Here is a 217329-nt window from a genome sequence, read left to right as displayed (position 1 = left end):
GTCAGCTTGATTTGACGCTAATTCTCTCTCTTTGTACTCTTCACTTTCATTACCTATAACCTTTAATTGCGTCTGAGTTAATAGATAGTCTACGCGTCTTGCTATTGCACTTCCCGAATCAACCAACTCAAGGTTTCCATGTAATAATGCTTTTAGGGGTTGTTTGATAATTGGAAAGTGTGTACACCCTAAAACAAGCTTGTCAATTCTGGTATTTATATTCAGCCTGCCAATCTCATCTCGCAAACGTTCATGTTGCCATACCCGATGCCAGTAATAATGCTCAGCGATATCCACCAATTCAGTTGAGTGATAGATATCAACCTGACAATCTTGTGCAAAAGTCGATACTAAATGACCCGTGTAAGCGTTTTTCGAAGTTGCGGGAGTAGCCAAAAGTCCTATGTGTTTACTTTCACTGGCTATGGCTGCAGGTTTAATCGCAGGAACGACTCCTACAATAGGAATATCGGTATATTGGCGTGCAGTTTCTAATGCATACGTTGAAGCCGTATTACATGCAATGACGATTACATCTACAGGATTACAGCTCTTTTTAAGCCAAGCTAATAAAGATATTAATCTCGTTTTGATTGTTTCTTGAGACTGCAAACCATATGGCAGTAGTGCATTATCCATGACATAACTGTACTGGGCATAAGGCAACTTCTTTTTAATGTGTGATAGGACGCTTGTTCCACCAATTCCTGAATCAAATATGAGTATGTGCGGCAAACTTCAGTCTCCAAACAATCAAGACTCGAAGTTTGCCACGCTATCCAAAGAAAATAAACAACACTGGAATAGCTTAGCTATTTTGTGTCTCTTCTTTGCTATTTAAAGCACTAAAATAACTTTGCGCGTAATCTAAAAATTGGTTTAGTCTTTGTTGGCCTTCATTCATCCATGCCATGATGTCAGGAAGCTGTGATTGCAAACCCAAAGATTCCGCTTCGCTATTGAGTCCTTCTAAACGTTTATCTAATGGAGCAAACGCCTGTTCTAATTCTTTCATCGGGTTGCTTTGTTGATATTGTGCAATAGCTGCGGAAGTTTTGCTTTGCCTGAGGTCCATTGTAAAGTTTGTAATTTGATCATTATTCAAACTCAACTCTTGTGCTAATTCAAATGCATCATCGTATTCACCCGCAAAAAAAGAGTCACTCACATCACGAATATCTTCCATCATTGCATTTATCGCTTCTTGTTCCTTCTCATTAAGCTCGCCATTAACACTGATTGAGAAGCTCACCTCTTGAGATGAACTTTCCCCATATGCAAAACCAACATTACTGCCTTCACGCTCGTAACTTGCAGCTCGAGATTGACTATATGCATCACTAAAAGAGATCACGACTTCATCCCCCTCTGCCGTAGTAAATGCATATTCAGCTTTGTTCGAAAGACTCGCAAACTGTGCAGCACTCACAGAAAGATGCTGTGGCGTTGGATTAAAGAGCTCTTTTTCAAATTCATCTAACCCATCAAAGATCCCCTCTTTAGACTTTTCTATGCCTTCTGAGATCTCATCATCGAATAGCCCTGAGTCTTTCAACTCTCCTGTGGCTTCATCAATTCCCGTTTGCACGCCTTTGCGTGCTTGTTCTAACATGCTCTTCAACGTATCGTCGTCTTGACCATCCGCTTTTGCTTTATTGATTGCCCCCTGCACAAAGCCAAGTACATTCTTAACTATCTCTTCGTAATCAAAAAATGGTTTTTCAGGCTCTTCTTTTTTCTCAATACCGAGTGCTTGTGCCAACTTGTCATCGAGCACTTTTGCTGCGACTTGGGACTTATTGCCCTGATAAACATCAGAGTTTATTGATATGTTAGGAACATTTGGTTTAGCTTTTGCCGCATTGTGCTGCATTGCTGGGTTCAACAGCTGATTCAACTGTCCGATCTTCATGATTGCTCTCCGCTATACCCTATCAGTTAATTATCGGCCATATGTGACAAAGCTAAAGGTGATTTGTACAATAAAAGTGCAATTTTAGTTGTAAGCACTGGACAAATGTTCCTCGCCCCCTAAAATAGCGCCTCCTTGCAATATATAAAGGTAGCCTCAGCATGGCCGTGATCAAAATCGATGCTTCGCAATACGAACAGCAGCTTTTAGAAAAACAACAGCGTATCAGCACACAATTCGCTCGCTTTAATGCGCCTGAGCTAGAAGTCTATGACTCAGAGAAAAGTCATTATAGGCAACGTTGTGAGTTTAGAGTTTGGCACGATGATGAAGATTTGTATCACATCATGTTCGACCAACAAAGCAAAGAAAAAATACGTGTCGATAGCTTCGATCCAGGTGCGCCTTTAGTCAACGAGCTCATGCAAGTCATGATGGAAAAGCTGCGTAACAATGAAACTTTAAGACGTAAGCTATTTCAAATAGATTATTTATCAACACTTAGTGGCGAAATACTTATTAGCTTACTTTATCACAAGCAGCTTGACGATAAGTGGCATGAAGCAATGAGTACACTCAGAGCAGAACTACAGCAAACGTATAAGATCGACTTTATTGGCAGAGCTAGAAAACAAAAAGTTGTTTTTGGTGATGATTTCGTCACAGAAAAACTCCGTGTAGATGGCACTGAATATACTTATCAGCAGGTCGAAAACAGCTTTACTCAACCCAACGCCAAGGTAAATGAGAAAATGCTGTCATGGGCTAAATCTATTGCCCGCCCGCTATCGAACGACTTGCTTGAGCTGTATTGTGGTAATGGTAATTTTTCAATTGCACTTGCTGAGCATTTTGACCGCGTCTTGGCCACTGAGATTTCGAAATCATCTGTACATTCTGCGCAATATAATATTGCAGCAAACAAGGTCTCAAATCTTGATATCATTCGTATGTCGAGTGAAGAGTTTACAGATGCAATGCAAGGTAAACGTAACTTTTCACGTCTCAATGGCATTGATCTGCAATCTTACAATTGCCAAACAATATTAGTTGACCCACCGCGTGCAGGTATGGATGAATTGACCTGCAGATTGGTTAGTAATTATGACAACATTATCTATATATCTTGCAACCCAGATACACTGGAGAGAGACCTAGAGATTTTAAGCGAAACACATAATATATCTCGAATCGCAATTTTTGACCAATTCCCATACACACACCATGTAGAATCAGGTGTATTTTTGACACGCAAATAACCTTTTTTTGACTTATAAAAAACCCCGCAAAAGCGGGGTTTTATTTTAAGCAGTGTAAAATTATTTACTCGCTAAATAATTAATTAGTTTTGCAATATCATCTGGGCTTGTCACACCAGACTCTCTGCCAAGTACTAACTTATACTTACCACTGACGATAAATGTTGGTACGCTCGATAACGCCCCTTTTTCCTGCAGCTGTTTTTGTTGCCTTGCCATTTTTGATGCTTTAGTACGTACAGAAAAGCTCTTGTACATTTTATCAAACTTAGTGCCATCTACACCTTGTGCTACAAATACATCTTTAATATCAGCAAGCTCATTAAACCTACCGCGCTTTGTGTGAATATGATTGAACATCGCAGATACAATTTGATTCTTCTGAGGAAGCACTTCAGCTGTCGCTAATGCCGTTGCAATCATTTTCTGATGTTCCGGATCGCGGATACCTACGAAATCGACATGGCTTTTCTTAAATTTCACACCCTCATCAAGTTTAGGCTTAAACTGATCAATCAAGCCTTCAAAGTTATTACATGCAGGGCAATAAAATGAAAAGTACTCTGTCACTTCAGGTTTCTTAGTACCACGCTCAGCAATCACTTCATAGTGTTTACCTTCTTCAAAGGTTGTGGCACTTGCTGCCAATGGTAGCACTAATGCTAACAGGGCAGCTTTAATTGATTTCAACATATTCTTCTCCAACCATTATTTTTCTAGTAAATACTTAACTAATTCATTAAATTCAGCTTGGCTTTTCAATGAATTAATAACCACACGGTATTTATCATTCACGATAAAGGTAGGTACGCTTTTAAGTGCACCTGATTCACTGAACCTCTTCTGATCATTTTGCATTGCGTTTTCTGCTGAAATGACTGGCATACTGGCTAACGCAGCATCAAACTTTTCTGCAGATACGCCATGGGCTTCAAGGAGCTTTTGCACATCTTTCATGCTCGCAAAACGACCATTTTGCTCATGGATAGTTTTAAAGATTTGATCCACGACTGGTGACTCAACACCAAACTGTTTTGCAATAATATAACCATAGCTTAAGTAGCTTTGTGCTTCTGGGGGCAAGCCACCTAAAAAGTTCACATGGATCTTTTCAAATGGTACTGATACAGGAAGACTTGCATGCAGGGCTCTAGCAGGTCCCTCAAATTTGTAGCAGTGAGGGCAATAGAAAGAGAAAAACTCGACCACTCTAGGTGTTTTACTTTTTTCTAATGACAGTGTTTCGTAGTGAACACTTTCTTTAAAATCTGCAGCGAATGCAGCAATTGGCAAACACAATGCCAGCAAAGCCACTTTAATCGATTTCAACATGTACTTTCTCTCTTAAATTTTATGGATAAATTGTAAGTGCTGGCTCATCAAGCGCAGCCAATTGTTCTTTTAATGCCAAGATTTGCTGTTCCCAATATTTGTCTGTTGCAAACCAAGAAAAGTTCCTTGGAAAAGCAGGATCTTGCCAACGTTTTGCCAACCACCCCATATAATGGATCATACGCATTGCTCGCAGAGGTTCAATCAATTGCAATTGTGTCATATCGAGTTCACTAAACTCTTCATAGCCACCCAGTAAAGTGTCCAATTGCAACGCTTGGTTTTGACGATCACCATTTAACATCATCCATAGGTCCTGAATAGCAGGCCCTTGGCGGCAATCATCCAAATCGACGAGCATGAGCTGTTCTTGCGACCACAGAATATTGCCAGCATGACAATCACCATGCAATCGAATCGTATCATTAACTTTGAACTTTTCTTCTGTTTTTTTAGCAACTTGCTCTAAAACCGTTGAAAAAGCTAATTGCAATGTCTGAGGTAAACATTCGCTAGCCAATATTTCTCGGCTCGCTTGTGTCAAAAAGCTCTCCGTATCTATGCTAGGACGGTGTGCAAAACGATATTTTTTTGAAACACTATGCAGCCTACCTATATAGCGGCCAAGCACTTCTAATTGATCTAAGTTGTCCATCTCAAATTGTCGACCACCAACACTTGGAAATAATGCAAAACGATAACCTTGGTGCTCAAACAAGCTTTCATTGTCACACCTAATTGGACAAACAACCGGCACTTCTGCTTCTGCGACCTCAATTGAAAATGCGTGCTCTTCCATAATTTGCTCGTTTGACCAACGGTTTGGTCGATAAAACTTAGCAACATAACGCTTATTATCATCTCCACGAAACTGATAAACACGGTTTTCATAACTATTTAAAGGTAGGAGACCTGATTCAGGATAAATACCGATACTTTCGATTGCATCGAGAATCAAATCTGGTGTGAGGTTTTGATAGCTAAAGTCGCTCATTGCTGCTGTCCGTTGATAGTATAAAAGATCTGGTATTGGCACATAATGCCTTTAGACCACAGCACAATAGGATAAAGCCAAGTATGTTAGGAAGCAAAATATATTATGGCTTGAATGCTTAATCTATTCTTCATTCAAGCCATGCTAACTATTAGCGTCCTTTAAAGAAATTGGTTGGTTGAGACACTTGTGACTTTGACTGCCCATCACTCGATAGTACAAAATGAAACTCAGTCACAGGTTTAGTTAAATCATACGGATCCATGACAACTGAGACAGGTATATCTAGTGTAGACCCTGCAGCGACCGTAGCAGATTGTTTACCTAATAGCTCAAAGTGCTCAAGGCCTGCCACTGAAATGCTGAATGTTTGTACCGTCTGCGCTTTATTTATAAGTTTTAGAGTATAGGTATTTTCAACCATGCCATCATAATTAACGCGATAGAGTTGATTTCTATCTCTAATGATATCTAGCTCAAAGGTTTTACGCATTGCTATGTTAGTCACTAAAGCGCCACTTAAAACAAATAAAATGAGAACATAACCGATTAACTTCATGCGTATAGGTTGGGTGATTTTTTTAGTGTGCTCCAAATTTCGCTCTGTCGTATAGGAAATTAACCCTTTCGCATAATTCATTTTTTCCATTACACCATCACATGCATCTATACATGCACCACAATTAATGCATTCATATTGCAAACCGTTGCGAATATCAATCCCAGTAGGACACACCTGCACACATAACTTACAATCAATACAGTCACCTAGCCCCAACTCTTTAGGGTCCTGTTTACGGCCTCTTGGTCCTCGCCCCTCCCCACGCTTATTGTCGTAGCTAACGGTAAACGTATCTTTATCAAACATCGCAGATTGAAAACGTGAGTAAGGACAAATGTGCAGACACATGATCTCGCGCATCCACCCTGCATTACCATATGTACAGATGGCAAATACCACCACACTCACAGTGGCGTAGCCACTGGCAGAGAACATCAATAAATCAGGTAATAATGTTCTGATTGGCGTGAAATAGCCGACAAACGTCACCGCGGTGAAAAATGAAAACACAGACCAACTAAAATGCTTCATCCCTTTGCGGAACAATTTATCGATATCCATAGGTCGCTTATCAAGTTTCTTTCGCTGATTTGCCGACCCTTCACATTTTTCTTCAAACCAAATAAAAATAAATGTCCAAACAGTTTGAGGACAAGTATAACCGCACCAAACTCGTCCATAAAAAGTCGTCACTAAAAATAGCGCAAATGCGGCAATCATTAATATGAATGCCAAAATAGTGAGATCTTGTGGCCAAAGTGTCAGACCAAAAATATTGAATTTCTGCTCAAACAGGTCAAACAAGACGGCCTGCTGTCCATTAAAATTGAGCCAAGGTAAAAGCATAAATACCAACATGCCCAAAAAACCAATTCGCTGACGAAGCAATTGGTGCATTCCTTTTACTGCTCGCACATAAATCCGATTGCGCGGGTTAAACCTATCAGGCTGGAGATTTTCAGGTTTTTGGATCTCAACTGGGATATTCTTAATCTTGATCTTATTGTCCATACAAGCTCCTTAAGTGCTTTGGACAGGTTACTTGCTACAGTGACCTTACTTTTATTAAGGATATTATATGCAACAGCACGCTTTTAGCGTAGCCATAAATCGCACGACGGTGGCAAAAACTACGAATATTTCCTGAGCAATTCGCTTGCTTTTGATTCTGGCATTTTATTACACTGTGGCTGTGATTGAGTCGAATAGATCAAATTAGCGAGCTTTATGAAAAAATATCTTTTATTAGTACTCATTGTATTAGCCCTTTTCACTATAGATCATCCTTTGATCAAGGAGCCTAGGGATAAATTCCTGCAACAGGGTGTAGATACTCTTGGTGAAACTAGTCAAACCCAATATAGCCTTGCAGCAAAACAAGCTAGACATGAAATAGCGAGAGAACTCGAACTCTCTGCATCCGAACAAGAATATTTATTAGATGTTCTTGCAACAGATAAAAAAGTGAAGATGTTCCACGTACGCTACTGCCAAGAACACGAACTAAACTTATACTTTTTTGGCCCCAAACTAAATACTATTTGTGACGCAGCAGAAAAAGCGATCAAAAAGGCTGAGTTTTAAATGATCGACATTACTCAATTCAATAAACTCCGAGCCCGATCTTTTAACGATCAAAAAGCGTTGCTAAAAAAGATAGCGAAAGGACAAACTGTGCTGTGTAAAACCTGCGGGAAAGCAATTAGTCTCAATGTGGCGGTCAAAGAGGGCGAAAAAGCATCTGCGCAATGCCCAACTGGTTGTACGCACATTGAATTAGACGTAGCCTAAGCTACGTCTAATTATTTAGTCGTTGTACAAACCACTACCCAAAGCAACCTGCTCAATTAATTCAGCGTAGGCTGGGGCAACCTCAGCAGCTAATTGATACTGCTGAGTGGTAAATTCATTTATATCAACTTCGATAGATTGGCAATACGTTTCAACCTGCGCATACTCTAGGCTAAAAAAGCCCAGCAACTCCGTGCTTGTCACAAGCGCTTGCTTCAATTCATCGGAAAGTAGATCACTCTCATTTAGCTTGTTCAAATAACTTTGGCAACCATACAAAAAACCGGTGCTCCAAAGCTGTTTATCTTGCCAAGATGATTCACCATCAAACGGTAAAACAAACCCATTTGAAAAAACCTGCTCACTAATATGATGGTGTAGAGCTAGCATCGCAAAGACCACATCTTCTGATATTTTCTCATCACCACCAGTGACATGGCTTAACCACATTTCAGGCTCTATGCCATCAGGGCCACATACTGTAGCAAATAAAAACCCTTGCAACGCTTTTAACTCAAACACCTCTGAGTTAGTCTGTATGCGTTGTTCTAAGTACTCATTGAGTAATGCCTCATGGTTAGGCAGGTAACTAAAATCCATCATTATTTACAAACTCACTGGATACCTGCCCTGAGAATCAGGACGTCCTAAAAACTTAACGGCATCGTGTACTTCTTTAGGTAAGGATGCATCTGGCTTTACATTGCCTGCTACTTTGAACTGCATGTTTTCAGCCAGTGTAGCATCAGCTCGTAAACCAAGTAAGTTTTCTGGTTCAACGACAATCGCAATGTCACCTGACTTACAACTCAATACACCGCTTAATTCCCCAATACTAAACCAACCCGACATGCCCTTAACCTGGATATCTGGACTGCTAATATCTCCTTTAAGGCTTTCACAATAAGGTTGACCACTGTTATATTCATCCAGCTCTAGGATTACACGCCCTTTTGCGTCAACAGGCAAAGGTAAATTAACTTGACGCATCGCTTGCTCAACACTAAATCGAAGCGTTGTATTATCTAACTCAATACTGTTTCCAAGCAACGACACGGCAAAGTTACTACGCCCAGATATTTCAGTAGATTGACGGGCATTGCCAAAGTTTAACTTGCCTTGAACTTGGCCTGTAAACAGTGCCCAACCATTTATTTGCCACTTAACATCATTAAATTGTAAATTTTGATATTGCACACCACTTACTTTGCCATCCCAAAGCGTTCCTGTCACAGTGCCCAATCGAATATTAGGAGGAATATGTGACTGTGCCAATTGCAGCGCAATTGGTGCAGGAATACTCACAACAGTAAAAACAATAAACGCGAACAAAAAAGCCAATACTACACTAACTGCATTTTTCATATTTAATTCTCTAACACCAAACGGCTCACGCGAACATATCCTTGCTGTGGCTCTTCACCTAAATCTAGGTTAGCGACTTTAACCCCATGTTGGTTAGTGAGCACATCAAGCCAGCTGACTAATTTATTGAATTCTACATTATCAATGTTGATACGCAGTGTATTATCCCTTGGCTGCATCTTACTGATCTGAATGCCATGTCTGCCACGGGTACGATTCACCAGCTGAGTCAGGTTTTGATTGCGTGATGTTGCTTGAGATGAGCCGCTTGCTTTAAGTTGCGCAACACTTTTTGACACCCAAGCATGAAAGTTTTGCTGCTTCTGAAGATCAGCTTGTGCCTTGTCTACGCCTGCGTTCAGCGGCTTTATGACGCCCATCACTAGAACAAAAATGACAAATACAACACCGGCGAAAATCAGCAGCTTTTGCTCTTGCTCTTTGAGGGATTGCCAATAATTCATCACTTGCTGCTTCATGCTGCACCTCTGATTCTTATTTCACCAATAACGTAATCACCGTCATTATTCAACGCACCTTGCTGAACCTCAACACCTCTTTGCTCAAGGATAGATTTTACTTGGCTAAATATTTGGAACCCCTTTGCTTTAGCTCTAACTCTTAACTCATTTCGTTTGTGGTCATATCTAAAAGTCTCGGGGTCAAAATCATCTACTTGTGCATAGATTGATACGAAATGATTTGTCAGTTCTAAAAACCCGCCTTGCTCACCGCCGCTTAACGCGTCCAATTCATTTTGAATTTGTTTACGAAGTAAGTGAGGACGTACTACTTTATTTGGAAATGCTTGCTTATATACACTCATTGCTTGCGCTTTGTAAGCATCCGCCTCGTTCTGTAACATGACGAGCTGCGCTGACTTAACTGACACAAACGCCAATAATGCTACGCCAGCAGCAATTACACCTGCTTTCCAATCTCGCCACCACTGTGGCTGTTTTTTCTTAGCGGCAAAAGGGCCTTGTCGCAAATTGATTGGCAACGCATTAAGACCTTTAGCAAAAATAGCTAAAGGTAAATCATACTCAGCCTCTTTCTCAATAAGCTGTTTCGTCGTATCGAGGCTAGTTGCTGGACTATAATGCGTAATTTGGGATTCAGGTACGAGGGACAAATAATCACCGACCCAATCTGACTCTACTGCACTGATATGCCAGTGTTCACCCTTGAATAACCATTGCTCCTGGAGCTCAATTGCGCTCAATGTATCCGTATCCGGTGAAGGCAATAATAAAGCATCAGGGGTCACCACCGCAGGCTCAATATCAAAATCTTCTAATACTGACATCCAATCCTGAAGCCATACTAAATCACATAACGCGATATTGATGAAATGCTTATCATCAATTGTAGTAGGCTTGCCAAAGGCAATAAATACATCATCAATATCACTCGCAACCTGCTCTTCCAACATAAATGGCAATGCACGCTCTAGCTTACGATTCCACTTAGTTGGCAATGCAACTTGCTTTAGCTGAACACTGGATGCTGGTAGTAATAAGGCAGTACTGCGCCCTGATGTTTTTTCTGTTAACTCTCCAAGTAACCCACTGTGCTCCAACTCACCACTGGCAATGATCTGCGAATCTGACTCAGACCATATTAACCAACTGACAGGTTCCTGCTGTGACTGGCCAACACGGACCAATAATTTTTCTGTCACTGAACGCCTCCAAACTTGCGTGCCAACACAGTTGCTCGACCGTCTTTTATTTCGAGTATTGAGGTCATCTTAAACAACCGCTCATCAAACGACGCCTTAGCACGCAACTTAAAATAATTGCTTGTTATTGTGAAAATTTTCTCAGCTTTTTTAGTATCCTGAGCACCTTGATTTTTTACTTCTGAAAAGAAATCCTGCAAGTTATCAAATCCTTCTTCTGGGCGAGCGGCTATGACGGCTTCAGCACCAGACAGGCTCAGCCCATCTAACAATGCACTCAACAACAATGCTTGCTCGGGCAATACCGTATTCACATTGATAGCCAAATCCGTACTACCAGGAATGACACACACATAGGGTAATAACTTTTCCATGACCAACGGGTTAAACCCCTTGATCACTCTTAATTCACTTTCAGACGCCATTAAATTATTTGCTGTCATATAGGGCATCTGCCTAGACATGTATTCATCTTCCTCGGCACCAGAGCGGTATGTAATGCTGTCTTCATCCAACCAATCATAGACACTGTCAGCCATTGCCTCTTCACTCTCTTGCGCAGGTAAATCCTCAATATTTTTAAGTAACTCTAATAGAGCTCTGTGCGCGGGGTTGGTATCCGTGCTTTTGGCATTTTGCTCTTTTGGTGCTCTCAACGCATTAAGATTTAAGCACGCTTGTAAGTCAGTAATTTTACCACTTAAAGTGCCGTGATCGACGGGGTAAGGCACCTCATCTATCGCCCATGGCTGGCCTAAATGAACTTTATCAGGATCATCTTTACGACTTTCCAACAAGACTTTTTTTACCAGCTCTTCTGTGCCATAGCTGTACCATTTAGCTTGTTGATGCGTTTGAATATTCGCAGCCTTTTGTACCTGTACCATTAGTGATGATGACATTTCAGCGGCCAAGCTTGCAGCCAATGCAACAATAAATAAAACGATTATTAACGCTGCACCTTGTTGCTTTCTCATGGCTTCCCTCCACGCTGGTTGACATTATCGCCTGAATTATTATTGCCACCGCGATTGAGTCCGTCATCTAACCCATTAGACACGTTATTGCCATTACTTTGTGCCGCTTTTGCTTGTTGTACTTTACCATCACCTGGAGTCAAGAAGGTGCGTCTCAGAGGCTCAGAGTCTTGTCTTTGAACCGTCACTGCAACAGCCAACGGCAACGCTTTGAGCTGCCAACTATCTTGCCATTTTTGCTTATCATCTAAAAACTCGAATTTGAGTTCTTCGACATTATCCAATAGCACCTGAGCTCGAGGTTCTGAACCATCTAATTCATCGACATACACGCGATAAATACGTTCTAGTTTATCTTCTTTTACCCGATAGCCTACGCCCTGAAGTTCAGAGCGTGGTAAAAGACTTACTGGGTTAGTCCACCCATCTCGAATAAAAGCAATACCGTCATACTGACTTTCTAAAGCGTAACGACCATGGATGATATATGTTGGACTAAAATCACCAGCTTCATTTCGCACTTCGCGCTTAGTCATTTGATTGAAGTCTTGATCCATCAATCGGAAAGTAGTCTGAAGCCCTTCTAACTCAGCAATGGTTTCATCTGATGCCTCTTTGGCCATAATGGAGGTGTCCAGAATTTGATGCGACGCGGTAACGATAAAAGCCAAAATAACCAGCGCAACCATCACCTCGAGCAGGGTAAAGCCAACTTGTTTGCGCCTGATAGATATCATTACTTTTTACCCTTGTGCATAAAAGTGGTTAAGTCATAGAGCGAATGTTCTCGCTTTTCATCTTCAAACACTTCTATTGTCAGTTTCACAAACTCAGCATCCGCTGTCTTTTCTACTTTTTGGCTCCAGTACCAAGTCTGACCAGCAAACTCTTCATCACCACTGTCTGAATTTTTTCCATTCCATTTACCACCACTGGCTTTAGCTCGCGCCATCACCATCTGATTCTCCGCAACCCATGCGGCATAAGTTTGCTGCTCAATCGTGCTCATATGATTGATATGTGAGCCTGTGGCTTGTAAAGCCGCAATTCCAGCTACCGCACATATTCCCATGGCAACCATCACTTCTAAGAGGGTAAATCCTGTTTGTGTTCGCTTAATCATACTCAGGCTCCCGACGAAGCTTAACTGGCGCCATAAACTCACCTTCAATGTAGTAAACAGGTTCTGATGCTTGTGCCAATTCAAGGGAAATTTGGAAAGCACTCACTTCACCAGATGATAAAATAAGTACTTGTGGTATTTTCTTCTTTTTAAGCTCTAACAAATTATCATCATCACCAGAGCCCATTATTTCTTGCCAATTCGATTGCTCAAGTAAATTATCTTGTGACCAAGAAAGATCTTCTAAGGTCAATTCAACTTTGTAGTCTTCAGTATACTCAATCGGCTTGTAAAGCTCTTCGGCTTCGAAAGTGGTCCACTGCTCACCGTCGAAGACCAAAAACTCTATTGTGTCTCTATCCAAGTGAAGACCCAACTCGACCTGATTCAGTACCGCAAATTCTGATGCCAGATTCACAATACCATGCAGCTTCAAAGCTTCTTTTTCCAACAACTCCTCGTCACTTTCACCTACGGTGAAGGTCACAATTCGAATAGAGAAACCAATGATCAGGAGAACAACTAAGATCTCGATTAGGCTAAACCCTCGAGATCTACGCAGCTTTTGAGTTGAGTATTTCACGGGTAACGACATTAGCGCTCTTCTTCATCTCTCCAGTTACCGATATCATCTTCGGTACCTACTTCGCCATCAGGACCCATTGAAAAAATATCAATTTTACCAATTTCACCAGGGCTCACTAACTGATATGGATTATCCCAAGGATCCAGTGGCAGCTCATTGATAAATCCACCATCTGGGAAGCGCTTTGGCACAGGGTCTATGGTCGTTTTCTCTACCAACGCCTCTAAGCCCTGCTCTGTCGTCGGGTAACGCTTGTTTTGTAGTTTATAAATTTTCATCGCGCTTTCAATTTGCGTGATATCAAGGCTTGCTTTATCGATGGCAGCTTGCTCTTGGTTACCCATGATATTTGGTGCCACAATTGACAAGATCATACCGATGATAACCAGTACCACCATTACTTCTAGTAATGAAAAACCAGACTGTTTCTTCACAATTTATACCTCTATGCTGTTGCATTGGCTACACGTGCGTGTAGTCCAGTGTGTTTATCTTTAAATATATTGACTACAAACCAATTGCTTTGTTCATTGCCATAATAGGTTGGAGTATTGCCATAACGATGAAGAGTACAATTAATGCCATACTGGCAATCATCGCCGGTTCAAGTAGCTTAAGTGAAACACTTACCATACTTTCAAACTCCCTGTCTTGGTTATTGGCAGCACGCTCTAACATCTGCTCCAACTCTCCAGACTTTTCACCACTGGCAATCATATGTAGCATCATTGGCGGAAATAATTTTGTTTGATGTAACGCAGCTTTTAGGCTTGCCCCTTCGCTGACATGAGTTGCCGCTTCAGCCACAGCCGCTTTAATTTTCTCATTTTCCAATACCTGCCCAGATATCTTCATCCCCTCAAGCAAAGGGACTGCGCTGGATGATAAAATACTAAGCGTTCTTGCAAAACGGGCAGTGTTAATACCCCGACTGATTTTTCCAATACCAGGTAATTGCAATAATTTGGTATCGAACCAAAAGCGTGCTTTAGGGCTCTTTAACGTTTGCTGAATAGCGGCAATTAAGCCTCCCATTGCAATCGTTGTTTGCATCCAATAATCTTGCACGAAATTACTCGCAGCCAGCACCCATTCAGTCGTCCAAGGTAACACTTGATTCGACTTTTCAAACGTTTTTAAAATCTCTGGTACAACCGTTCCGAGTAACACGGTCACAATTGCGATGGCAAAAACCACCAAAATCATTGGGTAAACCATGGCTTGCGTTATTTGACTGCGCATATGTTGGCGCTGCTCAGTGTAGTCAGCCAGACGATTCAATACTTCATCAAGATGACCTGACTTTTCTCCAGCCGCAACCATTGAGCGGTATAAATTGTCAAAAACATGTGGAAAATCAGACATCCCATCAGCAAGCGTATAACCCTCCACAACTTTGGACCGCACAGCCATTAGCATGCGCTTTAAGCGTGGTTTTTCACACTGTTCAGCTACAGCCATAACTGCCGCCTCTACTGGTAATGAAGATTGGATCAAAGTCGCAAGCTGACGTGTGATCAGCGCAATGTCACTCACTGAAGGCTTGTAGCCGCGTGATAAGGTAAAACCGCCACTGGCTTGTGACTTCTCCTTTTCCGCTGCGGGTTCAACCTCTAAAGGCATCATCGCCTTTTCGCGCAACATTTGTCTAACTTGTTTGGCTGTGTCGGCTTCTAAAATGCCTTTTTTTTCCTTGCCTTTTGCATCCAAGGCACGATATTCAAACGCCGCCATTATCCTTCCTCACGTGTCACTCGCATCACTTCTTCTAGCGTTGTTTGTCCCACTAGAACACGTGAACAGCCATCTTGGCGAATACTCGGGCTAAATTGACGGATATACTTTTCAACCGCCTGTTCACCTTTACCATTATGGATAAGCTCGCGAATATGCTCGTCAACAACGAGTAACTCATGAATACCGGTCCGGCCCTTGTAACCGTTAAAGTTACATTCCTCACAGCCTACAGCGCGATAAATAGTCGTTTGCGAATCTTTTTCAACGCCCAGTAATTCACACTCTCGCTCATCTGCCAGATGAGGCTCTTTACAGCTTGGGCAAAGTGTTCGTACAAGACGCTGCGATAAAACACCGAGTAGCGATGATGAAAGCAAGAAAGGTTCAACCCCCATATCTTCCATACGCGTTATCGCACCCGACGCCGTATTTGTATGCAGTGTCGACATGACTAAGTGACCCGTTAATGAGGCTTGAACAGCTATTTGCCCAGTCTCTAAGTCACGGATCTCACCGACCATCACAACATCCGGATCTTGACGAAGGATCGCTCGTAACCCTCGCGCAAAGGTCATATCAACTTTCGGATTGACCTGAGTTTGACCAATACCAGGGATTTCGTATTCAATTGGATCTTCAACCGTCAGGATATTTCGGTCTTTGGAGTTTATCTGCGTCATGCCTGCATACAAGGTGGTACTTTTACCAGAACCTGTCGGTCCCGTAACCAAGATAATGCCATGTGGCTTTGCGATAATCTCTGAGAACAACTCGCGATTTCGCTCAGTCATTCCTAAATCTTCTAAGTTCAGTCTCGCGTTGTTTTTATCAAGTAGACGCAATACCACCCGCTCACCAAAGCTTGATGGCATAGTCGATACACGCACATCAACTGCGCGACCTGCAATTCTTAAGCTGATACGACCATCCTGTGGCACACGCTTTTCTGCAATGTCCAATTTGGCCATTACTTTGATACGAGAAACCAGCAGCGAAGATAACTTTCGATTTGGCTTAAGGACTTCTTTCAATACACCATCTACACGAAAACGAATAACTAAATCCGCTTCGAATGTTTCGATATGAATATCAGACGCACCTTCTTTGATAGCCTCACTGAGCATGGCGTTAATCAATTTAATGATTGGTGCATCATCATCGGCTGCCAACAAGTCTTCAGTTTGAGGCATTTCTTCAGCCAAAGAGAAAAGATCGACTTCATTGCCGATATCTTCCATCATTTGCTGAGTTTCAGAACTGTCACGCTGATAGGCGGCTTCTAGCAAGAGCTCAAACTTCTCTTCATCAATGACTTCAATCGTAAAGCCACCACCAGAAACTCGGCGCACTTCAAGTAACGCCTCTAATGATACATCCCCTTTATGGAAGACTTTTAGCCCTTTTGGATCATCACTTAGCAATATACCTTCTCGGCGCGCAAAAGAGAACGGCAAACGCAGCTGAGCATGCTGCCCTTCAAGCGCCTCATCAGTCGCGGCCGTGGCCGCTTCTGTTTCAACTGGCGCCTCAACAACACTCATGCTTGCTTCAGTCATCTTTATTCTCGTTTTGCTCATTTAAGTACTGCTCATAAGTTGGTGGTAATACCATGGCATCATTCCACTCAGGCAATACTGGCGCGTCTTCAAATGGCATTAAATCAATACCATCATCATGCTTTTTAATCTGTTCGTTGCGAATAAATTTGTATTTCGCATGGCTTAATTCATTCATGCTACGGCTATCACGCACAATAGTCGGGCGAATGAATACCAATAAATTACGCTTACGTTTGCTGGTATTCGTCGACTTAAATAAGTGACCTAAAATAGGAATATCACCTAACAGAGGTACTTTAGACACACTTTCTTGTACATCTTCATCGATTAGACCACCAAGAATAACCATGCCACCATCATCGGCAATCACCGTTGTATTAATTGCACGTTTATTTACAGAAATGTCGACCGCTGTCGCACCACTTACACTCGATACTTCTTGCTCAATCGTTAATTGAACCGCGGTTCCATCATTGATCTGTGGTGTCACTTTCAGCTTGATACCTACTTCTTGACGGTCAACCGTCTGGAATGGGTTGGAGTTATTTTCGCCGGCTGCAGAGCCTGTGATAATAGGGACTTCTTGACCAACAATCATAGACGCTTCTTCATTATCCATGGTGGTTACAGAAGGCGTTGCTAGAATATTCGAGTTCGTATCTGTCGCCACAGCCTGGATAATAGCACCCCAGTCATTTTTAACGACCCCGGCCGCTAGACCATTTACTCCGCCAAGCAACTGACCTAGTGCATTTAAGTCACCTTCAACGGTTTCTTCAAAATCATTTAGCTGCGCATCATCACCTGTAACGGTTCTTTTAATGGTTTTGTCACGGGCTTGCTCTGCTGCCACAGCCAATGAACCAACAGGCACCGTGGTGCCATTGTTGAACTGCAGCATACCACCTTGCTCTGTGATCCACTGCAGGCCAAAGTTGATACCATCCCCTTCGAGAACTTCAACAACAATCGCTTCAACTAAAACTTGCGCACGGCGAACATCTAACTTTTCAATAACATTTGCCAACGAACGCATAGTATCTGGCTGCGCTGTGATAACCAATGAATTGGTTTCATCATGCGCTTCGATACTTGTCTCATTGCGGTTACTACTGCGAGAGCGGGTCGATTTTCCTGCCCCTTGCGCTTCTTCTTGCAAAGTTTTACTTACGCCTTGTAGCACTTTAACCAAGTCTTCAGCTTTTGCATAATCTAAGTAAAAGACTTGTGTGTTGCCTTGGTTTTCTAATTCATCGTCAAGACGTTTGATCAACTCAATCGCTTTGTTACGCGCTTGGCTTTCGCCACTCACAACCACGCTGTTGGTTCTGCCATCCGCAACAATTTTAGGAATTAAAAATTCAGGCACTCGACCTTTGCCAGTATCTTTATAAATTTTCTCTACAACTTGAACCACGTCATCCGCAGTTGCATGCTTTAATCTAACAATATCAACTCGCTGATCACCCGCTTGGTCAACCGACTTGATGATACTCACTAAGCGATTTACAGAGGCCGCATGACCAGTCAACATCATGACGTTAGCTGAGTTAAAGTTGGTAACGTGACCACCATCTTTTTGGTCACTAAACTGACGTATGAGTGGGCCTAATTCCTGTACTGATACATTCTTGACTTCAACAACGCGTGTGATCATCACATCGCCATCGCCTTCACGATTATCATTAACGAGCGGCACGTTGGCTTTTTTAGCGTCAGAACTACGTACAACTTTCATGATGCCATTTGGCATTTCAACTACAGAGTAGCCGTACACCTCTAATACACTTAAGAAGAACTGATAATATAGTTCTTCATCCATTAACTCGAAACTACGTACATTGATATTGCCGCGTACATTTGGATCTATAATGATCGTTTTATTAAGGGTCTTACCCACAATGAGAATAAACTCATTGATGTCAGTACCCTTAAAGTTGGCCGCATATTCAACCGCAGACACAGACAATGACAATCCAGCCGCAAACAACAGAGCTGCATATTTAGCTAACCCTTTTCTGATTCTTGTGAGGTGTAGCTTTCTACCCATTATTCTTAAACTCCAAAATTAGTGTCTTTTACAGGCTGAATTGCACATCTAAAGTGCGGCCGTCGCGCTCGATAGTTATGTTGGCATCCGTACTCTCTCTGAGTTCGTTCATCGCCGTCATAGCCTGTTTCATATCCGTGAGTTGATAACCATTTATCGCAATGGCCAGATCGTTATTTTTGAGACCCATCTTTTTGAAAAGTTCAGGATCTTTTCCAGGACGTAACCGATAACCAACAAGTTGACCATTGCGACGTTCTGGTGAAATTCTTATATAATCAAACAATTTGCCAGGTTCATTAAGGAGCTCTTGGCGACGTTGTGCGAGCTCTGAGCGCGTGCTTTCACTAATTCTATTTTCTTTCGGCGCTGCACTGCGTTTAGGCGTTGTTGGCATTGCGACTTGTTGTGTAAAGTCAAGACCATCTAACATTAAGGTCTCGAAGCGTCCGCTTACATCTAAAATAACGCGATCAGGAAGTACTTGCGCAAGCTTTGCTCGCGTGCCCTTAATCACATCTTGCACTAAATAAGTTTCTTGTCGTCCTTGCGAGTCGATAATCGCAAGACCTGCACTGTCATTTTTACTAACAGCAACAATACCAGTAAGTTTCACATTCAAGCGTGTCTCAGGCGCATTGGAAATCACCGGTTTTGGCTTCTCAACCTCTTTTGGCTTTTCATTTGCCTTACCAAATATATGCTGCGCTAAAATAGATGCACTACTGACCGTCTGCGAAGCGCTTTGCGATTGATTCGGTGTGATACTAAGTGGTGTAGAGTCGGGTTTAGGGAAGAGTAACCAAAATAGTTGGGACAATAAAAATGCAATATATACAACAGCTAAGAACACCACTGCACGGCTAAGCTTTGCGTGGGGCAACCCTTGTAATATTTTCTGTAACTGCTGTATTTGTAATTCCATATAAATTTCTTTAATGAGACTTTTTTTATTCTATTAAGCGCCTCAGTGTACCGCTTAGACTTCGATTCAACAAGCGCGCAAATGTGAAACTTTAAATTAAATCGGTACAAGATATGACATGACCCAACTGAACACAGTATTAACCATTTGTTCAACTATCCATAATGTGCCATTCCCTGACCTATCAAGCGATATGCTTTTTTTGACGGTTAAAATATGATAAATTTTACCATCGAGCAAGTCGCCAACAACGTAGTTAAAGAATTGTGACAAAAGTCAATCCAGAAAACAACCAAGATGATGCAAAAGTCAGATTGGACAAATGGCTGTGGGCCGCGCGCTTTTATAAAACGCGCTCAATTGCCCGTGAGATGATCCAAGGTGGAAAAGTCAAATACAACGGCCAAAGGTGTAAACCCAGCCGTACTGTCGATGTTGGCGCCGTCATCGAATTAGCCCAGGGTCACGACGAAAAACACATCACCGTGTTAAAGTTAATGGACAAACGTCAAGCCGCTCCAATCGCTCAAACACTTTACGAAGAGTCTGCACAAAGCATTGAAAAGCGCGCTCAAAACGCCATTGCACGAAAGAACAATAGTTTCTTTGCACCGCGCCCCGAGCACAAGCCAGATAAAAAGCAGCGACGCGAGCTGCTTAAGTTAAAATCAAATTAGGGTCTTTATAGATGAAACAAGATTTACTTCATCGTTATATTTTTGATGATCTCGATGTACGAGGCGAACTAGTACAAGTCGAGCATACTCTGAAAGACATAGTTGCAGGTCACAACTACCCAACAGAAGTACAGACATTATTAGGTGAACTACTCGTCGCATCTAGCCTGCTAACAGCAACACTGAAGTTTGAAGGTGATATTGCCGTTCAGCTTCAGGGGGATGGGCCTGTAAAATATGCGGTAATAAATGGTAATCACCAGCAAAACATGCGTGGTATTGCTAGAGTTGAAGGACAGATAACAGGCACTGGGATCAGCGACCTAATCGGTAAAGGGCATATGATCATCACGATTTCTCCTGTCAAAGGTGAGAGATATCAAGGTGTAGTCCCTTTAACTTCTGACTCACTCGCCAAATGTCTTGAAGATTATTTTGAACAGTCAGAGCAGTTGAGAACACGACTTTGGTTCGCTACACAGATCAATGAAGATACTGTTAAAGCGGCCGGTTTGTTTCTACAGGTATTGCCTGTAAATAAAGAAAAGTCACAAAGTGACTTTGAACATTTAGAAGCTCTCAGCGACACGATTAAAGAAAAGGAACTTTTGGATCTTGATGCTCAAACAGTACTGACGCGTTTATATCATGAAGATAATCCTCAGCTATTTGAGCCTCAGGAAGTTAACTTTGTCTGTGGCTGCAGTAGAGAAAAAACCATAAGTGCACTTGTCAACGTTGGACAACAAGCCTTATTGGAAGATATAGAACAACATGGTGAGGTCAAATTAAGTTGTCACTACTGCCTTACTGATTACCGATTTAATGAACAAGAGATCAAGTCTATTTTTAATTAAATAGGGTACATCCAACTCATTTTAATTAAAGCCGCCATTTTGGCGGCTTTTTATTTGCTAAAAAATGATACCGGTGTCATTTAAATGTCAACTTTTATGACACCGGTATCATTGAAATTATTCAGTTTTTTTGTCAAAAAATTGCAATTTCTGCCCCCTTTAGGGCTCGAATATCTCAAATGCTTCTGTTAGTATAATTTCAAGCTTTAGGTACTTAATAACCAGAGCTATCCCGTTCAATTCTCACATTTAGGTATAAACATGACTTCAAGCGCTACTCGTTTTGTCGATTTAACTGCAGCTGAACTTGTCGAACACGCTATCTCGCGTGGTGAAGGGACTTTAGCAGCGAATGGAGCTTTTGTAGCAAAAACAGGCCGCCGTACAGGTCGCTCTCCTAACGACCGTTTTATTGTTAAAGAGCCAAGCACAGAAAATGACATCCAATGGGGTAACGTCAACCGTCCATTCGATGCAGAAAAGTTTGATGCTCTTTGGGCTCGTGTAGAAGCACACGTGCACAGCAACGACCACTTTGTCTCTCACTTAGAAGTTGGTTCAGATCCTGAGCACTATTTACCAGTAGTCGTTACTACTGAGACGGCTTGGCATCATATCTTTGCTAAAAACATGTTTATCGAACCTAGCAAATACAATGCAGCTGATTTACCCCAATGGCAGGTAATGAACGTTCCATCTTTCGTATGTGACCCTGAACGTGATGGCACAAACAGCGAAGGTACTGTCATTATCAACTTTGCAGAACGCAAAGTGCTAATCGCAGGTATGCATTACGCCGGTGAAATGAAAAAGTCGATGTTCTCTGTACAGAACTTCCTACTTCCAGCAAAAGGTGTTCTACCTATGCACTGTAGTGCAAACGTTGGTGAAGCAGGCGACACAACCTTGTTCTTTGGTTTATCAGGTACTGGTAAAACAACGCTTTCAGCAGATCCTAAACGTTTCCTTATCGGTGATGACGAGCACGGCTGGGCACCTGGTAGTGTATTCAACATTGAAGGCGGTTGTTATGCGAAATGTATCGATCTGTCTCAAAAGAACGAGCCTGTGATTTGGAACGCAATTAAGTTTGGTACAATCCTTGAAAATGTTGTTCTTGATGAGAACCGCGTCCCTGACTTTGCTGACACGAGTTTAACGCAGAACACGCGTGCTGCTTATCCACTTGAGCATGTTGAAAAGCGTAAAGTAGAGAACCGTGCTGGTGAGCCTCGTGCAGTTGTATTCTTAACGTGTGACGTAAGTGGTGTATTACCTCCTGTGTCTATTCTTTCTGAAGAAGCAGCAGCTTATCACTTCCTAAGTGGTTACACTGCAAAAGTTGGATCAACAGAAATCGGCTCAACATCTGATATTGAATCTACGTTCTCAACATGTTTTGGCGCGCCATTCTTCCCACGTCCAGCTGGTGTTTATGCTGAATTGCTAATGAAGCGTGTACGAGAGTTTGGCGCAAAAGTTTACCTAGTAAATACTGGTTGGACAGGCGGTCCATACGGTGTTGGTAAGCGTTTCGATATCCCAACAACGCGTGCTGTTATCGATGCTATCGTAAATGACACGTTGGAAGGTGTTGAAACACAACATATTGAAGCATTGAACTTAGATATCCCTGTGTCTGTAGATGGAGTAGACGAGAAACTACTTAATCCAATCAATACGTGGGAAGATAAAGACAAGTATGCAGAGTATGCAGCTAAGCTAGCGGCAGACTTTAAAGCTAACTTCGAAAAATACGACGTTTCTGACGCTATCAAGTCAGCCGGTCCTCGCGGTTAAGCACTACCTTTTCCTTTATCAAAGGCGCCCCTCGTTGGGCGTTTTTTTATGTCTGTAAGACAAGCTCCCTTTACTATCACGCAATCAAGTGACACTCTTAAAGCCAAAAACAAATTGGCTTATGTCCGTTTTATAACTCGGTGTCTCATCAACAGCTATTTGAGCTTACTTCAACCAAATTATTCGCCAAAGCCCTATTTTACGATTCATAGCTAAACACCTACCCACTTGGTTGAATATTGTTCAACCGCGAATCATTTACACGCCTTTCAGTTCTGTTTAGGGTAGTTGGTGAGGGGAAGGTAACCTCGTTGATTAATAAGTAATTAGAAAAGGATTAAACCATGAAACTGAACTTGAAGAAAAAAGCACTTAAAAGCTTACAAAACAATCAAATTAATTCTGCGCTTACTAAAGAAATCGCTGGCGCTCGTAAAACACGTATAGCGCCACAAAATAGTTGGCTCATTTGCCCAACGCACCCTGCGGTGTGTACTTCAACATGTGGTAGATAGAGCACCATGAAATGGCAGCTTGGCTCTTAGCTGCCATTTCAATGCTTACTTGCACAGTGGCAATTGTACCTCAGCGCACAAGCCACCTTTCGCTCTATTTCTTAAAGACACCTTACCACCATGTGTGGCTACAATACGTTTAATAATGGCTAACCCTAAACCGCTACCATCTGATCCTCTCGCTTGATCACCTTGTTTAAATGGCTCAAACACCGATTCTAGTTCAGATTCAGGAATACCTGGGCCTCTGTCTTTAACTTGGATCAACACTCGTTTATATTTGAGATCAACTTGAGTACATACGTTTATCTCTCCTTCCGAGTATTTGATGGCATTTTCAATCATATTGGTTAAAACACGCTTTAAAGCGACATGATTCGCCTCTACCCAAGTTGCCGTTTCGGCTAGGCTAACATTGATAACTCGTTTATGTTGCTGTTCAGAATGGACCACTTCCTCGACGAGAGAATTGACATTTTCTTTGTGCATTTCGCCACTGCTATGATGACGCAAATACTCAATAAATTGGTCAATGATCGCATTCATATCTTCAATGTCATCAATGATCCCCTCTTTTAAATACGCCTCTTCATCTGACATCATTTCTGTCGCCAAGCGTATCCTAGTCAGTGGGGTTCGTAGATCATGTGATACCCCTGCCATCAGCAAACGACGATCACTTTCTAACTCAGCGATACCTTTAGACATTTGATTAAAAGCTTTGGTCACTTCAATCACTTCTGTTGAACCTTGCTCAACTAAGCGTGTAGAAAAGTCTCCAACTCCGACCCGACTGGCTGCCGTTTGAAGTGCTTTCAATGGCCTATTCAAATGCCGTGCAAAAAGCCAGCCCCCCAACACACTTAAAAAGCCGATACTAGATAAGTAAAACACTAAAAACTCTAATTTAGTCTCTGAAAACCCAGTTAAGGGAACCCTTACCCAATATCCAGGTGCCTGCGGCGCTTCAACCCAATAAACGACAGGATCTCCTTGGCTAATTCTCACTCGAGCAGAACCATTTAACTGCTCAGACATACTGCGTGATAACAAGCTATACTCACGCGCTTGACCTAGCCCATTTCTATAGGCGTCTTTTTGCGTCATCACATCAATACCCGTTATCTCAAAAAACTTGTCTGATAACGCAGAGTCCACTTCAACGCCTTCTTCCCAATCAATAAATACCGTTTTAACCTGCTTTGCGAGCATCAAATTTACCTGCTCAAATGTTGGCTTAAACACATATAGCGTGACTGTAATGTAAGAAACGATTTGGTTTATCAATAATAAAGCTGCGACAAAAAATACTGTCTGACCAAACGCACTTCGAGGAAAGATACCCATTACTTTTCGCCGTCGGGTACAAATACGTATCCTAACCCCCATACAGTCTGTATGTATCTTGGGTTAGAGGCATCCTCTTCAATCATTCGTCTTAGCCGTGATACCTGAACATCGATACTACGTTCTAATGCGCTGTAATCTCGACCACGGGCTAAATTCATTAATTTATCTCGGCTAAGAGGTTCTCTCGGGTGGCTCACGAGCGCTTTTAATACGGCAAACTCACCACTTGTTAGGGCAATTGTCTCATCCCCTTTTTGCATTTCTCTTGTAGCCAAGTTGAGTTTGAAAATACCAAATTCGACCTCATTTTCTTGTGCAGCCGGGGCACCTGGCACTTCTTTTGTCTTTCTGCGCAACACCGCTTTGATTCGAGCAAGTAGCTCTCTTGGATTGAATGGTTTTGGCAAATAATCATCCGCGCCTAACTCAAGGCCAATAATGCGGTCAACCTCATCCCCTTTTGCTGTCAGCATAACTATTGGGATCTCATTTTCTTTTTGTCTGAGACGTCGACAAATTGATAATCCATCTTCACCTGGTAACATCAGGTCCAATACCATCAAATGGAAGTTCTCTCTTTCAAGCAGCCTATCCATTTGTTCTGCATTTGCAGCACTTCTGACAATGAAACCCTGTTCGACTAGATAACGTTCTAATAAACTACGTAATCTCATATCGTCATCAACGACAAGTACTTTTGTTGTTTCGTTTCCCATCTGATTCTTCTTGTTATCATTTAACTATTGGTTAAATATAATTGAAATTAAGCTGCTTAGACACCATAACGTACTGATAAGATTGTTACTGAACGTTACAAATTTTCAAATATACGTACCTTTTATAGGTTTTTTAATATAGTACATTATGAAAACGAACTTAATTACACCCGAAGGGTATCGAAAACTACAGCAAGAACATGATCACCTCTGGTTCGAAAAACGCCCCGAAATAACCAAAATAGTAAATTGGGCTGCCAGTCTAGGCGATCGTTCAGAAAATGCTGATTATACGTTTAACAAGCGTCTACTGAGACAAATTGATCGACGTGTAAGATATTTACGAAAACGACTCCCCGATTTAAAAGTCGTTGAGTATGATCCTCAACAAGCTGGAAAGGTATACTTTGGTGCTTGGGTCGAAATTGAAAACGACGAGGGTGAAGTCAAAAAATTCAGAATTGTCGGTCCAGATGAAATTTATGAACGCAATGACTATATTTCTATAGATTCACCGATGGCAAGAGCTTTACTCGCTAAGTCAGTTGATGATGATTTCATGGTAAAAACTCCCCAAGGTGAAGCCCTGTGGTATATCAATAGAATCGAATATCAAACCTGATAAAACTTCCACTAATATGGTATGATAAAAACTAACGCTTAATAGATTTTTTAGCGTAGCTAATTGAACTTTATAAGGATTTTGCATGAGCAACATCTCAGCTCGTTTAGCCCAAGAGCTAAATGCCTCAGAACAGCAAGTGCTGGCTGCCACCACATTGTTAGATGAGGGCGCAACTGTTCCCTTTATCGCCCGTTATCGTAAAGAGGTCACCGGTGGTTTAGATGACTCTCAATTGCGTCTACTAGAACAACGTCTTTCCTATTTAAGAGAGTTAGAAGAACGACGTGCATTCATTACCAAAACTATTGATGAACAAGGGAAACTGACCGCGCAACTAGCCAGTGATATTGCACAAGCAAACAGTAAAACTGAACTAGAAGATTTATACCTTCCCTATAAACCTAAACGTCGCACCAAAGGCCAAATAGCGATTGAAGCCGGTATAGAGCCTCTGGCTGACCGATTATTTGAAGATCCTAATTTATCGCCAGATTTAATCGCTGAAGATTTCATCAACACCGATGCGGGCTTTGCTGACACTAAAAGTGTTCTTGATGGTGCAAAATTTATTTTGATGGAACGATTTGCTGAAGATGCGAAATTACTTGCTAAGTTTAGAGCGCATATTAGCGCAAATGCGCAGCTGCAAAGCCGAGTGATCAAAGGCCAAGAGGATAACGGTAGCAAATATCGTGATTATTTCGAGCATAATGAACTCCTTTCAAAAGTCCCTTCGCATCGTGCGCTGGCGATGCTCAGAGCAAGAAATGAAGGTGTTTTACAAATCACCATTAACCCAGAACCAGAAGCGCAAGACCACCAACAGTTTTGTGCACAAATGATTGCCGATCATTACGGGTTAGTGGTTCAAGGGGCTGCTGCCAGTGAATGGCTCATGGTGGTTGTGCAGTGGGCGTGGAAGGTCAAATTATCTCTGCACTTAGAGAATGAGTTCCTAGGCTCTTTAAGAGAAAAGGCAGAAAGCGGCGCCATTGATGTGTTTGCTAAAAACCTCAAAGATCTACTAATGGCTGCGCCTGCGGGGCCGAAGGTCACGATGGGTATCGACCCGGGACTGCGTACAGGTTGTAAAATTGCCATTGTAGATGCCACAGGTAAACTGCTCACCACGACCACTATTTATCCACATGCTCCGCAAAATCATTGGGATAAATCAATCCGAACCATTGAACAGCTTTCTCGCCAACATAAAGTTGAACTCATTGCGATTGGTAACGGAACAGCATCGCGTGAAACCGATAAGCTGGCAGCTGAAGTTCAAAAAGCAGCATCAGATCTTAACTTAACCAAAATCATGGTCAGTGAAGCGGGTGCATCTGTCTATTCTGCTTCTGAGTTTGCAGCCAATGAATTTCCTGACTTAGATGTGTCTTTACGCGGCGCAGTCTCTATTGCCAGACGCTTGCAAGATCCACTTGCTGAGCTGGTTAAAATCGAGCCTAAATCGATTGGTGTAGGTCAATATCAACACGATGTATCACAAAGCCAATTAGGTCAAACATTGACAGCGGTTGTTGAGGACTGTGTAAACTCGGTAGGTGTTGATGTCAATACAGCCTCTGTGCCACTGCTCACTCGAGTGTCAGGGTTGAACAAAACGCTAGCCAGCAATATTGTAAAATACCGCGATAGCAATGGCTCTTTCTCAAACCGCAAGCAACTTAAAAAAGTTGAGCGTTTAGGGCCAAAAGCATTTGAGCAAGCTGCTGGCTTTTTAAGAATTATCGATGGTGATGACCCACTCGATGCGTCTGCTGTGCACCCAGAGGCTTATCCTGTTGTTAAGCAGATTTCTCAATCAAATACACTCGATCTTCAAAGTTTAATTGGCAATAGTGATTTATTGAAAAAGCTATCACCAACTGACTATGTCGATGAGAAATTTGGTTTACCAACGGTCACGGATATTATCTCAGAGCTGGATAAGCCTGGCCGAGATCCACGTCCAGAATTTAAAACTGCGCAGTTTAAAGCGGGCGTAGAAAAAATCTCTGATTTGAAAGTAGGCATGGTCTTAGAAGGTGTTGTTTCCAACGTTGCTAACTTCGGCGCATTTGTTGATGTCGGTGTGCACCAAGACGGTCTGGTACATATTTCTGCGATCACAGACAAATTTATCTCTGATCCAAGAGAAGTCGTCAAAGCAGGTGATATTGTAAAAGTCAAAGTGATTGAGGTTGACGTCGACAGAAAACGTATCAGTTTTACAATGCGCTTAAATGACGCAACACCATCAACTAACGATACACATAAGAGTAAACCACAGCAAAAAGCAGCTCAAAATCATGGCCGTAAAAACGACCGCAGAGATAACCAAAAAGGAAATCGACGCGATCAAGGCAACGCCGCCATGGGCAATGCATTTGCAGAGGCCTTTGCTAAATTGAAGAAATAAAATGGTTCAACATAAATAAGGAAGGGCGTCCCTTCCTTTTTTATTGATGATATATTTAGACTGAAACAGACAGGCGAGCATCCTTATCAGGTTTTGCAACTTGCCCATAAAACCCTTCTATTCTTAGCGCTCTCGATTCAATTTCAGGATCTCTCTCTATAGGCAACGCAACAGCAAATGGATCAGATTCTTGTTTTAATCTTGCTCGCTCTAAAACAGGTTGCTCGGACTGAGCGACGCCCTCTTCTGTCAAACGACGATTTTCAAACTTCTGCACCCCACTGGATGTACTTCCCTCTTCAGAGCCACTGATAGACTGCTTAGCCAGCTCAGCTTGCGCTGTCGCTATTTTTGATGTGGCATCAGCAGCAATGGCACGATCAGCACCCGAAGGCTCAGCCGGTGCTAATGCAGCGGCCCTGACTGTTTGCATTTTTTCGATGGTTTGTTGCGGATTTCCTTCAACAGGCGCAACATCAATCATCACTTGCCCACCAACCGCATAATTATTGCCGTCAGGACCTCGTTGATAATCATATGTTGGTGACCCTGCATATTGGCCACCCACACGAGCGTGTGCTTGCTCATGTAACCTGACTTCACGGTCGCGGTCTTTCAGCTCTTTAAGTTGTTGTTCATCCTGTTCTTGTTGCGCTTGCTCACGTTCAGAAGGCTCCTCCTCATTACCGGACTGAGCCTGCTGATCTTCGCTTTTTTCATCACCGCGCTCTTGAACTGTTTTACTGTCTTTTAACTGTCCATTCGAGTCGTATGTCTCTTGCGCTTCGCTCTCGCTCAAACGCGCTTTGTCGTTATCTTGTAAGGACTTATTTTCTGTGGCAGGGGGAGTTACGGCAGCAGGTTTAGGGATCACCTCGCGCAGCTGGTTGTCTCGCCTAGCAGTTTCAGTGTAGACGTTTGCAGTATTTAGACTAACCGCCGGTTGAGGCGTAACGATATTCATACTTACACTTTAATATCAATCAAAGTTCCCAGCACTTCGTCTGCAGTTTGAATTGATTGCGTGTTGGCTTTGGCATTGAATTCTTCTACTTTCAAATTAACCAAAGACTCGTCGATTCTTGGTGGCTGAGAAACCGGTGCGGTTACGGCTTCTTCAGGACGAGCCGCTTCAAGCTGCCTTTGTTGGGCTAGCTGCTCATCACTTTGCTGATCAATCGTCGCACGATTTATATCAGCCGACGCCCGTTCAATATTTTGTTGAGCACGATTAAAACCTTCAACGCCCGCATTAAGCACGTCACCTATAGGCATAACAGACTCCAAGTTACTTTTTCACTAACCTAATTATTGCTCATATTATGTTCAAAATAAAGCTTGAGCGGCAAAAAATTGCCGCCTGCCATTTAAAGGGTTGATTTTAGGTAATTAATAAATTCGTCGCGATGAGAAATAAATGGTGCATGAGACGCTTGTGGTAATATTTCATAGCCAAATTGTGGGTTTATATTGGCCATTTCCGCTGCGACCGCAGGGGGTACTAAGGCATCTAAACGGCCAAATATTCCATTCATAGGACAGCGTAGCTTTGCAAACTCACTCTTCAAATCGGTATTTTGCAAAATATCTAAACCTGCACTCAGTGCACCCTCCTGCGGTTCAGGCGCCTGAAATAATAGTGATTTGAGCTGCTTAATATCTCCCTTGGCATGTTCGCTTCCCATTGCTTGGATAGCCAAAAAACGCTCAATGGTTTTTTTACTATCTTTGGCGAGTTGTGCTTTAAATTGCTCCAGTACTTGCCCCTTGATCCCTGGCCAAGTGCCATCTTCGCAGAACTGAGTATTTGATGAAACAAGGATCAGGTGTGCCACTTTGTCAGGGTACATTGTCGCCAGTCTCGTCGCAACCAGGCCACCTAATGACCACCCAACCACAATACTATTTGCATTTACTTTATCGGCTACTGACTGCACAACAGTATCAAGATCATACTGTTCACTCTTGATAGGTTCTCCACCAAACCCCGGTAAATTTAAGGCCTTTACAGGAATATTAAACGCAGTTTTAAGCTCAACTTCGATGAGCTGCCAAACCTCTTTATTCATTCCCCAACCGTGCAGTAATACAATTTCTCTTTGCATATTTTTACGTCTCAAGCCAAAATTATCGCTATGATAGCGTTTCAAGGAATGAAAGCAATGTCACTGATGAATGCACTTCGAAAAAGCCTGTTGCCCGCAAAATGTGCCTCTTGCCAAAGTTATATCGAGTCACCTGGCATATGCCGAACTTGCTACCCAACCCTGCCATTATTTGAATTAGAAGATAGCAACTTATTATTGCGTCCAGATATTAATCGCATGTTCAACTTACCAGAGTGTGATGGGCTCAGTGCATGCGGTTGGTACCATGGCCAGTTGGCCATGTGGTTGAAACAAATAAAGTACCACCGTGACCGACACGCCATTAAAGTAATTAGACAAATTATTATGCAGCAATGGAGGCGTTTACACTTGCATTCACTGATTCAGGCTGATGCTTGTGTCATCGTCCCATTGGCAAAGACACGACTACTAAGCAGAGGGTACAATCAGGTTTATCAAACTTGGGGGAAGCTGTTAGACTATCATCATATCCCTATGCTTACAGTTATTGCAAAGCATGCACGCCCATCACACGTTTTACTCTCAAAAAGTGCAAGACAACATAATGCCAGACAAGCCTTCTATCTCACTGGTGATATTAAACACAAACGGATTTTAATTGTAGATGATGTGATCACCAGCGGAGCAACCATGAATGCCGTTGCTGCCCTTTGTAAACAAGCAGGTGCACAGACCGTGTGGGCCTGTGCAACGTGCATTACAGAACTATAAACGTAACTAGATACTATTTGCGTAACTAGATACTATTTGCGTAAAAAAGCGCATTACTAAGCAAGCGGCTTGAACCATACCAGTAGCCGCGAAAAACAGGGTTATCAGCCATCGCAACAACTGCACCTTTACCATAGCGTGTGGCCACCAAGGCACTGCTCCCTGCGATTTGTGAAATATTACGTTCATCCGCATATCCGGAGAGCAATGGGGTACTGGTATACTTCACTGCATTCGTAAATGGCTTAGTACTATGCTTCATCACCCAAGTGCTGTTTTTAAATAACGGAAGAGTCGCATCTTCAAAACCAAATGCTAAAGGGTGCGATAAATCTACTTGCGCCTGAAAAATTGCACCTGCAATGCGTTGTTTGGCAGCCAACGCTTCACGTTCTGAATAGGGCAAGCCATCCGTCTTAAACAGCGCTTTCATTTCTTTCGTTGAAACTGTTTCAATTTTTAATAATTGTTGGTCTACCAGCCACTTAGCACCGCGTTTTTGTCCCCAAATAACTCCACCATTTTTTACCCAAGAATAAATAGCACTTTTAGCTTGGTTGTCCACCTGCTCATAACGCCCATCAGCCAAAATAATATGAGTGTAACGAGTTAGATCCAGCTTCCCTAAGCGATGCTGCTCCACAATAGTCGGTGCTAAGCCGAGGTGACGATCTAACTGATACCATAATTCACCTACTTCATACTGGCTTGAGCCCTTTCCTCCCACCAGCAACACATGTGGTTGTTCAAGTGGTGACATTAATCGTGATCCCAAATCAATGCCTTGAGGTGTTAACCCTGTTGCAATGGAAAATAGTGGGATTTCCAAGTTCGTAGCCAACTCAGTAAGCCTTGCGACCCAGTTTGAGGAAGTTTGTAAACCAGCAGGGATCACAATACTCCCAGCAGAAAATGTATGTTTTCCTTGTTGCGTTTGTGCTGTAAAAGACTTTAACGCACCTCTTACCTTTATACCTTCTGCCAATAATAAATTGGCCAATTTTGGTGCTAAATAATGATGCCATTCAAATGCATATGCATATACTCCATCGGGCTGGACTGATATTGGCTCGAATGGCACTTTATGCCATGGTGTGTCACTATATTTTAATCCCCAACTGCTAGATATCTTAGAAAAATCTAAATCAAACGCATAGGGCAACGTCCACCCAGATACATCATAAAACGTATTGTCTTCAAAGTCGGTTTGTGTAGAAAAAGCCGCTTTGATAAAACGAAACTGGGCTTGCTGTAATGGAATATATAGGTCACCTATTTGGTACTCTTTACCAGCCGTTTTAAACCCTTTTGTAAGAGGGTAAGCGGAAATGTGATGGCTTTGGAGTAATTCAGCAAATTGCTCAAAACGGAACGCATCTAGGCCTTTCTCCACTATATAGCCGTGATATTTTTCTTTACTGGCTAACTGTGCAGATTGTGAAAAAAATGCTTGCTGATAAGCCGTCAACTCAGATTTAAGTGCAGTGACACCAGCAAACGTTGATAAAGAAGTCAGCAATTGATTTTTTATTGTGCGGTAAAAATGTAAATCACCATTGATAGACTCTTGAACGTGACCACGACTACTCGCCTGCTCAAACAAAATCCCAACAGAGCCGTTAACATCAGGGTAAGTCGAGCCCTTACCAATATAAAAGTCATCAAAGCTTTCTTGTGTAAAATATAACTGCTGCTCGCTATCCAATATTTGTGCATGATAAGCTGCTAATTTCTGAGTAAGCGATTGATTTCTATCTGGTGTGATTGGGTGTGTCCGAGAAGGTATCCCAGGTTGAAAAAAGTAGCTGCTGTTGGTTCCCATTTCATGAAAATCGGTTAACACTGTGGGTTTCCAATGATGGAATTGAGCAACTCTGGCACGCGACTCGGGATGCTGTAACAATAACCAGTCTCTATTTAGGTCAAACCAATAATGATTTGTTCGCGCAGAAGGCCAGCCCTCAACATGCTCTCGATGAGCCGGATCGGAAGATAACACTTGCCCACGGTGACTATTCGCCCAGTGGGCAAATCGAGCCAATCCATCCGGGTTCATCGCCGGATCGATTAAAATGATGTTGTTTTCCAGTAGGTGCTTTACTTCCTCCCCTTTTGCTGCTGCCAAATAATAAGCAACCAATAATGCCGCATTACTCCCTGACGATTCATTACCATGTACACTATACCCCATCCAAATAACATTAGGCGTATGGGCTTTAATCTTTTCACCAGTTAATCTTGCCACATGAGCTTGACGTATAGACTCTAGTTTTTGCTGCTGCACAGCGCTAGTTGCACTGAGTAAAAGCAAAGGCCGGCGCTCATGGCTATACCCAATTGTTGAAATACTGAGTCGCGGGCTTTGTTCAGCCAAGAGGGTCATATATCGAACTAATTGATCATGACGTACATGCCACTCACCTACCTCATATCCCAATATATCACTGGGTTTACTGATACCTTGATCAAACTCTATATCTGGAGAAAAATAATAGCTGATAGGTTTAGCTTGGCTTTGGAATACGCATAAAACCAGTAGTATCAAAAATATTCTCATATCAATTCCATCTTTTAATGCTCGCCTATACGCTATCAAGTTGTACTCTTTGACAGCAAATTTTTACGTCCAACACTAGCTACAACCGGACGAGGGGAGTATCATAGGAAGTAACCGAGTAAATTAGTCAAGTATAGCCAGATTATGATCACAATTTCAGAATCAGCCCAAACCCATTTTGCCAAACTACTCAGCGACCAAGCTGAGGGAACCAGCATTCGTGTATTTGTAGTCAACCCAGGTACAGCACAAGCTGAATGTGGTGTATCTTACTGTCCTGCAGATGCCGTAGAACAAAGCGATATACGCTTTAACTTCAACGGCTTTGATGCCATTGTTGATGAAGAAAGCGCACCATTCTTAGAAGAAGCAGAAATCGATTTTGTCACAGACAAAATGGGGAGTCAGCTTACTTTGAAGGCACCAAACGCCAAAGCTAAAAAACTAAAAGATGACGCATCACTCGCAGAGCGTGTGGAGCATATGCTAGTAACAGATGTCAATCCGCAGCTAGCAAACCACGGTGGACAGGTCAGCCTTGTTGAGATCACAGAAGAAGGTATTGCAGTACTACAGTTTGGCGGCGGCTGTAACGGTTGCTCGATGATCGATGTAACGTTAAAAGAAGGCATCGAAAAAGAGATGATAGCTAAGTTTGAAGAAATCACAGGTGTGCGCGATATCACTGAGCACGCTCGTGGTGACCACTCTTACTATTAATTGCTGCCTATGTTAACGCAGTATATTTATCGCTTGGGCTCTAACCCCAAGCGAAGTTTAAAACTCTTTTTTACAGGTATTGGCCTATTCATAATAGCCATGGGTCTATTTGCACTTAGCAATTACTATGATCCCAGTTGGCGCTACGCTGGATTAGCCGTTTTATTTCCCGCGCTAGGTATTGCAGGATATGGTTACTTAGGGATCTTTGCAAACCGCTTCTCGCAAGTTATTTCAGCAAGGCGTTCTGCACGCCAAGCTTTCGATAACGATAAATCAAAGTAACGCCACGTAGCGACATAAAACAACTCATGGCAAACCACAAAGCGTGATTGCCATGATCTAACAGTAAAAATACTGGCAAGAAAAAGCCAAATAACGCAGAAAATATCATACTATTGCGCATCTCTTTTGCCCTCGTCAGACCAACAAAGACACCATCGAATAAAAAACAGCTCATTGCGATAAGTGGTAATACAATTAACCAAGGCAAATAGAGTAACGCCGTTTCCACTACACTAGGAATACTGGTTAGCATACCTATGATCATCGGGCCGAACACCGCAAAAACAATGCAGTATAACAGGGCAAAAACCCCTCCCCATAGTATACTCACTGCCACCCAAGCTTTTAGCTTTTCAGCGTCCTTCTCCCCTTTAGCCTGTCCCACTTTGGCTTCAACAGCATAGGCAATACCATCCAATGCAAAACTAACCAACATTAAAAAATTCAGTAACACAGCATTGGCAGCTAGCGTATTTTCTCCTAATCGCGCGCCATAAAAAGTCATAAAGCTAAAACACAGCTGTAAGACCAATGAACGAATGAAAATATCTTTATTGAGCGTGAGTAAATGCATCAAATGTTCACGGTTAGGTAGTCGCCATGTAAACGTCCAACCACGCTGCTTGAGCAATGAAGCCGTTAAAAACACTGCAAGAATGAGTGCACTGTAATCAGCAATGACCGAGGCCCAAGCAGCACCCGCCACTCCCCACTCAAACCCAATGACAAAAAGCAAGTCGAGAACGATGTTAACAATATTAGTAAATAACACCACATAAAACGGTCCTTTGCCGTACTGTAATCCGAGCATAAACCCAAGTAAGACCAAGTTCATCATCGCAGCGGGCGCGCTGTAAATTCTGATTGAGAAATATATTGAGGCTTGGGTCATTACATCACTGCTAGGATTAGCAAGACGCTCGATTATATCGAGTAAAAAAGGTGATAAAGCAATTAAAGAAATTGCAAAAAATAAGGCAATTGCAAGACTAGCGAGCAGGGATTGGTATGAGCGCACTTGGTTTTTCTCACCAAATGCCTGCGCTATCTCCCCTGTAGTGCTCATGCGTAAAAAGCTAGCAAGCCAAAATAACAACGCAATACTGCCAGACCCCAACGCAATGCCCGCTAAATAATGTGCATGGCTTAAATGGCCTATCACGGCGGTATCAACTAATCCTAACAGGGGGACCGAAATATTTGATAAGATCATCGGTGCTGCGAGAGTGAGTAGTGGAATATGATAAGGTGTACGCAGGTAATGAAAAAACTTCATAATTTAGTTCTATTTGTTGGTTTAGCCAGTGCTCAAGCACACAGTGCGACTATATTACAGTATCATCACGTCAGTGAGAAACTCCCCCCCGTTACCAGCGTCAGTGAAGACACATTTAAAGCTCACTTAGAGTTTTTGAAACAAGGCAATTACAATGTGATCGCGCTCAATGACTTTATTGATAGTCTACAGCAAGGCAAGTCTCTACCAATTAATACTGTTGCTATTACCTTTGACGATGGCTATGACAATAATATTGAAGCCGCGGCCCCACTATTAGAGGCATATAACTTTCCATATACTATCTTCGTCAACCCACAATTAATTGATGAAGGGCAAAGCTATGTTATGACTTGGGATGAGCTCAGAGCCCTATCCAAACGCGGCGCAATTATTGCCAACCATAGCGCTAAACACGATTACCTACACCTACGTAAAGAAGGTGAATCAGAAGCGCAATGGGCACAGCGCATAAGTCACGATCTGATATGGTCTCAGCAACGGATCAATGCTGAAATTGGACACAATTACCCTTACATCGCCTATCCTTATGGTGAGTTTGATACCTCATTACAAGAACTAGTCAAAAAACTGGGGTTAGTAGGGATTGGTCAGCATTCAGGGGCGGTAGGTCCAACGACTGATTTTACACGCGTGCCGAGATTTCCATCTTCTGGTATTTACAGCAACCTTAAAACGCTTAAAGTAAAGATCAACTCTATTGCATTTGATATAGACAAACTCACTTACAACAATTCTGTCACCACACACAGAAAACCCTCATTTACGCTTTCGTTTAACAATATGGATTTTAGCCAAGGTCAATTGGCATGTTTTGTATCTGGGATTGGACGCGCGACACTGACATGGACAGGAAAAAAGACGGTTACTGTGACAACACCGGACCCCTTACCCAATGGCCGTTCAAGATATAACTGTACGGCACCATCAAAAACACATAAGGGCCGATTCCACTGGTTTTCTCAACCTTGGGTAATTCAAAAAGCTCAATAATTAACTGCTCGCGGAGTCCAATAATGCTTTTGCCATGGCATCTAAAGAAACCACTTTATTTGCCGCATTGAGCTCTACGGCTGCGCGAGGCATACCCCACACCACACACGACGCTTCATCCTGAGCAAATGTATTTGCACCGGCTTCCTTTAAGCGCAATAGTCCCTGTGCACCGTCCGATCCCATTCCCGTTAATAAGGCCGCATGTACATTTTTTGCAACGGGAAGTAGTGAGTCAAACAGCACATCGACAGCTGGTTTATGACGATTCACTTTTTCACTATCGCTAAGTTGGCAAACCAACTTAGTCCCTTTTTGGACAATGAGCAGATGCCTGTCACCGGGTGCAATAAATACTTTACCTGCTCCAAGCTCATCACCATCCTCAGCCTCTTTCACATTCACCTCACAGCATTTATCCATACGAAGTGCAAATGAAGTACTAAAAACAGGTGGAATGTGTTGAGTGACTACCACAGGAGGACTATTACGTGGCAGCTTTGTTAACACTTCACGCAATGCTTCTGTCCCCCCCGTAGATGCACCTATCGCCATCACGCTGCGTAATTGAAATTTCTTCCCCGCGGCCACTGCAGATCTCACTCCGGCCTGCTTATCCGCTTTAAATGCCCTTACTCTGGCTCGGCTGGCTGTGCGTATTTTTTGATAAAGTACGTCTGCGTATGCTTCTAATTGTTCTGCCACATTAGACATCGGCTTGGCAATAAAATCTACAGCCCCCACTTCCAACGCTTCCAACGTTTCAGGTGATCCTTTTTGCGTCAACGTAGACAGCATCACAACTGGCATCGGTCTCAAGCGCATCAAGTTTTTCAAAAAACTTAGCCCGTCCATTTTAGGCATTTCGATATCAAGTGTCAGCACATCAGGTTGTAGCGCCTTAATCATATCTCTGGCCTCATAGGGGTCTTTTGCGGCACCAACCACTTCAATATCGCCAGCTTGCTCCAGAACAGCTTTTAATACTGCTCTAAGCAAGGGGGAGTCATCTACTATCAGAACCTTTATCATTGCATCTTACTCTAAAATAGCTCGATATCAGTTGTGGCATCCTGTGCCTCGATATCATGCAGGTACTTAACCTCTCTTTTCTCAATCGTGTCATTATGCATTTGTCTCAGCTTTTTTACTTTGGCAGTACCTGACTGGGGATGAAACACAACTTTCCTAGGCCATGGCCCACCGACATCGTGAGAGACCAATTCGAGATTCTCTTCCTCTACATAGGCTTGTGCAAACCGTATATTACCTACGCCAATATCTGTCATCGCACTGATTATTTTACCACCACCAAATAGCTTCACTTTAAGATTGGCACGACTGGCACCATTTTTGAGCACTTCGTTAATCAAAAACTCCATGGCCCAGTTACCGTAACGACAGTTAAAATCATCTGAATGAACATTGGTCACATCCTTCATTTTTTGTGCGCCTGGTAACATAAAGTGGTTCATGCCTCCGATCCCAAGTTTCTCATCATACACGCACGCAGCAATACACGAACCAAGTACAGTTGAAATAAGTTCATCATTTTTAGATACATAGAACTCGCCCGGTAAGACTTTGGCAACAACTTTATTGCGTCCTGCATCCCAAAAGCGCTTAACATGCTCAAAGCCCCTGATCACCGGCCTAAAATGGTTCATGCTGAATCTACCTTCTTATACATAGTTTTACCTAAATTCTTAAAATCACTGCGCTCTTTACTCATGGTTTCAGAATGCCCAATAAATAAATGTCCGTGAGAAGATGCAAGCATCCGGTGGTAACCATCAAACAATGTGTCTTTTGTCTCTTTGTCGAAGTAAATTAATACGTTTCTGCAAAAGATTAGATCAAATGGCCCTCGCATTGGCCAAGGCTCTAATAAGTTCAAACGCTTAAAAAAAATTAAGTTTTTTAACTGGTCTTTAACGCGGTATTGGCTTCCATCACTGCTTTTTAAAAACCATTTTCTTAGGTGCCCGTCATCTAATCCCGTCACAGATTGGCTGCTATAAATTCCTTGCGATGCCTTTTGCAAAACATTGGAGTCCAAATCAGTTGCCAATACTTTCACATCCCAATCACTTGGAAACTCCCCTGCGACAGTCATTGCAATACTGTATGGCTCTTCACCTGTTGAGCAACCCGCAGACCAAACTCGTACCCGTCTCGAGTGCCGATTATCTTCCTTAATTTTAGGGATAAGTTTATTCTTCAAATAATCAAAATGATGTGACTCTCTAAAGAAAGAAGTAAGATTAGTCGTTATCGCATTGATAAAGTGGCTGAACTCTTGATCACTACTGCTATCTAAAAATGCGAGATAATCTTCAAAATTACTGAGCCCGTTAGCCCTGATCCTTCTGGCCAATCGTGAATACACCATTTCACGCTTGTGGGGCCCTAATACAATGCCACAGGCGCTATATACTTTTTCAGACACTTTCTGGAAATCCGTGTCAGTGAATGGAAACTCTTTCATATGCTCACATAGCTTTAATCGTATGTTGATTGACTACAGCTCAATATCAATGTCTATCAGAATACCCGCATTGTCAGGGCACCCTGATTATGATTAGGGTGCTGTTAAAACTCTTCCCATTCTTCCGAGTCATCAGCAAATCTGTTTGCAGGCTCGGGTACTCTCTGAGAAATATCTGCTGTTGGCTTCGAAGAAGTGTTATTCAATTGCCTATTAACATTGTTGTGATTTGGTGCTTTTTGAGGCGTAGCAAGCCGTTCCGTTGGTACACTTGTCACCTGAGGTGCTGCACTGTGTGAGCCCGAATCACCAACATTGAAGAAGTTTAACAGTCTGCGCATATCATTTGCTTGCTCCGCCATGGACTCACCAGCTGCAGATGCCTGCTCTACCAATGCGGCATTTTGCTGCGTCATCTCATCCATTTGCGAAACGGCTTTGTTAACTTGTTCGATGCCTGAACTCTGCTCTTCTGAAGCCTCTGCTATATCAGATATCATCTCTGTTACCCGTTTAACTGCGGCAACAATCTCTTTCAACGTTGCGCCCGACTCATTCACAAGCAATGTACCATCTTCAACCTTACCGACACTGTCTCTGATCAAATCTTTGATCTCTTTTGCAGCCCCCGCCGAACGCTGAGCTAGATTTCTTACTTCGCCCGCAACCACCGCAAAGCCACGCCCTTGTTCACCGGCTCTTGCAGCCTCTACCGCTGCGTTTAATGCCAGTAGGTTAGTTTGGAATGCAATTTCATCAATCACACTGATAATATCAGCTATCTTTTTACTTGATTCGTTAATCTCTGACATACTGGCCACGGCACGGTTAACAACCTCACCACCGGTCGCAGCCTTTTCACTTGTCTCTGCCGCCAGCTCATTGGCAACTTTTGCATTATCTGCATTCTGTCTGACGGTACTGGTCATCTCTTCCATACTCGAAGCCGTTTCTTCCAGTGATGAGGCCTGCTCTTCCGTTCTTTGACTTAAATCCGCATTGCCCTGAGATATCTCCTCAGCCCCACTCGCGACCATAGCTGCTGATGAACTTATCCGGTTCAAAACTTCTGTGAGTTTGTCTGCCGTTGTGTTGGCATCTTGCTTAAGCTTGTCAAATGCCCCGTTGTAATCCGCATTAATTCTTTGCGTCAAATCACCGTTGGCTAACGCATCTAACATATTCACAGTATCTGAGACTGCATCGTCAACAAGAGACACTAAGCCATTCAATCCTTTGGCTAATCTGAGATAAAAACCCTGTTTATCATTTTCATTAAGACGAACGGCCAGATTGCCATCACGAGCAGACTCCACCAGTTCATTAACTTCCAGTTCAATCGCCACTTCGTCTGTACGATCTTCCCACTCAACAACCGTACCAATGCGGTCACCTTCCTCACTGACTATCGGATTAGCAACCAAGCCGAAAGTACGTCCTCCGACTTTAATTTCCGTCTTATAGGTTTCTGTCAGGTTAGTAATCATGTTGCGCTGATGTGCCGGATTTTTATGAAACACATCAATATTTGAACCCATGAGTTTAGCGCAATCGAAATTAGGCAGATCTTGGCGTATATCACGCTCTGCATTTTTCATCATGGTCGTGACCGAGTCATTCATATAGACGATATTAAAATGGCCATCTGCAATCATGGTGTTAGTCGCAACATTGTCCAGTGCGCGCCTTACTCTAAGGTTTTCATTTGCCGCTTTTCTCTCTTCGCGCTCTTGTGCCAAACGCTCTGTTTTATCTTCCCACTCTACGACTGTACCAAGTCGGTTCCCATTACTATCTTGCACTGGTGTAGCGATTAAGCCAAAGGTAAACCCAGCCACTTCAATGTCGGTTTGATAGGTCTCTGTCATACTGCTTAGCAAGTTTCTTTGATGGCTTGGGTTAACATGGAAAATATCTATATTTTGGCCTATTAAAGCATCGACATTAAGACGAGGAAGCGCTTCTTGAAGGCGGGGTTGATTCTTTCTTAGCATGCGTATCACGGACTCATTTGCATACACGATGTTATAGTCATCATCCGCTAACATAACGTTCGCTTGGCACACGTTCAATGCACTAGATATACGTGCATTTTTCTCCGCCTCTGCCTTTTGATTTTGCTCAAAGGCTAATTGCTCGGTAAGGTCTTTCCACTCGACTAAAGTCGCTATACGCTCGTTATTACTGCTAAGCACAGGTGTTGCAATCAAATCAAAGGTCAACCCAGAAACTGTAATTTGCGTTTTATATACATCGCGCAAATTGGCCAGTAAATTACGCTGATAGCTTGGATTGGCATGAAACATATCGATGTTCGTACCAATGGTTGTTGCCACGTTAAAATTGGGCAATTCTTTACGTAATTGATGTTCATTTTGTCTGAGCATGCCTGTAACAGAATCATTCATATAAACAATGTTTAAATCACTATCTGCAACCATAATATTGGCTTGGCACCCTTTGAGCGCTAACAGTAAACTTTCAGTATGATCATCAACATGCTGCTCTTCTTTTACTTCCTCCTGGGATAAAACACGGTAAAGTTGCGGAAACCCTGACAGATCTAACTGTTCAAATCGTTCGCGGTTATTAACGGCTATATAAGGGAGAGCAGAATAGACAGCAACAAGTTGCTCTGAAAGAGGTGATAAACCATGTTTCAAAAAGATTAAAGCAGCGATCGTCCCCAGCAATGGAATCGCAAATGATATCATCCGTATTTGCTCTGATTCAGCTAGTCCTAGCTGAGCACCAACAATGACACTAATAACCAGAATAATGCCTGCTACTAGAATCTTGTTATTAATACTGCTTTGGATACTCTGTTCGCTCATTTCGACCCCCAATTAGCCTTTGAGTCCACTTTTATCACTCAAATCTAAGACCTTTTCTAGATTTAAAAGCACAACCATTTTTTGACCGACGTTTACTAGCCCGTGAACAAAATATGCATTATCAGAATCCTGAAAATCAGGTACATCTTTCGCTTTTTCCTCAGCGATGCTGTAAACATCTGATACGGCATCCACCACTAGTCCCATAATTTTTTGCTGTTCTTTAATTTGCACTGATACCACAATCACCACGGTCAGAGGACCATATTCAATTGCGCTTATGCCAAATCGCATGCGCAAATCAATAATTGGTACGATTGTGCCTCTTAAGTTCATCGCACCTCTCACAAAATTAGGCGAGTTAGGTATTGTTGTCACAGGCTCCCAACCTCTAATTTCCTGCACTGCTAAAATATCCATTCCATATTCTTCATCGTGCATCATAAAGGTTAAAAATTGCTTCTCATCCGACTCACCGTCAAACATCAGCTGCTGATTCACCTCAACTTGATCAATCATGCTGGCTCAGCCTCCTCACCTTTCAAATCAACCAATAGCTCTGTTGATCCAGGTCTACGTAGACCGCTCAATTTAATTAGCCCACTAATATCAATGATCAACGACACCGTACCATCACCTAAAATAGTCGCCCCAGAAATACCATCCACCTTTTGGTAATTCGCTTCTAAGCTCTTGATCACGACTTGTTGCTGAGCCAATAAATCATCTACCAATAACCCTATTTTGTAGTTATCACTTTCAACGACCACCAGTAGTGTTTTGTCTAGTTCTTCACGCGCACCTTTGTGACTAAAAATATCGTAGAGCCGTAATATTGGTATGTATTCATCACGTAAACGCAGTACCTCCAACCCTTTACCTACTTTGCTAACTTTAGAAATATCTATCTGTAGTGATTCAACAATAGAAATGAGCGGAATAATATAGGTATGGGTTGCCACCTGAACGAGTTGTCCATCAAGAATTGCTAAAGTGAGTGGCAACCTAATGGTAAAAGTAGAGCCGACCCCTTGCTTTGAGGTGACCTCAACCGAGCCATTTAACGCTTGAATATTACGCCTTACCACGTCCATACCCACACCACGTCCCGAAATATCACTCACACTGTCTGCAGTAGAAAATCCTGGCATAAAAATAAGCTCATTGATTTCTTCCACGCTGAGGTCATCTGATTCACTTATCAATCCATTCGCAATCGCCTTGCTGCGGATTTTTTCAGTGTCCAAGCCTTTGCCATCATCCATGATTTCAATCACGATATTGCCGCCTTGATGGAATGCATTAAGCGTAACGATACCAACAGGCTCTTTACCATTGGCAATGCGTTCTTCAGGAGTCTCCAATCCATGGTCTAGTGAGTTTCTAACCAAATGAACCATGGGATCAGAAAGCTTTTCCATCACTGTTTTATCTAATTCGGTTTGCTCACCCACTAATTTAAGTTCGACTTGTTTATTGAGCTTCTGTGACGTATCTCTAACTAACCTTGGGAAGCGACTAAACACAAAGCTGATAGGCAACATGCGAATACGCATTACATTTTCTTGTAAATCTCGCGTATTGTGTGCCAATTGAGCTAGACCTTCTTGTAATGCCGCGATACTAGATTCAGTAATTTCTTGATCGCCTATCTGACTCAACATCGCTTGCGTTATAACAAGCTCTCCCACCATATTTATTAACGAGTCAACTTTATCTATACCTACGCGAATAGAAGTCGCGGTGGAGTCACTAGACTTTTTGCTTTCTGTTTTACTAGTTTTGACTGATTCTACTTTTTTCTGCACAGCTGTCAGGTTTGCTTCTGCTTGCACACTGGTATCAACCTGATTTTCAGAGGCAGATTGCTCAGCCGCTAATGGTCCACTCTCTTCAGACTGAGTCGCCACCTCCGGCGTACCTATCGTATCGTCTTCAAATAAACCGCCACACGCTTCAATTTTAATGTCCGCATCATCCTCAACCCACTCAAATATTTCAGAGATGGCGTGCTCAGGCTTGACCGTTGTTAAAAAGAACCGCCAATGCAAAAAACAATCTTCAGGGTCGAATTCTAAAAAGTCTGGGATCCCATCATGAAATGCACTTACTTCCAATTGCCCTAATTCTGCGAGCTCTGAAAACATATATAAAGGCTCATTACCAGTCTTAAACAAATGGGGTTCTGGTTTGAAATCTATTTGATAAGTGGTACTTTGCTGTACTTCTGAGGCGACATGTTCCTCTTCAACGTCAACTGACTCTGAAGTCTCGCCACCTAGTATTGCCTCAAAACGCGCTTTAAGTTCATTCGCTTCGCTTAGATCAGGCTCTTCCTCAGCTTGCAATGCCCCCAGCAAACCGCGAACACAATCGACAGATTTGAGTAATAAATTGACGTGCTCCGCTGTCAGTACTCTCTGCCCATCACGAATTTGATCCAGTAATGTTTCCAGAACATGAGTAAAGTCTGACACAGACACAAACCCAAATGTGCCACTTCCCCCTTTAATTGAGTGGGCAGCCCTAAAAATTGTATTTATGGTCTCGGAATCTTCTTTGCCTGGTTCTAGATTTAGAAGCTCTGCTTCCATTGCATCCAGACCTTCAAAGCTTTCCTCAAAAAACACATCGAAAAACTGGCTTAAATCTATGCTCATGCCTATACCTCGTTGGTACTAGCGAATGACTTTCTTCAATACGGCTAATAATTGATCCGGATTAAAAGGCTTTACGATCCAACCTGTGGCACCTGCGGCCTTGCCTTCACTTTTTTTGTCTAATCCAGATTCAGTAGTTAACATCAGTAACGGCGTGAATTTGTAATTTGGTAGGCTACGCAATTCTCTAATTAAGGTGATCCCATCCATCACAGGCATGTTTACATCTGATATCACAGCATCAAACCCCTGCTGTTTAGCCAGATTTAATGCCTCACTTCCGTCCTTTGCTTCTGTGACGTCAAACCCTGCTTTTTTAAGAGTAAATCCAACCATTTGTCGCATTGAAGCAGAATCATCCACAGCTAAAATCTTTTTCATATTGACCTCTTAAATCTTACTGCTAAAGGATAAAATTTCAGTTAAACCAAGTTGCTCTACAGACTCAAACAAAATAGGGCTATCACCATGCCAAGTAATTCTCTGATCAAAATTCAATAACCGTTTTTGCAATGCACACAACATTTGAATCGAAGCAGTATCAACTTTTGAAACATCACTAATATCAATGCAGATTGATTGCCCAGACTCCAGCTCTAAAACAAACAACTGGTGGAGCTCTTCAACTTTATTGATGGCTAACTCAGAAGGAAGTTTAATCATGCGCTTGGCACATTCCCTGTAAAAGTTATAGATAAGATTAGATTAGACGTTGATAGTAAAATTGCCAAAAATTAGGCAAAAGAAATAAAAATATTATTAACTTAGAAACAACCAACTCCAGTTAAAAGGCTGCACTTCTGGCACGGATTATAATTTCAAAGTCCGCAACTATCTGGCTAGTGTTGACACTTGGCACCTGGCCCTTTTTGAATTCAGGTTTGAATATTGCGCTTAACCTACCTGTTGGGTCTATCAATGCAATCGACGCACTATGGTCAACATAATAATCCGTGTCTTTTGAGTCGTTGATGGCGTAAATTAAACCGATGTCCCTAACAAATGGAAACAGGTGCTTATGAGAGTGAGTGACGGCTAAAAATGAGTCATCAAAATACGCGATGTAATCTTTTCGTTTTTGCGCAGAATCTCGGCTGGGGTCAACTGAAACAAACCATACTTGTGTTTTTTCGAGCGTATTGATTTTATCTTTAATCTGTGTGAGCTTGGCCAAAGTCATAGGGCAAATATCCGGGCAGCTCGTGTAGCCCAAAAACAGCAAGTTCCATTGCCCCATTAAGTGCTCATTTGTCACCATATTGCCGTTTTGATCTGCCAATTCAAATGGCTTTAATAATTTAGGACTCGGGTACTGTACTGTCAGCTCTGAGACCATTTCAGGCTTTGAACATGACAATAATAAACTTGATAACAACACCAACAATATTAATCGCATTAGGTCACTAACTTATCAATAAATAAGGCACTAAAGAGTAACAATAAATAGCTGATCGAAAAACGAAAAACTTGCATTGCCGACTCCGAGTTTGATTCAAAATATAAAAGCACCACTTTTTGTAAAAAACGCGCATTTAAAAAGCTTGCCACGGCCAAGTATAATAACCCTGACATACCAATTAAATATGGCAAGATACACACTAAGACCAATAGAATAGTATATGCAATCATGCATAATTTAGTGAATTGAATACCATGAGTGACCGGTAACATGGGCACATTTGCTCGTTCATAATCTTGCTTTCTAGCGATTGCGAGTGCCCAAAAATGCGGGGGTGTCCAAGTAAATATCATCATGACTAATAACCATGGCTCAGCACTTAACGCCTGTGTTTCACTCACCCACCCAAGTAACGGAGGCATAGCGCCTGCCAGCCCACCAATCACAATATTTTGCGGTGTTGATCGTTTTAAATAGACGGTATACACCACCGCATATCCGAACAATGCTAACACCGTAAGCAGCGTACACAACCAGTTACTATAGAGCAGCAGTAAAAGGACTCCGAACATACCTATCATAAATGCAAACAAGTAAGCTTGTGATACGCTCAATTGATTCATTACCAATGGTCGGTGCCGCGTTCGTGCCATCCGTTTGTCTCTAGCCCTGTCCAAAATATGATTAATTGCGGCCGCAGCAGCAGAGACAAAGCCAATCCCCAGCAATGCTCCTAACTGTAGCCAGCCGCTGCGCTGGGTGTCAGGTGCCAATACAATCCCAACCCAAGCTGTTAGTACTAACATTAGCACCACTTTAGGCTTGCATATGTTGACGTAGGCTTGAAGGTGTTTTGCAACTCCTTCAAGCGCATAGGTATATTTGCCAAACTCAGTATTCATATCCACACCTGCCTAGCACGTGACAGTAGAAAGCAGGCTCTGATCAACGCCAACAGTAGCAATGCAGCCATTAGGTTATGAAATAAAGTCAATAAGATGGGGAATTTAAAATAGACAATGATACCGCCAACGGCAACCTGCAATAGCACCAATATCGCAACTTGGTTAGCAGCGTTGCGAATAATAGGCTGTGATATTTTAAAATGAATTAATACCGCCATTGCGACCAGCGCCAGTAAAGTAACACTGGCCCAAATACGATGCATCAAATGAATCGATACCCGCGTTTCAAATGGTAATACACCATATTCGTATGTACTTGATTGCTTTGGCAACTCGAGTAAACTTGACCAAGAAAAAAGCTCACTATTCGAGCACAGTGGTAGCCCTGTACAATGCGGTGCGGCATAATTTGCAGCGAGCCAACCACCCAGCGCAATTTGCAATACCAAAACACCTGTACAAAAAACACCTGCCTTCAGGCATACACTAGCTCGAGGTTCATATTCAACCGCTGGAGGGGCTGATCGTAAGTACAGCAAGGTCAAGAGAGATAATACTGTGAAGCCCCCCAGTAAATGGCCCATCACGACAAATGGCTGTAAGTTCATCGTAACTGTCCACATGCCAAGTAGGGCTTGAATTCCTATCATAAATACCAGAGCCCCCGCTAAGACCTTAGGCGCATGTTGAGCTCTAGAGCGAATGATCACAATAAATAATAATAAGACCACCAACGCTAAGCTACCTGCAAAGTAACGATGGATCATTTCAATCCACGCCTTGCGGGGTTCAATAGTACTACTGGGGTACTTTAACTGCGCGGCCGTAATTTCGTGCATTTCGTTGGGGACTGTTAAAAATCCATAACACCCAGGCCAATCTGGGCAACCCAACCCTGCATTACTCAATCGTGTGTATGCGCCAAGCACCACGACACAAATCGCCAACATACAAGCAAATGTAATAGTTCGTTGAAGTACAGTAGACATAACGCCTCCTTACTGAGAACGAGCGTAATTTAAGAGTTTTTTCATGTCCTTCAAGAGCCCCTTGAGAACGAGTCTATTCGCATCAGGATTTGACTGGTAAGGGTATTCCAAAACAACTAGGCCATGTTTATCTACTAAATAAAATGCTGCTGGCATAAGCTTATCTTGAACATCTTGCTCTACCGTACTCTCACCATCACCAACCAATATAATAGCAACCTTATTACGGTGCTTACCCAATGCAACATCCAAGTTTTCTACATTACTTTTTTGTACATCACAGGCTGAACGACAACCTTTAGGCACATTTAAAACGATGCTCCACAACTTGTCTTTAGACTGCACAGGAAGCCAGACTTCAGACTCTAAAAAATCGCCATTGTTCGTAGTACGATTGGGCCTAAAATCTAAACTCAATACTGTAACAGCAGCAATAATGGGCAAGAGAAAGCAACCTATAAATAACCCTAGTGTTTTACTCATCTGATCAACTCCTTGGATTTTGGCCTTGTCGCAAAAAACGCGATGATGCCTGCAGACAAACCGATCAAAAACCACTGTAGAGCATAAGCCCGATGCTTGTCAGGGCTCATTACAACAGCTTTATAATGCGGTGTAACGCCAGTTACTACGGTTCGATTAGCTATCACCAATAACGGCGAAACTGCTACGCTTAATTCGCGACTAAAGAAAGACCACTCTAAATACTGTAAGACATTGCGATGGTGGGCACTTTGGTTTGGATATTTTGCTAATGTAAATCCAGACCACTCTCCTATTTTAAACTGAGCTTTAACCTCGATAGGCTCAAGAGGTAATTCAATAATTGGCAGCTGAGAGCGATCTGCACCTGCCGCTACGAATCCTAAATTAATGATAAAGTGCTCATCTACACCATCAGCGTTAAATAGCGCAATTAAGTCATAGCCGATTTGACCATTCAAAATTTGATTATCGAGCAGCCACCAATAGTCTGGTACCAACTGCCCGACTAACTCGGTTTTAGCGCCTTGCAATAATTCAGTGTTGGTATTCATTAAAAGCCTTTGATTTTCACGGTGTTCACTCAACATCGCTAGCTGTGCTTGCTTTTCAAACGCCCTTTGCCATTGCCAATACGACAATCTAAAACAAACAGACATCACCAGAACCACTGCAAAAATCACCATTACTGTACTAATCTTTTTATTAAACACGCTAATGGCAGGCCCCCCAATGCTTATAAAATGGATTATCACAGCACTTCTTTTCGTTATTCTATATCAGCTTTTTCATGCTTTATTTGTGATGCTGAGTGGCGCTGAAAAGTCAAAAAACATGTCTAAAATTCTGGGAAAAAGGGTTTTCTTTTCACTTATCACCATGTTAGTCATCACACTGTCCAGCCAACTTGGGCTATTTACCTTTAATGAACAACCGGTCTCTAAAGCACATATACAAAAACAAACAAACATAGCCAAACAACATCCACAAAATGCCAATACCAAGCCGCAGCCTGAAATGCAAAATGTTGATTAGCATCTAAATGCCCTTTTAAAATGCGCAGCCAAACCACTAACAACATCAATGCACCGAGTGTCACATGTAAACCGTGAAAGCCCGTCAGCATAAAAAATGTATTGCCATAAATACCAGAATCTAATTTCAACCCAAGCTCAATGTAAGCGTGGATATATTCTTCAACTTGCAACCCTAAAAAAATAAATCCCAATAATATTGTTAAGCCCAAAAACACTTTAAGCTTTGTCCGTTCGTCTTGCTCAATGGCGGTATGCGCAAAATGTAATGTCACTGAAGAAGTAAGCAGGATCACGGTATTAATTAGAGGTAGGCCTTGCCATGGCATCGCTTGAGTTGCAGTCCCATCTGGTGTCACCAACAATGGCCATACGGCTTCAAACTCAGGCCACAACACTTCATTGGTCATTAAGTTATTACTCGCACCGCCTAACCATGGCACCGCAAACATCCTCACATAAAACAAAGCGCCAAAAAATGCTGCAAAAAACATCACTTCAGAGAATATGAACCACCCCATGCCTTGTCTAAATGAGCGATCCATTTGTGCTGAATATAATCCACTCATAGACTCATCAATCACATGTCTAAACCAACCCACAATCATAGCGATGAGTACGATAATACCGAGCAACAATGTCCAAATTCCGGAACTCGTATCTTTACCTAGCTGCATGACCGTTAACCCTGCACCAACAGCAATGAAAAACATTGCAATAGCGCCAACAATAGGCCACGGGCTTTGCTCTGGCACATAATAGGTTTGGTAGCTCTTATCCATTTTGAGGTCCTCGCACAATAATCGGCATAACCTGAATAAACTGTTGAGCGACTACATTTGATATTGGCTCAACTTTCTCCGCAGTTACACTCTCTGTGATGTCATATAGAGTGTAAGAGAGCGTCAACTCTTGCACATCTTTTGGCAACTCAGTATCTACATAAAATCGCAATGTAAATTCGACTGATTCATTTGCAGCCATAGGTTGCTGGTCAAAACAAAAGCAAGCGAGCTTGTGTAAGTACTTAGCAGCTTGCCCCGGTGACACAGAGGGGATCGCTTGCATCACCCGATCTCTGTCACTGAAGTTGTGCGCTAAAAACTTCACTTCGGACAACTTTCCGGGTTGAACGTTGACCGAATATTGCAACGCCTTAACTTTGAAAGGTGTGGTGCTTTTTGCGTGCGTTGTAAAACTAACTTCAACCTCTCGAGATTCATCAACGCCTTCACTCTTTTGAGCCACCACTAAATCCACTTTGCCATTTAGGCCTGTGATGTCACAAAACACGTCATAAAGAGGGACCAACGCGAATGCAAAAGCAAACATACCAAGCACCGTTAATACCAATTTTTGTATAAGCGCCGTATGCATTAGTCTACCTTTGGCGGAGTCGAGAAAGTATGGTATGGCGCAGGCGATGCCACTTGCCACTCAAGCCCCTCAGCACCGTCCCATACCTTAGCGTCAGCTTTTTTCCCACCTGCTATGCACTTGAAAACAACGGCCACGAATAGCAGCTGAGATAAACCAAATGCGAAACCGCCAATACTAATAATGGCGTTAAAATCTGCAAATTGTAGTGCATAGTCGGGGATCCGTCTTGGCATACCAGCTAGCCCCACAAAGTGCATTGGGAAAAATAAAACATTCACACTGACCAACGACAACCAAAAATGCCATTGCGCCAAAGTCTCGCTATACATATTTCCTGTCCATTTCGGTAGCCAGTAATACGCCGCAGCCATAATGGAAAAAACAGCGCCAGTCACCAGTACATAGTGAAAGTGGGCAACGACAAAATACGTGTCATGGTATTGAAAATCTGCGGGTGTAATGGCCAACATAAGGCCGGAAAAGCCACCAAGGGTAAATAACACAATAAAAGCAATGGCAAACATCATCGGAATTTCAAAGCTGATCGCGCCGCGCCACATGGTTGCCACCCAATTAAATACCTTCACTCCCGTTGGAACTGAGATCAGCATCGTCGCGTACATGAAAAAAAGCTCACCAGCCAATGGCATACCCGTTGTAAACATGTGATGCGCCCAAACAACGAAAGACAATAATGCAATCGACGATGTGGCATACACCATGGACGCATAGCCAAAAAGCTTTTTACGCGAAAAAGTAGGGACTATGGTAGAGATAATACCAAATGCAGGTAGTATCATGATATACACTTCAGGGTGCCCAAAAAACCAGAATATATGTTGAAACATAACAGGATCTCCACCTCCTGCGGCATCAAAAAAACTTGTTCCAAAATACTTATCAGTGAGTACCATGGTCACAGCCCCTGCCAATACAGGCATCACTGCAATCAACAAAAATGCGGTTATCAACCATGTCCATACAAATAACGGAAGCTTCATCCAAGTCATGCCTGGGGCCCGCATGTTAACGATAGTCACGATCACGTTGATGGCTCCCATAATTGAGCTCACCCCCATAATGTGTACGGCAAAAACAAACAATGCCGTATTATCGTTGCTATATGTTGTGGAAAGCGGTGCATAAAATGTCCAGCCAAACGCTGGGCCACCGCCTTCCATAAATAAAGAAGCGAGTAATATGGCAAACGCAAAGGGTAAAATCCAAAAGCTCCAATTATTCATCCGCGGTAAGGCCATATCAGGTGCCCCTATCATCATCGGGATCATCCAGTTAGCAAGCCCTGTGAAGGCTGGCATAACAGCACCAAATACCATTATCAAACCGTGAACTGTGGTCATTTGGTTGAAAAAATGCGGGTCAACAAGCTGCATACCCGGCTGAAATAATTCGGCACGGATAACCATCGCCATGGCACCGCCAGTGAGAAACATCAATAGAGAAAAAAGTAGATATAAAGAGCCAATGTCTTTGTGATTAGTTGTAAAAATCCACCGTTTAAGCCCTGACGGCGCACCGTGATGGTGCTCGTGAGATACGGGTTGTTCTTGTGCGGTAGTCGACATTATTCTTTCTCCTTAGTCTCATCAATGAAGGCCTGAATTTGCCCCGGTTGAACTACCTCTTGCGTATCATTACCCCAGCTGTTGCGTTTATATGTGATCACACCGGCAATTTCTGTTAGCGTAAGTTGCTTTCCAAAAGCTTGCATGGCCGTGCCGGGACGCCCATTAACTAATATATCAATATGTGCTTTTAACTCCCCATTGACCACCGTACTGCCCTTCATCGCTGGAAACACCCCTGGTAAGCCTAACCCTGTGGGTTGATGGCATGCGGCACAATAAGCCATATATACTTTTTCACCTGTTGCCATTAACTCTTCTTTAGATAACGTGGCACTAACTGAAGCCGCCTCTGCTTGCTGCGCCTTTGCTTTCGTCTGCTTAGCCTCTGCAAGCCACATATCGAAGTCTTCAGGAGAACGTGCATCAACCACAACAGGCATAAAGCCATGATCTTTGCCACACAACTCAGCACACTGCCCTCGATAAATGCCTTGCTCATTTACCCGCGTCCAGGCTTCATTGATAAACCCAGGGTTTGCATCTTTTTTTACGGCAAAATCGGGCACCCACCAAGAGTGAATGACATCATCGGAGGTCAATAAAAATCGTACTTTTCGGTCAGTGGGAATAACCAGAGGCTTATCGACTTCTAACAAGTAGTGCTCATCCTTCGCTTGTAAATTGTCGATTTGATCTTTTGGCGTTGACAGGACAGAGAAAAAGTCAACGTCATGGCCCATATACTCATAATGCCACTTCCATTGAGATCCTGTGACCTTGATTGTGAGATCAGACTTACTGGTATCCTCCATTGCGATCAGCGTTTTAGTCGCAGGAATAGCCATCACAACCAAAATCAAAAATGGAATAGCAGTCCACACAATTTCTACTTTGGTACTCTCATGAAACTGTGCTGGCTCAGCACCTTTAGACTTGCGGTGATGTATTAACGCCCAAAACATCACCGAAAAGACAATAGCGCCAATCACACAGCAGATCAGAAAGATCGTCATGTGTAACTGATAAACTTCATTACTAACATCCGTCACCCCTTGACGCATGTTATAATCGCTGGCTGCTGTACTGAAGCTCGCCAGTAATGGGACAAAGAAATTGAACAGCTTTACATTCGCAAGATTCATGTGACGTCTCCGATCCCTTATAATTTTAATATTGAAGGGGTTTTTATTATTGGATGACTGTCATTAGGTTTTATTGCCTAAACTGCATGACTTCTTTAACGATTAGTAAAGAAACAACCAGCTTGCAAGTTTTGTCTTTTTACTGACTGCACTGATTTTGAGTGTTTACTTCATTTGAAATTTAACTTCACACATCTAAAAAGATGCATAACTCAGTTGATGAGATTTAGTTATGTAATAATAACAATAAATTAGGAAGGCAATTTGTCACTATTCAAAAGTAGCAGCAACGGCCACAAGTTAACTTTTTCGAAAAAATCCAGTTCCACAAATAAAGAAAAATAGTCGTTTTAAGGCGATGGTCACCCTATACCCCATTTGGCGATGAAACTGTTAAAAAGTCGTAACATAGATAATATGTATAAAATTTTCATTCTTTAGTATTCGATTTGGCATTGCCATTTAAATTTTTCTTAAAATCGATTTATTATTAAATTTTAATGAATTATTTAACTAATTTTTGTGGCATCAATTAACAATGCCACAAATCCGTACCTTTAGTTTACCCAAAGATCTCTGATCCTAGGCATGCTTTCACTTGACCCCCAGAAGTAATTTGTAGAGCAACCGCTCGACCAAAACCCAACTGTTTTATCCTGCGCATGTGCGGCTAAAACCGCACTTACCATTTGATTATACTGTTTTAAATCAGGGTGAATATAAACCATCGTTTTCTTTCTATAGTGACCTGGATTTATAGGAACCTCTTCTGCTAACAAAACAACTGTTCCACCTTCACCAAATATATGTACTTTACTCAATTTAACGCCTGTGCCCAATGGGGTTAACTAACCTGCAACATAAATATTAACTGAGAAAACAGACAATAAAAAAGCACTCACTTTAATTATTTTTTTCATTTATTTCCTTCCTAACTCTATTTTAAATTTAACTTTAAAAATAACCATAAAGAAAAAAATTAAAAAAAAGAAAATAAAAAGGGGGAACATTTAGAAACAAACATTAATCAAACAGCCATTACAAGCTTAACTTTAACACAAGCCTTTGTTGAAATAAGAAAAAAATCTCACATAATTAAACATAAAAAAACCAAGCCAATTATTATAAATAGACTTACAAACACCAAGAAAACATTAATTAACCAACAACATCTGCTGTCTTTATCATCGACTTTCCAATGCTAAAAAGCGTGTTAATTAAGTCAAATATAAACATATTCATACGGTATCATTACTCGTAATCACAATAAGGAGAATTGCCATTAGTTTATCAAGCAATATTGGATTAGTGATTTTAATAAATAAAAAGACCTTAACAATTAAAAAATCAAGTGCTAAGCAAGGTAAGATGAAATGAATTGAAATTACTAGAATTACTAAGTAAGCCTAAAATTACATATCTTATTTTTACCATAGAACAATATCCTATGAATCAAATGATAATTCCCCCTTCCTTAACTAGGCTTATATTTAATTATAGAAGATAAGCTTACCATTTAGTAAATAAAACAAATCTTGCCAAAAAAAAGTTCTTACATTGTATATAAAACGTCAAGGCTTTGGTAAAAAATAAACGAGCCCAAAATGGGCTCACATGCAAATTTAATGACGGACCGTGCCTGTAATATTACAAACCATATCTTCCCCCTGAGCGCTATGACATAAATTCACATCACAATGCGTTATCTGAGTCGGAGTATATGTTCCACCACCACCCGGACGACTGCTACCGCCAGCGATTTGAGGTGTCATACCTTCACTAATAGAGTTGTGGGTTTTAGTAAGAGATTTTAGTTTAGTTTTTTTAAGTTTAATGTTCATTTTTTATTCCTGTTTTTTATCGAGCTCCCATTTAACCTACACACAAAAAAATTTAAAAAAAACATATAACCCTGAAAAAAAACACAACCTTTTCTAAATAAAAAATAACTAAGTATTTTAGAAAGATAGCAAGATAAACTTAGAAAAAAACTGTACATTATAAATAATCGCTGAAATAAAAATTATTAAATAACAATGTAACCTCCTAAAAACCATTAACCCTGAATTAAAAAATCTGGCAGATAAATTAGATTTATCACTAGCAACTCCTGTAAAAAATCAGGCAGCTAATCACCCTGGTACATCATGGCTAAAAAGCGTTAATTTAAAACTTGATACTGGAGATAGTTAACCCATATGCTACACCACACCTGTAAAGCACATCACCGATGAGTTTAAATACCCCCCTAATCATATTTCACTAGGACTTAACAATTAAAAAAACCATACAAATCAAAACCCAAACACCTTTAAATTTTACATAGTGGAAATAAAAGCGCACGCATTAAATCTTACTACCATTTATTCGGAGGTTTAAAAAAACCAACCACCTCTCGAAAAATTATAATATTCTCACCTAGGTAAAATTGAGTAAAGCCCATTCATAAAATGAGCACCGAAGCCATAATCAGATTAGTTAAAACAAATAACAATAATCATTAATTAAGCTAACGTATACCGCGCGGTAGATTTAACAAATGTAATGGTAGATCATTCACAATATTGTGAAAGATAGAAAAACAAAACAGTGTGTTTATGAGACTGTTATGATTAGCTTAAATACAATCAGATTTTTGCGACCACCATATTATTCACAGAGGCGCTGTTTAAATAAGCACTTCATAGGATGGCTTAGTCAATACGGTGAGAGTTTACGAACTGAAAGCGGTAACAAATAAACCAATAAACAACGCTCGGGCATGTCTTAAAAGCTGGGCACCACAACGTAAAGTGCATACACCCAGACTTCATACCGTGGCTGGTCAATTCAAAGTGTCTATGATAAAAATCAGAACCAAAATTCCTGATTAGGTTCTTTAGCTATTTTGTGGCAAAAATAAAGGTAACAACTCTTCGGCAATCACCTTCATTGTTTGCTCATCACGCTCATGGCCTGTTGTCACTATCATTAAATCTAACTTGTCTATGATAACAATATATTGCCCTCCCCCACCTTGTGCTGAGCGAGTCAGATAGCGTTTATTACCAATAAGCATGTCTGCTTGCCACCAATAATAACCATACCCAGGATTTTTAACCCTATTACCTGTAAAAAATATATCACTTTCATTCAGTGCGACTATTTCATTGGATGATTTAGCTAAGTACGCTTTGGGGAGCAACTGCTTACCCTGCCATTTACCCTCAGATTTAACTAGCAAACCCAATTTAACCATATCTCTTGATGTCAACTCTGCACCATATGCGCCTATGGGTAAACCGCAGCTCCCTTCTCGCCACTGATAGTTGAAAATCCCTAACTTGTGAAAAAGTTCCTTTTCGATAAAAGCTTTGGCCCCATTTGGTACCACCGCATTGAGCACAAGCATTGCAAGCTCCGGATCTTCACTTTGATAGTTAAATACTTGGCTCAAAGGCGTAATTGGTGATGAAGATGACAATATCGCTTGTAACTGATCATGAGTACTTTTTTTTCCCAACTTTTCAATTGCAGCTGCAAATCGTTCACCATCCATACGTAACCCTGATCGCATCGTTAAAACTTGATGCAAAGTAATGCTCTTCACCCCCGATGAAAACTGCGCTGGGTTCAAATCATGAAAAAATGATACTATAGGCTTGTTCAGATCGGATTTATTTAAATGACCAAGCGCAATGGCACGACCGATAGCTAAACTCAAAATAGCTTTAGTCACTGATGCTTGGCGATGAGGTTTATCAATTCTGCCCCGTAAATAGTAAGATTCAAAGATCAGTGAATCACCCTTCACAACCAGCAAACTGTCGTACTTTCCAAATGTTTGTACATTTATTTTCTTAGCAAACTCATTGAGCTTCGCTTTATCAGCATTGAAGCTATCAAATTTGCCAACTTGGATGCCATCACCTAGCTGTTCTGGTGAAAAGCTAATGTACGGCACGTTAAAACTCGGTAACTCCGAGTGGGGCAACGCTTTCTCCGTTGCCGTTGCCATAAGTACTACTGAATTATTTTCTTTAGCCGATATAGTTGCGGCGGCCAGCGTAACAACACAAGTCAATATGATCAGCTTTTTTTTAGCTAGTTTGTTAAAAGGTACTCTCATCAGCTCCTCCCTCCATTTAATCAATCTCTATACACAAACTCTATTGTGTTAATTTCGACAGCCATGACACTCCACGAGCCGCTGTCATTGGTACCGCTTGAGAATGATCTCCTTCCATCACTTCATGTGTTAAAGACAATTGACTATGCTTACGCGCATTTAGCTTGGAGAGCAGCACATCAACATGCGTTTTAAGGCGCGCTTCTTGGTCGCCATATGAGATAAACACATTTGCTTTAAGTTGCTTCTGCTGACTCAATAAATTGCTTAAATAGTCCATACTGCCACCTAAAGCTGGACTGCCTAATATGTAGTGATTGAAGGTATCCGGTTGTGCAGCTAAGACGTAGACCCCAAATTGACCACCAAGTGAATAACCAAAGTATGCGCGCTGGTCAGATTTGGTTCTGTAGAGTGTATCAACCCGTTTAATGACGTCATTGCGAATGAAGGCTAAATGTTTTTCAGCTTGGCCAAAGTGATATTTGGCCTGACGAGCTTTGTCCGTTGACGGAGTCACCGTATAGTCTCGAAACCGGCTGGCGTGCGGCACCGCAACCTTACCGTCTCCTCTCGGCATGTCTTTTTGCCAAGATATCCCAACTAAAATTGCATCATCCATTAAAAATGTGGTTGCTGCGGATAGCAAGTCTAGTTGCCATACTGCATCAGTGAAATACACAACTGGGTAACGACGTTTTAGATCTTTTCCATAGCCTTCTGGTAATTTGACCAGCAGTTCATATTGACCACCATTTACCGAACTGACGATGGGCACAACTTGCGTTTGGGGCGTGGTATATGCATCAAACTCCATCGCTTGTAACTGCCACATGGGCAACATCATATATATCAATACTTGCACAAATTTTTTCATCATTGTTCCTCGTTATTTATACTCTATAAACTTGGCTAAAAAGCAATGTATCGTTGATTGGCTCAGAGATAAGATTAATGCGCTTGGAACAAGATGCTTGATGTCTTGCTGACGTCTCGTTGACTTTGCAATGAAGAATAAAATAGCAAAATATTCAATTGGTTATAATTGATATTTCACTATCAATTACGTATGTTAACCATGCTTTTTGCAGAATAAGATAATAATGACAACTGCCATCGACCAGTGGGAAAGACTATGCAACAACAATATTGGGTAGGCGACTTTTATATCGATTTGTCCAGAAACCAAATTAAATACCAAGATCATACCCAGACACTCGCCCCTAAAGCGCTGGCAGTGCTAAATGTCTTAGCACAGCATCAAGGTAAAGTATTGAGTCAAGACAGACTGCTCGATGCAGTATGGCACGACGTTATCGTCTCACCTAATACGTTACAGCGCAGTATCGCACAACTTAGAAAAGCATTTGGAGACGATGGCAAAGAACAAGTGTTCATTAAAACACATGCAAAGCAAGGTTATAGCTTAGAAGCTGAAGTCACGTGGGATAATAGTAATACAGTAGTCACAAACAACCACTTACCACTTACCAACCATGCACATACCGAACAAACAATATCACCCGAACTGCCCGCGACGCCTCGCCAAAATAAAAGTGCTGGTAAGCATAAAATAGTACTCACCGCGCTAAGTTGCTGCATCGCTTTAGGTGCAATCGCACTGATATTTCATCCAGACCCACAATCTTTTAACGTTGAAAAGCTCACGGCGCTTACAGCCACAGACAACAGAGAAAATGCAGGGATCTATTCACCCAAGGGCGACTATGTGGTTTTTCATCGTTATGAAGACCGCCTGTGTATCAATAATATTTGGGCTAAACACACCCAAACTCAAGCTGAATTCCAGCTCACACAACAACTCAACTCAAACGGCACACATACCTTCTCAGAAGATGGTAAAACTCTTTACTTTGTACAAGAGCAAGATTGCAGAAAACCCATCACACAAAAACAGTGTTATCAGCTTATGAGCTTAGATTTTGCTCAGTCGCTAATATCACCTCAACAGCCTACAAGTATCATGGAATGTAAACATTCCCGGCTACGCTCCCCCAATTGGATGGCAGGTGGCCACCTTGCACTTTTACAACAATACCAAGCCAGATGGGAGTTAATACGCTATACAATTGAAACGAAAGAAAGCCAGCTCATTTATGGCTCAGAAAACGAAAACGTCATTTCATATGCCTATTCCACACAAGAAAACCTACTCGCCCTCACCACTATAAACACAGATGGTGAATACCACTTACAACTAGTCACTCCTGCAGGAGAAATACGTTCAAAAGTGGCTATTCAATATCCTCAAGAAGTCGCAAAATATCGCCTTATTTCTCCTAGTTTCTCCCCCCTAGATGAAAAACTGGTATTTAGTACTGGCCGGCAGTTTTTTACACTTTCCTACGACGGTGATATTGAAAAAGTCAGTTTACCTCTAGATGAACCTATGGGCTCGCCTAGCTTTCATCCAAATGGGGATCGCATATTGGTCATCAAAGGCTTTTATGACCGAGATATTGCATCGCTGCAAATAGCAGGGTCAGCTCCAGAAGTAAACGAAGCGCATAAAGATCATCATCAAACCCAATTTAATATCATCGAACGATCTATTTCCTCAGAAGGCAGCGCAGTCTTTCAGCCCAATGGCAAAAAATTAGCTTTTCGCTCCCAGCGTTCGGGTATTGATCAAGTTTGGGTTAGTGATGGTAAAACTACTCAGCAATTGTCGAACTTTGCAATGGATAACTATATTGACGGACTAGCTTGGAGCCAAGATGGAAAGCGTATTCTAACCAACGCAAACAAGGAGTTGTACCAACTTTCACTAGATGGCACCAGCCAACATTTCCCTTACACAGTACCAATTGACCAGCTATTTCATTGGGATAGTCGTAAGCACACTGCGCTTGCAAACATCCGAGTGGCTGGGCTGCTTAAATTTGCCAAACTCAACTTATCCGAATTAACTTTTACTGTACTCAAAGATTCGCCAGTCAATTGGGCACAGCGTATGAGCAATGGGCATATTATCTACACTGATCAGCTTGACCGATTTTGGCAGACCGGTGGTATAGAAGATACCTTAATAGACGCACTCGTTGCTCAGGGTAGTGATAAACGTTTCGTGCTTGATAACAACCATATATATGGGATTAATGAGCAGTTTGAGCTTTGGCGGTATCACCTTGAGCAACAGCAACTAACAAAGCTCATGACACTTCCCAAAACTCTCGATTACCTTACCGACGTGCGTGACTCGATCGCTTTAATTTCATTGCGCATAAATGCTAAAAAAGAGCTTGTAGAGCTGACTCTAAGCCAGTAATTAAATGACTCACAAACCCGAAAGCCAAGTATTTGCTTGGTTTATTATTTTTTACTGCCCGCATAATAAAAACAAAAATTAAACCTTTATATAACGCAATTTAAACATGCAGCGTTATACAAGCTTAAGAGCCACCACCAAAACCGTCACCGCCATGAAGAAATTAATTAAATAACACCCTAAAAAACAAAAATATAAAATCCAAAAACACCACAACAAGTTAAAAACCAATTCAAAACACAAATTAATAAAACATCAAACCAACAACCAAAACAAAAAAGAAAAATATAAAAACCCATTAAATTTTTAATAAATTAAATAATCAATAAAAATTAATTACCACAAAATAAAATTACATTGTAATTAAAATATAGATCATTTAATGTTTTTTATGTGTTTGATTCTGAGAAAGGGCTTTCAGGAGTCAAGTAACAAAATCTTTCACCTTTTACACTTCATATAAAACAAATTAAAAAACAAGGAATATTATGAAAGTTACCAATTTATTAAAATCACTTATATTAGCGACACTCGTTGGCACGTCGGCAATGACTCATGCATTGGTAGAAGGAGAATTAACCAAAAGAGCTGAAGCAGTGGCCAAAGCTGAAGGTATTACCATGGCAGAGCTGTTAGACAGATCTGAAAGTGGTGAGCTAGATGTAAATCAAAGAGCTGCTGAATTAAACCCTGAGTGGGGACGATGCGAAACTTATAAATATACAAAATATGCAAGTGCCAAAATAGATCAAGAAGTGACCCTCACCCGCTTTTCGAGTTTTGGAAGCTCATGTAACTCCTATGCTTTCACGATAGAGAGAAATTATGACGGCCATGATATGGAGTTACTATTATATCGTGACGGAAGAGTAATCGACAGTGGTACGCACATAGGTCGATACCTTTCTCAAGGCAGCTATATACTTAAATTAAGAAACAATGGCGGTGGTACCGGTACACGTGGTGGCGTACGATACGAATACCGCGAAAATTAATTAAACATAACGCAGGCCAATTAGGCCTGCGTATCCACTATTTTGGTTTCTTGGCTTTGTAAAAATGCCACTGCTTTTTCTTGATAATCTTTTATAAATGACTCGGAAATGATTTTATGAGCTGTGTGTTGAGTTTGCTTTGCATTCGCTAATACACCGTGAAATGAGCGGTAATTCTCTTTTTCCATTTGCGCAGCGCCTTCAACATGCTCTGCAAAAAAATGAGTAATATTAATTTTTTCGTCAGCGGTGAAGTCACGTAAAGTATAATCGATGGTTTCCAACGACCCTTTGACATCCATTACCTCTTCCCAAAAAGTACCACTTAAGCTGCCAGTGAATCCACTTGCACGAGTCATATCCGATTCCAATGTTCGAATTGCATCCACAATACCGTGAAATTCATTAATTGACATATTATCGAAATCAAAACCTTCGGGATTCAAAAGCGCACTATATGGTGAATTTCCCGGTGCATCCCCTGAAAATACTGCAATAGGCGACGAATCGTCAGATGCTGATTGTTCTTCAACAAGCTTTACTTCAGCAGACTCTGATTGCGTTTTTAAAGACACTGAGTGGGACTGTGCTTGCGTGGATGTCGTTAACGACGAATGGATATTAAAATTAATAGTCATAAAAGCTCCTTTTTGTATTGCCTTTGTATCGGCATTATTCCTATTTTACTTTAGCACTAAGCCAAATTTTATGTATGCTCTCAAACTCACCTAAGCATTTTATTGAATCTGTACCTTTTTAATTTCCATACACGTTACAAATCACTATGAAATAGCATGAGTTCTAAATCAATGAAATAAAGACATCGCGTCTAATAACCACCACTCTAGAATAAATAACACTCGTAATAACAAGACAAACATAAATATATTCACCAACCTAAAAATGACTGGCTAAATTACAAAAATCGGTCGGTGTTCATTTCAGTGTTCCCCTACTTTATGGCCTATTTTTTATAATAATTAGATATAATATTCACTTTCAATTAGCTGTTTAGTTCTTAGTAAATACAGTAGTTGATATCTCAATTAATTGATTTAGGCTTATCGGAAACGCAGCCATGTTCCTCTAACGGACATGGATTGACATCTGACTGTACAGCCAGCTCAAGGCATAACCTAGAATCAGCCTAACAACATGCAAGTTTATAAGCTAGTTACCTAGAGTAAACCTTAGGTATGTTATTCCATATATTATCTGGAATTTGTTCTCTGGATAGAAAGCCTAGCTTGCGACCATACCACTCAGATATATCTGGAGGCATGTCTGAAACTCTAGCAAGAGCAATTCCTGCACCTCCAACCCTAAACACATTTCTATCAGTATTCACTCCAACTGCTATCATCTGCCCCGTTATTATCGAAGGAGGATAGATTGGTGAATACTGCACTGTAGCACTCAAACACTCATAATCGGAATTCACCTGATCTGCATATAAATTTATAAATGCTTCTCCAGCGGGTAAAGCGACGCCTTTATATATGAAGGCTCTCCAGTCTTGCTCATGCTCTAACTTGTATGGGTTAATCCATTCAAACGCTATCCCATTTGAAGTTAGCTCTTTGAAAGACAAAAGAGCCGCGGCTACTTTTACGTCATTATCACTATCTAAAGGCTCTGCTGGGTTTGGCTGTAAAAAATTGTAGACAATGTATGAACCCTGATGTCTATCAAAACACTTTTGCCATGAGGCTTTATGCTTCATTAAATTGTTTAATTCTACTCTGGGAAATCCAGAGTAGAAACTTCCAATTACATTTGAAGTTTTTTGTATTTCAGAAACGATTTTTGATATATCAAACGATATTATCTGCTTTAGCTGTTCAAGGCTTCTGAAATGTTTATAAAGACCTTTGCTCTGGATCTGAGACTTGAAATCTTTCAGCCTACTAAATTCATTAGTATCTAAATCATACGGGTTATAATGTTTCTCCGAAAAATATATTGCAACGGGCTTTCCTTTACCGATAAACTGCTGAATTTCCTCAACTGTACCAGATGAAAAACCGCCAGTTGGGGTTCCAAGTCTAGTCCAAAATATTCCTATTACAATATCAGCGTTCTCAACTATCTGCTTATTTAATAATTCTTGTGGCCGATCGCCTATTTGAGAATAGCTATCTTTTTCCCAACGTACGGGTTTAAGAAAAATCCCTTCTTTAGCCGCAGATGTAGAATTCCAAGAATGAAGTACTTCTTCAACCGTATTTCTCTCTTCTAACACATCTGAAGGCGAAGCAATTAATACTTCAATCACTGTTGATAGTTTCATATGCTCTTCTCTTTATAACCACTTTATAATTTAACGTTCTCTCTAGTTTCAGAGGCGGGATATATACACAAGTCAGACCTTCTAGATACCATACAAGTGCGCATGAGCTAGGAGATTTTTAGGGATCTATCCATTTGTTTAATCATTATTTTTAACACTTAATTAGCACGAAATCTAGAGGATGAAAACTAGCCATGATACTAAAGTTCATAGCCAATTAATTTGCACTCGATTTCATTCATAAAAGTTAATTTACAAACCATAAAAACAGCTGAAAATTCAAAGGATGTTTGTTCTACGGCCTCTGAAAATACTAGAAAATTACACTTAACTACACCACGAAATGTTAAGTACACTTTAACTTAAAAAGAGTAAAAAGCCGTGACTGATGAAATGACTATATGATAGCTGGAGACGATTTATTTTATTTCTAGCAATACTAATCTAAAACGAAAAAATAAAACCACTAGAATGCCACTGAATTACTTTTTAATTCTTGATTAAATTATATGAAATTTATTTTTAAAAAAACTAAAACACTGTAAAATCAGTGTATATTAAAAAATTATTTTAATCGCTAAGAAATGTATAAAAGGAATTGAGAATGAATAGTAAGCCTAATCTAAAAAAACGCAGCCTTAAGAAATTAACTCAGAAGCAAACAATGTTTATTTCAGGTGGCACTGGAACAGCTAAACCTACCGACCCCAAAAGTATTAAAATTCCTCTGTCTAATCCAACAACTTCTATAATTTATGAGCTAGAGTGATTAAATAAACGCATTTAACTGGTAAGCTATTATCGTGACTGCGACCACATTCATCTCAATTCAGTATGCTGACGCTTATGTGTTGTCAATACTTGGCTTAACAGCTGCTGTTATGTTTATAAAAAGAGACAATATAAATGTGATTCATATTTGTGGCATAGTGTTGATAGCAGCATTGTTAGAATATTGCATCATATTGATTAGCTCTCATCAAAGGAATATTCCTACTATATAGGTGCTCTTTAATATTCAGTATACAAATATTCATTTGCTATATAACGATAAAGGCTTTAATTCTACGAACATATCTATCACGAAAACTACTGGCTTTTACCAATAGTGACAAATTTAATGATGTCAATATGACTCATGCAGAAGGTATTTTAACTGGATTGTATCGTATTATTACCCTAGTACTTTGGCTCGCACTCATAGAAACTTACTGAGGCATTTAGAACAACTGGGCATTAGTAAAAATATTGCAAGTTTTTTTCCAAGTTTGACTTTAGTTTATGATAACTATGAAATTTTGATATACCCATTAAGAGCTATAATTTGTGACGTTGTCCTATTATTGCTCATAGCATCCAAAATTGACACTGAGCGACTCGAAAGACAACAAGCTATTTGATTAGTCTTCCTAGCCTTTAAAAACATAAGCAACTTAGGCTGTGTAATTATTTATAAGACCGGCCTAAGAATGAAAGAGAAAAACACGGATAATAACCTCAAATAACTAACCAGAACTCACACATTGGCATGCCAAGTATATTTGTCACCCAGACAAGCCGCTAAGTGACAAAAATCAGTAAAATAAAAAACCCAAGCAATTGCTTGGGTTTTTCGTATTAGCTTATGAGCTGGGGATGATTACATCATACCGCCCATACCGCCCATACCGCCCATGCCGCCCATATCTGGTGCAGCAGCAGCTTCATCCTTTGGAATTTCAGCAACCATGGCTTCAGTTGTGATCATAAGACCCGCTACTGATGCTGCGAACTGTAGTGCAGAACGCGTTACTTTAGTTGGGTCAAGGATACCCATTTCGATCATGTCGTCGTACTGGCCGTTTGCTGCGTTGTAACCATAGTTACCTTCGCCTGCTTTTACAGCGTTAACAACAACTGATGCTTCGTCGCCTGCGTTTGAAACGATTTGACGAAGTGGCGCTTCCATCGCACGTAGTGCAACGTTAACACCGTGGTTCTGATCTTCGTTTTCGCCTTCAAGACCTGCAATCTTGCTAGCAACACGAACTAGTGCAACACCACCACCTGGTACCACACCTTCTTCAACCGCTGCGCGAGTTGCATGTAGTGCATCTTCAACGCGGTCTTTCTTCTCTTTCATTTCAACTTCAGTTGCTGCGCCAACTTTGATGACTGCAACACCGCCAGCAAGTTTTGCCATGCGCTCTTGAAGTTTTTCTTTGTCGTAGTCAGACGTTGCTTCTTCGATTTGTGCTTTGATTTGTGAAACGCGGCCGTCAATAGCTGCTTGCTCACCCACACCATCGATGATAGTTGTGTCATCTTTGGTGATAACAACACGCTTAGCTGTACCTAGGTCTTCTAGTGTTGCCTTTTCAAGCTCTAGACCGATTTCTTCAGAAATCACAGTACCGCCCGTTAGAATAGCGATGTCTTGTAGCATTGCCTTACGACGGTCACCGAAGCCAGGAGCTTTAACAGCAGCAACTTTTACAATACCACGCATGTTGTTCACAACTAGTGTTGCAAGTGCTTCACCTTCAAGGTCTTCAGCAATGATAAGTAGTGGCTTGCTTGTCTTAGCCACACCTTCTAGTGTAGGAAGTAGTTCACGGATGTTAGATACTTTCTTGTCTACTAGTAGAATGTGTGGGTTGTCTAGCTCAACTTGGCCTTTTTCAGCGTTGTTGATGAAGTAAGGAGATAGGTAACCGCGGTCAAATTGCATACCTTCTACAACGTCTAGTTCATTTTCAAGAGATTGACCTTCTTCAACCGTGATAACACCTGATTCACGACCTACTTTTTCCATTGCTTCTGCAATGATGTCACCAATTTCTTTATCAGAGTTTGCAGAGATAGTACCTACCTGTGCAATTGCTTTTGTATCAGCACATGGTGCAGAAAGTGCTTTTAGCTCTTCAACTGCTGCAACAACAGCTTTGTCGATACCGCGCTTAAGGTCCATTGGGTTCATGCCCGCCGCAACAGACTTAAGGCCTTCGTTTACGATTGCTTGCGCAAGAACCGTTGCAGTCGTTGTACCGTCACCAGCTGCATCATTCGCTTTTGACGCAACTTCTTTAACCATCTGTGCGCCCATGTTCTCAAACTTGTCTTCAAGTTCAATTTCTTTCGCTACAGATACACCATCTTTAGTGATAGTTGGTGCGCCGAACGACTTATCAAGTACTACGTTACGACCCTTAGGACCCAGTGTTACTTTTACTGCGTCAGCTAATACGTTAACACCCTGAAGCATTTTAGTGCGAGCGTCACCTGCAAAACGAACTTCTTTTGCTGCCATGTTTTTATTCCTCTAAATTCTTTTCGTTAAAGCTGCTATTTTTGTTACAAGCTAATGCTTAGCCAACAATACCTAAGATATTGTCTTCACGCATGATCAGGTACTCTTGACCTTCGATCTTTTCAGTCTTTTCAACATATGAGCCGAATAGAACTGTGTCACCTGCTTTTACTTCTAGTGCTCTTACTTCACCACTGTCCAACACGCGGCCATTACCTACAGCAACAACTTCACCACGAGTTGATTTTTCAGCTGCTGAGCCAGTCAATACGATACCGCCAGCAGATTTAGTTTCTTCTTCTAGACGCTTAACAATAACGCGATCATGTAAAGGACGAATGTTCATTGATTTAGTTCTCCTAACTTTTCTGAACAAGGACAGAATAATCTGTTTACTCAGAGTGAGCCGCGGCCCGACTAACGGCGCTAACACGACTCTCTGGATTAATTTGTAACTTGAAATTCTAGATGGGGGTGGATATTAAAAACCCAAGAGAAAAAACTAAAAAATTTTAATCTTTTCTCTGATACTCACCTTCAATGGTGGTCGATGATTGCGATTCTGACTTCGGCGCTTTACGCTCAAACGGGTCAAATTTCTGCTCTTCGAAGTGAGACTGTGCATCTTGATGTGCTTGAGATTGGCCAAAACCTTGCCCAAACATACTACTCTGCGCAGAGCTTTGCATTTTCACACTGGCTTGCTCAATCAGTGTTTTGGCTATTTTTTCGCGAATTACTGGAGTTAATAGCATAAAACCTATGGCATCAGTCATGATCCCCGGTGTCATTAAAAACACACCTGCGATGATCACACACAGCCCTGTAAACAAGTCTTGCCCAGGTAACTTACCTGACGCCATCTGTTGTTGCACGTTAGAATACGCGCCCAGTCCCTGCTGCTTGACCAATTTTGCACCTAAAATTGCTGTGGCAATGACCAGCGCAATGGTAGCAAACCCACCAATCACATCACTGACTTGAATAAGCAGCGCAATTTCAACAATGGGCACGACAATAAATAACAAAAAAAGAACTTTAAACATAGATTCTCCAAATAAACTGAAATAGATGTATGGCTTGTCAGGTCTAATTTCAAGCTTACAGTCTGCATCTAATTGCACTCTAATGATGACTTACTGCATCGGTTTTACATCAAAAGTCTTTGTTAGAACAAAACCGAGTTTGAAAGTTCAGAGTATATCAATGCAACTCAACGAGCACTCCTTGGGATCCATGTTGTCATTCGTTACTATAAGGGCACAACTAACTTAGTCGGCAAAAACACGATGAGTACCCCGTATAGAATGGTCATGACGACTTGTGATAGTCAAGACAATGCCCGCCACATCGCGGCGCATTTAGTTTTAAATAAATTAGCCGCTTGTGTGAACATCTTGCCCAAAATAGAGTCAATCTACATGTGGCAGGGAAAAGTCACCCAAGATGAAGAAGTTAAACTACTAGTCAAAACAACATCCGCACTGGTTAGTAACGTCATTGATGCGATCCAAGCTGAGCACAGCTACGACGTGCCTGAAGTACAAGTGATTGAAGTCACTGATGGTTCGCAGCAATATTTTAACTGGATGGAAGAGGTACTAAATTAATGCGACTGACGACGCTACTATTTTCTTTTATAACGCTGCTATTTATAGGCAGCTTTCAGGCTGTGGCCAATAACTCGGTCTTAGACAGCTTATTAGAACCAAAACAGCAAACATTTTTACCGGTTGATCAAGCCTTTGAGTTTGATTTTGACCAGCAAGGTTCTGTGCTATTCACTGGTTGGGATATTGCGCCAGGTTACTATATTTATAAACATAAATTGGAGTTCATTGCCAAAGACGCAGACATCAAAGTACCTGAGCTAAGTAAAGGTAAAATGATTGAAGATGAGTTTTTTGGCCGCACCGAAGTATACTTTGATGAGCTTTCAGTGGTCTCGAAGCTGAGCAATATTGGCCACGATGCCGTGGTTAAAATTCGCTATCAAGGCTGTGCAGAAGCTGGATTATGCTACCCACCTGAGATCATCGAGATCCCACTCACTGCGATCGCCGGTGCAACGAATACGGTCCCTAAGCAAGTTGAAAGTGACGCAAACACACAGCAAACGGCGTCTAAACCTGTATCACAACCACAAACAGTGAGCAGTAATGATGAAGGCGAGCTGTCATTCAGTGATAAATTGGCACAGCAAAGCTTTGTCACCAACTTAGGTGCGTTTTTCCTAGTCGGTATTTTATTGGCTTTCACACCTTGTGTATTCCCAATGTTCCCGATTTTGTCTAGTCTCATTGCGGGTCAACAAAACCTGTCTACCAAAAAAGCATTTTCATTGTCATTTGTGTATGTGCAAGGCATGGCAGTCACGTATGCTGCCCTGGGGCTCGTTGTGGCTTATTTTGGTGGTCATATCCAAGGCTATATTCAGCATCCAGCTGTACTCATTAGCTTCAGTATTTTGTTCGTCATTTTGGCTTTTGCCATGTTTGGTTGGTTTGAGCTAAAACTGCCAAGCGGCATGATGAGCAAGTTGACTGAGATCAGTAATCAGCAAAAAGGCGGCAATTATACCGGCGTCTTTATGATGGGTGTCTTGTCGGGCCTTATCGCCAGTCCTTGTACCACAGCGCCGCTGTCTGCTGCACTTTTATATGTTGCGCAAAGTGGCGACTACCTTGTTGGCGGGTTAACTTTATATGCGCTGAGCTTGGGTATGGGGCTGCCTCTACTATTATTAGGTACATCCGGCGGTAAGTTACTCCCGAAAGCTGGCGGCTGGATGGAGCAAGTGAAAACGCTGTTCGGTTTCTTAATGCTGTTTGTGCCACTTATTTTACTCGAGCGCATCTTAGACTTTGACATTATTGTGATGCTGGCTTCAGTATTGGCCATTGCCACAGCGCTATATCTACATTATTGGCAAAGTGCGCAATCACAAGGTAAGGGCAAAACCTTCTTATGGGCGCTGTCGATGACCTTGTTTGTCAGTGCCTTCTTTATGGCAAAGTCTGTGCTTTTCCCTGCACCACAACCACAGGTTAGTGTTGCTGCAGGTGTCATGGAAGAGAAAAAATTCCGTCTTATCGAAGGGCTGGATGGACTACACAGCGAAGTTGCCAAAGCCAATCAACAAGGCAAGATTGCTGTAGTCGACTTATACGCGGATTGGTGTGTGGCCTGTAAAGAGTTTGAAAAATACACCTTCCCAGAGGCACAAGTGCAAGCCGAGTTTCAACATTTTGAATTATTAAAGCTCGACTTAACTGAAAGTAATGATACCACGTTTGAGATTATGGAGTTCTTTACCGTATTCGGCTTACCAAGCATGCTGTTTTTCGACGAACAAGGCAATGAAATCCCTGAACTGCGCGTAACTGGCTTTATGAATGCGGAAGACTTTGCAGATCACCTACGTAAAGTACGTAATTACCAATAAATCCTCCCCTCTTCCTACAGCCTATTTAAGCAACAGACTTAAGTAGGCTGTACTTTATCTCTGATTAGACCAGTATTTTGCTGCTATTTACCTCGAACACTCTATAATAGTTCACGAACGTGAGAAATATTTGCTATTTATCGCGCAAGCGCTTAAGTTAGACACAGCAAGAGACAAAAAGTCTCGTTATTTTCCATTTAAAGGAATTTCACGCATTATGTCAGCAGATTTTAAGGTTTTAGTACTTAATGGTCCAAATTTGAACATGTTGGGCCGTCGCGAGCCTGATAAATATGGCACACAGACCTTAGCAGAGATAATGCAGTCACTGACAAAGTGCGCAGAACAACACAATGTGGTGCTGACTCATTTTCAGAGCAACAGTGAAGCAGAGCTTATCAATACCATCCATGACCATTATGGCAAAGTGGATTGTATTATTATCAACCCAGCGGCTTTCACACATACCAGTATCGCCATGCGCGATGCGTTGCTCAGTATCAGCGTCCCATTTTATGAAGTGCATATTTCTAATGTGCACGCACGTGAGCCATTTCGACATACCTCCTACTTCTCGGATGTAGCGAAAGGCGTCATTTGTGGATTAGGTGCAACTGGCTATCAAGCTGCATTAATGGCAGCTATGGACCAGTTACGCAAACAAGATAACTCAAATTAACTAACAGGCGGGCCAAGTTATGGATATTCGCAAGATTAAAAAACTAATCGAACTAGTAGAAGAATCAGGTATTGCAGAGCTAGAAATCACCGAAGGTGAAGAATCAGTACGTATTAACCGTCACAGCAGTGCACCGGTTCTGGCTCAGCCTCAGCAATTCGCAGTACCAGCACCTGCAGCGGCACCAGTAGCAGCACCTGCGGCGGCACCAGCAGCTGACGCACCAGCAGAAGCAGCAACACCTGCGGGTCACCAAGTTAAATCTCCAATGGTTGGTACTTTCTACTCTGCGTCTTCTCCAACAGCTGCGGCATACGTTGAAGTTGGCACAAAAGTAAACGTTGGCGACACACTTTGCATCGTTGAAGCGATGAAGATGATGAACCAGATCGAATCTGACAAGGCTGGTACTGTTAAAGCTATCCTAGTTGAAAACGGCGAGCCAGTAGAATTTGATCAGCCACTGTTCATCATCGAATAATTCCCAAGAAGGCAAACACTATGTTAGATAAAGTAGTCATTGCAAACCGAGGTGAAATTGCACTTCGCGTATTGCGTGCCTGCAAGGAGCTTGGGATTAAAACGGTTGCAGTACACTCAACTGCCGACCGTGACCTTAAACACGTTCTACTTGCAGACGAAACAATTTGTATCGGTAAACCAGCTGCGTCTGAGAGTTACCTAGATATTCCTCGCATTATCGCTGCGGCAGAAGTAACAGACGCTGTTGCTATCCACCCAGGATACGGTTTCTTATCAGAAAACGCTGACTTTGCTGACCAAGTTGAGCAAAGTGGCTTTATCTTTATCGGTCCAAAGGGCGACACAATTCGTCTAATGGGTGATAAAGTTTCTGCAATCGAAGCAATGCGTAAAGCTGGCGTACCGTGTGTACCAGGTTCAGATGGCCCATTGACAGAAGACAACGAGCGCAACGTGCAAATCGCTAAGCGCATCGGTTACCCTGTTATCATCAAAGCAGCAGGCGGCGGCGGTGGTCGTGGTATGCGTGTTGTTCGCTCAGAAGACGAGTTACTAGATTCAATCGCACTGACGCAAACTGAAGCACAGCAGTTCTTCGGCAACGGCATGGTTTACATGGAAAAATTCCTAGAAAACCCACGTCACATCGAAGTACAGGTACTTGCTGACGGTCAAGGCAATGCAATTCACCTAGGTGAGCGTGACTGTTCAATGCAGCGTCGTCACCAAAAAGTAGTGGAAGAAGCGCCAGCACCAGGTATCACGGCAGAAATGCGTAAGTTCATCGGTGACCGTTGTACACGTGCATGTATCGAAATCGGTTATCGCGGTGCAGGTACATTCGAATTCCTATACGAGAATGGCGAATTCTACTTCATCGAAATGAATACACGTATTCAGGTAGAGCACCCAGTAACTGAAATGGTTACAGGCGTTGACCTAATCAAAGAGCAGCTAAAAATTGCTGCCGGTCAGCCTCTATCAATCACACAAGATGACGTTGTGATCAAAGGTCACGCTATCGAGTGTCGTATTAACGCTGAAGATCCAGAGTCGTTTATTCCGTCTCCAGGTAAAATCACGCGTTTCCACCCTGCAGGTGGCTTAGGTATTCGTTGGGACAGCCACATTTATGCTGACTACACAGTACCGCCGCACTACGATTCAATGATCGGTAAATTAATCACTTATGGTGAAAACCGTGACGTTGCAATCGCCCGTGCTCGTAATGCATTAAACGAACTTGTGATTGACGGTATCAAAACAAATACACCGTTACACAAGAAGATCTTAGCAGATGAAAACTTCCAAAATGGTGGTACAAACATCCACTATCTAGAGAAGAAACTCGGTCTGTAATAGATGTTTTCGTAAAAAAGCCGGTTTATACCGGCTTTTTTATTTTTCAAAGCAGCACTTTTCTGCTTTTTTATTAATCAATTGAACAAGATAAGTTATATTTTTCCACTTTAGTTAGTGACAAGCGGCGCAAAAATTCATATACTGCCAGCGCTTCAAAAGATTGTTTTCACACAATCGCTGAAAATGGCCCTATAGCTCAGTTGGTTAGAGCACCCGACTCATAATCGGTAGGTCCCTGGTTCGAGTCCAGGTGGGGCCACCATTTTCACCAAACTACTCCCTTGAAATCAAACTCTTATAGTATAAACACCAACCATTTCATATTTAATTTACAGAGTGTCAAAGTCGTGTCAAACGCCCTTAAAGTGTCATATTAGTGTCTAAGCAGACACAAAAAAGCACATATTTGACTCTTTCAATAATGTTTTTATAAGAGCTCTCTATTCCAACAATGAGACTGAACCAACGAAAAAAAACGCCCCTGTTTTACCAGAGGCGCTTTAGTCTCTACTTTAAATATTCCATGGGTTCGCCGGTTTGCAGCGATCTATCCGTGAGGGTTTTGTCTGGTTGGCGCAGGTCTGGCTTTAACTTGTGACCATACTTATCTACGCCATTTAAATAGTCGTCTTTATCGCGTATTTCTCCTGAGTTCTCCAGCTCTGCTTTTAGCTCACCTGGCTTGTGGGTTTCTTTAAAGCTGCTGTTTTGCGGCGTCAGGCTACTCTCTGTATTTAAAATCAGCGGTAGGCCATCTTTGCCACTGCCAATCACCACCACTTTGGCATTGTTCGATTTTGCCAGCTCGATGGTGGCTTCAATACCACGCCATTTAAGATAGGCTTCAGAAATACCATCGCTGACCATTTCTTGGAAAAGCGCAATACCTTTGGCTTCTTCCTCTTTGCGCAGCGCTTCTTTTTTCGCGACCTCAACACGCATTTTATATTCTTCTAAAATGTAGTTTTGATTTACTTTGGAAATGATCGCACTGTGTACTTTGTCAGGCAAATCAACACGTTTGATCAGTACATCATCTAAGTTCACCAAGTGGTGGCCCGCCATGCTTTTTGCCTCTTGGCGCAGCATCGACTTCTCTTTTAATTCCAGTTCATTAAGCACTTGTCCAAGTAACTCTTCTTGCACTTCTTTACGCTGGTTACCGTACACCTGCTCGGCATCATATTGCGATACAATCATGCGCACCCCAGAGCTCACCTCTGGGAGGATGATTTCATCGACATAATCTGGCCCGACTAACTTGTGCAAATAGGGGATAAAGTCCACTTCAGGACGATAACGCACTGTGATATCTAGGGTGATCCGCAAGCCCTCATTGGTGATGGCATACACATTCGTATGTGCAGTTTGATAGCGGCTAGAGTAGATGGTGAGCGTATCCCATGGAAACACCAATACCGTCCCTTCATGTAATGGTGCATCCAAATAGGTACCGCCACCGAAGCGCTTCCAAAGTACTCCCACTTCACCCGAATCGACTTTGATAAAAATCACTGGAATAAGCGCTATTACCAAAAAAATCGCAATCAACAAGGTCAAACCTGCGCGAAAGCGCCAAGATAAAATGCGTCGTCTCAATTTAGGTTGATAACGCTTAAGCAAGCGCATCAAGATATTCGATATGATTATCGCCAAGATGGCGCTAATAATAATCGTCAGCGTTATATCAGAAGGGAGAATGATGTTCATGATGTTACTCCTTTACCCTCAACTTCATGGTGTTCCATTAACTGTCCTTCGACCATTTTTAAGTGCACATCGGCCAAGTGGAAATACGCATCATCATGGGTGATGGCAATGACGGTGTTACCGCGAGCTTTAAGTTTTGGCAGCACCTGCTCATAAAACTTACGCCTAAAAATAGGGTCCTGATCCGCCGCCCACTCATCAAAGATATAAATGGGTCGGTTTTCTAAAATAGTGCTCAAAAGTGCCAATCGCTTGCGCTGACCTGAAGATAGGTCAATGCTGCTGAACTCCCCATCCACGACTTTGACCTTGGTATTCATCTCTAAAAACGCCAACCAATCATCGATTTCTTCTTGGCTAGTATGGTGAATGCCATAAAGTTGCTTGAATAAATGAAAGTCAGCGAACACCGCTGTAAATAAGCTGCGATAGGCTTCTTTGAGGTTATCTGTAATCGGTTGGCCATCTACTAATATTTGCCCGCCTTGCAGTTCATACAACCCAGTTAACATACGAATAAATGTGGTTTTACCGCTGCCATTACCACCGGTAATAAAAGTGACCTGCCCGCGCTTCAAACTTAAATCCACAGGACCAACAAAAAACGGCCTGTCACCACCTTTTTGACCATGCTGGTAGTAAACCCCTTCGAGTTTCAACTCATCAAAATTATGTACATAGGAAAAGTGCTCTGTATCTAAGTTTGAATTATCCACTTTTGCGCGTTTGAGGTCTTCTTCCAAAGTCAGTACGTTTTGCGCCGCTTCCGTTGCGGTGGTGTAAATTGGGATCCCGCCGACAATACTGGTAATAGGGCCAATTAAAAACAATGACGCCGTGGTGACTTTGATCACTACATCTGTGTATACATGTGACAGGCTAGGCACAATAAACACCATAGCCCCCGTGGCGGCAAAAAAGGTAATTTGCGAGAGCACAAAATCAGTGGCGAATAAGGTTTGTGTGGTGGTTTTGGCTTTTTTAGCCCGCGCAGAGTCCATGACAAATTCGTGTTCTAAGTCATCAGCTCGCGGTACGCTCAGCTTCACTTCTTTGAAACCATCTAACAAGTCAGATAAGCGCTGGATCAACTTGTTTTCGCTCTCAAATGACAACTGCATATTGCGTTGAATTTCGTTGGCGCGAAGGCGGTGAATACTGGCCCCCATTGAAATTAAAATAGATATAACCAAAAACGCCACAAACGAGTGCCAAGCAATGTATAAAGAGGTAAAAAACACTAAGCTGATCGACTGACCAATGATCACAAACAGCTGTGCCGACTGCGAAATGGTTTGCAGTTCCTTGCTAAGCGTATTAAAAATGCGCTCTTTACCTATGGTTTCAAGGGTGGATAACTCGGTATGACGCACACATTCAAATAACTCAACACGCAGCCTATCAATGGCTTTTTCCACCATTTTAGCGGCTTTGGTCATCAACCTTTGCTGCGTCAGACCATAAATAGAAATGGTCAGAATAAACAACACCAGATAATAGAGAATATGATTCTCTTTGTGGATATCTGAAATGTTCTCCGACACGTTATTTATCAAGGCAAGGACTAACGCATTAGCAAGGCCAGAGATACAGCCCAACATCACGAAAGTCCTTTTCTTTATTTTTATATTCCGACTGATTAAATCGTATAATACCATTTTGATTTTCTTATCATTTTTGTTATCGGCTAAATAGCCTTACAGCGATAAATATCGCCAAGCGCACTTAATCTAAATTAAAGCTAGTCGTCCTCACTTTCTTGCTGTGGGTTACGACCCTGGGTGAGCAGCAACATCAATAAGCTCACTATCGGTGTCAAAAATAATGAAATCAGAAAAAAACCCACCGGTCCTGCAAAGGTATTGCGTCCCCAATAACCCGATAAAATACATAACACCAAATACAATGCCACTATCATAATGACCTCCTCAAAAGCCCAATGTTGAGAAATAAACCAACAGTTAGCCTGTTGGTTTATCAAGGTTCAGCCACTGTGGTTACACAGTGGCATTGCTCGGTTGTGTGCTGGCATTACCTTTATCTTTGCGATATTTCGCAGCAATATCTGCAATATCACCCTTAATGCTAGAAAGATTAAGGTCGATTAAAGTGCCACCATTTTCAAAATGACGAATAAACGTGCTACCTACGGCATGCGTAGATGCGGCAGATACTACAGGCATAAATGCGATTGCACTCAATGTTCCAATTACCGGCACTGCTTTTAAGAAGCTGCTTAAACCAGCCCCCCCAAGCGTTTGCGGAAATGAACCACCGATCACAGCACTGACCGTGCCACGCAGTTTATTGTCGCTGTATGATTGGCCATACACATTGGCAATTTCACCAATCATCTTCATTTGGATACCCGTCAAAGCCACTAAATCAACCGCTGGAATTGGGATTAACCCAGAACCAAACGACCATTTAGAGTACTTATCGACAATGATCTGCGCCACGGCTGCTCGGTCTTCTGCCTGAACTACAGTGCTTTGCGGCTCCGTAGCAGAAGCATTCGCTTCATTTGCCTTGTCGTCCTTTGCTGTTTTTGTCGCTGTCATAATTCATCCTCTATGATGTAGATTTAAACAGTTGTGAACCCACCAAGTTCATGCGAAGTGTTTAAACATCATTAAACTTTGCATTTACTTGCCCTTATCACTGCAATTCCACGGGAAATTGCAGAAATTCCTTATTAAGGCCGACAAAAGTACAGAGACACACTTCACCCAACACTCTAATGCAGGCAGCCTTTTACTGATTTGATTACGTTACTTAATTTGTCGCGCCATCCAATACTTCTTGGCACTGCTGTGTACGATGCCGATCGTTATAAAAAATAATGTTGCGCAGCTCTTCGGCGATACAATCAGATTCATACCCAGTTTTATTGTAATTACTAAAAGCCATCACAGTTTGGTCACGCTCTAACAAGCGAGAAAAACTGGTCACCCATGAATACGGGTAGCTGCCAGAGTACTGCAAGAACTTCTCGTATTTGTTCAAATTGGTGCTGTTAGGATCATCCGGACAGTCTGGCACTTTGCCATACTGATTGGGGTCGATATAGGTTACAAACCAACCGTAGCCAAAGTATTCACACTCATCTTCGCTTTGGGTATTTTGATAAGGTGCAAACGCCATTTCTTTTTGTGCTTCATTTAATATCGTATCCCCATACAAGCCTTGATCCCACTTCGACATATCTTTCACTGTGGAGTACATATCGCCCGCGGAATAGAGCACCAGTGGATTACTGTAAGGGTTTTTAAAGATATTTTCATACGGTGGCGGACCACCTGTTTCTGGTGGACGCCCAGTCGTGAGCGGTAAATACTGGTTTTGGTCAAACACATACCCAGTGGTCATATTTTCGACTATGCCAATGGCATTGAATGTGCCGCTGTCTTGCATATCGAGCGGGTCTAATATTTGCTCTTTGACGATATTTCTAAAATAAAAGTTCGAATCGATCTGACCTTGCTTGCCTGCAGCTAATTGCTCGAGAATGTTACCGATTATGTAATAGTTACAATTGCTATAGTCAAATTTAGAACCTGGCTCAAAACTCGGCTTATCATCTTGTTCTTTGCAGGTACAAAAGCGATTGCTAAACCCCTCAGGCCCATTTAAATTCGTGACGTCATTGTATAAATATGGCCGCCACCCCCAATTTAAAAACACCTCTGGGTTCGCACTATAATCATTGATCCCCGACGACATACTCAATAAATTGTGCAGTGAAACATCCGCACATTGGTTGTCTGGATACCATGGCAAGTAGTCGCGGATCGTTTTGCTGTGTAGATCCTCTCCTGCAAGCGTGCGCAATAAAATAGCGGCTGCAAACTCCTTAGTATTAGAGCCAATGCGGAATTTAGAATCAGAGGTATTGGCAACATCATATTGAATGTTTTGTGGACCACAATTGGCCTCATACACCACTTCTTCACCTGAGGTTATATAAATACTGCCAAAAAAGACCATTTTATCGCAGTAGTCACTCACCGTGACTTTAAACTTTTCAATCTGCTCAGCCGTGATCGTATTGTCTTTCGCCACACTGTTTTTAAAACAAGAGGTTAGTAGTAAACTCATACAGCATAGGCATAAAACCTTGAGTTGTTGCTGATAAAGCCCGTTCATTGTGTGTTTCCCTAGCGTTATTTAGTTACTTTGCCAACTTCTTTACTACTAACAAACCCGTTCTCGACACGAAAATTGCGCATAAAGCCTGTTACCTACCCATATGCTGCTTTTGCCATGCCCACCAGCACCTTTCTGGTACCTGTATACGCTTCTCGACCATGGGTGTATAACATGTTGTCGAGCAGCATAATGTCATTGCGCTGCCACTGATAAGCAAAAGTCAGTGAGCGATATACCTCATTGATGATGGCAATATCACTGGCTGCTATCTCGCTACCATCTCCGTAGTAGGCATTGCGCGGTAAATTCTCAAGCCCGATACTTTCTCGCATTGACTCAGGCAATTGATTGTCGATACTTGAGCAATGAAATAAATGCGCCTGATTAAACCAAACCTTTTCACCCGTTTGCGGATGGGTCGCAACAGCAGGGCGGATTTGCTTGGTCTGTAAGTGGTTATCAGACTTCCACTCAAAAATAATATCGTTTTTCCAGCAGTACGCCTCAACCTCTTCTTTACTCTGTGTTTGAAAAACCTCCTGCCAAGGCAAATCAATATCGCCATAGTTGCGAATATACATCACACCCAGTTTTTCAAATTTTTCTCGAAGTGCCACAGGCAATTGCTGATACACTAAACGACTGTCAGCGAGCGGCGTGTTACCGCCTGTTTTAGCAGGCACCACACAGAAAAAACCCATGCGCAATGGCCAGCAATTGGAGTAAGCATTTTCGTTGTGCTGCAAAATAACCTGATCAGCGTGGTACTCTGTGGTCGTATAGATGTTGTTTCTCAGTGCTGTGCGTGGTGAAGAGCGATAAATATACTGGCTGAGTTGCTCGCCAAAAATTGCTTCCAAAATCGTACTGAATTGGTTGGTGCTCACAATGTTCAAACCGCGCAGCAAAGCCACTCCATCTCTATCCACCCACTCATTAATTTCTTCAATGTGGCTTTTCACCCAAGCCAAACCGCTTTGCTTGTGCGCTGAAAGATCATGCACAAAACTATCCAACTCGGTCCTCGTGTCCTCTTTGTCGAGCGCTAGTAACTGGTCCATTCTATTCCCATCCTTAACTAGGTAAGATAAAATTACAACATAATATTTACATTTAACTGTGCAGTATGTAGTGATCTTCTATCTGCGCAACAAGCGCTTGCATGTCCGCCTTGGTTTGTAAAATTGATAGATGGTCTCCTGCCACTTCCATTGCAGTAAGCTGTGTCACCACTCGCTGCCAGCCCATGTCTAATTTCACTGCTCGCCCCTCAAACTCATTGGTGCCTGCCGCTTTGATTATTTTGACTTTCACATCCAACAGCGGCGTATCAATCACCACATTCGACAGCAACTGGGCTTTATAGACTTGATAAAATGTTGCTAATTGCTGTGCTGACATATGCACGTCCACTTGTGAGAGCCAATCTGACAAAAGTGCAAACTTTGCTTTTCCAGCCATTTGACTATAGTGCTCAATTTCATTTTGTCGCGGCGAAAGACTGAAAAATTCACATAAATCATGTAACACAAATGCGTCAATTTGCAGTTCATCAATAGACGTGCTGGGCTGGCTGGGCAACGGGGTATCTAAAATGGTCAACGACGCGCATAAGACTTCACTATGCTGCGAAAGAAGGCATAGCTCATAACCAATGAAAGCACCAAATGAATGCGTCACGACATGAACTTGATCAAAGTCGCGCTCCAGTGCTTGCAGGTAATGTTTGGCCGTTTGGCGAATATCGCCTATCACGTCAGGTTGATCAGCGATCAGATCTGGCTGCAGGCCATATACTGGAATACGTGCATCAAGTTGCTCCACCAGCTGGACAAATGAAATGAGCAAACCACCCGCACCAGCTATCAGCACCACAGGCGTAAAGCCCACTTCCCCTTGCTGTAAACACATCACGCTTGTCGGTGTATTATCCTGCTGGGATTGCGTGACACACTGACTATCTATAAAACTGGCAAGCGTTCTCACTGTGCTGTGTTGCATCACGGCAGCTAAAGGAACAGTGACTGCCAGTTGGGATTGGATCTCTGCAACCAATTGCATGACCATTAAAGAGTGACCACCGAGCACAAAAAAGTCATCGTCTAGACCAACATGATCAACTTTAAGCAGCTTAGAGAATCGCGCAGCAATACCAATCTCAAGACGGCTTTGTGGATTTTCCTTAGCGTGAGCTTGCAAGCTCACGCACTTTGCACGCGCCGTTAACGCTTTGCGGTCCAGCTTACCGCTGCTGGTATGCGGTAATACATCAATTGAGGTGATAAGTTGCGGGACCATATAACTTGGCAACCTATTACTGAGTATCTCGCGCAGTTCTGACGTATCTCCTTGCCAACTTACCGACTCAATAAATGCAACCAACTGCTCATTGCCACTACTATCCTGGCGAACCACAACCGCGCAATTGCCAATGCCCTCAATGGCCATCAACTGACTTTCAATATCCGCAAGTTCAATACGATACCCTCGTACCTTTACTTGGCCATCTTTGCGACCTAAAAAGATAACTTCATTGCGCGCATTTACCTTCACCAAGTCACCGGTTTTATATAATCTCAATCCGCTTTGAGGGTCTGTGATAAATGCCTCAGCCGTTTTTTTCGTATCACCTAAATAACCCCTCGCAAGGCCAATACCACTTATGTAAAGCTCACCAGCAACATACTGAGGCAGCGGCCTGAGCTGCGCATCTAACACATGTAATTGCAATCCGTTTATTGGACGTCCTATCGCAATGTCTTCATCTTGCCACTCCGTCACCTCTTGCAAGGTAGCCGAAATGGTGGTCTCAGTTGGCCCGTAAGCATTGACCAAACGTATCTGAGTACCTTGATTTTTTTGCCATGATTTGAGTGCCGCTCGCTGCATTTGCTCACCCCCTATGGTGATCAATCGCAACGATGAATTAAATTCCTGAGGTGCGGCACACAGCTGGTGCCAATATGCTGTGGGCAAACTCATTAAGCTAATATCCGCATCATGCGTTAACTCACCGAGCCTTGCAGTATCGAGCAACTGAGACGGCTCAGCCATCACTAACGTCGCGCCACTAAGCAAGGCGCAAAACACCTCTTCGGCAAATACATCAAAGCTAAAGCTGGCAAATTGCAGGTAGTTATCTGCGCGTGTTATTTCATATTGCGCAGACAAGCTGCGCACATAATTAAGGATACTGCGCTGCTCTACCATTACTCCTTTTGGCACGCCAGTGGTGCCTGAGGTATAAATCACATAGCCCAAATCAGACCCTAAGCTTACTGATTTTAAAGCGTCGCTTGAGTAGCAATCTAATTGCGCGTTAACATCATCAACTTGATAAGTAGGGCATGGTGCACCTTGGTCTTGCCAAATAGCGCTATCCGTTAATACTAAGACAGCTTGGCATGATGTCACTATCAACTGTTTTCTTTGCAGCGGCAATGCCGATGTCATCGGTACATACGCCGCGCCCGCTTTTAATACCGCCAAAACGGCAATAATAAGATCAGGGCCTGGCTCAATTGCAATCCCGATAATCGGCTGCGAGTCACTGCGCCCCACCTGCTCCACCAGCCAGTGGGCGAGTCGATTACTCTGCGCATCCAGTTCTGCATAACTTAAATATGCGCAGGGACTGGTATCACCGCTGTCAAAATAGGTCAAAGCCGTGTCACTGCCATGTAAAGCGGCGATTTGCATAAATGCATCTGCGAGCGTCTCTGCCTGCTGTACCTTTTCGTCAAAAGTATGTGCTTTATCAACTAATTCAAAGCGGGTAAATTCGCTCTCAACTTGCCCATGTAAGGTGTGTGACAGTTCGCTCAGTTTTTGTGAAGTTTGTTCACAGACTTGCGTAAGTAACTGAGCTAACATCATCACAAAGTGCTGGCTCTGTGCTTCATTTAATACACTGGTTTGATAACACAGAGTCAGAGACAGTTGCTTATCTCCGCCGACTACAAGAGATAGCGGATAGTGGGTCTGATCTTGATAATCACTACTGACAATTTCAAACGGCAGACTCGGCCCTTGGGATAAAGGGTCTGTCGGATAGTTTTCAAACACATATAGCACATCAAACAAATCCTGCTGATTGTCTATCTGGCTCCACGTTTGCACATCACTTAAACTGCTATGCGGAAATTGACTCAGTGCAGTCACATTGGCTTTGAATCCCTGTAAATAGTCGGTGACACACATCTGCATATCAATCTGGGCATACACCGCTTGGGTATTAATGTAGGGACCAACACGGCTGGCCATATTATTCAGCCCCGTTGGACGCCCAGCAACGGTTTGACCAAACATCACCTCACTACGACCCAGACAGACGCTCAACCAATAAGCAAAAATTGATTGGATAAGTTGATTAGCAGTTAACCCGAGCTCAGAGGCTGTTTTAGCCATCACTTGGCACTGTGCTTCGCTCAATACCTGATGGTATTCCTGATACTGCACAAGCCCAGATGATGTGGTTTTGAGACAGTCACTGATCAAAGTTGGTGAGTCGAGATCGCCAAGGTATGCTTGCCAAAAAGCAGCTTCTTCTGCGCGGTCACGTTGTTGTATATGGGCAATATACTCTGCAAAGTTATCTGGGTTTATCACCGCGATTTGGCCATCTATGCGCGCACCATAAAAGCGCAGCAGTTCACTGAATAAAACCGGCAATGACCAACCATCCATGATCATATGATGATAAGTCCAGATAAAGCCAACACGCTGCTCAGACATTGAGACCAATTGCAATCGCATACAAGGCGCTTGATTCAGCTGTATACCTTGCTGATATGCTTGCTGGGCTAGCTGAGCAAAATCAACCGCTTGCTCCTCCTGTCCTTGACTATCCACCAACTCAAACGGGATTTCTGCTTGCTCTAACACCACCTGCACAGGCTGACCGTCAAGCGTTGTAAATGCACTGCGCAGAATGCTATGTTGATTGATAACCTGCTGCCACGCATACATAAACGCCTCACAGTCAAAGTTACCAGCAAACGTAAAGCAACACTGCTCAAGGTAAGGACGTGTTGCTTGACCCTGCGCATCTGCTAGCTGAGTTTGGAACCACATCCCTTGCTGCAATGGGCTCAGCGGGTAAATGTCTGCGACAGCCTGTTCTGAGTATTGGGCGAGTAGCTGAGCGAGTCCACGATTAGAACAGTTGGGAAGCAACTTAAAATCACTTTGTGTGTAGTGGCGCTTTGTTTGCTGTGAGCAATGAGTAAGTACTTCATCTATCGCACTTTGTAACTGAGTGATAAATGCCTCTGCCATGGTGTGAGAGATCTGCTTTGTATCAAAGTCACAGTGCATGCGCAAACACCCAGCTTGAATCGAAGACGTCAACTGCATCGCGTAAAAACAGTGGTTGTTTGGTGCAATCAAGTCCCCACAAGACTCATTCACATCACTAAGTGGACCCTCACTGTGGATCACGCTATCAAGTTGGCCAAGGTAGTTAAAAAACACCAGTTTGTTGGTATCTATCGTCAATGCCTCTCTGACCTTCGCATCTGAATGCAAATAACGCAGCGTACCGTAATCACTGGCTTTATCTTGCACGGCAGCCTGTGCCTCTTTGGCCGCACAGATCATGTCTCCCACCGTCGTGGCGTTTACAAAGAGATGCAGTGGATACATGGCGGTCATCCATCCCAGTGTCTCACTACCATCTATCTGCTCCTGCAGTGCCTCTCGACCATGCCCTTCCATCATCAACACATGAGATTGTGCATCAGTTAACTTAAATAATGTCAGGTGCACAGCGGCCAGCAATAAGGTTTGAATTTGCGTGCCATAGGCCGTATTGGCATCTGTCAGTAGAGCTTGCGTCTGCGCTGTAGTGAGTGTTAATTGCAAACTGTGAACTGACAACTGTGCGGTAATTTCTTCACATGAGTCAAAGTATGTTTGCTTACTGGCGGCTTGTACTGCTGGCAACCAATCATCCATATTAGCGCGATGTTCGGCATGATCTTGCAGCACCTGCGATACTTGTTGAATACTGGCTTTAGGAGGTGTTAAAGATATCGCGTCATCTGTAACACGCATTTGCAGAGCGTGAGATAAGTCTTCCAATACAAGGCGCCAAGATACCCCATCGATGATCAGGTGATGGGCAATGATACACAAACGGTTTTTATCGTCTTGCTGGCCCGTATCTGCCATGATAAAGCGCACTAAAGGCGTGCCGTTAAATTGCAAACTCTGCTGCCATTGCTGACAGGCATTTTGCCATACACCCTGCCAGTCATCCTCAGCGCTCAGGTCATACGTATGGACAACCTTAGATGCACACAGCCCATCAATAAAATGCAGTGTGTTGTTTGCCGCTACCGCCAGCCTTAAACTGTCGTGACGTGCAATTAGCACTGTAACGGCAGCTTCCAATTGCCCAGCTGAGACATTTTTATTTATCCCCAACATCACAGCTTGGTTCCAGTGCGTAGGTAATGCAAATTGCTGCTCAAAGAACCAGTGCTGTGTGGGCAATAGACTGGCTTGCCCATGACTTGGCAGATAAGTCATTTGATTACTCGACGCGCAATCTATGTTAAGAGAAGTCTGTGTGATATGTGCACTTAACTGGGCGATGCTTGGATAAGTCAACACATCAGAGACGGCTAAATCAAAGCCCAATGCCCGAGCCCGAGTGGCAATTTGAATACTTAAAATTGAATCCCCACCCACGGCAAAGAAATCATCCCCAGGCTGTAAATCAGGCCGTTTCAATAACGTACGATAAACCTTTAATAGAGCACGGCTCGGGCTCGACTCCGGTAGCACGTGTTCTGCATCTGTGGAACTTGTCATTGGCACGTTAACCTGACGCTTTGCTTGCATGCGCAGTGCTGGCTTATCCACTTTGCCATGAGGTGTGAGCGGCATCTGCGTCAAAAACACATAGCTACTAGGCAGCATATGCGCTGGTAGCACATCTCGAAGCTGTTCCTCTAGCTGCTTGGATAACAGCTGCTCATTCAAAGAGTCTGTTTGGCAGATAAAGGCCACTAAGCTGGCACCCGATTCACCAGAATCGCACAATAATACCGTTGCTTGTTCCACTTCAGCTAGTGTACAAAGTTGGCTTTCAATTTCATCCAGCTCAATACGGTAACCACGTAGTTTGATTTGGTCATCATTACGACCCATGTAAGCTAAATGACCATTTGCAAGCTGCCTAACCAAATCTCCAGTCCGATATACCCGCATTGGTTCACCAGTGGGCGCACGCCAATTAATGAAGCGCTCATTAGTAAGCGCTGTGCGACCCAGATATCCACTCGCCAAACTGGCGCCCGCAATGCAAAGCTCACCGATTGCGCCAATAGGTTGCAATTGTTGCTGCGCATTTATAATGAGTAGCTGGGTATTATCAATGGGCAGGCCAATATCTGGCGTTAGTACAGCCGAGTCGACAATCCCAGAGGTAGCGACCACAGCACTTTCCGTCGGCCCATAATTATTGATCAGTGCAAATGGATACCCTACTGTATCCACTGTCGTGAGCTTGTCACCACCGACCAACAAGTAACGCAATGACTGCGGTTTAAACTCGCTGTCAGCTAAAACCGCCTGTGCAACCGGTGTGGCTAAAAAGCTATGGGTTACTTGGTGAATTTGCATTGCTTGCGTCAATTGCTGGGCATCACTAAAGGTCGTTTTTGGTAAAAATACCAATTGCGCACCCACCATCAAATAAGGCCACACTTCCCATGCCGCTGCGTCAAATGCCACGCTTGCAGTCTGTGTCGCGACAGAGTGGCTATCTACGGAAAACGCGCGTTGATGCCACTGGCACAAATTCATCAACCCTTGATGGGTATTCATCACCCCTTTTGGTTGACCTGTGGTACCCGAGGTGTAGATCACATAAGCCAGCTGCGCGGAATTTGCAGGAAGCGGCGGCAAGGCCCCTCCTTGAATAGACATCACATCTAGGGCTTCTACATCAATCAGTTGGGCCGAGTTAGCTTCCTTATGAACAAACAAGCTTATTGATTCGGAGTTTGTTAGTACAAACTTACAGTTACTATCTTTGGCAATAAATTGGATCCGAGACTTTGGGTAACTAGGGTCAACTGGCACATAACATGCGCCTGCTCGCATCACTGCAAGCAGTGCGGTCACCCATCGACTCCCAGCAGAAAGGCAGACCATAACCCGGTCGTCTGAGTGTAAACCCAGTTCAGTTAAATACACAGCAAGCTGTTCGGCAGCTGACAGTAGCTCACCATAAGTCATACATGTGCCATCTAGGTCGATAAGTGCCCTTTGATTAGCACACACGGTATTCAGATGAGCCCAGATAGGCTGCAGTATACTCGGCGAGCGCAGCGCGTGTTGCTCACCGTATAACATCTGCTTTTGCCATGTTGCAGTTTGGACCAATGGCAGCTCAGTTACTCGCTGTTCTACGTTGTCCACCGCAGCCTTTACCATGACTTCAAACGCGTCAGCCAAACCTGTAATTGCATGATGAGAAAACAGGGTTTTGTCATACACCCAATTGAGCCGTATACCATCCGGTTGTTCACTACAATTCAAGTCAAGCTCAAACTTTGCCTGAGTATTGGGCTCGTCCAATGCACTGACTTGTATATCGCCTAGCGTCAGCTCAGTGTGCTCCTTTGGATCAAACGCAAAGCTGATCTGAAATAAGCTGTGATGGCTTAAGTCTTTGCGTGAATCACAAAGCGCTGATATTTGCTCAAAAGGCACTGCTTGATGGTTATGTACAGCTAAGATCTGCATTTTTTGCGCTGTCAGTAACGTTTTGAGCGTCATCTCAGATGTGAACTGCAAGCGAATCGGCAGCACATTGACAAAAAAGCCCACGATATCCTTCAGCTGAGCATGATGACGCCCTGAAAACGGCGAACCAACCACCACATCTGAGGCCTGACTACAACGGGCAATACACAAAGAAAAGAGCGTATGCAGCCACATAAAGTGACTCACCCCTAGGCGCTGACATTGCTCAGTGATTTGTTCAGATAAAGTACTATCAAAATGGCTGATGTGCTTTGCTCCGAGTGGCTGAGACTTTTTACTGCGCACACCATCTAAAGCCAGCTCATGCACCTGAGGTGCCCCTGACAAATAATTTCGCCAAAACGCCTTATGTGTCACGTCTTGCAGCTGTGCTTGCTGCCATATTGCATAATCAAGATAGGTAACTTGTTCCACAGCCTCACAACCCAAGTCAGCTGTAGTGCCATCGCACGCGTGCTGATATGCAACAGCAAGGTCATCCACGATAAGTCGTAAAGAGTGCGCATCACAGGCAATATGATGCACATTGATACGTAACTTAAACGCCTTCTGTGATAACTGAAGTAAACACACTCTTATCATCAGATCTCGCTCAAGGTCGAATGCCTGCTGGTCATCATCGCGTTGTAATTTGCACCACGCGAGGTCACTCTGCTGAGTAGACTTATCAGAGACATCCTCCACCTGTAAAGGCGCAGAAAAATGGGTGAGAACGCGCTGTTGCGGTGTGCCAGATTGATCTGTATAGATCACTGTTCTTAAAATAGCATGGTGCTGAATTACCTGCTGCCAAGCGGCTTCAAAAGCACTTACATTCAATTTCCCTTTAAGTAAAAATGACATGGGAACGTGATAAACAGCTGCAGCTTGCTGCGCACCTTGAATATTATCTAGCGCCCACAACCGCTGCTGAGCAAACGAAACTGGGCCCTGTGTTTGCTGTGTACACTGCAATACTGGTTCAGCTGATATCTCGCTTACAGAGGCTTTATCAGACAATCGTTGAGCCAATGCTTTAACACTAGAATATTGGAACAGCTCGGAAAGTACAGCATCTAAACCAAAGCGTGCTTTCAAGTAATAACACAGCTCTACTGCCAGCAATGAATGTCCGCCCAGTGTAAAAAAGTCATCCTGCAAGCCAACTTCATGGGGGCATTGCAATACAAACTTGAACGCATCTGCAACTTGAATTTCAACAGGTGTGATGGGCGCTTCAAAGGGGGCTTTATCGTTATCTATTTCAATTAAAGATAGCAACGCTTTTTTATCTACCTTGCCATTCACTGTCAGTGGCATCTTAGGCACGATGCGTGAAACACTCGGCAGCATAAAATCAGGTAGAGTGGCTTTTAAAAATGTATTCAGTTGAGCACTTAAATCAGTAAAAGCCGCATCATCACCTTCAGTAATAAATGCTGCAATGTAAGCGCCTTTAACTGGATGCTGCTTGAGTATCACTACTGCTTCATCAACCCAAGGGTGCATCCTGATCTGATTTTCTATTTCGCCCAGCTCAATTCGGTATCCACGCACTTTAACTTGGTCGTCAATCCGACCAATGTACGTCATTTCGCCACCCGGCAGCAGGCGCACCAAATCACCTGAACGATACAACCTTTCACAATGTGACTTTGCTAAATTCAGTTCAACAAAGCGCTGCTGATTGAGTTCAGGGCGCTGCCAGTAACCGCGAGCAACGCCTTCACCGCCAACATATAGCTCACCAATCGCCCCTTGCGGCAGTAAACGCTGCTGCTTGTCTAACACATAGCTTGATGTCGTGTGAATGGGTTTACCTATGTTGCTTTGGCCAAGGGCAAGATCTTCATCGCTTAAATGCTTAAATGTGACATGTACCGTGGTTTCAGTGATCCCGTACATATTGATCAAGTGACATGCTGGCATCAGCGTGCGCCATGGCTTGATTTTACTCGGTTGCAGCGCTTCGCCACCAAAAATCACGTAGCGAATTGCAGGCCATTGATGTGTTTCCTCGACCTGCCGCTGCATACAGCTTTGCAGCACATAAAACGCACTGGGCGTTTGATTTAATACCGTCACACCTTCGCGCAGTAATAGCTTAGCAAACGCCTCTGTATCTTTTGCCGTATGGGTGTCAACCACCACCAACTTACCGCCAAATAAAAGTGCGCCGTACATTTCCCAAACTGAAAAATCAAAGCAAAACGAGTGAAATAGACTCCACACATCTTGTTGATTAAAATCAAATAAGCTCGGCTCAGTAAACAGCAAACGTACGACATGGCGATGCTCTATTTGCACCCCTTTGGGCTTGCCTGTAGTACCTGAGGTATAGATCACATAGGCAAGATGATCCGGCTGTACCTTTGGCGCAACAAATTGACGACCACTGTGCGCGTCAATCGCTCTTTCTGCGACAATGCACCGCACTGCAAGCTGGGAAAACAACGCAACACTTTGCTCATCACACACCAGTAAATCACTGTTAATATCCGATAGGATGTACTCAATTCGCTCTTGTGGGTAACTTGGGTCGATAGGGACATAAGCACCACCCGCTTTTAGAATCGCCAGTAATGCAACCACCATATCGGTGCTGCGCGTCATACTCACAGGGACTAACTGCTGAGGTTTTACGCCTTCAGCAATTAACGCACAGGCGAGGGCATCAATGCGCTGCCCAAGTTGGGTATAAGTCAGTGAAGAGGTGCCATCAGTCACCGCAGTGCGCAAGCCTACATTGATGATCTGCTGTTCAAATAACGAGACGATGCTGTGTTGCTGTGGCCAACTCGTTTGGCACTGTGGCTGAGATAGCAGTTGATTGGCATGTGATGCATCCAATAAGGGCACATCCCCAACCGCCATAGTCGGGTGATTTACTATGCCTTCGAGCATCACTGCAAAGCTGCTTGCCCAATTTTGAATCGTTTCCCTGTGGTACAGATCACTGTCATACTTCCAGTGAATAACCAAGGCTTCACCTTCGAACTGGGCATGTAGCTCTAGGTCACACTTAACCGCAACGCTCTGTGCATCTAATGCTTTGCACTCTTCCACCTCAAGCCCATTTAGCGTCAGAGTTTGTTCATCCGGTTGGGTTAATGAAAATAAGATTTGTACCACAGGATGATGGCTTAAATCTCGCGTCTGCTCTATATGTTCAACTAATTTATCAAAGGGTAATGCACGATATTCCAACGCTGCTAAATTACGCGCTTTTTGCGCTGCAAACCATTGCTCACAAGAAAGTTGCTCATCGACCTCAGCGTGCATCACTAAGGTATTCACAAACAAGCCTATCAAGTGCTCTAATTGAGGATTATCACGCCCGTGTACAGGCGTGCCAATGACTGCCCGAGTCTGCTGGTTCAAACGCGCAATGAACAGCAAGACACTGCTACTCAGCCACATAAAAAGTGAATTCTGCTGCGCAGAAGATAGGGAAACTATACACTTAGTGAGATCATGAGATAGGTATTGCACATAGCGCGCACCCTGCTCAGTTTGCACGGCCATTCTCGGCTTATCACTCGGCAATGATTGCAGTGGATCCAAGCCAGCTAATTGCGATTTAAAATACGCCAGATGAGCCACAAAGCTCTCATCACACAGCTGTGCTCGCTGCCACGCTGCATAATCGACATACTGTAGCGCCAAAGTAGGTAATTGTGCCTGTAACTTACCCGTAGCGACGTTGTAAATGGTCGTCACTTCGTGCACTAAATTCGTCATAGATGCACCATCTGAAACGATATGGTGCATATTAAAAAATAACCGGTGTTGATGCATATCAGACAGGACTAAAACACGGATTAAACAGCCGCTTTCAAGGTTAAGTGCTTGTGTGCAAAAATGCTTAATATGGCTGTCGATTTGCTCGGCTTTCTCATCATTTGAGAACTGGCTAACATCAAGCCATTCAAACGGTGTTTCAAAGTCTCGCATGATACGTGCATAGGGCTTACCATTTGACTCATCCCCAGCAAGAAACTGACAACGCAAGCTTTCATGACGCTCAATCACTTGCCCAATGGCGTATTTCAATGCATCAACATCAAGCTCTCCGGTTAAGCGAAACGAGGCTGGCATGTAATACTGCTGGCCACCATTGAGCTGCTCAATAAACCATAAACTCTCCTGTGCAAAGCTCAGCGGGAGCTGCTCAGTGCGCGCTATCGGACTAATCGCACCATCATACGCGGTCATTGTATGCGTTTGCTGTTGTTGAAAGTAGGCCACTAAGTCTGCTTTCTTGGCGATGACCTTGCTTTTTAGCGCTTCAGGAAAAACACCTTTTTGACGAAATGCCAAGCGGCCGTCTTTTTCATACAAGGTGACGCCCGCATCTAGCGCTTCGGCAATAAGCGATTCAAGTTCTAGTGTCTGACTCGTTATCACAGGAACATCTCCTCTGACGAATCACTATCACTACACTGAGCTTGTTCATAAGTAGTATGGATCCGGATCCACTTCACCAACGCGGTTATAGTGGGTCGCTCAAACAATACCCGCATCGGCACAGTAATGTGCAACTGCTCTTGAATTAACCCGGCACATTGAATTGCCAACAAAGAATGCCCGCCCAGTGTAAAGAAGTTATCTGTAATGCCAAACTCATCCACCGTCAGTACAGTAGCAAAAATATGATGCAGCGCTATTTCAAGATCTGTGCTTGGCACAACCACCTCGGCCTTGCTTTGGCACTGCTGCGCCCAAGTTCTCAATGTACGAATATCCAACTTGCCATTACTGGTCAAAGGCAAATTTGGGACTTGAATAAAGCGGTGCGGCAACATGTAAGTGGGTAGCTGCAATGCAAGCTGCTCACAATATTGAATGCCGCGTATCTCATCTACCAACTGCGGCAATGTTGCTGTTTGATTGTCATTTTCAAGCACAACAAAAGCTTCGATATTGTCGCCCTTCTCATTTAACAACACCTGAGCTTCTTTGATGTCTACTTGCTGTGCCAAATAATACGCAATTTCGTCCAATTCGATGCGATAACCGCGCAATTTCACTTGCTGATCAATACGTCCTGCAAACCGTAATTGCATCGCTTTCGACGCTTCATCAAATTGCCATTTTGCTTTATCACCTGTGCGATAAAAACGCACTGTTTGTCCTGATGACGGTAGCGACAGTACATTAAACTTTTCTGCTGTCAGTTCGGGTTTACCTAAATAGCCATCGCTGATGGCATCTCCAGATACATACAATTCCCCCAGCACGCCATTTGGTACAAATTGCTGTAGTTCATCTAACACCACACAATGACTGTATGGCATGGCTTGACCAATCGGCACATCATACTGACCGGACCCAATGAGCTTGTCGATGATATCACTGTCACAACGATACGCGCTGGTGCCTACCGTGGCCTCTGTTGGGCCATATTCATTGAACCATTGTGTATTAGGCAAAAAGATATCAAGTGCTTTGAGCAATTGGCATGATAATGCCTCACCGCCAATGACCACTCGGTGCTGCCCATTAAATTGGCGTGTTAAAGACAATTGATTTGCCACTTCTAATACACCTTTAAGGTGCGCAGGAGTCACTTTTAACAAGTAGGAATCATTGCTAAATAAACGCTTAGCAAGTTCAGGCAGTAAGGAATCATCATCTAATAGTTCAACACCTAAACCTGCAAGCAGACCGCCCCATAAAGAAGTGACAGTGGCATCGAATGCAACAGGAGTGCTCACGATAGCCCGTGACAAGGTACAATTCGTGTACTCTCTGATAGCGAATGACAGATAATGATGCAGGTTTTGGTGACTGATTTGCACACCTTTAGGCTGCCCTGTGGTCCCCGAGGTATAAATCACATAGGCCAGCGCATCGACATGGGGCTTGGGTAGCTCGTTTTGCTCACTCGCAGCTGGCCAGTTGACTGAGTCGTTAATTGAAAACAAAGTCAGTGGTGACTGCGCAATGGAGTCTGACAAATTAGCCAACCCACGCAATAATTCATCACAGCTGATCACACCAATCGACCCACTATCTTGCAAAATATATTGAATGCGTGCTGCAGGCAATTTAGGATCAATCGGTACATACGCACATCCGGCGCGTAATACGGCAAGTAATGCAACAACCATATCCGCGCTAGGAGATAAGCACACAGCCAGCTTATCATCAGCATCGACACCATGTGCCAATAAATGAGCAGCCAGACACCCAGCACGCTGCCAAAGCGCTTCATAACTGACAGCATGACCATCAGCATCCATGACAGCGACTTTGTCCTTGTGCATATACATCACATTTTCAAAACGCTCATGCAAACAAACTGGTGTATCATGTTCGCAGATATGTACGGCCTCTTCGGTCAATAATTGCTGCTGTTCAGATGTTAAAATGGCCAAGCGACTCACTGACCAATCAGGACCAGATAACGCCGCGTCGACAAGTACATTAAAAGCCCCTGCCATTGCCATAATGGTACTTTCATTAAACAGAGCACTGCTGTAACGCCACTCAAATTCAATTTCTGCTCCCAGCTCTATGGCATTGACCTCTAAATCAAATTTGAGATTCAATGATTCAAGAGGCGCTTCTTCAATATGCAACCCTGGTAAGGCAACATCGACAATTTCGTTATTTTGGAGCGCAAATAAAATCTGAAATAGTGGCTGGTGGCTTAAACTACGTTCGGGCTTTACCGCTTCAACCACTTGTTCAAACGGCAGCGATTGGTGTTTATACGCATCTAAAATCACCATTTTTTGCTTTGCAAGGTACTGGTTAAACGTGAGGTGCTTATCTGCTTTGGAGCGGATCACCACCGTATTTACAAAAAAGCCAATTAAGTCATTGAGCTGCTTTTGCGTTCGTCCTGCAACTGGCGAGCCAATCGCCACATCTTGTTCGCCACTCATACGCATCATCAACAGCGAAAACACGCTGTGTAACCACATAAACAGGGTCACTGACTCAGCTTGGCAATGAGACTTAATAGCTGAGGTTGTTGCTTCATCTAACTTAACTTTAAATTGCTGTGCAGCCAGCGCTTGCACTTTTGGGCGGGCAAAATCGAGTGGCAATTGGTGTACCGGAGGGCAATCTGCTAGTTGCTCACGCCAATACGTTATAGCAACTTGCTGCTTTTCTGGTGTGAAATGCGCTCTTTGCCAATGCGCAAAATCCGCATATTGAACTGACAATGGCTGTGTCATCGTATGGGGAAGTTGAAAGCCCGCTTCACCTCTGTGGTGGCGATAAAATGCGATAATCTCTTTAACTAAAATCGCCATAGACCAACCATCACTGGCAATATGATGCATATTGAAGTGCACCCAATAGCGCTGCTCAGCACGTTTTATGACTGTAACGCGCAACATAACATCCTGACTTAAATCGAAGGTTTTTTGGCAAAACTGTGATTTAAGTTGGTTTTCCCTATGGTCTTTTTCATCATCATCTAACATTGAGATATCTTCAAAGATCAAAGGTACTTCAACCTGCTCTCTCACTAACTGTTCTGGAGACTCGTTACTCGCGCCAGGCAATATGATGCTGCGCAATACTTCGTGACGCGCGATAATACTGGCTAATGCGGCATTAAATGCCGAAAGCTCTAAGTCACCAGTGAAAATAAAGCTGGCTGGCATATGATATTGACTACTGCCATTTTGTAACTGATCAATTAACCATAATCGCTGCTGAGAAAAAGAAAGAGGGAGAGTTTGTGTACGCGGCACAATGGGGATCTCATCACCACTGACTAACTTATCAAAACTGGGCAGTGCGTCTGCGAGCGCCTGTACACTTGGGGTCTTAAATAGTTGCGCGAGGGTAATATCAACTTCCATTTGTTGACGAATTTGACTAACCAGTTTAATCGCTAATAAAGAGTGACCACCGAGCTCGAAAAAGCTGTCTTCTAAGCCAATTTGTGTGGTTGGTAGCGTTGCTTGAAAAAAAGCCATCAGCGTTTGTTGGCTCGGTGTCAGCTGCACTTGCTGTTGAGCTATCACGCTGCTTTGCGCTTCTTGTCGCTGCGACGCTTCAAAAGCTGCAATTAAAGCGACTTTATCTACTTTTCCATTACGGGTTAAAGGCATGGTCGTCACAGTATGAAACGCCGCGGGTATCATATACCCAGGTAATAACGCCATCAGATGTTGCCGCAATTGCGGTGTATTACAACAGGGCTCATTCTGCCACAAAATATGAGCAACAAGAGTCTGCCCGCTATCATCCACGGTCAGTGCACAATCAACTAGCCCATCTATTGCCAAAATAAACTGTGATATAGCCTCTAAATCAATTCGATAGCCTCGCAGTTTAACTTGTTCATCTGTGCGTCCAAGGTAACGAAGGTGCTTAGGTGAGCCATGCGCGTCGAGCTGCCATTTCACAACATCTCCTGAACGATAAACCGACTGCATGTGATTTGCAGTGATGGCCCGCAGCGTGAACTTTTTCGCTGTCAGTTCAGCTTGATTGATATAACCCTGACTCACCATGTTGCCCGCTATCAATAACTCACCTGACATATTGCGCGCTACCGGTTGATCAAATTCATCAACTACGAGTAAGGTGACCCCCTCAATCGCAGAGCCAATAGGCACGTCTGGTGCACTCGCCAATTCAGCCTGCGGCATAGTCGCTGGAATATCAAATACACAGACTCCCACCGTACTCTCGGTGGGGCCATATTCATTGACGATATGACAATTAGGCAACTTCTCTTTGAATTTAATCACCAAATCAGAGAGAAGCGCTTCCCCACCGACAATTAATCGATGCATGGTTTCACAAATTGACTTGTCGTCCGTCAGAGATACAACAGCACGTAAATGGGCGGGGGTTAATTTAAACAACGTGGCTTGTTTTGCCCATAACTTATCAATTAATTCAGGGATGAGCGTCACCCCCTGCGATAAAATAGTCAGCGAGCCCCCGCTCATTAATGTCGGCATAATCGCCGTGACTGTGGCATCAAATGCCGCGGGCGTGCTCATCACAGTATGCTGCGACTCTGACATCATATAATTGCTCACGGCATGATGAAGGTACCCTTGCAAATTACCATAATTGATGGGCACCCCTTTAGGCTGCCCCGTTGAACCTGAGGTATAAATGATATAGCAATCTCTCGCTGCCAGCGGTATCTCACATTCTGGTAAGTCATTGCTGTCTATTGCTGTATCAGGGTATGAGGACAGCATTGAATCTTCACTCAATGCACCATCGAGCGGTAAAAAGTCGCTGCCCGCTTCGATTAATTTGTCAGCGCTCTCACTGAGCGCCAGTGTCAACATCACGTTCGCATCCGAGATCACATGGGCCAGCGTTTTAACCGGTGTGTCATGATGCACAGGCACAAAAACATGCTCTGCTTTTAGCACTCCTAACATAGCAATTACGGTCAATGGCCCTTCTGGCAACAATAGCGCAATGCGCGTTTGTGGCTCGAAGGCCATCTCCAACAAGCAATACGCTAGCTGATTCGTAATACGCTCAACCTCTTTGTAGCTCCAGCTTTGCGCTTCAAAACTCAAGGCCGTTCGATTGGGGTGCATGTGTGCAACTTGACTAAACTGCGCCGCCCACGAAGTCACCTCAGGGTTTACCAGTTCAATTGACTGACTTTCACGAATAAAAGCCTGCGAGTCCACTGGACGCAATAAGGTTAACTGAGACAAGGCAATATTAGGATTTGCAAGGCATTGCTCCAATACCCACACATATTGCGCATGAAAGTCTGCAATGCTCTGCGTATCCCAAAGTGCAGTATCAAAGAGCCATTCAATGCAACATGTCTTAGCATCATCGATGACACACACTTCCAAATCAAGCTTGGCACTGCGTGCCGTCTGCGGTATCAATTGCACCTCTAAATCTTGTAGTCGGAGTGTTTCGTTGACTTCGGTATTGACCCGAAATACAACCTGCGCCAGGGGGTGTATCGCCAAGTTACGTGGCACTTCAAGTGCTTCAACCAATACATCAAATGGTACCATTTGGTGAGCTTGCGCCGCCAAAAACTGCGCCTTACTCTCCTGTAAGGCCTCGTTAAACTGCGTGGCGGTAGTAAACTTATCTCTCAAAAGTAAGGTATTAATAAAGTTGCCAATAATAGGTTCAAATACCTGCATTTCACGCCCTGAGACAGGGGTTGCTATTACGATATCTCGCTGCTGTTGTGCGCGACTCATCCACAAACTAAACACTGTTTTTAGTAGTTGAAAGCGTGTGTAACCATGACGCTGGCAAAATACGTTCATTTCACCTTTAAGCGAGTGCGGTAGATCAAAACAGGCAAGCTCCCCGCCTTGAACCGCTTCATTGGATCTGGCTCTGTCTGTGGGCAACGCATGCACTTGTGGTATCTCTGCCAGCGCTTCACGCCAGTAGTCTAAGCTTGCTTGCCAATTTTCAGTATCAGATACTCTACGCTGCCAATCGATGAAGTCCAAATAGGTAAACTGCGGTGCCTCGACCGCATAATTTAGCTGCTCACTAGCTTGATAAGCGTGGCTCAGTGCATCGGCTAAGACTGCAATTGACCATCCATCTGAAATAATGTGGTGCATGGTGATTAGTAACATGTGACTGGCTTGATTGCATTTTACAAGTGTCGCTCTGAGCATTAAATCAGAGCTCAAATCAAGCCCACGCTTGGTATCTGCCGCCACAATATCATCAATAAGACGCTGTTGATGACTGCCTTCATACGCTGATAAATCATCGTGTTTGAGTGCAAAAACCTTGTCCGTATTGTCTTTTTGATAGGCGGTGCCCTGCGCATCTTGATGGAAGGTAAAACGCAGCATGGGATGAGCTTGGACCACAGAACAAAATGCGCGCTCTAAGCGCTCACAATCCAATTCACCCGTAATGTGATACGCACCTTGTAAATGATATTGCTCACTGTGCTCTTGCATCTGGTCTATAAACCAAATTCGCTGCTGAGCAAAAGACAGAGGATAACTATCCTGCTTTGCAATTGGCCTCACAGGGAGTTGCTCAATCTGCGCTTCCTGAGACTCTATGCACAATGCTAGCTCCGCAATGCTCGGGTTGGCAAAAATATGCTTTAAACTCAAAGGTACGCCACATTGTGCCTTAACCTCATTGAGTAGACGCATGGCCAATAATGAATGCCCGCCGATCGCAAAAAAGCTATGGTCAATACCAATGCCTGAACACCCAGTTAAAGTCGCAAAGATGTCCAAGAGCTGATGATGGAGTGGTGTTTGAGGCGCGCGCGTTTCTTCTGATACCGACAAACTTAACGACTCAAGTGCCCTGCGATTTATTTTCCCGCTACTCAGCTTGGGCAGAGAAGCTTGTTGGATCAAATATGCGGGGATCATGTGCGCTGGTAATTGCAGCTTTAACTGCTGTCGAATTGCAGATTCACACAGCCTCAGTTCCGTGCGTTTACCGTCGGGCACAAAGTAGCCCACCAGCATATTTTGCTGTGCAGCTTGGCGGCAGATCACCGCGACTTCTTGCACTTGTTCCAGCGCTTGTAGCTTGCTTTCAACTTCAGCAATATCAACTCTAAAGCCATTGATTTTAAATTGCTTATCCAGTCTGCCTAAAAACTCGACTTGGCCGTCAAAATTACGCTTAACTTGGTCGCCAGTACGATAATAACGGGCAGTATCGCCATCACCGACTTTAAGTGATACAAAGGCCGCTTCAGTCACTTTTGAAGCATTAATATAGCCATTTGCAAGACTCTCACCACCAATGTAAAGCTCTCCAGGTACACCCGCAGACACAGGTTGTTGCTGAGCGTCTAATATCGCGAATCTAATATGATTAAATGGCGCGCCGATAGGGATGGATTCCAAATCATGATCTGTTGGGATCTCAAAGGCACATACACCAATACATGCCTCTGTTGGACCATAGTGATTAAATAATCGTGCACCAAGATTTAAGTCTCGAAGCTGCTGTACTAAGGGCAAACTAAGCGCCTCACCACCGAGTATCCACTGCGTAACATTGACAGTGGATTGCTGCAACCAAGGCAATAACGCTTGTGCAAAAGAAGGGGTGAGCTTTATCAAGTTTACGTCGTGCTGATGACATGTTTGCACTAGCAATTCAGGTTCAGTGCTATCGCATAGCAGTACAGAGCCTGCACCAATTAACACAGGGAATATCCCTGTAAGCCCTAAATCAGTCGCAAGCCCTGTGACGACCGCTGAACGTGTCTCTTGAGTGAATGTCACCCGTTCAGATACACCGGCGACATAACTTGCCAGCGCATGGTGCGATATTACAGCACCTTTGGGCTTACCTGTGCTGCCAGAGGTAAACATCACATAGGCAATGTCTTCGCCCAGTGGCATATTGGGCAAGCTTTGCTGTGCACTTTGCGCATATAGACGGCTAATATCGAACACGTCTATACCATCCTCTTGTAACTTTTCTATCTGTGCCAAGTGCTCACTCGTACATAACACACGCTGGCTGCCTGCTTGTGACATGATTTCTGAAATACGCTCTACCGGCGTAGCAGCATCGATAGGCAAATACGCGATACCCGCACGCATTGCCCCAAGCATCCAAATTAAACTTTGAATATCACGCTGAACCAATAACGTGAGCGGTGATGATGTAGGCTGATGCAGAGCATAAAGACGTTGTGCAACCCCCTCTAATTGGGTGATTAACGCATCATAGTTCATCACCGAAGGGCCTTGCTCAGTGTCTGCATTTTCCTGGATCAGCGCTGTACGCTCTGGATGGCGCTGAGCGCTGTGATAAATCCCCTCAATGACATTCACTGGTGCAGTACTCGGCTGTGCAGCTCCTAATATCGATAGCGAAGAAGACAGTGGAATTTGACCGATAGCTTGCTCTGTAGAGCGACAGGCCATATCAATCAAGGCAATATAATCATCTATAAATTGCTGCACAAATCGGCCATCAAATAGCTGTTTTGCGTAATCCAGACTCAGCTGTACGCCATCATGATCATCTGTGATACTCAAGGTCAGATCGTACTTGGCAGTGTGATTGTCCAAATCAAATAGCTCAGCACTGAGCGAATCATTGCGCACGATCCGCTCTGCAATACCGTTATAGTTAAATAACACTTGGAACAGCGCCGAATGCGCCGTGGATTTGGCCAAATCCAATGCATCTATGATCTCTTCCACCGCAACACTTTGGTGTTCAAGACCGGCTTTTACTAATTGGTGAGTTTGGGTCAAAATTTGCTGTAACGGCTGCTGACCATGCAATCTTACTCGCATCGGAAGCGTGTTAATAAAGCAGCCGACCACCTGTTCAAATTCAGCATGGGTGCGATTTAAAACTGGCACGCCTACGGTAATATCTTCAGCTTGCCCGTAGCGGTATAAAAGGGCATAAAATACCCCTAAAAAGCCTGCGAATGGGGTAACGCCTAACTGTTTGCACAATGCAGAAAAGCGCTGCACCTGAAGCCGTGAAATAGACGCCTCTAGTTTGGCACCTTGATATTGCTTGTGTGCTTCACGCGGCACACTGGTCGGCAATTCAAAAACAGATAGGTCTGCGAGTTGTTGCTGCCAGTAACTCAACTGCTGTTGATACGCACTGCTTTGCTGGTATTTGTTTTCCCAGTGCACAAAGTCCAAATATTGAAGCGCTTTTTGCGCTTCAGTTTGTCCCGCCAATTCATCAATCAGTGACTGCGTAAACAATCGAATTGACCAGCCGTCGGCGACAATATGGTGCATACACACATATAGCCATTGACCTTGCTCCTGTGCCACCAACAAGCGCGCTCTTACTAATAGCTCTGACTCTAAATCAAATTGGTAAGTTAACTCACCCTGTAAACACTGCGCGGCGGCTTCATTGTCAATATCGCCCGCCACAGATTGTACTTGTAAAGTTAGTTTTGCATCACGATTAACGCTTTGAAAAACCTCACCATCTTGCTGCTTGAATTGGCTGCGTAGTACATCATAACGCTGTAACACCGCATTTAATGCGCTTTCTATTTGTGCCGCGCTATGTGCTTTGGATAAGCGCAACAACCCCGCCATATTGTATGCATTGAGCTGTGTTTCGTATTGCTCAATAAACCAAATACGCTGCTGCGCACGCGACAGCTTGCCCACCTTTTGATGATGTCGCTGCATATATGCAATGAGTGCTTGCTTATGCTCCCTTATCAGCGCTAACTTTTGCGGCGGTATCTCGCTTTGCCGACTTCTGAGCTTTAAACGTCCATCTTGTACATATACAAAGATCCCTTGGCCATCTAACTCGGCCAATAAAGTTTCAATCGCTGGATTTTCCATTCTTACAAGTCCATCTCTGTCATGGATTTATCATCAAAAGCTGCGCTGATATCACGCCCGCTAACTATGTCACTGATAACTTCTACTTGGGTCGCGCTGTGCATTGTCTGATCAGGATCTACCTTCAGCACACCAATACGCTGAGCAAGTAAAACGACACTACTAAAATCAAACACGTCAGCCACGGTGCAACGCACTTCAAAATGTCGGTTAATCCGAGATATCAACTGCATTGCCATGACCGAGTTACCACCACAGTCAAAAAAGCTACTGTCCGTGCTCATCTGCTCAATGGGTAATAAGTCGATAAAATATCCAAGTAAAGTCTGCTCTATCTGGTTATCAGGCGCGCGATGGCGCGCTACATGACCAGTTTCAAGCACTGGCAGGGCAAGCGCCTTGGTATCAATTTTGCCATTTGGTGTGCGAGGCCACTGAGCAAGCCAACTGACAAACTCTGGTACCATATAGCTGGGTAGCTTCATCATTAAATGCTGACGAATGGCACTGTACTCCCACTGCACACCTTGCTGTGGACACAAGAGGCAAAACGCGCATAAATGGGCTGTGCCTGACTGGTCTGTTTTTACTAAGACACGTACATCATCATGACCGAGCAACTTGCGCAATTGATACTCAACTTCAGCCAACTCGATGCGATGCCCATGCAACTTCACTTGGTTGTCTAACCGCCCTTGCAACTCAAATCGGCCATCGGGTAAACACCTTGCTTTATCACCAGTTTTGTAAAATCGCAGACGTTGCTGATTAACTGTATGCATCACGAAATACTGGGCACTCAACTCTGCTCGATTAAGATAACCATTTGCCAAGCCCGCACCACTAATCCAAAGCTCACCCCAAACACCAATGGGCAAAGGACCGCTTTGCTCACTCGCTTGCTCAGACATAACAAATAGCCCCGTATTCGCAATACCATGACCAATGGTAATCTCATGTGCATTCGTTATGTGCGCGACGCTTGACCAAATGGTCGTTTCAGTTGGCCCGTACATATTCCAAAGTAGGACATTTTGGTCCAATAGCTTTTGTGCCAAGTTTGCAGTCAACGGCTCACCGCCACAGAGTACTTTTAACCCTGAAATACAACTGGGGGCAGCTTGAATAATAAGCTGCCAAAGCGTTGGCGTTGCTTGCATGAAGGTAATCTGCTGTCGTTCAATCAACTCTGAAATCGCCAGTGGATCACTACATGCAGCTTCACTGGCAATCACTAAGGTCGCTCCAGAAATAATTGGTAAGAATAACTCCAATGCCGCAATATCAAATGCCATCGTTGTAATGGCTAACACATGGTCTTGCTGGGAAATTCCTGGCTTATCTTGCATGGAAAGTAAAAAGTTAGCCAAAGCGCCATGGCTAATTTCGACCCCTTTAGGTCGACCGCTTGAGCCCGAGGTATAAATCACATAAGCGCGCTGCTCACTGGCAACTGTGCTTTTTGGTAATACACTTTGGCACGCGGCTATTTCACTGGCTTCTAGGTCAATATCGATACACACCATGCCCGCATCAACCATGGTTTTAATTTCAGCACATGGCGCATCGCACAGCAGTAAATCAGCTTGCGCATCTGACAGCACTTCTCGTATTCGCGCTTGCGGGTAAGTAACATCAATGGGTAAATAAGCCGCTCCCGCTTTTAACACTGCCAGCATAGCGACCAACAGCTTGCTGGTGCGTGATAAAGCAACCGCCACTAAACTACCCGCCCCAACACCTTGCGCCATGAGGTGGTGCGCTAATTGATTCGATTGCGCTTCTAGCACTTGGTAACTAAGCTGAGTAATATCATCTTTCACCGCTATTTTTTGCGGTGTTTTAAACGCCTGTTGCGACACCATGTCAATCAATGAATCAGACTCAAAACCCAGAAAAGAATTGGCCAGTTGTGCAGATAACATCTGGTTATAGGTATCATCTTTTTGCAATTCAAACAGGTCGCTGTGCATGGCTTGATCTGCGCAGAGATTAGCCACCATGACTAGCCAAGACTGCGCAAAACGCACGAACATGTCGCCATCGTATCTATCACGTTGATAATCGAGTTCAAACCACCACTGCTCACCAATATTCAAGATATTGCAAGACACTTCAAACTGACCAAAACAGTTGTTATTTGCGACCGAGGTTGATTGTAAACCGCTGAATTCTGGTAACGTTTGTACACGATCAAAATTAAATACCGTACTTGGCATGATCCAATCTTGTTCACACAAATGAGCATAGGGAAGATGCTGATGTTCAAACCCTGTGAGTAATCTGTCTTGCACCTGAGCGACTAATTCACCAAACGTCATCGTCGGTGAGACATCCAGTTGCAACGGCAGCATATTGGTGCAATAGCCAAGTAAATGCGCGTCTAATACGTCAGCGTCTACATCAGGTGAGAGTAATTGACGGTCTGAGACTGGTACATTGACAGCAATACGCGTTTGCTCAGACAATTTATGTAACCAAGCCACATAACAGGCCAATAGTGTTGCAAACAATCCGCAACCTTGCTCCTTTGCAATAGATTGAAGGTTTTGCACCGCTTGGGTGCTCACTGGGTACCTCAGTTGTTGCACTTGATAATTGGACTGAGCTTTCGCGCCTCGTTTCAGTGGCAAAACTAACTGCTCACTCGCGGCTAACTGAGCTTGCCAAAAATGCATATCTTCCTGATATATATTTGTCTGGGTGTAGTTTGACAATGCTTGCGCATATTCGGCAAAACTTGGGGCACTTGGGCATTCAACTTGCTCACCTGTACTGTAGTTTTTAGCTATTTTTGCCAATAACAACTGTAGAGAAATACCATCACATGCAATGTGATGCAACACCACACTCAAGTAATGGTTATGCACGTTATCACTCAATAAATAGAACCTGCACAGACCCTCTTGTTCAAAATCAAATGGCTGATAACGCAACGCTGACAAACGCTGTTCAACTTCTTTCAGTGCGTCCTCTGGCGCAATAGAGATACAAACAAGCTCGGGGGCTGCGCAAGTAATATGCTTAAGTTCAGCCACATCAACGCCACAGCTTAGCAGCGGGTAACTGCTCACCACATGTGCGACGGCGCGCTTGAGTTTGTCCACGTCCAGTGCACCAGCCAAGCCAATACTGGCCTGTAAATGATACGCAAGTGCCCCATTTGAACTGCGCAGCGCCAGTGCCAGCAATTGACTTTGTCCTTGAGTAAGCTGACTCGCACAGCCATCGGGGTGCACGACATGAACCGGCTTTGTCACATCACCAAAATAACCAGCTTGCTGCAACGTGAGCGCACTATCTTTAACAGCGCGAATAACAAACTCAATGTCTGCATCACTGTGTGCGGCACTGATAAAGCAATTACGTCCTTCCCAAATGAATACCCCGCGATTCAATAATTCGTAGAAGAACACGTCTAAGTTCTGGCTAAATTGAAAGCGAAATAGCGATGAGAATGCATTGATCGTAATCGGGATAGCATGCTCTTTAAAAAACGCATTCAACTGGTCTTTCAAATAGGTAGTTTTGCGCGCAAGTGCAATCTGTAATTCAGGGCCTTGGCGCTTAATCTCTTTAAGTACCGCAACCGCACTTGCCATGCTCAAGGGGTGCTTACAAAAAGTGCCTGCAAAAAATGTGGTGTCTGCTTGCGGAAACGACTGATCGCCGTATTGCCACATACCACCATCAATGCCATCAAGATATTCTTTACTGCCAGCAACCACACCAATGGGCAAGCCACCACCGACAATTTTTCCGTATGTAGCCATATCAGCTTGGATGTCGAGTAACCCTTGTACGCCACCTGGGTGAGCGCGAAACCCTGTGATCATTTCATCAAAAATTAAAGCGATGCCCAAGCGCTTCGTTAACGCTCTAAGCTGCTTTAAGAACTCGAATGGTTGAAGTTCAGGGTGGCGACTTTGCACAGGCTCGACTAACACTGCCGCTATCTCATGGCCCTGTTGTTTTATCTGCTCAAGCGCAGCGAAATCACCGTATTTAAGCACTAAGTTATCGGCAACGGTTTCGTGGCGTACCCCCGAACACATTGGCTCCACACGCTCACCATCGGGCGCGACGGCCGCCAATGTACCATCAAAATGGCCGTGATAAGCGCCTTCAAATTGAACAATGCGCGGTCGTTTGGTTTTATTTCTGGCAAGCCTCAGTGCAGTCATCACCGCTTCAGTGCCCGAATTACAAAATGAGACTCTGGCTAACCCAGTCAGCTCACTGATAAGAGAAGCCGCCTCACAGGCCTGCGGACTTGCTAGCCCTAGCTGAATGCCACACTCTAATTGCTGAGAAATTGCCGTGTTGATAAAAGAGGGTTTGTGACCAAACAAATTCACCCCAAAGTCCATGGTAATATCAATGTATTCATTGTCATCAATATCCCAAATTCGAGCACCATCACAGCGCTTAGCAAAAATAGGGTAAAGCATTTCTTTGCTCGATAACCTAAACCCAGCTGATGCACGACAATCGGCAAGATGCGACCTGTGCTGAGAGACCAGCTGCTTAGAAGTTGCCGTCTTTTGGCAGTACTGCGTGCCGAGCGCCTCACTGTGCTGACGCATTTCCTCAGTACCTGCTTGCCGCTGCAGCTGCTTGGCTTGAAAACCAGGCAGTACAGATGCCATCGATTGATGAGTCGACTCACTTGTTGAAGGCGTAACTTTTGAGTCTGCAAAACGTGCTTGAGGGGCTGTCGAAAGCGTTGACTTATCACTCGCTTCTCCTTTTGGCTGCTGTCCAAGCCAAGCCAACTGCTGAGCGGTAACATCGGATACACTGAGCTGTGCAGCCTCACTATTCACGCTGGCGGCAGCTTGCAGCTGTGCAGTACAAACACGCTCAATCAAGTGGTTATTATCAGGTACATTAATTGATGCGCTTTCAGATCGCGGACGTGCTGCGTGTGGCGGCGTATTTTCCTCCACAGTCTCTTCTTCCAGCGTCAGATAATCACTATGTTGAGCGACATAGGTCACTAAGTTTGCTACCGTGCTCAACTCTTCATAAAACTGCCGCACACTGAACTCTAAATCGAACTGTTTTTCGAACATACGCACAGCCCGCATTATCATCAAAGAATCCACGCCCATTTCTAGTAGCGCCAGATGCGGGTCGATTTGCACAGCATCCATCCCCAGTTCTTTTGCCAAAGTGGATAAAATATATTCTTCTATCGCCTGTGCTCTGTGAAGCTCATCTGTCACAGGTTGAGGCGATATGGTGCTAGAGGCTGTTGTTGATGATGGTTCTATTTCTCCCATCCAATGCATATGCTTATCAAATGGATACTGAGGTAACGGCAAGCGCTGGGGATTAGACTCTGACGAAAATGTGTAAAAATCCTGCCACTTGATGTCAAAACCGAGCTCATACAGGTTGGCAATACACTCACCTAAGCGCTCGCGATCATCCCCTTTATCACGCAACACCGATAGATAAGTCGCCTCAATACGTGGCAAGTTCTCTTGGATCAAGCCACTTAAGACCGGTTTGGGACCAAGCTCAATAAAACACATCGGCGCCATCTCATGCAACGGCTGTAAGCTGGTATCAAATCGCACTGGTTGCGTAATTTGCTCGCACCAATACTTGGCGTCAGTGACTCTATCTTGTTCTACTTTGCCAGTCACTGAAGAGGCAAACTCGATTTTCGGCTTATGCAATGTGACCGAACTGACCACCTTAGCAAACGCCTCTAACATAGGCGTCATAAGTGGCGAGTGAAATGCAGCCCCTGTATTCAGAACTTTGAAGCGCACTTCCATAGTCGTGAGTTGTTGACAAATGAGTGTGATTGCATCCGTGCCGCCTGAAAATACCACACCGGCTGCCCCATGATATGCGGAGATAGCAGCAGTGTGTGTATGCTCAGCAACAACAGATTGCGCTTGTTCAAGCGTGCACCTTGCCGCAACCATTTGGCCACCTGGGTCTAGCTCATGCATTAAGGTCGCCCGTGCGCTCACCAACTTAATTGCGTCAGCCAAAGACATTACACCGGCAATGCACGCTGCGGCATATTCACCGACACTATGACTAATCAATAGATCAGGGAAAATACCTATTGAGTTAAGCCGTTTTGCCATGGCGTATTCGACAGCAAAAATGGCGACTTGGGTCCAACGAATTTGATTTAATTTTTCATGATGTGACTCTGCGTAAAGCACATCAGTTAAGCGCTCATCATAATGCGCAAGCAACAGAGACTCACATTCATCTATGGCTGCTTTAAACACCTCATCAGATTGATACAGCGCTTTGCCCATATCTGGGTATTGCGCACCCTGCCCTGTGAATAAAAATACCATTTTTGGTGTGCTTACACCTTGATTAGTTGCTATCACAGACACATCTGCATCATTCAGCTGTTGTACTAGCGCCTGCCGATCTATGCCATAAAATGCTTTTTTAACCCCTTTTAACACAGGTGATGTCGAGACTTGCGCAACTAAATCTGCACCAGCTTTGTCACAAAGGGTTTCCAGCTGGCGTGCGAATTGTTTTGCCCAGCTTGATAGCGCCTGCTGCGACTTTGTCGCGAGCGGTAACACATAGCAACTAGGTTGCTTAACTGGTTGATTATGCGCTATTTTATTCTTTGAAGGCGGTGCCACAATGACGTGTGCATTGGTACCACCAAAACCAAATGAACTTACCGCAGCTAAACCCAGTATCCCTTCATTGGTTGGCCAAGGCGTATCTCCGGTTGGGATCGCTATGGCATATTTTGCCCACGGAATATGGCTATTAAGCGTCTCACTATAACGCTGCGCAGGGATCTGTTGATGTTTAAAGCACAATAAGGTTTTGATTAGACCTGCCAGACCCGCTGCCGACTCTAAATGACCAATATTCGCCTTGATTGACCCCACCAATAATGTGTTGCCGCGCTGCTGACAGTATGCCTGTTGCAGAGCTGACATCTCAATAGGGTCGCCCAGTTTTGTCCCTGTACCATGTGCTTCTACATAATCAATATCTTGTGCATTAACACCGGCATGCTCAAGCGCAGATTGGATCACTTGCTGCTGTGCCCGGCCATTGGGCGCAGTGATCCCATTACTGCGCCCGTCTTGATTAACTGCACTCCCTTTGATCACGCCATAAATCGGGTCATTGTCTTCGATGGCTTGCGATAAAGGTTTTAGTAAAATAGAACCAACACCTTCGCTGCGCACATAGCCATTAGCACTGTCAGAAAACGTCTTGCATCGTCCATCTGCAGCCAACATCTGTGCGTTATCACATGCTTGCGATACATCATCGCTCAAAATCAGGTTAACGCCCGCCACCAATGCCTGAGGTATATCGCCACACCTTATCGCCTGCACTGCATGATGCAACGCCACCAGCGACGAAGAACATGCCGTATCAATCGCCAAACTAGGCCCAGTAAAGTTATAAAAATACGATAGTCGATTTGCTGCGATACTCAGCGCATTACCCGTACCGAGATAGGCGGTACTTTTTTGCACTTGCTGTGACAGGGAAAAGTAGTCACTTTGTGAAATGCCAACGTACACTCCCACCTTTAAGCCTGCCAATTGCACTGGCATATACCCCGCGGATTGAATCGCATGAAAAGTGTTTTCCAGCAGTAAGCGGTGCTGAGGGTCAATGTGTTTTGCTTCGCTTGGTGAAATACCAAAAACCGTGTGGTCAAATTCAGCAATGTCATCTAGATACCCGCCTAAGCGCTGTGCATTCACGTCAGCACACAATTGTTGGCGATGCTCACTTGGTGTGCTAATGGCATCCTGTTCAGTGCTTAGTAATTGCCATAATTCATCTAGATTATTGGCACCAGGGTATCGGCAGGCCATACCGATGACAGCAATGTCTGTCTCTTGACTCTCAGCACTGGACGTAGCTTTACTTTGTGACTCGTCACGCAATTGCTCTGGCTTACTTTTTGATTCTATATGTGGGTTGTCTTTACTAGATTGAGTCAGCGCAGCCTTCACTTCATCAAATTGGCAAATATATTGAGCAAGCTCACTGATGCTTGGATACTCATACAAAATGGTCGACTCAAGTTCGATGCCATGTAGTTCAATCAACTCCCCAGAAATGCGCACAGCCTTCATTGAGTCCACCCCCAAGGATAAAAAGGAGGCATCCACATCTAACGCTGTATGCTCTACACCGACTTCCATCGCGATGATAGTTTGCAGTAGCTGACACGCGCTGCGATATAAGGTGTGTTCTGATTTAGACTGTATATTTTTGGCAGGCAAAGGCGCAGCTTGATTGTCTGGTTGTTCTGATTTAAACGCCGCCAAAACCTCAAAACGCCCTTGTTCATAATGCGCTTTATTTTCTTGACGCTGCACCTTGCCACTGGATGTTTTACACAAACGGCTGGGCTTAATCAAAACCACGTCATAAGGCGCTATACCATGCTGCTCGACAATGGCACTGATTATTTTGTCTATCACTTGTTTGTGATCTAACTTGCGAATAGCGGTGCGTTTGACTTGCTGTACAATAACCAATTTGTCTTCATTGTCAGCATGAACATAAAAAGCCGCGCCGCCATTGCTTTCGAGTGCGCTATCACACTCGCTGACTGTGAGCTCAATATCTTGTGGGTAATAATTTTTACCACGGAAAATCAGTACATCTTTAGAACGCCCAGTAACAAAGAGTGCCTGCTGCTGTAAAAAGCCCAAATCGCCTGTACGTAAATAAGTTCCACTTTCTTCACCCGCAATAGTCGCTTGAAAAATGGCTTTTGTTTGCTCAGGCTTATTCCAATAACCTTTCGCGACACTCGCCCCTTTCACCCAGATCTCGCCAACTTCACCTTCATTGCAGCGCTTTAGGGTGCTTGGCGACACAATGGCAACCTCATGTTCACACCATGTATGACCACTGGATACAGCCTGGTAAGTAGATGACTCTGCGTTGTTCCCATTTTCGACGGTACGCTCTTTTATTTTGGCCACACCATCCAGCATTTTGTCATTATCTAGGGTCAAAATTATCGGCTCGCAAAGCAAGGTCCCCCCTGTCGCAAAAAGCGTTGTTTCAGCCATACCATAGCAAGGAGACAAACTCTCTTTACGTAATCCGCACTGCTTAAACTTTTCGTAGAAACGCTCAAGGGTACTGGCACGAACGGGCTCAGCACCATTTAGAGCTGATTGCCAATGGGATAAATCAAGCTCTGCCAATTCTTCTTCTTTGATGGTATCAACACACAAGTCGTAGGCAAAGTTGGGGGCACTGGATGTCACCCCTTTAAACTCAGTCAGTAATTTGAGCCAACGTATTGGTTTTTGTAAAAAATAAGTAGGATTCATTAAGCACGCTGGCGCACCAATGTAAATTGGCTGCAATATGCCAAAAATAAGTCCCATATCATGAAAGTGAGGCAACCAACTGACGATCGGCGTTTTGCTACTGTGGCCAAAGGCCACCTTCATCATTTCTTCGTTGTCGACAATGTTATCATGGGTGACCATAACCCCTTTTGGGGCACCCGTAGAGCCAGATGTATATTGTAAAAATGCCAAATCTTGGCCATTTACTGAAATGGTTTGCCAATCAGGCTTAACGTCACACTTTATGGTATCCGTTGTAAACAGTGCCAAGTCATTGAGACTCGTTTCTGACTCAAACAATGGACGTGCTATCTCATTCACCTTCTCTGAGGTCAACACACCTGTTGCTCCAGCGTCCTCAATAATACTTCGCAGCCGCGTAATATTTTGATTCTTTTTTGGTGGATACACTGGGACAGCAATGATCCCAGCATATAGACACGCAAAAAATGCTTCGATAAACGCAAAGCCAGAGTTATATAGTAAAAGTGCACGATCTCCTTGCTCAAAGTGCTCACTTAAGTGCTGTGCTATTTGTCTAGCTCGTTGATCTAACTGATGATAAGTCAATGATTGACTTGGAAGGTCGTCGGAGAAAAAGTATTGATACGCAGTGTCACCACCACGGGTATTAGCTAATGTAACTAACGCAGTCACTAAGTCTGTTTTCATGCCATGCCCACAAAAAGAGTGATTAAGTGATCTCTGTGCTAGGATCTGGACGCTTTACAGGCTTTGTGTTCTATGCAATGAAGGCTGTTACCGCAATCCTAGCTCTAACCACAAAATTGAAAAAAATTAATCAATTTAAAATTCACAACGAACTAACAACCGCGTGACATATAGCTGTTCACAACTACGCATACGCTTGTAGACGTGCAAAAAAGAAGGTTAATTAACTTCTAAACACTGCAAGTTAAGTTAATAGACTACACCTTTTACCACTTCCCAAAAACCAATATAATATTGATTTTAAAGGGTTATTAATAAAAGAAAATGCTATTCATGCAGGCAAGACAACTAGACAACAATACTCATTACCTAAAAATCGGAATATTCTTTATTTATTAATTACTGCCATTAAGATGCTATCACACAAAATAAAAAAATAAATCAAAATTACCAAAAATTAACAAATAGATAAGATATAACCCTCCGTAAAGTTTAAACTTTATGACTCTCTCCAATGCAAAGCAGGACTCAGGCTAGATAACCTCAAATGCAGTTTATAGTTTCACTTAGAAGGTTGTTAATCAATGCTGATGAGATTACCAATAATCTAGTATCGCTGTATGAACGCATGTTGACGCTTAACGACCTATCATAGCGTGATCAGCCAGATAGCTTTGTCAGATGCTAGCGCTGTCAATCATTTAAACTCAAATCGGCCATTTATATCTGTCGAATTAAACTATACTGATTTGAGGATAACCCAAAGCATAAAAGTTATAAGGTTTGTGGTAGTGGCTTATTAAGCTTCGCAATCATCACCAGCAAACGTCATTAATGGACTAACCAATGTGTAGCAGATCTTCATGTTCAAAGGCAGGCGCGGTAATGAGGGAATAACAATGGATAAAGCGTACTCAATTAACCTCAAATTTTGGTTAACGATTCTTTCCACTATTTCCGCAGCCGTTTTTGCATGCGTGCTCATTATTTTCAGTTATCAGGTTAAAAAAGCATTCATTGTCGAGCAAACGCTGACAACAGCCAAACAAATTTCAATGTCTTTGGCGCAAAGTATCGGTACGAATTCAACAGCAGAAATTCGTACTTTGCTGCATGCAACAGCGCAGATTACGCCACACTCTTCGATCACAATTACAGATCAGCAATTAAATATATTGTTTAGTTCAGAAAAAAAACACATTGGATTAAATGCCAAAACCTTGTTTCCGCTTGCTCACAAAGTAGCACTGTATCAATCCTCCACAGCGCTAGTGCATTATTTTAATAAGCCAAAAAATATGTTAGCCACCTATCAAATCATACCGCCACTCACAAGTTCACAAAATTCAGCAACAGAGCGTGGACTCGTTATCTATAGCCAATATGATTTATCTGAAACCTTTACCCAATTACTGACTCACTACAATCACAATGCATGGTTTATTGTTTTCGCGATCATTTTTATTTCGCTTTTAGCGCTTGTCATCACTTATTACTTTATTCATCGCCCTATTGCTACGCTGGTCCAATATAGTAATCAGCTAGGAGATTTTAAATTTATTCGTGAACACAGTATTGAGGGTAAGGGAGAGCTCAAACAACTGGCAAACAACATCGCAAAAGCGTCATACACGCTTGAGCTTGGATTTAAGCAACAAAAATATGCAGAGCAAACAGCCATAGAGCAACACAGTATGCTCGAAGGTATTTTTTCTGCCTTACCAGATATCTTTTTTATCATCGATAAACAGGGAAAAATTTTAGAATGTCATTACGGCAATGGCGACAACCTACCGATGCCAGAGTCTCAATTTGTAGGTCAAAAGCTCATCGATATACTCCCAGCACATGCAGCAAAGCACTTTTCAAAAGCAATATCAACGATTGAGCAAAGTGGCCAATTGACACGAATAGATTATAAATTAGATAGCAGCGAAAACAGCAAACATTTTGAGGCGCGCCTCAATGCGATCCCCAACTCAAATAAATTAGTGATTGCAGTTCGAGATATTACGGATCAAAAACGCCAAGAAGAAGTCATACTCAAACATGCTTTTTACGATACTTTAACCAGCCTACCCAACCGCTTTTTGGCACTTGATCGGTTGCAACAAATGATTCATGAAGCAAAACGAAACCAGCAGCTCATTGCTGTCGGCTTTATCGATTTGGATGATTTCAAAAAAGTAAATGACTCTATGGGCCATGAAGTGGGTGATAAAGTACTGATCCATTCTGCCAAAATATTAAAAACGGCCCTGCGTAAACATGACACCGTCGCCCGCCTTGGTGGCGATGAGTTCATTCTCTTATTGGGTGACATTCAGACCCATCACGATATCACCGCCATAGCGACCAAACTCGTGCAATTATTTCGCTCTCCATTTGAAATTGACGAGCGTGCATTCACGATATCTTTGAGCCTAGGTATCGCGGTATTCCCCGACGACGCAGACTCCCCCAATGATTTATTGAGAAAAGCAGATTCGGCCATGTACAGCGCCAAACAAATGGGTCGAAATACCTTTTCATTCTTTACAGAAAGTATGAGCCAAGACCTCAACCGCCGCTTGAAGCTCGAAGAGCACATGCGAAGTGCACTTGCTAACCAAGAGTTTGAAGTCTACTTTCAACCTCAGTATGATTTGTCCAATGGCTTTGTCGTGGGTGCCGAAGCCCTGCTTCGCTGGCACAATGAGGAGTTAGGTTGGATCTCACCGGCAGAGTTCATTCCACTTGCAGAGCAAACTGGGTATATCATCGAACTTGGCGAGTTTGTACTAGAGCAAGCTATGTTGCAAATCCTGCATTTGCAAACATTACACCCTCATCCGTATCGCATCGCTGTTAATTTGTCTCCTCGGCAATTTAAAGATCCCAACCTGGTCAACACTATCAGCCACATGATCCACAAGTACCAAATCGACACTCAGTATCTTGAGTTGGAGATCACTGAAGGGGTATTACTCACCGGAGATGCCCTTGTTAAAGACGCACTGTTTGAATTCCATCAACTTGGCGTGATTGTATCAATGGATGACTTTGGAACCGGGTATTCTTCTTTAAACTATCTGCGTTTATACCCATTTGATGTAGTAAAAATAGATCAGAGCTTTATCTTTGACATGCATACCAGCGAACAAGTAAGGCAACTCGTTAAAACCATAATCACCATGGCCCATAACTTAAGTATAAAAGTAATCGCCGAAGGCATAGAAACCCAGCTACAATTAGATACCTTAGCGGCACTTGGCTGTGACTTGGGCCAAGGTTACTTTTTAGGTAAACCTATGTCAAAAATTGATTTTGAAGCTTGGTTAGCGCAATATGCACAACAACCGTTGAATATTGAGAATAAATCCTTGTCGATACAAGACTATTAAGTTGAATATGTTAGTATTGAGAAGTAGTGTAAGGATTTAGAATATGAATATAGAACTACTCGTTACAAAAGCTAAGCAAGTCTGCGATAATCGCGGGGCACGCTTTACGCCAATTAGAGAAAAAGTATTTCGCTTGCTGGCCACTAAACAAGGTGGTGTTGGCGCTTATGATTTGCTAGAAGAACTAAAAATAACAGAAAGTAGTGCCAAACCCGCAACGGTTTATCGTGCACTCGACTTTTTGTCTGAGCTAGGTTTTATCCATAAAATCGAAAGCACAAATTCATTTATGTTGTGTCACCATTTTGATCATATCCACCCTGTACAGCTTTTGATCTGTGACAGCTGTGGACATGTACAAGAATTACATTCCGGTGCCATTTCTCATGAGTTAAACAACTTATCGGCTGAAAAAGGCTTTAAAGTAAAAGCACAGACAATTGAAGCTCATGGTCTTTGTGAAAAGTGTCAAGAGTAGTGCAGCTAGAAAAAAAGCCACTACACTTAAACTAATGTCAGTTATAACGAATAAAACAAGGGATCTATAATATGAATGTTGAGTTCATCAACCCTTTTTTATCTTCACTAATAAATGTATTAGCGACGATGGCGCAAACAGAGTTGACGCCTGGTAAACCAAAGATAAAAAAAGATGAAGTCGCCCGTGGAGACGTATCTGGGCTAATAGGTATGGTTGGCCCACAGACCAAAGGCTCATTTTCAATTACCTTTGATGAAAGCCTTGCTCTGGCAATTATGGAAAGGATGCTAGGTGAACGACCTGAAAAAATTAATGAAGAAGTCACAGACATGGTTGGTGAAATAACCAATATGGTTACCGGTGGCGCAAAAAACCTTCTTGGTGAAAAAGGCTATGATTTTGACATGGCTACACCTTTAGTCGTCTCTGGACCTGGACACACAATCACCCACAAATGCGAAGGCGCAAAAATTATCATGCCTTTTACCTCTGAAGATGGCAATGCAAACATAGAGGTCAGCTTCGACAAGCTATGAGTTGGCACCAAACCATTATTACACTTAAGCCTCGTACAAGAGGCTTTCATCTCATTGATGATGAATTACTCACTCAGATCCCGCAACTGAGCTATTACAAAGTTGGCTTACTTCATTTATTCATTCAACACACCTCTGCCAGTCTGACCATTAACGAAAACGCAGATCCTACAGTTAGAACGGATATGGAAAGCCACTTCAACCACTTTGTACCGCAAAACCAGCATTATTATCGCCATGATTACGAAGGTGATGACGATATGCCAGCGCATATAAAATCCAGTACATTAGGATGTGAAATTACTATCCCAATCTATCAAGGACAGCTTAATTTAGGAACTTGGCAAGGTGTTTATTTAGGCGAACATAGAGATCACGGCGGGCCAAGACGGGTTGTTGCTACGCTGCAGGGACAATTGTTAGAGTGAGCTCAGCTCACTCATTGCAATATTCATAACTAACACGTGGTGTTACGTTACAGAGGAGTTCATAGGGAATAGTGCCTGCACAGTGAGCAACTTCTTCAACGGGTAAACTAGGCCCCCACATTTCAACTTCATCACCCACCTGAATGTGTGCTTCATTACTGCCAATATCGACACTGATCATATCCATAGATACACTGCCAACAATACCGTAACGCTGGCCTTTTATCACCACAGGCGTCCCTTGTTTGGCATGTCGCGGATAACCATCACCATATCCCATCGCAACAATAGCCAATGTTGTCTGCTTAGGACACTGCCAGCGGCCTCCATAGCCAACACGATCTCCTTCTACTACCTGCTTAATGGCAATCACACGGGTCTTCAAACGCATGACAGGCTGTAATTGATGTTCTGCGCCGATTTGATCTAACATGGGCGAAACACCATAGAGCATGAGGCCAGATCTAACCCAGTCAAAATGCGCATCCGGCCAGCCAATAACACCTGCAGAGTTCGCTAAACATAATGCCTCTTTAGTACCAGACACAATAGACGAAAATAAATCTATTTGTATTTGTGTAAAGTGGTTGCTGGTATCATCAGCGCACGGGAAGTGCGTCATTAAGTTTACTGCTGGCTTTACATTGTCACATTGTTTTAATCGCCGATAAAAGCTATCGAACTGCTCAGGCTCAACCCCTAATCGATGCATACCTGTATCAACTTTAAGCCATACAGAAATCGGCATCTCAAGATTGCTTTGCTCAATCGCTGCTAACTGGCTCTCATCATGAACCACAGTTTCAAAATTATTGGCCAGTAAAATGGGTAAATCGCTGGGATCAAAAAAACCTTCCAACAAAATGATTGGTTTGGTTAACCCCCCTGCACGCAGCGCCAAAGCTTCATCAATACGTGCCACGGCAAAGGCATCCGCATCAGATAAACACTGGGCAATTTTAACTAGACCGTGCCCATAGGCATTGGCCTTTAACACTGCCATTACTTTTGAACTGGGTGCAATTTCTTTTGCACGTGCCAAATTGTAACGCAGTGCGGAAATATTAATCTCAGCGGTGGCTAAACGCATTCACAGTGACCCTCATAGATTTGGGCTTAGTACTCATCATCCATAGCTGGCCCAGCATAATTATCAAAACGAGAGTATTGACCTTGGAAGGTTAACCTAACCTTACCAATTGGGCCATTACGCTGTTTACCTATGATAATTTCTGCAGTGCCTTTATCCGGACTATCATCGTTATATACTTCATCACGATAAATAAACATGATTAAATCAGCATCCTGCTCGATTGAGCCAGATTCCCTCAAGTCTGAGTTAACTGGACGTTTATCTGCTCGCTGCTCTAGGGTACGGTTAAGCTGAGAAAGGGCGATAACAGGACACTCTAGTTCTTTTGCCAACGCTTTTAATGAACGAGATATCTCCGCGATTTCCAAAGTACGGTTATCCGATAAGCTGGGAACGCGCATAAGCTGCAAGTAGTCGACCATGATCATACTGATCCCGCCATGATCACGTGCAATGCGTCGTGCTCTGGAGCGAACATCGGTCGGTGTCAAACCCGAAGCGTCATCAATATACATTTGCCCTTTTTCCATTAATAGGCCCATAGTTGATGATAAACGCGCCCAATCATCGTCATCCAATTGACCCGTTCTTACTTTCGTTTGGTTGATCCGGCCTAGTGATGCCAGCATCCTCATCATGATCTGTTCTGAGGGCATCTCCAGTGAATAGATAAGCACAGGCTTGTCCTGCGTCATTGCCGCATGCTCAGCCAAGTTCATCGCAAAAGTGGTCTTACCCATTGATGGACGTGCAGCAACAATGATCAAATCAGATGGTTGTAAACCCGCAGTCATCTGATCCAAGTCTGAGTAACCTGAGCTCACCCCTGTCACACCATCTTGTGGTGACTGATAAAGCTCTTCAATTTTATCTATGGTCTTTTCTAAAATACTATGGATATTTTGCGGACCCTCAGTACTCTTGCTGCGCTGCTCTGCAATTTTGAAAACCTTACTTTCAGCCAAATCCAGTAAGTCATGACTTGTCCGCCCTTCAGGGTTGAAACCCGCCTCAGCAATTTCATTGGCAACAGAGATCATCTCTCGAACTACCGCACGTTCACGCACAATACTCGCATATGCGTCAATATTGGCGGCACTTGGCGTATTTTTGGCAATTTCTGCTAAATAAGCGAACCCACCAATCGAGTCTAATTGGTTGTTCTTTTCCAAGTTTTCAGAAATGGTAATTAGATCTATTGGCTGACCAAGCTCAACGAGTTTAGTCATGGCTTCAAAGATCAGTTTATGCGTGCGTGTGTAAAAGTCTTGTGCAACAACCAGTTCTGCGACGCGGTCAAACGCTTGGTTATCAAGCATTAAGCCCCCTAAAACAGACTGTTCTGCTTCAATGGAGTGCGGTGGAACTTTTAGTGTATCGACTTGTTGATCAGGTTTGGCCATAGTACGACAAAAACAAATGAGTGGATTTGTTATTGTAACCTTAAATCTAGCAAAACTGAATGCTGATAAGCTCAGTGATAGTAGCTTATAATGAAAAAGTATTGGCCCAACACGGTTGGGCCAAAGTCATTTAGCGGTTTTTCTTCAACTCTATGCGGCCACTGACGGTATCTATCTCAATGTCTGCATCACCTGAACCAACGGTAAACTCAAGCTCCCTTGAAGGGCCGTACTTGGCTTTATGGACTTTGTCATTGCTCAGTTCGTTTGAAATTTTACCTCCAGCGTGTGCATCAATATCAAATTTGGCTGAAATATCTGCTGGAAAATATAACTCTGCATCGCCACTAACTGACTCCAGATTCACTCTTGCATTAGGTAGTAACTTTGCTACTTTGACTTCAATTTCACCATTGACCGTATTCAGCCTTAGCTCTTGTAATTGCGCAATGTCAAAATCGACTTCGCCATTCACATTTTCCAATCTAACTTCTGTCGCTTGTGTTTTACTCTCTACTGAACCATTGACCGCATTGAAACGCACCTTGCCCTTAGAGTCGATATCTTCTATGTCACCATTCACTGTTTCATAGCGAATTCGACCATCTAAGTCTTTACTATCGATATCGCCGTTCACTGTCTCAAGGCGCACTTTACCGCTGATCTGTGTGGCTTTAATATCACCATTCACTGTTTTGATATAAGCGCCCGCCGTCAGCTCCGTCGCTTGTACATCGACTTGTACACCTTTAAATACCAGCTCACTTTGCTTAGGCATAAAAATTGTCAGTTCAGATCCATCTTGCTGACGACCCCAATTTCTTGAACTCGAAGGCATCTTAACAATAAACTTGGTTTTACTGCCCTCATTTTCGAGTTTATACCCTTTGGCCTCTTCATCTAGCTCACCCACCACTTTAAATGCGGGTTTATCCCAGGTTTTGATCTCTACGTGACCACGCTGATTTTCGATATACACTTTACCATCTAAAGGGATATCAATTTCTTTATCGATCTTTTCACCTGCCAACGTCGCCAAAGGGAACATGGCTAAACTCAACATCAATGCTTTCATCCTACTTCTCCTAAATTTCTTGCCAACGAGGTTGATGGACTCGCTCAATTAAATCTAATTGTTGCTGATAAACCTGAGCCAACATCTGCAATAAAGCGGCATTTTGTTGGTCATTCTCAAGTGCGAGCTTAATCGCTTGCTCAGCTTCCTCTAATTCTTGCAACTGCACTTGCCAATCATTTGTCAGCGCAGGTTGATTGCTATATTGAACCAACATTATTTGCTTTTGCTGCTCAAAATATTGGCTCATTTGCAACATATTATTCTGCTCGGGTGTGCTCATACTAAAATACATTACACACATGCCAATACAGGTCGCAGCGGCTACCGCCGAAACTTGACGCCACACCCCTGTAGATTTAAATGCTGCGCTCATCACTGCATCATTTTGTGCATTTATGGCTTTATCAATACCTTCCCAAAGTGGCTGCTGAGGCTTAGGCAGACCATCTTGCTGCTTTGCCTTACTCAGTTCTTCAGACAAAAACTCATCAAATGTTGGCTTAGTCATTTTCATACCACTCCTGTAACAACTTTTTTGCTCTGTGATACTGAGATTTACTTGATCCCACCGCCATATTTAACATCTCTGCGATTTCCTCATGACGGTAACCTTCAATACCATGTAACACAAACACAAGTCGCGCCCGCTCTGGTAGTTTGAGGATTAATTTATCCAACCCATTTAAATCACCGCAAAGTGCGATACCTGCTTCATCCATGCCACTGTTTTCAAAACTAACCACTTTTTGCAACCAGTTTTTATGTTTACGCAAATAGCTGAGCGCAATATTGGATGTCACACTATGCAGCCAAGTCGTAAACTTCGACTTTCCATCAAATTGAGTAATTTTATGCCATAGCTGCACAAATACTTCTTGGCATGCATCTTCAGCATGAGCCTGATCAGCCAACAGCCTTAGACATAACGCATAAACGCGCCGGTGACATTGTTCATATAAGGCAGCGAAAGCCGCTTGATCGCCCTGCTGAGTTCGCTTAACCAATTCATCAAGCTCATCAAATGGGTGTACAGCGTCAACTAACATATTAAAATTCCTTTACCGCAAGGTAATGATGATGACATAACTACTAAAAAATAGAAGACTTTCAATACACTATACAGACAGTCTTATTTTAGATATGAAAACCAGCTCTACCCGAACAGTACCTTTCATAGCTTTTAAGACGCAAGCAGATTACAAAAGGTTTAAATGAAATAGAAAAGTTTTTAAAAGGCGTGCCCAACTTTGGCTGAGCACGTAGTGAAAGGTAAAAAATTATCGCCTAAGCGCCTATTCCCCTTTGCTTGTGGTATCAGTGTCGTCCGTAAATTCTTCGGGATGTTTATAACGCCAACCCATAAACTCTAACTTTGCAGGCTCTTTCACCGTACCTGCGTTGCCTAGCTTGAGTTCTTTCAACGCTTCATCAAAATGGATCCCACTCCCCCCATTTGCTTCTATTGTGGCACCACGCACTGTACCAAAAAACTGCCCACTGCCATTCATGGAAATAGAGGTCAATGGCGCATAAATCACCGCATATAAAGAAGACGTACCACTGACAATCACGCCATTTTTATTATCAGCGCTATTGTTATTAGACTCAGGCTTATAGGATGAGAAAATATTGAAAGTACCTAGCCCACTCTCTGTAATACCAGGCTCTTCTGTGATCACTTGCGCACTCCCTCCTAGCCTCACTTTGCCCGTAACAAATATCGTTAAGCTGGTCCCCTTGGCAATATGCAACCGGCTATTACCAGTCATAATAAAGTCGCCATCTATCAACCAAATGACATCTCCCCCGACAACATTGGGCTTGCCAACCGGTTTAATATTTACAAGCCCATCGCCCCCAATAGTGAGGCTTTTCATGCTGTAAACGTACTCGCTGTCTTCGTTCAGTTTGTCATGAACCTGCTTGTTTACACCAAACAAATAAATATCTGTTTCACTCGGGCTCCAACTTCTAGTTTGTTGCCACTGCTCCTGAATTTTCTCCTCTAACGTGGCTTGCTGTGGACGAAATGAGAATATCTGATTTGATTTAACGACGAGGTTTTCTTGACTGTTATTTGCAGCCATGATGGTTGGCATGTTACCAGGTAATGCCAGTGGGTCACATTCATCGACTGTGCTTGCATCATGATTTGGCGAGTCTGGATCGTATACTCGTACCGCCTCTACATTTGGGTTTACATTAAATTTTGCAGCGGAATAATAAACACCATCTTGGGAGTGCTCAGTCGCCAGTTCAAACTTACCTGTGCCGCCATATTGGATATCTAAAGGATCGTTAATGTCGTTTAAAATATCCGCGCCCCACAGCATCTCAACATTGCCATTAGCTCTCACAACACCGGTGATATCACCGCCTCGGTGAATAATAAACCCTTGCGTCAACGCACTACCTTGGACTCGCACCCCACTGCCGTGAGAAATATCAATCCCTGTATTTGATTGTACATTTCCAATCACAGGTGATGAGCCTTTAAGATAAAGAATACCTGACGCTTTCACATCACCTCTTATGGGTGAATGACCCGATAGCACCACATCTGAATCGCCAATCACGGTATTCACATCACCATTGTCACCGCGAGAGTTTTCGTAGTCGCCTATTTTAGAGTTATAGCTATCCACCAAGCCACTACCTGATAAGTTAACCCCTTTACACCCTGTTACTGGGTTATTGAAAACGGGTTCAACCACCGCTTCTTTAAACTTAAAAATAGCCACCATATTATTGGCCGCATCCGTGCCATGTTTACTCCCCAGACTCCCCACTTCTATGGTATCTCCCCCTGAAGAAGTGATTGTGGTAGAGAATTTACCGTCAGTGAAGTCACCACCGCTTGGGGCTGGCATACTATTAACAATGTCATCCAGTGTCGCGCTTTTGTTTGTAACTGTCATATAGTGAGTTATTTCATCCGCACTGGCAAATACCCCTTTTTCAGCTTGTAACCGCGCGTTCAAATCTTTTTGGAAATTACCACTCAGTCGTTCTTGTACTAAGGTATCTTTCATTGACGTAAACACCACGACACTGGCCATGGTGCTCAATAGCATCACTTTGATAAGTGTAAATCCAGATTGTCGTGAAAAACTATTCATCAATTACTCGCATCTAAAGGTTTTTGCCACACTGCACCTTTCAACACAATGCGGTTGGCAGCAATATCAATTTGAATGCCATCATCAAATTGTTGTGGTAGATCTTTAGGCGTCACTTTTATGGAGATTAATATCCCACTTTCAGAAAACTCTAACGCTTGAAGCCCTCTCAGCAACTGAACAGGCCCATTGCCAATATCACAAGTCAAATACCCATTCGTTAATGTGTAATATTCAGTATATTCCGCATTTGGCACACTGCCATCACACGCTAAATACGCGGCTTCTTGTTTAATCCGCAGTGCAATACCCACTCCACCCACTTTTACAACTTCTGGCACTTCATTGGTTTGCTTAATACTACGTGTCATCACTTGGCTGGTATAACGGATCACTTCCTGTGCATGAGACAACTCTTTACTTGCCACTACGGTACTTTTAATCGCCGTGTAAGACATCGCGATACCAGATAACAAAAACAACCCTGCTGCCATCGCAACGAGCAATTCAATCAAAGTATATCCCTGCTCGTTCAAATTAAGAGCATGGGGATGTTGGAACATGTACATAGCTTGCTACTAAAGTAATTTGATTTAATGCGTTAGTGGTGTCTTTGACTCGCTCGTCTTGCCAGCTGACGGTAAACCTAACGTCTCGACGGTCAGCTGCTGGCGTCGCGGCATCGTTGTATATAGTTGGAAAAATGCTTAACTGATAACGATCATCTGCAGGATATAGATTAGCCACCTTCTGGTTATTAGCTACAACCAAGCTTTGATTCACATGTTCAAAATGACATAGGTCAGTCCACATACGTTCAATGGCATTTTGCCCCTGTACTAAAGCAACCGTGTAATTAAAGCTATTGCTCGCAAACTGCAATGATTTCAATTGTGCACCCGCTAAGCCCAATAACGCGACACCAGCAATCACGATTGACACCATCACTTCAATTAAAGAAAAGCCTTTTTCTATACGCAATTTTCGGCAGCCTCACTTATCCAACTCTGACCACTTCGCAATATACATAAGCGGTAATCGAGCGTACTGTTATCATTATCAGTGACTAAGATATTACTTACTTGATTTAATTCACCAGTTGATCTTATCTCACGATCAACCAACTGTACTCGTATAGATTCGTGCTCAATTGTAAAAGTACGTAACACCATTGCCTGCTGGTTTTCCACAATTGTCACGTCCCACTGTGTGTTATTTTTAACTAACTTGATGGGTTTTTCTCTTTTCACAGCTTCACTGCGAGCAAATTGGTACACACTATTTAAATGATGAACACTCGAATTAATACGGTCTTGTTTAATGTAGGTGATAACAGAAGGCATCGCCAAACTAGCCAATACGGCTACCAGCGCAACACAAACAAGCAACTCAATTAATGTCACCCCACGTTGTGAGGCACTACCAACATTCATCTTTTGGCCCATCGGAGAATTCTGCACCTTGCTCATCCAACTTTAACGTACCACACATATCGGACGCTTGAGTCGATCCACTAATAGGTGCTGCGCTAATCATAAACTTCAGATTTCTAAAATCACCTTGCACACCCGGAGGCTTTCCAAAGGGTGTATAAGTTAATGTATAATACTTCGACTCTTTCTCAATTTTATATTCATTGGGATAGCCCCCATTTCTTGAGTAAAGACGCTCCAGCGAAACGGCTTCTTGGTACATTAACTGCTGTACATCAGCTCGATTACCCTTTCTTAAGTAATCTAAATAACTAGGCAATGCGATGCTCGCAAGCACAGCAACCAGCGCCACAACCATGAGTAATTCAATTAACGTAAAGCCACGCATACTACGATGATTAAACATTATTCTCCAAATCTGAATGATAACGCTGTCATATCTCAGAAACACCACTGTATGATATTTGGACAGCAAAAAAAAGTATCTAATAAAAAAGAGTTAACTAAATTATCACAAATCAACTTTATATAAAATGGGTACGATATTACATGACATTACTAATGTGTACCTATCATTTTAATATATAGGCGCCATTTTGCCGTATTTGTGATTTAGATTAATTTTTCAACTTGTATATGAATCTTCCGTAATCAATCGTGATATTCATCGATTTTTTATACTGAAAATTTATGTCGTTGTAATTTTTTCAGAGGAGGGATAAAACCGCACACTGGGTGTGCGGTTTACGCTTAATAAATTAAGCTTCTGCGATAACGATAACTTTGATAGTTGCCGTTACGTCAGAGTGTACTTGGATAGCTACGTCGAACTCACCAGTCTCACGGATAGTACCTAGAGGTAGGCGAACTTCAGCTTTAGCTACTTCAACACCAACTGCAGAAATCGCGTCAGCGATGTCACGAGTACCGATAGAGCCAAATAGCTTACCTTCGTCACCCGCTTTAGAAACTAGAGTAACTTCAGCTAGTGCTTCAAGTTTTTCAGCACGAGCTTGAGAAGCTGTTAGTTCTTCTGCGATTTTTGCTTCTAGCTCAGCGCGGCGAGCTTCGAAAGTTTCGATGTTAGCTTTGTTTGCAGGAACTGCTTTACCCTTAGGGAATAAGAAGTTACGTGCGAAGCCAGATTTAACAGAAACCTGGTCACCTAGGTTACCTAGGTTAGCGATCTTGTCTAGTAGAATAACTTGCATGTCTCTACACCTTTTAAAAACTATTAATCAGCCGGCTTACTTGTGTAAGTCAGTGTACGGAAGAAGGGCTAGGTAGCGAGCACGCTTGATAGCTGCTGCTAGCTGACGCTGGTACTTAGCGCTTGTACCTGTGATACGGCTAGGTACGATTTTGCCACTTTCAGTTACATAGTTTTTAAGAGTAGCTAGATCTTTGTAATCGATTTGTTGTACGCCTTCTGCTTTGAAACGGCAGAACTTACGACGTCTGAAATAACGTGCCATGAGTAATTTCCTCAATTAATTCTTTCAATATGTTGTGCATGAAGTACAAGCTGACTTAAACCATTTCGGCTCTCGTGGCGGTTTAAAAACCCCCTCACTTGCAACCCTTGCCCAACGTATAAATGCTCTAGTTGACTTCGGAATTTATCACCGCTAGCAACAACTTGAATTCGCACATAACTATTACGGTTAAGGTCGGCTTCAATTTGCATCGACTTATGTTCTAAAACAAAAATACAATGCGCAATGCCAGCAGGACTTTGACTATATTTCGGTGTTTTGCAAACAATCCCAGATAAAACGAACTGGTTTGTATAAGGGTCTGCTTGAGTTTGCACCAATTACCTCTAGAGGTGAGTCAAATCCGAATCAATAACGATTAAGCAGATGCTGCTTCTTTTTTCTCTTCTTTAGCAAGAGGAGAAGCTTCTGTTACAGCGTTCTTAGTACGCATAACTAGGTTACGTAGCACTGCATCGTTGTAGCGGAAAGAAGTTTCAAGTTCGTTGATTACTTCAGTTGGCGCTTCAACGTTCAAAAGAACATAGTGTGCTTTGTGAAGCTTTTCGATTGGGTAAGCCAGTTGACGACGACCCCAGTCTTCTAAACGGTGGATAGTACCGCCAGCTTCAGTGATAGAACCAGTATAACGCTCGATCATACCTGGAACTTGCTCACTTTGGTCTGGGTGAACCATGAATACGATTTCGTAATGACGCATGGATATTCCTTACGGTTAGTATAGCCTCGTCCCGTTTCGGCCGGCCGGGTTAAGGCAAGGAACGACTAATATGGCCGAAAGAGCGCGTATTTTACGCATAGTGCTAAAAATAAGCAATCTTTTTATGCAAGAAATCAGGATTAATAGAGAAAAAAGTTATAAGAATTTGAAAAATAGAAAATAGTAGGGAGAGAGTTGGAGCGGCACACGAGGTTCGAACTCGTGACCTCGACCTTGGCAAGGTCGCGCTCTACCAGCTGAGCTAGTGCCGCTTCATTGGTCTATTCTTTATTTCAACAGTCGAATAAAAACTGAAAATCTGGAGCGGCACACGAGGTTCGAACTCGTGACCTCGACCTTGGCAAGGTCGCGCTCTACCAGCTGAGCTAGTGCCGCTTCATAGATTGCTCTAAATTGTCCGCTGGAGCGCGACGGGTCGCGTCTAACGTTTTAGCAGCTGAGCTAGTGCCGCTTCATAGTTTGCTCTAAATTGTCCGCTGGAGCGCGACGGGTCGCGTCTAACGTTTTAGCAGCTGAGCTAGTGCCGCTTCATAGATTGCTCTAAATTGTCCGCTGGAGCGCGACGGGTCGCGTCTAACGTTTTAGCAGCTGAGCTAGTGCCGCTTCATTGGTCTATTCTTTATTTTAACAGTCGAATATAAACTGAAAATTTGGAGCGGCACACGAGGTTCGAACTCGTGACCTCGACCTTGGCAAGGTCGCGCTCTACCAGCTGAGCTAGTGCCGCTTCATTGGTCTATTCTTTATTTTAACAGTCGAATATAAACTGAAAATTTGGAGCGGCACACGAGGTTCGAACTCGTGACCTCGACCTTGGCAAGGTCGCGCTCTACCAGCTGAGCTAGTGCCGCTTCATTGGTCTATTCTTTATTTCAACAGTCGAATAAAAACTGAAAATCTGGAGCGGCACACGAGGTTCGAACTCGTGACCTCGACCTTGGCAAGGTCGCGCTCTACCAGCTGAGCTAGTGCCGCTTCATAGTTTGCTCTAAATTGTCCGCTGGAGCGCGACAGGTCGCGTCTAACGTTTTAGCAGCTGAGCTAGTGCCGCTTCATAGTTTGCTCTAAATTGTCCGCTGGAGCGCGACAGGTCGCGTCTAACGTTTTAGCAGCTGAGCTAGTGCCGCTTCATAGTTTGCTCTAAATTGTCCGCTGGAGCGAGACAGGTCGCGTCTAACGTTTTAGCAGCTGAGCTAGTGCCGCTTCATAGTTTGCTCTAAATTGTCCGCTGGAGCGCGACAGGTCGCGTCTAACGTTTTAGCAGCTGAGCTAGTGCCGCTTCACATTTGCTTATTATTTAATAAGACTTTTTTGTTGGAGCGGCACACGAGGTTCGAACTCGTGACCTCGACCTTGGCAAGGTCGCGCTCTACCAGCTGAGCTAGTGCCGCTTCATAGTTTGCTCTAATTTGTCCGCTTGAGCGCGACAAGTCGCGTCTAACGTTTTAGCAGCTGAGCTAGTGCCGCTTCATGATTTTGTCTTAACAAAACCCGCTCAATCAACTTACTCTTAGCCATAAGAGCTTGTCGTTTCAAGCGGGGCAGGATTCTACAAGATACAAAATGCTTTGCAAGCTTTTTTTATAAATTGAAGAATTTTTCTTGATAAACCTTCAACTCCATAATGGAGTCTTTGATATCATCCAATGCTAAATGCGAGCTTTTCTTCTTGATATCATTTAAAAGTTCAGGTCGCCAACGCCTTGCAAGCTCTTTAATCGTGCTTACGTCAAGGTTGCGATAATGGAAGTATGCCTCAAGTTCTGGCATATACTTGTGAAGGAAACGACGGTCCTGCCCGATGGAATTACCACACATCGGTGATTTACCCGGTGGTACCCACTGTTTCAAGAAGTCGAGTGTTTGTGCTATCGCGTCTGCTTCGCTAAAAGTACTCGCTTTACAGCGCGCTGTTAGCCCTGAACGGCCATGTTGGTTCGTACACCACTCATCCATATTATCAAGCAACTCATCACTTTGATGAATGGCAATCACTGGACCTTCAGCAAGCACATTTAAATCGCAATCTGTTATCACAGTTGCAATTTCGAGAATTTTATCTGTTTTAGGTTCTAGCCCTGTCATCTCTAGGTCGAGCCAGACCAAGTTTGATTCATGAAAAGACATACACTACCTTAACGGTACTTTCCTTTAGATCCAATGCAATTAGATATATCATATTAGCTTCATCACTCGACCAAAAGCTTTTTTTTACAAAGCGGGGCATTTTTATTGAGTTATAGCCTATGAATGGCTTATACACCAATCATTCGCAATAATTCGTCTCGTGAGTTTACAGATATGGCAAAACGAAAAAAACTCAGTCATGGCCAATCCAGACGGATTAAAGCCAACCAACAGAAGCGTTTGGCTAAAGCCAAACATAGTGAAACCGCTGAATTACAGTGGCAATCAGACAACCTCGGCCCCACCGAGCCGGCTATCGTTGTAAGCCGTTTTGGTCAGCATGCAGATATTGAAGTAGAAGGTGGCGAAGTGCTGCGCTGTAATATCCGCCGAACCGTGAACAGTTTAGTCTGCGGTGACAACGTGATTTTCCGTCGCGCGAAAGTCAGTGAAGGCGATTTAGCTGGCGTAATTGAAGCCGTTGAAGAAAGGCGCACACAGCTCACGCGTCCAGACTTTTATGACGGTGTCAAAGTAGTGGCCGCAAATATCGACCAAATTTTAATGGTTTCAGCGGTAGTCCCAGAATTCACCCCGCAGATCATAGATAGATATTTAGTGGCCTGTGAAGATATGGGCATTGAACCTATTTTACTGCTTAATAAAATTGACTTATTAGACCCAGAAGGTCTCGAATATGTCGATGAGGTGCTCGATATCTACCGTGAGCTGGGTTATCGCGTCTTGCTGGTCAGTAATAAATCAGGGGAAGGCATTGACGAACTCAAAGAGTTATTAAAAGACAAGAACAACATATTTGTCGGTCAATCAGGTGTCGGCAAATCTACGCTGGTTAACACCGTTTTACCTGATGCAGATATCCTGACTCAAGAAGTATCAGAAAACAGTGGCTTAGGGCAGCACACAACCACGGTATCTAAACTTCATCACTTACCAAGCGGAGGCAACCTCATCGACAGCCCAGGGATCCGTGAGTTTGGCTTGTGGCACTTGGATGTAGAACGCGTTACTTGGTGCTTTAAAGAGTTCAGAGAATTCATCGGAGGCTGTCGATTTAGAGACTGTAAGCACCTTAACGACCCTGGCTGTTTGATCACCGAAGCTGTTGAACAGGGTAAAATCAGTGAATTGCGTTTTGATAGCTACCACCGTATTTTAGAGTCAATGGCCGATGGTCGTGCAGGTGCGCGCGCGCCAAGAGTTTGATACTATTCGTTACCGGTTTTAGATAATTTATGTAAATAATGCCAATGGCAGCGACGGTGCACTTGGCAGATACTTCAGGAAAATAATGTGAATTTGGACAAAATAAAAATTGCTCTGCAATATGCGCTTCCTAAACATGCAGTATCACGTTTAGTGGGTAAACTCGCTGCAGCCCAAGCTGGCGCACTGACAACTCAGTTAATCAAGCTATTCATCAAGCAGTATAAAATTGATATGACTGAGGCATTGCACGAAGATCCTGCGCATTATAAAACGTTTAATGAGTTTTTTACTCGCCCGCTTAAGCCAGGCATTCGTCCGTTAGCCACTGAAGAACATATCATTGCCCACCCTGTTGACGGCGCAATCAGCCAACTTGGCGATGTAGTCGATGGACAGATCATTCAAGCAAAAGGCCATGATTACAGCTTGCAAACGCTATTAGGTGGTAACGAGCAAGATGTTGCGCCTTTCCTAGGTGGTAAGTTCGCTACGATTTATTTGGCACCAAAAGATTATCACCGCATTCATATGCCAGTAGATGGTGTGTTAAAAAAGATGATCTATGTGCCCGGTGACCTATTTTCTGTTAATCCTCTAACGGCACAAAATGTCCCCAACTTGTTTGCACGCAACGAGCGAGTAGTTGCCATTTTTGATACCGACATCGGCCCATTGTCAATGGTGTTAGTAGGTGCAACCATCGTAGCAAGCATTGAAACTGTGTGGGCCGGAACTGTCACGCCACCCGCTGGCAAAGATGTATTTAGCTGGGATTACCCAACGACAGGGCCACAAGCCATTAAATTGAAAAAAGGCGAAGAAATGGGCCGCTTTAAGCTAGGCTCAACCGTCATTCTATCGTGGGGTGCAGACACCGCTGAATTCCTAGCGGATCAACAGCCAGAAACGGTAACAAGAATGGGCACGCCATTTGCGACCATCAATCAATAACAACTAAAAAGGCCCGCTCTGGGCCTTTTTGTTAACTTCACCTGCACTTTGCACAAATGAGTTTAATTACATACCTTACATGCTGGGTCTTTCGCTAACGCAAACCGTCTTTGCATCAGCGTTAATGCGTCAATGCTGACAAAAAAACTCTCTCTTTGTTGTAAGCCTAATATCGCATTACACACAGCTTGTGCTTGCATTGAGCCAACCATGCCCAGTAACGGGCTCATTACCCCTGCATTTTGACAATTAAGTACTTCACTGCCCTGCTCCGTTTCAGGAAATAAACAAGCATAACAGGCACCCTGCTCACGGTAATCGAAAAAGCCAAATTGACCACTGGTCGCTTGTGCTGCACCCGAGATCAAAACTTTGCCATTATCAAAGCAATATTGATTGAGTAAATAGCGTGTGGCGAAGTTATCACTACAATCCACCACCCAATCAACGTCTTTTAATTGCGCCTCAATATTGTCTTTAGAAAGGCGAAGATGGTGCGGGTTAAGTTGAATATCATTGTTTAAACTGGCCAGCACTTTTTTAGCCGCAAGACTTTTATCCTGCCCCAAGTGATTAACTTTATACAATATTTGACGCTGAAGATTAGACAGCTCGACCTTATCATCATCATAGAATGACAAGGTGCCAATACCACTGGCCGCCAAATAAAATAAAACTGGGCTACCGAGCCCTCCGCAGCCGATCACTGCTACATGCGCCGATTTAAGCTGCTTTTGACCCGTTTCTGACACCTTGTCTAACAAGATATGGCGGCTATACCTTAGCCGCTCTCTATCGGTTAATTCTTCGCTCATTGCTCCCCTATGGCCTGCTTAAGGTTGATAATCGCTTGCTCAGGTGACTGCGCTTCAGTAATCGCGCGAACCACAGCGACACTGCCAACGCCTGTCGCGGCGACTTCACTGGAGCGAGCCAAATCAATACCACCAATAGCAACTGTCGGATATTCAGCATGCATCAAAGGCACAAAGTGACGAAGTTTTTCCAAGCCTTGGATCTGCCCTGTCATATCTTTTGTGGTTGTTGGGTAAATTGCGCCAAAGGCTAGGTAACTAGGGCGATAGTTATGCGCACGCAGCATTTCGTAAAAACCATGCGTTGAAAGCCCTAACCTTAAACCAGCTTGTTTGATGGCATTTAAATCAGCGACATTTAAATCTTCTTGGCCTAAATGCACGCCATACGCCCCATGCTTTATCGCAAGCTGCCAGTGATCATTGATAAACACACGACCACCATACTTATTCCCAAGCTCAATTGCTTTGGCAATATCCTGCTCAAGGGTTGGAGAGTCCGCATCTTTTATACGTAATTGGACTGTTTTAACATCATTTTTTAAGCAAAGCTCAATCCAATCAACTGTATCCACTACCGCATAAAGGCCTAGCTCACCTTCAATGGGTGCAAACCCAGCTGCATAGTTGTACTCGTCAGGTACTAAAAATTCAAGCTCATCACCCAACCAGCTGCCCGGCTCTATCACCTGAGGGTAATCTGCAATAGACTCTGGGAAATGAGTATGGGCAACAGGACCAATCCCCTCACCATAGCGTTTAGCCGCTTTAAGCCCAGCATTGATATAAGCTTTACCCAAAATAAAGGCATCTTTAAGCGGATAACCTTTTGACAAACAAGCCGCAATAACCGAAGACAAACTACACCCCGTACCATGTGTATGCGGTGTATTGACAGACTCATTACCCAGCCAATATTCTGCCTCTTGATGCCAGCAGTAATCAATGCAATATCCTTTCGGGTAATCCCAGTGACCGCCCTTAATCACCACAGACTTCACCCCAAATGACAGCAATTTTTGTGCAGCCTCTCTCACCGCATCTGGTCCGATTAAATAGACGCCCGTAAGCAACTGCGTTTCATGGGTATTTGGCGTGATCACATCCACCAATGGCAATAAGTGGGTTTTTAATGCATCAACCGTGTCTTCTTCAGTCAATGCATCTCCACTGGTCGCAATCGCGACAGGATCGTACACAATCACAGGCGGCATTTCCCAACGTGCCTTGTAGCGAGTCAAATGCTCAGCAATCAATTGAATTTGCTGTACATTGGCCAACATACCAATTTTTATTACCGCCGCTGGCATATCCGACTCAAGCGCCAACAACTGCGCTTCTATGACTTCGGTTGATACCGCATTTAAAGACTCTACACCTAGGCTATTTTGTGCGGTCAAGGCAGTAATAGCTGTGCAGCCATGTACGCCAAAGCTGTGCATCGCTTTTAAATCTGCTTGCACACCTGCACCACCACCGGAATCAGAACCAGCAATACTCCATACAACTTTTGACACTTGGACTCCTAATTTTCTTAATCTTGATGCCAAAAAGGCATGCCCATAGTAGGCGTTGAAGGCGCTGCAACCTCTTTTTCTGGCATTGCTTGCGCAACATAGCCCATACGACCCGCTTCCACAGCATGAGAAAATGCCGCGGCCATCTTGACCGGATCGCCGGCACCTGCAACCGCACTATTTAATAGCACGGCATCGTAACCTAATTCGAGTGCTTGACAAGCATGTGAAGGCAGCCCAAGACCGGCATCCACAATCAGAGTTTGCTCAGGTAAGCGTTCACGAATGGTCTTCAAGTTATAGGTATTAATAAGCCCTTTACCGGTCCCTATCGGTGCCCCCCATGGCATTAACACTTCACAACCAAGATCCGCTAAGCGTTGACATAACACTAAATCATCAGTGCAATAGGGTAACACTTTAAAGCCTTCTTTGAGCAAGATATCCGTCGCTTCTAACAAACCAAATGGGTCCGGCTGCAAATTATATTCATCACCGATCAGCTCTAGTTTTATCCAATCGGTATCAAAGACTTCTCTGCACATCTGCGCTAGGGTCACGACTTCTTGCACACTGTGGCAGCCCGCCGTATTGGGCAGCACTTTAAGTCCAGTCTCTTTTATCAGCTGCCAAAAGTCTTCACCTGCTGAAACCGAGTTTTGTCTGCGCAATGATACAGTCACGATTTCTGCTCCCGAACTTTGTATCGCATGCTGCATAATTTGCGGTGACGGGTACAGCGCCGAGCCAATTAATAATCGGTTATTAAAATACTCACCATAAATATTAAGCTGTTCAGAATGTGAATTAATCATCTAACCCCCTTGAATAGGTGAGAGCACCTCAATGCTATCTCCTTGACTCGGGATGGTCTCGCCAAGCCTTGCTGAAGGCACAAATTGCCCATTGAGCGCCACTGCAAATGGCGGCTTTGCCCCTTTGCTGACGATGATTTGCTGCAAAGACTGTGCGCTTTCAATACGGATAGCCTCGCCATTATAAGTTAGATTCATAGTAGCCCCTTTGAAAGTGCTTGTTGTACAACAACTGGCGCAAGTAAATACCCATGTCGATATAAACCATTAATTGAAATAACATTATTTTTAACTTCGATATGCGGGTGATTATCTACAAACGCAGGCCGCAAGCCTGCATTTAAGGACATGACTCTCCCCTCTGCAAATCCACTATGTACGGTATAGGCCGCTGATAACAACTCCAATGTAGAGCGCACAGTAATGTCATTTGCATCTTGAGACTCTATCTCAGTTGCACCAATCACATATTGATGGTTTGGCTTAGGCGCTATGTAAATCGGGTAACGCGGGTGCATTAAGCGCACTGGACGCTGTAAGTTCACTTCTGGTGCAAATATACGCGCCACTTCGCCACGTACACCGCGCAGCCCAGGTTTATCTTGCTTAGCCCCAACCCCTCGACAATCAATGATCCAATCGAATACTTGACCATTAACTTTGCCAGCTTCAATTACGGCAGTTTGAGTAAATTGAAAATCTACGCCGCGACGACACAGCGTCTCGTAGCTGCTTGTAAAAAAAGCGAGGTTGTCTAATTGCCCTTCACAGGGTAAAAACAGCCCTTGATTAAACTTGCAGCCTAGTTCAGGCTCTAACGTAGCAATATCACGTTGACTCACTCGTTTTGCTTGATGTTCACCCAAGGGTTTTAAACGCTGTTCAAAGCTTTGTAGATCGCCTCTATCTTGTTGATGGGCAACAATCAAACTGCCTTGCTGCTGAAAAAACACTGAAGTGTCTAACTTTTTGAGTAAACTTGGCCACAGAGCAATACTTTTCAAGCCTTGCTCTGCAAGTATTTGGTCACAAATCACTGATTCTGCCAAAGGTGCTAACATGGCAGCGGCCAAAGTGCCGGCACCCGTTTGCGCATCTTGTGGATCTTTTTCAAAAATGGTGAGTTGATAACGATCCATCAACTCCAATGCTGCGACCCTGCCAACTAAACCAAACCCAACGATAGCAACGGATGGTTTTGCTCCGTACTCTGTCATGAGAATTCCAGTTGTTGTGCGCTACAGCACTGATCTGTAGCGCTATAAAGTTAAATAGCTTTGTGATAAATCTCGGAACCTGTGCTCTTGAACTCTTCTGATTTCGCTTTCATTTCAGCTTCAACATCAACCATTTTAATTTCAATCGCATCACCCACATTATTTGGGTCAATACCACGCGCTTCTAGCTCTTTTGCATAGTCACGAACGTCTTGGGTAATTTTCATCGAACAGAACTTAGGCCCACACATTGAACAGAAATGTGCCACCTTACCAGATTCTTGTGGCAGCGTTTCATCGTGGTAAGACAAGGCTCTTTCAGGGTCAAGACTCAGGTTGAATTGATCATGCCAGCGGAATTCAAAACGCGCTTTAGACAATGCGTTATCACGGATCTGTGCACCACGGTGACCTTTTGCTAAATCAGCAGCGTGTGCGGCAATCTTATAAGTAATTAAGCCCTCTTTCACATCCTCTTTGTTCGGCAAGCCCAAATGCTCTTTTGGTGTTACGTAACACAGCATCGCTGTACCATACCAAGCAATCTGCGCAGCACCGATACCAGAAGTAAAGTGGTCATAACCTGGGGCAATATCTGTTGTCAGTGGGCCAAGAGTATAGAAAGGCGCTTCATGACAGTGCTTTAATTGCTCATCCATATTCTCTTTGATCATGTGCATTGGCACATGACCTGGGCCTTCAATAAAGACCTGTACATCATGTTCCCACGCGATTTTTGTCAGCTCACCCAATGTGCGTAACTCAGATAACTGTGCATCATCATTGGCATCTGCAATGGAGCCTGGACGCAGACCATCACCTAGTGAGAAACATACGTCATACTGCTTCATGATTTCACAGATGTCTTCGAAGTGGGTATATAAGAAGTTTTCTTTATGGTGTGCTAGACACCATTTGGCCATAATTGAACCACCACGCGACACAATACCGGTTACACGCTTTGCCGTCATTGGCACATAGCGCAACAATACGCCTGCATGAATGGTGAAATAGTCAACGCCCTGCTCAGCTTGTTCAATTAAAGTATCGCGGAAAATTTCCCATGTCAGATCTTCTGCAACCCCATTTACTTTTTCAAGCGCTTGGTAGATAGGCACGGTACCGATTGGGACTGGCGAGTTTCGCACCACCCACTCACGGGTTTCATGGATATAACGACCTGTAGACAGGTCCATAACAGTGTCTGCCCCCCAACGCGTTGACCATACGAGTTTTTCTACTTCTTCTTCTATTGATGACGTAACCGATGAATTACCAATATTGGCATTCACTTTCACTAAAAAGTTACGCCCTACAATCATAGGCTCAGATTCTGGGTGATTGATATTGTTTGGAATTATCGCTCGACCGCGCGCCACTTCTGAACGAACAAACTCAGGTGTGATAAAATCAGGGATCTCTGCACCAAAAGATTGACCTTCATGCTGCTCTGCCAGTAGCTCTTCGCGAATTTTTGCTCGGCCCATATTTTCACGGATCGCAACAAATTCCATTTCAGGTGTGATAATCCCCTGACGTGCATAATGCATTTGCGTCACGTTTTTGCCCGGCTTTGCACGGCGTATCTTAGGTAGGTTTTCAAAACGGATATGGTCTAAGCCTTCATCCGCCATACGTTGCTGAGAAAACTTTGAGGTTACTGAGTTTAACAGCTCTGTATCGTCACGGTTAACGATCCAATTCTCTCTATACTTTGGTAAGCCTTCACGCACATTTAATGTAAACTCAGGATCTGTATAGGGACCAGATGTATCATATACCCTAACTGGCTCATTTTTTTCATAGATAGGTTCTTCTTCTGTGCCCCCAACAAAAGAGTCATTCAATGAGATCTCTCTCATGCCAACACGAACACCATCTTGCTCTCCATCTACATAGATTTTCTTTGAATTAGGAAAGGGTTGGCCTTTAAGGTTATAGATAAATTCTGAAGCCGCTTCGCGTGACTCGCGACGTGACAACTTGCTACTGTTATTTGACATGACATGCCTCATTGTTAGTTAAGGTGTCTTGTCAGAATTCCAAATAGGAAGAGATATGACCCACTGAGTATAACGGCGTAAAAATACACAGACGGCAAAGTGAAATTGGTGGACAAATTTACTAGCGCAATGCTAACAAACTTGGCAGCCTTAACACCCATACCCACTTGGGTATAATTATTAAGGCAGCTTGTTCCCTACGCAGGCATTAACCTGATCAGGTCCACGGATCCCGCAATACAGCGATCTCAGCCCGCTAGGGCACTCCGACAAGTAACGAATTGAGACAAAGTCTACTGAATGTCGCTGCATTAGTCAAAGTGACCTTTAACCAATTTAAAGCGCCACTTCACGTCTCCCTCAAGAATCAACTCGTTTTCGCTATATTGCAATGGCGCTCCAATTTGCAGTAAATTGAGAAACTCATCTTCATACGTGTTCGTCGCTTCATCACAGAGCTTTCTGGTCATACCGATATTAGATACAAACAATTGTCCTGATCGAATTTCGCCTTGGCCAAAAAAACGATTACAACCGGCAAAGCCATTCACACGAAAAGCATCTAAAAATTCGAATTGAATTGGCTGAGTTTCAGCGTCCGAATCTTCTGATACATACTGCCAACTTGAATATTTGAGCGTGTCTACGTTTACCGTCCCTGTGCTTGAGCACCCCATCAACACCACACTCAATAAGCATAATAAAAAGGAATATTTCATGGTAAACCAATCATTTGATAATCAATGCTAATTATAACGCTTGGCTCACCAGAATAGGCAGTAAAAATATGTAATAAATTGCCTATCCAGTCAAAAATTAAACAAATAGTTGTTCAATTTCCTCAGGTAGGAACGGGCGACCACGTTCATTCACCGATGTACCTGTCACAATCGCGTCCAGCATCAGCTTATCATCTTGGCTTCTTAATACTTTTTGATGAAATGCAAACTTCAGTTTACTGACTTTCTCCACTTCTACTTCAACATAAAATGCATCACCGGGGCGAAGTGAGTCTTTGTAGTTCATCTCAGAGCGAATAACAACCAAGTTTACTTTTTGCTCAGCTAGCGCTGCAAAGTCAATATTTTTATGTGCCAAAAACTCATGCCGCGCATGTTCTAAATAATTAAAATACACACTGTTGTTCACGATCCCTTGGAGATCGCATTCATAATCTCTTACTTTAAAGTCAACTTTAAATGTCATCATTCGTCCTCAAATTAGATTGCAAAAGTTTATATCACAAATTTTCAGTGATCTGGTCGGGCTTTTGCTAAACTAGTGCGCAAATAACACGGGACATATATAAGCGAATGAAATTAAAACTCTCTTTACTCACAATGGGTCTGATGGTGGCATTTTCCAGTTCAGCCGACGACGCAACCTCAACGAAACCAAAAAACATTGAAACTATCGAAGTAACTGGGGACTTTCAGCAAGAATCTCTACAAACTTTGAGCGCCAGTGCATCTGTCTTTGGCGAAACGGAGATCTCAACACGCGGTGCAAGTTATTTAGATGAAATTCTTAACAGTGCTGCAAATGTGAACTTTACCGCAGGCGCGTCTCGTGGACGCTTTGTGCAAATCCGTGGGGTTGGCCTGCGCTCACAATTTGTTGATCCAATCACACCCAGTGTGGGCGTTTTAATCGACAATATTAACTATTCTGGCCTAGGTGGCAGTGCGTTGCTATTCGATGCGGATCAAGTTGCTATTTATCGCGGTCCGCAAGGCACCAAGTTTGGGGCTGATGCCATGGGTGGAATTATTGATATTCACTCAATTTCTCCAACCCAAGCGCCCAGCCTCAACGTTAAATTAGGCGCTGCAAATTATGGTACTCACGAAGCTGGTGTGGCTGTTGGTGCAGGTCTGACTGACACGATTGCCGCACGTGCCAGTATTTATCAAAAACAATCCGATGGCTTTGTAGACAATGTGTATTTAAACGAAGAAACGCAAGATTTAGATGAAAGCGTCGCGAGGTTCAAGATCGATTATGCTGCGAACGACGAGTTAAACCTGGGCTTTGTCTATCACCATATTGATATTGAAAACGGCTACGACGGCTTTACTTTAGATAACTCACGCCAAAGTGTTGCCAGCCAGCCGGGTCAAGATACACAGAAAAGCGATGCATTCTCTTTAACCGCTGACTACACCGGTTTATCAGCTGTAGACATTGAAATACTCACTAGTGGCCTGCAAGCTGATACCGTATATAGCTACGATGAAGACTGGGTCTGTGCAGATCCTGCGCAGCCAATGCTGTGTGAGGCAGGTCTTCACCCAGACCATATCGCTTACTATGGCCAGTACTTTGACCAGTATGCGAGAGACCACGAAAGAGGCGCTGCGGAAGTAAGAATTAAAAGCAAAGACAAATCTTGGGTAATTGGCGTAGTGAGTCGCAGACATGATGTCGACTTAGACCGTCAAAGAAGCAAACATAGTGAAGCGCCAGCACAGTTTAAATCTAACTTTGAAACACAAAACCATGCGTTATTTGCTCACAAGGTGACTGAACTACAAGACGATGTCAGACTAATCACGGGTATTCGCATTGAGTCTTACTCAAGTGATTACATGGACAGTAATGCATTTGACTTAGATACAGATGATACGATGGTCGGCGGTAAACTCGCGCTTGAGTACCAAGTTGTACCTCAAACAATGATTTATACCAGCTTAAACCGCGGTTACAAGGTGGGTGGAGTGAACGGTGAAGCCCTCGCCAAAGCCAAAGATGATGGCATCACTATTCCGCAATCGGGTTTCACTTTCGACCCAGAGTACCTGTGGAACTTTGAGTTTGGTGTTAAAGGCCAATCTGAAGACAAGCGGCATACGTTAAATCTCAGCGCATTTTATATGCACAGAGAAGACATGCAATTAAAACAATGGCAGTTAGAGGGCGTGCAATTTGCCGGCTTCATCAGTAATGCGGGTAAAGGAAGAAATTATGGCCTTGAAATAGAGGGAACCAGTCAGCTTCTTGATGCGCTTTCATTACAATATAGCCTAGGTTATTTAGATACCAAGATTGAGGATTTCATTACCGTCAATGGCGATGATTTTGATGGCCGCGAGCAAGCACAGTCACCAAAATATCAATATGCCTTCACCTTTGTGTATGACGTTACTAACAACATCAGTGCACAATTAGGGTTCGAAGGTAAAGATGACTACTACTTCTCTGATAGTCATGATTCTCAAGCACCGAACCAAAATCTGATCAATGCGAGTATTTCTTACTACAGCGACAACTGGAGTCTAACAGCATGGGGAAGAAACTTAGCGGATAGGGACGTCCCTGTGCGTGGTTTCCAATTCGGTAATGATCCGAGAAATGGTTGGGCCACTGACACGTATGTGCAATATGCAGAACCCCGCGTATATGGTTTAACATTTAACTATACGCTTTAATAAAAAACGGCGCTCTAAGCGCCGTTTTTTTAATACCTGATTTCTTATTCTGGGTCAGGTAGATTTCGTCCGTAAAATACCTCTTGGATTTCACGATTTAATTTAGTGCGGATCTCTACCTCTTCCTCATCAGTGAGCTCATCTGTGGTGATACCGAATAAATACGTGTTTAAATCGGTTTCTTTAAGCATCATCTTAGTGTGGAATAAGTTTTCCTGATACACATTGACATCTACCATCTGGTAAGCGTCTTTTGTATCTTCAGTCATGAAATTCTGAATTGAATGAATGGGGTGATCAATATAGTGTTTTACACCATTCACATCACGGGTAAAGCCGCGCACTCGATAATCAATCGTTACCACGTCTGACTCAAGCGAGTGAATTAAGAAGTTCAGCGCCTTAAGCGGAGAAATAATGCCACAGGTAGACACTTCAATGTCCGCTCTAAATGTACAGATCCCATCGTGAGGATGTGCTTCCGGATAAGTGTGAACACAAATATGGCTTTTATCCAAATGGGCCACAACTGAATCAGGTAAAGGTCCAGGTGTCTCCTGAGAATGCGGCATCGTCCCCTCTACCGGCTCTTCAGAAACCAAGATAGTGACACTTGCGCCTTGCGGGTCGTAATCTTGACGCGCAATATTCAATACATTCGCACCAATAATATCGACTACTTCCTTAAGAATATCCGTTAAACGCTCTGCACTATACTGCTCGTCGATATATTCGATATATTCTTTTCGCTGTTGCTCAGTTTTGGCGTAGCAAATATCGTAGATACTAAAGCTTAAACTCTTTGTTAAGTTGTTAAAGCCATGGAGTTTAATTTTATTAAAGGGCTTGTTCACGATAGACCCACCTTAAAACAAGAAAATCTGCGCTGCAGAACTAAAAGTTCGCGGATTTTATACGAAAACTTGCAGCTTAAAAAGCGTTATTTTTCTTCGCTTTGTACAACCTCATGGGTATGCGTAATTTCCACTGCTTTTTCAAGCATTAAGGCAACTGAGCAGTACTTTTCGGCAGACAAATTAACAGCGCGTGCAAGATGCTTTTCAGACACATTGTCACCTGTAACTACAAAGTGTAGATTGATTTTGGTGAATACTCTAGGTGCTGACTCTGCACGCTCTGCAGAAAGTTTAACCTCGACACTTTCAACAGCTTGTTTTGCCTTTTTTAAGATACTCACAACGTCAACAGATGCGCAACTGCCCGCCGACATTAATACCATTTCCATCGGACTAGGCGCTGCACTGTCAGCCCCTGCATCAAATACCACATTATGACCAGAGTGAGAACGACCTAAAAATGTATCACCACCTACCCATTTTACACTTGCTTGCATAGTACACCTTATAAAACCAATAACACCGCCATAAGGCGGTGTTATTAAAAATAAAAATCTATAAAAGTTTACTGAATGGCAGAATCAAATAAATTTTTAACCAAACCAGCAAACTCTTCGATAAACTCTTGCTGTTCTTCTGTAACACGTTGATCAACAACACTTGATAACACTTCCTGTAGGTCGTACACAATGCCATCAACTTCACGTACAATCAACCCGCGCTGCTCGGTTGATAAGCCTGTGTGCTGTTCACACAAACGAATTACATGTTCAGCGATAACGTCTTCAATTAATTCAACGACCTTAGGTGCATTTGGCTTTACCACACCCGGCTTTTCAAACAAGGCTAAATTTTGTGTCAGATACATGACTAACTCATCATATCCTTGTTTATCTAAAACCATATATTGCCCACCTGAGTTTACCAATGACATCTCCTATTGATTTAAGCAGAAACTCGATCTGATTGCTACTTTTGAGCGGCCCAGAAAAATAAAAAAAGCAGCAAATGCTGCTTTTTAAGAATAAAGCGTGAGACTATGTCTCCGCATCACACTATTGCAGTTAGCAATAATGTGATTTACCTGATGCAGGTAATTTTAATCTAATGATAGGCCTGGACTCAAGCTTCCTGGTAATGTAACTTTTTCAAGTTCAACAGAAGCAACCGGATATGCACAATAATCTGCCGCATAGTACGCACTTGCTCTATGATTACCAGACGCACCAATACCACCAAATGGCGCAGCACTTGAGGCGCCTGTAATAGGACGGTTCCAGTTAACAATACCCGCACGAATACGGCGCAAGAAGTGATCATAATCTGCTTCATTGTCGCTCAGTAGACCAGCAGACAAACCAAAGCTTGTGTCATTTGCAAGCTCAATCGCAGCGTCAAAGTCTGTATAACGGAATACCTTCAATAATGGACCGAAGTGCTCATCATCAGGGAAATCAGCAACCTTTGTACATTCGATGATACCAGGTGTAACAAAGCCAGTACCCGCTGTGTGCGTCAGTTCCAGTAAGCTCTCTGCGCCAAGATCAATCAGTTGCTGCTGTGCTGCAACCATACCAGCCGCTGCCGCTTCAGAAATCATAGAGCCCATGAAAGGCTGATCAGCATCGTCAAAATTACCAATCTTAATCGCTTTCGTTGCACGCAATAACTGCGCAAGAATTGCATCGCCCTGCTCACCGTGAGGTAAAAACAGTTTACGCGCACACGTACAACGCTGGCCACTTGAAATAAATGCAGACTGGATAATGTCGTGTACAACCGCTTTAATGTCTGTCACATCTTTAACGATTAATGGGTTATTACCGCCCATCTCAAGCGCTAAAATTTTGCCAGGTTGACCGGCAAATTGCTCATGCAGGAAGTGACCTGTACGAGAAGACCCCGTAAAGAATAAACCATCAATACCTTTGTGTGATGCAAGTGCTTTACCTGTATCCACTTCACCTTGTACTAGGTTAATAACACCAGCTGGCAGACCCGCTTTTTCCCAAAGCTTTAATGTCAGTTCAGCAACATATGGCGTTAATTCAGACGGCTTAAATACTACAGTGTTACCAGCAATAAGCGCAGGTACAATGTGACCATTAGGCAAGTGACCAGGGAAGTTATAAGGACCAAATACCGCAACAACACCATGTGCTTTATGTCGAATAACAGCGCGACCTACAGGCATTGCATTTTCTACTATACCGGTACGCTCATTATAAGCTTTTTCTGAAATGGCAATCTTACCAACCATTGCACCCGCTTCAGTACGCGTTTCCCAAAGTGGCTTACCTGTTTCTTTGGCAATTGCGATTGCAAGCTCTTCGCTATGCTCTTTCAAAACCTCAGCAAAACGTTTAACCACGTCTAAACGTGCTTCAACGCTCAAGTCGCTCCACAGGTAATAAGCTTCGCGTGCTGATTTTACTGCGCTATCAACCTGCTCAGCAGTTGCCGCGTTTGCTGACCAGATCTGTTCATTGTTTGCTGGGTTTACAGATGCAAACTCTGCACCTTCACCCGCTGACCATTTACCATTGATAAATTGTGCTGCATGTGTTGTCATAATTCTTTCCCAATTAAAGAGTTGCGATGCTTACAGTGTCGCCTTCAGTCACCTGAAGCGCATTTGCCAATTCAGCCGAAATGGTGATTTCTTCACCACTTTGTGGCACATCAAGCTCAACTGCCGTAGCGCGATAGCCTGCTAGTTTATCATTAGCAATAAGCACTGGGGAACCATTTGTCTGTGCTGGTACATTTTCAGCAATACACACCTTGAAAAACTGTGTTGCACGAATAGTTCGAATATTATCGACTTTAGCTTCGACCGTTGGACCCGCATCAAAAATATCAACATACCCGTTAAACGTGAAGCCTTCGCTTTTCAGCAATTCGATAGCTGGGCGGGTATTGTCGTGTACTTCACCAACTACCGCCTGCGCTTCTTCACTCAATAAATTAACGTAGATCGGGTACTTTGGCATTAGTTCTGCAATAAAGACTTTTTGACCAATACCTGTGAGGTAATCAGCTGTTGGGAAATCCATTGAAAAGAAGTGTTCTTCTAACCATTTCCAAAACGGACTACTACCATTTTCATCAGATACGCCGCGCATTTCTGCAATGACAGTTTCTGCAAAGCGTGCTTTATGTTGATTGATAAACATAAAGCGAGACTTAGATAAAAGTTTGCCATTGAAGCCTTTACGGTACTTATCTTTTAAAAATAAAGTACACAGTTCAGTCGCGCCGGTATAGTCGTTACACAGCGTCAGAATATCCACTGCTTTGTAAACATTTAAAGTGCGAGAAGAATGGATAACTTTACTTAAATGATAGTGATAGAACGCGTCGTCTAGCCCCACTGCAGCTTCAATTGCACTGGTGCCAACAACTTCGCCCGTTTCAGAGTCTTCAAGCACAAATAGGTAACCTTCATCAAAGGGTACATCTGTTTCTTTGCCAAAAGACGTGATGGAACGTTCTATTTTGTTTTGTAACAACTCTTCATTTAGAGGTAATGAAGTAAAACCATGCCCCGACTCTTGGGCAATGTTCAAAAGCGCTGGATAATCGCTTTTTTGGATTGGGCGAAGGATCATCATGAGCCCGCTTACTCCTCAGTAAACCTTTAGACAGGTGACGCCCTATCGAGCGTCACGTTGGTTATCGCTTGGTTTGTGCGACAACTTATGCGTTATTTTCTACAACGCGAGCAACTGCTTTTTCAAAGCGTGCCATACCTTCGCGGATGTCCGCATCAGTAATAACAAGCGATGGTGTAAAGCGCACTACGTTAGCACCAGCAACCAGTGACATAACGCCTTCTTTAACACCTTCAGTTAAGAACTCTTTTGCTTTACCAGCGTATTGTTCAGTGACAACACCACCGATTAATAAGCCTTTACCACGAATTTCAGAGAATACGTTGTACTTGTCATTGATTGCAGTTAGTAATTCACGGAAAAGCGCTTCTTTTTCTTTTACGCCATTTAATACTTCAGGTGTATTAACCGTATCGAATGCCGCTTCTGCAACCGCACAGGCCAGAGGGTTACCACCGTATGTTGAACCATGAGTACCAATTTTAAGGTGCTGTGCAATTTCAGCTGTTGTGATCATGCCGCCAATTGGGAAGCCGCCACCAAGCGCCTTAGCGGTTGTTAAGATGTCAGGTGTGACACCTAAACCCTGGTATGCATATAGCTCACCAGTACGACCAACACCCGTTTGTACCTCATCAAAAATAAGCAGTGCATTGTGCTTGTCACATAACTCACGAACGCCTTTAGCAAATTCAGTCTCAGGTGAAACGATGCCACCTTCACCTTGTAAAGGTTCCATCATTACAGCACAGGTCTTATCAGAGATAAGCGCTTCGAATGCAGCGAGGTCATTATAGTCACAGTGAACCACATCACCAGGCTTAGGACCAAAACCATCAGAGTATGCAGCTTGACCACCTACAGTCACTGTGAAGAAAGTACGACCGTGGAAGCCTTTGTTAAATGCAATAATTTGTGACTTTTCAGCGCCAAACTTATCTAGAGCCCAACGACGAGCTAGTTTAAGTGCTGCTTCATTCGCTTCTGCACCAGAGTTTGCAAAGTAAACTTTGTCTGCAAACGTTGCATCAGTTAGTTTTTTAGCCAATCTAAGTGCTGGTTCATTGGTCATGACATTTGATAAGTGCCAGATTTTTTCGCCTTGCTCTTTTAAAGCAGAAACAAGCGCAGGGTGACAATGACCCAAACAGTTTACAGCGATACCACCTGCGAAATCGATATATTCACGACCTTCTTGGTCCCAAACGCGAGAACCTTCACCTTTAACAGGGATAACAGCAGAAGGTGAATAGTTAGGTACCATTACTTGATCGAATAATTCACGATTAATAGTCATTTTAAATCCTCATTTTAGCGAGTTCAGCACTGAAAATTGGGCACTCGGGATTACAAAACATTACCTTCAGCAACACTGTAAAAGATCCGAAACAACCCAAATCGGCGCAAATTTCATACGCACATTATTCCAAAAAAATACCTCTGTGTCTCATAGAAAACATTCCTGGACCCCTTGATATTCAAGGCTTTAGTATATTATTTCAAGAACAGTGAATAACTATTAGCGTCGCGATTGGATACGCCCCCACCATACAAGGATTTTAGTCGATCCTTGGCGATGGGGCGAATGAATGAATAAGCGTGAAAAAATTTCCAGTTTTTTTACAAAATTGTCAGCTGAAGGCTCTGCAAAGACGTTTTCGACAGTAATTGTTGCTCCTGCTTTGTCAAATTTAGGTGTGCAAACCAATCTTTCGCTTCATCCGGTTCAATTAAATGGCTATCTTTTAAAAGTTGATATTGTGCATAGCCATACGCTTTCTTTAATACTTGCGTCAATGGCAGCAAATCAGCTGGATTATTATTCACGTTCGGCAAATAACTTTGCGCAAACTCAGACATAGCCGCGCTAAACGGTAAATACTTGAACGACATTTGCTCTATTAAGCGCTGCGATACAACAGGCGCATGCTCAAGTAACAAATTACGCAAAAATAAAGGGTCAGGCCCGAGTTCTAATAATGCCGTATGCAAGTCTTTCTGGTTTTTGTCCCTGGCAATTTTAACTTTGCCCTGCCAAACACGTTCATAAGTCCTCAAATATAAACGGGTAAGTGCAATTTTACCTAAATCCAATAACATGCCCAATGTAAAAGCATGCTGCTCTTTAACATCATATAAAGGCGCCAAAGCCTTTGCAGCTATGGCACTGGCCATACTGATATCTCTGAGCTTTCTTTTTAAAAGTGGAAATGGCTCTGTAGAATGTGGCATCCAATGCCTTACTGCAAATGTCGGGATCACCATTTGTAAATTTTCTAACCCCAAATAACGTAGTGCTAATGCAGGCGTGTCCACCTTAACCGATGTGCCTTTGCTATTTACTTTACGATATTGAGGTAAGTTTACTAGCGACACAAGATCGCGACCAAGCCAAGATAAATCATTGACCAAGGGCTCTAGTCGGCCAACTGAAGCAGACTTAACAGCCAAAATATCTAATACTGTCGGCACAGCATCTTGAATACCGACCACTTCAGAATAAATAGAATCCAGATCACTCAACTGAGTCTCTATACCACTTTCGATAACTTGATGTAAGTGATTACTCGCTTTAGCAATGTACTTATGATGACTTGTACTTTTCTCTTGACGTTTAGCTGCCGCAGCTAGCTCTACTTCGAGCATAGTACGTTGTGGGATAGACTCCCCAAAGTTCATATCAAAAGTATGGATATAACCTATTTGCTGCTGTGCAAAATTATGGCTAATTAGAACGTCATGTGCACGCTGAGCGATTGCTTGAGCAATGTGCGACTGCCTAATATCTTGTGTCATCAATTATCATCTTTTTTGGTATATTAAAAGAAAGCTCTTTAAAGGTTAGAAGCGAGCAATAAAGTTATCAAGTAGTTCTAGGCCATGCTCAGTTAAGATCGCCTCTGGATGAAACTGCACCCCTTCCAATGCCAGATCAGTATGACATAGCCCCATAATTTCATCTAGCGAACCAGTGTCAGTTTGCGTCCACGCTGTCACCTCTAGCCCGCTGGGTAAACTCTTGGCATCCACAGCGAGTGAATGATACCTACATACATTGAACGAGCTTGGTAAGCCCGAAAATACACCTTTATTTGCATGGTAAATACGTGACACTTTGCCATGCATTACCGCCTTTGCTTTGTCGACACGAGCCCCCATTGCTTGTGCAATAGTTTGGTGTCCTAAACACACCCCTAATATCGGAAATTGACCTTGTAGCTGTTGTACAACTTGCAAAGAAATACCCGCTTCATTCGGGCTGCATGGGCCTGGGGAAATGACAATATGGGCAGGGTTGAGCTGCTTAATCTGAGAGATAGAAAGGTCATCATTCCGCTTGACCAAAACCTCTTGATCTAACTTTTGAAAATACTGGACAAGGTTAAACGTGAACGAATCATAATTGTCGATCATTAATAACATTCAGTCTTCACCTCTAAACTTTTAAGACTCACCATTTTGTTTACTACATTAAAGTCAAAGTACTACTTCGATACAACTATCACCGCGAAATCAAAGCTCAAGCTCTGCTAATAGCCGAGCATGATAACACAATTTATTAATTCACTGGCATAACCTCTGCTCTCGCACAATCATCTATTTCACAGAAAAAATACATACACTGCATCAAAAGTCGCTAGACAATAGGAAAGAAGTAGAAATAGTATGAAAGCGCACTAAAACAACAAGGAAAAAGAAATGAAATTCACAATCAAAAAGAAAAGCATTAAAAATTTATCTACAAAACACATTATCAGCACGCAAAAAACAAACCGCGTAGCTGGCGGTGCTGTATTCCAATCGCCCGATACCGACTTTTCAGTCGGTCAACAAAATACCTGTAAAACGGCATAAGTACAGAGTAAAGCTGGGCGTATAATGCCCAGCTATTTGTAATTATTGAAACACCACATTCTCACTGCCTGGTAAGGCTTTGAACTCTTGTAGAAGTTTATCGCAATCTTTCAATATTTGTTCTTCAAGTCGCTCTTCAGCACGCCAGCGCTGGGTATCCATTTTGAAAATCTCCTTTTTTGAATACTTCTTACGAGCATCATGCGTCGGCATCTCTTTGACTTCATCATACATTTCAAAAACACCAGGGTAGGTTTGCTCTAATGTTACTTCTGAGTCAAAGCTATACTGAGATATAAGTACCCAAACACGTAAACACCCTTCCGAGTACTCACATTGTTTCTGCTTCATCGCTTTGGCTATCAAATTAATGCTGTCTGCTAATTTGCCATTGCGCTCTTGTCTAGATTTCTCGAGCTTCTTTACCTGCTCTTCTTTCAATTTAGCAATCGTGTCTTTTTGAACCTTTAACTGCCACAGCAATTTGCCAGCGTAGAAAGCTAGACCTGCAACAATTAATGCGCCAAAGACCAGTGCGACCACCCAAATCGTGCTCATCGCTCATCCTCGTCATCATTTAACCATTCATCCGCTAAATCATTACTAACAAAGTCGGCTAAAGGATCAGCGTCGATCATATCTTCTTCTTCAAACTCATCATCAATACCAAGAATTTCACACAGCTCTTGGTGACGTGCAATTGCGCGATTAAAGAATTTAGCGTCTTTACCAGTCAATAACTCTCCACGCTCATGTCGCTCCAATAGCTTCATTAAACGTTCATCATTTTCTAACTGCTGAAGCTCTTGCTCAAGGGTTAATTCAGGTTCATTCGCCTTCGTTAACATCGCTTGTGGCGTCAAATGCCGCTTCATCTGCGGCTCAGCTTTCGGAGTTTGCGCCTCAGGCGTCAATGCTATTTTCTTCTTACTGCCAGCACGAGGATCTTTCTTCACCCCAGATTGAGATGTAGCTTCAATTTTTGCTTCTTGAGCGTTACGAGTCCCCGCTTTATTTCCTTTGTTCTTTTTCGTGCGCTGCTCTTTTAATGCGCGCAATTCACGAAGCTTTTCCTTACTTAATCTCGGTGTGCCATTTTCACCTAACTTGCGTGATTTTTTCTTTCTAGTCATGCTTCTCTACCATTTACTCTAACCAACTAATGTTTAGTCAAGATGATCACATCATTTCCAATAAACTCTAGCTTGGTGCCAAATTGCTTTGCTACATATTCAAACGTTTCGCGACTGAAAAATGAAATGTGGGTTTGGTCATTCTTATAATGCCAAGATGCAAAACGTTCAGGATCAATTACTAATTTGGTCATCAACGCAAGCGGCGCTTGTGGCTTTAACATACCAACAAGTTGCTCAAACACCACTTTAGGCTGTCCAATATGCTCAATGACTTCGGTACACGTAACAAAGTCGTACTGCTTTTCCAACACCGCAGCATCATTTGCATAGTATAAGTCATACAGCGCAATTGAATGACCAGCTTCTTGAAACATTTTAGCTAACAAAGGACCCGGGCCACAGCCAAAATCAAGCCCATCTCGATTGCTTAGCAAACGTGAATTTACAGGATCAAATACACGTGATAAAAAACGCCGATAGCCAATATCATTGAGATCATTTTCATGACTATCATAAATCGCTTTTTCTGCTTGTGGTGACAGTCTATCGCATGGCGCCACGCTAACCAATTTGCATTTCTGGCACTGCCAGTAATCGCGAAATTTGTCTCGGTGATAATGCTCGAGCGACTCTGAGTCACAGAGGCCACATTGAAGCGCTTGTGGATTTTGCAAAGATGATGAACCAAACGTACTTAAAAAGAGTATTGTACCAGCAATTAAAAAGTGTACAAATAAAAAGACGGCAGAGATCTCTCTCTACCGCCTGCTAATCTGAGCGTCTCAATCTGGACACTTCTCCCTTCGACTTTTAGTCTTTATTTTTTTTATTATTTATCTTCCATTTTGTTTTTATTTTTACTTCCGTGACACTATCCATATTGTTTTTGTTATCAAACTTCCATTGCATTTTTTCTTTTCGGTCTTCCTAACGCTTTTGTACTCATCCTTGTTTAAATGTATTCAACTGAATACTCAATGATGCCGTCTACGCTTCCGTATCGAATTGTCCCTGTTTTTGTATTGTCTTGACGACACGGATTAATCTACGCTTATTTTAAACAGTTACAACTAATCAATAACAAAATTATTACCTCAGCAACAGAACCCAAAATAAAAACAAAATAAATACATAAACTTACAAAAAACTGCAAATTCAATTTACGTAAAGTCCTACAAATCAGGAACGACATTATCTTACAATAAAAGTAAGATATATCTCACAATGGACAGATCAAAAAAAGGCAACGATTAGGTTGCCTTTTTCAATACTAAAAGTTTACGCTCAGTAGCGTAAAAACAAATACGACTTTAGTGCAAACCACCGAGATATTTAGACAAAATCTCGATATCCTCGTCTGTTAACTTGGCAGATATATCCCGCATCATGCCATTGGCATCATTATGACGGCTACCGTCTCTGAATTTTTCGAGTTGCGCTTTTATATACTCAGGATGTTGAAAAGATATTTTAGGGAATTTGGCTAAAGAAGTCCCATTCCCTCTTGGACCGTGACAAGCCATGCAAGATGGAATACCGCGCTCTGCGTCACCTGCACGATATAATTTTTGCCCTTGTGCAACTGCGCTTTCAGGTGTAGTACCAGCGCTCATCGGCATATTAGCGAAATAAGCAGATAAATCTTTCATATCTTTATCGGATAAAGGCATTGCCATACCACTCATCACAGGGTCCATACGCCCTTTTTCACCGCCAGAGGTCATACCCAACTTAAACTCTTTAAGCTGTTTGTAAATATAATCAGCATGCTGACCCGCTATTTTCGGGTACATAGTTATCGGGGCGTTGCCATTCGGTCCATGACAAGCTGCACATGTTGCCGCCTTCGCCTTACCTGCCTCGGCGTCCCCATCGAATGCTACTGCGCTGTTGAATGACAACGTACTCAGCAGCATAGTTAAAGATAATGCTATTTTTTTCATGGTAAATTCTCTGTTCCGACCCTGTAACTATCAACCCTGTGAATATGTAAAACTTCACAATGCTGGGCAGATACTCATCTATGCACATTGACTTAATGTGTATTAAGTGACGCTCAATGTTATTGCGCATTGCGTTGACGTTTTTATATCCTACACAACAAAAATACACCGCTATGCTTTGCCCCAATTATAAAACTGCTAGATTATCGGTAATTGACATAGATTAAACTTAGTCCAGAAATTCTCTTGACGCTGCTAAAAATTATCGACTTTCTCTGCTTTTGCATTGTGTGGCAGATGTAATAAAATACGTATGAATCATAGAATCAGATAATCCGTCTAGGAGTTAGAGTGTTAAAATCTCGTATGCCATATAATCGCGCTACCTTTATTACCAGCGCACCTGATATTTCCCGCCTTCCCGCAGACAGTGGCATAGAGGTCGCATTCGCAGGGCGCTCTAATGCAGGTAAGTCAAGTGCATTAAATACATTAACAGATCAAAAACTTGCACGTACTAGTAAAACACCTGGGCGCACACAACTGATCAATACCTTCGCATTAGACGAGGACAAAAGGCTCATCGACTTACCGGGCTATGGCTTCGCTAAAGTGCCGATTGAGATGAAAAAGAAGTGGCAGAAATCTCTTGGCGAGTATTTGCAAAAACGACAAAGCCTGAAAGGCATCGTGGTTTTAATGGACATCCGCCATCCGATGAAAGACTTAGATATGGATCTCATCAATTGGGCTGTCGGCAGTAATATTCCCGTTCTCGCTTTGCTTACCAAGGCAGACAAATTAAAACAAGGCAAGCGCAAAGCTGAAGTATTGCAAGTCCGTAAAGCACTCTCTGAGCTAGATGGCGACATTACAGTACATGCATTTTCATCATTAAAGGGGCTGGGTTTAAAAGAACTAGCATGGCAATTAGATGACTGGTTCTTGGGACCATATGTGAAAGAGGAAGCAGACGAAGAGCGCCCAAGCGACTAAGTTAATTCGTACCCATACCCTGCGGAGTATAATGTCATTGTTTCTTGTCGCTCATTATACTTCGCGATTTCAGCCCATTGATAATAAACTGTACGCTCCACACGTGCGCTTAATCCATAATTAAGCCGAAGATGCGGGATGATCTGTCCTTTATACGACGCCATATACAGGGGAAACACCTCGCAGACAGGCCACAACCTACCCAAATTGTCTTCACAAATAATTGTTGACTCAAAATCATATTGCCCTGCAACATCAGAAAAATGCCAAGCAACAATCACAAAAGGGCTTTCCTCTACCGTAACTACGCAAGTTTCAGAGGGAGTTTTTAAAGTATATTCGCCTTGTTCATAACTTAATACACTGGCTAGCAAGCGCACCAGCGTTGGACGCTTTATCTCATCGCCTTGATGAAACCAACGCCCAGCACCATCAATTAAAAATGTGCCTACACCGCACTCACCAGCATGCCAATGTTCTGTGGGAGAGTGTGCTGACACATAGTACGCGATCAGGTCATCTAGTTTATTTGTCATGAAAAACCAAGTTAAATGTCACTGGTACTGTACTTGCTATGCTGCTCAATCCAGCCAGTTTACGCAACGCTTCGATACCATCGGTCAGTGCAAAATCATGGCTGTTAATAAGCACAGCTCGCAGTGGTGAAACCTGAATTGTTTTAACTTGCTTATTTACCATTAGATCAAGTTTCAAAACTAAACTTTTACCATGTAAATTAAGTGTCACAGGTACCGCTTTGAGAACTTGTGGGCCTGTTGTAAGCTGAGATAACCAAGGCTTGATATTCGCATCAATACTGGCTGTTTGATATTGTGACACTTCAAACAACACTTTCTTCATACGCTCATTTCTTATTGGGATCAAAGATTCAATACTGCTTAAATCAATATCAATGCTCAACTGGCCAGCATCGTTTATCTCGCCAGACAAAGATGTAAAATGATGATTCTCAGCAATGCTATTCAATTTAATTGAGGTGAAACTGAGATCACTCAATTCATTATTCAGCTGCCAAGCAGACACAGCTTGAGACATAAGACACAAGCTACCAACGAGAAAAGACTTAAGCATGACGTATTCCTATTTGTAAATTTTTTAACATCTTAACAAATAAATATGAAGAGAGTTAGGTCAGCATTCATGAGATTGAAATTTATAGGAACGATTTAAATCGAAGGTAAGTATGAAGCATGGTTAAGTGTGGGTGAAAAATCGGCTCGTATAAACCTTTTACGAGCCGTTATAGCAATCTGGGGAGAAGCTATCAATACACAGTATCCTCTTTCGAGAGATACATCATCAACAGGATGTCCTACAGGATGAGGACGGCGCGAACTGTAGCAAATAGCCATCTAGAAATAAACAGCATAAAGCAAATAACGAGCCAATTTGATATTAAATAAACAAACACGTGATACTTTTTACGTTAACTTTACACCAAACCAGTAAATTAGGGACGTAGAGGGATAAAGTGAAGGGTACAAATGAAAAGGGCATAATCTCACTATGCCCTTTGACTCAAGTTAAAGTTACTCGGTTAATTAATGGGCTTGTTCCCAATTTTCACCATAATCGGCTTCGACAACGAGTGGTACATCAAGCTGCGCTGCTTCGCTCATTAAACGACAAATGTGTTCACTAAACTCAACAACTTTATCTGCTTTAATTTCAAAAACTAGTTCATCGTGCACTTGCATTAATAGCTTAATTTCGTCTTGGCTATGAGATTGTAACCATTGATGCACTTTGATCATCGCTTTTTTAATAATATCAGCAGCTGTGCCCTGCATTGGAGCATTGATTGCGGCACGCTCAGCAGCTTTACGACGCGCGCCATTACGCGCTTTAATATCCGGTAAGTACAAACGACGACCAAATAATGTCTCTACATAACCTTGTTCAGCTGCCTTTTCACGTGTACTTTCCATATACTCTAAAACGCCAGGGAAACGCTCAAAGTACTTATCCATGTAGTGTTGTGCTTCATTACGTGGGATATCTAATTGGCGCGCTAACCCAAAAGCACTCATACCATATATCAAACCAAAGTTAACCGCTTTGGCTTTGCGACGCATGTCTGACGTAACTTCTTCAAGCGGTACAGAAAAAACTTCTGACGCCGTTGCGCTGTGTACATCTTTACCCTCAGCAAACGCATTCAACAACCCTTTATCCTGAGATAGGTGCGCCATAATACGAAGCTCAATTTGGCTATAGTCGGCTGCTAAAATAACATGCGCTTCATTAGCTACAAAAGCCTGACGGATACGACGCCCTGCTTCATTGCGAATTGGAATATTTTGTAAGTTTGGATCGCTGGAACTCAATCGCCCTGTTGCCGTCACTGCTTGATGATAAGAAGTATGCACGCGTTGCGTATTATCATTGACCAACTTTGGTAGCTTATCTGTATATGTCGATTTTAACTTAGCCAAACCTCGGTGTTCGATGATCAGCTTTGGTAAAGGATAGTCGTGTGCCAGCTCCTGTAACACTTCCTCAGCAGTTGAAGGGGCACCTTTTGGGGTTTTCTTCAATATCGGCAATCCTAATTTCTCAAATAGAATTGCTTGTAGCTGTTTAGTCGAACTCAAATTAAATTCTTCTTCAGCAAGCGCATACGCTTCTTGTTCAAGCTCTGCCAAGCGCTTTTCAATTTCAACGCTTTGCTCACCCAACATCGTGCTATTAATTTGAACACCCGTACGCTCCATATCAGAGAGCACATCTATCAAAGGCAACTCAATCTCTTTGAATACACTAACCAAGCTGGCTTCTTTCTCCAATAAAGGCCACAAGTGCTGATGCAATCGCAAAGTAATGTCTGCATCTTCAGCAGCATATGGTGCAGCTTTATCTAACTCTATTTGATTAAATGTCAGCTGCTTTTTGCCTTTGCCTGCTATGTCTTCAAAACTGATATTTTTATGCCCTAGATACTTAAGTGCCAATGAGTCCATATCATGACGAGTACCGACACTGTTAAACACGTATGATTCAAGCATGGTGTCAAATTCAATACCATTCAATGAGATACCAGCTCGTGCTAACACACTCTTATCATATTTTAAGTTTTGTCCAACTTTTTTAATGCCGTGATCTTCTAAGATAGGCTGTAGCAGCTCAAAGACTAATGACTTATCTAGCTGCTCTGGTGCCCCCATATAGTCGTGCATTAAAGGTAAATAAGCTGCTTCCCCAGCTTCTACCGCGAAACTCATCCCCACCAGATCCGCTTGCATATAATCTAAGCTCGTCGTTTCCGTATCAAAGGCGAATACCTCTGCACTTTTTAGCTTTTTAACCCAGATATCAAGCTGTTCAGTCGTCAAAATTGTTTCGTAGTTGCCCGTTATCTCTGGCTGAGGTGCAGTCGCAGTAGTTGAAACTGGGCTATCTTTACTTACTTTGCCATCCAATAGCTCAGCAAGCCAACGCTTAAACTCACATTGACCATACAATTCGACCAATCGATCTTTATTCATTGGCTGGATCTTAAAGCTGTCCAGATCTTTCTCGACTTCACAATCCAACTTGATGGTCGCCAGCTCATATGACAGCTCAAGCTGAGATTTATGCTCCTCTAGTTTTTTCGCCATACTTTTTGAGCCACGAAAACCAAGTGGTGCGATTTCATCAAGGTTATCGTAAAGCGTTGTAATTGAACCTAAGCCCTGTAACATTGCCAACGCCGTTTTTTCACCAACGCCCGGTACACCTGGAATGTTATCAACCTTGTCACCCATCAGAGCAAGGAAATCAATGATCAGTTCAGGGCCAATGCCAAACTTATCGACCACACCTGCCGGATCTAAAACCGTATCCGTCATCGTGTTGATCAATGTAACATGCTCATTAACTAACTGAGCCATGTCTTTATCGCCTGTACTGATCAAAACATGACGCTTTTGCTCTGACGCAATGCGCGAGAATGTGCCAATCACGTCATCCGCTTCTACCCCTGAAATACTCACCAGTGGTAGACCCATTGCTCTAATGATCTCATGAATTGGTTCTATTTGTGTGCGCAAATCATCGGGCATTGGCGGTCGGTTTGCCTTGTACTCTGAGTACATGTCATTTCTAAACGTCGGCCCTTTTGCATCAAACACGACCACCATGTGACTAGGATCAAATTGTTTAAGCAAGCTTTTCAGCATGTTGATTACGCCGTAGATCGCACCAGTGGCTTCACCCTGAGAATTCGTCAAGTGTGGTGGCGCATGATAAGCACGGAATAAATAGGAAGAACCATCCACTAAAATTAATGGGTTTTCTGGGATCTGAGGCATAGTATTTTGGATCCTAATAAATGAAATTTAATAACTTGCTAAGGATGCCACAAGGCTTAGCATAAAACGAGAGGAGTGCAATGAAACTTAATAAGGAAAAACTGTGGATAACTTTGTAGATAAACACAAGAAAAACACCAGCTATAAATCTTAGCTAGTGACCCAATAAGTACAAACCATTGATAAAAAAAGCAAAATACAAAATATAAATAACATACACCACAAGTTCAATTTGTGGAAATGTCATAACTCATGTATTTTTCACCCTAGAAAACTGGTGATAAAACGACCCGTTATTTCGAGCGGACGCGTATACTAACATAATTGATCAAAGATCAAAGCAGATCCTTTATATTTTTTTTCACAGTTGGCATTCTTACATTGAATATAGCAGGCACAATAAGCCTTAGGAGATATAAAATGAAACAAGTAGCAATCATTTTTAGTGGTTGTGGGGTATTTGACGGTGCAGAGATCCATGAATCAGTGTTGACCATGCTACACCTAGAACAGCAAAACATTACTTATCGTTGTTTTGCACCAAACATTGAACAACACCATGTTATTAATCATGTCACTGGTGAAGAGCAAGCAGAAACTCGCAATGTATTGACAGAAGCTGCGCGAATCGCACGCGGTGATATCTCAGATCTGGCACAGCTTAATGTCGATGAATTTGCCGCATTAGTTATCCCAGGCGGGTTTGGTGTCGCTAAAAACTTGTCAGATTTTGCATTTAAAGGAGCAGAGTCTCAGATACTGGATTCGCTTAAGTCTGTATGCCAACAATTTAGCCAGAAAAGTAAGCCAATCACATACCTATGCATTGCACCAGCACTTATAGGACATATTCACCAAGCTGGTACAAAAGCCACAATTGGTAATGACTCTGATACAGCCGCAGCAGTGAACGCACTCGGTGCTACGCATGTTGACTGTGCTGTGACAGATATCGTTGTTGATGAGCAACAAAAGGTTATCAGTACACCCGCTTACATGCTCGCAAGTAACATCAGCGAAGCCTCGGCGGGCATAGAAAAAGCGATTAAGCGCCTCGCACAGCTAATCGATTAATAAGTCTGTTCTCTGCTCCAAAAAATTTACTTGATTTTAAGCACAAAAAGACCAAATCTTTGCCCTAACGCAATAAAATTTGTTTTTTATACGCTTAAGATCAAGTTTAAATTTTAACTAATTAGGTGGTGACGTTATACTCAATTAGGAACCGTCATCCGTCGTGCTTCGTGATCGAAGACATTAAATTTGAAGTGAGCAAGGTAAATGAAGAAACTGTCAGCAGCACTCTTAATGCTATCCACGGCCACCGTCGCCCAGCCGTATGATAATTCTCTAACCGAAGAAGCCATCAAAAAGCGTTTAACCCCGATAGGTTCTGTCTACTTAGCCGGTGCCGAAGATACGGCAGCCACAGTCCCATCTGGTCCTCGCTCTGGTGAACAAATATATCAAGCATCCTGTTTTGCTTGCCACGGTACAGGCGCACTTGGCGCACCAAAAACAGCAGACGAGTGGGCTACTCGTTTAACTAAGGGCGCAGACGTACTACTTGATCATGCAATAAATGGATTTAATGCCATGCCACCGAAGGGGACTTGTATGGACTGTAGTGACGAAGAAATACAAGCCGCTATCGACTTTATGCTCAAATAAAAGTCGTTTAAAAAATAGAGACAAGTACTCGCATATTTGTCTCTATTAAGGCAAAATGTTTATCTAAGAACTGAATTAACATTTTACACTTGACCCCTAAAGTCAAAAGTGAAAATATAAAGTTTAATAAATAAACAATAATAGCCTTTGGTTTAATCATTGGAAGATCCAAACGACGTTGCAATTCGCAAGCTTACTCGGAAGAATCGCCGCTTAGAGTCCTTGCTGAAAAAATACAAACAAAACTATCACTTGCAACATGCCTTGATACAGCTCTCTGAGCAGGCTAGTACAGTTGCTGAGCTAACCCTTTTATACCCTGCTATCCACAGTATTTTAGAACAACATTTACCAAGTAAAAGCTTTTATGTTGTATTACAGAACCAGTTTACTCAAACCTTAGAGCTTTCTTATTTCGTTGATGAAAAAGATGGGATTTCAGTACCTTTACATGAATCTCATCATTTTGATCAAGGTGTCACAGGATATGTATTTAACACCAAAAAGGTGCTGTATTTAACCAAAGATGAAATGCAGAAAATGATAGATGACTGCATGTTCAAGGCCCTTGGTAGCCCCGCGGAACACTGGGTTGGCGTTCCCATATTCCGTGATAAAAACATCATAGGCGTAATGGTCTCGCAAAGTTATCAACCTCAACAAGCTTACAGTGAACACCAAATTGAGCTTCTTGAGGTGATGTCTTTGTACTTGGCAACAGCCATTGAACGTGTCAAAAAACGTGAATTGTTAGAATCTGAGGTGAAGATCCGTACACGTGCATTGATGCAAAGTAACGATGCGCTCAATAAAGAAATAGAACAACGTAAACGCGCACTGGAACGGCAACAAATTTTATTTAAGATTTCTGAATTGGCAACCCAGTTTAGTGATATCGATGATGTTTATAAACAAGTCCATAAGATTATTCGCTCCATCACCTTTGCCAATAACCTCTATATTGCTTTACATGACACCGGCTCCAACTGGTTGAGTTTTCCTTATTGTATCGATGAAGTCACAGAGTATCGCCCACGGCCTTTTGCCAAAGGCTACAGCGAACTGGTTATCACCACTGAGCGCAGTCAACTAATCGACACACAACGTGCCGCAATTTTGATAGATGGTGGCGTGGTGCAACGCCCTCCCGATTACGACGATTTAGAAACTGCCACCAGCTGGTTGGGTGCACCGCTCAAAACAGCCAAGGGAGTGATTGGTTTAATCGCCTGCCAAGCGTATAACCATGAGTACGAATATAATCATGAAGACGTTGAGCTGATTTCCTTTGTATCAAATCAAATAGCGTCAGTCTTACAGACGCATTTGGCTAATCAAGCACTCAAAGCAAGTAACCAAGAGCTGGAACATCGTGTAGCAGAAAAAACCAAAGCACTACGCCAAACAAATTTACATCTGCAAATGCAAATTGAAGAGCGTAAGAAAATTGAACAACAGCTCTATCATGATGCACATCACGATCCACTCACATCGTTGCCAAATCGCAGCCTCTTTTTAACTCAGCTTGAAAAGACATTACAAAAATATCAACGATATCCAGAGCATAACTTCGCAGTACTATTTATTGATCTCGACAAGTTTAAAGTGATCAATGATGAGCTAGGCCACCAAGCAGGCGATCAGTTTTTAATTTGGGTCAGTACGGCATTTTCAGAATGCATCCGAGAGCATGACCTACTTGCGCGCCTTGCGGGTGATGAATTCGTAATTTTACTCGATCACCTGACAGACAAACAGCAAGCTGAAGATGTTGCCAAGCGTTTAATAAGGGTAATGCAGCAGCCATTCTGTATGAAAGGCGTCTGCATGCAAAGTGGTGCGAGTATTGGTATTACTTACAGTAATAAAAATTACAAAAATACCGATGAGATTATTCGTGATGCTGATGCCGCTATGTACTATGCAAAAAATGCTGGGCGCGGCCGTTATGAGTTTTATCATCCATTACTCACTGCTGCTGCGAGTAGTACAAATAAACCCGAGGAACAGCATCACTTAACCGCCCTACCGACACACTTTAGAAGTACTGATATTGTTGATTTTACCAATCACTCATCACACATTATTACTTTAGAAGCTTTTGGCGAGCATCCAGTGTTGGGCAGTACCAGCTTTGATGTCTTGAAAAAATTTGCTGCAGCAAAGGATGAACACTTAGACATTGAGCTGGGGTTATTAGAAAAAGCGTTAAAGATTGCGCAAAGTTATGACCAAGACGTGTTATTTGCATGCTCAACAGTCATTTTGGAGTCCTCTGCTTTTTCGACATTAAAGCAAATGTTCAACAACAACGACACCCAGCTTTGCCTAATGTTTGATGAAAATGAAGTTAGATACGCATCCAGCGTACAGTTGGAAAACCTCAAAGAACTTCCACAATTAGGCGTCAACATTGGCCTCAACGATTTTGCCAAAGATCGTTGCGACTTAGCCTTTTTGAGTAGCATTGAATTTAAATATGTATTGCTGAGCTCTGTATTTAGTAAGCGTGTATTACAACAAAACAGTTACGACATTCAACTACAAGGAATTTTGGCAATAACTAAATTAAAATCAATTCAGGTTATCGCCAAAGGCCCTGCCATTTTGAACTTCAGAAGTTTATTAGAAAAACATGGACTAAAGCTGTTCTTTGGCAAACAACAAAACTTAAAGAGTGCTCGTCAAAACGTCACTGACATTGACGAGCAAGAAACTTTAACGTTTTAACATTGCGCGTAAATTGGCTACACGCGCTTGACCTTTTTCCATTCTCTCTGATTGTGATACCACCGCTTTTTTGCCTTCAAATTGCAAGTCATCTTGCGGTAACTCTTGAACAAAACGGCTCAGCTCTGGTGTTATTTGCTCACCGAACTGACGGCGACTTTTTGCATAAGTCAGGGTCAGTGTTTGCTGAGCTCGGGTGATCCCAACATATGCCAGTCGCCTTTCTTCTTCTACATTGTCTTCATCAATGCTGGTTTGATGTGGTAATAACCCCTCTTCCATACCCACCATAAATACATGCGGATATTCCAAGCCTTTTGAAGCATGTAATGTCAGTAGCTGTACAGCATCGCTTTCATCTTCTTCCTCGTTGCGCTCTAGCATATCTCTGAGTGTTAACTTCGTCACCACCTCAGACAAAGTCATCGGCGGATTATCAGCATCCCCCGTGAGCATGTCACTGATCCAGCGATATAGCTCAGAGACATTTTTCATACGCATTTCTGCGGCTTTTGCACTGGTTGAAGATTCGTATAAATACGTCTCATAATTAATCTCACGGATCATATCTTTAACGGCTTCAAGCGTATCGCCTCTCACCGCACGATCACTCAGCTCCACCACCCATCGCGCAAAGCCTGCTAACGCATTAAACCCTTTACCTGTCAGACGCTGTGTTAAGTCACTATCAAAACATGCCTCAAACAAACTGATATGCTTATCATTGGCCAAACTTCCCAACTTTTCGAGTGTCACGGGGCCAATTTCACGTCTTGGTGTGTTAACGATGCGTAAAAATGCATTATCATCATCTTGATTCACCAATAGTCGTAAATAAGCCATGATGTCTTTAATTTCACTGCGAGCGAAAAATGACATGCCGCCACTGATCTTGTAAGGAATACGGTTTGCCATCAAGGCTTTTTCAAATACCCGTGCTTGATGGTTACCTCGGTATAAAATCGCATAATCTTTATAGCTAGTGCGTTTCATAAACTTATGCGAAATAATTTCCGCCACCACTCGCTCAGCTTCATGTTCTTCATCACGGGTGGCGATCACACGCAGCGGATCGCCATACCCAAGCTCACTGAATAGCTTCTTATCAAATTCATGGGGATTATTCGCTATCAAGATATTGGCAGACTTCAATATGCGACCTGCACTGCGGTAGTTTTGTTCCAGCTTAATTAATCTAAGCCCCGGATAATCTTTACTCAATAGCACCAAATTTTGCGGTTTCGCACCACGCCATGAATAAATAGACTGATCATCATCGCCTACTACTGTAAACCGTGCGCGTTCACCCACAAGTAATTTAACCAATTGATATTGACTGGTATTGGTATCTTGATATTCATCCACCAGCAAGTATCTAAACTGATTTTGCCAACGCTCCCTCACGTCTGCTGAGCTACCAAGTAGTAAAGTAGGAACCATGATCAAATCATCAAAGTCTAAGGCGTTATAGGCTCTAAGCTGAGTTTGATAACGGGCATACAACTGGGCAAAGAGTGCTTTTTGCGGCTCACGTGCTTCTCTGATGGCACGCTCAGGTAATATCAGATCGTTTTTCCAGTTACCGATCTGCATCTTTAGCAAGTTAAGTAGATCTTTATCTTTTTCGAGCTCTTTTTCTGTCAACTCCGAAAGCAACTGATTAGTATCTTGGTCATCAAACAATGAAAAGCCTGGTTTAAAGCCTAGGGTTTTCACTTCCTTTTTAATAATGTTCAGTCCCAAAGTATGAAATGTTGAGATCCATAAGCCTTTTGCATCTTGTTTCCCAAGTGTCTGCGACACACGCTCACGCATTTCTTTGGCCGCTTTATTCGTGAAAGTCACTGCGGCGATATTGCGCGCTTTGTATTCACATTGCTGTACCAAGTACGCTATTTTATTCGTGATCACACGGGTTTTTCCTGAGCCAGCTCCTGCCAATACGAGGCATGGCCCACTAATATATTTGACGGCTTCATCTTGTTTGGGATTGAGTTTCATAAAAGGCGAGTACCCTGAGTAACTGGAACCGCCTAGTTTATCTTATTCATGCCACAATACCAATTTGCAATGTTTTGATTATGATTAAACATTAAGACGTTTAGATACGTAAGACAGATTAAAATGCGTTTATCGGCATAGAGGTTTACGGTAAGATAATGCGCATCAACTAGCTATAAGGCACTGACATGATAAACCCAGCAAAAATCGAAGAAATTGCCAAACAGATTTCAAGTAATATGCCACAAGGTGTGCGTAATTTAGCAGAAACTTTTGAAGCAAAAACCAAGCAAGCGATTCAAACTAAGCTGACAGAAATGGACTTTGTAAGTCGTGAAGAATTTGATATTCAAAGTAAAGTACTGATCAGAACTCGCGAAAAATTGACAGAATTGGAAGCCAAAGTTGCAGAACTTGAAGCTAAGTTGGCGCAACAAGACGACACTGAATGATCCTGTGCGTTACCAAGTGCACACAGACACATAACGCATGTGCTTGTGTGCCAAAACATCCGTTTTATTTATCAAGATGGCGAGTGACCAATGACAAGAGTGCTTGCTCATAACTAGATGATAAACACTGCTCAGAGTTAACCCCTAGTACCAGTTCATTCAGCAAACCATCCGCCAGTCCATATACCCAGCCATGCACCTCCAATTGCTGACCTCGCTGCCAAGCATCTTGTACGATACTCGTACGGCATACATTTCTGACCTGCTCAATCACGTTCAATTCACATAATACGTCACTGCGTTCAATCTCTGTAACTTCGCGTAAAAGTGCTTGATGCTTTTCTTTGATGTCAACAACGTGTCTCAACCAATTATCAATTAAGCCAAATTTGGCACCATCCAGCGCCGCTTTGACCCCACCGCACCCATAATGTCCCACCACCATGATATGGCTTACTTTCAATACTTCGACGGCGTACTGCATGACTGACAAGCAATTATGATCCGTATGAACCACCACGTTAGCCACATTGCGATGCACAAACAGCTCGCCAGGCATGAGATCGACGATTTCATTCGCAGGTACCCTAGAATCAGAGCAACCTATCCACAAGTAGTCAGGGTTTTGCTGCATTGACAACGTCTTAAAAAATGACGGATCACGGGCCTGTGTTCGCTGCGCCCATTGACGATTATTTTCCAACAAGTGTGCTAAATGGCTGGTATGGTGATGGCACATTCTTTTTCCTCTTAGCTACTGGCGTTTAGTCGCCTGTATCAGTAAATTCCTTGGTGTCAGTGACTTTTCACAAAACTGCTCAAGTGTCACGTCATACCCCTTGGCATGCAAATATAACACTCTATCCAGTACAAGCCACAATTCAATTGCGCGCCTAAAACCATGGCGAACTAACTCTATGCGTTCAGTCACTTTTTGCCTTTTTTCTGCCAGCATTAAATACCGCGGATAATCTATCTCAGCTGGTAATTCAATGCCTTTCTTTTGTGCAGCCCATGCACAGAAGTCAGCAAACTCTCCAGAGAAAACCGCTTTATTCACAGAGGGTACACTCACATAGTAGTCTGTTTGCGTGATCTCACGGCGCAGGGCATCAAAAGCCAAACGCCATAACACCTCTTTTTTGCGCACTTTGGCCACACGCGACGGTGCCGTCACGGTTTCTTGTAGTGCCAATTTCATGTCATTATGCGTTAAACGTACTGCACCACCTTTGCCTAACTCACTCATCGGCTGGTATTCTTCACTCGTAAACAAGTGATAACAACAAGGTGATAAGCTAATTCTCTCACACCCTGCAGCCGCAGCTTCACGCATAAAATTTTGATGCAGCTTGCCACATGCATGCAATGCCACCGCATGTTGCTGAGCTTTAAAATGATGACTTACAGGTTCACTCAGCACATCAGCACAATGAAAAGTCATATCTAATTTTTGATGTGCAGCACTTTGTGCACCTTGTTCACACAGATGTGCTTGTAACTCAATACTGTCCACATGAGGCACCCCCGTATAGGCCAAAATCCGACCCAAGTGCCCTTTACCTGCACACCATTCTAAAACCGGTAAATGACGTTCATTCAAAGCAGACACAAAATCTTGTAGCTGACCTACTTTTCTCCCCTTTATGCCATTACTCAGCCAAAAAGGCAGCTCAGGTCGATGGCGTTCAGTTAAGTGTATCTCTGTCAGTGTACTTATCTCAGCGAGCTGCGGAATATAATCTGACAGAGTCTGTTGCAACGCACTTTGATCCATATCTAACGCACTCAAGGTCGCTTCATCCAACCCCGATAGGTAGTCGTCTAATTCAGGCCAAGGCGTAACAAGATGATCAAAGGCAATCAGTTGCCAATATTGACGTGTTTCATGGAGCAGTCTATCGAGTGACTGGAAATGCGTGATATAAGACGAGATCATAAGCTTAATTAGTTACTACAAGTAATCACATTGTAAGCTATCTAAGTACCGATAGAAAACGCTCCTATTACCACGCTAATCCATCACGCGGTAATTTTTTCTTTGCAGTACTAAGCTCACATACATGGGAATACATAACACACTCATCACAATGGCTAAGATTAACATCCATGACCAGTTAATCTCTGTCATGTTTTCTTCAGAATATAAAAATTCACCCTTGTGCTCATGAAAACTGGCGATATCTAGATGATATAACTGTGCGATCCACTGCCAACGAGCTAACGACATATTTCCAATAGGGATCCCAGGCGCTTTAATGAAAGGCACTAACTTATCTGCTTCATTGGCTAACTCTTCAAAATTCTTTTCTGTGGCATACAGTTTTGTTATTTGTAGCGCTTCCTCCAAATTGGCCAATGCATAGCGCCACCCTTTTAGGCTTGCGCTACGAAATTTCGCAACCATATCAGGACGGTATTTATAAACATCTTCCGAGGTAAACAAAATATCTGCATACACATTAATGCCATAATGCTTAGGACAAATCTGTCGCGTTACGACCCCTTGCTGGACCATTTTGAAAGGCTCATTCGATACATACACTTGTAGCGCATCAAATTTACCTGCTTTAAAGTCTTCAAGAGGCGACATTCCTGAGTAAATAGGCAATTGGCTTACATCGATACCTGCTCGCTCTAAAATGAGCACTAACTCAGCCCCCTCAGTACGCCCCAAGTGACTAATTTTTTTTCCTTGGAAATCTTTCGGTGAATATATATCACTGTCGGCACGCACCATCCAACAATAAGGGGAAGATTGAAATATTGACGCCAGCGCAACCAATGGCTTGCCTTGCATACGCTGCTCGAGCAAACCGGAGTGAGTAACACCAAACTGAGCTTGTCCAGAAAGCACTTTAAATTGTTCATCAGGCTGGTGTTTTTGTGCTGAGGCAATATTTACATCCAAGCCTACTTGGCGATAAAAACCTTTTTGCTTGGCGACATAATAGCCTGCAAACTGAAATTGATGCACCCACTTAAGTTGAAGTGTCACCGGCTCTAGTGCTGATACACATGCACTAAAATACACAAATAAGACGACAAAGAAGCAACGGAACATAGGCTGTCCTTAATATATCCATCTTTGAATATAGAACCCCAAAGGTAGAAAAGACAGCAATCACAAGTCACTCAACTGACTTTAAGTGCATAGTCCTGATCAGATTGTAAATATTGAGAAAAACATGGGTTGTCCGTTTCGTCACAATAATCATACCCCAACCGGCCTAAATGCTCTTCAAATTTGGCATACTCTTGAGGCGACATTTCAAACCCTGCGAGGACATGACCTTTTGCCGCGCCATGATTACGATAATGAAACAAAGTGATATTCCACTCACACCCTAAAGTCTCTAAAAACCGCAATAAAGCCCCTGGGTATTCGGGAAATTCAAAACGCAATAATCGTTCTTGGATCTCTACCGGCGGTTTTCCACCGACCATGTAACGAATATGCAATTTAGCTAATTCATTATCTGATAAATCATTGTATTCATAGCCACTCTCAGAGAGGCTCTGCTTCAGCGCTTGAAGTTCCTGTGCTGCATTTCTCAGCCCTACACCGACAAAAATTTGCGCCTTGCTTGTGCCAGCAAAACGATAGTTGAACTCAGTGATAGAACGACCGCCCAAGGTTTGACAAAATTGCTTAAAGCTTCCCTTTTGCTCATCAATCGTCACCCCAAACAGGGCTTCACTTTTAGCACCTAAAGCGGTGCGCTCTGCAATATAACGTAATCGATCAAAGTTTAAATTAGCACCAGAGAGTACAGCAGCCAAAGACAGTGCAGACTCATCATGCTCAGAGCACCATTTCTTTAGCCCAGCTAACGCAACTGCGCCTGACGGCTCAGCGATTGCCCTCGTTTCTACAAATATGTCTTGTACTGCTGCGCAGATTTCGTCGGTTGAGACCAGTATTACTTCATCACAATACGTCTGCGCAAGTCGAAAGGTTTCTTCACCGATCCGCTTCACCGCAATCCCGTCTGCAAAACAGCCTACTTGCTCCAATTCCACAGGCGCACCTTGCTGCATTGCGGCATGTAAACACGCACTTTCCGTCGCTTCGACGCCAATCACACGTATATCAGGACGCAAAGATTTAATATATACCGCCATGCCGGCTAGCAGCCCGCCGCCGCCAACTGGGATAAACACCACATCTAACTTGTCTAATTGCTGCATCATTTCACGCGCAACCGTTCCCTGACCAACAATCACGTCTTTATCATCAAACGGTGGTACAAACACGCCCCCTTCTTGCTGACATATAGATTGCGCATATGTATTCGCTGCATCAAAGTGATGACCATGTAATACAACATGCCCACCCAAATTACGCACTGCATTCACTTTTATTTCTGGGGTCGTCACTGGCATAACAATGGTTGCCTGATGGCCTAGGTGGGCAGCACTCAGTGCCACCCCTTGCGCATGATTACCTGCTGACGCCGTGATCACATGAGAATGCGCAGGCAGTTGGCGCAACTTATTGAATGCGCCCCTGAGTTTGAAAGAATAAACAGGTTGTTGATCTTCCCGCTTCAGCCAAACTTGGTGCTTGAGCCGTTCTGATAACCCTTTTAAGTGACTCACATCCGTTTGCTTCACCAGAGGGGCCATATTCGCTTGGATAATAGCCCGAAAGTAATCTAGCTCTTGTGCCACCATCGCTAACTGAGCTCCTCTAATTTCTCTAAATCACGCACAGCCCCTTTGTCTGCACTGGTTGCCAGTAATGCATATGCTTTTAATGCTGGTGTCACGACTCGTTCGCGATCAACTGGCTTATACGCCTCTTTGCCGCGCGCAAGTTGCTTCTCTCTACGTAGAGCAAGCTCAGTGTCATCGAGTAACACATCAATGCCACGTGTATGTATGTTAATCGCAATCAAATCACCATTTTCAATCAATGCCAATGTACCTTCGCTCGCAGCTTCCGGTGAAACATGACCAATTGATAAACCAGAGGTGCCTCCAGAAAAACGGCCGTCGGTAAGTAGCGCACAGTCTTTATCAAGGCCCATAGACTTTAAGTAACTGGTTGGATAAAGCATTTCTTGCATGCCCGGACCGCCTTTTGGACCCTCATAACGGATCACCACGACATCGCCCTTTTTCACCTGACCACCCAAGATCCCCTCAACCGCATCATCTTGTGATTCATACACCACCGCAGGGCCAGTAAACTCCAACATTTCATCCACCACTCCAGCGCTTTTAACAATACAGCCATCAGGTGCAAGGTTGCCAGTTAAGACCGCAAGGCCACCGTCTTGACGAAATGCATGCTCAGCACTGCGAATACACCCGCCTTCTCGGTCTAAGTCTAATGTATCCCAACGGTATTCTTGGCTCATTGCTTGCGTTGTACGGATCCCCGCAGGGCCTGCACGGTAAAACTTTTGTGCTTTTTCATTACTACTGTCATTGGCATCCCAACGCGCCAAGACATCACCTAATGTGCCGCCCGCCACATGGCCTACATTCAGGTCTAACTTACCTGCTTTTGCCAACTCATTTAATATCGCCATGATGCCACCAGCACGGTGGACATCTTCAATGTGATACTGCTGTGTGGCCGGTGCGACTTTACATAGGAAAGGCGTATTTCTTGATAACTGGTCAATGTCCGCCATATCAAAATCCACTCCCGCCTCTTGCGCGGCAGCCAAAATATGTAATACCGTATTTGATGAGCCGCCCATCGCGATATCGAGTGTCATCGCGTTATTAAACGCCGCTTGATTGGCGATATTACGCGGTAAAACCGCTTCATTATCTTGGCGGTAATATTCATCACATAGCGCAACGATACGCTTTGCTGCCCCGTTATATAATTGCCCTCTGTCTTTATGGGTCGCAAGGGTCGTGCCGTTGCCTGGTAATGCCAAGCCTAGAGATTCAAGCAGACAGTTCATTGAGTTCGCAGTAAACATACCTGAGCACGAGCCACATGTTGGGCACGCAGAACGCTCAACCTGCTCAGAATCTTCATCACTGACCGTTGGATCCGCGCCTTTTACCATGGCATCCACTAAGTCCAACTTTAAATCGATGTCTGCAAGACGGGTTTTACCCGCTTCCATTGGCCCACCCGATACAAAAATAACGGGAATATTTAACCTCAAAGCCGCTAATAGCATGCCCGGTGTGATCTTGTCACAGTTTGAAATGCAGACCATGGCATCCGCGCAGTGTGCATTCACCATATATTCTACCGAGTCCGCGATGAGGTCCCTTGATGGTAGAGAGTACAGCATCCCGCCATGGCCCATGGCGATACCATCATCAATCGCGATGGTGTTAAATTCACGAGGTACACCACCGGCTTCACGGATGGCATCCGCCATCAAATCGCTCAGTTGGTTGAGGTGAACATGGCCAGGTACAAATTGTGTATACGAATTGACGACCGCGATCATCGGTTTGTGAAAATCTTCATCCGTCATTCCTGTCGCACGCCAAAGCGCTCTTGCGCCTGCTCGTTTGCGTCCTTCAGTCGTTGTTTTACTACGTAACTTAGCCATGTTGACCCCTTTTTATTTAAATACCGATGCTCGGTAAACCCTCATTCCCAAAAAATATATACCCTCAGTACTAGCTGTTTACGTAATCTAACCAGCCCTGAGGATCACTTGATTGCCCTTTAACTAAATCAAAATAGGCTTGCTGTAATTCTGCGGTGATAGGACCACGTTGACCCTCACCCACTTGAATTTGGTCAACACTGCGAACGGGAACCACCTCTGCCGCAGTCCCTACCATGAAAAATTCATCAGCAAGATACAGTGCCTCACGGGCAATCGGCTCTTCACGCACCTCATAACCGCGCTCTTTGGCTAGATGAATAATCGTGTCACGCGTCAAACCAGGTAAAATACAAGCGGTTGTGGGTGGTGTATAAAGCACACCTTTTTTAACCACAAATAAGTTCTCACCCGCGCCTTCACTCAAATAGCCATTCACATCTAGCGCAATACCTTCTACATAACCGTTGCGCTTTGCTTCACCTGAAATCAGCTGAGATGATAGATAGTTACCGCCGGCTTTCGCCGCTGTCGGCATCGTATTTGGGGCAAGTCGGCTCCATGAAGACACACAGACATCAACACCTTGTGCCAAACTATCTTCACCTAGATAAGCACCCCACTCCATTGCTGCCACAGTGACATCTGCGCGGTGTGATTTTGGGTTCAGTCCAAGACCAACATGCCCTAAGAAGGCAAACGGTCTTAAATACGCGTTGCTAAAACCATTTTCTTTTACTGCCTGCTTACACGCTGTTTTAATCTCTTCTTTTGTAAAAGGGATCTCCATGCGATAAATTTTTGCTGAATCAAATAACCGTTGAATATGGTCGTCTAAGCGAAAAATAGCCGGACCATTAGGCGTCTCATACGCCCTGATCCCTTCAAAGACTGAACTGCCATAATGCAGTGCGTGGCTCAAAACATGCGTCGTCGCTTCTTGATAAGGGATCATTTCGCCGTTGTGCCAAATTAATTCAGATGTTTGTGTCATTCTTTTAAACCTTAATTTTGTTATATTGCCTGCTGCTGTAATGTGTGCAAATCAACCGATTGCACATCCACTAGCTTATTTAATTGTGACGTTAATAGATAGATGGGCCTGTCACTATCTACCGTCATTTTGACGTGAAACAGTTCATCTTGGCCTTCCAATTGGAGCTGCATCAGACGAAACCCTCTGTGACGCGCCACACGAAGAAAACGCTCAACAGCCACGCTTTGATTTTTTACAGCTACAGTTAATTGATGTTTCATTGTGTATTCTCCGTTAACATTTCATCGTTTGCCGCGCCCGGCGGAACAAGTGGCCATACGTTTTCTTTATCATCAATACACGCATGCAAGATGTAAGGCCCTTCACTATTTACAAGTTGTTTAATTGCATCATCCACTTCTGATGCGTGGGTAATGGTTTGCCCTGGGATGCCAAAAACAGCAGCAAGTTGCACAAAGTCAGGGTTGTCAGATAAATTTGTTTCACTGTAACGTGCTGAGAAAAATAGCTCTTGCCACTGCCTCACCATACCTAACCTCTGGTTATCTAAAATCACAATCTTCACCGCAAGATTGTTTCTTCTGATGGTGGCCAGTTCCTGAATATTCATCATGATTGAGCCGTCGCCAGATACGGTTATCACCATGCTGTCTGGTCGTGCTATTTTGGCGCCAATGGCAGCAGGTAAACCAAATCCCATGGTACCTGCACCACCGCTACTGAGGTGATTACTTGGGTGGGCAAATTTCATATGCTGTGCGACCCACATCTGGTGCTGACCAACATCACAGCACACCACGGTATCGCTAGGGACATCCTGGCTGAGCTTATTCAGTAGATAAGGTGCAAATACTTTCTCTCCTGGGTAATCATATCGCCATGCATGTTCTTGTTTCATGCGGCTAATATGCGCTCGCCATGCTGCAGGGGCCAATACGCCTTGGAGCAAAGGTAAAGAGGTATTCAAATCCGCCACCAATGACGCTGCTGCAGGCTTACGTTTTCCAATCTCTGCCGCATCGATGTCAAGATGTATCACTTTTGCTTTTGAAGCAAACTTAGCCAAATTACCGGTTACTCGGTCGTCAAAGCGCGCGCCGATACATACCAATAAATCACATTCTTGTACCGCCAGATTTGCGGCTTTAGTGCCGTGCATTCCAAGCATGCCCAAGTCATATTCGTACTCAGGCAATACACTACCAAGGGCTTTTAAAGTCGACACCGCTGGCATATTGGTCTGTGCCAAAAATGCCATCAATGCGGGCTGTGCATCAGCATTTTGTACACCACCACCTACATAGGCAACGGGCTTTTGCGCATTGTTAAGCAACTCATTTGCTAAATTTAACTCATGTAAAAGAGGTGCATCCTGCTCTTCGCTGTGTGCAGACCATGGCGAAAACGACACCAGAGCTTGTTGAATATCTTTCGGAATATCAACCAAAACAGGGCCAGGGCGGCCCGAGACAGCCAAATGCATCGCTTGCTGCAATACCTCAGCTAACTCTTCCGGACGTTCGACCATAAAGCTGTGCTTTGTACATGAAAGAGACATGCCCAATACATCCACTTCTTGAAACGCATCAGAGCCGATCGCCGCGGTTGGTACTTGGCCTGTAATTGCCAACAATGGAACTGAGTCCATCATAGCGTCCGCCAACGCTGTGACGAGGTTCGTTGCGCCTGGTCCTGACGTCGCAAAGCACACACCTAACTTACCTGTACTACGCGCATAACCAACGGCAGCGAATCCAGCTCCTTGCTCATGGCGAGTTAAATAATGCTTCAGTGGTGCACCATAAAGCGCATCATAAATCGGCATAATGGCCCCGCCGGGGTAGCCGAATACATCTGAAACACCTTGCTTAACAAGGATATCAATCACCATCTGTGCGCCTGTCATTGTTTTGCTCATTGCCCTTTGCTCTGTTTTTTTGCCCTTAAACGAAAAAGCCCCCCGAACTTTTCAGTGCGGGGGGCTCTTAGCTGATTCTTTTCTTACAGCACTACGAAGCCCCCGCGGTAATAATAATCACCACGTTGATAATCACGACTAGTAGTTTTGCTGTTAGTAACATAAACTTTAACCTAAAAAATAAACTGTCTTCATAAACATTCAACGGCAGACAATATCTCTCTGCCCGTTCTTTATTCTATTAGTAACCCGCCACAGCCGCCAAGTCAACCATAAAAACTATGCCAAATAACTAGTCAAAAACACTAAAAAAAGAAAATAAATCCCGAAATGGTCAACTTAAAGGTTAAATAATTCAACCCACCTTAAATAACCTCTGATACAGATGAACGTCTTCAGAATATTGAAGACAATTATGCACATCATATTTTTGTATTAAATTTTTGTGATTTACTTCTTTAATTGATTATGATGTCCACTCTAAGACATAAAAGGACCACAGCTGTGAAACAATTATTGCTCCTCAAATTACACTTATCATTTTGCTTTATGTTGCTTTTTAGCGCCGTAAGCTATGCGTCCCCTGCGCTTTGGAGTGTCGAAAAAAACGGAGTGACATCTTATCTTTTTGGCACTGTCCATGTCGGAGATCCGAGCATGAAAGGACTGCCTGAAAAAGTAAAAAATGCCATAAAAAAATCGGAAAATACGGTTGTGGAGATCGATATAAGCGCCTTGTCTCCTTTTGAAATTCAAAATAAGACGGCGGCATTTATCGCAAACTCCAACAGCCGACCTCTCCAAAAAGCCCTATCTAGTGAAGTCTACCAACAATTAAAATCTTACTTCACAAAACGTAATATCAATATCGTACTGTTTGATAATATGCCTGTATGGGCTGTGATACTCACGGTCGTGCAACTAGAATATCAACAAGCAGGGTTTACAGATACTTACGGCATAGACAAGCAAGTTATTGCGTATGCACAAGAGCACAACAAAAACATCCAAGCACTCGAGCTATTTGAACAACAGCTAGAAATGTTCAGTCAAATCGCCCTTATGAGTGATGAAATGGTTTCTCAAACACTTACTCAAATGCAAGATGCAGACGCTTTCATTGCCGAGATGGTTGATGCTTGGAAAACAGGTGATGACAAGAAATTAAATCAATATTACAAGTTGAGCTTTGACGGTTCAAAATATGCTCGCTTAGCAGAGCAAATTTTGGTTGTCGAACGAAATCATACCTGGGTACGTACTTTGCTGCCTAAAATGAACAAAAAGTCTCATTTTATCGCTGTTGGTGCGCTTCACCTGCCTGAAAAGCATGGTTTAATTGCACTTCTAGAAGCGCAAGGGTTTACCATTAAACGCATCTAACAATTTGGTGGTGAGCCCTAATATCAGACGACTCACCACACACTTTTCTGCCGCTCAGTAACAAACATAAAGGCTTTATGACGTGTTGCTCACAGCAGAAGGCATAATTAACATTTCGACTTTTTCTTGCAATGCCTTCATATCAACGGGTTTATACAAATGTGTGTTAGCACCTAATTCGTACACACGACTCACGGCTTGCTCAGATGTATTTGCAGTAAGGACCAAAATAGGTACTTCTAAACCAAGATTATGGCGTATCATTTTTATCGCCGTAAACCCGTCCATAATCGGCATATTTAAATCCATTAATATGAGGCTAAAGTCCTGCTTTTGTAACTCCGAAAGTGCTTCTTGACCATTCACCACATGGATGACTGATAAACCTAATTTTTCTAATAAAGTCACCACAACTCGGGCGTTAAGCAGGTTATCTTCCACTAATAACGCAGGTGCACCTCTTTGAAGTTCGGTGGTATTATGCATCGATTGCTGAACAACGGTCACCGGCAACTCTAACAAAACACGTGTACCATGAGGTTCATTGTCAGTAAAAATAATTTTGCCTCCCAGCATAGTCACTATCAGCTGCGCCCTAGTGAGACCTAACTGCATACCTTGATAGTTCTCTTCCTCGTCAATACTTGCTTGTGACTGCGCAATGCCAGGGCCTGTATCACTTATCACACAACGAAATAAACCTTCACCACTTTTCGTTACCACACAGTTAGCTTCCAAGCTGACTTCACCATATTCTGTGAACTTCACTGCATTATCTAAAATCTGTCCAACCAGCCACGCAATGCGGTTGTGATCACACTCAACTGGCAACGGTAACCCTTCACCTAGTTCAGCGTTAAACAACAGCGACTTTTGTTGTAATAATGGTTTATATATTGCCAAAGCGTGAGATATTGTCTCTGAAAGACACGCCACTTTGCTATCTAGTTTAATTTCTTTTTGTTCAGACAATACGTTGTAATCATCTATTGATGATAACAGGATATTCAATTGCTTCGCCGCATGATCAACAACATCTAAATGTTCTTTATGACTCGATTCTTTATACAAAGTGAGGTAGCCCATAATGGCTTGTAATGGTGTGCGCATTTCATGGCTCGCTCGAGCTAAAAACTCACTTTTACTGCGCTTTAACCGATTTGCTTCCAACCTTAGTTTCTGCAGGTGCGTAATTTTCTTCTGGATACTTTTTTCCATTGGATAAAAAATCCACCGCGCCTCAAGTAGCAAAATCAGTAACCCAAAAATCCAGATAACCAACTCTACATTTTGTAATTTTTTTACTTTGTCCGTCGCAACCAATTCATGCAGCGTCACGGCTTGATCTAGCAAAACCAGTAACTCACTTGCTCGCGACTGTATCTGTATTAACTTCTCTACTTTTAACTGTCCCAGCAGAGCTTGTTTATGCGCTGCGGTTACTAATGCAATGTATTCATCTACTCGCGCAGCCAAGGCTGCAGGAGGTTGAAAGTAAAAAGTGAGCAGATCTGCTGATAAATGAACATATCGATTGTCAGACTGTTGCAACAAAAAAGCCTGATTTTCTGCCATCATGTTCAAGGCATCCCGCAGTGCTTGTTGCTCATCAAATGTGCCAGGGTGCTGACGAATATATTCAGCGCCCAATAATAATGCTGTTTTTTGCGACAACATTCTTTGCATACCTGCGGTATTAATAACGCGAGCATTGGCCGATTGTTGAGATAATAAAATCTGCATCGTTGCCATTGCTGTGGTGATCACAATCACCATAATTGAAATCGCAAGTATGTATCTAAAACGAAATGTTTTCAGTATTTTAAGCAACCGATTGCCTCCTTATTGGATGCAAAAACACAGTAATTGAGCACACAGCTTTTATACTCAAGTGTAGCTTAATTTTCATCTTTTACAGTTTGAAGCTTGACACCTAGATGGCTGAAATGTTTCAATCCCCGCTGACCCTAATATCGCAAAATAGCATCACATGCTGTTTTGAGGGCTGGAAGAGGTGCGTTATTCAGGTAGCTAGATTGAGGAGAGCAAACTCCAATGACATCGAGTGAGGGGAATTAACGCCGAGAAGAAGTCACTTTTGCTAAGTGATTTTTTCGGGCGCTTGGGCTGAATCCCAACGACTGTCACCAACATATTTGGTGGAGAGCTTCTGGTCTTAGAAAGATAAGGCCATGCCTTTTTCTATTTAAGTCCATTGCTCTTCGAATTTTAATTGTTCGGAAGCTGGGCTATCACTTCATACCCCAAACCACCGAACAGCATTTAAGTTCGGTAGAGATGAAATCTAAATACAACTTATCTGACTACCCGTTATGGACAGCGCTTGTTACGCCGTTCGACGATAATAATCATGTTGATTTTGCCACTTTGGCGCAACTCGTGCGCGCGCAGCAAGCAGCTGGCAATGGCATACTTTTACTTGGGAGCACAGGCGAAGGCCTTGCCTTATCTCAGCAAGAGCAGCGTGATATCGTACGATTTGTCTGTGAGCTATCACCGACGGTGCCTTTAATGGTTGCCATTGGCGGCTATGATCTTGCACTACAACTAGATTGGGTTGAGTTTTGTAATTCTCAGCCAATTGACGCATTTTTAGTTGGTTCTCCATTGTATGCAAAGCCCGGAAACGTTGGTCTTACACATTGGTTCAAGACACTCTTGGATGCCAGTCAGCACCCATGCATGCTCTACAACGTACCAGGACGAAGTGCTGTCGCGATTAGCCCAAATGTCATTGAAAACTTGTCTTCACATCCAAACCTATGGGCACTTAAAGAGGCAAGTGGAGATATCGCAACGTTTGAATCTTTCCGTAAGGCGTCTCCAGAGCTTGCTATATATAGCGGCGATGATGGGCTGATGCCTTACTTTGCACAAGCAGGCGCCGCAGGTCTGGTGTCTGTTGCAGCTAACGCGTGGCCGCAGCAAACCGCGGAATTTGTCCAGCGCTCATTAGCAGGTACTTTCCCTAATTTATTTACCACGTGGACAGACGCAGTAAATAGCTTATTTAGTGTTGCTAATCCAATCCCAGTCAAAGTCCTAATGCATTTACAAGGTCAACTGGAAACACCGCGTCTGCGCCCACCACTGACACACTTAGAACTCAGTGACACCACATTTATTAAAACCGCAAATTCAACAATTTTATCTTGGAGTTAAGGAAGTATCATGAGCTGGTTAACCCTATTAAACAATCTAGAAAATGGCACTGTTCGCGCAGCAACGCAGGATGAACAAGGCAACTGGCATGCCAATGTCGAGGTCAAAGAAGGTATCTTAGAAGCATTTAGAAATGGCACTAACACCGAGTACCCTGGTGGCTTCGTTGATAAAGACAACTTAGCACCACAGGGCTTTGCCGCAGAAGCAGGTGTACGTATGGTACCCGGTGGCAGCAGTGTTCGCCGTGGCGCATACGTAGCACCTGGCACCATTATCATGCCACCTGCATATGTAAATATCGGCGCTTACGTAGACGAAGGTACCATGGTTGACAGTCATGCTCTGGTTGGTTCATGTGCCCAGATTGGTAAAAACGTACACCTTAGTGCCGCTGTGCAAGTAGGTGGCGTATTAGAGCCAGTCGGTGCCAGCCCAGTGGTTGTAGAAGATGATGCATTCATTGGCGCAGGCTGCGTGCTTGTTGAAGGTGTTGTTGTCAAAAAAGGCGCTGTACTTGCTCCTGGTGTTCGTCTATCTGCCAGCGTTCCTGTCTATGATTGTGTCAATGAACGTACTTTAGACAAAGGTGAGGCAATCCCTGAAAATGCCATCGTGATCCCAGGTTCGCGCCCAGCTAAAGGTGAATGGGCTCAACAGCAAGGACTTAGCTTATCTTGTGCTTTGATCGTAAAATATCGCGACGAACAGAGTGACGCATCCCTTGAGCTTGAAGAGGTGCTTCGCTAATGTCCACCTTGAGTACGCCAGTCAAAAATGCCATTACATCGCTGACACAAAGCCAGCATGAGCCATTTTATCTTTACGATTTAGATGCATTGAGCGGCCATTTAAAGCTTTTAACGGAGCAATCCGTTGTAAAACTTTGGTATGCAGTCAAAGCAAACCCATTATCCAGCGTCATTCAAACGTTAGATAAAGCGGGTTTCAACTTTGATGTGGCCAGCAGCGGCGAGCTACAGCAAGTGCTGGCGCAAGGCATTGATGCAAAGCGCGTACTCAATACTGGACCTGCAAAGTCTAAACACCAAATTGAGACTTTTTTAACCCAAGGCGTAAATACCTTTGTTGCGGAAAGTCTTAATCAAGTCGCTTGGCTGCAAGACGCAGCCCAGCGACACAATACGGCACTGCGTATCTTATTACGTGTTCAGTTACGTTGGCCTGACAATGAAAAAAACCCACTTGGCGGAGATAGCCTAACGCCATTTGGCTTAGGTGCACAAGAATGGGGGGCACTCACAGTGAGTGACTACCCGAACCTAGATTTTGTCGGTTTACACATTTTCCAATGGGGCAATATGCTTGAAGCTGAAAAACTTGCTTCACTTTGGCAGCAAATGGTTGACCCATTAATGACACTTGCACAGCAGCTCAAGATAGATCTGCGTGTATTGGATTTAGGAGGCGGGTTAGGCATTCCATACGCTGACGGGCAGCCTCATATTGATTGGCCGACAATTTTACGCAGTTTAGAGCACATAAAAGCACAAACAAATATTGATGAACTTTGGATGGAGTTAGGCCGCTACGCCGTCGGAGAGTGCGGCTATTATGTGAACCCAGTTGTCGAACAAAAGCAGAACTATGGTAGCAACCAGCTCATTTTAGCAGGCGGTATCAATCATATACTTCGCCCAGCTGTCACTTCTCAAGCTTTTCCAGCGACCCTATTGCGCGAAAGTACAAGTGCTACAATCCCCTATACCTTGCATGGCCCACTATGTACCGCACTGGATCACTTAGGTGAGCACAGCTTACCCTGCGATATTAATGAGTATGACTGGGTTGTCTTTGGTCAATGCGGCGCATATGGATTTACAGAAAGTATGCCTTACTTTTTATGCCATACCCTCCCGAGTGAATATATTTATCAATCCGGCCAAGTTCGTTGTATCAGACCGCCATTAACACCAGAGAACTACTTGAGGTAACTATGAACCAGATAACTCAAACTTCCATTCAAGTTGCAGAGCTGGCAAACGGGCAAGCCATGTCAATTCCAGTATTTACGATTGGAGATGACACTCAGGGTCCTAAAGTTTATATACAAGCCAATATGCATGGTGCTGAAGTACAAGGTAATGCGGTTATCTATGCCTTATTAGAAAAACTAAAAACAGTGCATATATCCGGCTCCATCACCTTAGTCCCTTACGCTAACCCCATCGGATGTAATCAAAAATCAGGGGAATTTACGCTAGGTAGATTTGACCCAATTACAGGAGAAAATTGGAATCGTCTTTACCATGACCATGGACACCTTGTAGAGGATTTTGCATCACGTCATGCCCAATCAACCGAGCAAGAGATCCGCAGCGAATTTAAAAAGCTGTTAATTGATAAAACAGATGAGCTGCTTGCTAGACCAATGCATGCAATGAAAACGGGCAAACGCATCGCGGTCAATTTACAGCGCCTTGCCCACGAAGCTGACTTCGTTTTGGATTTGCATACAGGCCCTGTGTCCTCCAAGCACTTGTATTGTCCAGAGTATGCACAAGCAAGCGCACATTATTTTAATATTCCGCACACCTTGCTGATCCCCAATGAATTTGATGGTGCCATGGATGAAGCGTGTTTCTGCCCTTGGTGGAAATTAAGCGAAGCGCTTGCACAACATGGCAAACAGTTCGACGTATTAAACGAAGCATTCACCGTAGAGTTGGGTTCTCAAGAACACATTGATCTAAACGAAGCTCAGTGTGATGCCGAGAGCATCCTCAGCTACCTGACACATAAAGAGGTGATTTTAGAGGGCGGTTATCAACCGCAACCTATCACACGCTATGCCTGTTATCTAAAGGATTACACCGCATTTTATGCGCCTATGGGTGGCATGGTGGAATACCAAGCACCGCTAGGTGGGCACATTAAAGCAGGCGACACGTTAGTGAATATTTTAAGAATGGATAAATACGCTCAAGGTGAAGCGTTGAACCCAATCACATTTAATAAAGATGCAATCGCTATCTTACATTTCGCTTCTGCCAGTGTGAACCAAGGTACTGAGTTATATAAATTGTTCACCAACTACTTTGAACTATAAAGAATTGCGTGAGAGTAGGTAGGTCTCAGACTTACTTGCTAAGGGGGGTGACTTGTCATCCCCCTTTTTCCTACCTGGTTGAGCGACGTCACAAGCCTGTTTATTCCTCTCATTAATACAGCGTAGTTATTTGAATTTATATCACTTTACACAAGAACAAAAAACAACCAACCCAGTGCTGAATTAATAATGTTTGCTTAAAGGAATTAAAGATGAAAATGCAAATCAACAAAAAGCACTTAAAAACACTTTCACAAGACAAATATTTGCTGCCCGGAGACAATACTCCCCATATCGCTGGCGGGACAGGCTCTTGGCCAACGCCAGCAACAACAACTGTTCGAGCTAGAACTTGTCCTACCGGAGATGCCTGTAAAACAAATCAAGGGGTTTACTGTGTAACACGTTAGCCTCACATTAAATGCAAAAAAGCCAAAGCATGATAGACATGGCTTTGGCTTTTAAATACGTTCAGTTGCTAAAATTATGGACGAGGAATAAAACCCACTGCATCATAAACAGCTTTAAGTGTTTTTTCCGCTCGCTCACCGGCTTTTTCAGCACCACTGCGCATAATATTGTCTAATAGCGCTTGGTCAGAACGGATCTCACGGAAACGCGCTTGAATAGGCTCTAACATTTCTACAACTGCTGCTGCGGTGTCTTTTTTGAGGTGTCCATACATTTTGTCTTCGTACTCAGGTACTAGTGTATCAATTGAACGACCTGTAGCCACTGACAGTAATGTCAATAAGTTAGATACACCTGGCTTTTCTTGGCGGTCGAAGTAGATACGAGCTTGCTCATCAGAATCAGTCACTGCTTTTTTCAGCTTTTTCTCTATCTTTTTCGGCTCGTCTAACAACATAACAAACGCATTTGGGTTGTCATCTGATTTAGACATTTTCTTTGACGGATCTTGTAAGCTCATTACGCGAGCACCAAATTCCGGAATATAAGGCTCTGGTACTTTAAACACCTCACCATAGATGTTATTAAATCGAGTAGCAATGTCACGTGTCAGCTCTAAGTGTTGCTTCTGATCTTCACCTACTGGCACTTGATCAGTCTGATATAACAGAATGTCTGCCGCTTGCAATACAGGATATGAGAACAAACCAACATTCACATTATTAGAGTGTTTAGCTGACTTATCCTTAAACTGTGTCATACGATTCAATTCGCCCATTTGAGCATAGCAGTTCAGCACCCAACTTAGCTGCGCATGCTCTGGTACTTGTGATTGCACAAACAAAGAAGATTTATTAGGGTCAATGCCGCAAGCGGTATACATTGCAATGCCATCCAATACACGTTCACGTAGAACCGCGGGATCTTGGCGTACAGTTAAAGAATGAAGATCAACTAACATAAAGAAACAATCGTGATCTTCTTGTAGCTTAAGCCACTGGTTTATGGCACCTACGTAATTGCCTATAGTCATACCACCGGTTGGCTGAATGCCACTTAATACTACTGGTTTTGTCATCTTGTTCCTTTATATCAATTCAGGTTTGCTAAAAATAGGAATTATATCTGAGAACTGCTCACAGAGGTACTGTGGATTAAACTGCGAGAGTGTTTCTCCCTGATTATATCCATAATTCACTGCAATCACAGGTATCTGTGCATGTTGTGCAGCTAAAATATCGCTCTTAGAGTCACCTATCATAATCGCTTGCTCAGCGTTTATACCCAGCTGTTCGCACGCCAGTTGCAACAAGTCAGGGGCAGGCTTTTTGTTTCCATCATCACCACATACAATAACATCAAAATGCTTTGCAATGTTAAGCTTTTGCAATAACTGTAAGGTAAATGCTCTATTTTTATTAGTCACTAGTGCTTTGGGCAAAGTGCCCAGCTCGTACAACCCAATTTCAACTCCGGGGTATAACTCTGCATACTCGCCGACTAACTCCTGATAGTGTACTTTAAAACGCGCGATGGCTTGTGTGATTAGTACCTCGGATAGATCAGGGTTAATCTCTACATGGCAACTCAGCCCGCGTTTGACTAACACATCAATGCCATTGCCAACCCATTGTTGCACTTGCCCTTGAGATACGACTGGGAATGCCACATCAGAAAGTGCTAAGTTCAGTGCTAAATGCATCTCTTTTACGCTGTCGACCAACGTCCCATCTAAATCAAATAAAATGCCTGACACACTCATTAACGTACCTTCGCTAATTCTTGACGCATAGCATCAATCACTTTTTTATAATCTGGTTGATTGAAAATAGCAGAACCTGCAACAAACATGTCAGCACCAGCCGCAGCGATTTCTGCGATATTCTCAACTTTCACACCGCCATCAACTTCGAGGCGAATTTTTTTACCTGAAGCCTCAATGCGCTCTTTAACTTGCTTCAACTTATCCAGAGTGCTGGGAATAAAGCTTTGCCCACCAAAGCCTGGGTTTACTGACATTAATAAAATCTGGTCCACCTTGTCCATCACATAATCTAAACATTGTAATGGCGTTGCAGGATTAAGTACTAAGCCAGCTTCACAGCCAAGTTCTTTTATCAGTGCAAGGCTACGATCAACATGCTCGCTTGCTTCTGGGTGGAAAGTGATAATATCAGCGCCAGCTTTTGCGAAATCGGGGATCAACGCATCTACGGGTTTAATCATCAAATGCACATCTATTGGAGCTTTAATACCGTAATTTCTTAGTGCCTCACAAATCATTGGACCAAATGTTAAATTCGGTACGTAATGATTATCCATTACATCAAAGTGCACGACATCAGCACCTGCTGTAATAACCTTCTCCACATCTTGCCCTAAACGAGCAAAGTCAGCCGATAAAATAGATGGCGCAATTAAAAATTCAGATTGTGCATTCGCTAATGACATGAGATCCCCTTAAAATTTGCTGTCGCGCTACTTTAACTCAAATAATAGATAAATACACGGCTAAGCTCTGTACCAATTAGATACAATCCAAAGAGAAAATTGACAAATAGATTGTTTAATAAATATCCATAGTGTACTATTTATAGATAGCTAATCGCTGAGGGGATAGTTATGGCAACATGGCTTCAAACACGGACAGTATTGTTGGCAACCGCGGCTGTGGTTTCGATAGGTGTATTTTCTTTTGGTAATGACGACATCGAAGTGACACAGGCCAGCCAATGTGAGTGCAGCAGCGCGACTTATAATTATAATGAACAACATTGTAAGCGCGAGGCACACACAAGCTGGTATGCGTGGTTAACTGGTGGTAGTAGTAATGCACAATTTCACTACCTCGATTTATTAGAGTTACTAATTGGCTCTGATGACCAGCAAGACAGTTCTAGCATTTCTGATATCTAGTCAAAGCAACAGGACGCATCATGATGACTTTATTGAGCATCTTCCAGAGCGTCCTCGCTGCTATGTTTGGCGTGCAAAGCAACAAGAAATATCATCACGACTTTAAGAAAACGAACTTTTGGCCTTATGCAGTGGTTGGTACTGTGTTTGTTATACTATTCGTGGTTGGTTTAATCATACTGGTAAATAGCGTTATCTCGGTATCACAAAGTCATTGACTGCGAACAGGTTCTTTTCCCTTACTATATAAAGCCATCAGTTCATTAACCTTATTTCGTGCATTGCCTTTAGGGCTAATTGTTCTTTTGACTTGAATGACGTCTAACGACGCCTCACTGTAGATCTTTCTCGTCCACACAGTATCATGATTTGAAATTAATACTGGTTTATCAGTATCAAATGCAGCTTTTTCCGCTAAATTCGCCAGTTGGGCCTGATCGTCAAGGTTAAACCCTTCTTTAGCATAACTTGTAAAAGACGCAGTCTTGCTGAGGGGCACATAAGGTGGATCGCAATATATCACTGAGTTTTCAGGCAAGCGCTTAAATACCTGCTCATAGCTTAAACACGTGAATGTTGCATTCTGCGCTTTGGCAGCAAAATGATACAGTTCATTTTCAGGAAAATAAGGCTTTTTATATTTACCAAAAGGGACATTGAAAATGCCTTTAAGATTATACCGGCACAAGCCATTATAACCATGTCGATTCATGTACAGGAATAGGATAGCACGCTCATACACGTCGACACATTCGTTAAACTGTTTGCGATACTCATAGTACGCTTCAGCACAGTTATTCTGATCAACAAATAACTTTTTTGCATCACTGATAAACTCATCAGGCGCACGCTGAATTTCTTTGTACAGGTTGATCAGATCGGCATTAATATCATTCAAAATATAGCGTTTAAAATCACTGTTTAAAAACACAGAGCCAGCGCCCACAAAAGGCTCAACTAAGGTATCAGCCTCACTGTTCGCACTGCGTAATCGTTTAGTGATCTCTTCCACTAAACTATATTTTCCGCCTGCCCATTTAAGAAAGGCTCTGGTCTTTTTTTGCATGATCGATCTAATTACCCAAAAGTAGCGGGATTTTACACTATTTTTTTTACTGTGACTGTTGGATTTGCTGCTTTATTTGAGAGATCCGTTTAAAAAAGGGCTTCGCGGCTAATAAATCCCTGCTTAGCTTGCTTCGTGCTGCCTTCGCATCATCAAGTTGTGCAAATGGTGCTAATGTCACAAACCACCATGTACGCCCACTCCTAATCACCTGTGCTACCTTTACATTGTCCAAAGCATGCTGTTGGATGAAATCCACTGCTACCTTCTGATCGGTCACAGCGAGCAGTTGTATACTCCATTCCGTGTCAGCCCTTAATAAGAACCAACTATTGTCATTAACGGACAAGGCAGCTGCTTCTCTGGTCAACTTTTCCCGATCAGGCTCACTGTCAGGTCGCTGATCGAGTTGCAAGCCTTCTTGTAATGCATTTGATTCATTTGAAACCGTTTCTACAATAGGCATATCGGATAACTCAGGCTTACTGATGACCTGAGGGCTTGTAATGCCATTTGGCGCTGTCGGCTTTGCTGTCTCTACATTGTGTGATTTTTCAGTTTCAGTGACTAACGGCTCTGATAACAATGCACCTAATATAGCAGATACCTCTTCAGTGTTTTTTTCTTCAGTGTCGTCCTCAGAAAGATGTGAAGATGTAAATGAAGGTGTACTCTCAACCTGAGTTGATTGCGCTTCTAAAACTTGCTGTGCCTCAAATACTGTCGGCTCTGTCACAACAACCGCCGTCTGCTCAGATACAGCTCGCTTCGTCTGCAATAAATCGAGTAATTGCTTATTGTATAAAGCAGCAATCAAACACAACGATAAGATCAATGAAAAAGCAACAATAAAGAAGTGCTTCTGCTTTCCCTTTGAAGGCATATTCGCTCTCAGGTCAAGTTGCTGGTCATCTTGTTGCCAATCAAGTAAAACGCTTGGGTTTCCATGCGCTTCAGATACAAATGTTGAAAAGATAGGATCATCATCCGAAGGCAACTCTGGAAAAAACATTCTCATTAGTTGCTTCGATTCAAAAAGTGACAATGGCTCTAAATGAATATCCAGTGCATTTGGCAGCATATTCGGAGCTTGTGCCGTCACTAAGACATAAAGTGTGTTGGGTGCACGTACAACCAAGTTTTGCAACTCAGTAATTAGTTCATCACTCAAGTGCCTGGCACCATCAAGCACCCATAAGCACGGTCCTGCAGGCTGCTCACTATTGAGCACAAAGAAGTTTTCTGTCAGGGAAAGCTTTTGATCCACTAATGGTGCACGGAAAGTATGTTCCATCAGCTGGCGCACCACATCTACATCTTTGGAGTGTGCGCTTAATTGAATAAAAGCCTTGGAGAAGTCGCTATATTTATCGGTTATAAAACTTTCTGCTAGGTAACTCTTTCCTAAGCCAGAGTTACCAACTAAACAAATTAAGCTCTGCCCATATTCAAATTGCATTGCAATTCTATCAACCAAGGCAGCACGACTCGGCAATATTTGTGACTGCATTACTGCCCTATTAAATGACCCACACTGTCATCAGACACATCATCTACCAAGGCACACACGCCCATTGATGTTGGCAATATGAATCTTATTTTGCCTTTTTTGTTCTTTTTATCCTTACGCATATGATGGATAAACTGCTCAGCAGTCATATCTTTAGGGGGAGCTGTTGGTAAGTCATATTGTTTAAGTAAAACACACACACGTTCAACTTCTTGCTCAGATATATCGCCGCGCTGCTGCCCTAATGCCATTGCCAACATAATACCTGCCGCGACAGCTTCGCCATGTAACCAGTTGCCATAACCCATTTGCGCTTCGATAGCATGACCAAATGTATGACCAAGATTTAATAACGCACGCAGTCCGGCTTCTTTTTCATCTTTAGCAACGATTTCAGCTTTGATCTCACAACAACGATAAATTATCTGATTCAAGCTGGCAGTATCTAGCGACTTTAAACGCCCTGCATTCTCTTCAAGAACAGTTAGAAAATTTGCATCATATATCAAACCATATTTGATAACTTCTGCCATTCCGGCAGCAAACTCTCGTGCAGGTAATGTTGTCAACGAATTAGTATCTATAAATACAGCTTTTGGTTGATAAAATGCACCAATCATATTTTTCCCCAAGGGATGATTGACCGCTGTTTTTCCACCAACTGATGAGTCGACCTGAGAAAGTAATGTGGTAGGTATTTGAATAAATGGCACGCCGCGTTGATACGCTGATGCTACAAACCCGGTTAAGTCACCAATTACCCCCCCACCTAAAGCGATTAAACACGTATCTCTACCGCAATTATGCTCAAGTAAGAATGCACAGATCTTCTCAAACCATTCGAGTGATTTGTACTGCTCACCATCTGGGATAATAAAGTGTAAGGGGGATAAATCTCTCAGCTGTGTCTCAATCAACTCAAGATACAGAGGAGCAATGGTTTCATTGCTAATTATAACAGGGCGAGTTTGACCAATATGCTCAATCAATCGCCCTTTGTCAGATAGCAGACCCTGTCCAATATAGATGGGATAGCTCCGCTCGTTTAAATCCACATTCAATTCAAGCATCACTACACCCTCCTTTTTTATATTGGCAATTAAAAATCTAACTTATCGATAATTTGATTTGCGACTACCTTCGCACTTTGCTCATCAGTGCGTACAACGATATCAGCCACTTCGCTGTATAAATGATTTCGTTGCTCAGCCAAATCTTCTAAAATTTTTCTTGAATCTTCACCAGTCTGCAACAAAGGACGACGTTTATCTCGCTGTGTTCGAGCCACTTGCTTTTCAATGGGTGTTTCTAAATATACTACAATCCCACGAGCTGACAGTTTGTTGCGCACTTCTTTGCTGATCACAGAACCACCGCCTGTAGCCAGCACAATGCCCTGCTTTTCAGTCAAATCTGAAATAACAGTCTCTTCACGCTTACGAAAACCTTCCTCTCCTTCGATATCAAAGACCCAAGCAATATCAGCACCTGTGCGGCGCTCAATCTCTTGATCTGAATCAAAAAACTCAAGGTGTAACTGATCGGCAATGTGACGACCAATTGTGCTTTTACCAGCCCCCATAGGGCCTACTAGAAATATATTACGTTTCTCAGCCATATCTATTTAGTACAAACGACTCTAAAATTTGAAATAAAACCCCGCCTAACGACCTGGCCCCAAAATTAAGGAGGGGATTATCTCAGTATTCTATTCAACATTTCAAGTCAAAAGGCGCAAATTCCACCTTTATTTGTTAATTTATCACCATTACAAATTTTCATTCATAATTCTGGGCGTGACAAAAATCAACAACTCTTTCTTTTCATTAATCTCTTTGGTGTTTCTAAACAACACACCAAGGTATGGGACATCCCCAAGAAGCGGTACTTTACTCACTGCATTTGTAGTTTCTTGCTGATAAATACCACCAAGTACAACTGTTTGACCATTATCAACTAATACTTGAGTCTGGATCTGTTGAGTGTTAATCGCAACCGCGGGACCATTTGCGGTCTGTACTGTATCACCTCGTGTATCTTGAGTGATAATTAAATCTAAAATAATTTTATTGTCAGGCGTTATTTGCGGCGTCACTTCTAAGCTTAGTACTGCTTTTTTAAACTCCACCGCTGTCGCACCACTTGAAGATGCCTCCACAAATGGGATTTCCGTACCCTGCTCAATGCGCGCCGTTTTCTGGTTCGCTGTTGTAATGCTAGGTGTCGCGATAATTTCACCTTTGTTCTCTTGCTCTAAAGCTGATAACTCAAGATCAATTAACGTTCCATCTGATAGTTTAGCGATATGCATGCCAATACTGGCCGCTGTTGCTGGCGCAGGTAAATTGACATTTAGCCTATCTTCGAGCCCTGGGATAGTCCCCCCAGATAACAAGTCAGCTGCAGTTAAGTTGCCTGATAGTGCATCATTACCTTGTTGATCACTAAACCCCCAACGGATCCCTAAATCTTCTTGAATATTATCCGTCACTGTCACCATTCTAGATTCAATGCGGACTTGCTTTACCGGAACGTCCAGCTTTTCAACCATGCGTCTGATACTCTCGATGCTGCGAGCTGTATCTTTAATCAATAAAGTGTTTGTCCTTGTATCAACAGACACACTACCACGTAAACTAATGATTGAGTTTACGTCTGTTTTCAGTAAATCCGAAAACTCTTGTGCTTTGGCATAATTGAGCTGAATGTATTCAGTGTATAAAGGCTCAAGCTCTTCAACTTGCTTTTTGGCCTGCAACTCTTTGGCTTCGCGCGCGCTTAACTCCTCAGAAGGCGCCACCATCAGAATTGAGCCTTCCATCCGCTTATCAAGACCTTTGACCCGCAGCACAACATCAAGCGCTTGATCCCAAGGAACACCATCCAATCGTAAGGTGATATTGCCTGAAACCGAATCACTGGTCACTAAATTAAAGTTATTGGTATCAGCAATAATCTGTAGCACCGAACGCACAGGAATATCTTGGAAGTTCAGCGTGATTGGTTGTCCTTGATATGACTTATTTTCGCCAAATTTAAACTCATTACTATCTTTTTCCACAGTTAAAGTAAAAATATTATCTAACTGCTGATAATTGAACTTAAACGCGGCGTTGGGCTCAATCACAATACGAGTTTTAGTCTCTTCTCTGAAGGTCTCAATTCTGCTGACCACAGTGCCAAAGTCAGTTACATCCAATTCATACAAATGTTCATCAGGAATACTAATATGATGAAAATCTGCAACTATCTTATCACCGACTTGTTGCACATCGATGGCACTTTGAGCAGAATCTAAAAATGCCAAGATCTGTGCAGCTCCTTCGCTAGTGCGCTTGAAGTCTATGCTTTGAATACCATTAATATATTGATTGATTTGTTCTTGAGTCTCAGGATCAGGTATAGGCTGGTCTGACACTTGTAAGTACACCAAGTTATTTTTAACCGTGGTTTTATAAAGCTTCAACTCTTCAAGTACAATCGATATCCTAAACCCATCAGCTTCCATTGTGCTATTTATTGCACGGATCCCTGCGGTGTTAATTTTCATTTGCTTAAGACTTTCTTCAAATTCTGCACCAGAAAAAAACAATTCCAAACGCGCCGGGTCATTAAGTACTTGTACTTGAGGCTCCCCTTCTAACTGCTCATCAAACACCAATTGTAGCTCGGTCTCACCAGTATCAATCGGGTTATAGCGTACATCATAGAGCATAGGGATCGCATAAGAGAGCATCGAAGTCCCTAAAAATGCACCGCCAATCAGTGTCTTCGCAAAACTATTTGCTAAGTTGCGCGTCATAGTCATATCACCTTTTTATTATTCACTCGCGCCCATTTCATCAGCTTCTGGCATCTCAACTGTTGTAAGTCGCTCTTTCCAACAACCAGAACCGTCGGGGATAAGTTCCATTAACTCAATTCTATCAGAGTGTACACCTACCACTTCACCATGATAGAGCCCCATATACTGCCCTTCTCTCACACGATATAAACCCTGATCTGCGGCTTTGATCAATGCCCAAGTTGTCGCAGCGGTGGCAATTATGCCTTTCATAACAAGGTTGTCCAACGGGAATTTCTCAAGCGGATCTCGCATTCGTTCTGGATCAGGATGCAAGCAGTTTTTTATTTGTACTAACCTATTTTCTATCACTTCTGGCTGTGGAGCCACAAAAGGACTGCGTTGATCTGAGGCTTGATATGGGAAGTGCTCAAAGCTCATCATTTCGGGAATCGGATCAATGTAAGGTGTTGCACTTGCCTGCACTCTATCAATATATTCCTTTTGCTCCGCTGTATCATCATTACACCCTACTAAAAACAGCATTAAACAGAACACCGGAGCTAGACGCATCATTGGCTCTCTCCTTGCTCATATCGATACGTTTTTGCAACTACACCAAAGACCAATGAGTTATTTCCAGCATTTTCAATTCTAAAGTCGTGCAAACTCACGATTCGAGGCAACTGAGCAACTTTACTGACAAATTCGCCAAACTCATGATAAGTACCGACCACTTCAAGATTAATAGGTAGCTCTGTATAAAACTCTTTTTTTACTTCCGGTAACCAGCCAATTTTCAAAAATGTCAGACCACTCGAAGTCCCTACATAAGTTAAATCATCTAACAAACCAGGCGTTTCATTTGAAGTTGGAAGCTTTCTCAGCAACTGAGAGAATTGATCTTCCATATCCAGCATTTGCTGTCGATATAGCTCTAAATTATTTGCACGACCATATTTGATCCGATAACTTTTGCGCAGCTCTTCTTCTTTATTGACAGAGGCTTCATATCTATCAATCGAAGATGATACCAGCATTGTGTAACCAACGATCAACATGATCAAGACAACCAAAGCACAACATAATATTTTAACAGGGAGTGGCCACTCGCCAATATTATCTAACTCAACTTCATTCCAATCGATTTCTTGCAATGCTTTGATATCAAGTTTCACGATTTAGGTGCTCCTGACTGAGTATTGCCAGCCTGTTGACGTTCCTGTTCCATTTGTTCAAATGACTTAACATAGAAATGCATCATAAAATCACTGAGTAATCTATCATCGTTACTACCAGCAACAATACCTTGGATAACCGGCTTTTCTAATAAGTAAGATGACTCGACTGCTCTCAGCATTTGCGATAGACGGTTATTTGATTCACTTCGCCCCACCACTTTTATCATGTCCTCTGTGCGTTCAAGGCTGGTTAAATACACGCCAGCAGGCACAACTCTGGCAACCTCATCAATAATTTGCGTCCCCAGGTTACGATTGCTCTGTAACACTTCAATTAACCGAATTCTTCTTTGCAGGTTTTCTTTTTGTTTATTTAGCCCTTCAATTTCACCAATTCGCTTATCTAACTTAACAATCTCACCTTGAAGATAACGATTTTTAATTTCTTGTCCCTGCCTAAGACCATCATAAAATGTCCCCATCAGGTACATAAGGGCCAAACTGATCGCAACAATTGCAGCCAAAATCGTCAAAAACTTTTGTTGAGAAGCTTGTCTTTGTTGCTCGCGCCAAGGAAGTAGATTTATATGTGGCATGCAGAAAAGCTCCTCAATGCCAATCCAGTTGCTATCGAGAATTGCGCACTATGACGATTCAGCACACTTCTATCTACTTTAGGAGCAATTTCCATATTCGCAAATGGATCTCCGATAATACTATGCACACCCAGTTCATCTACAAGAAGTCTATCTAGCCCCTCAACAAGAGCAGTTCCGCCTGTCAAAATGATATAATCAACTTGGTCATGTCCACTGGTGGTCATAAACATCTGTAACGCTCTCCTTATCTGCTGTAAGAGAGAAGTTTGAAAAGGGGCTAATACCTCAAAGGTATAATTTGGTGGCAAGTCACCGGTTGTTTTTGCAAGTTCCGCCTCATCAAAAGTTTTATTATAGTAGGCAACAATACTATTGGTATATTGCTCACCACCAAACACTTGATCTCTCGTATAAAGTGTTTTACCTGACTGTACCACACTTATTAAAGTCACTACCGCACCAATATCAATAATTGCAACGACTTTATCATATGCATCTGAGGGCAATTGCTCATACAAGACATCAACAGATCGTGCCAATGCATAACTCTCTACATCGACGACCTTTGCTTTTAGCCCAGATTCTTCTAGCGCGCCAACACGCGCTTGTACGCTCTCTGTACGCGCAGCCGAGAGTAAAACATTTACTTTTGAAGGATCCGCTTCATTGACCGATAACTTTTCAAAATCCAAACTGACTTCATCAAGAGGGTATGGGATCAGGCTGTCTGCTTCGATGGCAATCTGAGATTCTAATTCAGCATCTGTTAAAGAAACATCCATAAAAATCATTTTGGTGATAACGGTTTGACCTGACACCGCGACTGACGCAAATTGAGTGCCTTTTGGGAGACGCTTTTTTAACTTCGCAATAACGCGTCCAATGGCTTCAATATCTTGGATAGCACGTTCTTTCATTGCGCCTTTGGGCAAAGGTTCGATGGCCACAGCCTCAACTCGGTATCCTGCACTAGATTCAGCAAGGAGTACGGCTTTAACACAGTGTGAACCAATATCTACCCCAACCATCAACGGTGCGTGCTTTTTAAATATTTGATCGAACATGCAATTTACCCAAGTATCAGTTTTAGTCGTTATCTTGGCGTTCTCGTTTGGCAGTTAACATTTGATACGCCTTAAGTATTATGCATTATACTTACCAAACAACAACGGTGCATTATTTTACACCTGTTCGGGTTGAAGAATTTACGCAAAAGTTATTAATCGTTTTTTAATCAGGATATACTAACAGCGTCCACTTGCAATTGGGAGTCTCACTAGAGATAAATTCGTGAATTTATTAAAAAGATTATTACAGACTGTTTTCGTTTTTGGCCTTTTTGGCCTAGTGATTTTGATCGGCTTGTATTTTTATGTGAAATCCGATATCCCTAGCGTCAGTGTGCTCAAAGATGTGCAACTACAAACCCCAATGCAAGTATTTACTCGTGATGGTAAGCTCATCAATCAGTTTGGTGAGAAGCGGCGTATACCCGTAAAGATCTCGGATGTACCTAAGCCGATGCTTAACGCTTTTTTAGCCACCGAAGACAACCGTTTTTATGAGCATTTCGGTATTGACCCAATCGGGATTGTCCGCTCATTTATTGTGTTAGTCAGTACCGGGCAAAAAAAACAAGGGGCAAGTACGATTACCATGCAGCTTGCGCGAAATTTTTTCTTAACTCGCGAAAAAGCCTACATACGTAAAGTAAAAGAAATCTTCATTGCTCTACACATAGAACGTTTACTGAGTAAAGATGAAATATTCGAGCTATACCTTAATAAAATCGAATTAGGTCACCGCTCTTTTGGTATTGGTGCTGCAGCGCAAGTGTATTATGGCAAAGAACTTAGTGAGTTAACCTTGCCACAAATGGCCATGATTGCCGGATTACCCAAAGCGCCATCAGCACTTAACCCCATACGCAATCCAACTCGTGCTAAAGCGAGACGAAATGTTGTATTAGGTCGAATGTTAGCAGAAAAATATATCTCTGAGGCAGAGTATCAGGCGGCCGTCAACGCGCCCATTACCGCTAAACGCCATGGTGCAGAAATTGAACTCTATGCACCGTATATTTCAGAGATGGTGCGCGCTTATATGGTGGAGACATATGGTACTGATACAGCATATAACTCCGGCTTTCGCGTCTATACAACAGTGGATGCAAGCACTCAAGCCGCGGCACAACAAGCTTTGGTTAACAACCTCCATGACTATGATATGCGACACGGCTTTAGGGGCCCAAATGCCAGGTATTGGCAGCCAGACGAAACCCCGTGGGATGCCCGGCAAATTACTGCTCGATTAAGCAAAGTCAAAGCCATTGCTCCTTTAAATGCAGCGGTGGTTACCGCCATTGATGAAAAATCCGCTGAGGTCATGCTTAAAACCGGTGAAGTAGTCAGTTTAGATTGGTCAGCCATAAATTGGGCAAGGGCCTACATCACGGAACGACGCCAAGGTAGTGCACCAAAAACAGCGGCTGATATATTAGAGCCAGGCATGCAAATCTGGGTACGGCAAACCAACCAAAAATGGATGTTAAGTCAATTACCCCAACCGGCTAGCGCTTTGGTGTCACTGGACCCAAAAAATGGCCAGATCAAAGCCTTAGTAGGTGGCTATAGCTTCAAACAAAGCCAGTACAATCGAGCAGTCCAAGCAAAACGCCAAGTTGGTTCAAACATCAAACCTTTTATTTATTCTGCTGCATTAGAGGAAAATTATACGCTCGCAACCATTATCAACGATGCGCCTATCAATCACTGGGATAAGAGCCTAGGCGTCGCGTGGCGACCAAAAAACAGCCCAGATGTATACAGTGGACCAATTCGTATTCGCAGAGCCCTTGCCCAATCAAAAAACGTAGTCTCCGTGCGGCTGATGCGTGGTGTCGGATTAAATAATACTGCAGATCACATTCTTAAATTTGGCTTTGATGATGCAGATGTCGTGCGCAGTGAATCTCTTGCATTGGGGAGTGCAGCCATGACACCGCTGGAAATGGCAAGAGGTATGAGTGCATTTGCCAATGGTGGTCATTTGATTGAACCCTATTTTATCGACCGACTTACCGATGCGTTTGGTAATGAACTGGGTACTGCTAGTCCACTCCGTGTTTGTAACGAAGATGAATTAGAGGCAGACCCATATACATGTGCACCAAGAATTATCTCTGAGAAAAATGCTTTCTTAGTGGCTGATGCACTGAAAAGTGCAATTTGGGGCGGCGGCAGTTGGCGACACAAAACAGGTTGGACAGGCACAGGTTGGCGTGCACAAACGCTAAAACGAAAAGATCTCGCAGGTAAAACGGGTACCACCAACAATGCTGTCGATACTTGGTTTACCGGCTTCAACCGTAACCTATTGACCACAGTATGGGTCGGCTTTGATGATGCCAGTAAACCTTTGGGCAGAGCAGCCTACAATAGCAACCTAGGTAAAAAGCAAATTGTCGGCGCAGAAGCCGGCGCCACTTCGGCACAACCTGCTTGGGTGAGCTTTATGCGCCATGCACTCAAAGAGGCTCCACTGGCACCAATAGAGCCACCACCGGGATTGGTTTCAATCAGAATTGATTTAAAAACAGGGCTATTAAGTGAAAAAAATGACTACACCAGTCGTTTTGAATACTTTGAACGCGGCACTGCACCAACCAAATATGTCTTAGACTCTGGTAGTAGTACTCCCTTTGAAGATGCCCTACCAGCCACAGAAGAACTCTTCTAAGAATCATAAAAAGGCCATGCTTTGCATGGCCTTTTTATGATTAATTCTCCTGACAAAAAAGAGTCATTACTTGAGCTTTTGAGTTAACCAGTACAAATCTGAATGTATGCCCGCAGCTGTCACTTCTTTACCCGCACCAGGGCCTTGGATAACCAATGGATTGCTTTCATACCATTGGCTGGTGATCACAAATATATTATCACCAGGCGTTAGATTTGCGATTGCACTACCAGCTTCTGCATAGGCAATACCGACTTTCGCACTGACTTTACCTTCGCTATCGACCTCTAATGCACCGGTATAGCGCAATGCTTTACCTTCAGATTGTGCTTGCTCATAACGAGATTGGTAAAACTCATCTAGCGCTTCACGCTTGGCCAAAAATGAATCCCAATCACCGTCGGCCAGATGCACTGGCATCAAGGGCTCTAGAGCAATGTCGTCAACATCAAGCTGTAAACCTAAGTCTCTGGCTAAAATAAGCAGTTTGCGCTGCATATCTCGTCCTGATAAATCCTCTCGAGGATCAGGCTCTGTGTAGCCCATAGACTGTGCTTCTAACACCAGTTCAGAAAATGCTTTACTGCCATCAAAGCTGCTACATAGCCACGAAAGCGTACCGGAGAATACACCCTCAATGCGCGTCACTGTATCGCCACTATTTTGCAAGTCAGCCAACGCAAAATTAATCGGTAAACCGGCGCCAACACTGGTGTTATAACGCCAGTGTAAATTGCGCTCTTGAAGCTGTTCGATGAGCTTTGCGTACCAAGTTTGTTCAGCGGTACCTGCATATTTGTTGGCACTGATCAAATGGCAATCATGGGCAACAAAACTCGGGTACATATTGCTAAAGGCATCGCTGGCAGTGATGTCTATCACGACCTTATTTTCATAATCAAGCTCACCAATGCGCTCAAGTAAATCTGCTGGCTGATAGTCTTGTGCTTCACTACGCCACTGTTGCTGCCAATTATCGATATTGATCCCGCTTGGGCAAAACAGCATCTCTTTAGAGCGAACCAAAGCAACCACTTTCAAATCAAATGTCGTTTGTAGTTTTTCGACTTGCCTTTGGCATTGTTCTACAAACACTTCTCCCACATTACCTAATCCAGCAATAATCACCGCAAGCTCACGGCCTTTATTCACTAATTTGTCATGTAAAATCGCTAAAACATCGCTATCGATAGATTGATCAGTTAAGAACAACGCATAGCTGCCATCGCTATGGGTAAAACGCACGACAACATCTTGTAGCTCTAAAATCGCTGCAGCTTGTTGAGAGAGTTGTTGTATTTCATAGCTCGGTGCAACAATAGCCAGTCCTCTTAAATGAGATTCTACAATATTGCCTCGGCCTTGTAGATGTGTCGCAACGGTATGTGTGTCATTGCTTGGCACCAATAAATAATCCTCACCGCCTTTGTTAAAGTGGTGGATGCTATGTTGTATTAATTGACTCAAAGTACGTACTTCACCAGCGGCCAACCCCTCAACACGGATCAGGTCTAATTCATCAAATGTAGTAATAAACCGTTTGTCTTTGCTATATCCCTGCTTTACGATTTCTGTGCCAATCGCTTCAGGATCATAGCTGCTGCGCACTTGCAGCTTAATATTGGTGCCTTTAAGTGGTGACAGTGTTTTCGCATGTAAGACAGGATTACCAAGGCGAGCAAGTAAGTTAGCTTGAACGCGGCACACTTTTGGGTATTTAATAGCTGAGCTTACTTTACGAGGATCCGTACTAAACACACCATGGGTATCAGTCCAGATAGATACAGCATGCGCATCAATATAATTGGCCAATAAAGTTGCACTGTAATCACTACCATTACGGCCCAAAGTGATTGTATTCCCTTCGCAATCAGAAGCGATAAACCCTGTCACAACATAAATTTTGTCTGTTTTGATTTGCTCCAGACACGATTGTTTATTTTGAGCGTGCAACAATTGACCCTGATGCTGAGTAAATAACTTTCTAGCATCAACATCAATAGCACTGACATTAAACGTCGAGAGTAAATTAGCTAATAGCCTTGCAGACCAAAGCTCTCCATGAGCAAGTAAAGACGCTTCATGAAGCGTCTTGTTAGCCGCTGACTTTGCAATATTTTGCAATTCACTTTTTAGACACTCAGATAAGGTGCTAGCCTGTTGCGCATCAAATAATTCTGTCAGGAGAAGGTTTTGATGATTTTCCACTTGCAATAGAATGTCGTTAAATGCGTTATCATCTTTTTGTTGATAACTTTGCCATAGCTTCACCAGGGTATTTGTTGTCTTACCGGCAGCAGACACCACCACACAATCACCAACTTGGCATTGGCCCAAAATAATGTTCGCAACCGCTTGATAACGAGCCGCTGAGCTCAGGCTTGAGCCACCAAATTTATGTACTACTTTTGTCATGTTCTTACCATAAAACCGTGTGTGCTGGTGATAATTTAAAATCTTTGGCACTGTCTGAGCTGCCAGATCCAGGGCTATTTACTTTTCGAAAAGCCAACTCTAAATCAGCAAGCAAGTCTTCTACATCTTCGATACCCACCGAAATGCGGATCAACGTATCTCCTACGCCAGCTTCAAGGCGTGCTTTAGGCTCCATACCTGCATGAGTCATTGTTGCTGGGTGACAGATCAAGCTCTCGACCCCACCTAAAGATTCTGCGAGAGAAAACTGAGATAGAGAGGTTAAAAATGTCGCAGAATCTTTGAGAGTCCCTTTAATATCAAAACTCACCATGCCACCAAAACCATGTTGCTGCTTTTTCGCAAGCTCATGTTGAGGATGGGATGCAAGTCCTGGGTAATATACTTGTTCAACGTAAGGTGAGGCTTCTAAATACTGTGCAATCGCTAACGCATTTTGTTCATGTTGTTTTAAGCGTACTTTTAACGTTCTCAAGCCTCGTAGAGTTAAGTAACTATCAAAAGGGGAACCTGTGATGCCAATATTATTCGCCCACCAAGCAAGCTCATCTCCAAGCTCCTGAGTGCGCGCGATCACAGCTCCGCCAACAACATCTGAGTGACCGTTGATAAATTTAGTGGTTGAATGCACAACGATGTCTACCCCAAATGCAATTGGATTTTGTAATGCAGGAGATAAAAATGTATTGTCTGCCGCAACCAAAGCACCACAGCCATGCGCAGCTTGAACCACGGCTTCAATATCTGTTAAGCGTAAAATTGGATTACTAGGTGTTTCTATCCATACAATCTTAGGCGCAATCTCTGCGATCTGCTTAATACTCTCTGGCTGTGTTAAATCAAGCACTTTGACTTTCAGCAAGCCGCGCTTTTCCAAAGAGGTAAACAAGCGATAACTACCGCCATAGCAGTCATGTGGAATGACCAAGGTATCATCGTGATTTAATAACTGTGTAACTAGGTGAACCGCAGCCATGCCCGTTGCTGTAATTATGCCTTTTTCCCCACCCTCAAGCTGAGTGAGTGTATCGGCCAATATATCTCGGTTTGGGTTACCACTACGGCCATAATCATAATCTCGCTTCTTATCAAAATCAGCAAAAGAATAGGTCGTTGAAAGATAAAGAGGAGGCACAACTGCACCATGATGCTTATCTGCATCAATGCCATTTCTTACGGCAATCGTTGACTTTTTACTTTGGCTCATAGCTCACCTAGATACTTGGATGTTTAGACGTCTAAAAGGTTAGATGAACAATTGAAAGATGTCAAAACATTTATACTTCTATATGGCCAAATAACTAGTATTTGACTATCTTATTCAAACCGATAAAATTTCGCCACGAAAGCGATAAAGGATGCCAATAAGACTGAATCTTTGACCAAATATGGCAAAAGACCGAGTATTCTGCCAATTTCCTGTACAATCTGCGTCTATTTATAGGGTGCAAGGTACAAACCGTCTGCAGCACACTCAGCACGCAAAAATACAGTCTTATTTGCATTCAAGGTAAACACTGAGGCAAGTACACAATTATGGCTAAATGGAACGGTGAATATGTTCACCCTTATGCAGAACACGGTAAAAAATCAGAACAAGTGAAAAAAATCACGGTTTCAATTCCTCTGAACGTATTAAAAGTACTCACAGATGAAAGGACTCGTAGACAGGTCAATAACCTGCGCCATGCGACAAACAGCGAACTATTGTGTGAAGCTTTTTTACATGCCTTCACTGGACAACCGTTGCCCAACGATGAAGACTTGAGAAAAGATAACCCAGAAAAGATCCCGGCAGAAGTACGCGATATAATGGAAAAGATGGGATTAGATATCCCAGAAATAAACGAAGACTAACGCATCGTTCAAGCCAAAAAAAGCCTCACTATTGTGAGGCTTTTTAGTTTTAAAAGCTTACGCCATGTAATTCTCTGGCATATCAATTTGCGCAACGCCCGAGTCAATTGCTGCTTGTGCAACCGCTTTCGCGATGCGTGGCAATAGACGAGGGTCCATCGGTTTTGGAATAATATACTCAGAGCCAAACTCTAGACTTTCGACTTCAGCAGCAACCAGTACTTCTTGAGGCACAGGCTCTTTCGCAATGCTACGGATAGCTTCTACAGCGGCAATTTTCATTTCATCATTAATGGCTGTGGCGCGAACATCAAGTGCGCCACGGAAAATAAACGGGAAACACAGCACATTATTAACCTGATTAGGATAATCAGAACGACCCGTTGCCATGATTAAGTCATCACGAGCACCATGCGCGACTTCAGGACTGATCTCAGGATCTGGGTTCGAGCATGCGAACACCACAGGCTTATCAGCCATCAATTTAAGATCTTCAGGTGATAGTAAATCTGGACCAGATACACCAACAAACACATCAGCTTCTGCGATCACGTCTTGCAGCGTACGCTTGTCCGTATTGTTCGCAAATAATGTTTTGTATTCATTCAAATCATCACGACGCGTATGGATCACACCTTTACGATCTAGCATATAAATGTGCTCACGCTGAGCGCCGCACTTAATTAGCAGCTCCATACATGCAATCGCAGCAGCACCGGCACCCAAACAAACAATAATTGCTTCTTTGATGTCTTTACCTTGGATCTCCAACGCGTTCAACATACCAGCCGCTGTTACAATCGCTGTACCATGTTGGTCATCATGGAAAACAGGCACATCACAGCGCTCAATCAAGGCTTTTTCAATCTCAAAACACTCTGGTGCTTTAATATCTTCCAAGTTGATGCCACCAAACGTGTCTGCGATATTTGCAACCGTATTGATGAAGTCTTCAGTTGTATTGTGCTTTACTTCAATATCGATAGAGTCTAAACCCGCAAAGCGCTTAAATAAAAGGGCTTTACCTTCCATAACTGGTTTAGAAGCCAATGGGCCTAAGTTACCCAGACCTAAAATAGCAGTACCATTACTGATAACAGCTACCATATTACCTTTACCTGTATAACGATAGGCGTTGGTAGGATCTGCGGCAATTTCACGTACAGGTTCTGCAACACCTGGACTATATGCTAATGCAAGATCTTTAACTGATTCAGCTGGCTTTGTCAGCTCGATACTGATTTTACCTGGGACGGGGTGAGCGTGGTAATGTAATGCTTTTTCACGTAAATCTGACATGACGCGATTTTTTCCTACGAGAAGTTAAAAGTGAGAGTGAGATAAAAATTCGCTAACTGCTTTCAACAATACCTTTTTTGAAAATTAATTCAAGCACTATCAGGTCTATCCTGTTAGCCGATATTTTTTGTAATTTAGCGACTTTTAAGCCACTTTTCATCAATATTTACTGCTATAAATTAACGCTTATACAAATTACCTTTGGCCATTACAGGTTAATTTATATGCAAAAAGTCCATTTTTGATACACAACAATCATCTTTAAATAAATAAACCACTTTTACTGTAAGATAAAAGCATTTAGTGACATTTAAATGAATTTATAAAAACTTAATGACAAAGTTTTATAGCATAACTATTCAAAACAAAGATAAATTTAAACACTCAACTCATGCTAAACCATTCACAATGCGATGGGCCACACTCAATGGATTATTATCAATGCAGGCTGCATCGCTAACTATGCTATAAAACAAATATGGCAACTTTTTAATACAATACCAAATTGCAAATGATTTTTATTGGTGGGAGATTAGACTTGCGATATGAAATATGTGGTGAAAAACATCCTTACGGGCACAAAAAAAGCACCCATAGGTGCTTTCTATTATCAACTAAGTCGAAATTAACGCTTAGCAGATAATGCGCCAAAGCGCTTGTTGAAGCGATCAACACGACCACCAGTATCAAGAATCTTCTGCTTACCAGTGTAGAATGGGTGACACTCAGAACATACGTCTAGGTGAATGTCTTTACAAAGTGTTGAACGCGTCTCAAATTTGTTACCACAAGAACAAGTTGCTGAGATCGTCTCGTACTTAGGATGAATACCGTCTTTCATAGGAAACCTCTAGTTAAGGCCGTATCGCTCTCCAAACCCGAAGTTTGGCACCATACGTCGTTATACAAATAAATTGGACGCGTATTTTAGGTCTTTCATGCTCAAACTACAAGCAATAAATTAGTAATCCATTAGATTTTTATTATTCCTGTTTACTGCTGGCAATTTACACTCACAAGCACGGGGTGATGAGGTATACTCACCCCACTTCACATTTATACTTTACGCAATAGGCGGATCACTTGGAGCACACATGCCATTTGCAGCTGTCGCAATAAAAGTTCCTTTACACAAAACATTTGATTACACCTACCATGCATCTATGTCGCCTTGTGTGGGGGGCCGTGTTTGGGTCAAGTTTGCCAATCGACGCTGCGTAGCTGTTGTCACAGAGTTGAAGACTCACAGTGATGTACCTGAAGATAAAATAAAGCCAATCGATGACATCATCGATGAGAGCCCTATTTTAGATGGTGCGCACTTGAGCTTTTTACAATTTATCAGTCACTATTATTGTTACCCTTTCGGTGAAACTTTATTTACCGCACTACCTGGCGCACTTCGAGATGGTCAAGATGCTGATAAGACTCAAGTGCCTATGCTCACTTTAACAGATGAAGGGCGAGTCATCTCTCAACTGCGGGCTAAAAAGCAATTAGCCTTAATTGAGCAGTTACGCACCGCAGGCGATGCCACACATACGGAACTAAAAACCCTAGGTTTTACACAAGCACAAATAAAAGGCTTGCTAGAAAAGCAGTTGATCCGCGAAGAGTTACGCGCTGATACCTCATGGCAACATGAAGCGTTATCAGTGGGCAGCAAGCCAATTTTAAATGAAGAGCAAGCGACAGCATGCAGCGCCATTAATCATACTCAGGGGTTTCGCACTTTTTTAATTGAAGGCGTGACGGGTAGCGGCAAAACCGAAGTCTACTTGCAATGTCTGGAAAAAGTGCTCAGTGCAGGACAGCAAGCACTCGTACTCGTGCCAGAGATTGGCCTTACCCCACAAACAGTCAATCGATTTAAGCAACGCTTTCCTGGGCTTCCAATTGATCTGTGGCACTCAAATTTAACCGATAATGAGCGCCTTCACACATGGCGTAGAGCGCAACAAGCCACTACCGCACTGGTCATCGGAACACGCTCTAGTATTTTCTTACCATTTAAGTCTCTGGCAATGATCATCGTAGATGAAGAGCATGATCATTCATTCAAACAACAGGATAGTTTGAGGTACCATGCACGTGATTTGGCCGCTTACCGAGCACATCAATCCCAGTGCCCATTACTCTTAGGCACCGCTACTCCGGCTCTTGAAACCTTAAAAAAGGCATTAGACAATAAATTTCAATTGCTCACGCTCAGCAAGCGTGCACAAACCAGTCAGGACAATCAATTTTTATTGGTTGATATGAAAGCGCAGCAGACACAAGGCGGCTTCGCAAGTACCAGCTTGAAAGCCATAGAGCGCACCCTATCTATGGGTAAGCAAGCGATGGTCTTTCTTAACCGCCGGGGGTTTGCGCCCACGCTAATCTGCCATGAATGCGGCTGGCTAAGTGATTGTCAGCATTGCAGCACCAGCGCGACTTATCATAAAACCATGCAGCGTTTGGTATGCCATCACTGCGGCGAACAGCAGTATGTCCCCCATCAGTGTCCTGATTGTGGAAGCACACAAATTATGCCAACAGGACTTGGCACTGAGCAGCTAGAAGAATTTGTCACGTCACATTTTCCCGACGTGCCCGTCAGCCGTATTGATCGAGACTCCACACGCCGAAAAGGCAGCTTAGAAAGTGCACTTGAAAAAATTCATCAAGGCGGCGCTCAAGTCTTAATTGGCACACAGATGTTAGCTAAAGGCCACCACTTCCCCGATGTCGCTCTGGTGGTCATTTTAGATGTTGATAGTGGTCTATACTCCAGTGACTTTAGAGCAACTGAACATATGGCACAGCTGATCACTCAAGTCGCAGGGCGGGCTGGTCGAAGCGGTGAGGCAGGAACTGTGATTTTACAAACTCATTTTCCTGAACATCCACTGCTGCAAGACTTAGTAAATAATGGCTATCAAGACTTCGCTCGCTATGCCCTCACAGAGCGACACGAGGCCATGCTGCCACCTTATACTCACTTGGCGCTCATCAGGGCAGAAGCCACTTCTGCAAATTTGGTCATGACATTTTTATCTGATCTGGTTCCTGCACAACCATTCTCTGGTATACAATTGCTGGGACCGATCCCGGCGCCGATGGAGCGCCTTGCAGGAAAGTATCGCTATCAATTACATATACAAGCAACACAACGTAATGTTTTGCATCAGTATCTCACGCAATTAAAGGAATATATAAGCAGCCACAAGCTTGCAACACGCGTGCGTTGGAATATTGATGTTGATCCTATGGACACCTACTAAACAGTTATGGCACAACACGATTATATAAATAAAACGCCCAGAAAAAAGGGCCAAAAAAAACAGCAGCCTAAAGCACAAAAACCTTTTCCAAAAGTCCTCGCGGCTTTTGCAATACTATTGATTGGGGGGTTTGGCTATGGACTGTGGTTTATCAAAGAACATGCAGATCCCGCCAAAGTAGAACAGGCTCAGACCCCCACAGAGCCTACCGCGGTAGTCGAAGAAAAGAAAGAGTTACCACGCCCACCTACGTTTATCAATGATATGAAAACAGCGCAAGTAGAAGCTGAGGTTAAGGTCATTAAATCAAGAGGCCCTTTCCAAATGCAATGTGGTTCATTTCGAACTTATGAACAGGCAGAAAAACGTAAGGCGCGTATCGCGTTTGCAGGCTTGATATCGGAAATCCGTCGTACTGAGGGGAGTAATGGTGTCTGGTATCGTGTCCGTTTAGGGCCTTATGAGAAAAAACGTGAAGCTGAAAGCGACAAGAACAGATTACAACGCATCAAAATCGTTGATTGCGGAATTTGGGGCTGGACTTGAAATTAGCCCAGCTGCCCTCATCTATGCATTTATTGATATAATTATCCGAGGCAAAGGCCTCTTTTAAGGAATACTATGACTACTATCGTAAGTGTTCGTCGCGATGACAAAGTGGTTATCGGCGGTGACGGCCAAGTGTCTCTTGGCAATACGGTGATGAAAGGCAATGCAAAAAAAGTGCGTCGTCTTTATAACGGTAAAGTGCTGGCAGGTTTTGCTGGCGGTACTGCCGATGCATTTACACTATTTGAGCGTTTCGAAACAAAACTAGAAATGCACCAAGGACACCTTACACGCGCAGCTGTCGAAATGGCCAAAGACTGGCGAACGGATCGCGCATTGAGAAAACTAGAAGCACTCCTTGCCGTTGCAGATGAGACTGCATCTTTGATTATCACTGGTAATGGTGATGTTGTGCAGCCAGAGCACGACCTAATCGCAATTGGTAGCGGCGGTAATTTTGCGCAAGCAGCAGCTACTGCACTGATTGAAAATACCGATTTAAGTGCACGCGAAATCGTCGAGAAAAGCTTGAAGATTGCCGGTGATATCTGTGTATTCACCAACAACTTCCAGACCATCGAAGAATTGTAATAGGAAAATCCATGACAGCAATGACACCGAGAGAAATCGTTCATGAGCTAGACCAACATATCATTGGTCAAGACAAGGCTAAAAAAGCAGTGGCCATCGCACTTCGTAACCGCTGGCGTCGCATGCAACTTAATGACGATCTTCGCGCTGAAGTCACCCCAAAAAACATTCTAATGATTGGTCCAACGGGTGTTGGTAAAACCGAGATCGCACGTCGTCTTGCCAAGCTGGCTAACGCGCCATTTATCAAAGTGGAAGCAACCAAATTCACCGAAGTGGGTTACGTCGGCAAAGAAGTTGAAACCATTATCCGCGATTTAGTAGAAGTGTCATTTAAAATGACCCGCGAACAGCAAACTAAAAAGCATAAACACAGTGCAGAAGAAGCGGCTGAAGAGCGTATTCTTGATGCTCTATTGCCACCAGCAAAAGACGCTTGGGGCGAAGCACAGCCAGCTGAAAACAGTTCAACTCGCCAAGTGTTCCGTAAAAAGCTGCGTGAAGGCCAGTTAGACGATAAAGAAATTGAGATAGACATCGCTGAGACATCGCCGCAAGTAGAGATCATGGCGCCTCCTGGTATGGAAGAAATGACCAACCAGCTACAAGGCATGTTCCAAAACTTATCTGGTGATAAGAAAAAGAATCGCAAACTGAAAATCAAAGAAGCTTTCAAGTTACTCATTGAAGAAGAAGCTGCCAAGCTGGTTAACCCTGAAGAGCTAAAAGAACAAGCCATCTTTGCTGTGGAACAAAACGGCATTGTATTTGTTGATGAAATTGACAAAATCTGTAAGCGTGGTGAAGCGTCAGGTCCAGATGTCAGCCGTGAAGGCGTACAACGTGATTTACTGCCTTTAATTGAAGGCTCAACGGTCAGTACCAAACACGGTATGGTGAAAACCGATCACATCTTGTTTATTGCGTCAGGCGCATTCCAAATGGCGAAGCCATCGGATCTTATTCCTGAATTGCAGGGCCGCTTGCCGATCCGTGTAGAGCTAGAAGCACTCACCGCAAAAGACTTTAAACGCATTCTGACAGAGCCGCATGCTTCACTGACTGAGCAGCAACAGGCCTTGTTAAAAACAGAGCAAGTGTCTGTCGACTTTACTGATGATGCCATCGAACGCATTGCAGAAGCCGCATGGCAGGTGAATGAAAAGACAGAAAACATCGGTGCTAGACGTCTTCACACTGTGATGGAAAAGCTGATGGAAGAAATTTCTTTCGACGCGTCAGAGAAATCAGGTCAAGCACTGACGATTGATGCTCAATACGTTGAACAGCATTTAGATATGCTGGTTAAAGATGAAGACCTTAGTCGCTTCATCCTATAATTTGGAGACAGGGCCAGCTAAGCTGGCCCCATTTTTATGTATCAAGTAACCAAGCTCCACTATCACCGCCAGAGCAAACTGCTCAACATTACCTTTGACGATGATCTTCACGTCTCTGTCAGTGCGGAATTTTTACGAACCCACTCCCCCTCTGCCGAAGTGCAGGGTCATAGTCCAGAGCAAGCTCAACTGGTCTTAAATAAACAAAACGTCACCATCGTGACCATTGAACCAGTTGGCCATTACGCCGTTAGGCTGTGCTTTGATGATGGCCATAACTCAGGCCTTTTTAGTTGGCAGTACCTGCGTAAGTTATGCAATCACCAAAAACAGCTGTGGCAACAATATCAGGATAAGGTAGCAGCACACCACCAGAGTCAAAACAGTGTGCCAATCAAGTTTGTCCCTTAAATCAGGGCTTGTGAATTAAACGCATCATCGATTGAAACCTTTTAGACACGCTCGAAGGTGATGCGCCTAAATCTGCTTTAGGCGCTTGAGAGGTTATACTTTGTATTTGTCGATAGCGTGATGCAATGCACGCGCCTGCTCAGAGAGCTCTTCACTGCTTTGTGCATTGGACGCCGCATGCTCAGACGCCCCTTGCGCAATGTCCCTGATCTTCACCACATTCTTATTCACTTCAGATGCGACCTGATTTTGCTCATCAATTGCCGTTGCAATGTGCGTACTCATATCCATGATATTTTGTACATCCTCAGTGATCAGGCCTAACAACTCACCTGCTCGCTCAGCTTGCTCCACACTTTCATTACTCTGGCTGCGGCATTCTTCCATAATACTCACCACATCCTGTGTACGCTGTTGCAGTGTAGAGATGATACTTTCGATCTCTTGCGTTGAGTCTTGGGTACGCTGAGCGAGTGACCTTACTTCATCAGCAACAACCGCAAAGCCACGGCCTTGTTCACCGGCACGTGCAGCTTCAATCGCCGCATTCAACGCAAGTAAGTTAGTCTGCTCGGCAATGCCTCGGATCACGTCCAGCACTGAGCCAATGGTTTCACCATCGCGCTCTAACTGTCCGACTACTTCCGATGCGCCACTCAATGAGTGAGACAGTGCCATGATATGGTCAATGGTTGAGGTTACTTCACTGCGCCCTTGTTGCGCATTATTATTGGTCGACTCCGCCTTTTGCGCAGCCGCTTCAGTATTATGAGAAATATCTTGAATGGTGGCCTGCATTTCGGTCGCAGCGGTCGCTACCATATCTGCTTCATGTAATTGCTCATTCATGCCAGCACTGGTTTGTGCCGTTGTTGCTGATAAGTGCTCTGTCGCATCATTGATTGTCACTAGCGCACGATTTACGTCAGAAATTAGGTTTTTGAAATCTTCAATTAAGCTATTAAAATCACGTGTCATAATGGTGATTTCATCATTACCACTTTGCTCTATCAATATACCCAAATTATTCTCACGTCGAATGCGCTCAATCGTTTGATACACACGCTCTACCGGACGAATAATCGAACGGCTCGTTGACCACACTAAAATCATCACAATTGCAGCGGCAGCAACAAAAATAAGGATAGCAACGGTTTTCGCAAAATCCGCATTGTCAGCAATTTCTTGTTTGGTCTGCTGTACGATAGCTTGCACAACCGCATCACTTTCTTTAACCACTTTGCGCATATCGCCCAGTGCACCGCTGTTCAAATCAACTCCAAGCTCGACCTGTGCATCGACCAGACCCTTAAACTTCTTCTGATATACACCCAGCAATCTAACTAACTCCTGTTGATAGACGCGATCGTGGCTTGACTCTCTGATTTGAGACTCGAAAGTGTCTATATACTTATTAAATTTACCTAGGTATTTTGTATCCAGACGTAACATAAAATCTTTCTCTGCACGTCTTAACTGCAGCATAGTAGTCAAAAGCTTGTAATCTTCTTTTTGCTTTAATAGCGTTTCAACACCATGCACCGCTTTTCTCAGCTCACCATACAGTGCATCTTTTGGATGCAAACCGATGGTTTTCTGCAACTCAACAACCCGATTAAATTCTTTGTGATACTGAGTAACAAGTATCTCAAACTGATCTAACTGGCCTAAATCGATATTAAAATTGATAAAAACCGCTTCTAACTTAGCTTTTTTCTCTTTTAGTAAACGATATTCCTTTTCATATTTATCCAACGCCGCTACATCTTTGTAAAACAGAAAGTTTTTCTCATACTTGCGCATGGATAACTCATGAACATCCAGTTCTTCTGCATATTGAATGGTTTCATTCAACTGGCGCATTGTATTGGCTTCGGTGATGATCACCGCCAGCATTACCAGCAATGCAACACCAACAACAACTGCGTTTAATTGCAAACGCCTTTTAATGGTTAGATTTTCAAGTAGAGCCATACAGTTACCTAATTATTACAGAACCTGCAATACAGTATAGCCAAACTCATCTTGCGCCGAAATCGAATCTACATGCTTAAGCAAAAATATTTCAAAGAATTTACATCTTATGCAACTTTGTTCCTGTTATAGAGGATTGGTTGCCATAAACTTTCGTGTAAGCTGTCGAAATCTTGCCACTGACCGTTCGCTAACCATTTCGCTAACGGGGTTGCATCGGAAGGAAAATCGATTATTTGGCCTTCTGGATGTTCCAACCACTCCCCTAGTGCTTCGGAGTTGAGATAATTCATCACTTCCGCTAACCCAAGAGACTGCAATGTCATCGCATTACTTAATTGCTCAAATTGCCCCTGTAGAGGCTTAAGTAACAACTTCTTACCAAACTTCAATGCCTCACTAGACAATTCAAACCCCGCATTGGCCACAACACCGGATGCACTGGCTAAGTCTTCTAAAAAGCCACTGCGAGAAGGCGAGCGTAAATGAATATGATTCAAAGACTGATCTTGGGCGTCTGGGTGATAACAATAAAACTCTCTATCTGGAAAATCACCTAGCAGCTCAACAATGCTGTTTAAATCTTCAAAGGGTAAGTACACCAAGACTTTATTTGCAATAGAGGCTTTGGCACAGCCATGATATGAAATAAACGGTGGAAGAATATTTTTTGCAAAAGGCTGCCAATGCACCCCCAAATGCACGTTGGCAGGCGCAAACCAGCGGATCAAAGCTCGCTCCATAAACCCAGCGCCAAACAATGGGACCTCTGGAGATAAAAATGCGGCCTGATGACTCATCGCTACAACAGGCACTTTGGCTAACTTTGCAGCCCATGCTGACACTGGCTCAAAATCATTAAAGACAAGATCATACTGTTTGATATCTAGCTGCCTGACATCTCTTACAAACGTACCCAGCTTCAGCTGTTTTGCTGTTTTTCGATAATCGAGTTTGCCACTGTGAGTGATGAAGCTCAATCCGCGTCGCACTTGATACTGATCAAATACCCCCATATCAAAATAGGCGTTTTCATCACGTCCAGAAAATAAGTAGTCAACATCAATGCCAAGTTTCGTAAAACACTCAGCCATAACACGCGCACGTGTTATATGCCCATTACCCGTCCCTTGAATTCCATAAAGTATTCTCATAACTCTCCTAACATACCAATGGCCAACAATGCGCACCCACTGCCCATTAGCGCTCCGAGTATGACATCAATTGGATAGTGCACTCCAACCAGCACTCTAGACAAGGATACCCCGGTCGCCCATATGCATAATGGGATTGTCAGCACAGGATAAACCTCCATTAAACACGTTGCATAAAGCCAAGCTCCCGCACTATGCCCTGATGGCATACTAAATTTATCACTCGGTGTAAGCATGGCTTTGACAGCTAAGCAGTCACATGGCCTAATCCTGGCAAAATGCTTCTTCAATAAAAAATATAAAGGTCGCTCAATTGCAAAAGCAAGCAGCACAGTTTGCACAAAGGTGCTGCCAACTTTGCCCATGAAATATCCGTTTAATAACGCCAAAATGACATACAGCCCACCATTGCCACTTTTAGATAGCATTAACATCAACCAGTTAAACCACTTGCGTCTTTTTGGTTTATACAATGCAAAATAAAGCGCTGTATCTAGTTTAATTATTTGTGCTTTCATCGTAGTTGCTTACATTTGTTCACAATTTCAGCTTAGAAGAGCTTAATAACAATAACGCGACATTTTTGTGACACAATTATGTAAGTTGATTCAAAGCATTGCGCAGCTTATTAATGGGAGTATACTGACAACAGTTTAGCCATTCTCTGAGGATACTATGATGGATTACAGCACATCAGATCTGTGTGATCACTTCGCCGATGCCATTGACGTACTTGAGCCAATGTTCATTAACTTTGGCGGGCAGCATGCTTTTTGCGGCCGTATTAAAACGGTTAAGTGCTTCGAAAACAATGAAGTGATTGCTGAGGTATTGCAACAAGATGGAACAGGGCAGGTGTTATTAATTGATGGCGGTGGCTCCACACGACGCGCGCTGATTGATATCGATCTAGCAGAATTAGCTTTGGAGAATAATTGGCAAGGCATCGTTGTTTATGGTGCTGTTAGGCATGTAGAAGAGCTCGAAGAGTGCGAAATAGGCATTCAAGCTATCGCCTCTATCCCAGTTGGAGCCGATAGCGAAGGTGCTGGGGTGCAAGGCATTCCAGTCAATTTTGCGGGCGTTTCATTCTTTGATGATGACTTTCTGTATGCAGACTCAACAGGCATTATTATCTCTGCCGAAGAATTACTGCTCGAAGTAGACGAAGACGACGCATAACAGCTACATTTTTCCATCACCAAATGGGAGCATGATAGTGCGCCCATTTGGCACCATTTTTCCTAACCTACTTTAATACTCGAAACACCATGACCGCACACAATTGGATTAAGATTTATAATGAAGTAAACATCAGCGATTTCACCGCAACTCGGGAAAATGAAACGCGATTTTGGCAATCTCTCTCTTTTCTAAAATCACAGTCAGCACTGCCAGAAGCGTTACATGATGCCGCTGAGTTTGGCATAAAATACGTCCTTGTTGCTGTCAATGAAGATATTGGCCCACGAGGCAATTGTGGTAATGGTGGTGCAACTGATGGCTGGTTCGCATTTTTAAAACGCTTTCTCAACCTACCCTGTAATCAATTTCTTACTCCTAATAATGTATTGTTACTGGGGGAAATCATTTCGCATGACCTGCAAGTACAAAGTGAATCAGTGGACAATACTACTCCTGAAGGCCTTACGCAGCTTAGAACATTATGTGAACAGCTCGATGAAAGAGTCAGTGCGGTACTTCAAGCCATTTTTGATGCGGGCCTTGAACCTATTTTAATTGGTGGTGGGCATAATAACAGTTTTGGATTATTACAAGCGCTGTCCACCAGTACACAGGGTCCTTGTCAAGCAATTAACTTCGACCCACATGCCGACTTTAGAGCCATTGAAGGTCGACATTCAGGAAACGGGTTCAGTTATGCACATCAAGCTGGCTACCTTGCGGATTACCACGTAGTAGGTATGCATGAACAAAAAAACAATGACACCATCATCGCATCACTGCAAAAAGCAGGATTTACTTACACCACATACCAAGACATTCTAGTAACTCGGGAAACTTCATTAACGGATGCAATAAAGGTCGCAACAAGCCGCTTCAAACAAAGCTTACCTCTAGGTGTTGAAGTAGACGTTGACGCAATATCAGGTATGCCGGTCAGTGCTTACACCAACTGTGGATTCAGTGTGAATGATGCCGAACACTTTGTTTATCAAAGCGCCAAGCAAACAAACACACGCTATTTACACTTATGTGAAGCGGCCCCAAAAAATCACCCTCAAGGTGAGCAACAAGGCGTTATTGAAGCGGGACAAGTGCTATCAGGACTGGTCTGCAGCTACCTAAAAGCAAGACAAAGCTAATTGGTATCAAAGGTGCTGGGCTTATCTTCTACAGGATGCTCCCAGCGCCATTGCTTCAGCCAACTGATCATCCCTATACTACTCAAAGGGCGAGTAAATAAATAACCTTGTGCAGCGAATGCATTTAAGTTTTGCGCGAACTGCAGCTGCTCCTGTGACTCAACGCCTTCGCAGATCACCTTACACTCTTGAACATTTTGCATTTCAACAATGCCGCGTACAACGGCTTTGAAATTCCCTTGGTTTTGATTTGGCGTCGTTAATGAGCGCCCGAGCTTTACATAATCCACTTCTAATTTGGGGAGTTTTGCAAGCAACAAAGGAGACTCACCAAAACCATCGACACATAGCCTCACTCCCATGGTGCGTAACCTCGCAACCATAGCCACCCCTTGCTGGTCTAAAGTGGTGAACATTTGTGATGGGCATTCGATGATAATATCTTGCGGCATGAGTTGGTGCTCAACTAAAATTCGGTCAACAAATTCAATGAACTCCTCATGTAGCATTTCAGGACCAAATAGATTGATCCCCAGTGGCATTTGGATCCCTTCCACCCGTAATGCCAGCGCGATTTCCGCGGCTCGCTCAATAACATATTGCGCCAAAGGCAATGCAAGACCTGCAATACGAATATCATCAATGAACTTACTTGCAGCCAAAATACCCTGTTTCGGGTGCTGCCAACGCAACAGTAACTCCACATACTCGATATCACCATCGCTATTGCGCACAACAGGTTGAAAATATAGCTCTAGCTCATTTTTAAAATCAATATGTGCCAATTCAGCCAAACGGGCCTGCTGCTCAAGCCTATCTATTTGCATTTTTTGCTGATAAGGGGCGATGGTTTCATTTGGGCTACTATCTAAAGCTAAAAAGACACACGTCAACAATTCATCGAATTGGCCGAGCTCTTCATCACAATTGACATAGCTCGCTCTGGCACTGACTTCGATAATACAATTGCCTACATTGAATGGCTTGAGTGTACTCTCAATAATTTCCGCACATAAATGTTCATGAAGGTGTTGCTGATGTGTCAAACTGCATACGAATACAAAATGTAACCCGCCAAGATGTGCCAACCGTTCAACATCATTGCCAATAACAATGGGCATTACATCGTGGCTCTGTAAATGTTGTTTCATTCGATTGGCTGATTGTGCGAGCAGTAAATCACCAAATTCACGGCCAAGGTGAAAGTTAACTTGCTGAAACCCTTCTAACCGTACCATTACTAACATTGCGGTACCAGGTTCTCTAGTGCGATATTCATTAAAAGCCTCTCGGATACCAGCACGATCAGGCAGGCCTAGTATATCCGTATTAGATAACGCGTTGGGCTCACTAGGTGCCCGTTCATAAACCTGGGGTATATCTAGAAATAACTCACTGATAAAGATAGGCAACAAAGTAAAAACGACATAAATACCGGGAACATGCCACCAAAAATGACTAACAATTAATAGTGTCGCTGTCACTGCACACAGTGCACTAATAACAAGGTGACGACCTTGGCCAAGCCTATCACTTTGCCATATTTGTAGCAGTAAGATGAATACGAGAAAATAAAGCGCAAGATCACCGACTGCGGCAAGCACAGCCAATCCACAAGCGCCTAATAAAGCATGAATAATTCGGTTTACAGCAAAATGCGACCGTGCAATCGCAACTAAACTTAAACTCACCACAACACCAGCAGAAAATGCAATGGAAAGCGGTGAGAG

Annotated in this window: 181 protein-coding genes, 7 tRNA genes and 2 riboswitches (2 of these 190 cut by a window edge); of the genes, 53 read left to right on the top strand and 135 right to left on the bottom strand. The window is 43.1% G+C overall.

All coding sequences use genetic code 11. The annotated features are described in order from the left end of the window. Both murI and S4054249_RS02165 read right to left on the bottom strand, forming a co-directional pair. A protein-coding gene (murI, locus tag S4054249_RS02170; protein WP_235611271.1) for a glutamate racemase crosses the window boundary here: on the bottom strand, positions 1-666 show its 5' portion. 72 nt of this gene lie to the left of the window's left edge; only the first 666 of its 738 coding nucleotides appear in the window; its start codon is at positions 664-666; its stop codon lies off the left edge, out of view. Positions 667-808: 142 nt separating this feature from the next. Continuing rightward, a complete protein-coding gene (locus S4054249_RS02165) occupies positions 809-1912 on the bottom strand; it encodes a DUF5610 domain-containing protein (protein WP_046358573.1) in 1104 nt (367 codons plus the stop codon). A gap of 161 nt (positions 1913-2073) precedes the next feature. Between S4054249_RS02165 and trmA the strand changes: the two genes are divergently transcribed. After that, the gene (trmA, locus tag S4054249_RS02160) at positions 2074-3171 is read left to right on the top strand and encodes a tRNA (uridine(54)-C5)-methyltransferase TrmA (protein ID WP_046358572.1); all 1098 of its coding nucleotides are present in this window, start codon (positions 2074-2076) and stop codon (positions 3169-3171) included. Positions 3172-3231: 60 nt separating this feature from the next. Here trmA and S4054249_RS02155 read toward each other — a convergent pair whose 3' ends face one another. The 4 genes from S4054249_RS02155 to ccoG all read right to left on the bottom strand — a co-directional run bounded on the left by S4054249_RS02155 (position 3232) and on the right by ccoG (position 7070). Then, positions 3232-3864 carry a thiol:disulfide interchange protein DsbA/DsbL gene (locus tag S4054249_RS02155; protein ID WP_046358571.1) on the bottom strand — a complete coding sequence of 211 codons (633 nt, stop codon included), beginning with the start codon at positions 3862-3864 and terminating at the stop codon, positions 3232-3234. Positions 3865-3879: 15 nt separating this feature from the next. Further along, complete coding sequence (locus tag S4054249_RS02150) at positions 3880-4503, bottom strand: thiol:disulfide interchange protein DsbA/DsbL (protein WP_046358570.1); 624 nt, start codon at positions 4501-4503, stop codon at positions 3880-3882. 19 nt (positions 4504-4522) lie between these two features. Further along, positions 4523-5497 (bottom strand): serine/threonine protein kinase, encoded by a 975-nt coding sequence (locus tag S4054249_RS02145; RefSeq protein ID WP_046358569.1) that lies wholly within the window; start codon positions 5495-5497, stop codon positions 4523-4525. A 151-nt stretch (positions 5498-5648) separates the two neighbouring features. After that, positions 5649-7070 carry a cytochrome c oxidase accessory protein CcoG gene (ccoG, locus tag S4054249_RS02140; RefSeq protein WP_046358568.1) on the bottom strand — a complete coding sequence of 474 codons (1422 nt, stop codon included), beginning with the start codon at positions 7068-7070 and terminating at the stop codon, positions 5649-5651. 216 nt (positions 7071-7286) lie between these two features. Here ccoG and S4054249_RS02135 point away from each other — a divergent pair, with 216 nt between their 5' ends. Both S4054249_RS02135 and S4054249_RS02130 read left to right on the top strand, forming a co-directional pair. Then, positions 7287-7643, top strand: a complete 357-nt coding sequence (locus S4054249_RS02135; RefSeq protein ID WP_046358567.1) for a hypothetical protein — start codon at positions 7287-7289, stop codon at positions 7641-7643. Continuing rightward, positions 7644-7850: a hypothetical protein gene (locus S4054249_RS02130; protein ID WP_046358566.1), complete on the top strand. Its 207-nt coding sequence runs from the start codon at positions 7644-7646 to the stop codon at positions 7848-7850. A 15-nt stretch (positions 7851-7865) separates the two neighbouring features. On the opposite strand, the gene S4054249_RS02125 is transcribed toward S4054249_RS02130, so the two are convergent. The 13 genes from S4054249_RS02125 to gspC form a co-directional block, all read right to left on the bottom strand. After that, complete coding sequence (locus S4054249_RS02125) at positions 7866-8453, bottom strand: UPF0149 family protein (RefSeq protein WP_046358565.1); 588 nt, start codon at positions 8451-8453, stop codon at positions 7866-7868. 3 nt (positions 8454-8456) lie between these two features. Next, positions 8457-9215 (bottom strand): type II secretion system protein N, encoded by a 759-nt coding sequence (locus tag S4054249_RS02120; RefSeq protein ID WP_046358564.1) that lies wholly within the window; start codon positions 9213-9215, stop codon positions 8457-8459. 2 nt (positions 9216-9217) lie between these two features. Then, a complete protein-coding gene (gene gspM / locus S4054249_RS02115; protein ID WP_046358563.1) occupies positions 9218-9694 on the bottom strand; it encodes a type II secretion system protein GspM in 477 nt (158 codons plus the stop codon). Beyond that, positions 9691-10899, bottom strand: a complete 1209-nt coding sequence (gspL, locus tag S4054249_RS02110; protein WP_046358562.1) for a type II secretion system protein GspL — start codon at positions 10897-10899, stop codon at positions 9691-9693. The genes gspM and gspL overlap by 4 nt, the downstream gene beginning before the upstream one ends. Continuing rightward, positions 10896-11876 (bottom strand): type II secretion system minor pseudopilin GspK, encoded by a 981-nt coding sequence (gspK, locus tag S4054249_RS02105; protein WP_046358561.1) that lies wholly within the window; start codon positions 11874-11876, stop codon positions 10896-10898. Before gspK ends, gspL begins: the two co-directional genes overlap by 4 nt. After that, positions 11873-12613: a type II secretion system minor pseudopilin GspJ gene (gene gspJ, locus S4054249_RS02100; RefSeq protein WP_046358560.1), complete on the bottom strand. Its 741-nt coding sequence runs from the start codon at positions 12611-12613 to the stop codon at positions 11873-11875. Before gspJ ends, gspK begins: the two co-directional genes overlap by 4 nt. Beyond that, on the bottom strand, positions 12613-12999 hold the full coding sequence (gspI, locus tag S4054249_RS02095) for a type II secretion system minor pseudopilin GspI (protein WP_046358559.1): 387 nt from the start codon (positions 12997-12999) through the stop codon (positions 12613-12615). The genes gspJ and gspI overlap by 1 nt, the downstream gene beginning before the upstream one ends. Next, entirely contained in the window at positions 12992-13594 is a 603-nt protein-coding gene (gene gspH / locus S4054249_RS02090) for a type II secretion system minor pseudopilin GspH (RefSeq protein WP_046358558.1), read from the bottom strand. Before gspH ends, gspI begins: the two co-directional genes overlap by 8 nt. Then, complete coding sequence (gene gspG / locus S4054249_RS02085) at positions 13594-14019, bottom strand: type II secretion system major pseudopilin GspG (RefSeq protein WP_046358557.1); 426 nt, start codon at positions 14017-14019, stop codon at positions 13594-13596. The genes gspH and gspG overlap by 1 nt, the downstream gene beginning before the upstream one ends. 73 nt (positions 14020-14092) lie before the next feature. Next, the gene (gspF, locus tag S4054249_RS02080) at positions 14093-15319 is read right to left on the bottom strand and encodes a type II secretion system inner membrane protein GspF (RefSeq protein ID WP_046358556.1); all 1227 of its coding nucleotides are present in this window, start codon (positions 15317-15319) and stop codon (positions 14093-14095) included. Then, positions 15319-16878 carry a type II secretion system ATPase GspE gene (gene gspE / locus S4054249_RS02075; RefSeq protein ID WP_080928482.1) on the bottom strand — a complete coding sequence of 520 codons (1560 nt, stop codon included), beginning with the start codon at positions 16876-16878 and terminating at the stop codon, positions 15319-15321. The genes gspF and gspE overlap by 1 nt, the downstream gene beginning before the upstream one ends. Further along, positions 16871-18931, bottom strand: a complete 2061-nt coding sequence (gspD, locus tag S4054249_RS02070) for a type II secretion system secretin GspD (protein ID WP_046358555.1) — start codon at positions 18929-18931, stop codon at positions 16871-16873. The genes gspE and gspD overlap by 8 nt, the downstream gene beginning before the upstream one ends. A 28-nt stretch (positions 18932-18959) precedes the next feature. Beyond that, positions 18960-19856: a type II secretion system protein GspC gene (gene gspC, locus S4054249_RS02065; protein WP_046358554.1), complete on the bottom strand. Its 897-nt coding sequence runs from the start codon at positions 19854-19856 to the stop codon at positions 18960-18962. Between the two features lie 266 nt (positions 19857-20122). Here gspC and hslR point away from each other — a divergent pair, with 266 nt between their 5' ends. From hslR to S4054249_RS26470, 4 genes are all read left to right on the top strand, one after another. Further along, positions 20123-20533 (top strand): ribosome-associated heat shock protein Hsp15, encoded by a 411-nt coding sequence (gene hslR, locus S4054249_RS02060; protein ID WP_046358553.1) that lies wholly within the window; start codon positions 20123-20125, stop codon positions 20531-20533. An 11-nt stretch (positions 20534-20544) separates the two neighbouring features. Further along, positions 20545-21390: an Hsp33 family molecular chaperone HslO gene (hslO, locus tag S4054249_RS02055; protein ID WP_046358552.1), complete on the top strand. Its 846-nt coding sequence runs from the start codon at positions 20545-20547 to the stop codon at positions 21388-21390. Positions 21391-21651: 261 nt separating this feature from the next. Next, the gene (locus tag S4054249_RS02050) at positions 21652-23190 is read left to right on the top strand and encodes a phosphoenolpyruvate carboxykinase (RefSeq protein ID WP_046358551.1); all 1539 of its coding nucleotides are present in this window, start codon (positions 21652-21654) and stop codon (positions 23188-23190) included. Positions 23191-23534: 344 nt separating this feature from the next. After that, positions 23535-23705: a hypothetical protein gene (locus tag S4054249_RS26470; protein ID WP_167354826.1), complete on the top strand. Its 171-nt coding sequence runs from the start codon at positions 23535-23537 to the stop codon at positions 23703-23705. Between the two features lie 45 nt (positions 23706-23750). Here S4054249_RS26470 and envZ read toward each other — a convergent pair whose 3' ends face one another. Together envZ and ompR are read right to left on the bottom strand one after the other, a co-directional pair. After that, positions 23751-25052, bottom strand: coding sequence for a two-component system sensor histidine kinase EnvZ (gene envZ / locus S4054249_RS02045; RefSeq protein ID WP_046358550.1), 1302 nt, complete (start codon positions 25050-25052; stop codon positions 23751-23753). Further along, entirely contained in the window at positions 25052-25771 is a 720-nt protein-coding gene (ompR, locus tag S4054249_RS02040; RefSeq protein WP_039607692.1) for a two-component system response regulator OmpR, read from the bottom strand. Before ompR ends, envZ begins: the two co-directional genes overlap by 1 nt. Before the next feature lie 148 nt (positions 25772-25919). On the opposite strand from ompR, the gene greB reads away from it, so the two are divergent. Then, complete coding sequence (greB, locus tag S4054249_RS02035; protein WP_046358549.1) at positions 25920-26393, top strand: transcription elongation factor GreB; 474 nt, start codon at positions 25920-25922, stop codon at positions 26391-26393. A gap of 85 nt (positions 26394-26478) precedes the next feature. Next, positions 26479-28812 carry a Tex family protein gene (locus S4054249_RS02030; protein WP_046358548.1) on the top strand — a complete coding sequence of 778 codons (2334 nt, stop codon included), beginning with the start codon at positions 26479-26481 and terminating at the stop codon, positions 28810-28812. 55 nt (positions 28813-28867) lie between these two features. Here S4054249_RS02030 and S4054249_RS02025 read toward each other — a convergent pair whose 3' ends face one another. The 3 genes from S4054249_RS02025 to bioH all read right to left on the bottom strand — a co-directional run bounded on the left by S4054249_RS02025 (position 28868) and on the right by bioH (position 30917). Further along, positions 28868-29776 carry a putative metalloprotease CJM1_0395 family protein gene (locus tag S4054249_RS02025; RefSeq protein ID WP_046358547.1) on the bottom strand — a complete coding sequence of 303 codons (909 nt, stop codon included), beginning with the start codon at positions 29774-29776 and terminating at the stop codon, positions 28868-28870. Between the two features lie 2 nt (positions 29777-29778). Beyond that, positions 29779-30087, bottom strand: a complete 309-nt coding sequence (locus tag S4054249_RS02020) for a hypothetical protein (protein ID WP_063881437.1) — start codon at positions 30085-30087, stop codon at positions 29779-29781. Positions 30088-30179: 92 nt separating this feature from the next. Next, on the bottom strand, positions 30180-30917 hold the full coding sequence (bioH, locus tag S4054249_RS02015; protein WP_046355959.1) for a pimeloyl-ACP methyl ester esterase BioH: 738 nt from the start codon (positions 30915-30917) through the stop codon (positions 30180-30182). A gap of 57 nt (positions 30918-30974) precedes the next feature. Here bioH and S4054249_RS02010 point away from each other — a divergent pair, with 57 nt between their 5' ends. Next, positions 30975-31652, top strand: coding sequence for a ComF family protein (locus S4054249_RS02010; protein WP_052960947.1), 678 nt, complete (start codon positions 30975-30977; stop codon positions 31650-31652). A gap of 25 nt (positions 31653-31677) precedes the next feature. Here the strand turns inward: S4054249_RS02010 and S4054249_RS02005 are convergent, their stop codons facing one another. Further along, positions 31678-34209: a M14 metallopeptidase family protein gene (locus S4054249_RS02005; RefSeq protein WP_046355958.1), complete on the bottom strand. Its 2532-nt coding sequence runs from the start codon at positions 34207-34209 to the stop codon at positions 31678-31680. 144 nt (positions 34210-34353) lie between these two features. Here S4054249_RS02005 and nfuA point away from each other — a divergent pair, with 144 nt between their 5' ends. Then, entirely contained in the window at positions 34354-34929 is a 576-nt protein-coding gene (gene nfuA, locus S4054249_RS02000) for a Fe-S biogenesis protein NfuA (protein WP_046355957.1), read from the top strand. 9 nt (positions 34930-34938) lie between these two features. Further along, positions 34939-35214, top strand: a complete 276-nt coding sequence (locus S4054249_RS25780) for a hypothetical protein (protein WP_080928343.1) — start codon at positions 34939-34941, stop codon at positions 35212-35214. Here the strand turns inward: S4054249_RS25780 and dinF are convergent. Further along, positions 35159-36490 (bottom strand): MATE family efflux transporter DinF, encoded by a 1332-nt coding sequence (dinF, locus tag S4054249_RS01995; protein ID WP_080928342.1) that lies wholly within the window; start codon positions 36488-36490, stop codon positions 35159-35161. The two genes, S4054249_RS25780 and dinF, sit on opposite strands and share 56 nt — an antisense overlap. On the opposite strand from dinF, the gene S4054249_RS01990 reads away from it, so the two are divergent. Continuing rightward, entirely contained in the window at positions 36455-37504 is a 1050-nt protein-coding gene (locus S4054249_RS01990) for a polysaccharide deacetylase family protein (protein WP_046355955.1), read from the top strand. The genes dinF and S4054249_RS01990 overlap by 36 nt on opposite strands. Here S4054249_RS01990 and S4054249_RS01985 read toward each other — a convergent pair whose 3' ends face one another. The 13 genes from S4054249_RS01985 to S4054249_RS01925 all read right to left on the bottom strand — a co-directional run bounded on the left by S4054249_RS01985 (position 37505) and on the right by S4054249_RS01925 (position 49948). Beyond that, complete coding sequence (locus tag S4054249_RS01985; protein ID WP_046355954.1) at positions 37505-38536, bottom strand: protein-glutamate methylesterase/protein-glutamine glutaminase; 1032 nt, start codon at positions 38534-38536, stop codon at positions 37505-37507. Positions 38537-38547: 11 nt separating this feature from the next. Next, positions 38548-39171 carry a chemoreceptor glutamine deamidase CheD gene (gene cheD / locus S4054249_RS01980; RefSeq protein ID WP_046355953.1) on the bottom strand — a complete coding sequence of 208 codons (624 nt, stop codon included), beginning with the start codon at positions 39169-39171 and terminating at the stop codon, positions 38548-38550. Further along, complete coding sequence (locus S4054249_RS01975; RefSeq protein WP_046355952.1) at positions 39168-39992, bottom strand: CheR family methyltransferase; 825 nt, start codon at positions 39990-39992, stop codon at positions 39168-39170. The genes cheD and S4054249_RS01975 overlap by 4 nt, the downstream gene beginning before the upstream one ends. Positions 39993-40096: 104 nt before the next feature. Further along, the gene (locus S4054249_RS01970) at positions 40097-42826 is read right to left on the bottom strand and encodes a methyl-accepting chemotaxis protein (RefSeq protein WP_046355951.1); all 2730 of its coding nucleotides are present in this window, start codon (positions 42824-42826) and stop codon (positions 40097-40099) included. Between the two features lie 12 nt (positions 42827-42838). Beyond that, positions 42839-43345: a chemotaxis protein CheW gene (locus S4054249_RS01965; protein WP_046355950.1), complete on the bottom strand. Its 507-nt coding sequence runs from the start codon at positions 43343-43345 to the stop codon at positions 42839-42841. After that, positions 43342-45486, bottom strand: coding sequence for a chemotaxis protein CheA (locus tag S4054249_RS01960; RefSeq protein WP_046355949.1), 2145 nt, complete (start codon positions 45484-45486; stop codon positions 43342-43344). Before S4054249_RS01960 ends, S4054249_RS01965 begins: the two co-directional genes overlap by 4 nt. 18 nt (positions 45487-45504) lie before the next feature. After that, positions 45505-45867 (bottom strand): response regulator, encoded by a 363-nt coding sequence (locus S4054249_RS01955; RefSeq protein ID WP_046355948.1) that lies wholly within the window; start codon positions 45865-45867, stop codon positions 45505-45507. 9 nt (positions 45868-45876) lie between these two features. Further along, positions 45877-46149, bottom strand: coding sequence for an STAS domain-containing protein (locus tag S4054249_RS01950; protein ID WP_046355947.1), 273 nt, complete (start codon positions 46147-46149; stop codon positions 45877-45879). Between the two features lie 121 nt (positions 46150-46270). Continuing rightward, positions 46271-46882, bottom strand: a complete 612-nt coding sequence (locus tag S4054249_RS01945) for an SCO family protein (RefSeq protein WP_046355946.1) — start codon at positions 46880-46882, stop codon at positions 46271-46273. After that, positions 46882-47787, bottom strand: a complete 906-nt coding sequence (gene cyoE, locus S4054249_RS01940) for a heme o synthase (RefSeq protein WP_046355945.1) — start codon at positions 47785-47787, stop codon at positions 46882-46884. The genes S4054249_RS01945 and cyoE overlap by 1 nt, the downstream gene beginning before the upstream one ends. Beyond that, on the bottom strand, positions 47784-48779 hold the full coding sequence (locus tag S4054249_RS01935) for a COX15/CtaA family protein (protein ID WP_046355944.1): 996 nt from the start codon (positions 48777-48779) through the stop codon (positions 47784-47786). Before S4054249_RS01935 ends, cyoE begins: the two co-directional genes overlap by 4 nt. Before the next feature lie 9 nt (positions 48780-48788). Further along, a complete protein-coding gene (locus S4054249_RS01930; protein WP_046355943.1) occupies positions 48789-49262 on the bottom strand; it encodes a hypothetical protein in 474 nt (157 codons plus the stop codon). Further along, entirely contained in the window at positions 49259-49948 is a 690-nt protein-coding gene (locus S4054249_RS01925; protein ID WP_080928341.1) for an SURF1 family protein, read from the bottom strand. The genes S4054249_RS01930 and S4054249_RS01925 overlap by 4 nt, the downstream gene beginning before the upstream one ends. 31 nt (positions 49949-49979) lie before the next feature. Here S4054249_RS01925 and S4054249_RS25775 point away from each other — a divergent pair, with 31 nt between their 5' ends. Continuing rightward, the gene (locus S4054249_RS25775) at positions 49980-50297 is read left to right on the top strand and encodes a DUF2909 family protein (protein WP_080928340.1); all 318 of its coding nucleotides are present in this window, start codon (positions 49980-49982) and stop codon (positions 50295-50297) included. Here the strand turns inward: S4054249_RS25775 and S4054249_RS01920 are convergent. From S4054249_RS01920 to S4054249_RS01885, 8 genes are all read right to left on the bottom strand, one after another. Further along, the gene (locus S4054249_RS01920) at positions 50203-51078 is read right to left on the bottom strand and encodes a cytochrome c oxidase subunit 3 (protein WP_046355941.1); all 876 of its coding nucleotides are present in this window, start codon (positions 51076-51078) and stop codon (positions 50203-50205) included. The genes S4054249_RS25775 and S4054249_RS01920 overlap by 95 nt on opposite strands. After that, positions 51071-51673, bottom strand: coding sequence for a cytochrome c oxidase assembly protein (locus S4054249_RS01915; protein WP_046355940.1), 603 nt, complete (start codon positions 51671-51673; stop codon positions 51071-51073). Before S4054249_RS01915 ends, S4054249_RS01920 begins: the two co-directional genes overlap by 8 nt. Continuing rightward, positions 51673-53262 (bottom strand): cytochrome c oxidase subunit I, encoded by a 1590-nt coding sequence (gene ctaD, locus S4054249_RS01910; RefSeq protein WP_046355939.1) that lies wholly within the window; start codon positions 53260-53262, stop codon positions 51673-51675. Before ctaD ends, S4054249_RS01915 begins: the two co-directional genes overlap by 1 nt. Beyond that, complete coding sequence (coxB, locus tag S4054249_RS01905) at positions 53262-54407, bottom strand: cytochrome c oxidase subunit II (protein WP_046355938.1); 1146 nt, start codon at positions 54405-54407, stop codon at positions 53262-53264. Before coxB ends, ctaD begins: the two co-directional genes overlap by 1 nt. Before the next feature lie 557 nt (positions 54408-54964). Further along, a complete protein-coding gene (locus S4054249_RS01900; RefSeq protein ID WP_046355937.1) occupies positions 54965-55228 on the bottom strand; it encodes a hypothetical protein in 264 nt (87 codons plus the stop codon). An 801-nt stretch (positions 55229-56029) separates the two neighbouring features. After that, the gene (locus S4054249_RS01895) at positions 56030-56248 is read right to left on the bottom strand and encodes a hypothetical protein (protein ID WP_046355936.1); all 219 of its coding nucleotides are present in this window, start codon (positions 56246-56248) and stop codon (positions 56030-56032) included. A 1037-nt stretch (positions 56249-57285) separates the two neighbouring features. Continuing rightward, a complete protein-coding gene (locus S4054249_RS01890; RefSeq protein ID WP_046355935.1) occupies positions 57286-58515 on the bottom strand; it encodes a serine hydrolase domain-containing protein in 1230 nt (409 codons plus the stop codon). Between the two features lie 40 nt (positions 58516-58555). Continuing rightward, positions 58556-59395 carry an alpha/beta hydrolase gene (locus S4054249_RS01885; RefSeq protein WP_080928339.1) on the bottom strand — a complete coding sequence of 280 codons (840 nt, stop codon included), beginning with the start codon at positions 59393-59395 and terminating at the stop codon, positions 58556-58558. A 255-nt stretch (positions 59396-59650) separates the two neighbouring features. Here S4054249_RS01885 and S4054249_RS01880 point away from each other — a divergent pair, with 255 nt between their 5' ends. Both S4054249_RS01880 and S4054249_RS01875 read left to right on the top strand, forming a co-directional pair. Beyond that, positions 59651-61804 (top strand): winged helix-turn-helix domain-containing protein, encoded by a 2154-nt coding sequence (locus tag S4054249_RS01880; RefSeq protein WP_046355933.1) that lies wholly within the window; start codon positions 59651-59653, stop codon positions 61802-61804. A gap of 488 nt (positions 61805-62292) precedes the next feature. After that, positions 62293-62799 carry a hypothetical protein gene (locus tag S4054249_RS01875; protein ID WP_046355932.1) on the top strand — a complete coding sequence of 169 codons (507 nt, stop codon included), beginning with the start codon at positions 62293-62295 and terminating at the stop codon, positions 62797-62799. A 20-nt stretch (positions 62800-62819) separates the two neighbouring features. Here S4054249_RS01875 and S4054249_RS01870 read toward each other — a convergent pair whose 3' ends face one another. After that, positions 62820-63437, bottom strand: coding sequence for a hypothetical protein (locus S4054249_RS01870; RefSeq protein ID WP_046355931.1), 618 nt, complete (start codon positions 63435-63437; stop codon positions 62820-62822). Between the two features lie 536 nt (positions 63438-63973). Then, the gene (locus tag S4054249_RS01865) at positions 63974-65089 is read right to left on the bottom strand and encodes a hypothetical protein (protein WP_052960946.1); all 1116 of its coding nucleotides are present in this window, start codon (positions 65087-65089) and stop codon (positions 63974-63976) included. A 604-nt stretch (positions 65090-65693) separates the two neighbouring features. Here S4054249_RS01865 and S4054249_RS26465 point away from each other — a divergent pair. Continuing rightward, positions 65694-65858, top strand: coding sequence for a hypothetical protein (locus tag S4054249_RS26465; protein ID WP_155401377.1), 165 nt, complete (start codon positions 65694-65696; stop codon positions 65856-65858). Between the two features lie 870 nt (positions 65859-66728). Here the strand turns inward: S4054249_RS26465 and groL are convergent. The 3 genes from groL to S4054249_RS01850 all read right to left on the bottom strand — a co-directional run bounded on the left by groL (position 66729) and on the right by S4054249_RS01850 (position 69424). Beyond that, complete coding sequence (gene groL / locus S4054249_RS01860) at positions 66729-68378, bottom strand: chaperonin GroEL (protein ID WP_046355930.1); 1650 nt, start codon at positions 68376-68378, stop codon at positions 66729-66731. A 58-nt stretch (positions 68379-68436) separates the two neighbouring features. Then, a complete protein-coding gene (locus S4054249_RS01855) occupies positions 68437-68724 on the bottom strand; it encodes a co-chaperone GroES (protein WP_023400700.1) in 288 nt (95 codons plus the stop codon). A gap of 166 nt (positions 68725-68890) precedes the next feature. Then, a complete protein-coding gene (locus S4054249_RS01850; RefSeq protein WP_046355929.1) occupies positions 68891-69424 on the bottom strand; it encodes an FxsA family protein in 534 nt (177 codons plus the stop codon). 243 nt (positions 69425-69667) lie between these two features. Between S4054249_RS01850 and cutA the strand changes: the two genes are divergently transcribed. The 6 genes from cutA (at position 69668) to S4054249_RS01820 (ending at position 74609) form a co-directional block, all read left to right on the top strand. After that, entirely contained in the window at positions 69668-69988 is a 321-nt protein-coding gene (cutA, locus tag S4054249_RS01845; RefSeq protein ID WP_046355928.1) for a divalent-cation tolerance protein CutA, read from the top strand. Continuing rightward, positions 69988-71823, top strand: coding sequence for a protein-disulfide reductase DsbD (locus tag S4054249_RS01840; RefSeq protein WP_046355927.1), 1836 nt, complete (start codon positions 69988-69990; stop codon positions 71821-71823). Before cutA ends, S4054249_RS01840 begins: the two co-directional genes overlap by 1 nt. 217 nt (positions 71824-72040) lie before the next feature. Then, on the top strand, positions 72041-72502 hold the full coding sequence (aroQ, locus tag S4054249_RS01835) for a type II 3-dehydroquinate dehydratase (protein ID WP_046355926.1): 462 nt from the start codon (positions 72041-72043) through the stop codon (positions 72500-72502). A gap of 19 nt (positions 72503-72521) precedes the next feature. Further along, positions 72522-72983 (top strand): acetyl-CoA carboxylase biotin carboxyl carrier protein, encoded by a 462-nt coding sequence (gene accB, locus S4054249_RS01830; RefSeq protein WP_046355925.1) that lies wholly within the window; start codon positions 72522-72524, stop codon positions 72981-72983. 20 nt (positions 72984-73003) lie between these two features. Beyond that, positions 73004-74344, top strand: coding sequence for an acetyl-CoA carboxylase biotin carboxylase subunit (gene accC / locus S4054249_RS01825; protein WP_046355924.1), 1341 nt, complete (start codon positions 73004-73006; stop codon positions 74342-74344). 188 nt (positions 74345-74532) lie between these two features. Beyond that, positions 74533-74609, top strand: a tRNA-Ile gene (locus tag S4054249_RS01820). A gap of 245 nt (positions 74610-74854) precedes the next feature. Here S4054249_RS01820 and S4054249_RS01815 read toward each other — a convergent pair. The 9 genes from S4054249_RS01815 to S4054249_RS01780 form a co-directional block, all read right to left on the bottom strand. Further along, positions 74855-76057, bottom strand: a complete 1203-nt coding sequence (locus tag S4054249_RS01815; protein ID WP_080928338.1) for a prohibitin family protein — start codon at positions 76055-76057, stop codon at positions 74855-74857. Then, the gene (locus S4054249_RS01810) at positions 76054-77658 is read right to left on the bottom strand and encodes a cyclic peptide export ABC transporter (protein ID WP_230851783.1); all 1605 of its coding nucleotides are present in this window, start codon (positions 77656-77658) and stop codon (positions 76054-76056) included. The genes S4054249_RS01815 and S4054249_RS01810 overlap by 4 nt, the downstream gene beginning before the upstream one ends. A gap of 140 nt (positions 77659-77798) precedes the next feature. Continuing rightward, entirely contained in the window at positions 77799-77975 is a 177-nt protein-coding gene (locus S4054249_RS26460) for a hypothetical protein (RefSeq protein WP_167354825.1), read from the bottom strand. 79 nt (positions 77976-78054) lie between these two features. Continuing rightward, positions 78055-78618 (bottom strand): YcjF family protein, encoded by a 564-nt coding sequence (locus S4054249_RS01805; protein WP_039607633.1) that lies wholly within the window; start codon positions 78616-78618, stop codon positions 78055-78057. 214 nt (positions 78619-78832) lie between these two features. Continuing rightward, a complete protein-coding gene (locus S4054249_RS01800) occupies positions 78833-80155 on the bottom strand; it encodes a serine hydrolase domain-containing protein (RefSeq protein WP_235611264.1) in 1323 nt (440 codons plus the stop codon). Between the two features lie 143 nt (positions 80156-80298). Next, positions 80299-81267, bottom strand: a complete 969-nt coding sequence (locus S4054249_RS01795) for a TauD/TfdA family dioxygenase (protein ID WP_046355921.1) — start codon at positions 81265-81267, stop codon at positions 80299-80301. Between the two features lie 52 nt (positions 81268-81319). Further along, positions 81320-93370 carry a non-ribosomal peptide synthetase gene (locus S4054249_RS01790; RefSeq protein ID WP_052960945.1) on the bottom strand — a complete coding sequence of 4017 codons (12051 nt, stop codon included), beginning with the start codon at positions 93368-93370 and terminating at the stop codon, positions 81320-81322. Continuing rightward, complete coding sequence (locus S4054249_RS01785; protein WP_046355920.1) at positions 93367-103239, bottom strand: non-ribosomal peptide synthetase; 9873 nt, start codon at positions 103237-103239, stop codon at positions 93367-93369. The genes S4054249_RS01790 and S4054249_RS01785 overlap by 4 nt, the downstream gene beginning before the upstream one ends. 2 nt (positions 103240-103241) lie before the next feature. Beyond that, entirely contained in the window at positions 103242-113261 is a 10020-nt protein-coding gene (locus S4054249_RS01780) for a hybrid non-ribosomal peptide synthetase/type I polyketide synthase (protein WP_046355919.1), read from the bottom strand. 899 nt (positions 113262-114160) lie between these two features. Between S4054249_RS01780 and S4054249_RS01775 the strand changes: the two genes are divergently transcribed. From S4054249_RS01775 to S4054249_RS01760, 4 genes are all read left to right on the top strand, one after another. Further along, a complete protein-coding gene (locus tag S4054249_RS01775; protein WP_046355918.1) occupies positions 114161-116644 on the top strand; it encodes an EAL domain-containing protein in 2484 nt (827 codons plus the stop codon). Between the two features lie 43 nt (positions 116645-116687). After that, positions 116688-117122, top strand: coding sequence for a zinc uptake transcriptional repressor Zur (gene zur / locus S4054249_RS01770; protein ID WP_046355917.1), 435 nt, complete (start codon positions 116688-116690; stop codon positions 117120-117122). Between the two features lie 71 nt (positions 117123-117193). After that, complete coding sequence (locus S4054249_RS01765) at positions 117194-117661, top strand: chemotaxis protein CheX (protein WP_023400721.1); 468 nt, start codon at positions 117194-117196, stop codon at positions 117659-117661. Continuing rightward, entirely contained in the window at positions 117658-118089 is a 432-nt protein-coding gene (locus S4054249_RS01760) for a secondary thiamine-phosphate synthase enzyme YjbQ (RefSeq protein WP_046355916.1), read from the top strand. The genes S4054249_RS01765 and S4054249_RS01760 overlap by 4 nt, the downstream gene beginning before the upstream one ends. A gap of 7 nt (positions 118090-118096) precedes the next feature. Here the strand turns inward: S4054249_RS01760 and alr are convergent, their stop codons facing one another. The 21 genes from alr to orn form a co-directional block, all read right to left on the bottom strand. After that, a complete protein-coding gene (alr, locus tag S4054249_RS01755; protein ID WP_046355915.1) occupies positions 118097-119179 on the bottom strand; it encodes an alanine racemase in 1083 nt (360 codons plus the stop codon). 26 nt (positions 119180-119205) lie between these two features. Next, positions 119206-120585, bottom strand: coding sequence for a replicative DNA helicase (gene dnaB, locus S4054249_RS01750; protein ID WP_039607625.1), 1380 nt, complete (start codon positions 120583-120585; stop codon positions 119206-119208). A gap of 130 nt (positions 120586-120715) precedes the next feature. Then, a complete protein-coding gene (locus S4054249_RS01745; RefSeq protein ID WP_046355914.1) occupies positions 120716-121660 on the bottom strand; it encodes a DUF4097 family beta strand repeat-containing protein in 945 nt (314 codons plus the stop codon). 10 nt (positions 121661-121670) lie between these two features. Further along, positions 121671-122171, bottom strand: coding sequence for a hypothetical protein (locus tag S4054249_RS01740; RefSeq protein WP_046355961.1), 501 nt, complete (start codon positions 122169-122171; stop codon positions 121671-121673). Next, the gene (locus S4054249_RS01735; RefSeq protein WP_046355913.1) at positions 122164-122709 is read right to left on the bottom strand and encodes an RNA polymerase sigma factor; all 546 of its coding nucleotides are present in this window, start codon (positions 122707-122709) and stop codon (positions 122164-122166) included. Before S4054249_RS01735 ends, S4054249_RS01740 begins: the two co-directional genes overlap by 8 nt. Before the next feature lie 246 nt (positions 122710-122955). Further along, positions 122956-124782, bottom strand: a complete 1827-nt coding sequence (locus S4054249_RS01730) for a pilus assembly PilX N-terminal domain-containing protein (RefSeq protein WP_046355912.1) — start codon at positions 124780-124782, stop codon at positions 122956-122958. Next, positions 124782-125345 carry a prepilin-type N-terminal cleavage/methylation domain-containing protein gene (locus tag S4054249_RS01725; protein ID WP_046355911.1) on the bottom strand — a complete coding sequence of 188 codons (564 nt, stop codon included), beginning with the start codon at positions 125343-125345 and terminating at the stop codon, positions 124782-124784. Before S4054249_RS01725 ends, S4054249_RS01730 begins: the two co-directional genes overlap by 1 nt. Next, positions 125320-125763 carry a type IV pilus modification PilV family protein gene (locus tag S4054249_RS01720; RefSeq protein WP_046355910.1) on the bottom strand — a complete coding sequence of 148 codons (444 nt, stop codon included), beginning with the start codon at positions 125761-125763 and terminating at the stop codon, positions 125320-125322. The genes S4054249_RS01725 and S4054249_RS01720 overlap by 26 nt, the downstream gene beginning before the upstream one ends. After that, positions 125754-126242: a GspH/FimT family pseudopilin gene (locus S4054249_RS01715; RefSeq protein WP_235611263.1), complete on the bottom strand. Its 489-nt coding sequence runs from the start codon at positions 126240-126242 to the stop codon at positions 125754-125756. Before S4054249_RS01715 ends, S4054249_RS01720 begins: the two co-directional genes overlap by 10 nt. Then, positions 126202-126621 carry a type IV pilin protein gene (locus S4054249_RS01710; protein ID WP_046355908.1) on the bottom strand — a complete coding sequence of 140 codons (420 nt, stop codon included), beginning with the start codon at positions 126619-126621 and terminating at the stop codon, positions 126202-126204. The genes S4054249_RS01715 and S4054249_RS01710 overlap by 41 nt, the downstream gene beginning before the upstream one ends. A 352-nt stretch (positions 126622-126973) precedes the next feature. After that, positions 126974-127426 (bottom strand): 50S ribosomal protein L9, encoded by a 453-nt coding sequence (rplI, locus tag S4054249_RS01705; RefSeq protein ID WP_039607618.1) that lies wholly within the window; start codon positions 127424-127426, stop codon positions 126974-126976. Between the two features lie 36 nt (positions 127427-127462). Next, on the bottom strand, positions 127463-127690 hold the full coding sequence (gene rpsR, locus S4054249_RS01700; RefSeq protein WP_005493466.1) for a 30S ribosomal protein S18: 228 nt from the start codon (positions 127688-127690) through the stop codon (positions 127463-127465). Positions 127691-127701: 11 nt separating this feature from the next. Further along, complete coding sequence (gene priB, locus S4054249_RS01695) at positions 127702-128031, bottom strand: primosomal replication protein N (protein ID WP_046355907.1); 330 nt, start codon at positions 128029-128031, stop codon at positions 127702-127704. Positions 128032-128069: 38 nt separating this feature from the next. Beyond that, complete coding sequence (gene rpsF, locus S4054249_RS01690) at positions 128070-128411, bottom strand: 30S ribosomal protein S6 (RefSeq protein WP_023400735.1); 342 nt, start codon at positions 128409-128411, stop codon at positions 128070-128072. A gap of 196 nt (positions 128412-128607) precedes the next feature. Continuing rightward, positions 128608-128683: transfer RNA gene (locus tag S4054249_RS01685), tRNA-Gly, on the bottom strand. Positions 128684-128731: 48 nt separating this feature from the next. After that, positions 128732-128807, bottom strand: a tRNA-Gly gene (locus S4054249_RS01680). A gap of 276 nt (positions 128808-129083) precedes the next feature. Next, positions 129084-129159 (bottom strand) — tRNA-Gly (locus tag S4054249_RS01675). Positions 129160-129207: 48 nt separating this feature from the next. Then, positions 129208-129283 (bottom strand) — tRNA-Gly (locus S4054249_RS01670). A 48-nt stretch (positions 129284-129331) separates the two neighbouring features. Further along, positions 129332-129407, bottom strand: a tRNA-Gly gene (locus tag S4054249_RS01665). A 340-nt stretch (positions 129408-129747) separates the two neighbouring features. Then, positions 129748-129823: transfer RNA gene (locus tag S4054249_RS01660), tRNA-Gly, on the bottom strand. Between the two features lie 190 nt (positions 129824-130013). Then, entirely contained in the window at positions 130014-130559 is a 546-nt protein-coding gene (gene orn, locus S4054249_RS01655) for an oligoribonuclease (RefSeq protein WP_023397748.1), read from the bottom strand. Positions 130560-130733: 174 nt separating this feature from the next. Between orn and rsgA the strand changes: the two genes are divergently transcribed. Next, positions 130734-131786 carry a small ribosomal subunit biogenesis GTPase RsgA gene (gene rsgA / locus S4054249_RS01650; RefSeq protein WP_046358320.1) on the top strand — a complete coding sequence of 351 codons (1053 nt, stop codon included), beginning with the start codon at positions 130734-130736 and terminating at the stop codon, positions 131784-131786. 87 nt (positions 131787-131873) lie between these two features. Next, positions 131874-132740, top strand: coding sequence for an archaetidylserine decarboxylase (asd, locus tag S4054249_RS01645; RefSeq protein WP_046358317.1), 867 nt, complete (start codon positions 131874-131876; stop codon positions 132738-132740). Positions 132741-132802: 62 nt separating this feature from the next. Here asd and S4054249_RS01640 read toward each other — a convergent pair whose 3' ends face one another. The 8 genes from S4054249_RS01640 to S4054249_RS01605 all read right to left on the bottom strand — a co-directional run bounded on the left by S4054249_RS01640 (position 132803) and on the right by S4054249_RS01605 (position 140313). Continuing rightward, positions 132803-133555 carry a HesA/MoeB/ThiF family protein gene (locus S4054249_RS01640; protein ID WP_046358316.1) on the bottom strand — a complete coding sequence of 251 codons (753 nt, stop codon included), beginning with the start codon at positions 133553-133555 and terminating at the stop codon, positions 132803-132805. Then, entirely contained in the window at positions 133552-135072 is a 1521-nt protein-coding gene (gene thiE, locus S4054249_RS01635) for a thiamine phosphate synthase (RefSeq protein ID WP_046358315.1), read from the bottom strand. The genes S4054249_RS01640 and thiE overlap by 4 nt, the downstream gene beginning before the upstream one ends. 17 nt (positions 135073-135089) lie before the next feature. After that, positions 135090-135887, bottom strand: a complete 798-nt coding sequence (locus S4054249_RS01630) for a thiazole synthase (RefSeq protein ID WP_046358314.1) — start codon at positions 135885-135887, stop codon at positions 135090-135092. Next, positions 135888-136085, bottom strand: a complete 198-nt coding sequence (thiS, locus tag S4054249_RS01625; protein WP_046358313.1) for a sulfur carrier protein ThiS — start codon at positions 136083-136085, stop codon at positions 135888-135890. Continuing rightward, positions 136082-137104 (bottom strand): FAD-dependent oxidoreductase, encoded by a 1023-nt coding sequence (locus S4054249_RS01620; RefSeq protein WP_046358312.1) that lies wholly within the window; start codon positions 137102-137104, stop codon positions 136082-136084. The genes thiS and S4054249_RS01620 overlap by 4 nt, the downstream gene beginning before the upstream one ends. A 50-nt stretch (positions 137105-137154) precedes the next feature. After that, positions 137155-139107, bottom strand: coding sequence for a phosphomethylpyrimidine synthase ThiC (thiC, locus tag S4054249_RS01615; RefSeq protein WP_046358311.1), 1953 nt, complete (start codon positions 139105-139107; stop codon positions 137155-137157). Positions 139108-139284: 177 nt separating this feature from the next. Then, a riboswitch (TPP riboswitch) is annotated at positions 139285-139386 on the bottom strand. Between the two features lie 32 nt (positions 139387-139418). Beyond that, positions 139419-139826, bottom strand: a complete 408-nt coding sequence (locus tag S4054249_RS01610) for an META domain-containing protein (protein ID WP_046358310.1) — start codon at positions 139824-139826, stop codon at positions 139419-139421. Positions 139827-139923: 97 nt separating this feature from the next. After that, the gene (locus S4054249_RS01605; protein ID WP_046358319.1) at positions 139924-140313 is read right to left on the bottom strand and encodes an acyl-CoA thioesterase; all 390 of its coding nucleotides are present in this window, start codon (positions 140311-140313) and stop codon (positions 139924-139926) included. Positions 140314-140420: 107 nt separating this feature from the next. Between S4054249_RS01605 and S4054249_RS01600 the strand changes: the two genes are divergently transcribed. Beyond that, a complete protein-coding gene (locus tag S4054249_RS01600; RefSeq protein ID WP_046358309.1) occupies positions 140421-142535 on the top strand; it encodes a TonB-dependent receptor in 2115 nt (704 codons plus the stop codon). 44 nt (positions 142536-142579) lie between these two features. Here S4054249_RS01600 and speD read toward each other — a convergent pair whose 3' ends face one another. The 8 genes from speD to S4054249_RS01560 all read right to left on the bottom strand — a co-directional run bounded on the left by speD (position 142580) and on the right by S4054249_RS01560 (position 150429). Then, on the bottom strand, positions 142580-143389 hold the full coding sequence (speD, locus tag S4054249_RS01595) for an adenosylmethionine decarboxylase (RefSeq protein ID WP_046358308.1): 810 nt from the start codon (positions 143387-143389) through the stop codon (positions 142580-142582). Between the two features lie 86 nt (positions 143390-143475). Then, on the bottom strand, positions 143476-143889 hold the full coding sequence (locus S4054249_RS01590; protein WP_046358307.1) for an OsmC family protein: 414 nt from the start codon (positions 143887-143889) through the stop codon (positions 143476-143478). A 68-nt stretch (positions 143890-143957) separates the two neighbouring features. Continuing rightward, the gene (locus tag S4054249_RS01585; RefSeq protein WP_187301397.1) at positions 143958-144296 is read right to left on the bottom strand and encodes a DUF3802 family protein; all 339 of its coding nucleotides are present in this window, start codon (positions 144294-144296) and stop codon (positions 143958-143960) included. 195 nt (positions 144297-144491) lie between these two features. After that, entirely contained in the window at positions 144492-145964 is a 1473-nt protein-coding gene (gene astD, locus S4054249_RS01580; protein ID WP_046358306.1) for a succinylglutamate-semialdehyde dehydrogenase, read from the bottom strand. A 13-nt stretch (positions 145965-145977) separates the two neighbouring features. Next, positions 145978-147006, bottom strand: a complete 1029-nt coding sequence (gene astA, locus S4054249_RS01575) for an arginine N-succinyltransferase (RefSeq protein ID WP_046358305.1) — start codon at positions 147004-147006, stop codon at positions 145978-145980. Between the two features lie 85 nt (positions 147007-147091). Then, positions 147092-148303 carry an aspartate aminotransferase family protein gene (locus S4054249_RS01570; protein WP_046358304.1) on the bottom strand — a complete coding sequence of 404 codons (1212 nt, stop codon included), beginning with the start codon at positions 148301-148303 and terminating at the stop codon, positions 147092-147094. A 323-nt stretch (positions 148304-148626) separates the two neighbouring features. Beyond that, positions 148627-149802 (bottom strand): HDOD domain-containing protein, encoded by a 1176-nt coding sequence (locus tag S4054249_RS01565; protein ID WP_046358303.1) that lies wholly within the window; start codon positions 149800-149802, stop codon positions 148627-148629. Between the two features lie 45 nt (positions 149803-149847). Continuing rightward, a complete protein-coding gene (locus S4054249_RS01560; RefSeq protein WP_046358302.1) occupies positions 149848-150429 on the bottom strand; it encodes an anthranilate synthase component II in 582 nt (193 codons plus the stop codon). Positions 150430-150705: 276 nt separating this feature from the next. On the opposite strand from S4054249_RS01560, the gene S4054249_RS26455 reads away from it, so the two are divergent. Beyond that, positions 150706-150861, top strand: coding sequence for a hypothetical protein (locus S4054249_RS26455; RefSeq protein WP_155401421.1), 156 nt, complete (start codon positions 150706-150708; stop codon positions 150859-150861). 42 nt (positions 150862-150903) lie between these two features. Here the strand turns inward: S4054249_RS26455 and S4054249_RS01555 are convergent, their stop codons facing one another. From S4054249_RS01555 to S4054249_RS01540, 4 genes are all read right to left on the bottom strand, one after another. Beyond that, positions 150904-151419: a DUF2489 domain-containing protein gene (locus tag S4054249_RS01555; protein ID WP_046358301.1), complete on the bottom strand. Its 516-nt coding sequence runs from the start codon at positions 151417-151419 to the stop codon at positions 150904-150906. After that, positions 151416-151994 (bottom strand): Der GTPase-activating protein YihI, encoded by a 579-nt coding sequence (gene yihI / locus S4054249_RS01550; protein ID WP_046358300.1) that lies wholly within the window; start codon positions 151992-151994, stop codon positions 151416-151418. The genes S4054249_RS01555 and yihI overlap by 4 nt, the downstream gene beginning before the upstream one ends. 26 nt (positions 151995-152020) lie before the next feature. Continuing rightward, the gene (locus S4054249_RS01545; protein WP_046358299.1) at positions 152021-152671 is read right to left on the bottom strand and encodes a class I SAM-dependent methyltransferase; all 651 of its coding nucleotides are present in this window, start codon (positions 152669-152671) and stop codon (positions 152021-152023) included. A 636-nt stretch (positions 152672-153307) separates the two neighbouring features. Then, a complete protein-coding gene (locus S4054249_RS01540) occupies positions 153308-153940 on the bottom strand; it encodes a c-type cytochrome (RefSeq protein ID WP_046358298.1) in 633 nt (210 codons plus the stop codon). 351 nt (positions 153941-154291) lie between these two features. Between S4054249_RS01540 and yihA the strand changes: the two genes are divergently transcribed. Next, on the top strand, positions 154292-154936 hold the full coding sequence (yihA, locus tag S4054249_RS01535) for a ribosome biogenesis GTP-binding protein YihA/YsxC (RefSeq protein WP_046358297.1): 645 nt from the start codon (positions 154292-154294) through the stop codon (positions 154934-154936). Here the strand turns inward: yihA and S4054249_RS01530 are convergent. The 3 genes from S4054249_RS01530 to polA all read right to left on the bottom strand — a co-directional run bounded on the left by S4054249_RS01530 (position 154933) and on the right by polA (position 159249). After that, the gene (locus S4054249_RS01530) at positions 154933-155472 is read right to left on the bottom strand and encodes a DUF1285 domain-containing protein (RefSeq protein ID WP_063881501.1); all 540 of its coding nucleotides are present in this window, start codon (positions 155470-155472) and stop codon (positions 154933-154935) included. The two genes, yihA and S4054249_RS01530, sit on opposite strands and share 4 nt — an antisense overlap. Beyond that, positions 155462-156028, bottom strand: coding sequence for a YceI family protein (locus S4054249_RS01525; protein ID WP_046358296.1), 567 nt, complete (start codon positions 156026-156028; stop codon positions 155462-155464). Before S4054249_RS01525 ends, S4054249_RS01530 begins: the two co-directional genes overlap by 11 nt. A 470-nt stretch (positions 156029-156498) precedes the next feature. Beyond that, entirely contained in the window at positions 156499-159249 is a 2751-nt protein-coding gene (polA, locus tag S4054249_RS01520; RefSeq protein WP_046358295.1) for a DNA polymerase I, read from the bottom strand. A gap of 420 nt (positions 159250-159669) precedes the next feature. On the opposite strand from polA, the gene elbB reads away from it, so the two are divergent. The 3 genes from elbB (at position 159670) to S4054249_RS01505 (ending at position 163650) form a co-directional block, all read left to right on the top strand. Then, positions 159670-160323 (top strand): isoprenoid biosynthesis glyoxalase ElbB, encoded by a 654-nt coding sequence (gene elbB, locus S4054249_RS01515; protein ID WP_046358294.1) that lies wholly within the window; start codon positions 159670-159672, stop codon positions 160321-160323. A 207-nt stretch (positions 160324-160530) separates the two neighbouring features. Beyond that, positions 160531-160920 (top strand): c-type cytochrome, encoded by a 390-nt coding sequence (locus S4054249_RS01510; protein WP_063881500.1) that lies wholly within the window; start codon positions 160531-160533, stop codon positions 160918-160920. 159 nt (positions 160921-161079) lie between these two features. Continuing rightward, complete coding sequence (locus S4054249_RS01505; RefSeq protein ID WP_046358356.1) at positions 161080-163650, top strand: bifunctional diguanylate cyclase/phosphodiesterase; 2571 nt, start codon at positions 161080-161082, stop codon at positions 163648-163650. Here the strand turns inward: S4054249_RS01505 and rep are convergent. Continuing rightward, positions 163639-165651: a DNA helicase Rep gene (gene rep / locus S4054249_RS01500; protein WP_046358357.1), complete on the bottom strand. Its 2013-nt coding sequence runs from the start codon at positions 165649-165651 to the stop codon at positions 163639-163641. The two genes, S4054249_RS01505 and rep, sit on opposite strands and share 12 nt — an antisense overlap. A 188-nt stretch (positions 165652-165839) precedes the next feature. Here rep and ubiK point away from each other — a divergent pair, with 188 nt between their 5' ends. After that, entirely contained in the window at positions 165840-166103 is a 264-nt protein-coding gene (gene ubiK, locus S4054249_RS01495) for a ubiquinone biosynthesis accessory factor UbiK (protein ID WP_046358358.1), read from the top strand. Positions 166104-166167: 64 nt separating this feature from the next. Here the strand turns inward: ubiK and can are convergent, their stop codons facing one another. From can to ilvG, 8 genes are all read right to left on the bottom strand, one after another. Further along, positions 166168-166842, bottom strand: a complete 675-nt coding sequence (gene can, locus S4054249_RS01490; RefSeq protein WP_046358359.1) for a carbonate dehydratase — start codon at positions 166840-166842, stop codon at positions 166168-166170. A gap of 15 nt (positions 166843-166857) precedes the next feature. Beyond that, entirely contained in the window at positions 166858-168042 is a 1185-nt protein-coding gene (locus S4054249_RS01485; RefSeq protein ID WP_046358360.1) for a methyltransferase, read from the bottom strand. A gap of 75 nt (positions 168043-168117) precedes the next feature. Continuing rightward, on the bottom strand, positions 168118-169167 hold the full coding sequence (locus S4054249_RS01480) for an ABC transporter substrate-binding protein (protein ID WP_046358361.1): 1050 nt from the start codon (positions 169165-169167) through the stop codon (positions 168118-168120). Positions 169168-169238: 71 nt separating this feature from the next. Beyond that, positions 169239-170780, bottom strand: a complete 1542-nt coding sequence (gene ilvA, locus S4054249_RS01475; RefSeq protein WP_046358362.1) for a threonine ammonia-lyase, biosynthetic — start codon at positions 170778-170780, stop codon at positions 169239-169241. Positions 170781-170782: 2 nt separating this feature from the next. Further along, on the bottom strand, positions 170783-172639 hold the full coding sequence (gene ilvD, locus S4054249_RS01470; protein ID WP_046358363.1) for a dihydroxy-acid dehydratase: 1857 nt from the start codon (positions 172637-172639) through the stop codon (positions 170783-170785). A gap of 70 nt (positions 172640-172709) precedes the next feature. Beyond that, on the bottom strand, positions 172710-173633 hold the full coding sequence (locus tag S4054249_RS01465; protein ID WP_039607581.1) for a branched-chain amino acid transaminase: 924 nt from the start codon (positions 173631-173633) through the stop codon (positions 172710-172712). A gap of 20 nt (positions 173634-173653) precedes the next feature. Beyond that, positions 173654-173896 (bottom strand): acetolactate synthase 2 small subunit, encoded by a 243-nt coding sequence (gene ilvM / locus S4054249_RS01460; RefSeq protein ID WP_046358364.1) that lies wholly within the window; start codon positions 173894-173896, stop codon positions 173654-173656. Further along, on the bottom strand, positions 173893-175542 hold the full coding sequence (ilvG, locus tag S4054249_RS01455) for an acetolactate synthase 2 catalytic subunit (RefSeq protein WP_046358365.1): 1650 nt from the start codon (positions 175540-175542) through the stop codon (positions 173893-173895). The genes ilvM and ilvG overlap by 4 nt, the downstream gene beginning before the upstream one ends. Positions 175543-176058: 516 nt before the next feature. Between ilvG and S4054249_RS01450 the strand changes: the two genes are divergently transcribed. After that, positions 176059-176937, top strand: coding sequence for a TraB/GumN family protein (locus S4054249_RS01450; protein WP_230851779.1), 879 nt, complete (start codon positions 176059-176061; stop codon positions 176935-176937). Positions 176938-177012: 75 nt separating this feature from the next. On the opposite strand, the gene S4054249_RS01445 is transcribed toward S4054249_RS01450, so the two are convergent. Continuing rightward, the gene (locus S4054249_RS01445) at positions 177013-178767 is read right to left on the bottom strand and encodes a response regulator (RefSeq protein ID WP_046358366.1); all 1755 of its coding nucleotides are present in this window, start codon (positions 178765-178767) and stop codon (positions 177013-177015) included. Positions 178768-178938: 171 nt separating this feature from the next. Further along, positions 178939-179115: riboswitch (Lysine riboswitch) on the top strand. 120 nt (positions 179116-179235) lie between these two features. Between S4054249_RS01445 and dapA the strand changes: the two genes are divergently transcribed. From dapA to S4054249_RS01420, 5 genes are all read left to right on the top strand, one after another. Next, positions 179236-180120: a 4-hydroxy-tetrahydrodipicolinate synthase gene (gene dapA, locus S4054249_RS01440; RefSeq protein WP_046358367.1), complete on the top strand. Its 885-nt coding sequence runs from the start codon at positions 179236-179238 to the stop codon at positions 180118-180120. Between the two features lie 9 nt (positions 180121-180129). Next, a complete protein-coding gene (locus S4054249_RS01435) occupies positions 180130-180870 on the top strand; it encodes a 2,3,4,5-tetrahydropyridine-2,6-dicarboxylate N-succinyltransferase (RefSeq protein ID WP_046358368.1) in 741 nt (246 codons plus the stop codon). Continuing rightward, on the top strand, positions 180870-182075 hold the full coding sequence (locus S4054249_RS01430) for a PLP-dependent decarboxylase (RefSeq protein ID WP_046358369.1): 1206 nt from the start codon (positions 180870-180872) through the stop codon (positions 182073-182075). Before S4054249_RS01435 ends, S4054249_RS01430 begins: the two co-directional genes overlap by 1 nt. Positions 182076-182077: 2 nt before the next feature. Then, a complete protein-coding gene (locus tag S4054249_RS01425) occupies positions 182078-183190 on the top strand; it encodes a succinylglutamate desuccinylase/aspartoacylase family protein (protein ID WP_046358370.1) in 1113 nt (370 codons plus the stop codon). Positions 183191-183402: 212 nt separating this feature from the next. Beyond that, positions 183403-183600: a hypothetical protein gene (locus S4054249_RS01420; protein WP_046358371.1), complete on the top strand. Its 198-nt coding sequence runs from the start codon at positions 183403-183405 to the stop codon at positions 183598-183600. Between the two features lie 74 nt (positions 183601-183674). Here S4054249_RS01420 and trpS read toward each other — a convergent pair whose 3' ends face one another. The 3 genes from trpS to rpe are packed head-to-tail and all read right to left on the bottom strand — an operon-like array spanning position 183675 to position 186052. Further along, complete coding sequence (gene trpS / locus S4054249_RS01415; protein ID WP_046358372.1) at positions 183675-184679, bottom strand: tryptophan--tRNA ligase; 1005 nt, start codon at positions 184677-184679, stop codon at positions 183675-183677. Positions 184680-184688: 9 nt separating this feature from the next. Continuing rightward, positions 184689-185363, bottom strand: a complete 675-nt coding sequence (locus tag S4054249_RS01410; RefSeq protein ID WP_046358373.1) for an HAD family hydrolase — start codon at positions 185361-185363, stop codon at positions 184689-184691. Next, positions 185363-186052, bottom strand: a complete 690-nt coding sequence (gene rpe / locus S4054249_RS01405) for a ribulose-phosphate 3-epimerase (RefSeq protein ID WP_046358374.1) — start codon at positions 186050-186052, stop codon at positions 185363-185365. The genes S4054249_RS01410 and rpe overlap by 1 nt, the downstream gene beginning before the upstream one ends. Positions 186053-186223: 171 nt before the next feature. On the opposite strand from rpe, the gene S4054249_RS01400 reads away from it, so the two are divergent. Continuing rightward, positions 186224-186517, top strand: a complete 294-nt coding sequence (locus tag S4054249_RS01400; protein ID WP_046358375.1) for a hypothetical protein — start codon at positions 186224-186226, stop codon at positions 186515-186517. A 20-nt stretch (positions 186518-186537) separates the two neighbouring features. Continuing rightward, positions 186538-186735 carry a DUF2970 domain-containing protein gene (locus S4054249_RS01395; RefSeq protein ID WP_046358376.1) on the top strand — a complete coding sequence of 66 codons (198 nt, stop codon included), beginning with the start codon at positions 186538-186540 and terminating at the stop codon, positions 186733-186735. On the opposite strand, the gene S4054249_RS01390 is transcribed toward S4054249_RS01395, so the two are convergent. The 9 genes from S4054249_RS01390 to S4054249_RS01350 form a co-directional block, all read right to left on the bottom strand. Then, complete coding sequence (locus tag S4054249_RS01390; RefSeq protein ID WP_046358377.1) at positions 186729-187583, bottom strand: Dam family site-specific DNA-(adenine-N6)-methyltransferase; 855 nt, start codon at positions 187581-187583, stop codon at positions 186729-186731. The two genes, S4054249_RS01395 and S4054249_RS01390, sit on opposite strands and share 7 nt — an antisense overlap. A 46-nt stretch (positions 187584-187629) precedes the next feature. After that, on the bottom strand, positions 187630-189093 hold the full coding sequence (locus S4054249_RS01385; RefSeq protein WP_046358378.1) for an SPOR domain-containing protein: 1464 nt from the start codon (positions 189091-189093) through the stop codon (positions 187630-187632). Then, positions 189093-190163, bottom strand: coding sequence for a 3-dehydroquinate synthase (gene aroB / locus S4054249_RS01380; protein ID WP_046358379.1), 1071 nt, complete (start codon positions 190161-190163; stop codon positions 189093-189095). The genes S4054249_RS01385 and aroB overlap by 1 nt, the downstream gene beginning before the upstream one ends. 29 nt (positions 190164-190192) lie before the next feature. Continuing rightward, positions 190193-190711 carry a shikimate kinase AroK gene (aroK, locus tag S4054249_RS01375; RefSeq protein ID WP_036975093.1) on the bottom strand — a complete coding sequence of 173 codons (519 nt, stop codon included), beginning with the start codon at positions 190709-190711 and terminating at the stop codon, positions 190193-190195. A 150-nt stretch (positions 190712-190861) separates the two neighbouring features. Then, positions 190862-192895, bottom strand: a complete 2034-nt coding sequence (pilQ, locus tag S4054249_RS01370) for a type IV pilus secretin PilQ (protein WP_052961172.1) — start codon at positions 192893-192895, stop codon at positions 190862-190864. An 18-nt stretch (positions 192896-192913) separates the two neighbouring features. Next, on the bottom strand, positions 192914-193453 hold the full coding sequence (locus S4054249_RS01365) for a pilus assembly protein PilP (protein WP_046358381.1): 540 nt from the start codon (positions 193451-193453) through the stop codon (positions 192914-192916). Continuing rightward, positions 193450-194055 (bottom strand): type 4a pilus biogenesis protein PilO, encoded by a 606-nt coding sequence (locus tag S4054249_RS01360; protein WP_046358382.1) that lies wholly within the window; start codon positions 194053-194055, stop codon positions 193450-193452. The genes S4054249_RS01365 and S4054249_RS01360 overlap by 4 nt, the downstream gene beginning before the upstream one ends. Continuing rightward, on the bottom strand, positions 194052-194654 hold the full coding sequence (locus S4054249_RS01355) for a PilN domain-containing protein (RefSeq protein WP_046358383.1): 603 nt from the start codon (positions 194652-194654) through the stop codon (positions 194052-194054). Before S4054249_RS01355 ends, S4054249_RS01360 begins: the two co-directional genes overlap by 4 nt. Beyond that, a complete protein-coding gene (locus S4054249_RS01350) occupies positions 194642-195721 on the bottom strand; it encodes a pilus assembly protein PilM (protein ID WP_039607562.1) in 1080 nt (359 codons plus the stop codon). The genes S4054249_RS01355 and S4054249_RS01350 overlap by 13 nt, the downstream gene beginning before the upstream one ends. A 226-nt stretch (positions 195722-195947) precedes the next feature. Between S4054249_RS01350 and S4054249_RS01345 the strand changes: the two genes are divergently transcribed. Continuing rightward, positions 195948-198395 carry a penicillin-binding protein 1A gene (locus S4054249_RS01345; RefSeq protein ID WP_046358384.1) on the top strand — a complete coding sequence of 816 codons (2448 nt, stop codon included), beginning with the start codon at positions 195948-195950 and terminating at the stop codon, positions 198393-198395. A 66-nt stretch (positions 198396-198461) separates the two neighbouring features. On the opposite strand, the gene metL is transcribed toward S4054249_RS01345, so the two are convergent. Continuing rightward, entirely contained in the window at positions 198462-200810 is a 2349-nt protein-coding gene (gene metL, locus S4054249_RS01340; protein WP_046358385.1) for a bifunctional aspartate kinase/homoserine dehydrogenase II, read from the bottom strand. A gap of 4 nt (positions 200811-200814) precedes the next feature. After that, complete coding sequence (gene metB, locus S4054249_RS01335) at positions 200815-202038, bottom strand: cystathionine gamma-synthase (protein ID WP_046358386.1); 1224 nt, start codon at positions 202036-202038, stop codon at positions 200815-200817. Between the two features lie 329 nt (positions 202039-202367). On the opposite strand from metB, the gene metJ reads away from it, so the two are divergent. After that, a complete protein-coding gene (gene metJ / locus S4054249_RS01330) occupies positions 202368-202688 on the top strand; it encodes a met regulon transcriptional regulator MetJ (protein WP_039607558.1) in 321 nt (106 codons plus the stop codon). Positions 202689-202745: 57 nt separating this feature from the next. On the opposite strand, the gene S4054249_RS01325 is transcribed toward metJ, so the two are convergent. Both S4054249_RS01325 and rpmE read right to left on the bottom strand, forming a co-directional pair. Further along, positions 202746-203987 carry a malic enzyme-like NAD(P)-binding protein gene (locus S4054249_RS01325; protein ID WP_046358387.1) on the bottom strand — a complete coding sequence of 414 codons (1242 nt, stop codon included), beginning with the start codon at positions 203985-203987 and terminating at the stop codon, positions 202746-202748. A gap of 625 nt (positions 203988-204612) precedes the next feature. Then, complete coding sequence (gene rpmE, locus S4054249_RS01320; protein WP_039607556.1) at positions 204613-204828, bottom strand: 50S ribosomal protein L31; 216 nt, start codon at positions 204826-204828, stop codon at positions 204613-204615. A 253-nt stretch (positions 204829-205081) separates the two neighbouring features. Between rpmE and priA the strand changes: the two genes are divergently transcribed. From priA to S4054249_RS01295, 5 genes are all read left to right on the top strand, one after another. Then, complete coding sequence (gene priA / locus S4054249_RS01315) at positions 205082-207253, top strand: primosomal protein N' (RefSeq protein ID WP_046358388.1); 2172 nt, start codon at positions 205082-205084, stop codon at positions 207251-207253. A 6-nt stretch (positions 207254-207259) separates the two neighbouring features. Further along, on the top strand, positions 207260-207799 hold the full coding sequence (locus S4054249_RS01310; protein ID WP_046358389.1) for an SPOR domain-containing protein: 540 nt from the start codon (positions 207260-207262) through the stop codon (positions 207797-207799). Positions 207800-207874: 75 nt separating this feature from the next. Then, positions 207875-208393, top strand: coding sequence for an ATP-dependent protease subunit HslV (hslV, locus tag S4054249_RS01305; RefSeq protein WP_023398436.1), 519 nt, complete (start codon positions 207875-207877; stop codon positions 208391-208393). An 11-nt stretch (positions 208394-208404) separates the two neighbouring features. After that, positions 208405-209733 (top strand): HslU--HslV peptidase ATPase subunit, encoded by a 1329-nt coding sequence (gene hslU / locus S4054249_RS01300; RefSeq protein ID WP_046358390.1) that lies wholly within the window; start codon positions 208405-208407, stop codon positions 209731-209733. Between the two features lie 36 nt (positions 209734-209769). Beyond that, on the top strand, positions 209770-210144 hold the full coding sequence (locus tag S4054249_RS01295; RefSeq protein WP_046358391.1) for a gamma-butyrobetaine hydroxylase-like domain-containing protein: 375 nt from the start codon (positions 209770-209772) through the stop codon (positions 210142-210144). A 93-nt stretch (positions 210145-210237) separates the two neighbouring features. Here the strand turns inward: S4054249_RS01295 and S4054249_RS01290 are convergent, their stop codons facing one another. The 3 genes from S4054249_RS01290 to S4054249_RS01280 form a co-directional block, all read right to left on the bottom strand. Then, on the bottom strand, positions 210238-212118 hold the full coding sequence (locus tag S4054249_RS01290) for a methyl-accepting chemotaxis protein (protein WP_046358392.1): 1881 nt from the start codon (positions 212116-212118) through the stop codon (positions 210238-210240). Between the two features lie 107 nt (positions 212119-212225). Further along, positions 212226-213272: an MJ1255/VC2487 family glycosyltransferase gene (locus S4054249_RS01285; protein WP_046358393.1), complete on the bottom strand. Its 1047-nt coding sequence runs from the start codon at positions 213270-213272 to the stop codon at positions 212226-212228. Beyond that, complete coding sequence (locus S4054249_RS01280) at positions 213269-213790, bottom strand: phosphatase PAP2 family protein (protein WP_046358394.1); 522 nt, start codon at positions 213788-213790, stop codon at positions 213269-213271. The genes S4054249_RS01285 and S4054249_RS01280 overlap by 4 nt, the downstream gene beginning before the upstream one ends. 160 nt (positions 213791-213950) lie before the next feature. Here S4054249_RS01280 and rraA point away from each other — a divergent pair, with 160 nt between their 5' ends. Together rraA and S4054249_RS01270 are read left to right on the top strand one after the other, a co-directional pair. Further along, on the top strand, positions 213951-214454 hold the full coding sequence (rraA, locus tag S4054249_RS01275; protein WP_046358395.1) for a ribonuclease E activity regulator RraA: 504 nt from the start codon (positions 213951-213953) through the stop codon (positions 214452-214454). An 89-nt stretch (positions 214455-214543) separates the two neighbouring features. Next, positions 214544-215599 carry a formimidoylglutamase gene (locus tag S4054249_RS01270; protein ID WP_046358396.1) on the top strand — a complete coding sequence of 352 codons (1056 nt, stop codon included), beginning with the start codon at positions 214544-214546 and terminating at the stop codon, positions 215597-215599. On the opposite strand, the gene S4054249_RS01265 is transcribed toward S4054249_RS01270, so the two are convergent. Further along, positions 215596-217329, bottom strand: partial view of a GGDEF domain-containing phosphodiesterase gene (locus tag S4054249_RS01265; protein WP_052961173.1) — the 3' portion only. The gene runs 111 nt beyond the window's last position; 1734 of the gene's 1845 nt are visible here — the last part of the coding sequence; the start codon falls outside the window, past its right edge; the stop codon is at positions 215596-215598. The two genes, S4054249_RS01270 and S4054249_RS01265, sit on opposite strands and share 4 nt — an antisense overlap.

Origin of the sequence: Pseudoalteromonas luteoviolacea (assembly GCF_001750165.1) — a bacterium.
Classification (GTDB): domain Bacteria; phylum Pseudomonadota; class Gammaproteobacteria; order Enterobacterales; family Alteromonadaceae; genus Pseudoalteromonas; species Pseudoalteromonas luteoviolacea_G.
The sequence above is the reverse complement of the archived record's forward strand: the minus strand, read 5'-3'. Positions and strand labels throughout refer to the sequence as shown.

Excerpts from the sequence above, each read along its gene's own strand:
- S4054249_RS01560 (WP_046358302.1), bottom strand. The coding sequence starts at position 150,429 with ATGTTATTAATGATCGACAATTATGATTCGTTCACGTTTAACCTTGTC.
- ompR (WP_039607692.1), bottom strand. The coding sequence starts at position 25,771 with ATGGGAAACGAAACAACAAAAGTACTTGTCGTTGATGACGATATGAGA.
- gspJ (WP_046358560.1), bottom strand. The coding sequence starts at position 12,613 with ATGATATCTATCAGGCGCAAACAAGTTGGCTTTACCCTGCTCGAGGTG.
- S4054249_RS01985 (WP_046355954.1), bottom strand. The coding sequence starts at position 38,536 with ATGATAAAGGTTCTGATAGTAGATGACTCCCCCTTGCTTAGAGCAGTA.
- S4054249_RS01960 (WP_046355949.1), bottom strand. The coding sequence starts at position 45,486 with ATGAGCATAGATTTAAGCCAGTTTTTCGATGTGTTTTTTGAGGAAAGC.
- S4054249_RS01885 (WP_080928339.1), bottom strand. The coding sequence starts at position 59,395 with ATGATGAAAAAATTTGTGCAAGTATTGATATATATGATGTTGCCCATG.
- S4054249_RS01480 (WP_046358361.1), bottom strand. The coding sequence starts at position 169,167 with ATGTTCCGTTGCTTCTTTGTCGTCTTATTTGTGTATTTTAGTGCATGT.
- hslU (WP_046358390.1), top strand. The coding sequence starts at position 208,405 with ATGACAGCAATGACACCGAGAGAAATCGTTCATGAGCTAGACCAACAT.
- S4054249_RS02155 (WP_046358571.1), bottom strand. The coding sequence starts at position 3,864 with ATGTTGAAATCAATTAAAGCTGCCCTGTTAGCATTAGTGCTACCATTG.
- S4054249_RS01570 (WP_046358304.1), bottom strand. The coding sequence starts at position 148,303 with ATGACTATTAATCGTGAATTATTCGATCAAGTAATGGTACCTAACTAT.
- S4054249_RS02145 (WP_046358569.1), bottom strand. The coding sequence starts at position 5,497 with ATGAGCGACTTTAGCTATCAAAACCTCACACCAGATTTGATTCTCGAT.
- dinF (WP_080928342.1), bottom strand. The coding sequence starts at position 36,490 with ATGAAGTTTTTTCATTACCTGCGTACACCTTATCATATTCCACTACTC.
- S4054249_RS01920 (WP_046355941.1), bottom strand. The coding sequence starts at position 51,078 with ATGGATAAGAGCTACCAAACCTATTATGTGCCAGAGCAAAGCCCGTGG.
- ccoG (WP_046358568.1), bottom strand. The coding sequence starts at position 7,070 with ATGGACAATAAGATCAAGATTAAGAATATCCCAGTTGAGATCCAAAAA.
- S4054249_RS01710 (WP_046355908.1), bottom strand. The coding sequence starts at position 126,621 with ATGTTTAATCATCGTAGTATGCGTGGCTTTACGTTAATTGAATTACTC.
- can (WP_046358359.1), bottom strand. The coding sequence starts at position 166,842 with ATGTGCCATCACCATACCAGCCATTTAGCACACTTGTTGGAAAATAAT.
- S4054249_RS01430 (WP_046358369.1), top strand. The coding sequence starts at position 180,870 with ATGTCCACCTTGAGTACGCCAGTCAAAAATGCCATTACATCGCTGACA.
- bioH (WP_046355959.1), bottom strand. The coding sequence starts at position 30,917 with ATGCAAAGAGAAATTGTATTACTGCACGGTTGGGGAATGAATAAAGAG.
- S4054249_RS01390 (WP_046358377.1), bottom strand. The coding sequence starts at position 187,583 with ATGCAAAAAAAGACCAGAGCCTTTCTTAAATGGGCAGGCGGAAAATAT.
- rpe (WP_046358374.1), bottom strand. The coding sequence starts at position 186,052 with ATGTCATTAGCGAATGCACAATCTGAATTTTTAATTGCGCCATCTATT.
- S4054249_RS01630 (WP_046358314.1), bottom strand. The coding sequence starts at position 135,887 with ATGATTAATTCACATTCTGAACAGCTTAATATTTATGGTGAGTATTTT.
- S4054249_RS01950 (WP_046355947.1), bottom strand. The coding sequence starts at position 46,149 with ATGATTAAACTTCCTTCTGAGTTAGCCATCAATAAAGTTGAAGAGCTC.
- S4054249_RS01610 (WP_046358310.1), bottom strand. The coding sequence starts at position 139,826 with ATGAAATATTCCTTTTTATTATGCTTATTGAGTGTGGTGTTGATGGGG.
- gspF (WP_046358556.1), bottom strand. The coding sequence starts at position 15,319 with ATGGCGGCGTTTGAATATCGTGCCTTGGATGCAAAAGGCAAGGAAAAA.
- groL (WP_046355930.1), bottom strand. The coding sequence starts at position 68,378 with ATGGCAGCAAAAGAAGTTCGTTTTGCAGGTGACGCTCGCACTAAAATG.
- gspI (WP_046358559.1), bottom strand. The coding sequence starts at position 12,999 with ATGATTAAGCGAACACAAACAGGATTTACCCTCTTAGAAGTGATGGTT.
- S4054249_RS01600 (WP_046358309.1), top strand. The coding sequence starts at position 140,421 with ATGAAATTAAAACTCTCTTTACTCACAATGGGTCTGATGGTGGCATTT.
- S4054249_RS01800 (WP_235611264.1), bottom strand. The coding sequence starts at position 80,155 with ATGAGTTTACTACTAACCTCTTGTTTTAAAAACAGTGTGGCGAAAGAC.
- nfuA (WP_046355957.1), top strand. The coding sequence starts at position 34,354 with ATGATCACAATTTCAGAATCAGCCCAAACCCATTTTGCCAAACTACTC.
- S4054249_RS01290 (WP_046358392.1), bottom strand. The coding sequence starts at position 212,118 with ATGGCTCTACTTGAAAATCTAACCATTAAAAGGCGTTTGCAATTAAAC.
- pilQ (WP_052961172.1), bottom strand. The coding sequence starts at position 192,895 with ATGACGCGCAACTTAGCAAATAGTTTTGCGAAGACACTGATTGGCGGT.
- metJ (WP_039607558.1), top strand. The coding sequence starts at position 202,368 with ATGGCTAAATGGAACGGTGAATATGTTCACCCTTATGCAGAACACGGT.
- S4054249_RS01420 (WP_046358371.1), top strand. The coding sequence starts at position 183,403 with ATGAAAATGCAAATCAACAAAAAGCACTTAAAAACACTTTCACAAGAC.
- cyoE (WP_046355945.1), bottom strand. The coding sequence starts at position 47,787 with ATGAATACTGAGTTTGGCAAATATACCTATGCGCTTGAAGGAGTTGCA.
- S4054249_RS01870 (WP_046355931.1), bottom strand. The coding sequence starts at position 63,437 with ATGACTATTAATTTTAATATCCATTCGTCGTTAACGACATCCACGCAA.
- S4054249_RS01855 (WP_023400700.1), bottom strand. The coding sequence starts at position 68,724 with ATGAACATTCGTCCTTTACATGATCGCGTTATTGTTAAGCGTCTAGAA.
- trpS (WP_046358372.1), bottom strand. The coding sequence starts at position 184,679 with ATGACAAAACCAGTAGTATTAAGTGGCATTCAGCCAACCGGTGGTATG.
- rraA (WP_046358395.1), top strand. The coding sequence starts at position 213,951 with ATGGATTACAGCACATCAGATCTGTGTGATCACTTCGCCGATGCCATT.
- metL (WP_046358385.1), bottom strand. The coding sequence starts at position 200,810 with ATGACAAAAGTAGTACATAAATTTGGTGGCTCAAGCCTGAGCTCAGCG.
- S4054249_RS01725 (WP_046355911.1), bottom strand. The coding sequence starts at position 125,345 with ATGTTCCAACATCCCCATGCTCTTAATTTGAACGAGCAGGGATATACT.
- accB (WP_046355925.1), top strand. The coding sequence starts at position 72,522 with ATGGATATTCGCAAGATTAAAAAACTAATCGAACTAGTAGAAGAATCA.
- S4054249_RS01385 (WP_046358378.1), bottom strand. The coding sequence starts at position 189,093 with ATGCAGTCACAAATATTGCCGAGTCGTGCTGCCTTGGTTGATAGAATT.
- S4054249_RS01760 (WP_046355916.1), top strand. The coding sequence starts at position 117,658 with ATGAGTTGGCACCAAACCATTATTACACTTAAGCCTCGTACAAGAGGC.
- S4054249_RS01865 (WP_052960946.1), bottom strand. The coding sequence starts at position 65,089 with ATGAAACTATCAACAGTGATTGAAGTATTAATTGCTTCGCCTTCAGAT.
- S4054249_RS01965 (WP_046355950.1), bottom strand. The coding sequence starts at position 43,345 with ATGATTGATCAAGTTGAGGTGAATCAGCAGCTGATGTTTGACGGTGAG.
- rpsF (WP_023400735.1), bottom strand. The coding sequence starts at position 128,411 with ATGCGTCATTACGAAATCGTATTCATGGTTCACCCAGACCAAAGTGAG.
- zur (WP_046355917.1), top strand. The coding sequence starts at position 116,688 with ATGAATATAGAACTACTCGTTACAAAAGCTAAGCAAGTCTGCGATAAT.
- aroB (WP_046358379.1), bottom strand. The coding sequence starts at position 190,163 with ATGCTTGAATTGAATGTGGATTTAAACGAGCGGAGCTATCCCATCTAT.
- S4054249_RS01785 (WP_046355920.1), bottom strand. The coding sequence starts at position 103,239 with ATGGAAAATCCAGCGATTGAAACTTTATTGGCCGAGTTAGATGGCCAA.
- astA (WP_046358305.1), bottom strand. The coding sequence starts at position 147,006 with ATGATGATCCTTCGCCCAATCCAAAAAAGCGATTATCCAGCGCTTTTG.
- astD (WP_046358306.1), bottom strand. The coding sequence starts at position 145,964 with ATGACAACACATGCAGCACAATTTATCAATGGTAAATGGTCAGCGGGT.
- cheD (WP_046355953.1), bottom strand. The coding sequence starts at position 39,171 with ATGAACCATTTTAGGCCGGTGATCAGGGGCTTTGAGCATGTTAAGCGC.
- gspE (WP_080928482.1), bottom strand. The coding sequence starts at position 16,878 with ATGACTGAAGCAAGCATGAGTGTTGTTGAGGCGCCAGTTGAAACAGAA.
- S4054249_RS01555 (WP_046358301.1), bottom strand. The coding sequence starts at position 151,419 with ATGAGCACGATTTGGGTGGTCGCACTGGTCTTTGGCGCATTAATTGTT.
- gspC (WP_046358554.1), bottom strand. The coding sequence starts at position 19,856 with ATGGAATTACAAATACAGCAGTTACAGAAAATATTACAAGGGTTGCCC.
- rpmE (WP_039607556.1), bottom strand. The coding sequence starts at position 204,828 with ATGAAAGACGGTATTCATCCTAAGTACGAGACGATCTCAGCAACTTGT.
- S4054249_RS01895 (WP_046355936.1), bottom strand. The coding sequence starts at position 56,248 with ATGAACATTAAACTTAAAAAAACTAAACTAAAATCTCTTACTAAAACC.
- S4054249_RS01620 (WP_046358312.1), bottom strand. The coding sequence starts at position 137,104 with ATGACAGAGTACGGAGCAAAACCATCCGTTGCTATCGTTGGGTTTGGT.
- S4054249_RS26470 (WP_167354826.1), top strand. The coding sequence starts at position 23,535 with ATGAAACTGAACTTGAAGAAAAAAGCACTTAAAAGCTTACAAAACAAT.
- ilvA (WP_046358362.1), bottom strand. The coding sequence starts at position 170,780 with ATGGTGGCACAAGAGCTAGATTACTTTCGGGCTATTATCCAAGCGAAT.
- S4054249_RS26460 (WP_167354825.1), bottom strand. The coding sequence starts at position 77,975 with ATGATAGTGGCATTGTATTTGGTGTTATGTATTTTATCGGGTTATTGG.
- S4054249_RS01805 (WP_039607633.1), bottom strand. The coding sequence starts at position 78,618 with ATGACAGCGACAAAAACAGCAAAGGACGACAAGGCAAATGAAGCGAAT.
- S4054249_RS01745 (WP_046355914.1), bottom strand. The coding sequence starts at position 121,660 with ATGAAAGCATTGATGTTGAGTTTAGCCATGTTCCCTTTGGCGACGTTG.
- ilvD (WP_046358363.1), bottom strand. The coding sequence starts at position 172,639 with ATGGCTAAGTTACGTAGTAAAACAACGACTGAAGGACGCAAACGAGCA.
- ctaD (WP_046355939.1), bottom strand. The coding sequence starts at position 53,262 with ATGTCGACTACCGCACAAGAACAACCCGTATCTCACGAGCACCATCAC.
- envZ (WP_046358550.1), bottom strand. The coding sequence starts at position 25,052 with ATGGGTATCTTTCCTCGAAGTGCGTTTGGTCAGACAGTATTTTTTGTC.
- S4054249_RS02030 (WP_046358548.1), top strand. The coding sequence starts at position 26,479 with ATGAGCAACATCTCAGCTCGTTTAGCCCAAGAGCTAAATGCCTCAGAA.
- S4054249_RS01485 (WP_046358360.1), bottom strand. The coding sequence starts at position 168,042 with ATGATCTCGTCTTATATCACGCATTTCCAGTCACTCGATAGACTGCTC.
- S4054249_RS01435 (WP_046358368.1), top strand. The coding sequence starts at position 180,130 with ATGAGCTGGTTAACCCTATTAAACAATCTAGAAAATGGCACTGTTCGC.
- ilvG (WP_046358365.1), bottom strand. The coding sequence starts at position 175,542 with ATGACAGGCGCACAGATGGTGATTGATATCCTTGTTAAGCAAGGTGTT.
- S4054249_RS01740 (WP_046355961.1), bottom strand. The coding sequence starts at position 122,171 with ATGACTAAGCCAACATTTGATGAGTTTTTGTCTGAAGAACTGAGTAAG.
- aroQ (WP_046355926.1), top strand. The coding sequence starts at position 72,041 with ATGTCAGCAGATTTTAAGGTTTTAGTACTTAATGGTCCAAATTTGAAC.
- S4054249_RS01530 (WP_063881501.1), bottom strand. The coding sequence starts at position 155,472 with ATGACAAATAAACTAGATGACCTGATCGCGTACTATGTGTCAGCACAC.
- S4054249_RS01990 (WP_046355955.1), top strand. The coding sequence starts at position 36,455 with ATGATAAGGTGTACGCAGGTAATGAAAAAACTTCATAATTTAGTTCTA.
- S4054249_RS02120 (WP_046358564.1), bottom strand. The coding sequence starts at position 9,215 with ATGAAAAATGCAGTTAGTGTAGTATTGGCTTTTTTGTTCGCGTTTATT.
- S4054249_RS01395 (WP_046358376.1), top strand. The coding sequence starts at position 186,538 with ATGATGACTTTATTGAGCATCTTCCAGAGCGTCCTCGCTGCTATGTTT.
- S4054249_RS01815 (WP_080928338.1), bottom strand. The coding sequence starts at position 76,057 with ATGAACATCATTCTCCCTTCTGATATAACGCTGACGATTATTATTAGC.
- S4054249_RS02135 (WP_046358567.1), top strand. The coding sequence starts at position 7,287 with ATGAAAAAATATCTTTTATTAGTACTCATTGTATTAGCCCTTTTCACT.
- metB (WP_046358386.1), bottom strand. The coding sequence starts at position 202,038 with ATGAGCCAAAGTAAAAAGTCAACGATTGCCGTAAGAAATGGCATTGAT.
- S4054249_RS01285 (WP_046358393.1), bottom strand. The coding sequence starts at position 213,272 with ATGAGAATACTTTATGGAATTCAAGGGACGGGTAATGGGCATATAACA.
- S4054249_RS01930 (WP_046355943.1), bottom strand. The coding sequence starts at position 49,262 with ATGAGTAAAACACTAGGGTTATTTATAGGTTGCTTTCTCTTGCCCATT.
- rsgA (WP_046358320.1), top strand. The coding sequence starts at position 130,734 with ATGGCAAAACGAAAAAAACTCAGTCATGGCCAATCCAGACGGATTAAA.
- S4054249_RS01400 (WP_046358375.1), top strand. The coding sequence starts at position 186,224 with ATGGCAACATGGCTTCAAACACGGACAGTATTGTTGGCAACCGCGGCT.
- S4054249_RS01955 (WP_046355948.1), bottom strand. The coding sequence starts at position 45,867 with ATGAAAAAGATTTTAGCTGTGGATGATTCTGCTTCAATGCGACAAATG.
- rpsR (WP_005493466.1), bottom strand. The coding sequence starts at position 127,690 with ATGGCACGTTATTTCAGACGTCGTAAGTTCTGCCGTTTCAAAGCAGAA.
- greB (WP_046358549.1), top strand. The coding sequence starts at position 25,920 with ATGAAAACGAACTTAATTACACCCGAAGGGTATCGAAAACTACAGCAA.
- S4054249_RS01935 (WP_046355944.1), bottom strand. The coding sequence starts at position 48,779 with ATGTCTACTGTACTTCAACGAACTATTACATTTGCTTGTATGTTGGCG.
- S4054249_RS26455 (WP_155401421.1), top strand. The coding sequence starts at position 150,706 with ATGAAATTCACAATCAAAAAGAAAAGCATTAAAAATTTATCTACAAAA.
- gspK (WP_046358561.1), bottom strand. The coding sequence starts at position 11,876 with ATGAGAAAGCAACAAGGTGCAGCGTTAATAATCGTTTTATTTATTGTT.
- hslO (WP_046358552.1), top strand. The coding sequence starts at position 20,545 with ATGAAACAAGATTTACTTCATCGTTATATTTTTGATGATCTCGATGTA.
- dapA (WP_046358367.1), top strand. The coding sequence starts at position 179,236 with ATGAAATCTAAATACAACTTATCTGACTACCCGTTATGGACAGCGCTT.
- S4054249_RS01890 (WP_046355935.1), bottom strand. The coding sequence starts at position 58,515 with ATGAGAGTACCTTTTAACAAACTAGCTAAAAAAAAGCTGATCATATTG.
- S4054249_RS02020 (WP_063881437.1), bottom strand. The coding sequence starts at position 30,087 with ATGCCTATAGGTGACGTGCTTAATGCGGGCGTTGAAGGTTTTAATCGT.
- S4054249_RS01880 (WP_046355933.1), top strand. The coding sequence starts at position 59,651 with ATGCAACAACAATATTGGGTAGGCGACTTTTATATCGATTTGTCCAGA.
- S4054249_RS01410 (WP_046358373.1), bottom strand. The coding sequence starts at position 185,363 with ATGAGTGTGTCAGGCATTTTATTTGATTTAGATGGGACGTTGGTCGAC.
- ubiK (WP_046358358.1), top strand. The coding sequence starts at position 165,840 with ATGATAAACCCAGCAAAAATCGAAGAAATTGCCAAACAGATTTCAAGT.
- S4054249_RS01355 (WP_046358383.1), bottom strand. The coding sequence starts at position 194,654 with ATGCCACATATAAATCTACTTCCTTGGCGCGAGCAACAAAGACAAGCT.
- S4054249_RS02050 (WP_046358551.1), top strand. The coding sequence starts at position 21,652 with ATGACTTCAAGCGCTACTCGTTTTGTCGATTTAACTGCAGCTGAACTT.
- gspD (WP_046358555.1), bottom strand. The coding sequence starts at position 18,931 with ATGGGTAGAAAGCTACACCTCACAAGAATCAGAAAAGGGTTAGCTAAA.
- S4054249_RS01350 (WP_039607562.1), bottom strand. The coding sequence starts at position 195,721 with ATGTTCGATCAAATATTTAAAAAGCACGCACCGTTGATGGTTGGGGTA.
- S4054249_RS01280 (WP_046358394.1), bottom strand. The coding sequence starts at position 213,790 with ATGAAAGCACAAATAATTAAACTAGATACAGCGCTTTATTTTGCATTG.
- S4054249_RS01585 (WP_187301397.1), bottom strand. The coding sequence starts at position 144,296 with ATGGTTTTAGATAAACAAGGATATGATGAGTTAGTCATGTATCTGACA.
- yihI (WP_046358300.1), bottom strand. The coding sequence starts at position 151,994 with ATGACTAGAAAGAAAAAATCACGCAAGTTAGGTGAAAATGGCACACCG.
- alr (WP_046355915.1), bottom strand. The coding sequence starts at position 119,179 with ATGCGTTTAGCCACCGCTGAGATTAATATTTCCGCACTGCGTTACAAT.
- S4054249_RS01525 (WP_046358296.1), bottom strand. The coding sequence starts at position 156,028 with ATGCTTAAGTCTTTTCTCGTTGGTAGCTTGTGTCTTATGTCTCAAGCT.
- coxB (WP_046355938.1), bottom strand. The coding sequence starts at position 54,407 with ATGAATCTTGCGAATGTAAAGCTGTTCAATTTCTTTGTCCCATTACTG.
- aroK (WP_036975093.1), bottom strand. The coding sequence starts at position 190,711 with ATGGCTGAGAAACGTAATATATTTCTAGTAGGCCCTATGGGGGCTGGT.
- priA (WP_046358388.1), top strand. The coding sequence starts at position 205,082 with ATGCCATTTGCAGCTGTCGCAATAAAAGTTCCTTTACACAAAACATTT.
- gspM (WP_046358563.1), bottom strand. The coding sequence starts at position 9,694 with ATGAAGCAGCAAGTGATGAATTATTGGCAATCCCTCAAAGAGCAAGAG.
- S4054249_RS01365 (WP_046358381.1), bottom strand. The coding sequence starts at position 193,453 with ATGATGCGTCTAGCTCCGGTGTTCTGTTTAATGCTGTTTTTAGTAGGG.
- hslV (WP_023398436.1), top strand. The coding sequence starts at position 207,875 with ATGACTACTATCGTAAGTGTTCGTCGCGATGACAAAGTGGTTATCGGC.
- S4054249_RS01795 (WP_046355921.1), bottom strand. The coding sequence starts at position 81,267 with ATGGACCAGTTACTAGCGCTCGACAAAGAGGACACGAGGACCGAGTTG.
- dnaB (WP_039607625.1), bottom strand. The coding sequence starts at position 120,585 with ATGGCCAAACCTGATCAACAAGTCGATACACTAAAAGTTCCACCGCAC.
- S4054249_RS01605 (WP_046358319.1), bottom strand. The coding sequence starts at position 140,313 with ATGACATTTAAAGTTGACTTTAAAGTAAGAGATTATGAATGCGATCTC.
- S4054249_RS02005 (WP_046355958.1), bottom strand. The coding sequence starts at position 34,209 with ATGAGAATATTTTTGATACTACTGGTTTTATGCGTATTCCAAAGCCAA.
- S4054249_RS01730 (WP_046355912.1), bottom strand. The coding sequence starts at position 124,782 with ATGAATAGTTTTTCACGACAATCTGGATTTACACTTATCAAAGTGATG.
- S4054249_RS01735 (WP_046355913.1), bottom strand. The coding sequence starts at position 122,709 with ATGTTAGTTGACGCTGTACACCCATTTGATGAGCTTGATGAATTGGTT.
- S4054249_RS01565 (WP_046358303.1), bottom strand. The coding sequence starts at position 149,802 with ATGACACAAGATATTAGGCAGTCGCACATTGCTCAAGCAATCGCTCAG.
- S4054249_RS02125 (WP_046358565.1), bottom strand. The coding sequence starts at position 8,453 with ATGATGGATTTTAGTTACCTGCCTAACCATGAGGCATTACTCAATGAG.
- S4054249_RS01915 (WP_046355940.1), bottom strand. The coding sequence starts at position 51,673 with ATGCATACGGCGCTTATACAAAAATTGGTATTAACGGTGCTTGGTATG.
- S4054249_RS02150 (WP_046358570.1), bottom strand. The coding sequence starts at position 4,503 with ATGTTGAAATCGATTAAAGTGGCTTTGCTGGCATTGTGTTTGCCAATT.
- S4054249_RS01925 (WP_080928341.1), bottom strand. The coding sequence starts at position 49,948 with ATGGTGATTTTTGCAGTGGTTCTGGTGATGTCTGTTTGTTTTAGATTG.
- thiC (WP_046358311.1), bottom strand. The coding sequence starts at position 139,107 with ATGTCAAATAACAGTAGCAAGTTGTCACGTCGCGAGTCACGCGAAGCG.
- S4054249_RS02025 (WP_046358547.1), bottom strand. The coding sequence starts at position 29,776 with ATGAATATCGTTACGCCTCAACCGGCGGTTAGTCTAAATACTGCAAAC.
- S4054249_RS01425 (WP_046358370.1), top strand. The coding sequence starts at position 182,078 with ATGAACCAGATAACTCAAACTTCCATTCAAGTTGCAGAGCTGGCAAAC.
- S4054249_RS02165 (WP_046358573.1), bottom strand. The coding sequence starts at position 1,912 with ATGAAGATCGGACAGTTGAATCAGCTGTTGAACCCAGCAATGCAGCAC.
- S4054249_RS01765 (WP_023400721.1), top strand. The coding sequence starts at position 117,194 with ATGAATGTTGAGTTCATCAACCCTTTTTTATCTTCACTAATAAATGTA.
- accC (WP_046355924.1), top strand. The coding sequence starts at position 73,004 with ATGTTAGATAAAGTAGTCATTGCAAACCGAGGTGAAATTGCACTTCGC.
- S4054249_RS25780 (WP_080928343.1), top strand. The coding sequence starts at position 34,939 with ATGTTAACGCAGTATATTTATCGCTTGGGCTCTAACCCCAAGCGAAGT.
- rep (WP_046358357.1), bottom strand. The coding sequence starts at position 165,651 with ATGAAACTCAATCCCAAACAAGATGAAGCCGTCAAATATATTAGTGGG.
- S4054249_RS26465 (WP_155401377.1), top strand. The coding sequence starts at position 65,694 with ATGAATAGTAAGCCTAATCTAAAAAAACGCAGCCTTAAGAAATTAACT.
- S4054249_RS01780 (WP_046355919.1), bottom strand. The coding sequence starts at position 113,261 with ATGAAAACAGACTTAGTGACTGCGTTAGTTACATTAGCTAATACCCGT.
- S4054249_RS01810 (WP_230851783.1), bottom strand. The coding sequence starts at position 77,658 with ATGTTGGGCTGTATCTCTGGCCTTGCTAATGCGTTAGTCCTTGCCTTG.
- S4054249_RS01510 (WP_063881500.1), top strand. The coding sequence starts at position 160,531 with ATGAAGAAACTGTCAGCAGCACTCTTAATGCTATCCACGGCCACCGTC.
- elbB (WP_046358294.1), top strand. The coding sequence starts at position 159,670 with ATGAAACAAGTAGCAATCATTTTTAGTGGTTGTGGGGTATTTGACGGT.
- S4054249_RS01270 (WP_046358396.1), top strand. The coding sequence starts at position 214,544 with ATGACCGCACACAATTGGATTAAGATTTATAATGAAGTAAACATCAGC.
- S4054249_RS01325 (WP_046358387.1), bottom strand. The coding sequence starts at position 203,987 with ATGTCAGATTTACGTGAAAAAGCATTACATTACCACGCTCACCCCGTC.
- S4054249_RS01640 (WP_046358316.1), bottom strand. The coding sequence starts at position 133,555 with ATGAGCGAAGAATTAACCGATAGAGAGCGGCTAAGGTATAGCCGCCAT.
- S4054249_RS01590 (WP_046358307.1), bottom strand. The coding sequence starts at position 143,889 with ATGCAAGCAAGTGTAAAATGGGTAGGTGGTGATACATTTTTAGGTCGT.
- gspH (WP_046358558.1), bottom strand. The coding sequence starts at position 13,594 with ATGTCGTTACCCGTGAAATACTCAACTCAAAAGCTGCGTAGATCTCGA.
- S4054249_RS01875 (WP_046355932.1), top strand. The coding sequence starts at position 62,293 with ATGAAAGTTACCAATTTATTAAAATCACTTATATTAGCGACACTCGTT.
- rplI (WP_039607618.1), bottom strand. The coding sequence starts at position 127,426 with ATGCAAGTTATTCTACTAGACAAGATCGCTAACCTAGGTAACCTAGGT.
- S4054249_RS01850 (WP_046355929.1), bottom strand. The coding sequence starts at position 69,424 with ATGTTTAAAGTTCTTTTTTTGTTATTTATTGTCGTGCCCATTGTTGAA.
- S4054249_RS02130 (WP_046358566.1), top strand. The coding sequence starts at position 7,644 with ATGATCGACATTACTCAATTCAATAAACTCCGAGCCCGATCTTTTAAC.
- S4054249_RS25775 (WP_080928340.1), top strand. The coding sequence starts at position 49,980 with ATGGCAGGCCCCCCAATGCTTATAAAATGGATTATCACAGCACTTCTT.
- S4054249_RS01775 (WP_046355918.1), top strand. The coding sequence starts at position 114,161 with ATGGATAAAGCGTACTCAATTAACCTCAAATTTTGGTTAACGATTCTT.
- cutA (WP_046355928.1), top strand. The coding sequence starts at position 69,668 with ATGAGTACCCCGTATAGAATGGTCATGACGACTTGTGATAGTCAAGAC.
- orn (WP_023397748.1), bottom strand. The coding sequence starts at position 130,559 with ATGTCTTTTCATGAATCAAACTTGGTCTGGCTCGACCTAGAGATGACA.
- trmA (WP_046358572.1), top strand. The coding sequence starts at position 2,074 with ATGGCCGTGATCAAAATCGATGCTTCGCAATACGAACAGCAGCTTTTA.
- S4054249_RS01970 (WP_046355951.1), bottom strand. The coding sequence starts at position 42,826 with ATGAGCGAACAGAGTATCCAAAGCAGTATTAATAACAAGATTCTAGTA.
- ilvM (WP_046358364.1), bottom strand. The coding sequence starts at position 173,896 with ATGAAACATCAATTAACTGTAGCTGTAAAAAATCAAAGCGTGGCTGTT.
- S4054249_RS01295 (WP_046358391.1), top strand. The coding sequence starts at position 209,770 with ATGTATCAAGTAACCAAGCTCCACTATCACCGCCAGAGCAAACTGCTC.
- polA (WP_046358295.1), bottom strand. The coding sequence starts at position 159,249 with ATGCCTCAGATCCCAGAAAACCCATTAATTTTAGTGGATGGTTCTTCC.
- S4054249_RS01975 (WP_046355952.1), bottom strand. The coding sequence starts at position 39,992 with ATGAAAGAGTTTCCATTCACTGACACGGATTTCCAGAAAGTGTCTGAA.
- S4054249_RS01840 (WP_046355927.1), top strand. The coding sequence starts at position 69,988 with ATGCGACTGACGACGCTACTATTTTCTTTTATAACGCTGCTATTTATA.
- S4054249_RS01540 (WP_046358298.1), bottom strand. The coding sequence starts at position 153,940 with ATGAAAAAAATAGCATTATCTTTAACTATGCTGCTGAGTACGTTGTCA.
- S4054249_RS01945 (WP_046355946.1), bottom strand. The coding sequence starts at position 46,882 with ATGCGATTAATATTGTTGGTGTTGTTATCAAGTTTATTATTGTCATGT.
- S4054249_RS01465 (WP_039607581.1), bottom strand. The coding sequence starts at position 173,633 with ATGACACAAACATCTGAATTAATTTGGCACAACGGCGAAATGATCCCT.
- S4054249_RS01310 (WP_046358389.1), top strand. The coding sequence starts at position 207,260 with ATGGCACAACACGATTATATAAATAAAACGCCCAGAAAAAAGGGCCAA.
- S4054249_RS02010 (WP_052960947.1), top strand. The coding sequence starts at position 30,975 with ATGTCACTGATGAATGCACTTCGAAAAAGCCTGTTGCCCGCAAAATGT.
- thiS (WP_046358313.1), bottom strand. The coding sequence starts at position 136,085 with ATGAATCTAACTTATAATGGCGAGGCTATCCGTATTGAAAGCGCACAG.